Below are 227,595 nucleotides of genomic sequence, written 5' to 3'. Positions count from 1 at the left end.
GCCTGCTTTCCAGCATGGCCAGCGCGAAGGAGATCAGCCAGTACCTCAAGCGTTTCTCGCAGCTGGACGCCAAGCGCTTCGCCGTGGTCAAGGTCGGCGGCGCGGTGCTGCGCGACGATCTCGACGCGCTGACCTCTTCGCTGTCGTTCCTGCAGGAAGTCGGGCTGACCCCGATCGTGCTGCACGGCGCCGGCCCGCAGCTGGATGCCGAGCTGTCGGCGGCCGGCATCGAGAAGCAGACCGTGAACGGCCTGCGCGTGACTTCGCCGGAAGCACTGGCGATCGTGCGCCGGGTGTTCCAGCAGTCCAACCTGCGCCTGGTCGAGGCGCTGCAGCAGAACGGCGCACGTGCCACCTCGATTACCGGTGGCGTGTTCGAGGCCGAGTACCTGGACGTGGACACCTACGGCCTCGTCGGCGAGGTGAAGAAGGTCAACCTGGCACCGATCGAGGCCAGCCTGCGTGCCGGTTCGATCCCGGTCATCACCAGCCTGGGTGAAACTGCCGGTGGCCAGATCCTCAACGTCAACGCCGACTTCGCCGCCAACGAGCTGGTGCAGGAGCTGCAGCCGTACAAGATCATCTTCCTGACCGGCACCGGTGGCCTGCTGGACGAGGCGGGCAACGTGATCGATTCGATCAACCTGTCCACCGAGTACGACCACCTCATCGCGCAGCCGTGGATCCACGGCGGCATGAAGGTGAAGATCGAACAGATCAAGGACCTGCTCGACCGCCTGCCGCTGGAGTCGTCGGTGTCGATCACTCGCCCGGCCGACCTGGCCAAGGAACTGTTCACCCACAAGGGCTCGGGCACGCTGGTGCGCAAGGGTGAGAAAGTGCTGCGCGCCACCGCCTGGAGCGAGCTCGACCTGCCACGGCTGAAGGGCCTGATCGAATCCAGCTTCGGCCGCACCCTGGTGCCGGACTACTTCGAAAAGACCAGGCTGCTGCGTGCCTATGTCAGCGAGAACTACCGCACCGCGGTGATCCTCACCGACGAGGCCGAAGGCGTGTACCTGGACAAGTTCGCCGTGCTCGACGATGCGCAGGGCGAAGGCCTGGGCCGCGCGGTCTGGAACGTGATGCTGGAGGAGACCCCGCAGCTGTTCTGGCGCTCGCGCCACGGCAACCCGATCAACCACTTCTACTACGCCGAGTCCGATGGCTGCTACAAGCAGGACCATTGGAAAGTGTTCTGGTTCGGTGCCGATGGCATCGACCGCATCAAGACCTATGTCGACCACTGCGCCCAGCGCGCGCCGAGCCTGCTGGGGTGAGCGATGAGTCCTCCTGACGTGTGGAACACGGTGCCTACCCTGCGCGGCCAGCACGTGGCGCTGCAGCCGCTGCAGCTTGAGCATGTCCCCGGCCTGCGCGCTGCCCTCGAAGGCAGCGGCCTGGACCAGCTCTGGTACACCCAGGTGCCGTCACCGCAGCAGGTCGAGCACTATGTGCAGGCCGCGCTGCAGGCGCACGCCGAAGGCAAGGTTCTGCCGTTCGTGATCCGCGACGCCGCCGGTGACATCATCGGCAGCACGCGCTTCTACGACATGGATGCCAGCGTGCCCAAGCTCAGCCTCGGCTACACCTGGTACACGCCGCGCGTGCAGCGCACCGGCGCCAACACCGAGGCCAAGCTGTTGCTGCTGCAGCACGCCTTCGAGTCCATGGGCTGCATCAGCGTGGTGCTGGAAACCAGCTGGTTCAACGTCACCTCGCGCACCGCCATCGCCCGCCTCGGCGCCAAGCAGGATGGCGTGCTGCGCAACCACAAGCGGCACGCCGACGGCACGCCGCGCGACACCGTCATCTTCTCCATCATCGATGCGGAATGGCAGGGCGTGAAGCGCCACCTGCAGTACCGCCTGGACAGTCACGCATGAACGATTCGACTTTTACCCTGGGCATCGTCGGTGCCCGCGGCCATACCGGCGCCGAGCTGATCAAGCTGGTGGCCGCGCATCCGCGCCTGAAACTGGCCTTCGTCTCTTCGCGCGAGCGCGCCGGGCAGCGCCTGTCCGACCACCACCCGGAATTCCAGGGCGAGCTGCAGTACGAAAACCTGGACGCCGATGCGGTGGCGGCCAAGGGCGTGGACGCGGTGATCCTGGCCCTGCCCAACGGCCTGGCCGCGCCGTTCGTGGCCGCGCTTGAAACCGCGAAGCCGGACACCGTCATCGTCGACCTCTCGGCCGACTACCGTTTCGACAACAGCTGGTACTACGGCCTGCCGGAGCTGACCCGCGGCCGGTACAACGGCCAGAAGCACATCAGCAACCCGGGCTGCTATGCCACCGCGATGCAGCTGGCGGTGCATCCGCTGCTGGACCTGCTGGCGGGTCCGCCGCAGTGCTTCGGTGTCTCCGGCTACTCCGGTGCCGGTACTACGCCGTCGGACAAGAACAACGTCGAACTGCTGGCCGACAACCTGATGCCCTACGCGCTGACCAACCACGTGCACGAGCGCGAGGTGTCCGTACAGCTGGGCGTGGCGGTCGAGTTCATGCCGCACGTCGCGCCGCACTTCCGTGGCATCACGCTGACCGCCAACCTGTGGCTGAACCGCGTACAGACCCGCGAGCAGATCGTCGAGCGCTTCCAGCAGGCCTATGCCGTTGAACCCTTGATCGAGGTGGTGGACGAAGCGCCGTGGGTCAGCCGCATCGCCGGCCGCCACGGTGCCCAGGTCGGTGGCTTCACGCTCGCGCCGGGCGGCAAGCGCGTGGTGGTGGTGGCGACGCTGGACAACCTGCTGAAGGGCGCGGCCACCCAGGCCATGCAGAACCTCAACCTCGCGCTGGGCATCGACGAACTGACGTCGATCCCGCACTGAACACGCCTTCCGGAGCCCCCATGGCAGACCTTCTTTGGCAGAAGCCCGGCGTCGCTGTCGACGCCCAGATCCAGTCCTTCCTCGCCGGCGACGACGTGATCCTCGACCGCGAGTTCTTCCTGCATGACATCGCTGCCAGCGCCGCGCATGCGCAGGGCCTGCAGCACATCGGCATCCTCAGTGCCGATGAGCTTGCCGGACTTCTGCGCGAACTGGAGATCCTGGCGCAGGACTTCCGCGAAGGCCGCTTCGTGCTGGATACGCAGTACGAGGATGGCCACTCGGCGATCGAAGCGCGCCTGACCGAACGCCTTGGTGATGCGGGTCGCAAGATCCACACCGGCCGCAGCCGCAACGACCAGATCCTGGTCGCCACGCGCCTGTGGCTGAAGGAGAAGCTGCAGCGCGTTGCCCAGCTCAGCACCGAAGTGGCAAAGGTCGCGCTGGACCGCGCGCAGGCCGAGAAGGACCTGCCGATTCCCGGTTATACCCACATCCAGCGTGCCGTGGTGTCCTCGGCCGGCATGTGGTGGGCGGGCTGGGCCGAGGCCTTCATCGACAACGCCATCCGCGCCCGTGACACCCATGCACTGGTCGATGCCAATCCGCTCGGCACCGCCGCCGGCTACGGCGTGAACCTGCCGCTGGACCGCGAGCACACCACCGCCGCGCTGGGCTTCGCGCGCATGCAGGTCTCGCCGATCTACGCGCAGCTGTCGCGCGGCAAGTTCGAGCTGGCCGCGCTGGAAGCGCTCGGTGGCGCCACGCTGGACCTGCGCCGCATTGCGTGGGACCTGTCGCTGTTCACCAGCGCCGAGTTCGGCTTCGTCGCGCTGCCGGCGCAGTACACCACCGGCAGTTCGATCATGCCCAACAAGCGCAATCCGGATGTGATCGAGCTGATGCGCGCCACCCACGCCAGCGTCGCCGCTGCGCGCACCGAGATCGAGCAGCTGCTGTCGCTGCCGTCCGGCTACCATCGCGACCTGCAGTCGTCCAAGGGTGCCATCTTCCACGGCTTCGGCCGTGGCCTGGCCGCGCTGGAGCTGCTGCCGGCGCTGCTGGCCAACCTGGAATGGCGCGACGACAGGCTGCGTGCGGCGATCGATTCGGGCATGTATGCCACCGACGTGGCGGTGGAAGCGGCCGTGGCCGGTGTGCCGTTCCGCGAGGCCTACAAGGCGGCTGCGGCCGGTGCCGACAGCGCAGGGCAGGGACGCACGCCGGAAGGCAGCCTGGCTGCGCGTGTATCGCCGGGCTCGGCCGCTGACCTGCGCCTGGACGAACTGCGCGCGCGCTGGCAGGCGCTGTCCTGATGGCGGGCACGGTCTACCTGGTGTTGGCCATGCGCCGGTCGGACTTCAACGATGCAGCGGTGCAGCCGCATCGCGATTTCCTCGATGCGTTGCAGGCGCAGGGCAAGCTGCAGCTGACCGGTGGCTTCGCCGATGGCAGCGGTGGCGCCTACGTGCTGTGCAACGTGGACAGCCTGGCGCAGGCGCAGGCCATCGTCGCCACCGATCCGCTGGTGACGATGCAGGCCTCCGACCTGACCGTGCACGAATGGAACACCCGCTGAGAGCCTGACCGATGATCCAGCACGCTGCCCATGTCGCCTCGCCGTTCCCCGAACAAGCGCTGCCGCCGTGGCGGCGTGCGGTGCTCAAGGTTGGCAGCAGTCTGCTGGCAGCCGATGGCGGCGGCCTGTCGCCACGCCACGCGCTGGGCCTGGCGCAGTTCGTCTCAGCCAATGTCCTGGCCGGGCGCGAGGTGGTGATCGTGTCTTCCGGCGCGGTCGCTGCCGGGCGCGCAATCCTGCCTCGGGCCGATGAGCCTGGCGCGGCGATGGCGGCGAGGCAGGCCCTGGCCGCGCTCGGCCAGGCACAGCTGATCGGGCTCTGGCAGCGCTTCTTCGAGCGCCCGGTGGCGCAGGTGCTGCTGACCCACGACGACCTGCGCAACCGCCGCCGCTACCTCAATGCACGCGCCACGTTGAGTGAACTGTTGCGCCTGGGCGCATTGCCGGTGGTCAACGAGAACGACACCGTGTCGGTGGATGAGCTCAAGCTCGGCGACAACGACAACCTGGCTGCCACCGTGGCGGCGCTGGTCGACGCCGATGCGCTGTTCATCGCCACCGACATCGATGGCCTGTACAGCGCCGACCCGCGCACCGTGGCCGATGCGCGGCCGTTGCACGACGTGCCGGAGCTGGGTCACGAGGTGCTGGCGATGGCGGGCGGCGCCGGCTCGCGCGCCGGTACCGGCGGCATGCGCACCAAGCTGGAGGCGGCGGCGAAGGCCGGGCGCCTGGGCATCGAAACCTATCTGTTCAATGGCCGCAGCGGTGACGTGGTGCGCGCGCTGGCGCAGGACCGCCTGTTCGGCACCCGCATCCATGCCGCACGCAGCCGCGAGGCCGCCCGCAAGCACTGGCTGCGGCATGCACCGCTGGCCGAGGGCGTGATCGTCATCGATGCCGGTGCGGCACAGGCGATGCGCGAGAAGGGCGCCTCGCTGCTGCCCGGTGGCATCACCGGTGCAGAGGGCGTGTTCCGCCGCGGCGATATGGTACAGGTGTGCTGGAACGCGCCGCAGGGCCGTGTCTGCGTGGCCCGTGGCGTCAGCCAGTATGCTGCCGACGACGTACGCCGGATTGCCGGCCACCATTCGCGCGACATCCAGGCCGTGCTCGGCTACAACTACGGCGGCAGCGTCGTCCATCGCGACGACCTGGTGCTGCCATGACCGGATTGAAGGACACACCGATGAGCGAGATCGAAGCGCAGGCGCGTGCCTGCCGTGATGCGGCGCAGATCGTTGCCGGCCTGGACAGTGCGGCACGACGCACGCTGCTGCTGGCGATGGCGCAGGCGCTGGAAGTGAATGCAGGGTTGATCCTGGCCGGCAATGCACGTGACCTCGCCGCCGCGCGCGAGAAGGGCGTGGGCAGCGCCATGCTCGATCGTCTGGCACTGGACCCGCCGCGCCTGTTCGCGATGGCCGAAGCCGTGCGCGAAGTGGCTGGATTGCCAGATCCTGTCGGCGAGGTCACCCGCGATGACGTGCGCCCGAACGGCATCCGCGTGCAGAAGGTGCGCGTGCCGCTGGGCGTGATCGCGATGATCTACGAGGCGCGCCCGAACGTGACCGCCGAAGCCGCGGCGCTGTGCCTGAAGGCGGGTAACGGCGTGATCCTGCGCGGTGGTTCCGAGGCAATTCACTCCAACACCGCGATCGCGCAGGCACTCGCCGGTGCGTTGAAGGCCAACGGGGTACCGCCGGCCGCCGTGACCGTGCTGACTGACCTGCGCCGCGAGGCGATGCTGGAACTGCTGCAGCTGCATGAGCTGATCGACCTGGCGATTCCGCGCGGTGGCGAAGGCCTGATCCGTTTCGTTGCCGAGCATGCGCGGGTGCCGGTGATCAAGCACTATAAGGGTGTCTGTCATCTGTTCGTGGATGCCAGCGCCGACCTGGGCAAGGCCATCGACCTGCTGGTGGATGGCAAGTGCAGCCGGCCAGCCGCCTGCAATTCGCTGGAGACACTGCTGGTACACCGTGACGTAGCCGATTCCTTCCTGCCGCGCGTGGCGCAGGCGCTCGGCCAGCGTGGCGTGCAGCTGCGCGCCGATGCGCAGTCGCAGCCGCTGCTGCCGGGCAGCACGGCGGCGACCGAGGAGGACTACGCCGCCGAGTTCCTCGACCTTGTGCTGGCCGTGCGCGTGGTGGACGACCTCGATGCGGCCATCGCGCACATCCGCCGCTATACCTCCGATCACACCGAAGTGATCGCGACCGCAGACGCCGGCCATGCCGAGCGTTTCGTTACTGCGCTGCGCTCGGCGGTGGTGATGGTCAATGCCTCATCGCGCTTCTCCGATGGTGGCCAGCTGGGCCTGGGCAGCGAAATCGGCATTTCCACCACGCGCCTGCATGCCTATGGCCCGATGGGTCTGGAAGCGCTCACTGTCGAACGTTTCGTGGTGCGTGGCGAAGGGCAGACGCGCACATAAGTGGATCCACGCCATGCGTGGATGTTCTTCGCGGCAGACCCCGGTGCCGACCAAGGCCGGCATCCACCGGGCTGTCGGGCTACACCACCTCGCGGCGGATGCCGACCGGGCGTGCGTGATCATCCATGTGCAGCGTGGCGGCCTTGCAGCTCATCAGGCGTTCGGCCAGGCCGGTGCTGGCACCCAGATCGGCGGCTACTTCGTTGAGGCTGGCCAGTGGCCGCGGCAGGCGGCGCTCGCGGCCACGGAAGCGGGCACGGTTGTACTCGGCCCAACCGATCAGCAGCACGCTGGCGCACAACAGCATCAGCGGCAATGCCACCAGCACGTAGGGATCGAACTGGCTTTGCCGTTCGTACAACTGCTGCCAGGCCAGCTGGCCGCCAACCAACCACGAGAACAGTGTCACCAGGGGCGCCCACAGGTAGAAGTAGAAGCCCCAGAACGCCAGGGTGACGAATCCCCAGGCGGTGCGCTGGAAGCGCGGCTGGCGGTGTGGCTTGCGGATCATCCGTGAGTCGAAGCGGTTGGAGGGGCGTTGCGCGTTCATCGGATCCCCCGGTCAGGGCTGGTCCAGGTGGCGCGCTTGCTGCGACGGCGCAGCAGTGTCTTCGGCAGCGCCACCAGGGTGGTGGAAAGGCTGATCAGCCAGTACGCCATCGGGTACCAGATGACCCAGAAATAGTTGCGTCCAATCTGTGTTTCGTAACGCCGGTCGATGATCAGGCTGCTGGCGAACTGCAGCAGGCAGACCAGCGCCAGGATCACGCCATGCCACTGCGGCAGCAGGCTGGCGATATGCAGCTGCGGCGGCAGCTCGATGAACTTGCCCAGTGCCCACAGCAGCACGATGAACAACATGGTGTAGGCCCAGATCACGCTCAGCACGTATTCCAGCAGCACGCCCCACATGCGTCGCTCTTTCCAGTGCAGCAGCGAGCGCGCGTGACGCAGCATCACCTCCACGCCGCCCTGGGCCCAGCGCAGGCGCTGCCGCCACAGGCCCTTGAGGGTCTCCGGCATCAGGATGAAGCACAGCGCATTGGGTTCGTAGCGGATGTCCCAGTGCGCGCGCTGCAGGCGCCAGCTGATGTCGATGTCCTCGGTCACCATGTCATCCGACCACCAGCCCACCTGGTGCAGGGCGGTACGGCGGAAGCCGGCGATCACCCCGGAGATGGTGAAGATGCGCCCGTATACGCGCTGCGCGCGCTTGATCATGCCGATGATCGAGGAAAACTCGGCCACCTGCAGGCGCCCGAGCAGGGTGGAGCGGTTGCGGATGCGCGGGTTGCCGGTGACCGCACCGACCCGGTTGCCGCTGACCAGGTGCCAGACCATCCAGTGCAGCGCATGTTCCTCCAGCATTGCATCGCCGTCGATGCACACCAGGTACTCCGAGCGAGCGGCCAGTGCGCCCATGCGCAGCGCATTGGCCTTGCCCAGGTTACGGTCCAGGTGCAATACGCGCAGCCGCGGGTGCCTTGCCGCCAGCACATCCAGCCGCGCGCCGGTGTCATCGCTGCTGCCATCATCGATGGCGATCACTTCGTAGTCGGCGGGGTAACGCTGGGCCAGCGCCGCAGTGAGTGTGTCATCCAGGTTCTCTGCCTCGTTGTGGCAGGGCACCAGCAGGCTCGCGAAGGGCGGATCGACCATCAATGGAGGGTCGTTGCGCGGCCGCGAGTGGCGTTCGCGCCGGTAGTAGTAGTAGAGGCCGCCGGACATCCAGAAGAACGCCATCACCATCGGGTAGTAGAAGGCGAACTGGAACAGGACCTGCAGCAGCGGATGCATGTCCATGTCACTTCTCCGGGTACGGGAAGGTGCCGGCGGACATCGCCGCGCGGGCATCGCGGGTGGAGGGCTGGTCGGCGATGAAGTCGTCCGGGTACCAGGCGAAGTGGTGCACGCCCTGCGCCTGCAACTGGCGGATCTGTGCGCGCAGGCGCTCGGCGGGAATCGGTTGCCCGTTGCGCCAATCGACGGTCTGCAGCTCGAACAGGGTGTGCTGCAGCTGCGGGTCATGTGCGCGTACTGCGGCCAGCAGCTGGTCCAGCCAGCGCTCGGGGTGCTGGCTGCCTTCCATCCACGGCATCGCCATCAGCGCGGTCTGGTCATAGGCCTTGTTGAACAGGTCCAGGCGCTGCGCGAACCAGGCCTCGCTCTGCGGGCGGAGCACCGGCTCAGCGTACAGGTTGCGCACGGTGGCCAGTTTCGGGCGCCAGCGTTGCGCGCTGTCGCGCAGCGCCAGGGTGAAGCTGATCAGCGCCTGCGTGCGCGCGCTGCCATCGCCCCCGGCTGCCAGTGTCGGCAGCTCGGTGTCGCGCAGGTAGCCGTCGTCATGGAACAGCAGGCCTTCAAAGTAGGAATTGACCGCCAGGTCCTCGTAGATGTCGAGCATGATCTGGCGGGCCTTCGGGTTGGTGAAGTCCAACCGGTACATGCCATCGGGATCGCCGTTGCGGATCGCCAGCGCCTTGCGCTGCGCCAGGTCGGGCAGCTCGAAGCCAAGCACCGGCAGCCATGCGTAGACCTTCACGCCGGCGCGGGATTTCAGTTGCCAGGCGACGCGGCTGAACAGGTCCGCCCGCATCGGCATGTGACGGTTGGGGAAGTACAGCGCATCGGCAGTGTTGTTGCCGTCCGGATCGGCGAATGCCTGCAGGTAGACGTGCGTCGGCGCGATGCGCTTGACCCGTTCGACCAGCGCATCGAGGTTGCGTGCCTGCTGCGTCGGGTCTGCGTCGTAGACATCATCCAGGTCGATCTGCAGGGCACGGATGCCATCGAGCGCGACATCGCGGCGCAGTTCGTAGGCCAGCCCTTCCACGGTCGGGTTGTCGCTGACCAGGAAGCGCGCCAGACCATGCAGGTCGCTGGCCACCGGCGTGCTGCGGCCCTCCAGATCGAAGGACACCGGCATGCCCAGCTGTTCGGCGATGTCGTTGCTCAACTGGTTGTAGGCGGCGTATGGCCAGACGATGGCGCGCGGGCGCACGCCCAGGTGCTGCTTGATGCGCTGCACGCTGCGCGAGAGATCGGCGCGCAGGCGCTGCTCATACTGCGTTTCAGTCTCGTACCTGTGCGTGGCCGGGCTGTAGATGCGGGTGACCACGGCGGGCGTTGAATTGCCCTGTGGATTGGCGAGCACGCCGTGGTGCAGGTCGTCGGTGTGGCTGGCCACTTCGATCAGGCCGCTGTCGTGCATCTGCTTCAGCTGCGCCCAGGTGACGAAGTCATCGCGGCCGAACGGCCGGTAGCCGTAGTCGATGGTGCGGCCCGGAGCCATGTCCACGTAGTCGGTGATCACCGCCACCAGCGCCGGGTAGCGGTAGGCCTGCAGCAATGGGAAGGCCTTGTCGTAGACGCTGCGCAGGCCGTCATCGAAGGTCAGCAGCACAGGCTTGGGCGGCAGCGTGGCCCGCCCCTGCGAGGCATCGATCACCTGCGACAGCGAGACCGGGTGATAGCCATGCGCGCCCAGCCAGTCCAGGTGTGCGGCAAAGTTCTGCGTGCTCACCGCATAGGTATCGGCATCGCCCTTGGCCGCGACCTGGTCGCGGATGTCGTGGTAGCTGAGGATCAGCAGGCCATTGTCGATCGCATCGAGATGCGCGGCCTGCTGCGCCAAGGCCGGTGGCGTGATGGCCAGCAGCAGGAGCACGATCAGTCGCAGGAAGCAGGCCATGTCAGTCTCCCCAGCGCAGTGCGGCTTCGAAGCCGATATGACGCTCGCGGTGGCCGTCGTAGACCGGCCGCGACCAGCGCACGCCGTACTCGAACAAGCGGCCCGGGCCCAGCTGCCATTCGTGCATGTACGACACCGACGGCACCAGCGCACTGCCGAAGCCGTCCTGCCAGTAGTCGCCCAGCGAGACCGTCAGCCGGTGGCGGAAGTGGCGTTCGTAGTGCCGCCACAGCTGCTGGTCGATGCGCAGCCCGATCTCGACCATGCGGTCGCGCTTCGGGTTGAAGTAGGGCGCATCGTCGCGGCTGCCACGACTGGTGTAGGCACTGGCGAGGCCATCGATCAGCCAGCGCGGGCGGGTCAGCAGGCGCTGTTCAAGGCGGGTGCTGAACAGTTCGCGGTGGTTGCCATCGTCATAGCGGAAGCGGCTGGCGCCGAACGTCCAGTGGGTGAGCTCGCTGCGCCGGTAGTCCACCTGTGCGCTCATGCTGTCGGCGGTGATGCCGGCCGCGCGCGCCTGCATCGAGGCTTCTGGATCATTGCGCGCAGCCACCAGGCCGGCGTGCCAGTAATCGTTGAACTGCCAGCCGACGCCGGCCCGCAGGCCGGTATCGCCGATGTGGTCGTTGGCGCGCAGGACGGCCGCTTCCGCATCCAGCTGCCCGAAGCGGTAGCGCACGCCCGCACCCAGCCACAGGGGATCGATGCGCTGGTCCTGGAAATCGGTCGAGCGCCGGTCGGCCAGGGCGAACAACCGCCAGCGGTCATCAAGGATCGGTGTCTCCACTTCCACACCGTAGTGGCGATCGTTGTTGCCCAGTGGCGAGGTGCCACCGCCACCGGAGCTGCGGCCGATGTCGGTCCATGCCTTCAGCTGCCAGCCGCGATGCGCACGCCAGGCCTGGTCCATGCGTTCGACGGCCGGTTGGGTGGGATAGCGTGCGACCAGGTCATCGTGCAGCGGCCGCGCCAGGTCGTCGCGCTGCAGGGCGACGTAGGCCTCTTCCATGCCCAGCCGCGGTTCGATGTCACGCGGGTCCAGCGCGTGTGCCATCTGCTGTCGCTGCAGTGCCCTGCGTGGCCAGCCGCGCATCATGTAGACGCTGCCCAGCGCACTCTGCAGGCCTCCGTTGCCGGCTGCGATGTCCACCATCGACTCCAGATCGTGCTGCGCAGTGACCAGGTCGCCGCTGTAAGCGCGCACCATTGCCAGGTTGAGATCGGCCTCGTAGCGTGACCAGTTCACGTACGGTGATTTGCCATTGCTCCAGCGCCACGCCGGCTCCTTGTCGCGCCATGCCTGCAGCAGGTCGATCGCCTTTTCCTGCTGCTCGCTTTCCAGGTAGGCGTAGGCCAGTTCCGAATGCGAGGCGTCGCGCGCCGGATCGCCAGCGACGGCCGCCTGCAGTACCGGAATGGCTTCTTCCGGGTGCAGGGTGCCCATCAACGAATCGCCCACGGCAGGCAGCACGTAGTCGGGCAGGGTGTGGCCTTCGGCCTGCAGGGCTCGTGCTTCCTCACGCACCTGTACATGGCGGCCCAGCCGGTTGAGCAGGATCAGCCGGTCCATGCGGATGCGCAGTGGCGCCTGCGAGGGTGGGGTGCCTTCGCCGCCAACGTAGCGCTGCATGCGCGCCAGGGTCGACTCGGCTTCTTCCAGGCGGCTGTCCTCGCTGCTGCTGTAGGCCAGGCTCCAGACCACGAGTTTGGCCAGGTAGTCGCCTTCCAGGCGCTGCTTCTGGGCGTCGTCGAACAGCTGCGGCCGCTGCTGGTACAGCTCCCAGGCGCGCCAGGCATTGCCGATGTCGCCCAGGGTCAGCACGCGCAGCTTGAACAGCAGATCGTCGTTGGGCTGCTGCTGGCTGGCGCGCTCGATTGCGCCGAGCGCATCCAGCCAACGGGCCTGGTCGCGGTAGCGGCCGATCTCGGCCAGGGCCGCGTCGCGGTCGGTCGGAGCCGCGCCGCTGGCCCAGGCCAGAGCGGTGCATGCGAGGCCGACGCAGAGCGCCAGCCGGCGGTGGACGACCATTGGGGACCCCCTTGGCTTCCGAACCAGACAACCTGTGAAAATGTGACGCAAATCACATGCCAGTATTTGGCGTGGCCGTGGCCTGCGTCACTCCCTTCGTGCATTCCCGCCCATTGAAGACGGATACAACCCGGACAGCGACCTGCAATGTCTTGTCTGAAACGAGAGTCCCCCGCACACCGAGTGGTGGCCTGGGCGGCGCCGCCGCCCCCATGCCCGATGCCGGCACGCGGCAAGGAAGGGCATTCGTGGGCACTATCCGCCCGCAATTGTCAGTCCGGCGTCAAGATTGCCCGGTGTCTGACGAGCGGTAGGCGGGGCCGTCTGGCGGCCCCGGCCGGGCTACCAGAGATCTTCCAGCTTGCGGGGCTTGCAGGCGACCCACGAAGCGCACAGCATCAGGGTGGCGCAGCCGAACAGGAAGCTGAACGGGAGCGTCCAGCCATTGCTGACGGTATGCAGCCAGCCGACCAGGAACGGGCCCAGGCAGCTGAAGCTGTAGCCCACGCCCTGCATGAAGCCCGACAGCGCGGCCGAGCCGGCCGGGGTGCGGGTGCGCAGGTTGATCAGGGTCAGCGCCAGCGGGAAGGTGGACGGGCCGACGCCGAGCAGGCAGGCCCACAGCAGGGGCGCCTTCATCGGCGCCAGCAGCAGCCCGGTGAAGGCGATCACGAACGAGAAGAAGCCGATCAGCACCAGCGGGAACGGGTTCTGCATGCGTACCGCCATCGACGGAATGACCAGTGACGGCAGCAGGCCCAGTGCCGAGAACACGGCCACCATCACGCCGCCGAACGCGGGCGTGCCACCGGCCTCGACCACGATGCGCGGCAGCCAGGTGAACATCGAATAGGTCATCAGCGAGGTCATGCCGAACATCAGCGTCATGCTCCAGCCCAGCGACGTGCGCCAGACCTTGCCGTGCGGCTGCGCGGTGGGATCGGCGGCGTCGGCCAGCGGCTTCGGTGCGCGCCTGGCCAGCAGCAGCCACGGCAGCGCGGCGGCCAGTGCAAGCAGCGCCCACATGCCCAGCGACACGCGCCAGCCTGCAGCGTTGGCCATCGGTACTGCCAGTAGCGCCGGCAGCATCGTGCCCAGCTGCAGCACGCTGATGTAGAGCGTGCTCATGGTGCCGACCTTGTTGGCGAAGTAACGCTTCACCAGCGGCGGCACCACCACGTTGCCGATGCCCATGCCGGCCAGCGCGATTACCGAGCCCAGCAGCAGCGTGCCGACGTTGCCGGCGCTGGAGCGCAGCAGCAGGCCGGCCATCGCCATCGCCATCGCCAGCAGTGTGGTGCGTTCCAGGCCCAGGCGCCGCGCCAGTGCCGGCGTGGCCACGCCGAACAGCGCGAACGAGGCGGTCGGCAGCATGCCCAGCACGCCGGTCATGGTGGTGCCGAAGCCGAACTGCTGGCCGAGCACGTCCAGCAGCGGGGTGATCGAGGTGACCGCAGTGCGCAGGTTGACTGCTGCCAGCAGGATCGCGGCAAACGCGAGGACGCGACCGTGCAGCAGCGACGGCGAATCGGAAGTGGAGGAACTCATCGATGGTCCTTGCAGGTGTCGCACGCCGCAGCAACGGCATGCAGCGCCGGCATCGGTCTACGCCGAAGCGGCAGGTGGGGGTGGGGGCTGCAGGTGGGCCGGCAGCGCGGCCATTGTACGTGTGCGCTCCGGCAAGGTCCCGTCATGCGGGCGGCCTGGCGCGGGGTACAAAAAAACCCGGAGGACAGTGATGTCTTCCAGGCTTCTTGGTGACCACCGAAGTGGTCGGGGAGACAGGATTCGAACCTGCGACCTCTACGTCCCGAACGTAGCGCTCTACCAGACTGAGCTACACCCCGAAGGGAGCCGCCTATTCTAGCGATTCACCCCGATGGCGGCAAGGGGTGAATGCTGTTTTCTTCACACCGCCGAAGCAGTGCCACCTCAGGGAACAAAAAAGCCTGGATGACTTCACCAGGCTTCAATGCGACCACGTGAGTGGTCGGGGAGACAGGATTCGAACCTGCGACCTCTACGTCCCGAACGTAGCGCTCTACCAGACTGAGCTACACCCCGAAGGAGCCGCCTAAGATACCGTGTGAAGGCCAGGGCGGCAAGGCTTTTTTACAGCTCAGCGACGATTTCCGTTCTCGATGCGGTTCTGCTCGCGGGCTTCGAACCACATGCCGTTGAGGATGGCCACCGTCGAGGCGAGGCCGGCACCGAGAATCCAGGCGAAGTACCACATAGTCAATCTCCATTGTTCAAGGGTGTGCCGACCGTCGGCCGGCACACCGGCAATCAGTAGGCGTTCGGGTTGTTGCCCATCTCTTCGGTGGTGGTCTTGCCCTTCAGCACACGGTACACCCAGGTGGTGTAGGCGAGGATGATCGGCAGGAACACCGCCGTGGCCAGCAGCATGATCCACAGGGTCAGGTGGCTGGACGAGGCATCCCACACGGTCAGGCTGGAGGTGGGCTGGCTCGAGGACGGCAGCAGGAACGGGAAGATGGCGAAGCCGACGGTCAGGATGATGCCGGCGATGGCCGCACCGGAGGCGATGAAGGCCAGGCCACCACGACGGGCACGCAGCAGCACCGCACTGGCCAGCAGGCCCGCCAGGCCGAGCAGCGGGGCCAGGATCGTGGCCGGCATCGCGCTGTAGTTGCGCATCCAGCCACCGGCGGCGCCGAGTTCGGCGGTCTTCAGAAGCGGATTGGTGGCGCCATCGGTAACCACCTGCGAGGTGATCTGGTAACCCGGCAGGCCGAAGGCCACCCAGGCGCCACCCACTGCGAACAGCACGAAGGCGATGATTGCCGCGATGCTGCCGAAGCGGGCCGCACGCTCGGCCACCGGGCCGTCGGTCTTGATCACCAGCATGGCCGCACCGTGGGCGACCAGCATCGACACGCTGAGCAGGCCGGCCAGCAGCGCGAAGGGCATCAGCAGGCCGAAGAACGAGCCGGTGTAGAAGATGCGCATGCTGTCATCGAAATGGAACGGAACGCCCAACAACACGTTGCCCACGGCCACGCCCATGATCAGTGCGGGAATGAAGCCACCGATGAACAGCGCCCAGTCCCAGGTGTTGCGCCAGCGTTCGCTGGGCATCTTGCTGCGGAACTTGAAGCCGACCGGACGCAGGATCAGGGCGAACAGGATCACGAACATCGCTAGGTAGAAGCCAGAGAAGCTGACCGCATACAGTGGCGGCCAGGCGGCGAAGATCGCGCCACCGCCCAGGATCAGCCACACCTGGTTGCCTTCCCAGACCGGGCCGATGGTGTTGATCACCCGGCGGCGTTCGGCATCAGTGCGGGCGACGAAGGGCAGCAGGGTGCCCACGCCCAGGTCGAAACCATCCATCACGGCGAAACCGATCAGCAGGATGCCGAGCAGCAGCCACCAGATCACGCGCAGCGTGGTGTAGTCCAGAAGAATGAAATCCATCTTGGTTCTCCTGCCTCAGGCCTGGCCGGCGGCGGGCGCCGAGGCATTGTGGGAAGCATGCGGCTGGGGCGACTGCAGCGAAGGCAGCAACTCGTCCGGACCCTTGCGGATCGCCTTGAGCATCAGCTTGATCTCGACCACGATCAGCGCAGTGTAGATCGCGGTGAAGCCGGCCAGGGTCAGCACGATTTCATGCAGGGCCAGGCCCGATGCCGCATAGAAGGTCGGCAGCACGCCATCGACCGCCCACGGCTGGCGACCATACTCGGCCACGAACCAGCCGCACTCGATCGCGATCCACGGTGCCGGCAGCGTCCACAGGGCCAGCTTGAGGAACCAGCGCTTGTCCTGGAAGTTGTTGCGGCACGAGTAGTAGAAGGCCAGCGCGAAGAAGGCGATCAGGTAGAAGCCCAGGCCGGCCATCACGCGGAAGGTCCAGAACAGCGGCATCACGCGCGGCACCGTGTCCATCGCCGCCTGCGAGATCTCCTGCGGGGTGGCGTTGAGGATGTCATCGCGATAGCGCTTGAGCAGCAGGCCGTGGCCCAGGTCCTGCCAGTGGCGGTCGAACATCTCGCGTGCTTCCACGTCGTTCTTGTTCGCACGCAGGCGTTCCAGCGCGCCGTAGGCGAGCTGGCCGCCGCGCACGCGGTGTTCGGCGCGCTCGACCAGTTCCAGGATGCCTGGAATCGGCTGGTTCAACGAACGGGTGGCGATCAGGCCCATCAGGTAGGGGATCTTCACCGCATAGTCGTTCTGGTGGGTGTCCTGGTTCGGGATGCCGAAGGCGGTGAAGTCGGCCGGCGCACGCTCGGTCTCCCACATCGCTTCGATCGCGGCCAGCTTCATCTTCTGGTGTTCACTGGCGGCGTAACCGCTCTCGTCACCCAGCACCACCACCGACAGCGATGACAGCAGGCCGAACGCTGCGGCCACCGCGAACGAACGACGGGCCAGGTCCTTGTGCTTGTTGCGCAGCAGGAACAGGGCACTGATCGCCATCACGAACACCGCACCGGTCACGTAGCCGGCGCTGACGGTGTGCACGAACTTGGCCTGCGCCACCGGGTTGAACACCACCGCCATGAAGTCGACCACTTCCATGCGCATGGTTTCCGGGTTGAACACCGCACCGGTCGGGTTCTGCATCCAGCCATTGGCCACCAGGATCCAGATCGCCGACAGGTTGGTGCCCAACGCCATCAGCCAGGTCACCATCAGGTGCTTGACCTTGGTCAGGCGATTCCAGCCGAAGAAGAACAGGCCGACGAAGGTGGCTTCCAGGAAGAACGCCATCAGGCCTTCGATCGCCAGCGGCGCACCGAAGATGTCACCGACGTAGTGGCTGTAGTAGGACCAGTTCATGCCGAACTGGAATTCCATGACGATGCCGGTGGCGACGCCCATGGCGAAGTTGATGCCGAACAGGACGCCCCAGAACAGGGTCATCCTGCGCCAGATCTCCTTGCCGGTCATCACGTACACGCTCTCCATGATGGCCACCATGAAGGACAGGCCGAGGGTGAGCGGTACGAATAGGAAGTGGTACATCGCGGTCAGCGCGAATTGCAGCCGCGACAGTTCTACGACTGTCTGATCAATCATGGCCTGGCTACCTCGTTGGATAGTGCCGTTGCAGGTGGCGGGAAGGGTGGTCTACGACGTGAATGATGTGACCGACTACTTCAAACAGCCTTGATCCAGATCAATGTATGAACAGGTGCCCCGGTCGATCGTATGCCAACCTGATGAAGACTGCGACTGCTGGCCGCAGAGGCCGGCCATTGCCTGCGCCTACAATGCCGTGTCTCCCCCGTTGCCCGTGAAGACCCCTTGAGCGCTGCCGAAACCTCCTCCGTCGCCCTGTCCCAGGACGCCGAAACGACCCGCCAGCGGCGCGCCCGCAGCGCGTGGCTGGCCGATCTGGCGCGGCCTGCTCGAGGCCGCCAGCGGCTGGCGGCACTGTGCATCAGCCTGTCCGGTGCCCTGTTGATCGGCCAGGCGGCCGCCATCGCCTGGCTGGTGCAGCAGGTGCTGGTGGAGCGCGCGCCGCTGGCCTCGGGGTTGCCGGTGCTGGGCGGTCTGGCGGCGATCCTGGTGGCGCGCACGCTGCTGGGCAGCGCCACCCAGGCCGCCGCCGGTGATGTGGCCGATGCCGCGCGGTTGGCCCTGCGTGAACGCGTGTTCGGACGCCTGCTTGGCCATGGGCCGCTGTGGCTGCGCCAGCGCCGCACCGGCGAACTGGGCGAACTGATGCTGCATCACGCTGATGCGATCGAGAGCTATTACAGCGGTTTCCTGCCGGTACGCACCGAAGTGGTGGTGGTGCCGCTGCTGATCCTGGCCGCCGTAGCCTGGGTCGACTGGGTGGTGGCGCTGATCCTGCTGTTCACTGCACCGTTGGTACCGTTCTTCATGATGCTGGTGGGCTGGGGGGCCGAAGCGGCCGGCCGCGCGCAGCTGGGTGAGCTGGCGCGGATGAGCGGCCATTTCGCCGACCGCATCAAGGGCCTGGGCCTGCTGCGCCTGTATGGCCGCGGCGAGGCTGAGCTGGAGGGGATCGAGGCGGCTGCCGAAGGCGTGCGCGTGCGCACCCTGAAGGTTCTGCGCATCGCTTTCCTGTCGTCCACGGTGCTGGAGTTCTTCGCCTCGGTCAGCGTGGCGATGGTCGCCCTGTACCTCGGGCTGAGCTATCTGGGCATGATGTCGCTGCATGCAACGGTACCGACGCTGGGGGCGGGCCTGTTCTGCCTGCTGCTGGCGCCGGAATTCTATGCGCCGCTGCGACGGCTGGCCGCCCACTACCACGACCGTGCCAATGCGCTGGCTGCCGCTGCCGAGGTGGAGCGCCTGCTGCAGTCGCTGCCCGATGAGCAGGGCCTGATCGAGAACGAAGCTGCGCCGCTGGCGGTGGAGCCGGCCGAGGCCGCGCTGCCGCCGCTGCGGGCACAGGGTCTGGTGCTGCGTCCGCTGGGCGCGCCGCACGATGTGCTGCAGGATCTGGATGTGCTGCTGGAACCGGGCCAGCGCCTGGCCCTGGTCGGTCCCAGCGGGTCCGGCAAGAGTACGTTGCTGGAGGCGCTGGCCGGTTGGCTGCCGCCGCGTGCCGGCAAGCTGCAGGTGCGTCCCGGCGTGCAGGTGGCCTATGCCAGCCAGCGTCCGTACCTGTTCCACGGCAGCATCGCCGACAACCTGCGCCTGGCCGATCCCGGCGCCAGCGATGCGCGCCTGCGCGCGGTGGCCGAGGCGTCGCAGGTACTGCAGTTTGCGCAGCGCCTGCCGCAGGGGCTGGATACGGTGATCGGCGAACGTGGCTTCGGCCTGTCCGGTGGTGAGGCGCGTCGCATCGGCCTGGCCCGTCTCCTGCTGCGTGATCCGCAGGTGCTGCTGCTGGACGAACCCACCGCGTTCCTGGATGCCGATACCGAAGCGGCATTGCTGCGCAGCCTGGCCGCATATGCACGTGGCCGCAGCGTGGTGGTCGCCACCCACAGCCCGGCGGTGATCGCCTGGGCCGATCGTTGCCTGCTGCTGCCGGAAGGCCGCCTGGTAGAACCGGCACAGGCGGTGCGCGCATGAGCCGTTCACCTGATTCGCTGCGCGCGGTGTTCCTGCGTCATCGTCCACGCCTGTTGCTGACGATCCTGTTGTTGTGGACCACGATGCTGGCCGGCACTGCATTGCTGGGCCTGTCCGGTGGTTTCCTCACCGCGGCCGCGCTGGCCGGTGCCGCAGGCCTGGGGCAGGGATTCAATTTCTTCTCGCCGTCTGCGGGTATCCGTGGCTTGACCATGGCGCGCATCGTGTCGCGCTACTTCGAAAAGCTGGTGGGCCACGATGCCACCCTGCGCATCGCCCGCGATCTGCGCGTCTGGTTCTTCCGCCGCGCGCTGCCACTGGCGCCGGCACGGCTGGGGGCTACGCGTACCGGCGAGTTGCTGGCGCGACTGCTGGGCGACATCGGCGAAGTGGATGGCCTGCTGGTACGTGCGATCGGGCCGCTGGTGGCGCTGGGTGCGCTGTCGGTGGTGGCGGTTGCATCGGCGGCGCTGATCCTGCCGTCGGCGGCAGTGCTGCTGGCGGTGCTGGCGCTGCTGATCGCCTTCGGTGTGCCGTGGCTGGGCGTGCGTGGCCACGATGATGAAGAAGCCGACCGCGCCGCACATCGCGCCGCATTGCGCACCGCGGCCTTTGAGGGGTTGGAGGGGGCGGGAGATCTGGCCGCGCTGCATGCCGATGTCGCGTGGCAGCTGAAGGTGCGCGTGGCAGCCAAGCAGTTGGCCTCGCGTGACCGCCGCCGTCGCTGGCGCCTGATCGCGGCCTCGACCCTGCACGGCCTGGTGGCCGGGCTGGGCCTGGTGGCGATGCTGGCGTTGGCCCTGCACGCCGCCGAACAGCAGCGCATCGCGCCGGAGATGGCGGCGGGCCTCGTGTTCCTGACCGTGGCGTTGATCGAACTGTGGGCCGGCATGGGCCTGGCCTGGCAGTCGCTGCAGTCCGGGCGCATTGCCGCAGATCGCCTGCAGGCGATCGTCGAGCAACCGCCGACGGTGGACGATCCGCAAGTGCCACAGCCGGTGCCGCAAGCCGCGCGCGTGCATTGGGACGATGTGCATTTCCAGTGGCCGGGCGCGGCGCGGCCGGTGCTGTCCGGCCTCCAGCTGACCCTGGCGTCAGGCGAACGCATCGCCATCCGCGGCGACAGCGGCAGTGGCAAGACCACGCTGTCCAGCCTGCTGCTGCGGCTGTGGGATCCGCAGCAGGGGCGAATCACCTATGGTGGCCGCGATCTGCGCGACGTCGCCCAGGCTGAGTGGCACCAGCAACTGGCGTGGCTGCCACAGAACGCACCGGTGTTTGCCGGCAGCGTGGCAGAAAACCTGCGGCTGGGCGATCCCGATGCCAGCGACGCCGCCTTGTGGGCGGTCCTCCGTCGCGTGCGCCTGGGCGACTGGGCCGAGCGCAACGGTGGCCTGCAGGCCTGGGTGGGCGAGAACGGCGCGACGATGTCGGCCGGCCAGGCGCGACGGCTGGCGCTGGCGCGGGCGCTGCTGCGCAACGCGCCGATCCTGCTGCTGGACGAACCAACCGAAGGGTTGGACGTGGATACCGCACGTGCGCTGCTGCACGATCTCTCCGGGTTGCTGGACGGGCGCAGCCTGTTGATGATCACCCACGACGACCTGCCCGAAGGCGTGGTCGATGCGCAGTACCGGTTGCGTGATGGGGTGTTGATTCGCGAATCGTGACGATGGTCCGGTAGTGCCGGCCGCTGGCCGGCAATTGAAGCGTCTGAGGTTGCCGGCCAGCGGCCGGCACTACCGATGGCGAGGGTTATCGCGAAAATTCGCGCAGCAGTACCGCGATCGAGGCCACGTTGGCCAGCACGCACAGCCAGAACACCCATTGGAACGCGGCCTTGCGGTGCTTGTGGCGGAACATCGCCTGGCCCAGCAGCGCGCCGGGCCAACCACCGGCAAAGGCCAGCAGCTGCAGGGTGCGCTCGGGAATCCGCCACTGCTTTCGCTGCGCCGCGCGCTTGTCATGGCCATAGAGCCCGAACGACACCGCGCTGGCCAGCACGCACCAGCCGCCCAGCCACAGCGGCAGCACGCCGCTGATCATCAGCGCGATCAACGCGCCGAAGGCAGCCAGCGCGAGATTACGCCGCCACGCCACTTACAGCGCGTCGAGGAAGCCGCGCACGGCCGGGCCGAAACGCTCGAAATCGACGAGGAAGGCGTCGTGGCCCTGCGGCGATTCCAGGCCGATGAAGTGCGCATCGGCACCGCCGGCGCGCAGGCCATCGGCAATCTGTTGCTGCTGCTGCACGGGGAACAGGATGTCGGTGTTGGCGCCGATCGCCAGCGCCTTCTCCACACGGATCTTCGCAAGCCCGGCCAGCACGTTGCCGTCGGCATACTCGGCCAGGTCGAACCAGTCCATCGAGCGGCTCAGGTACAGGTAGCAGTTGGGATCGAAGAAACGCACGAAGCGCCGTGCGTGGCCTTCCAGATAGCTTTCCACCTGGAATTCCAGGCCGAACGGATCGTCGTCGGTCTGGTCCGAATCCAGCCGCACGCGGCCGAAGCGGCCATCCCACTCCAGCGCCGAGCGGTAGGTGATCACGCCCAGCTTGCGCGCCATGCGCATGCCGGACTCGGGGTACTCGGCATCGTCGTAGTGGCCGCCATTCCAGCGCGGGTCAAGGCGGATTGCCTCGCGCTGCAGCGAGCGGATCGCGATCGAGAACGGCAACGCCTGCGCGCTGCCGGAAATGTTGACGTGGCTGCGCGCGATGCCCGGATGCAGCATCAGGATGGCAAGGGCCGTCATGCCGCCCATCGAGTTGCCGACCACGCAGGCCAGCCGCTCGATACCGAGTGCACGCACGACGTCGACGGCGGCGCGGGCACCGTCTTCGATCGACAGCTCGGGGAAGTCCAGGCGGTAGGGCTCACCGTTGGCCGGGTTGAGCGAAGCGGGGCCGGTCGAGCCCTTGCAGCTGCCCAGCGAATTCACGCATACCACGAACCAGCGGTTGGTATCGATCGGCTTGCCGGGGCCAACCATCGCTTCCCACCAGCCCGGTGCCGGGTTGGCCTCGTTGGCCGCTGCATGCGCGTCTGGGGACAGGCCGGTCACGATCAGGATCGCATTGCTGGCATCGGCCGCCAGCGTTCCCCAGGTCTCGTAGGCCACGCGCGCGCCGTGCAGGGCGCCACCGCGCTTGAACGGGAACGGCGAAGGCAGGGCGTGGAAGCGGGTGCCGGGCGGGATGAATTCGGTCATGCACGCATTCTAGCGGGGCGGCATGTGGAGCTGGCGACACGCTGGATTCCAGCAGCGGGTGGACGCGGACCGGACCGTCGTATCCACGCATGGCGTGGATCTGCTGTAGCAACTGTCTTGTCAGGCGGAGGCCATCTGGGCCTCCGCGTCACGCTTGCGGGCGTTGAGGATCACCAGCATCTTGCGCATCACCGCGACCAGGGCCACCTTGCCCGGCTTGCCTTGGTTGACGAGGGATTCAAAGAATTCCTTGAGCCGGGGCTCATAGCGTTTGGCGGTCAGCGCTGCCATGTAGAGCGCTTCGCGTACAACGGCCCGGCCGCCGGTGATGCTCCGTCGTCCTTTCCAGTTGCCGCTTTCCCGGTTCATGGGGGCAACCCCTACCAAGGCCGCGATGGCTTTCCCACTTAGTCTTCCCAGCTCCGGCAGCTCGCAGGCCAGGGTTGCCATCAGCACCGGGCCAGCGCCTTTGAGCTTGGCAAAGTCATGCCATCCTTCCTGCTCAGCCAAGAGCGCTGCGATGGTGGTATCGAGCTGCTTGATGGTTTTCTGGATCTCACGCAGATGCTGATTCAGCATGGAAATCAGGCTTGGTTCGCTGAACGCACGCATGCGCTGATGCTCGCTCACCCGCATCTGCACCAGATGGCGCCGACGCTGGCAGAGCTCACCCAGACGGCGTTGCCAGGCTGCTGGCGGGACGTAACGGGTCAGCTTGAGAACGTCGGCCATGTGAGCCAGAACCATGGCATCGATGCGATCGGTCTTGGCCTGCTTCCCGGTGGCTGAGGCGAAACTGCGGCCACGGCCCGGGTTGATCCGCACCATCGGCAAGCCAGCTTCGTGCAAGGCGTCCAGCGCCTTCTGTTCATAGCCGCCGCTGGCCTCCAGCACGACCTGCTTGGCTGGCCACCGCTGCAGCCATCTGATCAGACTGGCCCAGCCCCGCTTGTTGTTCTTGAACTGACGGAAGGCCTGTTCATGGACGGCCACATCCAGATTCTCACCGCTGACATCGATCCCGATCCCAAACATGGGGCAACTCCGCTAGGCTGACAGGGTCGAGAGCTCCCCCCGCTTGCCCAGTCTTATCAGTACGAGTGCCAGCTCGATCAACTGTTCGGGCGGATCAGGGAGAAACCGGCGCGGAGATCCTTGCTACAGAGCGATCGAAAAGACCTAGAGCCGAACGGTCGTCCGCGCCGGGCTCTCGGCACCTAAGGTGCCAGAGTCGGAAGAGATAAGAGCCGAGCCGATGCTCGGCTGGCGGGCGTCGGCAACCCAATCGCAGCCGAGCGTGGGCTCGGCTCTACAAGTCAGGGAAACCGCAGTTCCACCACGCCTTCATGCGGCAGGCTTACCTTCACTGGAACGCTCTGCAGGTCGCCCTCGCTGCGATTGGCGCTACCAGTACGCGAGATGCGTGCCAGCACTTCCACTTCGCGGTGGGCCGACAGCGGTGCGGTTGGCATCGGACTGTCACCGTCGCCGAGCCCGACCGTGTCCGGGAATCCGCTCAGCGGCAGCTTGCGAGCGGCCACCGGCATCGGCGGGCCGCCGACGGCACGGGCCAGCACGAACACCTGGGTGCTGGCGGGCCACTCGGCGTTGTTCAGTGCCGGCAGCTGCACGCGCACCTGCAGCAGCGCCGGTGGCGCCGCAACGCCAGCATCGGGCGCATGGCCGGCGGCCTCGCGGGCAATCGCGATCTGCGCCTGCAGCGCCTGCGCGGCACCCGGTTCCAGTCGCGGCAGCAGGCCGCTCCACACGTCCGCAGCCTCGGCATTCCTTCCACGTTGCCGCAGGGCGATGCCCAGCAGCCAGCTGGCGCGCTCGGCGTCGGGGGCCTGTGTACGTGCCTGCTGCAACCAGGTCATCGCGGTGTCATCGAACTGCTTGCCGGCATCAGCCTGCGCGCGCGCCTGCGCGGCTTCCACCAGCACGCCCGGATCATCCGGTGCCAATTCGGCGGCCTTCGCGAAGGCGTCTGCCGCAGCTGAGGCATTGCCCAGTTCGGCCTGCGAACGCCCGAGCAATGCCCAGCCATCGGCACGCTGAGGGTCGCGCTTCAGTGCATCCTGCAGGGCCTGCACACCATCGCGCAGGGTGGCCACCGACGGCGTCGGCTGTACCTGTGCTGCACGCGGATCACCGACCAGCAGGTACAGGCAGGCACCGGCCACGCCCAGTGCGAACACGCCGACCACGAAACCGCGACGACCGTGGTGGCGCAGCGGCCACAGCACCAGTGCTGCCATCAGCGCTGCAACCAGGCCGGCCAGCACCGGCAGCCAATGGTTCACCATTCGTCTCCTTCATCGGCCTTGCCGGCCGGCGCCGCGCCGACGGTGCGTCCACGTCGGCGGACGATGCCCAGCACCACCAGTGCACCGGCGCCGAGCACCAGCAGGGGGCCACCCCACAGCAGCCAGGTGCCCGGCTGCAACGGTGGTTGATAGAGCACGAACTCACCGTAGCGGGCGACCAGGAACTGCTTGATCTGTGCGTCGTCGTGGCCCTGCTGCATCAGCTGCAGCACCTCGCGACGCAGGTCCTGCGCGATCTGTGCGTTCGAATCGGCCAGCGACTGGTTCTGGCACTGCACGCAGCGCAGTTGTGCGGCCAGGTCATGGAAGCGGCGCTCCTCGGCATCGTCGCGGAACTGCAGCGGCTGTGGATCGTGCAGCGGCTGCTGGGCCAGCACGGCCAGCGGCAGCATCAGGAGCAGCAGCGCCAGCAGCCAGCGCATCGGCTCAGGGCGCCGTATGCAGGGTGTTGCCGGCACTGCCCTGGGCCTTCTCGATCTTCTCCAGTGCCGGGATCAGCTTCTCATCGATCACGCGCTGGGTCATCGCGCCACTGTACTTCCAGCGCACGATGCCGCTGCCATCAACCAGGAAGGTTTCTGGCGCAGCGGTCACGCCCCAGTCGATCGCGGTGCGGCCCTCGACGTCGCTAAGCACCACCATGAACGGGTTGCCCAGCTGCTCCAGCCAGTGCAGCGCGTCGGTCGGATCATCCTTCCAGTTGTAGCCGATCACGCGCACGCGCTTGCTCTCGGCAAAGCGGGTCAGTACCGGGTGTTCTTCGCGGCAGGCCGCGCACCAGCTGCCCCAGACGTTCAGCAGATAGGGCGCGCCGCGCAGCTCGTCGCTGTGTACGATCATTTCCGGGTCATGCAGCACCGGCAGCGCGAACGCCGGCGCCGGCTTGTCGATCAGCGCCGACGGCAGCACGTCGCGCTGCGGGTCGCCCGATTTCATCACCCCGTAGATCATCAGCCCGAGCAGGCCGAAGAAGAACAGCACGCCGATCACGATGGCTACCGGCGGCAGCGGGCGGGAGGGGCGCGGGGCGGGGGACTCGGACATGGGAACTCCTACGGACGACGGAAACGGCGGTCGGCGGCGGTGATGAATCCGCCCAGGGCCATCAGCAGCGCGCCGAGCCAGATCCAGCGCACGAACGGCTTGATGTGCACCCGGACCGCCCATGCATTGTTGCCCAGCGGCTCGCCCAATGCCACGTAGACATCACCGTCGAAGCGTGCATCGATGCCGGCCTCGGTCATCACCTGGCCGCCACTGGCGTACTGGCGCTTCTCGGGATGCAGCAGGGCCTGCTCGCGGCCGTTGCGGAACACCCGCAGGTGGCCCCGATCAGCGATGAAATTCGGCCCTTCGCGATGGTCCACGCCTTCGAAGCGGACTTCGTAGCGACCGACCACCAGCTGCTGCCCCGGCGCCAGCGCCACTTCGCGCTGCACGTTCAGCGCTTCGACCAGCAGGGCGCCGGCCAGGAACACCGCGATGCCGGCGTGGGCGACGATCATGCCGAGCATCTCGGCGGTGAAGCGGCCATTGCCGCGCAGGCGCTGCCAGACGAAGCGCGCGGTGCCGAGTGCGACCCAGGCCGCAGCGGCGACGCCGATGCCGGCCTTCCAGCCATTCTGCGGTGCCTGCCACCAGGCCAGCGCGCCCAGTAATACCGCCAGGCCCAGCCAGGGTGCCAGCAGCGCGAAGGCGCGCGAGGGCTGGTCACGCTGCCATTTCACCAGCGGGCCGAACGGCAGCAACAGGATCATCGGTGCCATCAGCAGCAGGAACAGGCTGCCGAAGTAGGGCGGACCGACCGAGATCTTGCCCAGCGACAGCGCATCGGCCAGCAGCGGGTACAGCGTGCCGAGCAGCACCATCGCGCAGGCGGTGGCCAGCAGCAGGTTGTTGGCCAGCAGCAGGGTCTCGCGCGAGGTGGCGGTGAAGCCACGGCGCGGATCATCGGCATCCACGCTCAGCTGGCTGGCGCGCAGCGCGTACAGCAGCAGGCTGCCACCGATCAGCACTGACAGGAACACCAGGATGAACAGGCCGCGCGAAGGATCGGCAGCGAATGAATGCACGCTGGTCAGCACGCCCGAGCGCACCAGGAAGGTGCCCAGCAGCGACAGCGCGAAGGCGGCGATCGCCAGCAGCAGGGTCCAGCTGCCGAAGGTGCCGCGCTTTTCGGTGACGGCCTGTGAATGGATCAGTGCCGCACCGACCAGCCACGGCATGAAGCTGGCATTTTCCACCGGGTCCCAGAACCACCAGCCGCCCCAACCCAGCTCGTAGTAGGCCCACCAGCTGCCCAGTGCGATGCCCAGGGTCAAAAAGCCCCAGGCGACGTTGGTCCACGGCCGCGTCCAGCGCAGCCAGCGCGCATCCACGCGACCTTCCAGCAGCGCGGCCACTGCGAATGCGAAGGGCACCGCGAAGCCTACGTAGCCCAGGTACAGCATCGGTGGATGGATGATCAGCCCCGGATCCTGCAGCAGCGGATTGAGGTCGCGGCCTTCCAGCGGTGCCGGGTTCAGGCGCAGGAACGGATTGGAGGTGAAGATCAGGAAGGCGAGGAAGCCGACGCTGACAATGCCCATCACCGCCAGTACGCGCGCCTGCACCGGTGCCGGCAGGTGCCGCGAGAACAGCGCCACCGCGCCGGTCCACAATGCCAGCACCAGCGCCCACATCAGCAGCGAGCCCTCGTGCGCGCCCCACACCGCCGAATAGCGGTAGATCAGCGGCAGCAGCGAATTGGAGTTCTCGGCCACATAGCGCACCGAGAAATCCTGCTGCACGAACGCGGTGGTCAGCACCGCGAAGGCGCCGGCCAACAGCAGCAACTGCGCGAAGGCGGCAGGCCGCGCCACTGCCATCCATGCCGCGTTGTTGCGATGCGCACCGGCCAGCGGCAGGCCGGCCTGCAGCAGCGAGGCCAGCAACGCACACAACAGCAGGATCTGACCCAGTTCGGGCAGCACTCAGCGCACCTCGGGGGCCGTCACCGGCACGTCGTGCTTGCGATGGGCATCGCCCATCTTGTCGGCCACTTCCTTCGGCACGTACTTCTCATCGTGCTTGGCCAGCACTTCGTCGGCGACGAAGACTCCGTCCTGCAGGCGGCCACTGGCGACCACCGCGGTGCCTTCGGCGAACATGTCCGGCAGGATCCGCGAGGTGGTCACCGCCAGCTGTGCATCGCCGTCGGTCACGTCGAAGCGCGCCTCCAGCGAGCCGACCGGGCGGTTGAAGGAGCCCTTCACCACCATGCCGCCCAAGCGGAAACGCGACTGTGCATCGACATCGCCGCGCAGCACTTCCGAAGGGGTGTACAGGTAGGCGATGTTGCGTTCCAGCGCCATCGCCACCAGCGCGGTGGCCAGGCCGGAGGCGAGCAGGGCCAGCAGCACCCACACCAGGCGGCGACGCTGCACCGGGGTCATCGTTCCAGCTCCGTCGACAGCGGCGTCGCAGCGTCCTGCCTGCCAGCGCGGGTCTGCTGCCGCTGCTGGCGGGCCAGTGCCAGCCGGCGCGCCACGCGCAGGCGCAGCCACGAACCGAGGGCATCGGCGCTGAGCACCAGCACGAATACGGCGTAGGCGCCGATCACATAGGGCAGGTGTGTCATGGCTGGGCCTCCCGGGTGGCGCGCGCGGCATCGACACGGCCGCCGACCCAGGCCTTGCCGGCCTCGCGGTCGAGATTGTCGGCGCGGGCCTTGGCCAGCACCGAACCGGCGAACCAGAACTTGGTGCCGATCACCATCCACCACAGCGGCGCGATCATCGCGCTGCTGATCGCCGATTCACCGAACACGTTGATCGACTGGCGCTGGTGCAGGCCGCCCCACCAGTCCACCGAATAGCGGATCACCGGCAGCAGGCTGACACCTACAATGGCCAGCAGGCCAGCGGCGCGCGCGGCGCTGCGGCGGTCTTCGATGGCGTGGTACAGGCCGATCACGCCCAGGTACAGGAACAGCAGTACCAGTTCGCTGGTCATGCGCGGGTCCCAGTCCCACCAGGTGCCCCAGGTGCCCTTGCCCCAGATGCTGCCGGTCAGCAGGGTGATGAGGGTGAAGCCGGCGCCCATCGGCGCGCAGGCCATGGCCAGGATCTCGCAGACCTTGATCCGCCAGATCAGCGCGATCGCGGCATACAGCGCCATCAGCGCGAACACGAACAGGCTCATCCAGGCACTGGGGACGTGGATGTAGAGGATGCGGAAGCTGTCCAGCTGCTTGGCTTCCGGCGGCACCACCAGCAGCGCCTGCCACATGCCGACCAGCAGCACCGGCACTGCGGCGAGGTAGAACACCCGCGACCAGCGGGCAGCGAAACGGTCGAACGTGGGAGGCGAACCGAGTTGGTGGAACCAGCGGACAATCGGATTCATGCGTGGCGGCTATCCAGCAGGGGTGGATTGGCTCTCAGCTCGGTCAACTCAGAGAAATACGTATTGCAGCGGCGGTGGCCAGCGGCGCCAGCACCAGCGCGACCAGCAGGCCGGCGCCCAGCATCAGCAGCGCACCGACCGGATCCTGCCCGCGCCCGGCTGCCGCCAGGCTGCCTGCGCCGAACACCAGCACCGGCACGTACAGCGGCAACGACAGCAACGCCACGAGAATACCAGAGCGCCGGATGCCAACGGTCAGTGCAGCGACCACGCCACCGATCAGGCTCAGCAACGGCGTTCCCAGCAGCAACGATGCCAGCAACATCGGCAGCTGGTCATGCGGCAGGTGCAGCATTTCGGCCAGCAGCGGGCTGACCACGATCAGCGGCAGTGCCGTGGTGGCCCAGTGCAGCAGCACGCGCACCAGTACCAGCCAGGCCAGCGGCACCGGCGCCAGCAGCCACTGTTCCAGCGAGCCATCTTCGGCGTCGGAACGGAACAGCGAATCCAGCGACAGCTGTCCCGCCAGCAGCACGGCCAGCCACAGCACCGCGCCGGCGGTGGCGGCCAGCAGTTGTGGCTCACGACCCTGGGCCAGCGCGAACAGCACCACCACCAGCACCGCGAACAGCAGCGGTTGCAGCGCGTCGCCGCGGCGGCGCCAGAGCAGGCGCAGGTCGCGCTTGAGCAGGGCGCCCGCGGTCTGCCACAGGCCCGGTTCGGTACCCGGCGCGATCATGCGGCACCGCCGAGGTCGAGCTGGCGGGTGCGCACCGGCGGTGCGGCATAGGCGCCGTGGGTGGTGACCAGCGCAGCGCCACCGGCGCGCAGGTGCGCCGAAATCATCCGGTTGACCAGAGTGATGCCCTCCAGGTCGAGGTTGGCGTAGGGTTCGTCGAGCAGCCACAGTGGCGCCGGCGACAGCCAGATGCGCGCCAGTGCCAGCCGCCGCTTCTGCCCGGCCGACAGGTGGCGTACCAGAGTGTCCTCGTAACCGGCCAGGCCGACGATGGCCAGCGCGTTGCCGGGCATCTGCCGCGCACGGCGGCCGTGCAGGCCGCACAGGAAGTGCAGGTTCTCCAGCGTGCCGAGGTCCGGCTTCAGCGCCGGCAGGTGGCTGAGATAGGCGACATAGCGCGCACGCTCGGCGTTGCTGGCCGGCTTGCCGTCGATCCGCACCTGGCCGGCCCCGGGCCGGGCCAGGCCGGCCAGCACGCGCAGCAGGGTGGTCTTGCCGGCGCCATTGCCACCCTGCACCAGCAGGGCTTCGCCGGCGTCCACATGGAAGTCCAGCGGGCCGAACACCGGCTCGTCATTGCGGGAGAAGCTCAGGCCGCTGGCGGCCAGCAATGCAGGGGTGTCCAAGGGGCAGGGATCTTCATGCCGGAGTGCGGTGGCAATTGTAGCGGTGAATTCACAGGGTAGTGCCGGCCGCTGGCCGGCAATTTCGCCATCTGCCAGCCGAGGTTGCCGGCCAGCGGCCGGCACTACCGACGCGCGGATTGCGTAAACTCGGAGGCCTTGTTCCCCACAGTCCAGGCCGATGCAACCCACCACCAAGCTGCCCAAGGTCGGTACCACGATCTTCACCGTGATGTCCCAGCTCGCCGCCGAACACGGCGCGGTCAACCTGGGCCAGGGTTTCCCGGACTTTTCCGCGCCGCAGCGCCTGATCGATGAGACGGCCAAGGCGATGGCCGCCGGGCTCAACCAGTACCCGCCGATGACCGGCGTAGCCCCGCTGCGCCAGGCCATCGCCCAGAAGGCGCTGGACTGCTACGGCGCGCAGGTGGATGCGGACAGCGAGATCACCGTCACCAGTGGCGGTACCGAGGCCATCTTCAACGCCATCCACGCCGTGGTGCGTGCCGGCGAAGAAGTGATCGTGCTCGACCCGGCCTATGACTGCTATGAACCGGCGATCGATCTGGCCGGTGCCAAGGCCGTGCATGTGTCGCTGGATCCGCAGACCTTCGCCGTCGACTGGGACCGCGTGCGTGCGGCGATCACCCCGCGCACACGCATGCTGATCGTCAACACCCCGCACAACCCGTCCGGCGCGATGCTGTCGGCGCAGGACATGCAGGCGCTGGCCGAGCTGCTGCGCGGCACGCAGATCTACCTGATCTCCGATGAGGTGTATGAGCACATCATCTATGACGGCCGCCGCCATGAATCGGCGCTGCGCTACCCGGAACTGCGCGAGCGCGCGTTCGTGATCTCCAGCTTCGGCAAGACCTACCACTGCACCGGCTGGAAGATCGGCTATGCGATCGCCCCGCCGGCGCTGACCGCCGAGTTCCGCAAGGTGCACCAGTACAACACCTTCACCAGCTTCGGCCCGGCGCAGTACGGTTTCGCCGCGATGATCCGCGATGAGCCGGAACACCACCTGGAACTGGGCGCGTTCTACCAGGCCAAGCGCGACCGTTTCCGCGAGCAGCTGGCCAGCACCCGCCTGAAGGCGCTGCCGGTGCCGGGCGGCTACTTCCAGCTGGTCGACTACTCGGCCATCAGCGACCTGCCGGACCATGAGTTCGTGAAGTGGCTGACCATCGAGAAGGGCGTGACCGCCATCCCGCTGTCGCCGTTCTACGAGACTCCTCCGGCCGGCCAGCGCCTGGTGCGCCTGTGCTTCGCCAAGAACGAAGCGACCATGGACGCGGCGATCGAACGCCTGCGCCTGCTGTGAGCGGAGGCGTGGACATGCAGGATCTGCGCATTTCCCTCGTCCAGGGCGACACCCGCTGGCACGACCCGGCCGGCAACCGCGCCTACTACGGCGCGCTGCTGGCACCGCTGGCCGGCACCACCGACCTGGTGATCCTGCCGGAGACCTTCACCAGTGGTTTCTCCAACGAGGCCATTGCCCAGGCCGAAGGCATGGACGGCCCGACCGTGGCCTGGGTGCGCGAGCAGGCCAGGGCCTTGAACGCGGCGGTGATCGGCAGCGTGCAGCTGCGTGATGGCGAAGGCGTCTACAACCGCCTGCTGTTCGCCACGCCCGATGGCACGCTGGAGTACTACGACAAGCGCCACCTGTTCCGTTACGGCGGCGAGCACGAGCGTTATGCCGCCGGCCGCGAGCGCCTGAGCGTGGAATGGAAGGGCTGGCGGATCAATCCGCAGGTCTGCTACGACCTGCGCTTCCCGGTGTTCTGCCGCAACCGCTACAACGTCGAGCGTCCGCAGCAGCTGGACTTCGATCTGCAGATCTTCGTGGCCAACTGGCCGTCGGCGCGCGCCTATGCGTGGAAGACCCTGCTGCGCGCGCGCGCGATCGAGAACCTGTGCTTCGTGGCGGCGGTGAACCGCGTCGGCGTGGACGGCAACCAGCTGCACTACGCCGGCGACAGCGCGGTGATCGACTTCCTCGGCCAGCCGCAGGTGGAGATCCGCGAACGCGAACAGGTGGTGACCACCACCATCTCGGCCGATGCCTTGGCCGCGCATCGCGCGCGCTTCCCGGCGATGCTCGATGCCGATGCCTTCCACCTGGATGAACAGGCCTGAGCCACGGCCTGAACACCGCCGCACCAGCGCGCGCGCCTGCATCCAACGTGCACGCGCGCACTGCTAGATTCGCCGTCAGTCCGACCGAACTGGAAGTCCTGCCATGAACAAGCCTTTCGCCGTGCTGCTGGCCCTGTCTGCTGCAACGCTGGCCCCGGCTGCGCACGCTGCCGGCAATCTCGATTGCCAGCTGCGCTACAACCTGTCCGGCTGGTCGCTGATCTACAAGACCGCCTCCGGCAACGGCACCGTCACCTGCAGCAATGGCGCCAGCATGCCGGTACGTATCGAAGTGAAGGGCGGCGGCCTGACCGTGGGCAAGTCGAAGATCACCAATGGGCGTGGCAGCTTCACCGGTGCGGTCAGCGTCAACGAACTGCTGGGTACCTACGCCTCGGTGGGTGCGCATGCGGGTGCGGTGAAGTCCAGCAACGCGCAGGTGATGACCAAGGGTGACATCTCGCTGGCCCTGTCCGGTACCGGCAAGGGCTGGGACCTGGGCGTGGACGGCGCCGCCTTCACCATCAGCCGGCGCTGAGGCGCGTCGGCTCGGCAGTTCCCCAGCTGATGCGGATGTAGTGCTGTTCGGAGTCGCTCAACAGCCGTTTGACAACGAAACCATTTTTCAGCAATTGTGCGACCGCGTCTTCGACGAGCTGCTCGCTGGCCATTACCTGGCTGAAGCCGAACACGATGTAGCGACGGCCATTTTCCGAGCCGGCCTGGATGGCGTTGTCGAGGTCGCGGTAGAACAACTCGATCGGGCGCTTGGCGGCGTCAGCATTGGCGCGGGCCTGTTCGGCGGTGATGGTGATCATGGGCATCTGCCTTGGGTGGGGCAGCGCGCACGATAGCCAGCGAATCAAAGCCGTTCCCGGAAGCCGCGCACAGTGCGCTCCATTTGCAGCCATTCCTAGGTTGCAGCGGGACGCCGTCGCTGCAGCCACAAGGCCAGCAGGCCACACACGATAACGGTCGGTGCCAGCAGCTGCACTGCACCAACCAACGCCATTGCCGCACCGATCAACAGGTAGTAGAGCAGGCCGAACAGCGCGCCTGCGCTGCCGAGACAGTGTGGATAGCCGCGCAGGGCCTGGCCGAGCACATTGGGAATGGCCAAGCCGAAGCCCGTCACCACCGGCACCATCGCCGCGACCAGGGCAGGGTGATCATGCAGCAGCGCAGCCAGCAGGCCTCCCGTCAGAACCAGGCCTGCGGCGATGCGGATGCGCGTGGCCGCGGCAACGCCGGCACGCAGCAGGCGGCCATTGCCCCACGCGCCCAGTGCCGAGCCCAGTGCCAGCACCGCGCCGCTTGCACCGAACCAAGCCAGCGGCCAATGCAGTCGTTCAAACACGAACGGACCCAGCGCGTACCAGCTGTACATGGCCACGTTGAACGCCGTCACCAGCAGCGCCTGTGACCAGATCCAGCGATCGCGCAGCAGTTGCCGCAGCAGCGGCAGCATGGGTGTGTGCGCGACTTCGGCAGGGCGGCTCTCGTGCAGGCCGGATGTGCATCCGAGCATCAGCAGGATGACCATCAGCAGGAGGCCGGCCTGCACACCGGCATAGCCATGGCGGCCCACCAGCAGCGTGCCCAGTGCAAGGCCGATGGCCGGACTCAGGGCCAGGGCCATGCCGATCCAGGAGAATGCCTGCGCCAACGCCGGCCCCTGCAGATGGTCGCGCAGCACGGTCTGGGTGACCACCGAAGCGGCCGCGGCGCCGACCGCGGCCAGCGCTTGGGCCAGCAACACCGGGCCGAAGCTGCCAGCCAGCAGGCCGCCCAGTGCAGCTACGGCAAAGACGCCGAGGCCACAGAGAATGGCCGGGCGACGACCGATACGATCGGCCAGGCGCCCCCACAGCAGCACGCCTGCAGCGAAGCCGAACAGATACAGGCTCATGGCCTGGCTGGCGGTACCCGGCGGCAGGGCGAAGCGTTTGGCCAGATCGGCCAGGGCCGGGCTGTACAGGGTCTGCGCCAGCTGGGGAAACATCAGCAGCGCGATGGTGAGCAACAACAGGCGACGCGACATGCGGGCGCTCCACGAACAGGGCCGCGCATTGTGGTCGCGCCTGCAATGGCGCACTCTCTCCATCCTGTCATTGGATATATGAAATCGGACATGGCCTGGTTGCAGCCGGACGCGCCCTTCGACGCTGATGCCTGGAGCGCTCCGGTGCTGGGGATCGCGGCGTCACTGGCGGATCACGATTCGGGTTGGCACCAGCATGCACGCGCGCAGCTGCTCTACACCCGGCAGGGCTGTACGCGCCTGACCTACGGTGATCGCATCAGCCTGCTGCCGCCTGCGCGCGCGGCGTGGATTCCGGGCGGGCTGCGCCATCGCGCGCAGATGCGCCAGGCGGTCGACTACCGTTCGTTGTACTTCGACGCCACCCTGTCGGCCCAGCTGCCCCGGCAACCGGCGATCATCGGCGTAGGTCCGCTGCTGCAGGCCTTGCTGGAGCCGATCGCGCAGGCACCGTTCGACCATGACTGGCAATTGCCGCGCGCGCACCATCAACTGGCGTTGTGCGTGCTGGAAATCGCCGCTGCACCGGTGGCGCCGATGGACCTGCCTTTGCCGCGTGATCCACGCATTGCACGTTGCCTGCCGCTGGCCGAACAGCTGCCGCCCGAACTGGGCGAGCTGGCCGAGCGCGCGGGTCTGAGCGTGCGCACCATTGGCCGGCTGATGCAACGTGATACCGGCATGGGCTATCAGGCCTGGCGCCAGCAATGGCGCCTGATGCGGGCCATGGAGCTGCTGCTGCTCGGGCATCGCGTCGCGCATGTGGCGCAGGACACTGGCTTTTCCGCCGAGAGCCCGTTCATCGCCTTCTTCCGCAGCATGGCCGGCACCACGCCCGCCGCTTTCCAGCGCCACGCAAATGGGGACGGAGGGGATTAAGTCGTTTTCGCCCCTTCGACACATGGCGTGGCGAAAACGACTTAATCCCCTCCGTCCCCTTTTTAAAGAAAAACCCCGGCCTGGGCCGGGGTTTCTCATTTCAGCGTGGCCTGTGATCAGCCGCCGCGTGGGCCGCTACGGCGCGGGCCGCCCGGGCCGCGGTTGCCGCCGGGACCACGGTTGCCACCCGGACCGCCGGGGCCGCGGTTACCTCCGGGGCCACGGTTGCCACCGCCCGGGCCGCGACCGCCCGGACGGGCGCCGTGTGCCGGCTTCGGGCTGCCATACGGGTTGAAACCCGGGGTTGCATGGTCGGACGGGAAGCTCGGAGCGTTGCCCGGATGACCGTACGGGTGCTTGTTGCCCTGGCCCTGCGAGCGGTTGCCGGCACCGGCCGGACGACCCTGGCCGCCTGCGCCGCCACGGCCTTCACCACCGAAACCGCCACGGCCCTGGCCGCCGGCGGCACCCGGGCCCTTCGGCTTGCCGTACGGACGGCCCTGGCCGCCCGCGCCCGGTCCACGGGCACCCGGGCCACGTGCGCCCGGGCCGGCATTGCGGTGCCCGCTCGGGCCAGTGCTCACGCCATCGGGCACGTACCAGGTGCGGAACGCGGCCGGATTGCCTTCCGGCAGCGAACGGTCATTCTTCGGCGCGCACTGCTTGAACGGCTTCTGCGACTGCTTGGCTGCTGCTTCACCGCTGACCGTCAGGCCGCCCTTGAAGCCGCCACCCTTGCCGCCGCGACCACGGCCGCGGTCTTCGCGGACGTTGTCGAAACGGCGCAGCTCGCGACCTTCGTCAGCGGTGTTGTGGCCATTGACGTAGGCATTGCCGCGGCCACCTTCGCGCACGCGCACGGTGGTCTTTGCGGCGCGGCGCTGGCCGATCACCGGCTGCAGCGTCAATGCCGACGGAGCGCCTTCTTCCAGCTTCAGCTGCGCACGCAGCGCTTCCACCTGAGCGGTGCCCAGTTCCACCGAATGGCCACGGGCCAGTTCGCGCGGCAGGCTCACCTTGCCATAGCGGGTGCGCTTCAGGCGGCTGACCTGGCAGCCCTGCGATTCCCACAGGCGGCGCACTTCGCGGTTGCGGCCTTCCTTCACCACGACGCGGAACCAGTCGTGAGAATCGGTGCCGCCGATGCGTTCGATCTCATCAAACTTGGCCGGACCGTCTTCCAGTGCGACGCCACGGCTGAGGCGGTCGACGATGGCGTCGGAGACCTTTTCCTCGCCTTCCGGTGCACGCACGCGCACCACGTACTCGCGCTCGACCTCGAACGACGGGTGCATCATGGCGTTGGCCAGCTCACCGTCGGTGGTGGCCAGCAGCAGGCCGGTGGTGTTGATGTCCAGGCGGCCGATGGCGATCCAGCGCGCGCCCTTCAGCGGCGGCAGCGACTCGAACACGGTCGGGCGGCCTTCGGGATCTTCGCGGGTGGTCACCTGGCCTTCCGGCTTGTTGTAGACCAGCACGCGCGACGGCTCGGCCAGGGCAGTGGCGACGAAGCCACGGCCATCCAGTTCGATCCTGTCGCCGCTCTTGACCGACATGCCGGTCTGCGCGACTTCACCGTTGACCTTGACCAGGCCTTCGGCGATGCGCTGTTCCAGCGCGCGGCGCGAGCCGAGGCCGGCCTGGGCCAGCACCTTGTGCAGGCGCTCTTCCAGCTTGAACTGTTCGGAGGTGGCTTCGCGCTTCAGCGAGAGCTTGTTACGGGGGGTGTCACTCATCAGTTTTGCTCCGGCCGACGGTTTCGAGGTCGGCCTCTGGTTCGGAATCGGCTTGGTCAACAGCCACGGTCGTCATCGCGACGGCGTTGTCTTCGCGTTCGTTCACTGGCACCGCGCGCTCGCCCGGCGCGGAATCGGGGTGCCCATCATCGAGGGGCGAAGGTGCTTGCTCATCGGAGGCCGATGCAGGGGCTGCATTGGCGGAATCGGGGGTGTCACTGCCGGCCAGGCCGGCGTCATCGTTCGCGGCAACGCCATCGGCGCCGGCCGAGATGTCCGGACCCTCGGCACCGGCCACGGCCGGTGCATCACGGTCCAGGGCCAGCTGCGGTTCCAGCTCACCCAGGTCCTTCAGTTCCGACAGCGGCGGCAGTTCGTCCAGCCGCTTCAGCCCGAAGTAGTCCAGGAAGCCCTTGGTGGTGCCGAACAGCGCCGGCTTGCCGGGCACGTCGCGGTGGCCGACCACGCGGATCCATTCGCGTTCTTCCAGCGCCTGGATGATGTTGCTGCTGACCGCCACGCCGCGCACCTGCTCGATCTCGCCGCGGGTGATCGGCTGCCGGTAGGCGATCAGCGCCAGGGTTTCCAGGGTGGCGCGGGTGTAGCGGGTCTTGCGTTCGGTCCACAGCCGGCTGATCCAGCCATGTACTTCGCCGGTGACCTGGTAGCGGAAGCCGGAGGCGACCTCGACCAGTTCCACGCCACGACCTTCGCAGGCCTCGCGCAGGCGCTCCAGCGCACGTTCGATGCTGCCCGGCGGTGCCGGTTCCTCTTCCGGAAACAGGTCCTTCAGCTGGGCCAGGGTGAGTGGCTGGCTGGAGGCCAGCAGGGCACCCTCGACAATGCGGTCGATCAGCGATTGATCCATCGGCAGTCAGCGCTCACTCGTTGGCATTGGCGGCGTCGTTGTCGTCGAACTCGCTGCTGAACTGCAGCGGCGCGTTGGTGTTTCCAGCGGCCAGCGACTTCACGTAGATCGGCGCCAGCGGTTCTTCCTGGACGATGTCCAGCAACTGTTCCTTGGCCAGTTCCAGCACCGCCAGGAACGTGACCAGCACGCCCAGCTTGCCTTCTTCGGCGGTGAACAGCCCTTCAAAACGATAGAACTTGCCGTCTTCCAGGCGTCCCAGTACTTCGCCCATGCGTTGCCGCACGCTCAGTGCTTCGCGCTTGATGGCGTGGCCGCTGAACAGCTCGGCGCGCTTGAGCACGTCGTGCAGGGCCAGCAGCATTTCCTTCAGGTCCACCGGCGGCGGCAGCTTCACCGTGGCGCGCTCGGGCATGAAGGCATGCGCCACCGTGGTGTCGCGGTCCTGGCGGGGCAGGGCGTCGATGTCCTCGGCGGCCTGCTTGAAACGTTCGTACTCCTGCAGCCGGCGCACCAGCTCGGCGCGCGGGTCGGCCTCATCGCCTTCCTCGCTGACCGGGCGCGGCAGCAGCATCCGCGACTTCACCTCGGCCAGGATCGCGGCCATCACCAGGTACTCGGCCGCCAGCTCGAAGCGCAGCTCGCGCATCACGGTGATGTATTCCACGTACTGCCGGGTGATTTCGGCCACGGGAATGTCCAGCACATCCAGGTTCTGGCGGCGGATCAGGTACAGCAGCAGGTCCAGCGGGCCTTCGAAGGCGTCCAGGATGACTTCCAGCGCGTCCGGCGGGATGTACAGGTCCTGCGGGATCTGCAGGACCGGTTGCCCATGCACCACCGCCAGCGGCATTTCCTGCTGCTGGGGGGCGGGCGGCCGGGTTGGCGGGTTCGCGTCGAGCGCGAGTTCGGAAGTCATCTAATGGACATCAGGATTGCAACGGACCAGTCGCGGCACCGGGTTCGCCGGGCCAACGCCACGGAGCCCCAGGGCACCAGACACGCCGGGATCGGCGCGATTCCACACATATCAAACAGCAGGACGCGCCGCAGTAAACGGCAGCGACAGAACTACGGGGAGGTCGTCTACGTGGCCCGGCCAGGTGGTCCGGTTTGAAGCAGCGGATCTGTCGTCGGGGGCTGCGTGGCTGCAGAATCCGACGGGCTGCTGCATCCAGCCACGTGCAATGGAGTCTAGGGTAAGCCTTTGCTGCGCCAGTGTCCAGCCGGACCGGGGCAGGGGCTGCATTGGCTAGAATCGGCGGACCCGACAACGCGAGCGAGGAAATGCCGGTGTGGTATGTGATCGAAGGGTATGACGGCCAGGATGTGCTGGCGCAGCGGCTGCAGGCGCGGCCGGAGCATCTGGCGCGGCTGCATGCGCTGCGCGACGCGGGACGCCTGCTGCTGGCCGGGCCGTGCCCGGCGGTGGACAGTGAAGACCCGGGCCCGGCCGGTTTCAGCGGTTCGGTGGTGATCGCGCAGTTCGAGTCGCTGCCGCAGGCCCAGGCCTGGGCCGATGCCGACCCGTACGTGGCTGCAGGCGTCTACACCCGCGTGCAGGTCCGCCCGTTCCGCAAGGTGCTGCCGTGAACGCGGAACGGATCGAGCGGATCCGTGATGCGCTGCAGCAGGCGCTGGCGCCGAGCGTGCTGGAGATCGAGGACGACAGCCATCGTCACGCCGGCCATGCCGGTGCGCGCGACGGGCGCGGCCATTTCAACGTGCATGTGGTCAGTGAGCGCTTCGCCGGGCTGGGGCCGCTTGCCCGGCACCGCGCGGTCTATGCCGCGCTGGGGTCGATGATGGAGACCGATATCCACGCGTTGTCCATCCGCGCGCAGACCCCGTCAGAACAGGGCTGAGCCCTTGTCCCACGCTGTCCTGGCGGGTCCTTCATGGCCTCGCTACGGACAGGTTTTCATGTCCATTTCGGGACATTCGCCTAACGGACTGTTTACAAGCCTGGATGGAAACGCTTACATTCCGCGCCAATGCTGGTAGGTCCAAGCCGTGGAGGGCGGCTTCGTGAACAAGGCAGCTATCACAATCAAAGACGTCGCACGCGAAGCCCGGGTCTCCGTGGCCACGGTTTCCCGCGCGCTCAACGGGCATGAAAATGTCGCCGAACCGGTCCGCCAGCTTGTGCTGGAGGTGGCCGCACGGCTGCGTTACACCCCGCACGCCGCCGCCCGCAGCCTGAGCAGCCGCCGCACCAATACGGTGGGCGTGGTGCTGCCTGACCTGTACGGCGAATTCTTCTCCGAGCTGATGCGCGGCATTGACGGCGTGGCCCGCAACCGCCGCCAGCACCTGCTGGTGTCCAGCTACCACGGTGACCAGGAACAGCAGGGCGCCGCCCTGCGTGCCATGCGCGGCCGCGTCGACGGCCTGCTGGTGCTTTCGCCCTATGCCGAGAGCCCGGGCTTCCTGACCGACAACCTGCCGCAGTCGTTGCCGACGGTGTTGATCAACACCTATCTGCCCGGCCAGGACCACCCGGTGCTGAGCATCGACGACCACGCCGGCGCAATGGCGATGACCCGCCACCTGCTGGATGCCGGCCACCGCCGCATTGCCTTCATTTCTGGTCCGGACCTCAACTTCGACGCGCGCGAGCGCCTGCGCGGCTTCCGTGACGCGCTGGCGGCTTCTGGCGGTGGCGCCGAAGGCATCGAGTTGCCCGGTGATTTCGACGAAGCTTCCGGCCATCGTGCCGGTCAGGAGTTGCTGGCAGCCGGAGCGCTGCCCGATGCCGTATTCGCCGCCAACGACATGATGGCCCTGGGCTGCCTGTATGCGTTCACGCAGGCAGGGGTCCGTGTGCCGGCCGATGTGGCCCTGGCGGGTTTCGATGACATTCCACTGGCGCGTTTCGTCCACCCGTCGCTGACCACCATGCAGGTCAGCATCGCCGAGCTCGGCGACCGGGCCATGACGCGTCTGATGCAGTTGATGGACGGCACCTCCACGGATGGGGCAGGGGACAAGCAGACCCTGGTTCCCCGCTTGATTGTTCGCGATTCCACCACTCCGCCATCCGGCCGTTGAAGCCAGAGGCGTTTCTTCTTTTTTTTGACTGATCGCAGGGACCGCGCAAGCGGTTACCGCCACCCGGAGATTGAGTTGATGATGCATACCACCTTCCGCATGCCGGCGCGCCGGCTGCTGAGCACCGCTCTGGTCAGCTGCCTGATGCTGGCTGCCGCCCCGAACGTCATGGCGCAGTCGGCCAACGCCAGCCTGCGCGGCCAGGTTGCCGGTGCCCAGGCCGGCACCGAAGTGACCGCCACCAACGTGGCCACCGGTACCGTCCGCCGTGGCACCATCCGCGCCGACGGCAGCTACTCACTGATGGGCCTGGATCCGGGCACGTACAACGTGGTCGCCAACGGCCAGACCCAGAAGGTCACCGTCACCGTGGCTTCGACCGCGACGCTGAACTTCGCTGGCGCAGCCAGCAGCACCCCGGGCTCGACCGCGGCCACCAACCTGGACACCGTCAACGTTGTTGCGCCGACCCTGCTGCAGGAAGTGCGCACCTCCGAAGTTGGCAAGACCGTCAGCCTGCAGCAGATCCAGACCACCCCGCAGGTGTCGCGCAACTTCCTGGAGTTCGCCGACGCGGTGCCGGGCCTGATCTTCACCCGCGATGCCAAGGGCAACACCTCGCTGCGCGGCGGCGCCACCAATGCAGATGGCACCAACGTCTACATCGACGGCGTCGGCCAGAAGAGCTACGTCAAGGGCGGCGGCGTGGCCGGCCAGTCCGGCAGCGCCGGTAACCCGTTCCCGCAGCTGGCCATCGGCGAATACAAGGTCATCAGCGGCAACTACAAGGCCGAGTATGGCCAGGTGTCGAGCGCCGCAGTGACGGCTGCGACCAAGTCCGGTACCAATGAGTTCAAGGGTGAGGCGTTCTACCGCTACACCGATGAAGACATGCGTGCCAAGACCCCGGCCGAGCGGCAGGGCGGCAAGGAGAAGATGGTCTCGGCCGAGAAGGAATACGGCTTCGCCCTGGGCGGCCCGATCATCCAGGACAAGGCGCACTTCTTCGTGACCTACGAAGCCAAGCGCTTCGACCTGCCGGTCACCATCGCGCCGGATGGCGCGGTCACCGGCGCTGCCGGCCTGCTGCCGCCCGCCGGTGCCGCCGGCCTCGGCCCGGCCAGCCAGCCGTTCCAGCAGGATCTGATCTTCGGCAAGATCGACTTCGAGCCGACCGACAACGACCGCATCGAGCTGACCTTCCAGGACCGCGACGAAACCCAGTCGCAGTTCAGTGGCCAGACCTCGCCGGAAGCCGGCCGTGAAGTGGTCAACACCGACCGTCGTTATGCCCTGCGCTGGAACCACAGTGGTGAGCGCTACTACAACGAGTTGATGGTCACCCACGAAGACTCGTTCAACAACCCGACCCCGCTGACGCTGGCCAACGGCATCACCTACACCGCACCGGACGGCCCCGAAGACCGCACCATCGTGAAGATCGGTGGCGCCTCGGCACTGGATTCGCAGGTGAAGGGCCAGAAGGGCTGGTCGATCGAAGACAACCTGACCCTGGATGGCATCCAGTGGGCCGGTGACCACACCATCAAGATGGGCGTGAAGTACAAGGCGATCGATCTGTACGCATCCGATGCGGCGCAGATCAATCCGACCTTCACGTACTCGCTGGGCGATCCGGACTTCCCCGATTCCATTCCGTACAAGGCGCAGTTCGTCAAGCCGGTGACCGGCGTGACCGGCGTGTCCGGCGAAGTGCGTTCGAAGTCCAAGCAGTACGGCGTGTTCATCCAGGACGACTGGCAGGTCAACGATCACCTGCAGCTGAACATCGGCCTGCGCTGGGACTACGAAAAGACCCCGTCCTACCTGGACTTCGTGACCCCGCAGCAGGTGGTCGACGCCATCTATTCGCAGGATCCGCGCGCCCCCGCTGGCCAGACCTATGCCGATTCGCTGGCACTGGGCGGCCTGGACATCAGCGACTACATCAGCAACGGCCACAACCGCAAGGCGTTCAAGGACGCCTGGCAGCCGCGCCTGGGCTTCTCGTATGACATCAACGCCGACGAGCAGCACGTGATCCACGGTGGTGCCGGCCGTTCCTACGACCGTGACCTGTTCGACAACCTGCAGCTGGAAACCACCAAGCTGGCCCTGCCGCAGCCGACCATCTACTTCCGCAACCCGGCTACCGGCGCCTGCATCAACGGCCAGGCCGCCTGCTATGACTGGAACCCGAACCTGCTCAACGGGATCGGCAACCTGCAGGCCCTGGTCGGCGCGACCAGCAATGCCGGCCTGGAAGTGGACCTGCTGAACAACAAGCTGAAGGCGCCGTACTCGGATCAGTTCAGCCTGGGCATGAGCAACCAGATCGGCGACTGGCTGACCGACGCCACCATTGCCCGTACCCTGAGTTACGACGGCTTCGCCTTCACCCTGGGCAACCGCTACCCGACCGGCCAGTTCTTTGATGATCCGCGCCTGTGTGGTGGCACCTCCCCGGGCCTGAGCCAGGCCTGGAGCTGCAACGTGCCGGGCTTCGGCAGCCTGATCATCGGCCAGCAGGGCATCAAGACCCGTGCCACCCAGGTCCTGTTGTCGGCACAGAAGCCGTTCACCAAGGAAAGCGGCTGGGGCACCTCGATCGCCTACACCTGGACCACCGCGCGCCATAACCGCGACATCAACGAGAAGTACGCCTTTGACCGCGGCCTGATCGGTGACTACCCGACCATCCGCTCCAACGGCGCACCGCGCCACCGCCTGGTGGTGACCGGTTCGTACGCGGGCTTCTGGGGCATCACCTTCGGCGGCAAGATCACCCTGGCCACCCCGACCGCCGTCAACGACTGGTACCCGGTGATGCAGGCCAGCGGCTACACCCTGCCGACCCCGCAGGCGGCCGTGCCCAACGCAACCGGCAAGTTCCTGGTGGGTGGCAAGATCTTCGGCTACCGTTCGGTTGACCTGCAGGCGACGAAGACGTTCAAGCTGGCGGGCAACACCGAGCTGTACGCCCGTCTGGACATCATCAACGTGTTCAACTTCGACAACTTCTCCACCTACAACTACGTCAAGACCAACGGCAAGCTGCAGGCCAGCTACAACGAGACCGGCGACATCATCGGCACTCCGCGCCAGGTGAAGGCCGAGGTGGGCTTCCGCTTCTAAGCGGCGCCGCCTGCTGCTGTATCCGATGCCGCCGGTCCGCCGGCGGCATCGATTGTGTGAGAACGGCAATGGCCGGCCCCGTGCCGGTCCATTGCCCACGCCGCTGCCGGGCAGGGGGCAGCGGCGTGGGCAATGATCGCGGTGTCAAACCACGTTTTTCGTGGTTTTTTAAGAGCGCATCTTGTAAACGATTTCAGATCATTGGACGGTATGCTTTCCCATCGATCAGACCACCGGAGGAACCGCGCCATGCAGGCACGCCATCTGTTGTCCGCCGCAATGCTGTGCTTGGCGGTGGCCGCCTGCCAGCCGGCCCAGCAGGAACCTGCCAAGCCGCGCCCGCCGGTGATCCTGATCGAGGCCGATGCACCGCCGCGGCCGATGAAGCCGGAGTTGCCGCCGCTGTTCGATGACATCGAGCGCCGCACCTTCCAGTTCTTCTGGGACACCACCAACGAGATCAATGGCCTGACCCCGGACCGCTATCCGTCGCGGCCGTTCGCCAGCATCGCGTCGGTGGGTTTCGCGCTGACCGCCTATCCCATCGGTATCGAGAACGGCTGGGTCAGCCGCAACCAGGCGATCGACCGGACCCTGACCACGCTGAAGTTCTTCCGCGACGTGCCGATGGGCCCACAGCGCACCGGCAAGGCCGGCTACAAGGGCTTCTACTACCACTTCCTGGACATGCAGGAAGGCCGTCGCTACGACAGCTGGGTCGAACTTTCCTCCGTGGATACCGCACTGCTGATGATGGGCGTGCTGTTCGCGCAGTCGTACTACGACGGTGACGATCCGCGCGAGAAGGAAATCCGCCAGATTGCCGATACCTTGTACAAGAAGGTCGACTGGCCGTGGCTGCAGCAGCGTGCACCGCTGATCTCGATGGGCTGGTTCCCGGAGAGCGGCTTCATCGACCACGACTGGATGGGCTACAACGAGGCGATGATGGTCTACATCCTCGCCCTGGGCTCGCCCACGCACCCGGTCAGCCCGGACGCGTGGACAGTGTGGACGCGCACCTATGACAACGACTGGGGTGTCTACCAGGGCCAGGAATACCTGTCCTTCGGCCCGCTGTTCGGCCACCAGTACAGCCACGTCTGGATCGATTTCCGCGATATCCAGGACGCGTACATGCGCGAGCGCGGCAGCACCTATTTCCTCAACAGCCGCTCGGCCGCGCTGGCCCAGCGCGAGTACGCCATCGCCAACCCGATGCAGTGGAAGGACTATGGCGAGAACGTGTGGGGCCTGACCGCCAGCGATGGCCCGCAGAACACCACGCAGGAGTACCGCGGCGAACAGCGCCAGTTCCGCCACTACTCCTCGCGCGGCGCCGGCCTGCGCGAGAACTTCGATGACGGCACCATTGCCCCGACTGCGGCAATCGCCTCGGTGGTGTTCGCGCCCGAGCAGGTGATCCCGGCGACGCTGGAAATGCACAAGCGCTACGGCGACTACATCTATTCCAGCTACGGCTTCCTGGATTCGTTCAATCCCAGCTTCAACTACGACATCCCGATCAAGACCGGTCGCCTGGTGCCGGATCGCGGCTGGGTCGCCAGCGACTACATCGCCATCGACCAGGGGCCGATCCTGACCATGATCGCCAACTACCGCAACGACTTCGTCTGGGAAGTGATGAAGAAGAATCCGTACATCCGCAAGGGCCTGGAGCGGGCCGGATTCAGCGGCGGCTGGCTGGCGCCGGAAGGGTCGTTCCAGCCGCTGGAACTGCAGAAGGACGAAAAGGCCGCGGCAGCACGCGCGGTGGGTATCGCCGAATCACGCGCGGCTGCCGCGCAGGAACAGAAGAACAATGCCAACCGCACCACAGGCCAGGGCAAGTAACCCGATGCCGAACTGGATCGACCGCCTGCGCCGCTGGGCGCTGCCTGCCCTGGCCACCCTGGCCGTGGCCGGCTGCGCCCGCACCGAACCGGGCACCACCACCGTGCGCTTCTGGGCGATGGGCCGCGAAGCCGAGGTGGTCAGCGAGCTGATCCACGAGTTCGAGGCCGAAAATCCCGGCATCAAGGTGGATGTGCAGAACATCCCGTGGACCGCCGCGCACGAAAAGCTGCTGACCGCGTTCGCCGCCGATGGCCTGCCGGACGTGTGCCAGCTCGGCAACACCTGGGTGCCGGAGTTCGCCGAACTCGATGCATTGACCCCGCTGCAGCCGTTCGTGCAGCGCTCCGCTGTGGTCGATCCGAAAGATTACTTCCAGGGCATCTGGGATACCAACGTGATCCACGGCGAGCTGGTCGGCGTGCCGTGGTACGTCGATACGCGCCTGATCTACTACCGCAAGGACCTGCTGGCCAAGGCCGGCTACGACCACCCGCCGCGTACCTGGGCCGAGTGGGACGAGCAGATGGTGGCGATCAAGCGCATGCAGGGCCCGAACCGCTACGCAGTGCTGATGCCGATCAACGAGTTCGAGCAGCAGCTGTCGCTGGCCCTGCAGCAGCCCGACCCGCTGCTGCGCGACGACGATACCCGCGGCAATTTCGCCAGCCCGGGGTTCCGCCGCACGCTGTCCTTCTACGCCAACATGTTCGAGCAGGGCTGGGCGCCGAAGATGTCCGAGACGCAGATCTCCAACGTCTGGGATGAATTCTTCCGCGGCTTCAACGTGTTCTACATCTCCGGCCCCTGGAACATCCGCGAGTTCAAGAAACTGCAGCCGAAGGAACTGGAAGGACAGTGGGGCACCGCTGCGCTGCCGGGGCCCGACGGTCCGGGCGCGGGCATCGCCGGCGGCACCAGCCTGGTGATCTTCCGCAAGTCGCAGCAGAAGCAGGCGTCCTGGAAGCTGATCGAATTCCTGTCGCGCCCGCAGATCCAGGCGCGCTTCCATTCGATCATCGGCGACCTGCCGCCGCGCCGCAGCGCCTGGAACGCGCCGTCGCTGGCCAACGATCCGCTGGCCGCCGCGTTCCGCGATCAGCTGGAGCGGGTCAAGCCGACGCCGAAGGTGCTCGAATGGGAGCGCATCGTGCAGGAAATGCGCATTGTCACCGAGAAGGTGGTGCGCGGTGGCCTGCCGCAGGACAAGGCCGTGGCCGAACTGGACCAGCGCGTGGACAAGGTGCTGGCCAAGCGCCGCTGGATGCATGAACAACAACGCCTGCAGGAGCGCGCGCCGTCGCCGCAATCGAGCAGCGCAGTGGCCGCCGGGAGCGCGCAATGACACGTACTTCGCTGGCCGGCTGGATCTTCGCCGGCCCCTCGCTGATCGTGCTGGGCGTGTTCTTCGGCCTGCCGGTCGCCTCGGCGCTGGCACTGAGCGTGACCGACTTCGACCTCTATGCACTGGCCGACAGCAGCAACCTGCGCTTCGTCGGCCTGGGCAACTACATCGACCTGCTGCAGACGCCGATGTTCTGGAAGTCGCTGTGGAATACCACCTACTTCGTGCTGATCGGCGTACCGTTGTCGATTGGTGTGTCGCTGGGCGCGGCCATGCTGCTCAACGCACCGGCCGCACGCTTCAAGGCCCTGTTCCGTACGGCACTGTTCGCGCCGGTGGTGACCACGCTGGTGGCGGTGGCGGTGATCTGGCGCTACCTGTTCCATACCAGCTATGGCCTGGTGAACTACGGGCTGGGCCATCTGGGCATCAGTCCGATCGACTGGCTGGGTGATCCCAACTGGGCGATGCCGACCATCATGCTGTTCGCGGTGTGGAAGAACTTCGGCTACAACATGGTGATCTTCCTCGCCGGCCTGCAGGCGATCCCGCATGACCTGTACGAAGCCGCGCGCATCGACGGCGCTTCGCGCTGGAAGCAGTTCCTGCACATTACCCTGCCGATGCTCGGCCCGGTACTGCTGGTGGTCGGGGTGATCACCGTGTCCGGCTACTTCCAGCTGTTCGCCGAGCCGTATGTCATGACCCGCGGCGATCCGCTGCAGAGCACCGTCAGCGTGCTGTATTTCATGTTCGAGGAAGGCTTCAAGTGGTGGAACCTGGGGCGCGCCTCCGCGGTGGCGTTCCTGCTGTTCCTGATCATCCTGGCGGTGACCACCGTGATGCTGCGTTTCGGCCGCAAGAGGCAGTTGGTATGAGTCGTGAAATCGGCCAGTCGCGCTGGTATCCGTGGATGATCAATGGTGCGTTGCTGGTGCTGGCCCTGGTCAGCCTTGCACCGCTGCTGTGGATGCTCTCGGTCTCGTTCATGCCGCAGGGCGAGGCCAGTCATTTCCCGCCGCCACTGCTGCCTTCGAGCATCACCACGCACAACTACCACGAGCTGTTCGCGCGCACCGGCATGGGCGGCAACTTCGCCAACAGCCTGCTGGTGTCGCTGGCTATCACGCTGGGTTCGCTGCTGCTCAACACCATGGCTGGCTACGCCTTCGCCAAGCTCAACTTCGTTGGCCGCGAACGCCTGTTCCAGGTGCTGATGGCGGCGCTGGTGATCCCGGCGCAGGTGGCGATGCTGCCGCTGTTCCTGCTGATGAAGCAGCTGGGCCTGGTCAACAGCTTTGGCGGCGTGATCGTGCCAGCGCTGGCCAGCGTGTTCGGTATCTTCCTGGTGCGCCAGTACGCGCGTTCGATCCCGGACGAGCTGCTTGAAGCGGCCCGCATCGACGGCGCGGGGGAGCTGCGCATCTTCTTCCAGATCGTGCTGCCGATGCTCAAGCCGGTACTGGTGACCCTGGCGATCTTCACCTTCATGGGTGCATGGAACGATTTCATGTGGCCGCTGATCGTGTTGACCGACCAGGAGCACTACACTTTGCCGGTGGCGCTGGCCACCCTCTCGCGCGAGCACATCATGGACGTGGAAATGATGATGGCTGGCGCGGTGGTCACCGTGGTTCCGGTGCTGGCACTGTTCCTGGTGCTGCAGCGGTACTACATCCAAGGTCTGTTGCTGGGGAGCGTCAAGGGATGAAGCGAGCGATCGCCGTTGGACTGGGCCTGTTGTGGACTTCCCTGGCGATCGCCGCACCACCGGCACTGCCGGCGCCGAAGGTACTGGACGATTTCGACGACATCGGCGCCTGGAAGCTGGTGCTGTCCGACCAGGTCAGCGGTTCGCTGCGGCCGGTGAGCGGTGCCGGTGGCGGCCGCGCGCTGTGCCTGGACTACGATTTCCACAAGGTGTCGGGCTACGTCGGCATCCGCCGCGCGCTGGGTATCGAGTACCCGGCCAACTACCGCTTCGGCTTCCAGCTGCGGGGAGATTCGCCGGGCAACGACCTGCAGTTCAAGCTGATCGATGCCAGCGGCGATAATGTCTGGTGGGTCAACCGTCCGGGCTACAGCTTCCCCAAGGCGTGGACGCCGGTCGAATACCGCCGTCGCCAGATCGACAAGGCATGGGGGCCATCGCCGGATAAGGAGATGGCGCGCAGCGCTGCGGTCGAGTTCACGATCTACAGCAAGGTCGGCGGCCGCGGCACGGTGTGCTTCGACAAGCTGACCCTGCAGGGCCTGCCGCCGCAGGATGATTCGGCGCTGGTGCCATCGGTGATCGCCGACACCGCCACCGCGCTGCAGGACCGGATGATCGACGGAAAGAGCGATACGTTCTGGATCAGTGGCGGGGTCAAGCAGCAGACCATCAGCCTGGACCTGCACAAGAGCCGCGAGATCGGCGGCGCGGTGATTGACTGGCTGCCGAACCTGGAAGCCAATCGCTACACCGTGCGGACGTCCGAGGATGGCCGGGACTGGCGCACCGTGCGCGAGGTGACCGGCGGTGCGGGCGGCCGCGACTGGCTGGCGCTGCCGGATACCGACGCGCGCTACGTGCGCTTCGATCTACACGATGGCCCGAACTGGCGCTATGGCATCCGTGACATCACGCTCAAGCCGCTGGCGTTCGCGGCCACGCCGAACGCATTCCTGTCCTCGGTGGCGGCCGACCTGCCGCGCGGCTCGCTGCCGCGTGCATATGTGGGCGAACAGCCGTACTGGACCCTGCTCGGCCTCGATGGCGGCCAGGAGCAGGCACTGATCAGCGAGGACGGTGCCCTGGAACCGGCCAAGGGCAGTTTCAGCATCGAGCCGTTCATCCGCGTGGACGGCAAGTTGCTGGACTGGTCGACAGTGGCCATCACCCAGTCGCTGCAGGATCGCTACCTGCCCATCGCCAATGTCGACTGGGTGCATGAGAAGGCCGGCCTGGCGGTAACCAGCTTCGTGCAGGGCACGCCGGAGCGCGCGCAGCTGATCGGCCGCTACCGGTTGAGCAATCCGGACAAGGTGGCGCACGAGTACACCCTGGCGCTGGCGATCCGGCCGTGGCAGGTGAACCCGCCGACCCAGTTCCTCAATACCGTCGGCGGCTTCAGTCGCATCGATGCGCTGGATGTGGGCGAACAGCTGGTGCGCATCAACGGTGAGCCGCGCATCTATCCGTTGCAGGTGCCGGATGCGCGCTTTGCCAGCACGTTCGATGGCAAGCTCGACGCGATGCATCTGGCCTCCGGGAAATACCCGGCCAGCACGGCGGTGAAGGACAGCACCGGCATGGCGTCCGGTGCGCTGCTGTATACGATCAAGCTGGAGCCTGGCCAGAGCCGAGAAGTGGCGGTGGTGTTGCCACAGACCGGAGGCTGGGCGCCGCAGGCGCTGGATGTGGCTAAGGCACAGGCACAGGTCGCAGAGCAGTGGCGGCAGAAGCTGGGGGTGGTCTCGTTGCAGGTACCGGCTGCGGGCCAGGCACTGGTCGATACCCTGCGCTCCGCCGTGGCGCACATGCTGATCTCGCGGGTCGGCCCGCGCCTGCAGCCGGGCACGCGCTCGTACGCGCGCAGCTGGATCCGCGATGGCGCGATGATTTCAGAGGGCCTTCTGCGCATGGGGCGCAGTGATGCGGTGCGTGATTACATCAACTGGTATGCGCCTTATCAGTTCGAGAATGGCAAGGTGCCGTGCTGTGTCGATGCACGTGGCAGCGATCCGGTGCCCGAGAACGACAGCCATGGCGAGCTGATCTACAGCATTGCCGAGTATGGGCGCTATACCGGTGACAGCACCTTCGCCGAACTGATGTGGCCGCATGTGCAGGGCGCCTACAACTACATGGAGCAGCTTCGCGCCAGCGAGCGCACGGACGAGAATCGGGCGCGCAATCCGGCGTTCTACGGGATGATGCCGGCCTCGATCAGCCACGAAGGCTATTCGGCCAAGCCGATGCATTCGTACTGGGACAATTTCTGGGCCTTGCGCGGCTACAAGGATGCGGCATCGCTGGCGGCCCAGCTGGGCAAGGTCGAAGCCATGCAGATTGCCGAATCGCGTGACCAGTTCCGTGATGACCTGCAGGCCTCGCTGCTGTCGGCGATGCAGCAGCACAACATCGATTACCTGCCGGGCTCGGCCGAGCTGGGCGATTTCGATGCGACCTCGACCACCATCGCGCTGGCTCCGGGCGGTGAACAGGGGCGCCTTCCGCAGCAGGCGCTCGATGCCACTTTCGAGCGCTACTGGAAGGAATTCGTGGCCCGTCGGGACGGCAAGCGCGAGTGGAAGGACTACACGCCCTACGAGTGGCGCAACGTGGCCGCCTTCGTCCGCCTTGGCTGGCGCGATCGCGCCTGGCAGGCGACTGAGTTCTTCTTCAAGGACCGTGCGCCGCAGGCCTGGAACCAGTGGGCCGAAGTGGTCTCGCGCACGCCGCGCAAGCCGTTCTTCGTCGGTGACCTGCCGCATGCCTGGGTCGCTTCGGACTTCGTGCGCTCGGCCCTGGACATGTTCGCCTACAGCCGTGACATGGACGATGCGCTGGTGTTGGCCGCCGGCATTCCGACCGCCTGGCTGCAGGGCGAGGGCATCGCTGTGCAGGGCCTGCGCACGCCGCAGGGCCAGCTCAACTACCGCCTGCAGCGCAGCGACAAGCAGCTGGTGCTGGAGGTGCAGCCGGGCCTGGTGCCACCGGTCGGTGGCGTGGTCTTGCCGTGGCCGTACGCCGGTGATCCGGGCGAGGCGACCATCAACGGCGAAGCGGCCGAATGGACCGACAGGGAACTGCACGTGCACCAGCTGCCGGCGCGGGTCGAGATCGATGTACCGGGCGCGGTGCGCCGCGCCGAGCGCAAGGGGCAGTAACGATGAAGCAGCAGGGGGGAAGGGTGCGCACGGCCGTGCGTGCCCTGGGACTGGCCATTGCATTGGCATTGCCGGGTGCCGTGATGGCAGCCGTGCCAACCGCCGCGACAGCGGCTGACATCGCCAGCGCACCAGGCATGAGCATGGTGACCTTCAACCTGCATCACGACCGCGAGGACTGGCCGAGCCGCCGCCGCACCATCCTGGCCGAGCTCAAGCGCCTGCAGCCGGATGCGGTTGCCCTGCAGGAGGTGATCCAGCGCCGCAACGTGCGCAACCAGGCGCAGTGGCTGGCCAGCCAACTCGGCTACAAGTACGTGTTCGTGTCCACCGATCCGGTGGGTGCGCCGAAACGTTACGGCAATGCGCTGCTGACCCGGCGGCCGATCCTCGCCCAGGATGAGCACCTGCTACAGCCGCTGGACGACTACCGGACGGTCGCCCATCTGCGCATCAATGTGGACGGCAAGGCGGTCAACGTCTATGCCACCCACTTCAACGAGCGCAGCGACGAAAATGGCCAGCGCATCCGTCGCACCCAGGTCGAGGACCTGCTGCGCTTCATCGCCAGCACCTCAGCCGGCGCACCGGTGGTGATCGCGGGCGACTTCAACGCGCTGGTCGATGCCAGTGACCTGAGCGAGCTGCGCAGCCATTACGGTGACAGCTACGGCAGCGTGCACGTCAACACCGACCTGGCCGGGGTCAGTACGCTGAACAGGCACTACTACCCGGTGGCCTCGCGGATCGACCACATCTTCTTCCAGCAGGACGCGATGGTCGCACGTGAGGCCAAGCTCCTGTTCGACCAGCCCGATGACAGCGGTCGCTGGGCCTCGGACCATTATGGCGTGTGGACCCGCCTGCAATTCGCTCCGGCGCACTGATGTCCTGGTAGGTGCCACCTTTGGTTGGCACGGACGTGTCCGCGTTCGCTCCAACAACGGCGCCGACCAGGGTTGGCCTCTACCAGAGCGCTGCACGCGCCCGGCGCACAAACAGAAACGGCGGGGATCATCGATCCCCGCCGTTCTTTCACGCGATCAAAGCGCGATCAGTTCGCCGGCGGCGTGCGCTTGGCGCCTTCTTCGTCTTCTTCGTCGGCCTTGGCTTCGGCCGCCTGGGCTGCCGCATCGGCGTGGCCATCGGCGACCGGATCGATCGACGGTGTCACCACTGCATCGGCGACCGGGGCCGCAGCTTCCACCGGTGCAGCTTCAACTGCCACCGGAGCGACCGGCTGTTCGGCCACCGGCGCGGTCTCGACGACCGGCTTGGCTTCAACCACCGGAGCAGCCTCAACGATCTCCGGCTTGGCTTCTGCCACCGGAGCGGCTTCGGTAGCGGCCGGCTTGGCTTCAGCCACCGGTGCAGCCTCGACTGCCGCCGGCTTCGCTTCGATCGCCTGAGTGACTTCAGCCACCGGGGCTGCTTCCACCGCGACCGGCTTTGCTTCGACCGCCGGTGCGGCAACAGCCACCGGTTGCGCCGGGGTTGCTGCGTCGATGGCATCGAGCATGCTGGTCTGCACCGGCGAGGACACCGGCTCTGCCTTGGCTGCGGCTTCAACCGCCGCCGGCACTTCGGCGGTGATCGGTGCGGCAGTCTCGACCACGGCGCTGCTCACCACCGCCACCGGTGCGGCGACAGCAGCGGCGGCAGTACGGACCGGCTTCTCGGCTTCGACAGCAACCGGTTCGGCTTCGTCATCGAAATCGAATTCCGGCTGCGCACGGGTCGGCTGTGCGGCGGCGACCGGAGTGGCCGGGGCGGCACTGTCGACGTTCGGCTCGACGCCCTCGGCGTCATCACCCTCGTCACCCTCGTCCTGGTCATCGCCCAGGCCGTCACCACCGGCAGCGTTCTCGGCGCCACCGCGACGACGACGACGGCCGCCACGACGGCCGCGACGGCGGCGGGTTGCACCTTCGCCAGCCTGCTCGCCATGGGCGTCGGCTGCAGTCTCTTCACCGGCAACCGCAACCACTTCGGCCTCGCCGGCAGCGGTCTCGACCGGCACTGCGTCCACCGGAGCGGCGGCCACCGGGGCAACCGGGGCGACCGGTGTAGTGGCTTCCTGCGCGGTCACCACGTTGGCGGCGACGGCGTTGGCGGCCACAGCTGCTGCCGCGGTCACACCTTCAACCGGGGCTTCGGCGACGCTGCGCTGCGGCTTCTCGGCCGGCTTGTCACCGTCCTGCTGCTGGCGCGGCTGCTTGGGCTGCTTCAGCTTCGGCTGGTTCTGGTTCTGGCCCTGCTGCTCGTTGCGCGGCTTGTGCTGCTGCTGCGGCTGCTGCTGGCCATCCTTCTGCTGCGGTTCTTTCTGCCTGCCCTGCTGTGGCTGCTGCTGGGCATTGCCGTTGTTGCCGTTGCGGCCGTCCTTGTTGCGCTGCTCACCACGGTCCTTGCGGTTGCCGCCATCCTTCTGCTGCTGCGCGTTGCCGTTGCCACCGTTGCCACGGTTTTCGTCGCGACGGTCCTTGCGATCCTTGTTGCGATCCTTGTTGCGGTCCTTGCGACCACCGTCCTGCTGCTGGCGCGGAGCCGGGGCGGCCGGAGCCGGCGCCGGCGCCGGCTCGCCACCGAACACGCGCTTGAGCCAACCGATCACGCCGCCGCTCGAAGCCGGCGCCACGGGCGCTGCCACGACCGGAGCCGGAGCGACTGCAGCCGGAGCCGCTTCCTCGCGCACCGGGGCGGGAGAGGTGTGCTTGACCTGGGTCACTGCCGGCGGCGGGATGTTCAGCTGGCCCTTGGTCAGGGCGTGCACCGGCAGCTTGCGCGGGGTGCCGCGCTGGTAGCTGGGCTTGCTGCTCTCTTCACCGAGCTCGTTCTCACGCAGGCGGGTGACCGCATAGTGCGGGGTGTGCAGCTGCTCGTCGGCGACGATCACGATCGGCGCTTCGTGGCGTTGCTCGATCTCGCGCAGGGCGCTGCGCTTCTCGTTCAACAGGTAGTTGGCGATCTCCACCGGCGCCTGGACCAGCACCTGCCCGGTGTTCTCCTTCATCGCGTGCTCTTCGGCGACGCGGATGATCGACAGCGACAGCGACTCGACGCTGCGCATGCGGCCGTGGCCGTCGCAACGCGGGCAGACGATCTGGCTGGATTCGCCCAGGCTCGGGCGCAGGCGCTGGCGGCTCATTTCCAGCAGGCCGAAGCGCGAGATGCGGCCGACCTGCACGCGGGCACGGTCGTACTTCAGCGCGTTGGCCAGGCGATTCTCGACCTCGCGCTGGTGCTTGTTGGAGGCCATGTCGATGAAGTCGATCACCACCAGACCGCCCAGGTCGCGCAGGCGCAGCTGGCGAGCCACTTCCTCGGCCGCTTCCAGGTTGGTCTGGAACGCGGTGTCCTCGATGTCGCTGCCCTTGGTGGCGCGCGAGGAGTTCACGTCGACTGCGGTCAATGCTTCGGTCTGGTCGACCACGATCGAGCCACCCGACGGCAGGCGCACGTTGCGCTCGTAGGCACCTTCGATCTGCGACTCGATCTGGAAGCGGTTGAACAGCGGGATGTCGTCCTTGTAGTGCTTGAGCTTGCGCAGGGTCTGCGGCATCACCTGCTGCATGAACTCGCGGGCGTGCTCGTACATCTCCTCGGTGTCCACCAGGATCTCGCCGATGTCGGCGCGCAGGTAGTCACGCAGGGCGCGCACGATCAGGCGCGATTCCTGGTAGATCAGGAACGGGGCCGGCTTGCTCAGTGCGGCTTCGGCGATGGCGCGCCAGACGTTGAGCAGGTAGTCCAGGTCCCACTGCAGCTCTTCCGCATCGCGACCGACGCCGGCGGTACGTATGATCACCCCCATGTCGTCGGGAATGTTCAGCTTGTCCAGGGCCTCCTTCAGCGCGGCACGGTCTTCGCCCTCGATGCGGCGGGACACGCCGCCGGCGCTGGGCGAGTTCGGCATCAGCACCATGTAGCGGCCGGCCAGCGAGATGAACGTGGTCAGGGCGGCGCCCTTGTTGCCACGCTCTTCCTTGTCGACCTGGACAACGATCTCCTGGCCTTCCTTCAGCAGCTCGCGGATGCCGGCCTTGTTGTGGTCGACACCGGCCTGGAAGTAGTCGCGGGAGATTTCCTTCAGCGGCAGGAAGCCATGGCGGCCACCGCCGTACTCGACGAAGGCGGCTTCCAGCGAGGGCTCGATGCGGAAGATCCGGCCCTTGTAGATGTTGGACTTCTTCTGTTCCTTCGACGGCTGTTCGATGTCGATGTCATACAACGACTGGCCATCCACGATGGCAACACGCAGCTCTTCAGCCTGCGTGGCGTTGATCAGCATTCGCTTCATTGTTGCGTTCCTCGCAAGCGGCTACCGCGCGGAACGCCATGGGGTTTCGCCTCTGGACACGGCTCGCCGCCCATTCGCGCAAGCGCGGGGAGGGCGGCTTGGGTTTCCAGCGCTACGACACCACGGCAGGCCGCGGGAGCGCTTCACTCTTATGGGTTTTGGGTGTTGCAGGGCCGCAGGCAGCTGTCAGCCAGGCTGGAGCGCCACGCGGGACATGTTCAGCACGGTTGCGTGTCAGGCATCCGGCGATGGCCGGGAAGGCCGGTGAGCCGCTAACATGGCCGCCCCGCGGGCGGTGGTCGCGCACTGTGCCGGATTCGTCGGAAGCTGGGCTTCTGGCCCTGAGTAACTTCCAACGAAATCAATCCCTTATCTCGCCCCCCGAGTGTAACAGAATAAACAGCCTGATGACCGCCCAAGACCCGACCAAACCCGCTGGCGACAAGCCTTCCGTGCGCATGATCACCGTTCCCGCCGACCGCGCCGGCCAGCGCCTGGACAACTTCCTGCTCGGCCAGCTGAAGGGAGCCCCGCGCAGCCTGGTGTACAAGCTGGTGCGCAGCGGGCAGGTTCGGGTGAACGGCGGCCGCGCCAAGGCCGAGCGCAAGCTGGAGGCGGGCGATGAGGTGCGTGTGCCGCCGGTCCGTCTCAGTGAGGAAGGAGACAAGGCCGGCCCGCCAGAGGCGTTCATGCGGCGCCTGGAGCAGGCCATCGTCTTCGAGGACGCCCGGCTGCTGGCCCTGAACAAGCCCTCCGGCGTGGCCAGCCATGGCGGCAGCGGCATCAGCTTCGGTGCCATCGAGACTCTGCGCGCGTTGCGCCCGGGACAGACACTGGAGCTGGTCCATCGGCTGGATCGCGACACCTCGGGCCTGCTGATCGTGGCCAAGAAGCGTTCGGCGCTGAGCGAACTGCAGGCGCTGTTGCGTGAAGACCACGGCGCCGGCATCCGCAAGCGCTACCTGACCCTGCTGGCCGGCCGCATGCCGGACGGCGTGATGACCGTCGACGCGCCGCTGCACGTGGGCCTGCGCCAGGGTGGCGAGCGCCATGTACAGGTCAATGCGATCGGCAAGGAATCGATCAGTCACTTCCGGGTGCTGGAGCGCCGCGGCGGCCAGTCGTACTGCGAGGTGCGCATCGAAACCGGCCGCACCCATCAGATCCGCGTGCATGCCCAGCATCTGGGCCATCCGGTGGCCGGTGACGACAAATACGGCGATCCTGCGGTCAACAAGCGGCTTCGTGAGCAGATCGGGCTGAAGCGCCTGTTCCTGCACGCGGCCTCGCTGGAGTTTGCACTGGACGACGGCAAGAGCCCGTATGTGCTGAACGCGCCGCTGGCGGATGAGCTGGTCGAGGCGCTGGACCGCCTGCGCTGACGGCGGTTCGGCGGCGCCGGGTGCTCGGTCGGCGCCGTCGCTTCCCTGCGGAGAGTGGGCTTGTCACTTTCTTTGCTCGTGCAAAGAAAGTAACCAAAGAAACACGCCGCCATCCGCGAGCCGGCGCCGCGCGCCGGTGCCCTGCGCTCCTCGGTCCGCCGAGGGACGGCGCGGAACTCGCTGCGCTCAGACACCCGCGCCTCTTCGCCCTCGCCGGACCTGCGGTGCTCGGCTCGCTACAAGGCGGACCCGGACATCCGCAGCGTAGGCCCATACCCGCCCGTGACCTCTCGATACTGTGGGACGTACCAGCCGCGAAGGGGCTCAGCCCGTCGGCCGCAAACCCCTCACCATTTGAACAGCACCAGGCTGATCGCCAGCGTGCCCATGCCGGCCACCAGCCCATAAACGGTCTCGTGGCCCTTCGCATAGCGCTTGGCGGCCGGCAGCAGCTCGTCCAGTGCCAGGAACACCATCACGCCGGCAATCAGCCCGAACACCCAGCCGAAGGTGGCGTGCGACAGCGACCCGGACAGCAACCAGTAGCCGAGCGCCGCGCCCACCGGCTCGGCCAGGCCCGACAGCAGGCTGGCGCTGAATGCATAGGCCTTGTTCTGGGTGGCGAAGTACACCGGCACCGCGATCGCGATGCCCTCGGGGATGTTGTGGATGGCAATCGCAAAGGCCAGTGGCATGCCCACCGACGGGCTTTCCAGCGTGGCGAAGAAGGTCGCCAGCCCTTCCGGGAAATTGTGCGCGGTGATCGCGACGGAAGTCAGCAGCGCCACCCGCTTCAGGTACTCGCGGCTGTTCTCGCGGAACGCGGGATCCTGCTTGTCCAGGCTGTCATGCGGGTTGGGAATGAAGTGGTCGATCATCACGATCACGATCACGCCCAGCAGGAACGCGAGGGTGCCGTAGGTGAAACCGGTGCGCTCGCCATGGGCCAGTGCGAACGAAGCAATGGACTTGTTGAGGATTTCCGACAGCGACACATAGACCATCGCGCCGCCGGCGAAGGCCAGGCCGAAGGCCAGCAGGCGCGGGTTGGGGCGGCGCGAGAACAGCACCAGCAGGCTGCCGATCGCAGTGGCGAGGCCGGCCGCGAGGGTGACCGCCAGCGCAATCCAGATGTTTTCGGGGGGAATCTGCAGCATCTACCGACGCAGTCCTGGTCAACAGACAACCGCCCCGGACAGGACCGGGGCGGCGAGGGCGAGGCGGGCGCCGGCTGGCCTCGTCGGGTTGCGTGCGATCAGCCGCCGCGGCGCAGGCGCTCTTCAATGGCGAAGCACTGGTCCGGCTTCGGCTGCGGCGGGTTGAAGCTGACCGGCACCTGGATGGTGGCCGGCACCGGCTGGCCATTGCGTGTCGCGGCCTTGAACTGCCAGCCCTGCACGGCGGTTTTGGCCAGTTCGTCCAGCTGCGGGTTGCCCGCGCCAGTCAGCAGGGCGACCTCGCTCGGCTTGCCGTCGGTGCCGATGGTCACCTTGAACGTACTGGTGCCGCCCACGCCCATGCAGGCCAGTTCAAGCGGGTACTGCGGCGGCGGCGTCTTCACTGCTGCGACTTCGGTCGGCGGTGGCGGCGGTGGTGCCGGCGGTTCGGACGAGCCGCAGCCGGCCAGGCCGGTCGCAGCGATCAGGGACAGGCTCAGCAAGCGTACGTTCATGGCAGTTGCTCCGTCAGGGCCGAAGTCTTTGCCGCGCAGATGAAGTCGTTCTCGCTCAGACCGCCCACGTCATGGGTGGAAAAGCGCACGACCGCGCGGTCGTAGTGCACGCCCAGGTCCGGGTGGTGGTCCTCGCGATGGGCAATCCAGGCCAGCGCGTTCACGAAGGCCATGGTGGCGTAGTAATCCTTGAAGCGGAAGGTGCGCGTCAGGGCCTGCCCGCCCTCGCTCAGCTCCCAGCCGGGAACCTGCGGCAGCAGTTCGGCCAGGCGGGCTTCGCCGAGCTTGTGGTCGCTGCCTTTGCGTGGCACGCAACGGGCCTGGGCCAGTGGAATCAGGTCGGCCATGGGAATCTCCACCTCGTGTTGACTGAACAATGCGCCGGACGGTGTATAAACCGAATGAGCGGCTGACGCTTACTTGGCTAGAATAGCCTGATGATCCAGATCTCCGACACTGCCCAGACCCATTTCCGCAAGCTGATCGAACGCGAGGGCGTGCCTGGCATGGGCGTGCGCCTGAGCGCGGTCGACCCCGGTACCCCGCGCGCCGACGCCCGGCTGGAATTCGCCGAACCCACCGACCTGCTGGGCGACGAGTGGGCGGTGGACTGCGATGGCTTCACCCTCTATGTCGATGCCGGCAGCGTTGGCTGGCTCGACGGCGCAGAGATCGACATCGTCGCCGGCACCGCCGGTGCCCAGCAGTTGACCATCAAGGCGCCGCGCATCAAGGGTGAAGCGCCCGGTGATGCGGCCTCGCTGGTCGAGCGCGTGCACTGGGTGGTGGAGAACGAAGTCAATCCGCAGCTGGCCTCGCATGGCGGCAAGGTGGCCGTGCAGGAAGTCTCGGCCGACGGCGTGGTGCTGCTGCGCTTCGGTGGTGGCTGCCAGGGCTGCGGCATGGCCGACGTGACGCTCAAGCAGGGCATCGAAAAGACCCTGATGGGCCGCGTGCCGGGCGTGACCGCCGTGCGCGACGCGACCGACCACGACAGCGGCCACGCGCCGTACATTCCGCGCGACAACGTCGCCTGATCGCTGACGCGTGCCTCTGACCCGGGCCGAGCAACTCATCGATCTGCTGCTGGCCCGCCAGCAGCCCCGCGCCGTCCTTGAGAAGACCACGCGCCTGCCTTATGGCTGGGCGTTGTGGCTGCGCTCGCTGGGGCCGCTGCCGCGGCCGTTGCATGCCGGCGAAGTAATTGCGGTGTTGCTGCCGCGTCCGCTGCCCGGCCGGCCAGGCCAATCGCCGCAGCTGTCGCTGTGGCAAGCGTTGCGCCGTCTGTTCTGGCAGGACTGGGACGCTGCGCCGCGCGACCAGCGCTGGATGCGCTGGACCTCGGCACTGATCAGCGCACTGCTGCACCTGCTGTTCTTCATGCTGCTGCTGTGGGTGGCGGTGATCCGCACCACTGCGCCAGACGAAGAGGGTGCCGAGGGTGAGCGCGTGCAGGTGGAGTTCGTCGGCCGCGCGACCCAGGAAGGCGGGGGCGATCAGCCAGGCGCCGAAGTCGCTGCGGCCGCTGCGGCAGGTCGGGTTGCGACGGGGCAGCAGACGGGTGCCGCCACAGCTCCTGCCCCGCACCCGGCGGCTGCCGAAGCCGCCGCATCTTCCCCTGCATCCGCGCCGACCGCCAGTGTTCCTCCGCCGCCTGCCGAAGCCGAGCCGGCGCCGGTTGCCGCGCCGCCGCCTTCACCGGTCCAGGCCACCGAGGTGGCGCAGGCCAGCACGGATTTCGTGGTGCCGCCGGTCAGCGTGCCTCGAACCGAAGTCAGCGTCGTACCGCGTGACAGCACGCCCGTTGTGCGCGAGCGCAGCGTGCAGCCGGTGCAGGCGCCGCCGACGCCAAGCCAGATGCGCAGCCCGGAACTGGCCGTGCGCACGCCGCAGGTGCGTGACATCCAGGTGCGCGAACGCGAAGTCAGCATCGTCGAAGCGCCCGTCGCACCCAAACCGCTGCGCAGCCCTGAAATGCAGGTGCGCGTGCCACAGCAGGACGTGCAGGTGCGTGAACGTGAAGTGCAGGCCGTGGCCGATCCGCAGGTGCGGATGGCGGCGGTGGCCGGGCGTGAGCCCGCCGTACGCGCGCCCACCGGCCGTGATGTACAGGTGCGGGAGCGTGAAGTGGCCCCGGCAGCGGCACCGGCGGCGGCACCGGCATCCTCCAGTGGCAGTACCACCGTGGCGCCTGCGGCTGCGGCGCAAGGCAGCGCGGCGCAGACGAGCAGCAGCACGCGTCCGTCGGCCTCCAGCAGCACGGCAAACGCCGGAGCGCGCCCGGCGCCCAATCCAGGCAACTGGGCCACGCCTGCCAAGGGCGACGACTGGGGTTCATCCAGCCGTAACCGTAACGGTGCCAGCAGTGGCGCCCGCCAGGCCAGCACTGCCGGCAAGGGCAATGGCCTGTTCAATGCCGATGGCAGCGTGCGCGTGCCGGGCCAGGACGGCGATGGCCACGCCGAGCGCGGTGCGCCCGGTGGCGCCAACGACGGCTGGAGCAAGGAGCGCATCGCGCAATCGGGCACCTGGCTGAAGCGCCCGCCCTACGACTACACGCCGACCTCGTTCGACAAGTACTGGGTGCCGCAGGAATCGCTGCTGGCCGAATGGGTGCGCAAGGGCGTCAAGGCGATGGAGATTCCGCTGCCGGGCACCAACACGAGGATTTCCTGCGTCATTTCGATCCTGCAGGCCGGCGGTGGCTGTGGCCTGACCAACCCCAACATGCAGGACCAGCCGGCCGTGGCACGGCCGCCGCCGGACATCCCGTTCAAGAAGGAACTGCAGGAAGACAACGGGAGCCGCTAGGACGGCGCATCCACGCATGGCGTGGATCTACTGTGCATCCAGCTGCGCCGGGTAGATCCACGCCATGCGTGGATGATCCAATGGGGGGCACGCCCATGCCGACCAAGGTCAGCCTCTATCAGGGCGTTGCCCTTACGCGCTCTGCGACAGGAACACCCAGAACGGCACATCGCGACCGACCCAATCGCGGCTGGCTTCATCCATCACGTCCAGCAGGGTGTCGAAGTCCTTCTGTGCGGCGGCGCGCAGCGCGTCCACATCGCACAGGAACAGCGCGTAGCCGTTGGCCGGCAGCCATTGCAGATCACGCAGGTTGTCCGACAGTGCATCCCAGTTGCCGCCGAAACCGGCCGGGAAATCCAGTTGCGCGGCGAGCCGGGCGAGCAGGGTGCGCTTGTCCGTCACGCCTTCCAGATCGATGCGGATCACCTTGAGGCTGGCATCGCGCATTGCTGCGGCCAGTGCGCCGATGTCATCGCTGTCGATGGCATAGACGCCGGCATTGTTGATGTCATGCAGGCCGAGGCCGAAATCATCGTGGCTCATCACTGCGCTCCCTGGGCCGGTACGGTGAAGCTGCGGAACGATTCGTAGTGGTCGTCGGTGTAGTACCACGCCTCCGGCGGATCGCCGCCGGTGACGATGCGGCGCGTGCCACGCGTGCGTGCACCGGGAGTGTCGACGGTGTACTCGCGGTAGTAGCCACGCGGACGTTGTGGCAGCTGCTGCTCGCGGTTGCCGAAGGTAGTGCCGTCCTGGCGGTGCGGGAATGGACCGCCTCGCTGGATCAGGGCAATGGTCTGGCGTGCTTCGGTGGGCAGGAACGCGGGCAGGCCGTTGTCCCGTCCGGGCGTTGCCGTGGCAGGGGCCCGTGCGGTCGGTGTTCCCTGCAGGTCCGGTGCGAACTGTGGCGCCGGCGGCCGCTGCAGGAAATGGTTGGCGACCAGGCCGAGCAGCAGCAGGGCGATGGCGGTGATCAGCAGCCGGGGGTTGCGCATGGGCAGGGGCGGGCGAGGGTGGTACATGCACTGTAGCGCCTGCGCGCTGCATGGCGCATGAGGAGGGTGCCGCGTCACTGCTGCGTAACAATTGCCGTCGTGCTCACTGGCAGGACGCAATTTCCTTTACATCCCCCTTGGTAATCTGCGGGTCTGTCCCCATCATTCACGGCGCACCGCCCGACATCGTCGGGTGCCCTCGCAATCAGGAGATGCATCATGGCCTACACCCTGCCCAAGCTGTCCTACGCCTACGACGCGCTGGAGCCGCATATCGATGCGGCGACGATGGAAATCCATCACACCAAGCATCACCAGACCTACATCAACAACGTCAACGCGGCGCTGGAAGGCACCGAATACGCTGACCTGCCGGTCGAAGAGCTGGTGAAGAAGCTCAAGTCGTTGCCGGAGAACCTGCAGGGTCCGGTGCGCAACAACGGTGGTGGCCATGCCAACCACTCGCTGTTCTGGACCGTGATGGCCCCGAACGCAGGTGGCAACCCGGTGGGTGACGTGGCCAAGGCCATCGACAAGGACCTGGGCGGTTTCGACAAGTTCAAGGACGCCTTCACCAAGGCGGCGCTGACCCGTTTCGGCAGCGGCTGGGCGTGGCTGAGCGTGACCCCGGACAAGAAGGTGGTGGTCGAGAGCACCGGCAACCAGGACAGCCCGCTGATGGAAGGCAACACTCCCATCCTCGGCCTGGACGTGTGGGAACACGCGTACTACCTGAAGTACCAGAACCGCCGCCCGGAATACATCGGCGCGTTCTTCAACGTCATCGACTGGAATGAAGTCGAGCGCCGTTACCAGGAAGCGATCGCCTGATCGCGGTGACGGGATGAGTGGAAAGGCCGGGGGAGACCCCGGCCTTTTCTGTTGCAGGATCCATTCGGTAGTGCCGGCCGCTGGCCGGCAATCGTGTGGTACCCGGGGAGCCGGCCAGCGGCCGGCACGACCTATTCCGCCGTGGCCGTAGCGTCCTGCAGGCGCAGGGTTGCCAACACGCCCAGGCGCAGTCCGGGCAGGTCGCCGTCGGCGGGCAGCAGGATCGGCTGCTGGCGGATGCCGCCGAAGTGCTTGACCTGGAACAGCACGTCCAAGCCGTGGCCACTGGCGCCGCCGCCACTGGCCGCAGGCGGCTCGGGGCGGCCGCCGGGATTGCGCCGTGCCGGCTGGAAGCCGGGCGTGCTCCGCACCAGCTCCACCGTGCTGGCCGAAAAGTCGCCCGCGATCAGGCTCGGCATGCCTTCGGCGGTGGCGCCGATCCAGGTCATCAGGTCGCTGGTCTGGTGTTGGCGGGCAGTGGCCTCGTCCGGGTCCGGGCGCAGCCGCGCCACATAGATGTTGACCAGCGCCTCGCCCAGCTTCAGCCGCATCATGCCGGCCGCACTGAAGGTGCCGGGAGGATGCAGCAGGGTCACGCCGTCCTCGCTCACCGGCAGCCGGGTCAGCATGGCGTTGCCATGGCGCAGTGGCTGGCTGGGTGGGTCGGCGGTGACGAAGTCGCAGCTGTAGCGCAGCCGGCTGGCCAGCCAGCAGGCCGGGTTGCGGCCTTGCTGCTGCAGCACCTGCTGCACCGAGATCACGTCCGGCTGCAGGTCGGTCAGCAGTTGTGCGACCTGCTCGCGGCGCTGCTTCCATTGCGCGTCATCGCGGCTGGGCAGCTCCAGCGCGGCTACCGTCAGCTGCCGAGGTTCGCTCTCACTGGCAACGGCGGCCGGCGCCTGTGGTCGTGCCTGCGCCTGCAATGCCAGCAACAGCGCAAGGCAGCTGAGCAGGAGGCGGGCGGGGGCGAGGGGGCGCATAACGATAAGTTTACGCTTTTGCCGTGCAGGTGCCGTGACTTCCGGCAGGGCCTGCACTGCCTGCCACGGATTGGCACCGTTGTCATGCAGCCCTGCAGCGTGCTTCGCAAGCCCCGGTTCCGGTAACCTTGCGCCTTTCGCTTTGCAGGAATGCCTTACAGGATGAGCCACGACGCAGTCGCCCCCATCGCCGGCCAAGGAAAGATGCCGCGCCAGATTCCGTACATCATCGGCAATGAGGCCTGCGAACGGTTCAGTTTCTACGGGATGCGCAACATCCTGGTGCAGTTCCTGATCACCTCGCTGCTGCTGCAGGAAATCACTGCGGAAGGCCGTGCCGGTGAAGCCAAGGACATCATGCACAGCTTCATGATCGGCGTGTATTTCTTCCCGCTGCTCGGTGGCTGGCTGGCCGACAGGTTCTTCGGCAAGTACCACACGATCCTCTGGTTCAGCCTGGTCTACTGCGCCGGCCACCTGTGCCTGGCGCTGTTCGAGAACAGCCGCGAGGGCTTCTTCCTCGGCCTGGGCCTGATCGCGCTGGGTGCCGGTGGCATCAAGCCGCTGGTGGCCTCGTTCATGGGCGACCAGTTCGACCAGAGCAACAAGCACCTGGCCAAGATCGTCTTCGACGCCTTCTACTGGATCATCAACTTCGGCTCGCTGTTCGCCTCGCTGCTGATCCCGCTGGCACTGAAGAACTGGGGGCCGCAGTGGGCGTTCGGTATCCCGGGCATCCTGATGTTCATTGCTACCTTCGTGTTCTGGCTGGGCCGCAAGCGCTACGTGCTGGTGCCGCTGCCGCCGAAGGATCCGCATTCGTTCGCCAACGTGGTGCGTACCGCGCTGACCACGCGCGTGGCCGGCCAGGGCCGTCCGGGCCTGGTGATCGCCGTGCTCGGCCTGGCGCTGGCGGCGGCCTCGTTCGGCCTGGTCGGCTCGCTGGGCATCGTGATCTGCCTGTGCCTGGCGCTGGTGGCCATCCTCGCCGGCATCGGTGGCGGCACTTGGTTGCAGCTGGACCGCGCCCGTGGCCAGCATCCGGCCGAAGCCGTGGAAGGCGTGCGCTCGGTGCTGCGCGTGCTGGTGATCTTCGCGCTGACCACGCCGTTCTTCTCGCTGTTCGACCAGAAGGCCTCGACCTGGGTCCTGCAGGGCCAGCAGATGCAGATGCCGAGCTGGTTCACCGCCTCGCAGATGCAGGCGCTGAACCCGCTGCTGGTGATGATCCTGATTCCGTTCAACAACCTGGTGCTGTACCCGGCCCTGCGCCGCTTCGGCTTTGAGCCGACCGCGCTGCGCCGCATGACCGCCGGCATCGCCTTCAGCGGCCTGGCCTGGATCGTGGTCGGCGGCATCCAGGTGGTGATGGACGGCGGCAACGCCATGTCGATCTTCTGGCAGATGCTGCCGTATGCGCTGCTGACCTTCGGTGAGGTGCTGGTCTCGGCCACCGGCCTGGAGTTCGCCTACAGCCAGGCGCCACAGGCGATGAAGGGTGTGGTGATGAGCTTCTGGAACCTGACCACCACCATCGGCAACCTGTGGGTGCTGCTGTCGAACGCTGCCGTGCGCAACGATGCCGTGACCCACAGGATTGCCAGTACGGGCCTGAGCGAAGCGGCGTTCCTGATGTTCTTCTTCGCCGGTTTCGCCTTCGTCGCGGCGTTGGCCTTCGGTTGGTACGCGAAACGCTATCGTATGGTCGACAACTACCGTAGCGCCTGAGCCTGACATGACCCCCGTCAATCTGCTGTTGATCGCCATCACCGCCATCCTGTCGTGGATGGCGTTCAACAACCGCAAGCTGGCCGATCGCCTGATCCTGTGGCCGCCGGCCGTCGACCGCCATCGCCAGTACGACCGGCTGGTGACCTATGGCTTCATCCACGCCGACTGGTCGCACCTGATCTTCAACATGATCACCCTGTTCTTCTTCGGGGGATTCATCGAGAGCGTGATGGTGCAGCTGACCGGCAGCTACCTGACCTACCCGGCGTTCTACATCGGCGCGCTGCTGGTCTCGATCCTGCCCAGCTACCTGAAGAACCAGAAGAACCCGAACTACCTCAGCCTGGGGGCATCCGGTGCGGTGTCGGCGGTGCTGTTCGCCTTCATCCTGATCAAGCCGTGGTCGATCATCCTGGTGTTCTTCATCCCGGCACCGGCGATCATCTATGCCGCGTTCTACGTCGGCTACAGCATCTGGATGGACAAGCGCGGCGGCGACCGCATCAACCACAGCGCGCACCTGGCAGGTGCGGCGTTCGGCGTGATCTTCATGCTGGCCATGCAGCCGAGCATCTTCAACCACTTCCTGCGCGAACTCTCCAACCCGACCTTCCGCCTGGGCGGCTGAAGCGTGCCGGGGTCGGATCCTGTGGATCCGGCCCCGGCGTATCCGGTTTCAGGCCTGGGTCGTGTGGCCGTAGGTATCCAGCAGGCGGGCGAATACTTCCTCGCCGATGCGCTGGAAATCCTGATCCTCGGTCTGCCCTTCCACCGCCAGTTGCAGCAGGCCCTCCAGCAGGGCGCGGTCGGTATCGGAATGGGAATCGCTGGCGTGCATGGGAGCCTCCACGGTGGTGCGCATGATCAACGGTCGCAAGGGTCGTGCCAGCCTGGCCGTACCCCGCCATAGGCGATAGCGGCCGGCGACCCTCCAGCTTGAGGGCGAAAACTGACGTGAATGGACTGGACTTGCCCCTGTTCAGGCTTCACGCGATCATGGCGCCCGGCTGCGCACCATCCACGCAGTCGCCGCAGGAGACAGTTCCATGGCTTCGGTCACGCCCCCCGGTCTGGCCTACGAGGTCGAACACGACCTGGCCAACCACCGCTTCACCGCCCGTGTGCGAGGACAGCTGGCGGTGCTGGACTACCAGATCAAGCGCAAGCGCATGGTGATCACCCACACCGAGGTGCCCGAGCCGATCGCCGGCCGTGGCATCGCCGGTGAGCTGACCCGCGTGGCACTGCGTTTCGCCCGCGAGCAGAAGTACAAGGTGGTGCCGGCATGTTCCTACGCCGAGGCTTTCCTGCAGCGGCACGAGGAGTACCACGACCTGCTCGTTGGCTGAGTGCCAGCGGGCCACGCTTCAGCCATGGCAGGCGATGATGTACAAACATGAACAGGGGATCCCGATGAAGATTGGAGACAACCGGCCACTGCACGTCAGCGTGCTGGCCGGCGTGGTGGGCGTGCTGTTGCTGGCCGGTTGCCAGCGTGAAAGCGAGCCGACGCCGGTGACCGACGCGGCACCCGCCGCCGAAGCCACCGCCGCCGGCGAGACGCCAGCCACGGAAGCGCCGCTGGACCTGCGCGACGTGATCGAAAACAACGAGCGTGAGGTGGTGGGCATCAGCTACCCGGCGGGTATCGACCGCTACCCCGGCCTGGCGCGCGCGCTGCAGAGCTATGCCACCAGCGCACGCAGCGACCTGCAGCAGGCGCTGGACGGGCTGGGCAACGACAAGCCGACCATGCCCTACGAGCTGTCGCTGAGCTTCGAGAAGCTGCTGGAAACGCCGCAGCTGGTGGTGGTCAGTGCTGATGGCAGCCGCTATACCGGTGGCGCCCATGGCGAACCGCTGGTGGCGCGCTTCGTGTGGCTGCCGCAGCAGCAGCAGATGCTCAGCGCCGACAAGCTGGTGGCCGATGCCAAGGGCTGGAAAGTGATCAGTGAGTTCGTCGCCGACCAGCTGCGCGAACGCGTGGCCACGCGGCTCAGCGGCGAGGACATGGACCCGGCCCAACTGCAGGAATCGCTGCGCAACGCATCGCGCATGATCGCCGACGGTACTGGCCCGCAGGCCGACAATTTCAGCCAGTTCCAGCCACTGACCGACGACAAGGGGCAGATCACCGCGCTGCGCTTTGTTTTCCCTCCGTACCAGGTGGGTCCATACTCGGACGGCACCCAGACCGCCGATGTACCGGCGGCGGTGCTGTTGCCGCACGTGGCCAAGGACTACGTGGAGCTGTTCGCACGCGGTTGACCGCAGTCGAGGAGGTGACGTGGATACAGGGTTGCAGGAGCGGGTCGCCGGCCTGCTCCACGAAGCCGGGGTCCGCATCGGCGGTACCCAGCCTCAGGACATCCAGGTGCATGACCCGCGCTTCTTCGCGCGGGTCATGGGCCAAGGCTCGCTCGGCCTGGGCGAGAGCTACATGGAAGGGTGGTGGGATGCGAACGTCCTGGATGAATTCCTCGCCCACCTGATGCAGGCGCACCTGGATGAACGGGTGCACGGCTGGCGCGAAGTGGCCGATGCGCTGAAGGCGCGCCTGTTCAACCTGCAGGCGGGGCAGGGCAGCTACGAGGTCGGGCGCCGTCATTACGACCTGGGCAACGATCTCTACCAGGCCATGCTCGGCCAGCGCCTGGTCTACAGCTGCGGCTATTGGCGCAACGCCGATGATCTCGACGCCGCACAGGAAGCCAAGCTCGACCTGGTCTGCCGAAAGCTGGGCCTGCGCCCGGGCCAGCGCGTGCTGGACATTGGCTGCGGTTGGGGCGAAGCGCTGAAGTTCGCCGCTGAGCGCTACGGTGTGAGTGGCGTCGGCGTGACGATTTCGCAGGAGCAGGCCGAGTTCGCGCGGAACCTGTGCGCGGGCCTGCCGATCGAGATCCGATTGCAGGACTACCGCGAGCTGGACGAACCGTTCGATGCGATTTTCTCGATCGGCATGTTCGAGCACGTCGGTGACAAGAACTACGCGGGCTTTTTCGAGGTGGCCAAGCGTTGCCTGTCGCCGCGCGGCCTGCTGCTGTTGCACACCATCGGCACCAACATCTCCCGGCATCGCACCGATCCGTGGATCGCGCGCTACATCTTTCCCAACTCAATGCTGCCGTCGGCGGCGCAGATCACCCGGGCGTTCGAAGGCCGTTTCGTGCTGGAAGACTGGCACAACTTCGGCACCGACTACGACCTGACCCTGCAGGCATGGCGGCGCAACGTGGAAGCAGCGTGGCCGCGGCTGGATGCGCACTACGACGAGCACTTCCGGCGAATGTGGCGCTTCTACCTGGCCGGGTCGATGGCCACCTTCCGCTGCCGGCATGCGCAGCTGTGGCAGCTGGTGCTGTCGCCGGAAGGCGTGCCGGGCGGGTACGTGGCGCCGCGATGAAGCCAGCGCGGGGTCGGAGACCCCGGGGTCAGATCCCTTTTCACAGAAAAGGGCTCTGACCCCAACCACAACAAAAAAACCGCCCGGTCTCCCGGGCGGTTTTCGTTTCACGCTAGCGCGCAGGCGATCAGTTGCCGGCGCCGGTCAGGCCACGCTTTTCCAGCAGCGGTTCGATCTGCGGCTCGTGGCCGGCGAAATCGCGGAACAGCTGCATCGCGTCGACGCTGCCGCCCTTGGACAGCAGGGTGGCACGGAAGTGGTCGCCGTTCTTGCGGCTCAGGCCGCCATTGTCCTTGAACCACTTCTGGGTGTTGGCATCAAGCACTTCCGACCAGATGTAGGCGTAGTAGCCGGCCGAATAGCCGCCCATGATGTGACTGAAGTACGGGGTCCTGTAACGCGGCGGAACCGGAGCGTAGTAGATGCCGTCCTTCTCCAGTGCGGCGCGCTCGAAGGCCATCACGTCCTTGGCTGCCGGCACCTGGTCCGGGCCGATCTGGTGCCAGCGCTGATCCAGCATGGCCGCACCCAGGTACTCGGTGGTGGCGAAGCCCTGATTGAACTTGGCCGCCGCCAGCACCTTGTCCAGCAGCGCCTGCGGCATCGCCGAACCGTTCTGGTAGTGCTTGGCGTAGTTCTTCAGGATGACCGGGTTGTCAGCCCACATCTCGTTGACCTGAGAGGGGAACTCGACGAAGTCACGCGGCACCGAGGTGCCCGAGAAGTACGGGTACTTCACGTTGGAGAACATGCCGTGCAGGGCGTGGCCGAACTCGTGGAAGGTGGTGTTCACCTCATCCCAGGTCAGCAGGGTCGGCTGGCCGGCCGGCGGCTTCGGGATGTTCAGGTGGTTGGCGACCACCGGCTTGAAGCCGGTCAGCTTGGACTGCGAGACGTAGGAGTTCATCCACGCACCACCGCGCTTGGAGGCGCGTGCATACGGGTCGAAGATGAAGATCGCCAGCTGGCTGCCGTCGGCATCGAACACGTCGTAGACGGTGACGTCTTCGTGATAGACCGGCAGGTCGGTGCGCTGCTTGAAGGTCAGGCCGAATTCCAGGTTGGCGGCATGGAACACGCCGTTCTCCAGCACGTTCTTCATTTCGAAGTACGGCTTCAGCTGCGACTCGTCGAAGTTGTACTTGGCCTGGCGCACCTTCTCGCTGTAGAAGGCCCAGTCCCACGGTTCCAGCTTGAACGTCGGCTTGCCGGCCGCCTTCTGTTCCTGGTCGATCATCGCCTGCAGGTCGGCAGCTTCGCGCTTGGCGTTGGCCACGGCGGCCGGAGCCAGCTTGCCCAGCATCGCGTTGACCGCTTCGGGGGTCTTCGCGGTCTGGTTGGTCAGGTTGTAGGCCGCGAAGTTCGGGAAGCCCATCAGCTTGGCCTTGTCGGCACGCAGCTGCATGATGCGCGAGACCAGCGCGGTGTTGTCGAACTCACCGCCACGGCTGCCACGGCTGACCGACGCTTCGTAGATCTTCTGGCGCAGGGCGCGGTTGGCCAGGTTGGTCAGCGGCGGCTGGCCGGTGGTGTTGAGCAGGGTGATCACGTACTTGCCGTCCTGGCCGCGGGCCTTGGCAGCTTCGGCGGCGGCGGCGATCTGCTCCTTGGACAGGCCGTCCAGCTCCTTGACGTCGTCGACGGTGATCGCCGAAGCGTTCACTTCCGACTGCACGTTCTGGCTGAACTTGGTACCCAGGTTGGCCAGCTCGGCGTTCATCTCCTTCAGCTTGGCCTTGTCGGCTTCGGACAGCTTGGCACCGGCGCGCACGTAGTTGTCGTAGTACTTCTCGACCAGGCGTACGCCTTCGGCGTCCAGGCCCAGCTGGCCGCGGGTGTCGTACAGCGCCTGGATGCGGGCGAACAGCTTGCCGTTCAGCGCGATCGCATCGCTGTGCGCGGCGAACTTCGCCGAGTAGTCGGCCTGCAGCTTCTTGCGGGTGTCATTGGTATCGGCACCGACCAGGCTGAAGAACACGGTGGTCGCACGGTCGAGGATGTCACCGCTCTTTTCCAGGGCGATGATGGTGTTGTCGAAGGTCGGCTTGGCCTTGTTGTTGGCGATGGCCTCCACTTCCTTCAGCTGCTGCGCCATGCCGGCGTCGAAGGCCGGGGCGAAGTCGCTGTCCTTGATCCTGTCGAACTGCGGATAATGCAGGGGCAGCGGGCTTTCGGCAAAGAACGGATTGGCCTGCTGGGCATGGGTGCTGGCAGCCGGGGTGACGGCGCCGGCCGAGAAGGCGGGCAGGGCAAGGCCGAGGGACATGGCCACGGCAAGGGCAAGGCGGGTGGTCAAGGCAGGAACTCCGGTAAGGCAAACAAGGGCCCGAGGGTAACCCGGCCGGCGGCGCCCGCACTTGTGTCAAAAGGCATGTTGCCGGCTCCGGGCGCGGGTACCATGCATTCACCGCCCACGGCCCGCCCTCATGACCAGCGCCTACGATTTCAGCTTCCGTGACCTCGACGGCCAGCCGCAGGCGCTGGCCCGTTATCAGGGCCACCCGTTGCTGCTGGTGAACGTTGCCAGCCGCTGTGGGTTCACCCCGCAGTACACCGGGCTGGAACAGCTGTGGCAGGACTACCGCGAACGCGGCCTGGTGGTGATCGGCTTCCCGTGCAACCAGTTCGGTGCGCAGGAGCCGGGGGACGCGGCGCAGATCCGGCAGTTCTGTTCGCTGGACTATCCGGTCAGCTTTCCGCTGTCGGAGAAGATCGAGGTCAACGGCGAGGGCGCTGATCCGTTGTGGGCCTGGATGACGCACGAAAAGCGTGGCCTGCTCGGCAGTGCCCGCATCAAGTGGAATTTCAGCAAGTTCCTGGTCGATCGCCAGGGGCAGGTGGTGTCGCGGCATGCGCCCACCACCCGGCCGGAGCAGTTGCGCAGCGCGATCGAAGCGCTGCTGTAGAGCCAAGCCCACGCTCGGCTGCTTTTCCGGCTGACTCCGAGAGCGCGCGCCGCGCGCAAGCCGAGCGCGGGCTCGGCTCTACAGATGCGATGGGTTATTTCTCGACGAACGCGCGTTCGAACACGTAGTGGCCCGGTTGGCCGATGCGCGGCGAAACCTGGAAACCCCGGGCATCGAGCACGGTGCGAAGGTCGGCCAGCATCTGCGGGCTGCCGCAGATCATCGCGCGGTCGTTTTCCGGGCTCAGTTCCGGCAGGCCGAGGGTGCGCTGCATCTCGCCGCTCTCCATCAGCTGGGTCAGGCGGCCCTGGTTGGCGAACGGCTCGCGGGTGACGGCCGGGTAGTACAGCAGCTTGTCGCCGATCATTTCGCCGAGGAACTCGTGCTCACGCAGTTCCTTCTCGAAGTAATCGCGATAGGCCAGGTCCTTCTCGTAGCGCACGCCGTGGCAGAGGATCACCTTCTCGAAGCGCTCGTAGGTTTCCGGGTCCTTGATGACCGACAGCCACGGCGCCAGGCCGGTGCCGGTGCCCAGCAGGTACAGGTTCCTGCCGGGATGCAGGTCGCTGATCAGCAGGGTGCCGGTGGGCTTCTTGCCGACCAGTACCTTGTCGCCCGGCTTGATGTGCTGCAGGCGCGAGGTCAGCGGGCCGTCCTGCACCTTGATGCTGAAGAACTCCAGTTGTTCTTCCCAGTTGGCACTGGCAATGGAATAGGCGCGCAGCAGCGGTCGCGCCTCGGTTTCCAGGCCGATCATCACGAACTGGCCGTTCTCGAAGCGGAAACCGCTGTCGCGGGTGGTGGTGAAGCTGAAGTAGGCATCGGTCCAGTGACGGACCTCAAGCACCGTTTCGGCGCCGAAAGCGGAGGACATGGGCGTATCTATCGAAAGTCGTCGGGGGTGATTCTATCTCAAATGAGACAAGTTCTCATTGGGCGGAACGAGAGGCGTTCTCAGCGGTAACCCGCCGCCTGCAGCTCGAACAGCTCGGCATAGCGGCCGCCCTGCGCCATCAGCTGCGCATGGGTGCCGCTGGCCTCGATCCGGCCATCGGCCAGCACCAGGATGCGGTCGGCCATGCGTACCGAGGAAAAACGGTGGGAAATCAGTACTGCGGTGCGATTATCCGCCAGTTCCCTGAACCGCTGGAACACCTCGAACTCACTGCGGGCATCCAGCGCTGCCGTTGGCTCATCCAGGATCATCACCTGCGCATTGCGCATCCATGCGCGGGCAATGGCGATCTTCTGCCATTGGCCACCGGATAGGTCCACGCCCTGCTTGAAGCGGCGGCCGATCTGCTGGTCGTAGCCGCCGGGCAGGTCGTCGATGACTTCCTCGGCCATGCCGCGTCGCGCCGCGTCAGCGATGCGTGCCTGGTCGTCCATCGCCTCGACCTGGCCGACGCCGATGTTCTCGCCGGCGCTGAGGTTGTAGCGCACGAAGTCCTGGAAGATCACCCCGAGGTTGGCGCGCAGGTCATCCAGGTCGTAATCGCGCAGGTCGCGGCCGTCGAGCAGGATGCGGCCTTCGTCCGGTTCGTACAGCCGCGCCAGCAGCTTCACCAGGGTGGTCTTGCCGGCGCCGTTCTCGCCGACCAGGGCCAGCACTTCGCCGGCGTGCAGCTGGAAATCCAGATGGCGCACCGCCCACTGTTCGGCATCGGGGTAGCGGAAGCCGACGTTCTCGAATACGAAGCCCTGGCGGATCGGTTGCGGCACGCGCACGGCCCCATCGCGCGAGTGGATTTCCGGCTGGATCTGGAAGAAAGAGAACAGGTCATCCAGGTACAGCGCCTGGCTGGCCACCTGCGAGAAGCCGATCAGCAGGCCTTCCAGCAGCTGGCGCAGGCGCAGGAAGCTGCCGGCGAGGAAGGTCAGGTCGCCGATCGAGAAGTCCCCGCGCACCGTGCGCCATGCGATGTAGGCGTAGGCGGTGTAATACCCCAGCGTGCCCAGCGCAGCCAGCAGCGTGCCCCAGAACGCGCGGCGCCGTGCCAGGGCGCGGTTGGCCTGGAACAATGCCACCGACAGGCGCCGGTAGCGCTCCACCAGGAAGCGGTGCAGGTTGTAGATCTTCACTTCCTTGGCCGTTTCCACGCTGGCGCCCAGCTGGCGCAGGTAGTCGAGCTGGCGGCGCTCGGGCGTCCACTGGAAGTTGAGGCTGTAGCCGGCCGCGTTGAAGTGCGATTCGCCGATGAAGGCCGGCACCAGTGCCAGCGCCAGCAGCAGGATCAGCCACGGCGCGTAGACCAGCAGGCCGACGGCGAGGCTGGCCACGGTGATCGCGTCCTGCGCCTGGCCGAACAGCTGGCTCATCAGGTTCATCCGGCCCATGGTCTGGCGCCGCGCACGGTCCAGCTTGTCCTGCAGGTCCGGGTCTTCGAAATCCTCCAGGTCCAGCGTCGCGGCGTGTTCCATCAGGCGGATGCTGGTGGCGTTGGCGAACAGTTCGGAAAGCAGAGCGTCGGCGTAGCTGACCAGCCGGCCGAGCAGGTCCGAGGCGATGGCCAGGCCGAATTCCAGTGCCAGCAGGCCCAGCAGTGGATTGAGCAGGCCGCTGGACAGCGCCTCGCCCAGCGGCGGGTAGCCGGCATCGTGCTGGCTCAGGTGCAGGGCGCTGTCGATGATCAACTTGCCGACGTACAGCATCGCCACCGGCAGCAGGGCACGGATCAGGCGCAGCCCCAGGCTGGCCAGGGTCAGCGCCGGACTGGTCTTCCAGACCATGCGCAGGAAAGGGGGCAGATTGCGCATCGCCCTGAAGCGCTGGCGCAGGCTGGGTTTCTTCGCGGCGGCAGCGCCAGCGGTGGGGGAAGCAGGCATGCGCGTATTGTGCGCGCCTGATACGTGCAGATGGGGTCAGTGCAGCCGTGTGGCCGGCACCGGGGGCAGATCCCTTTGCCACACAAAGGGATCTGACCCTCCCGTATCCATGCACGGCGTGGATCGACCGTGTCGACCACGGTCGACACCTACCAGCAGCTCCAGTGAACTATCGAAGGCGGGGTGGGTCAGGTCGCAGGGGCGTGAGCCGCATGGATGCGGCGACCGAGCTTACATGGACGTACTTGCAGCGTCCCCTGCGACCTGATCCACCCCGCCAACCCACAGTAGCGCCGGCTTTTGATATTGCTCTGGTTGTTGCCTCTGCGGGTGCCGGGCGGCAGCCCGGCCAGCCCCCCGTTACGGCAGCGGCGGCAGCAGCCCCGCACCCAGCCGGTTCCAGGCATTGATCACCGCAATGCCCATGCTCAGGTCACTGATGCCCTTCTCATCGAAGTGCGGCGCCAATGCATCGAACGTCGCCTGCGACGGCGCACCGTCGGTCAGCCGGGTCAGCGCCTCGGCCCAGCCCAGCGCCGCACGTTCGCGCGCATCGAAGAAGCGGCTTTCGTGCCAGGCGGGCAGGGTGTCCAGCTTGCGCGGCTCGATGCCGCCCTTGCGCAGCGCCGTGCCGTGCATGTCCATGCAGTAGCCGCAGCCGTTGAGCTGCGACGCGCGCAGGAACACCAGTTCCATCAGGGTCGGATCAATCGAGCTGTCATGCACCGCCTGGCTGGTGGCCAGCAGGCCCTTGAAGGCCTCGGCGGCCAGGCGGGTGTAGGGGACGCGGGGGGAGGTGTGATCGGACATCGTGGGCTCCACGGCGGCCACGATGGCCGCCTTCATCACAAGGACGCCGCAGCGTTGCGGCGCGTGACAACCTTCGGCAATTTTTCTGGATTCAACACGCTGTACACGTTGGCGATGCGGCCATCGACCACTTCGATGGTGGTGACCGAGTGCAGGCGGTCGCCCTGGAAGCGCAGGATCGCCGGTTCGCCGTTGACGTAGCCCAGCTGCGCCGGATGCACCGCGCCGCGGCGGGCGATGGCCCAGAACAGGCGGCCGATGCGCTCGGCGCCCAGCAGCGGGCGGATCGCGGCGGTAACCACGCCGCCACCGTCGGAGACCAGTTGCGCGTTGGCGTGCAGCAGGGCCTGGATCGCCTCGCTGTCGCCGCGCTGCGAGGCATCCATGAAGCGCGCCAGCAGCTGCCGGTGCTGGCTGGCGTCGGCGTTGAAGCGCGGCCGCCCGGCCTGCAACCGCTGCCGGGCGCGATGCACCAGTTGCCGGCAGTTGGCTTCGCTGTGCCCGATCAGGTCGGCGATTTCGCGGTAGTCGTGGTCAAAGGCCTCCTTCAGCAGGAACGCGGCGCGTTCCTCGGGGCCGAGCTGTTCGAGCAGGGTCAGGAAGGCGACCGAGACGTCGTTGGCCAGCGCATGCAGTTGGGCCGGTCCGGGTGCCGGGTCGGGCTCCAGGGTGACCGCCAGCGGTTCAGCCAGCCACGGGCCAACATAGTGCACGCGCTCGCGCCTGGCCGCTCGCAGCCGGTCCAGGCCGAGCCGGGTGGTGGTGGTGACCAGCCAGGCCTCTGCATCGCGGACGCCGGCAGGATCGGCGCCGGACCAGCGCAGCCAGGCGTCCTGGACCACGTCTTCGGCGTCGGCGCGGCTGCCGAGCAGGCGATAGGCCAGCGCCATCAGGCGCGGGCGGTGGGTCTGGAAAACGGTTTCGGCGTTCATGTGGGCAAGGACGCCGCAGTGGCGCGTGGCGTGACAGAGCGTCGGGGGAATCTTGCCGGCCAGCGGCCAGCACGACCACCCCGGGGCCGGGGGAGGGGGTAAAATGGGCGGATTACCCCCGCCAGCCTCGAGCAAGCGAGCAAGCCGTGACATCGATCAAGCAGGAAGACCTCATCCAGTCCATCGCCGACGCGCTGCAGTACATCTCGTACTACCACCCGGTCGACTACATCAAGAACCTCGCCGCCGCGTACGAGCGCGAGGAGTCGCCGGCCGCGAAGGAAGCGATGGCCCAGATCCTGATCAATTCGCGGATGTGCGCCGAAGGCCACCGCCCGATCTGCCAGGACACCGGCATCGTCACCGTGTTCCTGGAAATCGGCATGGACGTGCGTTGGGATGACGCCACCATGGGCGTGGAAGACATGGCCAATGAGGGCGTTCGCCGCGCCTACATGCATCCGGACAACAAGCTGCGCGCCTCGGTGCTGGCTGATCCGGCCGGCAAGCGGATCAATACCAAGGACAACACCCCGGGCGTGGTCAACGTCAAGGTGGTGCCGGGCAACAAGGTCGACGTCATCGTTGCCGCCAAGGGCGGTGGTTCGGAAGCGAAGACCAAGTTCGCCATGCTCAACCCGTCCGACTCCATCGTCGACTGGGTGCTGAAGACCGTGCCGACCATGGGCGCCGGCTGGTGCCCGCCGGGCATGCTCGGCATCGGCATCGGTGGCACCGCCGAGAAGGCGATGCTGCTGGCCAAGGAGGCGCTGATGGAACCGATCGACATCACCGAGCTGCAGGCCCGTGGTGCCTCCAACCGCATCGAGGAGCTGCGCCTGGAGTTGTATGAGAAGGTCAATGCGCTGGGCATCGGCGCGCAGGGCCTGGGCGGCCTGACCACTGTGCTGGACATCAAGATCAACGACTATCCGACCCATGCGGCCAACCTGCCGGTGGCGATGATCCCGAACTGCGCCGCAACCCGCCATGCGCACTTCACCCTGGATGGCAGTGGCCCGGTGATGCTGGACCCGCCGTCGCTGGAAGACTGGCCGAAGCTGACCTATGACGCGTCCAAGGGCACCCGGGTGGACCTGGACACGATCACCCCGGAAGACGTGGCCAGCTGGAAGCCGGGCCAGACCCTGCTGCTCAACGGCAAGCTGCTGACCGGCCGCGATGCCGCGCACAAGCGCATGGTCGACATGCTCAACAAGGGCGAGGAACTGCCGGTCGACCTGAAGGGCCGCTTCATCTATTACGTCGGCCCGGTCGATCCGGTGCGCGACGAAGTGGTGGGCCCGGCCGGCCCGACCACGGCGACCCGCATGGACAAGTTCACCGAGCAGGTGCTGGCGCAGACCGGCCTGCTGGGCATGGTCGGCAAGGCCGAGCGCGGCCCGGCCGCCATCGAGGCGATCAGGAAGCACAAGTCGGCCTACCTGATGGCCGTTGGTGGTTCGGCCTACCTGGTGTCCAAGGCGATCAAGGCGGCCAAGGTCGTTGGTTTCGCCGACCTGGGCATGGAAGCGATCTACGAGTTCACCGTGCAGGACATGCCCGTGACCGTGGCGGTGGATTCCACCGGCGAATCGGTGCACAAGACCGGCCCGCGCGAATGGCAGGCCCGCATCGGCAAGATTCCGGTGGTTGTGGAGTAAGCCCTCCATCCCGGACCAGACAACGGCGCCCCTGTGGCGCCGTTGTTGTGTGGGCAAAAATATTGATGTTCCGGTAGCGGTTGTTCTGCTACGGTCGGAACACCCTCGCACAGGACGTGTCCATGGCCCTGCATCGGTTCATCGTGGTAGGCGTGCTGCTGGCCCTGGCCGGTTGCAGCACCCCGGCGTCGTACGAAGGCGCGGATTTCCCCGCATCGGCGCAATGCCGCGTGCAGTGCCAGGCCGGCTATCGCAGCTGCATGGCGCAGAATGACTCCCTCGGCAGCCGCCAGAGCAACTGCGAGCAGCAGGTGGTGCCGGCGCCGGACAAGCGCTGCAAGGACGTGGACAATCCGGACCTGCGCCGTGCCTGCGAACTGAAGACGCACGACTGCGCGATGCGCGCGCCGATGATGTCCTGTGGCGAGCGCCGGGATTCCTGCATGAGCAGCTGCGGCTGAGCAATGATCGCGCGCGTGGGCGCATAATCGGCTGATCCACCCGCACAGGATCTTCCGCATGAGCACCACGCTGTATGGTTCGACCAGTACCGCCGCGCTGGTCGTGCACTGGCTGCTGATCGAGCTCGGCATCGAGCATGAACTGGTGCTGCTGGATTTCGACGCGCGCGAGCACAAGTCGGCGCAGTACCTGGCGCTCAATCCGGCCGGTGTGGTGCCGACACTGTTGATCGATGGCCTGGTACTGACCGAAGCGGCGGCCATCGCCCTGTACCTGGCCGATCGCCACCCGGAGGCCGGCCTGCTCCCGGTGCCGGGCACGCCGCAGCGTGGCGATGCCTACCGCTGGATGTTCTGGTGTGCCAATACGCTGCAGCCGGCCTATCGGGCCTGGTTCTATCCGCATGAAATGGCCGGCCAAGCGAACGTCGAGGCCAGCCGCGAGAGGGCGCGTCAGCGGCTCGAAGCGGCCTGGCAGCACGTTGCCGCTCACCTGCAGGCGCACGGCCCGTACCTGCTGGGCGCCACGCCCTGCGTGGTCGACTACATGCTGGTGATGCTGATGCGCTGGTCGCGCAACATGCCCAGGCCCAGTGACACCTGGCCGGTGCTCAAGGCGCATGCCACCTCGATGAAGGCGCGCCCGGCGTTCGCCGAGGTCTACCGCCGCGAAGGCATCACCGACTGGCGGTAACCAAAAAAGGGGACGGAGGGAATTAAGTCGTTTGTGCACAAACGACTTAATTCCCTCCGTCCCCTTTTTCGGGTTACAGGATCTCCAGCACTGTTTCCGGTGGGCGGCACAGCCGCGTGCCCTTGGCCGTGCGCACCACGGGGCGATTGATCAAACGGGGGTGTTCGCTCATCGCCGCCAGCAGCGTGGCGTCGTCGGCGCCGTCCAGGCCCAGTTCGGCGAACAGCGCCTCCTTGCTGCGTACCAGTTCCTGTGCGTGCAGCCGGGATTCGGCCAGTACCTGGCGCAGCGTGGCTGCGTCCGGCGGGTTGCCCAGGTAGTCGATCACCACCGGCTCGAAGCCCGCATCGCGGATCAGCTTCAGTGCGCCGCGCGAGTTGCTGCAGGCCGGGTTGTGCCAGATCGTCACGTCCATCAGAACCACTCCAGCAGAGACACGCCCACACCCACATAGGTGGCCTTGTGGTTGTAGTCGATCAGGCTTTCGCCGTAGCCGTCGAAGACCTGCACATGGCCACGCAGCAGGTTGCTGATCGGGAAGCCGTAGTCCAGCTGCAGCGCACCGTGCGAACGGCTTCCGGTGCGCAGTGAATGGCGCGCCATCAGCGAGACCTCATGCCCATTGCGGTTCCAGGTCAGGGTGGCGTCGCCGCGACCCATGTAATCCTCGATGTCCGGATTGTTGTCTTCGCTGCGGCTTTCGGGAATGCGGTACCAGGGACGCAGCACCAGCGCCCAGTTCTCGCGGTCCAGGCCGATGTTGAGCATGACCCGGTTCCAGCTGCGTGACAGCGGGTCGGCGCGGCCATTGGACTGGTGGTTCAGCGCGATGCCGGTCATGCGCCCGCGCCAGCCACCGATCGAGTAGCCGTTGCGGAACACCATCATCACTTCCGGCTCGTAATTGGTTTCGCGGAACGGGCGCGAATCCTCGCCGTTGTAAGCCTGCCAGCGCGAACTCTGGGTGTAGCCGGCCCAGATGTCGCCGTTGTCGCCGAACAGGTTCTCGACGATCTTGGTCTTGAAGCTGATCTGGAACTTCAGCTCGGCACTGTCGAGTACCTGCGGAGTGGTCACGCTGTTGGCCGGGTTCGGCGAGTGCGGCATGGTGTTGCGATCGCTGGTCCAGAAGGCGGGCAGCAGGTACACCGGCTTGTAGGCGCGCAGTTGGAACGGCCCCAGCTTGGAGTCCTCGGCCAGTTCCCAGCGGCTGTCCAGCAGCGAACCGCGGCCGGCGTTGGCCAGCGCGCTGTCCGGCGTCGCCGGGCGGAACAGGTCGCTCACCCGCTCGCGCAGCTTTTCCTCGCCCTGGCTCACGCGCGCGGTCTGCCGTTCTTCGCGGCGGGCCTGCGCAGCCGCTTCGGCGGCAGCATCAGCGGCGGCGGTAGCCTCCGGGGTATGCCCGAACAGGCGGTCATAGCAGGCCAGCCGGGCCGCGTCGGTGGTAATTGCCGCGCAGGCGGCCGGTGAGGCATCGGCGGTAGGCGCGAACTCCTGCGCAGCCAGCGGTGCACTGGCCAGGGCAAGCGCCAGCGGCGCCAGACGGGGAAACAGCGTGGGGAGGGTCATTGCAGCAGGCCCTTCGATGAATTCGGGAATCACACAGTGTGGCGGCTGTGCCGGATCGCGGCCAGCCCCACGGTTTATGCACGGTCACAGCGTGCGCGTGGCGTGAAGGCCAGGTGGCTCAGAAGAACCAGGCGAACGCGAACAGGCCCAGCATCGCGATCACAACCGCCAGTTTCAGTGCCAGGCCAAGCAGGATGCCGAGCCAGGTGGCCAGGCCGACCTTGGTTGAGCGGCCGAGTTCGCGGGTGTGCCAGTACTCGCCGAGCAGGGCACCGACCAGCGGTCCCGCGAACAGGCCGATGGGCATGAAGAACAGGCCGACGATGCTGCCGACGAAGGTTCCCCACAGCGCCTTGCGGCTGGCGCCGACACGCTGCGCGCCGACAACCGTGGCCAGCACGTCCACCAGCAGCGAAAGCAGGGTCAGTACCCCGAGCGCGACCAGGGTGGGCCAGCCGACGTGGGCGAAGCCGTCGGCCCAGGCGGCCAGCAGCAGTCCGATGAACACCAGCGGGATGCCCGGGAGGGCCGGCAGGATGATGCCGGCGATGCCTATCAGGACAAAAATGACCGCTAGCAGATACAAGATGAATGAGAGTCCCATGCTGTCCCGTATGGAGTCCGTTTTGGGGTTGACAGTGAAAGATTTTGCCAGTTGCTTTTTCGTTTTGGCCGGGTTAAGTTGCAGTCGCTGAGCTTGGCAAGGTCACCGTGGATCGTGGCCTGATGAAGCAAGATCTTCCCGATCCGCTGCATCGATGCACCTCGCTTCCCCCTTGCTTGTCAGCCGCCCACCAGGCGTTTCCAACAACAAGAGAGAGTCAAAGGGAGTTAGTGAGATGGCTGATCGCGAGACCGGTACCGTAAAGTGGTTCAATGATGCGAAGGGCTTCGGCTTCATCAGCCGGCAGAATGGCGAGGACGTGTTCGTGCACTTCCGCGCCATCGAGACCCAGGGCTTCAAGAGCCTCAAGGAAGGCCAGAGTGTGAGCTTTGAAGTCGTGCAGGGCCAGAAGGGCCTGCAGGCCGACAAGGTCCAGCCGATGTAACACCTGCCGTCCGTCGGCATGAAAAAAGGCCCGCGCAAGCGGGCCTTTTTCTTTGCCTTTGGCCCGCTGCAGGTCAGCGCAGGATGACCTTGCCGTTGACCACGCGCACATAGGTGTTCTCACGGATGCCACCCAGGTCACGCTGGTTGACCACGATGGTGCGACCATCATCCATGCGCACGCTGATGTCGTAGGTATCGCTGGTCACATTCTTCTGGATCTGGTTGCCGGCCAGGGCGCCACCGACTGCGCCTGCAGCGGCGGCAATGTTCTTGTTGCCACGGCTGCCACCGGTGTGGTCGGAGATTTCATGGCCGGCCACGGCGCCAACGATGCCGCCGAGGATCGCGCCGGTCGCGCTGGGCGCGGTGCGGCCCGAGGGCACGGTGTTGATGCGGGTGACGATGCCACAGTCCGCGCAGCGGCCCTGGTTGTAGCCGCCGTTGTTGCCGTAGCCGCCGTTGTTGTAGCCGTTGTTGTAACCACCGCCACTGTAACCGGGCGAGGTGGCACAACCGGCCAGCGCGAGGGTAGCGATGGCGCTGGCGGCGATGAGCTGGATCTTCATGGGGCGTCTCCTGGCCGTGAAGGCGGGTATGTTGGGTGGTACTGCGTCATGCAGCAGGGTGGACGAATCCTCTCCCTTTGAACGTGAACAACGCGCCAACCACGCACCCGATGCCCGGCTGCAGGATGAACGCGCCTCAGCGGAAATCCTGGTGGCAGGCCCGGCAATCGGCCTGCAGCGTTTCCACGAGCTGGGCCAAGGCCCTGCAGTCGCCTGGCGGTGCAGCCAGCGCAGTGTTGAGGTTGCCGCGAAGTCGACTGGCGTGCTGCTGGAACTGCGTGCTGTCCTTCAGCCCGGGGAACGCCAGGTCCAGGTCATTGGACAACAGGCGTAGTGCCTGCAGCCGCGGCACGCTGTCGGCCAGGCTGCAGCGGTTCTGCTGCTGAGCCTGCTGCAGCAGCTGCGACTGCCGCTGCATCACCTGCATCAGGCTGTCCGGGAACGGGTCGCGACGCGCCTGCAGGGCGCGGCCCACCATTACCGTGGCGACCAGGCCGATCAGCAGGCCCAGGCACAGTACGAACAGGTAGCGATGGGCAGGGGACAGGCGGCGGGGCGGGCTGGCGTTCATGCGGCCTCTCCGGGCGTGCAACGGTGGGTTCAACGCCGGCGTGCTTTGGGCGCTGGCAGCTGCACGTTAAAATAGCCCGATGAACGAACAGGTCAAACAACGCTTCGCCGGCATCGAACGGCTGTATGGCGCGGGTGCGCTCGAGCGCCTGCAGGGCAGTCGCGTGGCGGTGGTCGGCATGGGCGGCGTCGGCTCGTGGGTGGTGGAGGCGCTGGCCCGTTCGGCGGTCGGTCATCTGACCCTGATCGATGCCGACGACATCTGCGTGTCCAACACCAACCGGCAGCTGCCGGCGATGGAAGGCAATTACGGGCGCAACAAGGCCGAGGCGATGGCCGAGCGCTGCCGTGCGATCAACCCGGGGATCGACGTCGACGCCGTGCAGGCATTCCTGACGATGTCCAACATGGCTCAGCTGCTGGACCGCGGGTTCGATCTGGTGATCGACGCCTGCGACAGCTTCCGGGTCAAGGTCGAGACGATCGCCTGGTGTCGTCGCCGCAAGCTGCCGCTGCTGACCGTCGGCGCTGCCGGTGGCCGCACCGACCCGACCCTGGTACGTATCCGCGATGTCTCGCGCACCGAGCACGACGCCATGCTGGCGCTGATCCGCAAGAAGCTGCGCAGCGAGTTCAACTTCCCGAAGAACGCCAAGCGCTATTTCGGCGTGCCGGCGGTGTATTCGTTGGAGAATGTGAAGTACCCGCAGGCCGATGGCAGCGTCTGCGGCATTCGTCCGAACCTGGGTGCCGATGCGGCGTTGAAGCTGGACTGCGGCGCCGGTCTGGGCGCGGCGACCCACATCACCGGCGCGTTCGCCTTTGCGGCGGTGGGCAAGGCGCTGGAGATGCTGCTGGAGCCGAAGAAGGCGAAAACCGAGGTGACAGAGGCCTACGCGGACGCGTGACGGTAGTGCCGGCCGCTGGCCGGCATCGGGTTCGTCGCGGTCGTTACAGCGTGCCGGCCAAGGTTGGCCCCCGCCTTTACGTTGCCGGCAGCGCGAACAGCCGCCGCGCATTCTCTGTCGTGGCCTGTGCCAGGGCCTCCAGCTCCATTCCGCGCAGCGCGGCCACGTGCCTGGCAATGGTTGCCAACCGTGCCGGTTCGTTGCGCTGGCCGCGGACCCCTGCGTCGGGCTGGTCGGGCGCGTCGGTTTCCAGCAGCAGCTGCTCCAGCGGCATCCCGCGTACCAGCCGTTGCAGGCGCTGCGCCCGCTCGTAGGTCAGCGGACCGCCAAGACCCAGCAGGAAGCCGTGCCTGTGCAGTTGCGCGGCCTGTTGGGGGCTGCCGGAAAAACTGTGCACCACGCCGCGCAGGCCGCCGATGCGGCGGATCGCGGCGATCACCGCATCCACCGCGCGTCGCGCGTGCACGATCACCGGCAGCTCGAACTCACGGGCCAGTTCCAATTGGCCGATGAAATATGCCTGTTGAGCCTCGGCATCCAGTCCTTCGACGAAGAAGTCCAGCCCGCATTCGCCGATCGCGCAAGGGCGTTCGCGCTCGATCCACTGGCGCAGCAGTGGCAGGTGCCCAGGCTGGTGATCGGCCAGGAACATCGGGTGCAGGCCGAAGGCCGGGTACAGCCCGGGCGCCTGCTGGCAGACCTCGCGCAGTTTCGGCCAGCTGGCAGCGGTGACCGCTGGCACCACCTGTTGGCGTACACCCACGGCCTGCGCCCGCTCGATCACCGCGGCACGGTCAGGGTCGAACGCGCTCGCGTCGAGATGACAGTGGCTGTCGATCAGCACGCTCAACGCTGTTCCAGCGGCGGTGGCGTGGTGGCATTGCGGCTCTTCCAGTTGGCCAGCAGCAGCGTGCCGAAGCCCAGCACCAGCTCATCGATGAACGGGATCGGGTCCGGGATGAACAGCGTCAGCACGAACAGACCGGCGGTGAGCTTGAACAGGGTGGGGTAGCGCAGCCGGCGCGCCCACTGCAGTACTGGCAGCAGCATCGGGTTGGCCATGGCGGGGATCCTCGTGGGGAATATGCAAACGCTATCACGGGCCCTGCATTTCCCGATGCTGAATGGGTTACAGGAATTAGCACGAAATGTGGAGATTCCGTTCAGGCAGCGCATGCTGCAATCTGTCCCGAGAACGTTGCGGATGGTCCGCAAGGAGCAGGTCATGAAAAGCACAACTACAACTGTCCTGGTCGCAGCGGGCGCGCTGCTGGTTGGTGGCATCGCCACCGCCGCCTTCATGAAGAGTGGCGAAAAATCGCCCGACTCCATCAGCGCCGCAACCCCCAATGGCGAGTCGCGCCTGGTCGATGGCAACGCCACCGACGATGGCGTACGTGGTGACAAGCTCGACCCGTCGGCGCCGCGCGGGCTGGAATATGCCGATGTGCTGAAGGTCGACCCGATCACCGAGAAGCAGAAGGCCTATGCCACCGTGATCGGCACCGATCCGGTGCGCGAGACCTCCACGACCCAGACCCCGCACGAGGTCTGCCAGGACGTGACGGTGCAGGAGCGCCTGCCGGAGCGTGATGGCAACGTCGGCGGTACCGTGGTCGGCGCGGTAGTGGGTGGCCTGCTCGGCAACCAGGTCGGTGGCGGCAACGGCAAGAAGGCCGCGACCGCAGCCGGTGCGGTGGCCGGTGGCTTCATCGGCAACCAGATCGACAAGCGCCATGTGGGCGGCCGCGTGGTCAATCGTACCGAGCGCCAGTGCCACACCGAAACCGCAACGTCCGAGTCGAGCCGCGTCACCGGTTACAACGTGACCTATCGCAACGAAGACGGCACCACCGGCACCATGCGCATGGCCAGCAAGCCGGGCAGCCGCATCGCCATGGGTACCAATGATGTGGTGAAGGGCTACAACGTGACCTATCGCTATGATGGCGCCGAGAAGACCGTGCGCATGGACAACAAGCCGGCCAGCGATCGCCTGCCGGTGGTCGATGGCCAGCTGGTCACGCAGACCGCTGCTGCCGGCGCCACTGCGGCCACGCGCCAGTAATCCAGAACACCCTGCTGCACCCGACGGGCCGGCTCATGCCGGCCCGTTTCGTTGTGCGCACGGGCATTCATCCGTGGGGAAAGGGAATCGACCATGATGGATGCCCCCCTTCGACAAGGAGTCGGCATGAGCATCTTCGACCTGCGCCTGGAAACCGAGCGGCTGATCCTGCGCCCGCTGCTGCGCGAGGACTACGAACCGTACCTGGCATTCTGTGCCGACGAGGAAACGATGCGCACCCTGGGGGGTGTTCAACCGCCCTCGGTGGCATGGCGCGGCTTCTGCAGCCTGGCCGGCGCCTGGCAGCTGTTCGGCTTCTCGATGTTCAGTGTGATCGAGAAATCCAGCGGTGACTGGATCGGCCGGATGGGACCGTGGCAGCCGCAGGACTGGCCTGGAACCGAGGTCGGTTGGGGTATTCGGCATGCCAGCTGGGGCCGGGGCTATGCACCGGAAGCGGCGGTTGCTGCCATCGACTGGGCATTCGACACGCTGGGCTGGGACGAGGTGATCCACACCATCGCCGAGAACAACGACAACTCGAGGGCGGTCGCGCGCAAGCTCGGCAGCACGCTGCTGCGCATGGGTGAATTGCCACCGCCGTACAACGACAAGCCGATGCAGATCTGGGGCCAGTCGCGCGAACATTGGCGCCAGCGCCGTTCGCCGTTGTAGAGCCGAGCCCATGCTCGGCTGCATTTGGCGCACAGCAGCCGAGCATGGGCTCGGCTCTACAGATTGTCCGCATGCTGCATCCGCGCTTGGCATTCACCGGCGGGCTTGCCAGACTGCGTGCAGCTGGCCGCCGGCCGGATCCGAGGAATCAGGCAATGGTGGAAGAGCGCGTCCCGTTGACGGTGCATGGCATGTCGGTGTCCGGCAATTGCCACAAGGTCCGCCTGCTGCTGGAGCAGCTCGGCAGCCGCTACCGCTGGGTGGAAGTGGACAGTGCCCATGGCCAGACCCACACCGCCGAGTTCCTCGCGCTCAATCCCAACGCCAAGGTGCCGTTGATCGTCCGCGACGATGGCCGCGTGTTGACTGAATCCAATGCGATCCTGTTCTGGTTGGCCGAAGGGACGCCCTACCTGCCTACCGACGGTTGGGAACGCGCGCAGGCATTGAGCTGGATGTTCTTCGAGCAGTACACGCACGAGCCATGCGTGGCGGTAGCGCGCTTCATCCGCGGCTGGACACCGCCCGATTCACCGCGCCGTGCTGAACTGCCACGCCTGCACGAGCGTGCCGCCACCGCGCTGGCAGTGATGGAGCAGCACCTGCGCGAAGCGCAGTGGTTCACCGGCAGCGCATACGGTATCGCCGACATTGCGCTGTTCGCCTATACCGACGTGGCAGGCGAGGGCGGCATCAGCCTGGCGCCCTTCCCGGAAGTGCGCGCCTGGCTGCAGCGCGTGCGCGCGCAGCCGCGCTTCGTGGCGATGCCAGCGGTGACCGCCGAGGTGCGCGCGCGCTTCGAGGCTGCCTGATCCCACAGGGTAGCGCCCGGCGTTGCCGGGTGGAATGCAACAACGACACGGAGGGTGTTCGATGTTTGCTGTGGTTCCAGATCCGATTCCTGCGCGCATGCGCGTGCTCAACCGCGCCGAAGTGTGCGACGCCAATTTCCTCGACGCGGTGCGTGGCTGGCGAGGCGCACCGCGCGCACGTCCTGCGCCGGACGCGCCGATCCTGCCGGGCAGCACGCTCAGCGCTGCGGCCTTCGGTGAGCTGTTCGATTCCCAGCTGGCCAGCCGCCAGCTGGACCTGATGGCGCGCGTATTGCGCGTGCAGAACAAGGTCTTCTATACCATCGGGTCGTCCGGCCATGAAGGCAACGCGCTGCTGGCGCGGGCCTGCCGACATACCGACCCCGCATTCCTGCACTATCGCTCCGGCGCCTTCATGGTCGAGCGCTCGCGCCAGGTGCCGGGCATCGACCCGTTGCGCGATGCGGCGCTTTCATTCGCGGCCAGCGCCGATGACCCGGCCAGTGGCGGCCGGCACAAGGTGTGGGGCAGCAAGCCATTGTGGGTATTGCCGCAGACCTCGACGATCGCTTCGCACCTGCCGAAAGCGCTGGGCACCGCGCTGGCCATCGAGAGTGGCAAGCGGCTGGGCCATGCGCTTCCCATTCCGGCCGACAGCATCGTGCTGTGCTCGTTCGGCGACGCCTCGGCCAACCATGCCACTGCGCAGACCGCATTCAACACCGCGATGTGGGCGGCCTACCAGAAACTGCCGGCGCCAATCCTGTTCGTCTGCGAGGACAACGGGCTGGGCATCTCGGTGAAGACGCCGGACGGCTGGATTGCCGAGCGCTTCAGCCACCAGCCAGGGCTGGACTACTTCTTTGCCGATGGCCTCGACCTGGCCACCGGGCACGCCCAGGTGCAGGCCGCAGCGGACCACTGCCGGCGGACGCGGCGACCGACCTTCCTGCATCTGCACACCACGCGCCTGATGGGCCACGCCGGCACCGACTTCGAGGTGGAATGGCGTGCATTGCCGGAATTGTGCGCGGCCGAGGCGCAGGATCCGCTGTTGCGCTCGGCGCAGATCGCGCTGGAATCGGGCTGGATGGATGCAGCCGCCATCGAAGTGGCCTACGAGACGATGCGCGCGCGCTGCATGGCCGCCGCTGCCGATGCCGAAGGCCGTGCGAAGCTGCAGTCGCTGCAGGAGGTCATGGCGCCATTGGCACCCTATACGCCCGCGGCGGTGCAGGCCGAAGCCCGGCGCGAGGTCGCCGACGGAGCGCGCGAGGCACTCTATGGCGGTGCCGAGGCCTTGCCGGAACGACAGGCGCCACGGCATCTTGCGATCCAGATCAACCACGGCCTGCAGGAACTGCTTGCGAAGTATCCGCAGAGCCTGCTGTTCGGCGAGGACGTGGCTCAGAAGGGCGGTGTGTACACCGTCACCAAGGATCTGCTGCGCCGCTTCGGCCCACGCCGGGTGTTCAACACGCTGCTGGATGAAACCATGATCCTGGGCATGGCGCAGGGCCTGGCCAACCTGGGCATGCTGCCGGTTCCGGAGATCCAGTACCTGGCCTACCTGCACAACGCCATCGACCAGCTGCGTGGTGAAGCCTGTTCGCTGCAGTTCTTCTCCAACGACCAGTACCGCAACCCGATGCTGGTACGGGTGGCCGGGCTGGGCTACCAGAAGGGTTTCGGCGGGCACTTCCACAACGACAACTCGATCACCGCGTTGCGCGACATCCCCGGGCTGGTGGTCGGCTGCCCCTCGCGCGGCGACGATGCGGTGATGATGCTGCGCACGCTGGCTGCACTGGCGCGGGTGGATGGGCGCGTGGCGGTGTTCCTGGAGCCGATCGCGCTGTACATGAGCAAGGACCTGCACGAAGCGGGGGATGGCCAGTGGCTGTTCGACTACCCGGCACAGGGCCAAGCGCTGGTGCCGGGCGAGGGCCGGGTCTATGCACCGGAGGCCGGAGACCTGGTGATCTACACCTATGGCAATGGCGTGCCGATGGCGTTGCGCGCGGCGCGGGCGATCGAGCAGCAGCTGGGCTGGCAGGTGCGGGTGGTCGACCTGCGCTGGCTGGTACCGTTGGACGCCGGCTTCATCGCGGCCCAGGCCGCGAGCGCGCGGCGGGTGCTGGTGCTGGACGAAGGCCGCCACAGCGGCGGAGTGGGTGAGGGCGTGGTCACGGCGCTGGTCGAGGCCGGCTTTGGTCACCTGCCGCTGCGCCGCGTCTGTGGCGCCGACACCTACACGCCACTGGCAGGGGCAGCAATGTTCGGGCTTCCAAGCGACAATGCGGTGATTGGCGCCGCCCTCGACCTGGCGCAGGAACCCTGATGCATGTGTGGATTGGCGGGAATGTTGTTGCCGGCGCCGCTGGCGTCGGCCGAGGCGCTGCAGGCGCAGGCGCTGGCCATGGGCCAGGCGCTGCACCATCGCGGGCCGGATGATGGCGGCAGCTGGGTCGATGCCGAGGCGGGCATCGCGCTGGCGCATCGGCGCCTGAGCATCCTTGACCTGTCCCCGCTGGGCCACCAGCCGATGGCCTCGGCGGACGGCCGCTACGTGATGGCCTACAACGGCGAGGTCTACAATTTCGCGGCCCTGCGTGAACAGCTGGAGCCGCTGGGGCACACCTTCCGCGGCCATTCCGACACCGAAGTACTGCTGGCGGCGATCCTGCAGTGGGGCGTGGAAGATACCCTGCAGCGCTGCAATGGCATGTTCGCCATCGCGCTGTGGGACCGCCAGGATCGCTGCCTGTGGCTGGCCCGCGACCGCGTCGGCAAGAAGCCGCTGTACTACGGCTGGGCCGGCGACACGCTGGTGTTCGGTTCGGAACTGAAGGCGCTCTGGCAACACCCGGCGTTCGACAACGACATCGACCGCGATGCGCTCACCTTGCTGCTGCGGCTGGATTACATCCCGGCGCCGCACAGCATCCACCAGCGCTGCTACAAGCTGATGCCGGGCCGGGTGCTGCGGCTGGATGCAGCGGCTGTGGCCGCAGGCGCCGCGGCACACCGCCCGGAGCAGGCGCAGCGCCCGTACTGGGATGCGCGCGCACGCATGCAGGCGGCGTTGGCCGCCCCGTTCCAGGGCCGCATCGAGGAGGCCGAGGAACAGCTGGATACGCTGCTGCGCGATGCGGTGGCGCTGCGCATGGTGGCCGACGTGCCGGTCGGCGTGTTCCTGTCCGGCGGCACGGACTCATCGCTGGTGGCAGCGCTGATGCAGGCGCAGAGCGGGCAGCCGGTGCATAGTTTCAGCATCGGCTTCACCGACTCGGGACATGACGAAGCTCCGCTGGCCAGGGAGCTGGCGGCTCATCTCGGCTGTGATCACACCGAGTTGTACGTCAGTGGCGCCGACGCGCTGGCGGTGGTGCCGCAGTTGCCGGCGATGTTCGATGAACCTTTTGCCGATGCGTCGCAGGTGCCGACCGCGCTGGTGGCACGGCTGGCACGGCAGGGCGTGACCGTCGCGCTGTCCGGCGACGGTGGCGATGAGCTGTTCTTCGGCTACACCCGCTATGTACGCGCGCTGCGCAACTGGCAGATGCTCGGACGCGTGCCGGGGCCGCTGCGGCGCTGGATGGGCGCACGCTCGCAGCAGCAGGGCGAGGCCTCGCGGACCGGTGGCCTGGCGGCGCTGCTGGCCGAGACAGGCGCACGTGGCATCGGCGACGTCTACCGCAACCGCATCTCGCGCTGGCGCGACCCGGCCGCGGCGGTACCCGGTGCGCAGGCGGCCGGCAGCTTCTACGACCTGGCCGATCCGCTGCACGGCGCGGGGACACCGGCCGACGCGATGATGCTGGCCGATTTCGTGACCTACCTGCCCGATGACCTGTTGTGCAAGGTCGACCGGACCTCGATGGCGGTCAGCCTGGAGGCGCGCGCCCCATTGCTGGACTGGCGCGTGGCCGAGTTCGCCTGGTCGCTGCCGCTGGGCTTCAAGCGCAGTGAGACGACCAGCAAGGTGCTGCTCAAGCGCGTGCTGGGCCGTTACGTGCCGCATTCAATGGTGCACCGTCCCAAGCGCGGTTTTGGCGCACCGGTCAGTGACTGGTTGAAGGGCGACCTGCGGCCCTGGGCCGAGGACCTGCTGCAGCCGGCGCGGCTGGAGCGTGAGGGCGTGCTGTCGGCGGCGGCGGTGCAGCCGCTGTGGCAGCAGTTCCTGGGGGGGCAGCGCAAGTGGCATACCCACCTGTGGAACGTGCTGATGTTCCAGGCTTGGCAGGCGCATTGGCGGCAGGCGCGGACCGGCGTGACCGGCGGCTGATCTTCACTGGATGGCACGGGCCTGGCGACTAGGCTGGGCCTCTCGCACCGTGAGGAGTATGTCCCGATGTCCGTCCCCACCATCGCCGTGTTCGTTGGCAGCCTGCGCAAGGATTCCTGCAACCGCAAGCTGGCCCATGCGCTGGAGAAGCTCGCCGGTGATCGCGCGCGCTTCCAGTACGTGCAGATCGGCGATCTGCCGTTGTACGACCAGGATTTCGACGCCGATTATCCGCCGCAGGGCACCCGGCTGAAGGACCAGGTGCGCGCCGCCGACGCGGTGCTGTTCGTGACACCCGAGTACAACCGGTCGGTGCCTGGCGTGCTCAAGAACGCCATCGATATCGGATCGCGCCCGTACGGTGACAGTGCGTTTGCCGGCAAGCCGGCGGCGGTGATCGGCGCCTCCATCGGCCAGATCGGTACCGCCGTGGCCCAGCAGCACCTGCGCAACAGCCTGGCCTTCCTGGACATGCATGTGCTGGGCCAGCCCGAGGCATTCATCCACTTCAAGGACGGCCTGATCGATGCCGACGGCACGATCCACAACGAAGGCACGCAGAAGTTCCTGCAGGGCTACGTGGACCGGTTCCTGGCGTTGATCGCAGTGCACGTCAAGGGCGATTGACGCCTGCGGGGTCAGAGTCCCCTGCGTCGAAGGGGATCCGACCCCGGGGCGTTGATCTGCGATAATGTCCCGCTCGGGCGCCGCAACGGCGTCCGTCGCAGGCAGTGCGACGCTCTCACGCCAGTCTGGCCAGGTACCGGCGGATATCCCCCGTTTTCCCACGGCTTATCCACAGGTTTGTCCATGGCTGCCGGGGTCGGCACATGCCTACACTCGTCTGGCCCACTTTTGCAGGAAACACCGCAGCATGTCCGCTCGTCCCGGCTTCCGTTCCAACCGCAGAGAGCGCGGTGATGGCTTCGATCGCGATCGCGACGAGTCGCGCATCGACCAGTTGCGGGTACCGCCCCATTCGGTGGAAGCCGAGCAGGCGGTGCTGGGTGGCCTGATGCTGGCGCCCGAGGCGTATGACCGTGTCAACGACCAGCTGACCGAAAGCGACTTCTATCGTCGCGATCACCAGATGATCTATCGTGCGATCCGCGAGCTGTCCGAGCGCGAACGGCCGTTTGATGCGGTAACGCTGGGCGAGTGGTTTGAATCGCAGGGCAAGATGGAACTGGTGGGGGACGGCGCCTACCTGATCGAACTGGCCAGTACCACGCCGTCAGCTGCCAACATCGTGGCCTACGCCGAGATCGTGCGCGACAAGGCAGTGCTGCGGCAGCTGATCCAGGTCGGCACCGACATCGTCAACGACGGTTTCCAGCCGGAGGGGCGTGACAGCAGCGAGCTGCTGGCCTCGGCGGAAAAGAGCGTGTTTGCAATCGCCGAACAGGGTGCGCGTGGCCGTACCGATTTCGTGGCCATGCCCGGTGCACTGAAGGATGCCTTCGAGGAGCTGCGCAACCGCTTCGAGAACGGCGGCAACATCACCGGCCTGCCGACCGGTTACAACGAGTTCGATGCGATGACCGCCGGCCTGCAGCCGACCGACCTGATCATCCTCGCGGCGCGCCCGGCAATGGGCAAGACGACCTTCGCGCTGAACATCGCTGAGTACGCGGCGATCAAGTCGAAGAAGGGCGTGGCGGTGTTCTCGATGGAAATGTCGGCATCGCAGCTGGCGATGCGCCTGATTTCCTCCAATGGACGCATCAACGCGCAGCGCCTGCGTACCGGCCAGCTGGAAGACGAGGACTGGAGCCGCGTCACCAGCGCGATCAAGATGCTGAAGGAGACCAAGATCTTCATCGACGACACGCCGGGCGTGTCGCCTGAAGTGCTGCGTTCCAAGTGCCGCCGCCTCAAGCGCGAGCATGACCTGGGCCTGGTGGTGATCGACTACCTGCAGCTGATGAGCGTGCCGGGCAACAGCGAGAACCGCGCGACCGAAATCTCGGAAATCTCGCGTTCGCTGAAGGGACTGGCCAAGGAACTGAACGTGCCGGTGATCGCGCTGTCGCAGCTCAACCGCTCGCTGGAAACGCGTACCGACAAGCGCCCGGTGATGGCCGACCTTCGTGAATCGGGCGCAATCGAGCAGGACGCGGACATGATCGTGTTCATCTACCGCGACGACTACTACAACAAGGAAAACTCGCCGGACAAGGGGCTGGCCGAAATCATCATCGGCAAGCACCGTGGTGGCCCGACTGGCTCGTGCAAGCTGAAGTTCTTCGGTGAGTACACCCGCTTCGACAACCTGGCCCACGATTCGGTCGGTTCGTTCGAGTAACGGTCATGCCGGTCGCTGGCCGGCAACCACCACCGGGCGCTGCAGAGCCAAGGCACCGGCAGGAGCCGCTGTCAGCGCGGGTTCCATGCGGTCGCCACGAAGCGCAGCCGGGCGTGGGCGTGGGCGTGGCGTTGCACTGCGCTGGATCGGTTTCATCGCCGCCAGCCCGGTTTCGTCGCAAACCGTTTGCCGGCGCCAGGGCAGGGCGCCAAGGTGTCCGCAGGCGGCAGGGTGCCGCCCCAAGGAGACCGTGATGAAGACCCTGTTCGCGCTCGGTGTGTGGTGCCTGCTGTTCGTACTGTGCTGGCCGCTGGCGATCCTCGCCCTGATCGCCTGGCCGTTCGTGTGGCTGCTGAGCCTGCCGTTCCGACTGGTCGGCATCACCTTCTCGGCGCTGTTCGCCTTCCTGCGCGCGCTGTTCATGCTGCCGGCGCGCATGCTCGGTGGCCGGGCGGTGCCCGCATGAGGGCAGTGGCGCTGGTCGGTCTGGCCCTGGCGGCCGGCCCGGTACTGGCCGCTCCTCCAGCACCGCCTTCGGCGTGGCTGGAGCGCCAGCAGGCAGCCGGTGCCGACGAAGCGAATGCTGCGGGGGCGAAGGCTTCGACGAGGCCCGAGGCCAGGGAGCGCTGCCGGGTCACCAAGGAATGGAAGGTCGGCGAGACGGTGGTGCAGCATCGGGTCTGTGAGGATCCACCGAAGAAGCCGGCTGGAAAGGTGTAACGCTGAACCCAATGCTCGGCGGCCTCTGCAGGGCAGCCGAGCGTGGGCTCGGCGCTACAGGGAAACGGGCAACAAAAAACCCCGCCGAGGCGGGGTTTTTCATATCCGGGTGATGCTGGCCAGCGGCCGGCACTACCGGACGATCAGTTCGCTTTGTGGATGGCGCGCTTGCTGACCGCCATCGCGGCGTCGTGGATCACTTCCGACAGCGACGGGTGGGCGTGGCAGATGCGGGCCAGGTCATCGGCCGAGCCGCTGAACTCCATGGTCAGCACGCCTTCGTGCACCAGTTCGGAGACGTTGGCGCCAACCAGGTGCATGCCGAGGATGCGATCGGTTTCGGCATGGGCCAGGATCTTCACGAAGCCGGCCGGCTCGATCATCGCCACGGCACGGCCGTTGGCGGCGAACGGGAAGCTGCCGGCCTTGTACGGAATGCCTTCGGCCTTCAGCTGGGCTTCGGTCTTGCCGACCCACGCCAGTTCCGGCTCGGTGTAGATGACCCACGGGATGGTGTCGAAGTTGACGTGGCCCGGCAGGCCGGCGATCAGCTCAGCCACCGCGATGCCTTCCTCGAAGCCCTTGTGCGCCAGCATCGGGCCGCGCACGCAGTCGCCGACCGCCCACACGCCGTTGACGCCGGTGTGGCAGTGCGCGTCGACTTCGATCTGGCCGCGCTCGTTGACCTTGACGCCGGTGCCTTCGGCCAGCAGGCCCTTGGTGGCGGCGCGACGGCCGACGGCCACCAGCAGCTTGTCCACGGTCAGGGTCTTTTCGCCTTCCGCGTCGGTGTAGGTGACGATGACTTCCTTCTTCTTGCCCTTGCCGGTGATCTCGGTCTTGGAAACCTTGGCATTGAGCTTGATGTCCAGGCCCTGCTTCTTGAATTCCTTGGCAGCGGCCTTGGCCACTTCGGCGTCGGCAGCCGCCAGGAACTCCGGCATGGCCTCAAGGATGGTGACTTCAGCGCCCAGGCGCTTCCACACGCTGCCCAGTTCCAGGCCGATCACGCCGGCACCGATCACCGCCAGGCGGTTCGGCACTTCGGTGAAGTCCAGGCCGCCGACGTTGTCGACGATGGTCTCGCCGTCGAACTTGGCGAACGGCAGTTCGATCGAATCCGAACCGGCCGCGATGATGACGTTGGTGCCCTTCAGCTCGACTTCCGAACCGTCGTGCTGCTTCACCTTGACCACGTTGCCCGGCTGCAGCTGGCCGAAGCCGTAGTAGGCGGCGACCTTGTTGGCCTTGAACAGCATGCCGATGCCGCCGGTGAACTGCTTGACGATCTTGTCCTTGCGGCCAATCATCGCCTCGACGTCGATCTTGGCATCCTTGAAGCTGATGCCGTGGTCGCCAAAGATGTGGCCCATGTTCCAGAACTGGCGCGAGGAATCCAGCAGCGCCTTGGACGGGATGCAGCCCACGCGCAGGCAGGTGCCGCCGAGGGCCGGCTTGCCGTCCTTGCCCAGGGCTGCGTCGATGCAGGCGGTCTTCAGGCCCAGCTGGGCCGCGCGGATGGCAGCGTGGTAACCGGCCGGGCCGGCACCGATGACGACGACGTCGAATTGTTCAGCCATTGAATTATTCCTTGATGCATTACCAGAACCCCTCCGCGCAGGCGCGGAGGGGCGGGAGGTTTCTTACAGGCCGAACAGCATGCGGCCCGGGTTTTCCAGCTGGTTCTTGATGTCCACCAGGAACTGCACCGAGTCCTTGCCGTCGATGATGCGGTGGTCGTAGGACAGCGCCAGGTACATCATCGGCGCGATCACGACCTGGCCGTTCTGGGCGATCGGACGCTCCTTGATGGCGTGCATGCCCAGGATGGCGCTCTGCGGCGGGTTGATGATCGGGGTCGACAGCAGCGAACCGAAGGTGCCGCCGTTGGTCACGGTGAAGGTGCCGCCCTGCAGTTCTTCCAGGCCCAGCTTGCCGTCACGTGCCTTCTTGGCGTAGTCGGCGATGGTCTTCTCGATGTCGGCGAACGACATGCGCTCGACGTTGCGCAGGACCGGCGTGACCAGGCCCTTCTCGGTCGACACGGCGATCGAGATGTCCGAGTAGCCGTGGTAGATGATGTCGTCGCCGTCGATCGAGGCGTTGACCAGCGGGAAGCGCTGCAGCGCGTTGGCAGCGGCCTTCACGAAGAAGCTCATGAAGCCCAGCTTGATGCCGTGGGCCTTGACGAACTCGTCCTGCAGCTCCTTGCGCGCCGCCGACACCTTGGACAGGTCGACTTCGTTGAAGGTGGTCAGCATGGCGGTGGAGTTCTTCGACTCCATCAGGCGCTCGGCGATGCGCTTGCGGATGCGGGTCATCGGCACGCGCTCTTCCGGACGTGCACCACCGGCCTTGCCGGCGCCGCCGTTGCGGGCGAAGTTGACGATGTCTTCCTTGGTCACTGCACCACGACGGCCGGTGCCGTCGACGTCGGCCGGGTTCACGCCTTCGGTGATGGCGGTGAAGCGGGCGCCCGGCGGCAGGGTGTCGGCGGCCGACTTGGCAGCCGGAGCCGGAGCGGCGGCAGCGGCCGGAGCAGCGGCGGCCGGTGCGGCTTCAGCCTTCTTCTCTTCAGCGGCCGGGGCCGGAGCCGCAGCCACGGCGCCTTCTTCGATGATCGCCACGACCTGGCTGGAGGTCACGGTATCGCCTTCCTTGAACTTGATTTCCTTCAGCACGCCGTCAACCGGCGACGGCACTTCCAGCACGACCTTGTCGGTCTCCAGGTCAAGCAGGTTTTCGTCGCGCTTGACGGCGTCGCCCACCTTCTTGTGCCAGGTGGCGATGGTGCCGTCGGCGACGGATTCGGGCAGTACCGGGGCTTTGACTTCGGTGGCCATTGCGGGAGCTTCCTGGTTTGTCTTCTAAATAGGGGGAGGATTATTCAGCGAACGTGTCGTTGAACGGGTTGACCAGTGCGTCGGCAATCAGCTGCTGCTGCTCGCGGACGTGGTCAGCCATGTGACCGGCAGCCGGCGACGCCGAACGTGCGCGACCGGCGTAGTGCAGGTTCTGGCCATCGGCCAGGCAGAACTGCAGGTGGTGGCGGATCTGGTACCACGCGCCCTGGTTCTGCGGTTCTTCCTGCGTCCACACCACGTCGGTGGCCTTGCCGTACTTCTTCAGCTCGGCAGCCAGCAGCGCACGCGGGAACGGATACAGCTGCTCCACGCGGATGATTGCCACGTCGTCCTGGCCACGCTTGGTCTGGTCTTCCAGCAGGTCGTAGTAGACCTTGCCCGAGCACAGCACCACGCGCTTGACCTTCTTGGCATCGGCATTGGCGTCGCCGATCAGGTGCTGGAACTCGCCATTGGCCAGTTCGTCCAGGGTCGACACGGCCAGCTTGTGGCGCAGCAGCGACTTCGGCGACATCACCACCAGCGGCTTGCGGGTGGTCATGTGCAGCTGGCGACGCAGCATGTGGAAGGCCTGCGCCGGGGTCGACGGCACGACAACCAGCATGTTCTCCAGGGCGCACAGCTGCAGGAAGCGCTCCAGGCGCGCCGAGCTGTGTTCCGGGCCTTGTCCTTCATAGCCATGCGGCAGCAGCAGGGTCAGGCCGGAAATGCGGCCCCACTTGGCTTCACCGGCGGCGATGAACTGGTCGATCACCACCTGGGCACCGTTGGCGAAGTCGCCGAACTGGCCTTCCCAGATGCACAGCGTGTTCGGATCGGTGGTGGAGAAACCGTACTCGTAGGCCATCACCGCTTCTTCGCTCAGCAGCGAGTCGATGACGGTGGCCTTCTCCGGCGAATCCACCAGCTGCCGCAGCGGCATGTAGTAGTTGTCGGTCTTCTGGTCGTGCAGGATCGCGTGGCGGTGCGTGAACGTACCGCGGCCGACGTCCTGGCCGACCAGGCGCAGTGCGTGACCTTCGTCGAGCAGGGTGGCGTAGGCCAGGTTCTCGGCAAAGCCCCAGTCGCCCGGAATCTCGCCGGCGGCCATCTTGCGGCGGTCGTCGTAGACCTTGGCCACGCGCGAGTGCAGCTGCACTTCGTCCGGGATGGTGTTGATCAGCTTGGCCAGCTCGACCAGCTTGTTCTTCTCGACCTTGGTCGAGACCGGGTCGGACAGCTTGCCTTCCAGCAGCTTCGGCCAATCGACGAACAGCGGGCTGCTCGGCGGGGTCTTCTCGACCTTGGCCAGCTCGGTGGTCACTTCACCCGCGTCCAGCTTCTCGCGGTAGGCATCGACCATGGCCTTGCCGGCACCGGCGGCGATCACGCCCGCCTTTTCCAGCTGCTCGGCATACATCTCGCGGGTGGTCGGGTGCTTGCGGATCACCTGGTACATCAGCGGCTGGGTGATCGCCGGCTCGTCGGCCTCGTTGTGGCCCCAACGGCGGTAGCACATCAGGTCGATGACCACGTCCTTGGCGAACTTCTGGCGGAACTCGAAGGCCAGCTGCGCGGCGAACACGACGGCTTCCGGATCATCGCCGTTCACGTGCAGCACCGGGGCGGCGATCATCTTCGCCACGTCGGTGGCATAGCGCGTGGAGCGCGTATCCAGCGGGTTGGAAGTGGTGAAGCCGACCTGGTTGTTGACCACGATGTGCACGGTGCCGCCGACGGCGAAGCCGCGGGCCTGCGACATCTGGAACAGCTCCATGACCACGCCCTGGCCGGAGAAGGCCGCGTCGCCGTGGATCAGGATCGGCATGACCTGCTTGCGTGCGGTGTCCTTGCGGCGCTCCTGGCGCGAACGCACGGAACCGGCCACGACCGGGTCGGCGATTTCCAGGTGCGACGGGTTGAACGCCAGTGCCAGGTGCACCGGGCCACCGTCGGTGGCCACGTCGGCGGAGAAGCCCATGTGGTACTTCACGTCGCCGGCCGAAGCGTGCTCGTCGTGTTCGAACTTGCCTTCGAATTCGTCGAACAGCTTGCGGGGGTTCTTGCCCAGGGTGTTGACCAGCACGTTCAGGCGGCCGCGGTGGGCCATGCCGATCACCACGTCCTTGACGCCATCCTTGCCGGCGCTGCGGATGATGGTGTCCATCATCGGGATCAGCGAGTCGCCGCCTTCCAGCGAGAAGCGCTTCTGGCCGACGTACTTGGTGTGCAGGTAGCGCTCCAGGCCTTCGGCCGCGGTCAGGCGCTCCAGGGTGCGGCGCTGGGTGTCAGCGTCCAGCTGGTAGTTGCCACCGGCCGCTTCCAGCTTCTTGTAGATCCACTGGCGCTGCTCGACCTCGGAGATGTGCATGAACTCCGCGCCGATCGAGCCGGTGTAGGTCGCCTTCAGGCGTGCGAGCAGGTCGCGCAGCTTCATGCGCGGCTGGCCGCCGACGCCGCCGGTGCTGAACTCACTGTTGAGATCGGCATCGGACAGGCTGTGGAACGGCAGGCCCAGGTCCGGGGTGTTGACCGGCGCGGCCAAGCCCAGCGGATCGAGGCGGGCGTCCAGGTGGCCGCGCGAGCGGTAGGCGGTGATCAGACGACCGACATTGCGCTCGCGCTCGTCGCCCGCACCGGTGCCGGTGCCAGCTTTCAGCGCATCCTTGGCCGCGTCCGCGATGTGGGAGATGACGGCCGAGTGCGGAATGTCACCTGCTTCCCGGCCCTTGAAGCCGTCGAAGTAGGTTTTCCATTTGGGATCGACACTATCCGGGGAGACCAGGTACTGCTCGTACAGGTCCTCGACATAGGAGGCGTTGCCGCCGGCGAGTTGCGAAGATTGCGCAAACTGCTTCAGTTGATTGTCCACGATGGAGGGTGTTGATTCGCTTTGTGGGGTATGGCTTCAGAAGGACCCGGCAGGAAGATGAATAGCCCTGCGCGGGCGCGTTCAAACAGCCAAATTGTACCCCCAACGGGACACGAAGGGGCACCACCACAGGTATCCCGCGTCCGCTGGTGCCGGTTCCAGACAGGTTGGGTCAGCGGTGCCGGCTCAGATGCCGAGCGCGCGCAGTTCGCTGCAATCGCGCGAACGGTCCCAGACCCGCTGCAATTGCTGCCCGAACGGCTGCGAACGTGCCGGCAGCGCGACGCCGGCCTCGCCGTCGAGGCGATGGCCGATCAGACGAAAGTAGAAGTCGCCCGCATCGTTGAGCAGGCAGGCCGAGACCAGCGCGCGGTCGACCGGATCGCTGACCTCGCGGAACTGGATCACGCTTGGCAGACGCTGGGCCAGCGCCAGCAGCGGTGCCCCGGCAGAGGCGATCGCAGCGGCATCGTGCACGATCACCCGCAGCTGCTTGTCGTGGCGGGCGGTGACGAAGCGGCGCAGGGCGGCCTGCACCGGCGCCGCGTCGAGCAGTCCCGGGTCCAGCTGGCGGCTGTGCAGCCACAGCTGGCGGCGGGCGCGGTGGACGATGGCCGTGGTGATGGCCACCGCCTCGGCGCGGCGGACGATCGCGCTGGTCGCGCCCAGCCGGCGGCGCATCTGCTGGTGGCCGATGCCGGCCTCCTCGAACACCTCGCCTTCAGGCAGGAAGCCCTGGCGGGCATAGAATTCGCGGGCGGGCAGTTGGGCGTGCAGGTGCAGCTCGGCCAGGCCGAGCCTGCGCCCGGCCTCGACCAGTGCCCCCAGCAGGGCCTCACCGACCCCGTGGCTGCGATGGCTGGCCAGCACGGCCATGCGGCCGATGCGGCCGATGCGGCCGTCCGGGGCCAGCCGACCGGTGCCGACCGGCTGGTTGTCACTGTCCAGTGCCAGCACATGGACGCTGACCGGGTCCAGCGCATCGCGTTCCAGTTCCGCGGCGATGCCCTGTTCCTGCACGAACACGCGTTGGCGCACGTCGTGGATGGCAACGTGGGCGTCGGCGTGGCTGACCTGCTGGACCCGGACCATGGTGAGGGCTCAGGCCCGGCCCGTGCTGTCGTCTTCGTCGTCGTCCTCGAAGTTGACGATGACCTCGATACCGTCGTCGTGCACGGTCACGGAGTGGACATCGTCGGACACCGCGTCGGCGTCGATCGCGTCGACGCGGTCACGGCCTTCGACCACTTCGCCGAGGACCACGGCGTCTTCGCCGTCGTCCTCGTCTTCAGCGTCATACATTTCGCTGGGATCGATCAGCTGGAACACGCCGCCGACCAGCAGCTGCTGGAGCACGGCCCGGCCCTTGTCGGACAGGCCGCGATAGGCGGCGGCGTCGAGCTGCTCGGCGCCGGCCAGGCGCTGGGCGTCCTTCACCGGCAGCGCGAAGTCCTGGCCGCTGACGTACAGGCTGGCGCCGCGCTTGGCCCGGCGCCAGGCCAGGCGTGCCCACGGGTGGCGCTGCAGCAGCAGGCCGGAGGCCAGTGCCTGGACCACTTCCTCCGGAGCCGGCGCGGCCTGGTGGGCCATCACTTCGCCGGCGGCGCGGTAGGTGGTGATGAAGCGACCGAACCAGTCACCCAGCTTGTCCGGGTCGTTCATGCGGATGGCGTTGAGCGCGGTGATCACCCGCGCCATCGCTACCGTGTCGATTTCGTTCGGGTCGGCTGGCACCTTGAGGTCGGCATCCTGGTAACGGATGTTCTCGTCGGCATCGGCGATCAGGGTGTCGAGGTAGTCGCTGATCAGTTCGGCCGAGGACGGCGCGCGCATGCCGAAGGAGAACGTCAGGCAGGGATCCTCGGCGACGCCGTGGTGCGGCACGTTCGGCGGCAGGTACAGCATGTCGCCCGGCGCCAGCACCCAGTCGTGGGTCGGCTTGAATACCTTCAGCAGCTTCAGTTCCACGTCCGGGCGGAAGCCCAGCGGTGGCTGCTTGCCCTTGATCGATTCGCTGGCGTCGATCTGCCAGCGGCGGTGGCCGTGGGCCTGCAGCAGGAACACGTCGTACTGGTCGACATGGGCGCCGACCGAGCCGCCGGTGGCGGCGAAGCTGATCATCACGTCATCCATGCGCCAACGCGGCAGGAAGCTGAAGTGCTCGATCAGGGCGCGCACGTCCGGATCCCACTTGTCCACGTCCTGCACCAGCAGGGTCCAGTCGTGGTCGGGCAGGGCGGGGAACACGTCTTCCTGGAACGGGCCGGTGCGCACGCGCCAGCCGTCCCGGGTCTTGTCGTGCTCGATCAGGCGCGCCAGCACGCCTTCCTCGCAGGCCAGCCCGGCCAGGTCTTCCGGCTGCACCGGGGTCTGGAAGTTGGGGAAGGCGTTGCGGATCAGCAGCGGGCGTTTCTGCCAGAAGTCGCGCAGGAAGGTGGCCGGCGCCATGCCCAGCGGCTGGCCGGGGCGGGCGGTGACTTCGATGAGGGGGGCGGAGGACTTGCGGGCGGCCATGGGGGGGAATCCTTGCAGCGGAAAGCGGGAGGGGCGGCGTGGCGGGCCGCCATGGGTTGCATTGTCCGACGTTCGTGGGGATTGCGCACGTGCGGTGGTTTGTCGCGGGGTGTCCGGCCAACGGCGGAGCCCCTCGTGGCGACATCTTGGTAGGGTCGACTGTTAGTCGACCGGCTTCATGGGCTTGGCCGGGCGGGTGGGCCATGCAGGGGACGCTGCAAGTACGTCCCTGTAAGCTCGATGGCGCCATCCATGGCGCCAACGCCCCTGCACGGTCCACCCGCCCGGCCCCTGACAGTTTCCTGCGGGGCCCGCCACGGAATGGAAGAAGAAAATCAAAGGCAAGAGCGGGTCGCGCGCTGCGCTTGCTCATGCCCTTGTAGAGCCGAGCCCACGCTCGGCTTGCTTTTGCCCACGCGAAAATCAGCCGAGCATGGGCTCGGCTCTACAAAACCCCCACAAACAAGGAGGGACGCGGCGAAGCCGCGTCCCTCTCTCAAATTCCGTCCCGATAACCCAATGCTCTTCGATCCGTCACCGGGAATCTGTCAGAGGTGGGGCGGGTTGGGTTCGAGGGGGGTATCCGCGCCATGGATGGCGCGGCTAAGCCTCCACGGACGGATCCACGGCGTCCCCCGCGAACCCAACCTGCCCCGCCCAGCCAGCAGCAATCCAGAGCCGCTCTTGACGTTGATGTTGCCTGCCGCAGGCAGCGCACGCGGCCGCCGCCGCAAGCAAACCCCTTAGATCTTCTTCGCCAGCGCCTCGGCCAGACCGGTGTAGCTGCCCGGGGTCATGTCCAGCAGACGCTGCTTCGCATCCGCCGGCAGCTCCAGCCCCTGCACGAACGCACGCATCGACTCGGCCGTGATGCCCTGGCCGCGGGTCAGCGCCTTCAGCTGCTCGTACGGGTTCGGCAGGCCATGGCGGCGCATCACCGTCTGCACGGCCTCGGCCAGCACTTCCCAGGCCGCGTCCAGATCGGCATCCAAGCGCTGCGGGTTCACTTCCAGCTTGCCCAGGCCCTTGGCCAGCGAATCCAGCGCCACCTGGCTGTGGCCGAACGCGGTGCCCAGTGCACGCAGCACGGTGGAATCGGTCAGGTCACGCTGCCAGCGGCTGATCGGCAGCTTCGCGCTGAAGTGCTCGAACAGCGCGTTGGCGATACCGAAGTTGCCTTCCGCGTTCTCGAAATCGATCGGATTGACCTTGTGCGGCATCGTCGACGAGCCGACTTCGCCTTCCTTCAGGCGCTGCTTGAAGTAGCCCAGCGAGATGTAGCCCCAGATGTCGCGGGCCAGGTCGATCAGGATGATATTGGCGCGACGCGCCGCATCGCCGATCTCGGCGATGTTGTCGTGCGGCTCGATCTGCGTGGTGTACGGGTTGAATACCAGGCCCAGGCCGGTCACGAAGCGCTCGGCGAAGGCCGGCCAGTCCACGTCCGGGTAGCTGGCGATGTGGGCGTTGTAGTTGCCGACCGCACCGTTGATCTTGCCGGTCAGTTCGACCGCGGCGATCTGCCGGCGCTGGCGCTCCAGGCGTGCGACCACGTTGGCCAGCTCCTTGCCCAGCGTGGTCGGCGAGGCGGTCTGGCCGTGGGTGCGCGACAGCATCGGCTGGCCGGCCTGGGCGTGGGCCAAGGTGCGCAGGGTGCTGGCGATGCCGTCCAGGGTCGGCAGCAGCACCTCGCGGCGGGCCTGTTCCAGCATCAGTCCGTAGCTGAGGTTGTTGATGTCTTCGCTGGTGCAGGCGAAATGCACGAATTCCAGCGCCGGAGCCAGCTCGGCGTCGTCCTTCAGCTGTTCCTTGATGAAGTACTCCACCGCCTTGACGTCATGGTTGGTGGTGCGCTCGATCTCCTTCACGCGCGCGGCCTGGGCCGGGCTGAAGCGGGCGGCCAGGTCGCGCAGGCGGGCGACGGCGGCGTCGGAGAACGGCGCCAGTTCGACGATGCCCGGTTCGGCGGCCAGCGCCAGCAGCCATTCCACCTCGACCGTGATGCGGGCCTTGATCAGGCCGTATTCGGAGAAGATCGGGCGCAGCGCGTCGACCTTGCCGGCATAGCGGCCATCGAGCGGGGACAGGGCGAGCAGGGCGGAATCGGACATGTCGGCAGGGCTGGGACGAGCGGCGGGGCCGATATTCTACGACGTGCCGGCGGGGCGTGCCCTGTAGAGCCGAGCCCACGCTCGGCTGCTTCGGAGAATCCGGCGCCCTGCGGGAAGCCGAGCATGGGCTCGGCTCTACAACACGGCCCTGCGGACGGAACGTTCTGGCCCGTCCTCATCATCCCACGCTGCGGGCAAGGGAGTATCGTTGGCGCAGCCGCCAGCCCGGGAAGCGACACCCTGCCAGCCGCCGCTTCCCTTTCCCCAACTGAAGTAGTGCGGAGTTGAAGCAATGAGCAAAGCTGCAAGCAAGGGTTTCAGAATCGAACACGACAGCATGGGCGAGCTGCAGGTGCCTGCCGACGCCCTGTGGGGCGCCCAGACCCAGCGTGCCGTGCAGAATTTCCCGGTGTCGGGCCAGCGCATGCCGCGCGGTTTCATCCGTGCCCTGGGCCTGGTCAAGGGCGCTGCCGCCGGCGTCAACGCCGAGCTGGGCCACCTGCCGAAGAACGTGGCCAAGGCCATCCAGACCGCTGCTGCCGAAGTGGCCGCCGGCAACTGGGACGCGCACTTCCCGATCGACGTCTACCAGACCGGTTCGGGCACGTCGTCGAACATGAATGCCAATGAGGTCATCGCCACCTTGGCCAACCGTGCCGGCAAGGCGGGCAAGACCACCGTGCATCCCAATGACCACGTCAACCAGGGGCAGAGCTCCAACGACGTGATCCCGACCGCGCTGCGCGTGTCGGCGGTGCTGGCGACGCACGAACAGCTGCTGCCGGCGCTGGTGCACCTGCGCAAGACCCTCGACAAGAAGGGCCGCAGCCTGCGCAAGGTGGTCAAGACCGGCCGTACCCACCTGATGGACGCGATGCCACTGACCTTCGAGCAGGAGTTCGGCGCATGGTCGGCGCAGCTGGCCTCGGCGCAGGAGCGCATCGAAGACAGCCTCAAGCGCGTGCGCCGCCTGCCGCTGGGTGGCACCGCCATCGGCACCGGCATCAACGCCGACCCGCGTTTTGGCGCGCAGGTAGCCAAGGCACTGAAGCAACAGACCGGTTTCAAGTTCGACAGCGCCGAGAACAAGTTCGAAGGCCTGGCCGCGCAGGACGATGCAGTGGAGTTGTCCGGCCAGCTCAATGCACTGGCGGTGGCGTTGATCAAGATCGCCAATGATCTTCGCTGGATGAATGCCGGTCCGCTGGCCGGGCTGGGCGAGATCGAACTGCCGGCACTGCAGCCGGGCAGCTCGATCATGCCGGGCAAGGTCAACCCGGTGATTCCGGAAGCGACCGTGATGGCCTGCGCGCAGGTGATCGGCCACCACACGGCAATCACCGTGGCCGGACAGACCGGCAACTTCCAGCTCAACGTCACCCTGCCACTGATCGCGGTGAACCTGCTCGATGGCATCGGCCTGCTCGCGAATGTGTCGCGGCTGCTGGCCGACAGCGCGATCGCCGGGCTGAAGGTGCGCGAGGACCGCGTGGCCGAAGCGCTGGCGCGCAATCCGATCCTGGTTACTGCACTGAACCCGATCATCGGCTACGAGAAGGCCGCGGCCATTGCCAAGCGTGCCTACAAGGAACAGCGCCCGGTGTTGGACGTCGCGCTGGAGGACAGCGGCCTGGACGAAGCCGAGCTGCGCCGCCTGCTGGACCCGGTCGCGCTGACTGCCGGTGGCATCCAGGCGGGGGGCGGTGGCGGGGGCGGTTGATCGAACGGCGTGCGGACCAAGGTCCGCACCCACCACACGCAGGAACGCCGCCCTGGGGCGGCGTTTCTGCTTCAGCGACGGTCGGCGACGATGTTGCCGAACGTGTCGGTGTAATCCTTGAACTCGGGGATGCGCTGGATCAGGTCCGCCGGAATCACTTCCATGCTCTCCGGCGGCTGGATCTTCACCGGTTGCATGTTGGGATCGGCCGGGGCGGCGACCAGGGTGTTCTGGCGCAGCACCTGCAGCCTGCCGAACATCGTCTGCAGCATCTGCTTCTGCCCTTGGTCCAGCGGGATCTGGATCTCGTCCACCTTCATCGTGCCATCGCCGAGGATGATGATGTTCGGTGCCGGCGGGCGACGCACGGTCACCATGCCTTCGCTGACGGAAATCTTGGGCTTGCCGCGCTCGGCGCGGTGGTTGCGGTAATCCTTGTCACAGCCGACCAGGCCCAGGCAGAGCAGGGCGGCCAGCAGCAGGAACAACTTCTTCATGGCATTCGGTTCGGGGGCGTCCGGGGCCGCCATTGTAAGCCGGTCGGCACGCTACGGCCGGCAGCGGGGCGCCGCGGCCGGCCGGGTGCGCTGATCTGTCACAGGCCTAGCGCCGGACCACGGTGTCCTTGCCGCAGTCGTCGACGTCACTCTGGTCCATCGTTGCGTAGGGCTTGAACGCCGGCAGCTCGCGCGCCAGTGCCTGCTGGCTGGCCAGCATCGCCGGCATGCGGTTGCAGATGCGCTTGGCCTGGGCCTCGATCTTCTCGGCCTCGGCGTTGATCCGCTTCTCGATGCCTTCGCTGTCGCCGCTGAAAATGCCCTTCAGCGCTTCGCCGGCAGCGCTGGCACCGAGCTTGGCGCCAGCCAGGCCGACATCCATGCCGTCCATTGCAATGGCGACGACGTGGCCGCGATATTCCAGCAGCCGTTGGCGCTGGGTTTCGTTGGCCGGCACGTCCTTGCCGTCGATCAGCAGGTGGCCATCCGGGGTGATCTCGGCACGCGGCTGCTTGTCGGCCGAGATCTTGATGTTGCCCTGAGTGATGTCCTTGCGGGCATCGTCCATGGCCTCCTTGACAGTCTGGCCGACCCCGCTGGTCGCGTCGGCCACGCTTTTGCCGACGGTGGTATCAGGCGTGGAGGACGTGCCGCCGCAGGCGATCAGCGGCAGGCACAGCAGGGTGGCAGGCAGCACGCGCAGCAGATTCATGGCAGTTTCCTCGATCGGTCCGTAGCGGTTACTTTTTACGGGGCAGGGTGACGGTGCCGCTGACGTTGCGGTGGCCGACATCGCCGCTGCCGCTGTGGTCGACGGTCAGGCTGCCGCGCACGCCATCGACCTGGATGTCCCCCGAGCCGTGACTGCGCACATGCACATTGCCGCCGATGTCGGACAGATCAACATCGCCCGAGCCGACCACACCGACCTCGACGTTGCCTTGCACGCGCTTGAACCCGATGTCGCCGGAACCGACCGTGTCCAGTCGTGCGTTGCCGCGGACATCGCTGATCTTCAGGTCACCCGAACCGACAGTGCCGGTGACCGCATCGCCACCGATGTTGCGCACCTTGACGTCGCCGGAACCCAGCGAGAGCAGGTTCAGCGAACTGCCGCCGTCAATGTCCAGGTCGCCCGAACCCACCGCTGCATGGATGCTGCCGCGGGTGCCACGCACGATGGCATCACCGGAGCCGACATCCACGCTCAGCGACTGCGCGTTGTCCACGCTGGCATCGCCGGAGCCGACCTTGAACTGCAGCGGAAGGTTGTCCGGCACGCTGCCACGGATGTCCAGCCAGGCATAACTGCTGCCCAAGCTGATGCCGCTGTCACGGCCCTCGCGGCGCAGACTCACCACCAGCTTGTCGCCCACCTTGCGCTGGTCCAGTACCAGCTGCTCCAGCCATTCCTGGCTGGACGCACAGGCACGGCCATCCAACTGGCCACCGCCGGGGCTGGCGACCACCTTCAGGTCATGCTGGTTGACCTCGAACACCACCGCTTTGGCACCGGCCACGTCCAGCTTCAGCGCGCGGGCAGCGGTGAACTTGCAGTTCGGAGCATCGGCGGCCAGCGCCGACAGCGGCAACAGCAACAATGCAGAACAGGCGAGCAGGGAACGCATGGGTGGTGCCTCCGGGTGGATGGAATCAGATCTCGCCGGCGCGCTTGCGCAGACGGATGGCAAGGACAATGAACACGGCGCCGACGGCAGCACCGATCCACAGTTCCGGCATCGCCAGTGATTTCAGCTGCGAGGCCGGCGACATCAGGCTGACCACCGATTCGAGGTCGCGGCGCGTGCCTTCCTCGGCGCTGAGGCGATACACCAGGTCCGTGCCCGGTACGCCGCCCAGCAGCAGCCGGCCAACGATGTTCTGCCAGAACCAGCCCGTGGTCAGGCCGATCAGCGGCATCACCTTGGTGGTGCTGACGATGACGCCGGCGAACAGCGGCAGCATCACCGCCCACAGGAACGGCTTGCTGCGGGCCCAGGCCGAGCACAGCAGCAACCAGCCGGCGGTGGGCAGGGCCCACAGGGCGTAGACCGGGATCCAGGCCAAGTGGCCGGCGGCCAGGGTCAGCGGGCTGGCCGGGCCCCAGATCAGGGTCATCGGGCTGCCGCCGTGCATCAGCGCGACGATGCTGATCACCAGCATGAAGCCGAACATGGTGATGATGCCGGCGATCACCGCGATCAGTGGGGCCACGATCAGTGCGCTGATCACCTTGGACAACACGGTCTGGGTATCCGACAGCGGCAGTGACTTCCAGAACAGGATGCTGCGGTCGCGGCGGTCGTCGTACAGGGCACCCAGGCAGTAGAAAAACACCACGAAGGCCAGTACCAGGAACGGCCAGGCCGAGCTGAGCACCAGGGTCAGGTCGAGGCCGTTGCCAAGGTCAGCCAGGTCCTTGGCACTGATGTCGCGGGTCAGCAGGGCCAGGTCCAGGCCGTTGATGTTCACGTCTTCGCCGTCGATGTGCAGGCCACCATCACGTGCGGCCCGGTACAGGGCGAACAGGCCGAAGGCGATGCCGATGGTGCTCATCACCAGCGAGATCAGGCCGGCGATCAGCGGTGCATACAGGAAACCGCCACGGTTCTCCCAGTACTCGCGCTTGAGCAGCCAGCGCAGGGTGCCCATCGGGCTGACGGGGTGGTTGACGGCATTCATGCGTAGGTCCCCTTCATGATGGCGACGAACAGATCGGCCAGGCCCGGGCTGCGGGTCTCGCCAAGGGTGGAGAGCTGGGTGCGCGGCACGCCATCGAACAGCATCACGGTCTTGCCGAACGCCAGGCTGCGCTCGTCGATCGGCTTCAGCGCACGCGCGGTCTCCAGCTGGTCGGCGTTGACCAGCAGCTCGGTGTAGCGCTGGCCGACATCGTCCATGTCCGCGTCGAGCACGATGCGGCCATCACGGATGAACATGACGTCGCTGAGGATGTGCTCGATCTCTTCCACCTGATGGGTGGTGACGATGATGGTCTTCTGTTCGTCGAAATAGTCCTCCAGCAGGCGCTGGTAGAACTCCTTGCGATAGAGGATGTCCAGGCCGAGAGTGGGCTCGTCCAGGACCAGGATGCGGGCGTCGATGGCCATCACCAGCGCCAGGTGCAGCTGCACGATCATGCCCTTGGACAGTTCGCGCACGCGCTGCTTCGGTTGCAGCTTGGTATTGGCCAGGAAGCGCTCGCAGCGGGCGCGGTCGAAGCGCGGGTGGACGCCGGCGACGAAGTCGATCGCCTCGCGCACCTTCAGCCAGCGCGGCAGCACGGCGACGTCGGCGATGAAGCAGATGTCATTCATCAGCTCGTCGCGATGCAGTCGCGGATCGCGGCCGAGCACGCTCAGGTCGCCTTCCACCGAGGTGAGGCCGAGGATGGCCTTCAGTGCGGTGGTCTTGCCGGCGCCGTTGGGACCGATCAGGCCGACGATGCGCCCGCTCGGAATGCTGAAGCTGGCGTTGTCGAGGGCTACCGTGGTCCTGTAGGCCTTGCGCAGGCCTCGCGCGGTGATGACGGGTTCGCTTGCAGTGCTGTTCATCAGACGTTCCCCTGGGGCAGCAATTCGTCGAGGCTCAGGCCCAGGCGCTGGATGCGCTCCAGCACCGCGGGCCATTCTTCGTTGAGGAAGCGCTCGCGCTCGCTGCTGCGCAGCTGCGTGGCCGCCTGCTCGGTCATGAACATGCCCAGGCCGCGGCGCTTCTCGACCAGGCCTTCATCGGCCAGTTCCTGGTAGGCGCGCGAAACGGTGATGGGGTTGAGTTGATAGTCGGCGGCCACCTGGCGCACCGAAGGCAGGGCATCGCCCGGCTTCAGGATTCCGTCGAGCATCATGGCGATCACGCGCTCCTTCAATTGACGGTAGATGGGAGCGCCGTCGCTCCACTGGATGTCGCTCATATTCAGCTCCGTGGGGTCAGCGGCTGGGCGAACGAGAAATACGGCATGGACAGGGAGCTGTGCAGCCGACGCGGGGGAGAGGGGGAGGAAGCGGCGTTCCCGGCCGGTGCAGCGTTTGCATCCTGCGCACTGTCGGGAGAGGCGGGGGTGGTGGGCGTGGCCAGCCAGGCCAGCACGATCAGGGTCGAAACAGCAGCGGCCGCGGGGGCGGTGAGGTTGCGACGGATGCGGGCGTTCATGGCTTCCCCCTGTCTCAGGTGACTGGTGTTGTATGCAACTATAACACCGGCACGCCTGGGTGCAAGCCCCTGCCGTCCCCAACTGATGGCAGGGGTGGTCAAATTGCTGAAATATTCACTTATCCATTTGATTGGAAAGGGAAATAAATTTGATGTAGGGGCTGATCCAGTTCCGCCTTCCATTCAGTGTTGTCCATGCTATGTCATCACTGCGCCGTCGCTGGTAAGGCCAGCGGAAAGACGCCACGCTGCGCAAAGCCGCAGGCGCTTGCCGCAACAAGGGGGGGGGCGGGGCGGTGCTATAGTTCGGCCGATTCCCGGCCGCTACCGGCCGGCCCTGTGAATGGCTACCGCGGACCGCTCTCGATGCACCTGCCGACCGTTATCCCGCGCCGCCTGCGCGGCCTGTCCCTGCTGACCCTGCTGGTGGCCGGCCTGGCCGGTTCCGCCCATGTGCTGGCGGCCGATCTGCTGGACCTGGAGTACCGCCCACTCGCGAGCAAGCAGCAGGTCAACCTGCAGCAGCGCTACCACGGGCAGGTACTGCTGGTGGTCAATACCGCAAGCAAGTGCGGCTATACCCCTCAGTACGAAGGCCTGGAGGCGCTGCAGAAGCGATATGCCGGCCGCGGCTTTGCCGTGCTCGGTTTCCCGTCCAACGATTTCAAGGGCCAGGAGCCCGGTGACGAAAAGCAGATCCAGGATTTCTGCACGCTCACCTATGGCGTCAGGTTCCCGATGTTCGAGAAGGTGCATGTCGTCGGTGCACAGGCGACGCCGCTGTACCAGAGGCTGACCGCGGCCACCGGCGTGGCGCCGGGCTGGAACTTCCACAAGTACCTGGTCGGCCGCGATGGCAAGGTCATTGCCCAGTTCGCCAGCAAGGTAACGCCGGACGATCCGCAGCTGACCGCCGCCATCGACAAGGCGCTGGCCGCAGCCGCCACGCATTGATATCCGGCACGGATGCCTCGACATCGACGGCATGCGTGCGACAATGTTTCTTTTCGCGCCGACGTCGGCGCCCAGACACTTCCAGGAATGCAGCGAATGAAGATGGGAATGCGCGGCGCCGCGGCGTCGGTTCTGATTCTGGCGATGGGCACTTCGGGTGTCGCTCTGTCGCAACAACCGGCTGCCCCCGCAGCCGCCAAGGAGACCGCAACCTTGAATTCCCCCAAGCAGAAGCTCGGCTACGCCATCGGCCTTGATGTCGCCAAGTCGTTCACCCCGATCGCCGATGAGATCGATGTGGCCGCGCTGCGCACTGCCGTGGAGCGTTCGTTCGAAGGCCTGCAGCCGCAGATCACCCAGGAACAGGCCAAGGCCACCGATGCCGCGTTGCGCCAGGTGGTGATGGCCCGCAGTGGCCAGCAGGTGCCGGGCATGGCGCCGGGTTCGCAGCCGCCGAAGGTCGATCGCGTCAAAGTGTCGCAGATGATCGGTTCGTACTCGGTCGGCCCGTCGCTGGCACAGCTGAAGGACGACATTGATGTCGCCTCGCTGTTTGACGCGATCAGCACAGGCCTGAGCAAGGGCCAGCCGAAGATGACGGAAGCTGACGCGACCGCCACCATCCAGGCCTTCATGGGCAGCAAGCAGGCCGAGATGCAGGCCAAGGCCGCCGCAGCCGCACAGACCAACCGCGAGGAAGGCAACGCGTTCCTGGCCAAGAACAAGACCCAGCCGGGCGTCGTCACCACCCCGTCGGGCCTGCAGTACCAGATCATCCGCCCGGGTAGCGGCGAGCGCCCGCTGCCGAGCAGCAAGGTGCGCGTGAACTACGAAGGCAAGCTGCTCAACGGCACCGTGTTTGACAGCTCCTATGGTCGCCAGCCGGCCGAGTTCGGCCTGGACCAGGTGATCAAGGGCTGGACCGAAGGCGTCGCGCTGATGCCGGTCGGGTCGAAGTACCGCTTCTGGATCCCGGGTGAGCTGGCTTACGGTGAGAACGGCACCCCGGGTGGCCCGATCGGCCCGAATGCGACTCTGACCTTCGACGTCGAGCTGCTGGGCGTCCTGCCGTAAGCGACCACGGAGCCTGCACGGACATGCGCGTTGCGATTTTCGGTACCGGTTATGTAGGGCTGGTGACCGGTACCTGCCTGGCCGACGTCGGCCACCAGGTGGTCTGCGTCGATATCGACCAGGCCAAGGTCGATGGCCTCAACCAGGGCATCATCCCGATCTATGAGCCGGGCCTGGAGCCGATGGTGAAGGCCAACCACGCCGCGTCGCGGCTGGCGTTCACCACCGATGCCGCGGCCGCGATCGGCCACGGCCAGGTCGTGTTCATCGCCGTTGGCACGCCGCCGGACGAGGATGGCAGTGCCGATCTGCAGTACGTGCTGGCTGTGGCCCGCACCATCGGCCGGCACATGAGCGTGCCGACCGTGGTGGTCAACAAGTCGACGGTGCCGGTGGGCACCGCCGACAAGGTGCGTGCCGCCATTGCCGCAGAGTTGGCGGCACGTGGCGCGGACATCGCCTTCGATGTGGTGTCCAACCCGGAATTCCTGAAGGAAGGCGATGCTGTCGCCGACTGCATGCGCCCGGATCGCATCATCATCGGCGCGACCAGCGCCGAGTCGGTGGCGGTAATGCGGCGCCTGTACGCGCCGTTCAACCGCAACCACGACCGCGTGGTGGAAATGGACGTACGTTCGGCGGAGCTGACCAAGTACGCCGCCAACGCGATGCTGGCGACCAAGATCTCGTTCATGAACGAAATCGCCAACATCGCCGAACGTGTCGGCGCCGATGTCGAGCAGGTCCGCCAGGGCATCGGCTCGGATCCGCGCATCGGCTGGCATTTCATCTACCCGGGCGCCGGTTACGGCGGCTCGTGCTTCCCCAAGGATGTGCAGGCGCTGGCCCGCACCGCGCAGCAGGCCGGCCTGGAGCCGAAGCTGCTGAACGCCGTGGAAGCGGTCAACGATGCGCAGAAGGGCCATCTGTTCGCCCTCATCCAGCGTCATTACGACAAGGGTGAAGACGAAGGTGTGCGTGGCAAGACCTTTGCCGTGTGGGGCCTGGCGTTCAAGCCGAACACCGATGACATGCGCGAAGCTTCCAGCCGTCGCCTGCTGGCGCAGCTGTGGGAAGGCGGCGCGACGGTACGTGCCTACGATCCGGAAGCGATGCACGAGTCGCAGCGCATCTTCGGCGAGCGCGATGATCTGGTGTTCTGCAGCAGTGCCGACGAGGCGCTGCAGGGGGCCGATGCACTGGTCGTGGTGACCGAGTGGAAGCAGTTCCGCAGCCCTGATTTCCAGACGCTGCGCGAGCAGTTGAAGGACGCGGTGGTGTTCGACGGCCGCAACCTGTACGAGCCGGCGGATATGGAAGCGGCGGGCCTGGCGTACTACGGCATTGGCCGGGGGCGCTCGCTGCATGTCTGATCTGCTGCCAACCGAACGCGAGCAGGCGCTGGAAGCGCGCCTGGTCGAACTGGAAATGCGCGTGTCCTTCCAGGAACAGGCGCTGGCCGAACTGAGCGATGCGCTGGCCGATGCCCGCATACAGGGCATGCGCAACGCCGACGTGCTGCGCGTGCTGCTGGAAGACCTGGGCAAGGTCCGCAACGCGCTGAATTCTTCCGATCCGGCGAGCGAACCGCCGCCGCCGCACTACTGATCCGAATCCTATGAGCGATACCCTCCGCGACCAGCTGATGGGCCTGGGCTTCAAGCCCGCGCCCAAGCCCGAGCGCAAGAATGATGGCCCCCGCCGTGACGGTCGCCCGCAGGGCAAGGGTGGCAACGGCAATGGAAAGCCGCAGGGCGCTGGCAAGGGCGAGCACAAGCCCGGCGAGCGTCGTGGGCATGGCCACGGTCGCCCGGGCCAGCAGGGCCCGCGCACGCCGCGCAGCGCCGAAGAGATGGATCTGGCCAAGGCCTATGCCATCCGCGCGCAGAAGGAAAAGGAAGAGCGCATCGAGGCCGAGCGTCTGAAACAGGAAGAGGCGCGCGTACGCCGCGAGGCCAAGGCCAAGCTGGAAGAACTGCTGAAGGACAAGAGCCTGAACTCGGAAGCGGCCGACATCGCCCGCCACTTCCCGTATGGCGGCAAGATCAAGCGCATCTATGTGACCGCCGAACAGCTGACCGCGCTCAATGCCGGCGAGCTTGGAGTGGTCCAGCTCAACGGGCGCTACCTGCTGGTGACCGCTGAAGTGCTGTCACAGTCCGAGGCGGTGTTCGCCCCGTCGGTGGCGCTGAAGGTCGATCCGAATGCGCCGGCCGAGGAAGATCCGTACGCGGATCCGCAGTACCAGGTGCCGGACGACCTGGTCTGGTAAGCGCGCGACCGCCGCGAGCGCGCTGCCGTCGCGGCCGTGGGGGAAGGGATGACCGCTGATCCAAGCCGCGGCTACGTGCCGCACATTGACGGCCTGCGCGCGATCGCGGTGCTGGCCGTCATCGTGTTCCACCTGGACCCGGCCTGGTTGCCAGGCGGGTTCACCGGCGTGGATGTGTTCTTCGTCATCTCCGGTTTCGTGGTCAGCGCATCAGTACACCGGCTGCCGCCGCTGTCGCTGGGGCAGTCGATGCTGCGCTTCTATGCGCGTCGCATCCGTCGCATCGCACCAGCGCTGCTGGCGTGCGTGTTGCTGACCGCTGTGGCGAGCGTGCTGTTCATTCCCGAGTCGTGGCTCAGCGAAGCCAGCGACAAGACGGGGCTGATGGCGTTGTTCGGCTTCAGCAACTGGGTGCTGGCGGCGATTGGCAACGATTACTTCGCGCCCAAGGCCGAATTCAATCCCTACACTCATACCTGGTCGCTGGGTGTGGAAGAGCAGTTCTATCTGCTGTTCCCGTTGCTGTTCCTGGCCTGGGCACGTGGCGCGCGCGGGCGTTGGATCAGCCTGGGCCTGTTCGCACTGGTCAGCATGGCATCGCTGCTGCACGCTGCGGTGCTGGGTCTGCGCGAGGCGCCGCCATCGTGGGCGTTCTACGCCACCAGCACCCGTCTCTGGCAACTGGGGGTGGGCGTGCTGCTGTTCCAGTTGCTGCACGTGCGGCAATCGCTGGACCCGGCAACCAGTCAGGCACTGAAGCGCGCTGCGCCGGTGTTTTCCCTGCTGGCCATGATGGCGCTGGCCCTGCTGGGGTGGGCGCTATGGTCCTCGCGTGCCGGGCGCTCGCCATGGCCTGACGGCCTGCTGCCGGCCTTCGCCACTGCGGGCCTGCTTTGGGCGCTGCATCACCATCCGCAGGCGTGGGTGGCGCGTGTGTTGGCCAGCGCTCCGATGCGCCGCATCGGCCTGCTTTCGTACTCGCTGTATCTGTGGCACTGGCCGGTGTTCGTGCTGATGCGCTGGACCGTGGGCCTGCAGACACCCTTGCAGATGACCGCTGCGATGGTGCTGGTACTGGTGCTGTCATGGGCATCGTGGCGCTGGGTGGAACAGCCGTTCCGCGGCACGTTGGCACAGCGCCTGCGTCCCGGGCGTTGGGTGCTGGCCGGCGCGGTCGTACTGCTGTGCGCCGCCGGTATCCAGGCACTGCTCTATCAGCAGGCGCCACGACTGTCACTGAGCACTGTCAGCCGGCATCCGGCCGATTGGTACCCCAATGGCGAGAGCGTGGCTGGCGATTATCCCGATTGCGCTCTGCTGGCTGCCAAGCATCGTTTCGAAGGCGGCAGTGCGCGGACCTTTGCCCGTGAAAACTGCGACCGCCCGACGCCGGCAGGCGCGCCGAAGCGGGTGTTTGTTGCCGGTGATTCGCATGCGATGGCTTACATCGAGCTGCTGCAGCGGCTGGCGCTGGAAACCGGCTCGGAGGTCTCCCTCTATGGCCGCGGCGGATGCCCGCAAGTGAGCCTGCAGAAGTGGCGTGGCGCGGGTGCCGGTTGCGCTGATTTCGATGCCGCGGTGTTCGCCGATATCGCGCGGCGTGCGCAGCCGGGCGATGCCGTGGTGCTGGTGTCGCTGCGGATGCCGCGCCTGTCCGATCAGTTCGTGCTGTTCGATGCGCGGGCGCAGCTGGCGGGCGAACTGACAGCGGTGGCCGCGGCAGGGCGTGAGGCCGAAGCAGCCGAGGCGATCAAGCAGTGGAAGCCACTGACCGAGCGCGGTGTGCGCATCGTGCTGGAGGCGCCCAAGCCGGTGCTGCCGGCGCCGCCCTATCGCTGCTCGGACCGCTTCAATGCGCGCAACGAGGTCTGCCGCAATGGCTTGGACAGCACGCGCGAGGCGATGGAAGCGCTGCGTGCGCCGATGCTGGGCAGCCTGCGGCAGGTGGTTGATGGATTGCCGGGTGGCGTGCTGTGGGACCCGATGCCGGCGCTGTGTGACGACGCGCTATGTCCCGCGCAGCGCGATGGCCGCCCGCTGTTCTTCGATGGCGATCATCTCAGCGCGCATGGCAACCGCGTGCTGCTGCCATCGCTGCAGCAGGTGTTGCTGCAGCGCTGAATCGGAGCGTTGTCAGTGTGCGCCGTGGGTCCGGCGCGCGCGCATCAGCGGCAGGCTCAGCGCGAAAAAGCAGAGCAGGGCGCCAATCAGGGCGAAGCCGCTGCCGGCCAGGAACGCGGTGCGGCCGTCGTCGATCTTCCACAGTTGGCCGGCAATGAGCGCGCCCAGCACACCGCCGACACCGGACGAAAAGCCGTACAGCAGTCCTTGGCCGTGGCCGTTTAGACGACCGGGGAAGTAGGTCGCCAGCATCTGCATCGCTGCAGCGAAGAACGCGGCAAAGCCCAGCGCGTGCGCGGTCTGCGCCAGCAGCATCACCGGCAGGTTCTCCGGGAACAGTGCGGTCACGGCCCAGCGCAGGCAGGAACTGACCAGCGCGATCAGCAGCATCCAGCTGGCGTCGTAGCGGCGGAAGAAGCGGCCGATGGTGAAGAACACGCCCACTTCGAAGACCACGCCGATGGTCCACAGCAGGCCGAGGGTGGTGGTGCGGTAACCGTGGTGGTCCATGTAGACCGAAAAGAACGTGTAGTACGGGCCGAACGACAGCTGTTCCATGAAGGCGGCCAGGAAGAACGCCAGCACTGGCGGTCGGCGCACGATCTGCCAGAAGCCGCTGGTGTCACCCGCCGTCCTGCCGATGTCGCGCGCGTAGTGATTGCTGAAGGCCGAGGCAACCAGCAGCACGAACAGGGGCAGCATCATCCACGGCAACAATCCGGCGTGGTTGCCGGCGCCATCGCCCTCGATCAGCCAGCCGAACAGGGTGACCACGGCGATGAAACCGAGCGAGCCCCAGACCCGGATCAACCCGTAGCGATGGCTGTCGTTGCCCAGGTGGGTGAGGGTGATCGACTCGAACTGCGGCATCACCGCGTTGTAGAAGAAGCAGAACACGATCATCGCCGGGTACATCCACGGCTGCGGCAGTGGCAGCAGAAAGGCAGCGAAGCTGAGCAGGGTCAGCACGCAGCCGACGCGCAGCAGGCGGATCGGTCGCGGTGATGCGGCCGCCAGCGAGGTCCAGGTACTGGGTGCGATCACGCGGGTGGCGTACCACAGGCCCATCATCACGCTGATCGCGGTCACGCTCATCCCGCGCGCGGTCAGGAACAGGCTCCAGTACGGCGTGAACGCGCCGAGCGCCGCGTAGTAGAACAGGTAGAAACTTGAGAGGCGGGCAACGGGAACGGTCATCGCCGAATGATGAAGCAAAAAAAGGGGACGGAGGGGATCAAGTCGCTAATGCACAAACGACTTAATCCCCTCCGTCCCCTTTTTGTGTCATTCGGGGTCGTAGTCGAGGTTGGAGGCCAGCCAGCGTTCGGCCTGGGCGCGGTCCACGCCCTTGCGCCGGGCATAGTCGGTGACCTGTTCGCGGCTGAGCCGCCCGACCACGAAGTACTGGCTCTGCGGATGGCTGAAGTAGTAGCCCGAGACAGCGGCCGTGGGCAGCATCGCGAAGCTCTCGGTCAATTCCATGCCCGCGTTCTGCTCAGCCTGCAGCAGGTCGAACAGGCGGCGCTTCTCGCTGTGCTCGGGGCAGGCCGGGTAGCCCGGGGCCGGACGGATGCCGCGGTACTGCTCGTCGATCAGGGCCTCGTTGTCCAGCGTCTCGGCGCGGTCGTAGCCCCAGAATTCGGTACGCACGCGCTGGTGCAGGCGCTCGGCCAGCGCCTCGGCGAAGCGGTCGGCCAGTGCTTTCAGCAGGATCGCGTTGTAATCGTCGTGCTCGGCCTCGAAGCGCGCGACGTGGGCGTCGATGCCGATGCCGGCGGTGACCGCGAACGCGCCGATCCAGTCCTGCTTTCCGCTGTCGGCCGGGGCAATGAAATCAGCCAGGCAGAAATCCGGACGTTCGGCTGGCTTGTCCACCTGCTGGCGCAGGAAGTGCAGGGTAGTTTCGCCCTGTGCGTGCTGCACGCGGACATCGTCGCCGATGCTGTTGGCCGGCCACAGGCCGAACACGGCCTTGGCCGTCAGCCACTTCTCGCCGACGATGCGCTCGAGCATCGCACGGGCATCCTTGTACAGCTCGCTGGCCTGGGTACCGACGATCTCATCGGTGAGGATCGCCGGGAACTTGCCGGCCAGCTCCCAGGCCTGGAAGAACGGCGTCCAATCGATGTAGTCGACCAGTTCGGCCAGCGGATAGTCGTCGAACACGTGCAGGCCGGGCTGATTCGGTGCCGGTGGCGTGTAACTGTCCCAGCCGCCCTGGAATTTCTGCGCGCGCGCATGTTCCAGTGTGACCAGGCGCTTGGCGTCGCCCCGGTTGCGGTGGCGCGCGCGGATTTCGGCATAGTCGGCTTCGTTGGCGGCAACGAAGGCCTCGCGCAGATCACGCGAGATCAGCGACTGCGCCACGCCAACTGCGCGCGATGCATCCTTCACCCACACCGTCGGCGCCTTGTAGTGCGGGTCGATCTTCAGCGCGGTATGCGCACGCGAAGTGGTCGCGCCCCCGATCAGCAGCGGCAGGTCGAAGCCCTGGCGCTCCATCTCGCGGGCGACGTGGCTCATCTCCTCCAGGGACGGGGTGATCAGCCCGGACAGGCCGATCAGGTCGGCGTTGTGCTCGCGGGCGGCATCGAGGATCATCTGCGCCGGCACCATCACGCCGAGGTCGACCACGTCGAAGTTGTTGCAGGCCAGTACGACGCCGACGATGTTCTTGCCGATGTCATGCACATCGCCCTTCACCGTGGCCATGATGATCTTGCCGTTGCTCTTGGCGGTGTCACCGCTGCGCGCTTTTTCCGCTTCGATGTAAGGCAGCAGGTAGGCCACGGCCTTCTTCATCACGCGCGCGGATTTCACCACCTGTGGCAGGAACATCTTGCCGGCGCCGAACAGGTCGCCGACGATGTTCATGCCGTCCATAAGCGGTCCTTCGATCACGTCCAGCGGGCGGCTGGAGGCCTGCCGGGCCAGTTCGGTGTCTTCCTCGACGAAGGCATCCAGGCCGTGTACCAGGGCATGCGCCAATCGCTGTGCCACCGGCTTTTCGCGCCAGGCCAGGTCTTCGGTCTTCGCCGCGCCCTTCCTGCCCTTGTAGCGCTCGGCGATCTCCAGCAGGCGCTCGGTGGCATCGCTTCGGCGGTTGAGGATCACGTCCTCGACACGCTCGCGCAGGTCCGGCTCCAGTTCGTCGTAGATCGGCATCGCGCCGGCGTTGACGATGCCCATGTCCATGCCGGCGGCGATCGCGTGGTACAGGAACACCGAATGGATGGCCTGGCGCACGGTTTCGTTGCCGCGGAACGAAAACGAGACGTTGGAGACGCCGCCGGAGACATGGCAGTGCGGCAGGGTCTGCTTGATGATCCGGGTGGCTTCGATGAAGTCCACCGCGTAGTTGTCGTGCTCTTCGATGCCCGTAGCGACGGCGAAGATGTTCGGGTCGAAGATGATGTCCTGCGGCGGGAAGCCGATCTCGTCGACCAGGATGCGGTAGGCGCGTGTGCAGATCTCGACCTTGCGCGCACAGGTGTCTGCCTGCCCGGCCTCGTCGAACGCCATCACTACTGCCGCGGCGCCATAGCGCAGCACCTTGCGCGCGTGCTCGCGGAACAGCGCTTCGCCTTCCTTCAGCGAGATCGAGTTGACCACGCTCTTGCCCTGCAGGCATTTCAGGCCGGCCTCGATCACGCTCCACTTGGAGGAGTCGACCATCACCGGGATGCGCGCGATGTCCGGCTCGGACATGATCAGGTTGAGGTAGCGCGTCATCGCCGCTTCCGAATCGATCAGGCCCTCGTCCATGTTGACGTCGAGGATCTGGGCGCCGCTGGCCACCTGCTGGCGGGCCACGTCCACCGCCTCCTCGTAGCGGCCTTCCTTGATCAGCTTGCGGAACTGCGCGCTGCCGGTGACGTTGGTGCGTTCGCCGACATTGATGAACAGCAGGTCCGGGGTGATGACCAGAGGTTCCAGGCCGGACAGGCGGGTAGGGCGGACAGGCGTCATGGCAGGCGTCGGCTCAACAGCAGTAGGGCGGGAAGTGCGGGACGGTGGCGGCAACGTTCATGCGGCCTGCTCCCGGGTGCCGGGCAGTGCGCGCGGCGGCAGTCCGGCTACGGCATTGGCAATCGCACGAATATGCTCGGGGGTGGAGCCACAGCAGCCGCCGACCAGGTTCAACAGGCCATCCTCGGCGAAGCCGCGCAGCGTGGTGGCCATCTCTTCAGGAGTTTCGTCGTAGTCGCCGAACGCGTTGGGCAGGCCGGCGTTGGGGTGGGCGCTGACATAGCAGTCGGCGACCTGCGAGAGGGTTTCCACATGCGGGCGCATCGCATCGGCGCCCAGCGCGCAGTTCAAGCCGATCGACAACGGCCGGGCGTGGGCGAGCGATGCGTGGAAGGCCTCGGCGGTCTGCCCGGACAGGGTGCGACCGGAAGCGTCAGTGATGGTGCCGGAGATCATCACCGGCAGCCGCGCGCCGCGCGCATCGAACGCTTCCTCCAGCGCATACAGCGCGGCCTTGGCGTTGAGCGTGTCGAAGATGGTCTCGACCATCAGGGTATCGGCGCCGCCGTCGATCAGGCCCTCGATGGCTTCGCGGTAGGTGTCGCGCAGCTCGTCGAAGCTGGTATTGCGGAAGCCGGGATCGTTGACGTCGGGGCTGATCGACGCGGTGCGGCTGGTCGGGCCGATCACCCCGATCACGAAGCGCGGCTTGCCCGGTGTGGTTGCGGCCACTGCATCACAGCACGTGCGCGCGACCGCAGCGCCGGCCTTGTTCAACTCGTACACCAGGTGCTCGAGGTGGTAGTCGGCCTGGCTGACCGAGGTTGCATTGAAGGTGTTGGTTTCGATCAGGTCCGCACCGGCCTCGAGGTAGGCGGTGTGGATGTCGGCGACGATCTGCGGCCGGGTCAGCAGCAGCAGATCGTTGTTGCCCTTCAGGTCATGGCCTTCCGGTGTGGCGTGATCGCAGCCGGAGCCATGCAGATGGTCATAGCCACCGGCGAAGCGTTCGCCACGGTAATCGTCTTCCTGCAGGCCGTGGCGCTGGATCATCGTGCCCATCGCACCATCGATGATCAGGATCCGCTCGCGCAGGGCGTCGAGCAGGGCGTTGGCACGATCAGGATGCAACCAGGGCAGGGCGGGCATGGCGGTCTCGGGCTCAGGGCTTGTTGGCGATCAGCGAAATCACTTCGAAGTGCGGCGGCCGTTTCTCGCGGGTGACCGTCTCCAGGCTGGACACCTGCAGGCCGGCCTTGTCGACGAACCTGCGCAGCTCCTTGTCGCTGAAGCCGAGGTTGACGTGGCCATAGGCCTCCACCGCTGCCTTGTGCTCGTGGCGGGCCAGGCTGCACAGCAGCAGGCGGCCGCCCGGGCGCAGTACGCGTGCAGCTTCGGTCACCGCCTGCGCCGGTTTGCTGGCGTAGGTGAGCGCATGCATCAGCACGACCAGGTCGAAGCTGGCATCCTCGAACGGCAGGGCATGCATGTCGCCCTCGCGCACTTCCACATTGGGCAGCCGCCGCAGGCGCTCGCTGGCGGCGGCGACCACGCGCGCGCTGGTATCGATGCAGATGTAGCGCTTGGAATGCGGGGCAACCAGTTCGGCCAGCACGCCATCACCAGAGGCGATATCCAGCACGTCGCCGGTCTCAAGCAGCGGCAGCGCGGTGCGTGCCAGCGCCTCCCAGGTACGGCCCGGCGAGTAGTGGCGTTCCATGTCGCCGGCCACGCTGTCGGCCCAGTTCTGGTCGGCGGCGCGGTGGGCCAGCACGGCGGCCACGCGTTCAGCGTCCTGGCGCAGCAGCGGATCATCGCTTCCGTTGCTCAAGGCATGCCACAATGCACGCTGCGCCGGGTCCAGCTGGGCCTCGTCGAAGCGGTAATAGGCCGACACGCCGGCACGGCGGTCGCGGACCAGCCCGGCTTCCTTCAGGCGTGCCAGGTGGGTGGACACGCGCGGCTGCGCCAGCCGGGTGATCGCCGACAGTTCGGCCACGGTCAGTTCCTCCTGCTCCAGCAGCGCCAGCAGGCGCACGCGAGTGGCATCGGCGAACACCTTCAGGCGGGTCGACCAGTCTTCCAGATCCATAAACATCTACCTATCGCGATATAGAGATATATTCGCTGAAGGGGCCTGGCGCGGTCAAGTCGCCAGCGTACGGAAACTGCCGGGCCCCGGTACAATCGCAGCACCTGGGCGCGCCGTATGCGGCCCATAACTTCATGTACCCGGGAGGGTGTTGTGGATTTCAGCTTTACCGAAGAGCAGTTGATGCTGCAGGACGTTGCGCGGCGCATCGCGCAGGAAAAGATCGCCCCCAGTGCGGAGCACCATGACCGCACCGGCGAGTTCCCGCTGGACAACATCCGCCTGCTGGGCGAGAACGGCCTGATGGGCATTGAAGTGCCGACCGAATACGGCGGTGCGGGCATGGACCCGGTTGCGTACGTGCTGGCGATGGTGGAGGTCGCCGCCGCCGACGCAGCCCATTCGACCATCATGTCGGTCAACAATTCGCTGTTCTGCAACGGCATCCTGACCCACGGTACCGAGCAGCAGAAGCAGACCTACGTACGTGCCATCGCCGAAGGCACGGCCATCGGCGCGTTCGCGCTGACCGAGCCGCAGTCCGGTTCCGATGCCACCGCCATGCGCTGCCGCGCGGTGAAGCAGGCCGACGGCACCTTCGTCATCAATGGCAAGAAGAGCTGGATCACCTCCGGTCCGGTGGCCAAGTACATCGTGCTGTTCGCGATGAGCGAGCCGGACAAGGGCGCGCGCGGCATCACCGCCTTCATCATCGATACCGACAAGGCCGGTTTCGGTCGTGGCAAGACCGAGCCCAAGCTGGGCATCCGCGCCTCGGCCACCTGCGAGATCGAGTTCAACGATTACGTGGCGCAGGCCGAAGACGTGCTGGGCCAGGAAGGTGAGGGCTTCAAGATTGCCATGAGCGTGCTCGATGCCGGTCGCATCGGCATCGCTTCGCAGGCCGTCGGCATCGCCCGAGCCGCCTATGAAGCGACGATTGAATACGTCAAGGAGCGCAAGGCATTCGGCGCGGCCATCGGTACCTTCCAGATGACCCAGGCCAAGATTGCCGACATGAAGTGCAAGCTGGACGCAGCGCTGCTGCTGACCCTGCGCGCGGCGTGGGTGAAGGGCCAGGGCAAGCGCTTCAGCAATGAGGCTGCCATCGCCAAGCTGACCGCCTCTGAGGCGGCGATGTGGATTACCCACCAGGCCGTGCAGATCCACGGCGGCATGGGGTATTCCAAGGAAATGCCGCTGGAGCGCTACTTCCGTGATGCCAAGATCACCGAGATCTACGAAGGTACTTCGGAGATCCAGCGCCTGGTGATCGCCCGCAACGAAACCGGGCTGCGCTGAGTCGCATGGCCGCGCCGCCGCAATGGCGGCGCGGCGGTAGGCCCACGCCACGCGTGGATGATGGTCATCCAGATGACGTCTTTGCCGTTGGCCTGCGGAGATGCATGCTGCTCTAATGCAGTCCGTTTCTTCGAGGATGACGACGTGATCTATCGCGGTTGGGGAATCATGACGCTGGTGACGCCGATTGCAGCGATCCTGCTGCTGGCGTACTTCTTTCCGCATGACGGCCCCAGGGGCAGTATCCCGCTGTCACAGGTTCTGTTGGGCGCAGGCCTCGGCGCGGCGGTGAACGTGGTGCTGGGCCTGTGGCTCAACCGTGCGCCGCGGCAGAAGGGGGAGGCCGCGCCCCACCATTTCTTCTTCGTACCCATGCAGTGGGCCTCGCTGATTCTGGTGGCGGTGTGCGCGGTGGTTGCGCTGCTGCGCTGAGGCGTTGCCCGAACAGCGCCAACCCAGGTTGGCGGCTACCGGCAATGCCGTTGTTCCGGTAGATGCCAACCTGGATTGGCATGAATTCAATTGTGGCAATAAAAAGGCCCCGGATCGCTCCGGGGCCTTTTCGTTTTCAGCGCAGCACCGGATCAACGATCCGGACGATGTGCGGCATCCGCATCGCGCTGGCGTTCCATGAACTCCTTGGACGGTTCGTCCAGCTTGTCGCCCAGCATGCGGCGCACGACCACGAAGAACACCGGGATCATCAGCAGGCCGAGCAGGGTGGCGAACAGCATGCCGCCGATCACGCCGGTACCGATGGCGTGGCGGGAGTTGGCGCCGGCACCGGTGGAGATCGCCATCGGGATCACGCCCATGATGAACGCGAACGACGTCATCAGGATCGGGCGGAACCGCAGGCGCGCCGCTTCGATGGTGGCATCACGCAGGTTCTTGCCTGCTGCGCGCTGCTCCACCGCGAACTCCACGATCAGGATCGCGTTCTTCGCCGCCAGGCCGATCACGGTGATCAGGCCGATCTTGAAGAACAGATCGTTGGGCAGGCCGCGCAGCATCGACAGGCCGAGGGCACCCAGCACGCCCAGCGGCACCACCAGCAGCACCGCCACCGGGATCGACCAGCTTTCATACAGCGCGGCAAGGCACAGGAACACCACCACGATGGACAGCACCAGCAGCAGGGTCGCAGCGTTGCCGGCCAGGATTTCCTGGTAGGACATGCCCGACCAGTCGTAGCCGAAGCCGGCCGGCAGGTCGTCGTTGACGATGCCTTCCATGGTCTGCATCGCCTCACCCGAGCTGGTGCCCGGTGCCTGCGAACCGACGATGTTGATCGCCGAGTAGCCGTTGTAGCGGCTCAGCGACGGCGGCGCCGACACCCATTCGGACTTGACCACCGTGTTCAACGGGATCATCGCGTTGGTGCCATCGGCGTTCTGGGTCAGGCTGGACGGGCTGTAGAAGCTCTTCAGCGATTCCTGGCCAGTGCGGTACGGACCATCGGCCTGCATGGTCACGCGCTTGATGCGGCCTTCGTAGAAGAAGTCGTTGACGTACACCGGGGCCAGCATCAGCTGGATGGTGCTGTACACGTCCGACACCGACATGCCCATCGACTGCGCCTGCACGCGGTCCACGTGCAGCTGCAGCTGCGGCGCGTTTTCCAGGCCGTTGGGGCGCACGCCGACCAGGTGGTCCGGCTTCTGCGCGGCCTGGCCGAGCAGGATGTTGCGGGCCTGGGTCAACTGTTCGTAGCCGGCACCGCTACGGTCCTGCAGCCACATGTCAAAGCCACCGAATTGGCCGAGGCCCTGCACGGTGGGCAGGTTGACCACGAAGATCTGCGCTTCCTTGATGCCGTAGAACGCGCCGTTCATGTTCTGGATGAACTCGGGCGCGGTGAACTTGCGTTCCTCCCACGGCTTCAGGCGGATGAAGCCCATGCCCACGTTCTCGCCGGAACCGACGAAGCTGAAGCCGGCCACCTGCAGCATGCCTTCATAGCCATCCTGCTTTTCCAGGATGCCACGCATCTGCGCGAACACTTCGTTGGTCTGGCCCTTGGTCGAGCCCGGCGGCAGCTGCACGATCGCCAGCGCATAGCCCTGGTCTTCTTCCGGCAGGAAGCTGCCCGGCATGCGGGTGAACAGGAAGCCGCACAGCGCGGTCAGCACCACGAACAGGATCATCCAGCGCGGCGCATGGCGCACCGCCGAGGTGATGTGCCCCACGTAGGTGTGGCTGATCTTGTCGTAGTACTTGTTGAAGGTGCGGTAGACGATGTTCGGGTTGTCGTTGTGCGTCGGCTTGAGGAACGTCGCGCACAGCGCCGGGGTGAAGCCCAGGGCCAGGAACGCCGAGAATGCCATCGAGATGGCGATGGTCAGCGCGAACTGCTTGTAGATCTCACCGGCGGCACCGCCCTGCAGGGCGGAGGGGATGAACACCGCGGCCAGCACGACGGTGATCGCCACCACCGCACCGGTGATCTGGGTCATCGCCTTCTGCGTGGCCGGCTTCGGCGCCAGGCCCTCCTCGGTCATGATGCGTTCGACGTTCTCGATCACCACGATCGCGTCGTCGACCACGATGCCGATCGCCAGCACCATCGCGAACAGCGTCAGCTGGTTGATCGTGAAGCCGATCATCCACATGCCCAGGAAGGTACCGAGCAGGGCGACCGGGATCACCAGGGTCGGGATCAGGGTGGCACGGAAGTTCTGCAGGAAGATCAGCATCACCAGGAACACCAGCAAGACCGCTTCAAACAGGGTCTTGACCACTTCCTGGATCGAGATCTTGACGAAGGTGGTGCTGTCGTACGGCGAGAACCAGGTGACCCCGGCCGGGAAGCTGGGCTGCAGCTCGTCCATCTTGGCGCGCACCGCTTCGGCCACGTTCAGGGCGTTGGCGCCCGGCAGCAGCTGGATGGCGAAGGCACCGGTCGGCTTGCCGTTGTACTGGGTGTCGAAACCGTAGTTGTTGGCACCGAAGGCGACGCGGGCGATGTCCTTCAACAGCACGCGCGAGCCATCAGCGTTGGCGCGCAGGATGATGTTCTCGAATTCCTGCGGCGAGCTGAAGCGGCCTTCGGCCGAGACCGTGGCGGTGAAGTGCTGGCCTTCCGGCGACGGGTCCGAACCCAGCGCACCGGCGGCGAACTGCACGTTCTGCGCGCGCACCGCGGCCAGTACCTGGCTGGCCGACAGGCCATAGCCCTGCATCTTCTCCGGGTTCAGCCAGATGTTCATGGCGTACTCGGAACCGAACTGCTGGGTGCTGCCGACGCCGGGGATGCGCGAGACCTGGTCGAGCACGCGCGAACCGACGATGTCGTTCAGGGCGTCACGGTTGATGGTCGGGGTATCGGACTGCAGCGCCACCACCATCAGGAAGCCGGCATTGGCCTTGGCCACCACCACGCCCTGCTGGGTCACTTCCGAAGGCAGGCGTGGCGTGGCCAGCGAGACCTTGTTCTGCACCTGCACCTGGGCGATGTCCGGATCGGTACCGGTCTCGAAGGTCAGGGTGATCTGCGCACGGCCGTTGGAGGCGGACGAGGAGCTGAAGTACAGCAGGTGATCGATGCCGGTCAGCTGCTGCTCGATCACCTGGGTGACGGACTTTTCCGTGGTATCGGCGCTGGCGCCCGGGTAGGTCGCCGAGACGGTGACCTGCGGCGGGGCGATGTTGGGATAGGACTCCACGCCCAGGTTGAGGATCGCGATCACTCCGCTGAGCGAGATCAGGATCGCAACCACCCAGGCGAAGACTGGATGTTCGATGAAAAATTTAGGCATGACGGAAGGTTCCCGTTACTGCTTGTTCGAATCGGTGGCGGCCGGCTTGGCCGCATCGGCCTGCTCGGGCTTGGCCGCGTCGGCCGGTGCCTTGCCTGCAGCCGGTGCAGCGCCCGCCGCTGCGGCGCCGCCTGCGGCCGGCTTGCCGTTGGCGTCCTGGCCCGGGGTCCACGGCTTGGCCACCGCCGGTGCACCTTCCTTGACCTTCTGCACGCCGGCCACGATCACCTTGTCACCGGCGGCCAGGCCGTCGCTGACCAGCCAGTTGCCGCCCTGCGCGCCATCGGTCTTCACGTTCTTGCGCACGACCTTGCCGTCGGCGCCGACCACCATCACGTAGCCGCCGGTGGTATCGCGCAGCAGGGCCTGCTGCGGCACCAGGAAGGCGTTGTTGCGCTCGCCCAGGTTGGCCTGGAAGCTGACGAACGCGCCCGGCAGCAGGATCTGCTGCGGGTTCGGCAGCAGCGCGCGCAACGACACGGCGCCGGTGGCCGGGTCGACCGTGGTCGAGGAGAAGTCCAGCGTGCCCGGCTCACCATAGGTGGTGCCGTCGGCCAGCTTGACGTTGACCGTGGCCTTGCCGTCGCCGGACAGCGCCAGCGCACCCTTGGCCTGCTGCGCGCGCAGCTGGGTCAGCTCGTCCACGCTCAACGAGAAGTTGACGTACAGCGGGTCGAGCTGGTCGACGGTGGTCAGCAGGGTCACATCGCCCTGGCCCACCAGCGCACCCTCGGTGACCTGCTGCTTGTTGGCCACGCCACTGATCGGCGCGGTCACTTCGGCATAGCCCAGGTTGATCCGCGAGGAGGTCACTGCCGCTTCGGCCTGCTTGACCGCGGCCAGCGCGGTGCGCTCGGCCGATTCGGCGTTGTCCAGGTCGGACTTGGAGACGAACTGCTGCGGGGCCAGCGAGCGTGCGCGATCGGCGGCGACCTTGGCGTTGGCGTAGGTCGCGCGGGCCGAGGCCAGCTGGGCCTCGGAGGCGTTGAGCGAGGCACGCAGCGGCGCCGGGTCGATCAGGAACAGGGTCTGGCCCTGCTTGACCTGCGAGCCTTCCTGGTAGACCCGCTTGAGCAGCACGCCGGGCACGCGTGCGCGGACGTCGGCGCTGCGGAACGGCGACAGGCGGCCGACCAGCTCGCGCTGCAGCGGCAGGGTCTGCGGCTTGGCGTCGATCACGCCCACCTCCGGCGGCGGGGGCGTCTGCTGTTCCGGCTTCTTGCAGGCAGCCAGCGCGACAGCAACGGCGCACGTCAAGGCAAGGGTGCGGAGTGGGGCGGTCATCAGGAGGAACTCCGGGGTTGGTTTGTAGACGGGGCCGGCGACGGCTGAGGCGCGAAGGCGCGCAGGAAGCTGTCGACGGAGAACTCTGCCCAGCGCCGACGCAAGAGCGCGTCATCACGGTGGGGGGTATGGAAGCGCTGTTTGTCGAAATCCTGACCGGCGATCATGCTCAGCAGCAGTTCGGCCATGAAGTGCGGGTCGTCATGCCGGAGCTGGCCCTGCATGCAAACGGTTTCAATCCATTCAGCAAGATGAAGCGCCAGTGCGCCGGCGCCATGCCGGTACAGGGTACGCGCCTCTTCGGGAAACTGGGCCGCGTCGGCGGCGATCAGCCGGCAGGCCTGGCCCACGTGCGGTTGGTTGAAGTGCTCCAGGAAGTCGGTGGCGAACTGGAGCAGGCTGGCACGCAGGTCGTCAGTACGGAGTGCACGAACCATGGCGCCGGTAGCGTGGCCGACGTGGCGCTGCATTACCCGGCGCAGCAGTTGCTGCTTGCTGCCGTAGCGCGAGTAGAGGGTCTGCTTGGAACAGCCGGCATGCTGGGCCACCGCGTCCATGCTCATCTGCATGCCCTGCTGGGCCAGCAGTTCGCGCACGGCATCGAACACGCGCTCATCGCGTGCGTCGAGGGCAACGGGAAGGTAGGCCGGGTTCACGCGGTGGACTATACCGTCCAGTTCAGGATTGTGGAATCGAATCGGTGTCGCCGCGTGTGTCTTCCGGTAACACGCTTTGCCGATCCTGTCGGCAGTGCTCAAGCAGGCGCCCGCTCCATACCGGAGCGAACTGAATAGGCGTCTAAACCGCAGCAAACCCGGATCTGCTTATTCCGTCCTGCAGCAAGGCCTTTTCGTGCGGTAGGGCTACAATTTCATTTTCCCAACTGAGCAAGCGCATCGCTCTGCCATGAAACCGCAAAAAACCGCAGCCAAGACCGTGAAAAACAAGACGAAACCAGCAGAGTCGGAGGTCGCAGTGACCGCTGGTTTCTCCCTGGAGCCGGTGTACACGGCCTTGCGCAAGCGCTACCCCGCGGCCGCACAGGCCGAAGCAGTGGCCTTCGCCACTGACTTCTACAAGCGCATGGAGTCGGACGAGTTCCCGCACCACAGCGCTGAAGAGTGGGCCGCTCTCGCGGCTGAGACGCTGGAATTCGCCCGGGTCCGCAAGGCTGGCAAGGCCAACGTCCGCGTGTTCAATCCGACCGCGAAGGCCAACGGTTGGGAATCGCCGCATACCGTGCTGCAGATCGTCAACGACGACATGCCGTTCCTGGTCGATACCGTCACCATGTCGCTGGCCGAGCAGGGCGTGGGCGTCCACGTGCTGGGCCACCCGGTACTGCGTTTCACCCGCGACAAGGCCGGCAAGCTGGTCAAGGTCGGCGAAGGTGATGCCGAGTCGGTGATGCTGCTGGAAATCGACCGCCAGCCGGCCGATGCGATGGCTGCCATCGAGCAGGCCATCAACAAGGCGCTGGATGAAGTGCGTGCGATCGTGCGCGACTGGCAGCCGATGAAGGACAAGGCGCTGGCGCTGGCCGACGACCTGGGCAGCCGCCAGCTGCCGGTCGACGACGCGTCGCGCAAGGAAGCACAGGAGTTCCTGCGCTGGGCCGCTGACAACCACTTCACCTTCTTCGGCTACCGCGAGTACCGCGTCGAGAAGCAGGGCAAGGAAGAGGTGCTGGCGCCGCTGAACGACACCGGCCTGGGCCTGATGCGTGGCAAGGACAAGTCCGCCGCCCGTCCGGTCAAGACGCTGGCCGCGCAGGGCCTGAACACCACGTCCGGTTTGAAGGATGCGCTGATCCTGACCAAGACCAATGCCCGTTCGCGCGTGCACCGCGCCGGCTACATGGACTACATCGGCGTGCTGGAGTTCGACGCCAAGGGCAAGATCATCGGCGAGCAGCGTTTCCTCGGGCTGTTCACCTCCAGCGCCTACAACCGTCGCCCGTGGGAAATCCCGCTGGTGCGCCAGCGCCACGAGCACGTGATGAAGCAGTCCGGGCTGGCCCCCGCCAGCCACAGTGGCAAGGCCCTGCGCCATATCCTGGAAACCCTGCCGCGCGAAGAACTGTTCCAGTCCAGCGAGGACGAACTGTTCCGCACCGCGATGGGCGTGCTGGGCCTGCAGGAACGCGTGCGCAGCCGCCTGTTCCTGCGCCGCGACAAGTACAGCCGTTTCATCTCCGCGCTGGTCTACCTGCCGCGCGAGCGCTTCAACACCGACGTGCGCCTGCGCATCGAAGCAATGCTCAAGGACGCGCTGCACGGCGAGTTCGTCGACAGCTCGGTGGTGCTGGGCGAATCGCCGCTGGCGCAGGTGCACCTGATCGTGCGCCCGAAGCCGGGTGAAATGCTCGACGTTGATACCGCCGAACTGGAGCAGAAGCTGGCCCAGGTGCTGCGTAACTGGCAGGACGACCTGCGCGAAGCGCTGGTGAGCCGCCACGGCGAGACCGAAGGCCTGCGCATCGCCGCCCGCATCGGCAAGGCGCTGCCGGCCGGCTACATCGAAGACAACAGCACCGCCGTTGCCGCCAACGATGTCAGCCAGCTCGACGCGCTGACCGGCCCGGACGACCTGCGCCTGAGCCTGCAGGCCGTGCCGCGCGAAAGCGGCGATGGCCTGCGCCTGAAGCTGTATCGCCAGCTGGATGACATCCCGCTGTCGGACGCGCTGCCGATGATGGAAAACATGGGCCTGCGCGTGATCGCCGAACGTCCGTACCGCCTGTCGGTCGACAACGCGCCGGTGTACGTGCAGGACTTCGAGGTCGAGTCGACCGCTGGCGCGATCGATGCCGCCAGTGTCGATGAAGCCTTCGGCGAGACCTTCGCCCGCGTCTGGCACGGCGACGCCGAGAACGACGGCTTCAACCGCCTGGTGCTGGCAGCTGGCCTGCACTGGCGCCAGGTCGCCATGCTGCGTGGCTACTGCAAGTACCTGCTGCAGACCGGCGTGCCGTTCTCGCAGGCCTACGTGGAAGGCACCTTCGCGCGTTACCCGCTGCTGGCCCGCCTGCTGGTCGAACTGTTCGAGGCCCGCTTCGATCCGGCCACCGGCCATGAGAGCAAGGACGACATCGCGGCCGGCCAGGCCCAGCTGAAGGCCCACTTCGATGTGCTGGCCGCTGGCGACGACGCCACCCTGAAGGTGCTCAAGAGCGTGGTCGATGCCCGCAAGGGTGACCGCGACGCGCAGATGCAGGCCGCGCGCGATGCGCTGCTGAAGCTGATGGATCGCGTGTCCAGCCTGGACGAGGACCGCATCCTGCGCTCGTTCATGGGCGTGATCGACGCGACCCTGCGTACCAGCTACTACCAGACCGATGCCAACGGCCAGCACGGCCATGTCATCAGCTTCAAGTTCGATTCGGCGCTGGTGCCGGACCTGCCGAAGCCGCGCCCGTACCGCGAGATCTTCGTGTACGGCCCGCGCGTGGAAGGTACCCACCTGCGCTTCGGCGCGGTTGCGCGTGGCGGCCTGCGCTGGTCGGACCGTCGCGAAGACTTCCGTACCGAAGTGCTGGGCCTGGTCAAGGCACAGATGGTCAAGAACACCGTCATCGTGCCGGTCGGCGCGAAGGGTGGCTTCTTCGCCAAGACCCCGCCGGTGAACGGCGATCGCGACGCGATCTTCGCCAATGGCGTGGCCTGCTACAAGCTGTTCATCCAGGGCCTGCTGGACATCACCGACAACATCGTCAACAACAAGATCGTGCCGCCGGTGGATGTCGTGCGCCACGACATGGACGATCCGTACCTGGTGGTGGCCGCCGACAAGGGCACCGCGACCTTCTCCGACATCGCCAACGGCCTGGCCATCGCGCACGGCTTCTGGATGGGCGATGCGTTCGCCTCCGGTGGTTCGGTCGGCTACGACCACAAGGGCATGGGCATCACCGCGCGCGGTGCGTGGGAGTCGGTCAAGCGCCACTTCCGTGCGCTGGGCCGTGACAGCCAGAGCCAGGACTTCACTGCGGTCGGCGTCGGCGACATGTCCGGCGACGTGTTCGGCAATGGCATGCTGCTGTCGCGCCATATCCGCCTGGTCGCTGCGTTCGACCACCGCCACATCTTCCTGGACCCGAATCCGGATGCGGCCACGTCGTTCATCGAGCGTGAGCGCCTGTTCACCCTGCCGCGTTCGAGCTGGGCGGACTACGACACCAAGCTGATCAGCAAGGGCGGCGGCGTGTATCCGCGCAGCCTGAAGTCGATCGAGATCACCCCGCAGGTGCGTGAGGCGCTGGGCCTGGACGAGAACGTCAAGGCGCTGTCGCCGAACGATCTGATGAGCGCGATCCTGAAGGCACCGGTCGACCTGCTGTGGAACGGCGGCATCGGTACCTACGTCAAGGCTGCCAGCGAGCAGCACAGTGATGTCGGCGACCGCGCCAACAACGCACTGCGCGTGAACGGTGGCGAGCTGCGCTGCAAGGTGGTGGGCGAGGGCGGCAACCTGGGCATGACCCAGCTGGGCCGCATCGAAGCTGCCCAGGCCGGCGTGCTGCTCAACACCGACTTCATCGACAACTCGGCCGGTGTCGACACCTCCGACCATGAAGTCAACATCAAGATCCTGCTCAACGATGTGGTGCGGGCCAAGAAGCTGACCGTCGAGCAGCGCAACAAGCTGCTGGCCTCGATGACCGATGAAGTCGCCGAGCTGGTGCTCAACGACAACTATCGCCAGAACCAGGCACTGAGCCTGATGGAGCGGATGGCAGTCAAGCGCCTGGGGTCCAAGCAGCACTTCATCCGCACCCTGGAACAGCAGGGCCTGCTCGACCGCCAGATCGAGTTCCTGCCGTCCGATGCCGAGCTCTCGCAGCGCAAGGCACGCGGCCAGGGCCTGACCCGTCCGGAGCTGTCGGTGCTGCTGTCCTATTCCAAGCTGGTGGCGTTCAACCAGCTGCTGGATTCGGACATCCCGGAAGATCCGTACCTGTCCAAGGAACTGCAGCGCTACTTCCCGACCCCGCTGCAGAAGAAGTACGCCGACGCGATGGAGCGTCACCGCCTGAAGCGCGAAATCATCGCCACGGCCGTGACCAACCAGACCATCAACCGCATGGGCGCCACCTTCCTGATGCGCATGCAGGAAGACACCGGCCGTTCCATCGCCGAGGTCGCCAAGGCCTACACCATCAGTCGCGAAACGCTGGATGCGCGCGCGTTGTGGGCACAGATCGATGCCCTCGACGGCAAGGTGCCGGAGTCGGTGCAGATCGACGCCCTGGAAGTGATCTGGAAGCTGCAGCGCTCGTTCGTGCGTTGGCTGCTGTCGCGCCCGGGCGCGATGCCGGGCATCACCGAAGCGGTCAACCGCTACCAGGGACCGTTCAACGACATCCGCGTCGCTTCGGGCGTGCTGCCGGATTCGCAGCGTCCGACCTACGAAGCCCTGGTGGCCGAGTGGAAGGAAAAGGGCCTGCCGTCTGCACTGGCACAACAGCTGGCCGAACTGCACTTCCTGGAACCGGCGTTCGACATCATCGAACTGGCCCGCACCCGCAAGCTGAAGCCGGTGGACGTGTCCAAGGTCCACTTCCGCCTGGGCGATGCCCTGCAGCTGCCGTGGCTGTTCGAGCAGGTCGACGCGCTGGAAGTCAACGGTCGTTGGCACGCGGTGGCGCGTGGCGTGCTGCGTGATGAGCTTGCAGCCAACCACCGCAACCTGGCCGGGCAGGTGCTGGGCACCAAGGGCAGCAGTGCCGAGGCCAAGGTCGCTGCCTGGATGGGCCGCGACGACAACAGCCTGCGCTTCACCCTGGCGATGCTGGCCGAACTGGCCGAGCAGAAGACCCTGGACTACCCGACCGTCTCGGTCGCGGTGCAGCGCCTGGGCCAGCTGGCCGCGCATGGTGCGTAAGCGCATTCGCGCTGACGCCCCACGGATTGCTCTGCAAACCGTGGGCCCCATGCCAACCATGCTCCCAGACCCCCGCGCCGTTGGCGCGCCCCCCTGACTCAGGGGGGCTCCTGATCTGCAGCAGTTGGAGGAACGGCCCCGCGAAAGCGGGGCCGTTCTGCATTGTCTGGTAGTGCCGGCCGCTGGCCGGCAACCTCATGAATCGCAACCGGGTGCAGCAGCCGGCCAGCGGCCGGCACGACCGGGTATGCTCTTGCTGGCACACCCACCCGGATCCACCGATGAGCGACACCCCCCGCATCGCTTTCCTGGCCAGCAGCACCGAACCTGCACAGATGGCCCGCGCGGCGATGATCTCGCGTTATGGCGATCACGCGCCCGAGCAGGCCGACGTGCTGTGCCCGCTGGGTGGCGACGGTTTCATGCTGCAGACCCTGCACCGGCACGGGCACCTGGGCAAGCCGGTGTTCGGCATGAAGCTGGGCACAGTTGGCTTCCTGATGAACCAGTACCGCGGTGACGATGACGTGCAGGCCCGCATTGCGCGTGCCGAACCGGCCAACCTGCGCCCGCTGGAAATGGTGGCGCTGACCGAGTCCGGCACCAGCACCGGGTCGCTGGCCTACAACGATGTCTCGCTGCTTCGGCAGACCCGGCAGGCGGCCCATATCGGCATCGACCTCAACGGCCAGGAGCGGGTGGCCGAGCTGATCGGTGACGGCGTGCTGGTGGCCACCCCGGCCGGCAGTACCGCCTACAATTATTCCGCGCACGGCCCGGTGTTGCCGCTGGGGTCGCATACCATCGCGCTGACGCCGCTGGCTCCGTATCGGCCGCGACGCTGGCGCGGGGCGATCCTCAAGGCCGACACCGAAGTGCGCTTCCGCGTGCTCGATCCCTACAAGCGTCCGGTCAGCGTCACCGCTGATTCGCACGAGACCCGCGATGTGGTCGAGGTGACCATCCGTGAGTCGAGGGACCGTCGTGTGACCCTGCTGTTCGACCCGGAGCACAACCTGGAAGACCGGATCCTGAGCGAACAGTTCGTTTTTTGATGACAATGGGCGGCCGGCCCCGCCGACCGCTTGAAGGACCCCCACCGATGGGCGACAACTCCCCCCGTTTGCTGACCGTCGCGGTCACCTCGCGCGCGCTGTTCGACCTCGAGGAAAGCCATGCGCTGTTCGAGAGCGATGGCGTGGCGGCCTATGCCGAGTTCCAGCGCCAGCATGAGGACGACATCCTCGGCCCCGGCGTGGCCTTTCCCGTGGTGCGCAAGCTGCTGGCACTGAACCAGGGCGCCAGCCCGGAGAACCCGCGGGTCGAGGTGATCCTGCTGTCGCGCAACTCGGCCGATACCGGCCTGCGCATCTTCAACTCGATCCAGCATTACGGCCTGGGCATCATCCGTGCGACGTTCACCGCTGGCGAGCCGACCTGGCCGTATGTGAAGCCGTTCGGCACCGACCTGTTCCTGTCGGCCAACCCGGAATCGGTGCGCAGTGCGCTGCGCCATGGCATCGCGGCGGCGACCATCCTGCCCAAACCACCGGGCGAGACCGCTGCGGCAGCGGCCGACCAGATCGATACCGGTCGCCCGGCCGGCCAGCTGCGCATTGCCTTCGACGGTGACGCAGTGATCTTCGGTGACGAGAGTGAGCGCATTTCGCGCGAGCAGGGCGTGGAAGCCTTTGGCCGCCACGAACGCGAACGCGCCCGCGAGCCACTCAGTGGCGGCCCCTTCCGCGGCTTCCTGTCGGCCCTGCACACGCTGCAGGAAGTGTTCCCGGCTGGCGACAGCGCGCCGATCCGTACCGCACTGGTGACCGCGCGGTCGGCCCCGGCGCACGAGCGGGTGATCCGCACCCTGCGGGAGTGGGGCGTGCGCCTGGACGAAGCGCTGTTCCTCGGCGGCCGGCACAAGGGGCCGTTCCTGCAGGCCTTCGGTGCCGACATCTTCTTCGATGATTCGCAGCACAACATCGACAGCGCCCGCGAGCATGTGGCTGCCGGCCACGTACCGCACGGCGTCGCCAACGAGGGATAGGGCGGATTCGCCCGGTAGGTGCCAACCTTGGTTGGCGCTGCCGTCAGGCCACGGGTCCGATCAAGGGCTGCCCGACATCCCCAACTGCAGGTCCACCACTTTCCAGCGCAGGCCCTGCGGCTCCAGCACCACCTTCGTCGGTGGCTGGCCGGGGCCGCGATCCACATTGATCACGAAGCGATCGAACGCCTCGAAATGGTGCTCGGCGTGTTTCAACGGCCGCGCAGGTTCGGTCGCGCCGAAGGCGTCGCCACCCTGCAGTTCATTGCGGCCACGCTTCCACAGCACGTGGCCCTGCAGCATCGCGCCGATCCCGGTCGGGGTCACCATGGTTTCCACCGCGGCCCCCCCGAGCTGGTCGCCCAGGCCGTAGAGCAGGGCTCCGAACGGGCTGGCCGCCACGTCCGGGCCCGCCTGGCGCACCAGGTAATCATTGAGCTGCGCACGCAGGCTGCTGCGCACGCGCGGGAAATCGACGTAACGCTCCAGGCGCGCGGTGTCGCGCTGTTCGATGGCCTTGGACAAGCCATTGACAGTCAGGTACGGGCCGCCGAACCACCAGGCCGCCAAGGCCAGGACCAGCAGCACAAGCAGTGCGGTGAGCTTCTTCATGCCGGACAGACTGCCGCAACGGCGGCAGTGCCGGGTGAAGACTCACTGACTGGGCGAACCACGGCCATCACCGAAGGCATCGACCAGCTGTTGCCGTTCCGCCGGGCTCAGCGCCTCCACGCGCGTTGCCAAGACCTCGTCCAGGCTGCGGATGCGGGTGGTGCCGAGGATGCCGCTGGCCACACCGGGATGCCCCAATGCGTAGGCGAAGGCGGTCTGGGCCGGACGCTGGCTGTGGATCGTGGCCACCGCGCGCCGCATCTGGCGGGCACTGCGCATCAGATGGCGGCTGCTGGGTTTCAGCCAGGCGCGCGCCAGGTACCAGCCATCGGCCAGCCGTGGCAGGCGCGGGCGTGCGGGCAGCAGATGGCCCTGCGCCAGCACGGTGCCGGCCAGCACGCCGATGCCCACTGCCTGCAGCTGATCGATAAGCGGTTCGCGGTCCTGCTGTAGGGCGTTGTAGTCCAGCAGCACCACATCGAAGGCATCTGGATGGGCGATCATCCAGCGCAGGGTCGAGGCCGAGTGGGTGTTGATGCCGGTGAATCGGATCAACCCACGTTCGCGCAGGCGCTGCAGTGCCGCCAGCAGGTCGTCACTGATGTCGTGTTCGCTGGCGTCATGCAGCTGGTAGACATCAAGATGGCCCAGGCCGAGGTTGCGCAGCGACGCCTCGCAGCTGGCGGTGATGGCCGCGGGCGAGAAATTGCGTTGCTCGGCGCCGCTGATGCCGGCCTGGCCGGTCAGCGTGCCGCCCTTGCTTGAGATCACCAGTGAATCGCGCGGGTACTGCTTCAGCAACGGGCGCAGGATGCGGCCCAGGCGCGGCTCGGCATGGAAGCCGGAATAGTTGTGACCGGTATCGAGCAGGTTCACCCCGTGGGCAAGCACATGCTCGACCACGGCAGCTGCCTCATGCTCGGGGAAGCGGCGATGACCCCAGAAGCCGGAACAGCCCAATCCGATCGGTGAAACGGCCAGGCCGGTGCGGCCGAGCACGCGCCGCTGGCGGGCCAGCGGATGATTCTGCGACATCAGAATTCCAGGTCCAGCGCAGCGCACAGGTAGTCGACGAACGGGCCGAGCGCGGCCAGGTCCTTGCCCAGCGTGGACAGCAGGCGTGGGCCGGTCATGGTGGCGTCGTCCAGCGAGCGCCACATCACCCAGTTGCGGTGCTTGAGGTCGTCGATGAACTCGAAGTCGGCCGGGAAGCCACGCGGGGGCCGCACCAGCTTCTCGCTCTCCTCGAAATCGAAGCGCTTGCGCAGGGCCGGCGCGTGCGCGGCGGCCTTCCAGCTGCCCGGGTTGTCGAGGATGAAGTGGCGCACGCGGCGCTGGGTTTCCGGTTCTGGATGCCACAGGCCGGCGCCGACGAAGCTCTCGCCGGGTTGCAGGTGCACATAGAAGGACGGCGCGGCCACCTCGCGGCGCCGCTCGTGGAACAGGCGCGCACCCTGCCAGGTCTTGTACGGTGACTTGTCGTTGGAAAAGCGCGCGTCACGGTGGATGCGGAACAGGGAGCCGCCGACGCCGCGGGTATCGGCGCGGAAGTGCTCGCTGACCTCGGCCAATGCCGGCTGCAGGTCGCCCAGCAGGCGCAGGAACGGCTGCCGAACGTGGTCTTCATACTGCTGGCGGTGGTCGTTGAACCAGGTCTTGTCGTTGTGCCGCGCCAGGCTGCGCAGGAACTTGAAGCTGGCGTCCGAGAAATAGGTACTCACAAGGTCTCCTGCAGGTGCTGGCCCCAGTCGCGCAGCGATTGCAGCAGGGCCTGGCGCCGCGCGTCGTCGGGCGACTCGGCGGCCAGCGCATCGAGCTGTTGCTGGTACTGGGGCAGGTTGAGTTCGCCCAGGCCGCCGTCGCCGAGCAGGCGCTGGCGCCGGTAATCCTGCCAGCGCTGGCGTTCAGCCGGCGCGAGGCTGTCGGGATGATTGCGCGCACGGTAGCGGAACAGCAGCTCCGGCAGGCGCGGGTCGCGGAAGCGGCCTTCCAGCGCGGCCAGCTGCTCCGGCGCGGTGGTGCGTGCCAGCGCCAGCAGCGGCTTGTCGCCATTGCCGAGGAAGCCGTCATACAGCGAGGCATCGACATCGGCCACGGTCGCGACGCGGGGCTGGTTGTAGACCTGGCGTGCCTTCTCGGCCAGCTGTGGAGCGAACGCGCGCAGCCGTTCCACCTTGGCTTCGATCGCGGCCACGTCCAGGCCGAGGCGCGCATGGTCATCGGCGCGCAGGTGGTTCCATGCGATCAGTGCCGGCACCTTGTTCAGGTGCACTTCCTTCAGCGGCACGCGTGCCACGCCTTCGGGCAGCTCGCTGGCCCGCATGTACAGGCGCTGTGCGATCACCTCGGCCGGCAGGTCGAGCAGGTCGTCGATCTCGCCCTCCAGGTCGAACACGATCACCCGGTTGTTGATGGTCGGGTGCACGGCCAAGGGCAGAACCGGTGCGGCGCACAGGCGGCTGGCAGGGTAGCGCATGGAAATGTGCAGAACCGGCTTCATCGCCGCCACGTCCAGCAAGCCGCCGACGAAGCGCTTGTCGCGCAGCTTCAGCGCGTACTCCCACAGCCGCGGCTGCGACTGCTTGAACAGCCGTGCCATGCCGATGGTGGCGCGCACGTCTGACAGCGCTTCGTGCGCATCGCCTTCGCGCACGTTGTTGGCCTCGGCCAGGTGCTCGAGCTTGAACGAGGTGGCGCCGTCCTCGCGCAGCGGCCACCGGATGCCGTCCGGGCGCATCGCGCGCATCAGCCGCAGCATGTCCAGCAGGTCCCAGCGCGAATTGCCGTTGCGCCACTCGCGTTCGTAGGGATCGTGGAAGTTGCGGAACAACCCGTAGCGGACGAACTCATCGTCGAAGCGCAGCGTGTTGTAGCCCAGTGCGCAGGTGCCGGATCGCGACATCAGTTCGTTGATGCGGTCGAAGGCTTCTGCCTCGCTGATGCCCTCGGCCAGGGCCTGCTGCGGGGTGATGCCGGTGACCAGGGTGGCCATCGGCGAGGGCAGCAGGTCATCGGCCGGGCGCACGAAGAAGCTGACCGGCGTGTCGATCTCGTTGAGGTCGGCATCGGTGCGGACCGCGGCGAACTGCGAGATGCGCGTGCGCCGCGGGTCCTGGCCGAAGGTTTCCAGGTCGTAGAACAGGAAGCTGTAGGCCATCAGTGCGCGCCCTCCAGGACCGGCAACTGCGCGTGGACCTGCGCTTCCAGTGCGGCCCAGTCGATGTTGTCCAGTGAATCGTGACCGGCGGTGGCTGCAGCCAGCAGGTCGCGCTGCAGTTCGGTGCGGCGCAGCGCCTCGGCGTAGGGCGTGTGCAGGAAGGTGACCATCGTGTAATGCGGCACGAAGCGGGTCGGCCAGCGCCGCTGCAGTTCCTGCTCCAGCTCGCGTTGCAGCAGGAATGCAGGGTCGGCAACGCGGTCGCGCATCTCCAGGTAGTTCTCAAGCGCCATCTGCTGGATGGCACGTGCATTCGGTTTGCGCTCGGCCTCGAACGCGGCGAACGCACCTTCCAGATCATCCGCTTCCATCAGATGGCGGGCCAGAGCCACGCAATCCTCGAACGCGCAGTTCATGCCCTGGCCGTGGAACGGCACCATCGCATGCGCAGCGTCACCGATCAGCACGGCGCGGCCCTGCTGATGCCAGCGGTCGAGGGTGAGCGTGCCGAGCAGGCCCGGCGGGTGCTGTTCCCAGTCCACGCGCAGGTTCGGGATCAACGGCAGCGCGTCGGCGAACTCGCGTGCAAACAGGGCCTCGGCCTGCGCACCGGTATTGACCGTGGCGAAGCTGGGATCGCCCTGGTTGGGCAGGAACAGGGTGACCGTGAAAGTGCCTTCGTGATTGGGCAACGCGATGCACATGTAGTGGCCGCGCGGCCAGATGTGCAGCGCATTGCGCTCGATGCGGAAGCCGCCATCGGCAGCCGGCGGGATCTCCAGTTCCTTGTACGAATGGTCAAGGAAGGCGATGTCCTCGCCCAGCGGCGCACGACGGTTCATCGCCGCGCGCAGTGCCGAGCCCGCGCCGTCGGCGCCGATCAGGGTGTCAAAGCGGATGTCGTGCGGGCTGTCGTCACGGTCATCGATGAAACGCGCGTAGCCCGCATCGAAATCCACGGTATGCAGGCGACGATGGAAATGCACGGTGGCACCGGCCTGTTCGGCCAGTTCCAGCAGCGTGGTGTTCAGATCGCTGCGATGGATCGACCAGATCACCTCGCTGTCGTCGCGGCCATAGCGCTGCAGCTGCGGTTCGCCGTCGCGTGGATGCACCATGCGCCCGCGCATCATCACCGCGCGCGCCATCACCTCGTCTTCCACACCGGCCTGGCGCAGTGCATTGCGCCCGCGCTCGGCCAACGCCAGGTTGATCGAACGACCGCTCTCGTAGTCGGCAATGCGGGGATCGCCACGGCGTTCGTACAGGGTGATGCGCCAGCCTTGCCGTGACAGCAGGATGGCCAGCAGGGACCCGGCAAGGCCGGCACCGATAATGCTCAACGAGCGGGAGGCGTGTGCGATCAACGAACTGTCCAGCAGCAGGGGGAGGGGCCGGCTTACAGGCCGGCCCAGGCTTCCACTTCCTCGACGAAATGGTGCACGTCCAGGTAGCGGTTGTAGAGCGGGGTGGGCGAGATGCGGATCACGTCAGGCTCGCGCCAGTCGCCGAGCACGCCGATGCCGCGCAGGTGCTCGAACAGTGCACGGCCACGCTCGCGGCCACCGATCACGCGCAGCGACAACTGGCAGCCGCGGCGCTGCGGATCGGCCGGGGTAATGATGTCCAGCACCTGCGGCAGGCGTGCGCGGACCAGTGCTTCGAGCAGGCCGGTCAGCGCCAGCGATTTGCTGCGCAGCGCCTCCATGCCGGCACGCTCGAACAGGTCCAGCGAGGCACGCAGTGGTGCCAGGCCAAGGATCGGTGGGTTGCTGAGCTGCCAGCCTTCGGCACCGATGGCGGGGGTGAACTGGGGCGCCATCTGGAAGCGGGTCGATTCCTCATGGCCCCACCAGCCGGCAAAGCGCGGCAGGGTGGTGTCGCGGTGGTGGCGCTCGTGCACGAACGCACCGGCCACCGCGCCTGGGCCGCTGTTGAGGTATTTGTAGTGGCACCACACGGCGAAATCGGGCGCCACGTCATGCAGGCGCAGCGGCAGGTTGCCAACCGAGTGCGCCAGGTCGAAGCCGATGCGTGCGCCCTGCAGGCGTGCGGCGCGGGTGATCGCATCGAGGTCGAAGGCCTGGCCGGTGCGGTACTGCACGCCGGGCCACAGCACCAGCGCCAGGCGCGGGCCGTGCTCGGCGATGGCGCGTTCGATCGCGGTCAGCGAAATCGTGCCGTTGGCTTCGTCCGGCTGCACTTCCACCAGGCACTCGGCCGGGTCGAAACCATGGAAGCGGATCTGAGCTTCCACCGCGTGGCGGTCGGTCGGGAATGCGCCGGCTTCCATCAGGATCACCGGGCGCTGCGTGGTCGGCCGGTAGAAGCTGACCATCATCAGGTGCAGGTTCACGCTCAGCGTGTTCATCGCTACCACCTCGCTGGGCAGTGCGCCGACCACTCGGGCCAGCTGCGCGCTCACCAGGCGGTGGTAGGACAGCCACTGCGTCGGGCCGGTGAAGTGGCCTTCCACCGCCAGTTCGCCCCATTGTTTCATCACTTCCTGCACCGCTGCCTGCGCACCGCGCGGCTGCAGGCCCAGCGAGTTGCCGACGAAGTAGGTCTGCTCGCCGCCACCATGGCGCGGAATCAGGAATTCGCCACGCAGCGGGCGCAGCGGATCGGCGGCGTCCAGGGCGATGGCGTGGGTGCGGCTGAGCAGGTCGGACATGGTCGGGCAACAGGCTGCAACGGGACCGCCAGTGTAGCGCCTGGCGGCGTGCCTGCCGCCGAACCTGTAGCGCCGAGCCCATGCTCGGCTGCCGGGCCACGAAGCCGCGCATGGGCTCGGCCCTACAGGGGCAGGTGCTCAGCCCGCCGCCGGCACCGGCAGCGGATCCACGTGCCCGCACTGGCTGCAGGTACGCAGTTCCAGGCTGGCGTGGTAGTGCGCAAACACCTTGGGCAGGTCGGTTTCGATGTTCTGCAGCGGGAAATACTCTTCGTGCAGCTTGTGGTTGCAGCGCTCGCAGTGCCAGATCACGCCGTCCAACTCATGCGGCAGCCGCTTGCGCTCGACCACCAGGCCGATGCCCCCGGGCGGGCGCCGCGGCGAGTGCGGCACCTTCGCCGGCAACAGGAAGATCTCGCCGGCGCGGATCGGAATGTCGCGTACCGCGCCGTCCTCCTGCACCTTCAGCACCATCTCGCCTTCGAGCTGGTAGAACCACTCGGGGCCTTCGTCGTAGTGGTAGTCGGTACGCGAGTTCGGCCCGCCGACCACCATCACGATGAAATCGCCGTTGTCGATCATCTTGTTGCCCACCGGCGGCTTCAGCAGGTGGCGGTTCTCTTCGATCCAGGCGTGCAGGTTGATCGGCGGAGCGAGCATGGTGGTCATCCGTGTGGGGATCAGTCGCGACGGCCCTTGCGCGGCACGAAGGACAGCGCTTTTTCATACGCCGGCTGCAGCTCTTCCAGCGAACCGACGTCGATGCCCATTTCACGCACGCGGCCGTCCTTCAGGCTGTAGACCCAGCCGTGCACCATCAGCTTCTGGCCGCGGGCCCAGGCATCCAGCACGATGGTCGAGCGGCAGAGGTTGGCGACCTGCTCGATCACGTTCAGCTCGCACAGCCGGGCGTGCTTGAGTTCGTCGTCTTCGATGGCGTCGAGGATGCCCTGGTGCTTCTGCACCACGTCACCGACATGGCGCAGCCAGTTGTCGGCCAGGCCGACGCGGGTGTTGTGCAGACAGGCATGCACGCCGCCGCAGCCGTAGTGGCCGACGATCAGGATGTGCTTGACCTTCAGCTGGTCCACCGCGTACTGCACCACGCTCAGGCAGTTGAGGTCGGTGTGGGCGACCACGTTGGCGACGTTGCGATGCACGAACACTTCGCCCGGCGCCATGCCGATGATCTGGTTGGCCGGCACGCGCGAATCGGAGCAGCCGATCCACAGGTACTCCGGGTGCTGCTGCTTGGCCAGCTGGTGGAAGAAGTCGGGGTCCTCCTTCTCGATGCGGTCGGCCCAGTCGCGGTTGTTCTGCAGCAGCTTGTGGATGTCTTTCATGTTCGGTCCCTGGCGTCGGGTGGGGGCGCACCGCAGCCATCCGGCTGCGACGTCGCGGGAATCTGGGGTGTTCAGCCGCTGCGGGCGGCCTGTTCGCGGTGCCAGCGCATCCACTGCGCCAACTCGGTGGAGGAAGGGGCGCCCAGCTGTTCCAGTTCGGCGATCACGGCGCGCTGGTTGGCGTCGGGATGGTTCTGGCTCAGCTTCAGCTTCAGCTGCACGTGTTCGACCTGGAAACGGAAGCCGACGATGGCACGCAGTTCCGGGCCATGTTCGGCGCGCGTGGCATCGAACTGCCAGCCCTGGCCGACACTGGCTTCGAAGTGATCGCTGATCGCGCCGACCAGTTCGGCCAGCGCATCGGTGTCGTCGAAGGTGTGCAACTGGCCATGCAGCTCGGCGGCAGCGTAGTTCCAGGTCGGCACCCGTGCGGCAGGCTCCTTGTCCGGGTACCAGCTGGCCGAGACGTAGCCGTGTGGTCCGTCGACCAGCACCTTGGCCGCACCGCTGTGGCGCGACTGCGGGTTGGCGCGGGCCCAGTGCCCGCGCAGCTCGATGCGCTCGCCCTCGCGCCGGTACAGCACCGGCATCCGGGTCAGCTCCGGCAGGCCATCGCTGCCGGGGGTGAGCACGGTGACGAACGGATCGCGCGCCAGCAGGCGGTCCAGCCAGAGCAGGTCGGTCTCGGCGAAGGCGCGTGGAGTGAACATGCCTGGATCAGGCGCGCGCGCCCAGCGACTGGATCATGCGGCCGTGCAGGCCCTCGTCGTTGTCGGCCTGCGGCGGCTGCACTTCGTGCAGGCTGAAGCCGCGCACCAGCGCGTCTTCCTCGTCCAGGCCGTCATACTCGACGAATTCGGCGTCGAACAACTGCGAACGGGCGGTGTCTTCGCTGTCGTAGCTCAGCGTGTTGCCATCGCTGTCGAGTACTTCGGCGGTGCCGGCCGGGCGAACGCGCAGGCGCGCCCAGATCAGGGTGTTGCCGAGGCTGGCCAGCCACCAACTGTCGCGCGAGGCAGAAATGTCATTCATGGGGGTTACCAGAGCGAGGCCAGCCAGAGCAGGGCGGCCATGCCCAGTCCGGCCAGCAGGGTCAGCAGCGATACCCAGGCCGGCGTCGCCAGCCCGGACAGCGAGCGGTCCGGCTGCTGGCGATAGTCGCGGCGCAGCAGCCAGGCCAGGGCATCGGGCTTGAGGAAGGCGCCGCTGCCGAAGCGCTCGGCGAGCGCCGGATGGCGGTCGCGCACGTGCACCAGGGTCAGCGGCCAGAAGATCACGAAGGCACTGAACCCGGCCACTGCAACGCCGACGAAACACAGGGCGAAGAACAGGGTCATGGGAGCCGTACCTCCGTGGTCGTGTGGGGCTTAGAAGTCCGCGCTGCCCGGGGCGCGCGGGTAGGGGATCGCGTCGCGGATGTTGGACAGCCCGCAGACGTACACCACCAGGCGTTCGAAGCCCAGGCCGAAGCCGGCGTGCGGCACCGAGCCATAGCGGCGGAAGTCGCGGTACCAGCTGTAGTGCTCGCGATCCAGGCCGAACTGGGCCATGCGCGCGTCCAGCACGTCCAGGCGCTCCTCACGCTGGCTGCCACCGATGATCTCACCGATGCCTGGGGCCAGCACGTCCATCGCGGCAACGGTCTTGCCGTCGTCGTTCAGGCGCATGTAGAAGGCCTTGATGTGCTCCGGATAGTTGGTCACCACCACCGGACGGCCGACATGCTCCTCGGTCAGCCAGCGCTCGTGCTCGGTCTGCAGGTCCAGGCCCCATTCCACCGGGAAGTCGAACTTCCTGCCGGACTTCTGCAGCAGGCTGACCGCATCGGTGTAGTCGATGCGCTCGAACGGTGCGTTGATGAAATCTTCCAGCTTGGTGATCGCGTTCTTGTCCACGCGCTCGGCGATGAAGGCCAGGTCGTCGCTGCGCTCGTTCAGCACGGCGCGGAACAGGTACTTCAGGAACTCTTCGGCCAGGCGTGCGTCTTCGGCCAGGTCGGCGAAGGCGATTTCCGGCTCGATCATCCAGAACTCCGCCAGATGGCGGGTGGTGTGGCTGTTCTCGGCGCGGAAGGTCGGGCCGAAGGTGTAGACCTTGCTCAGCGCCAGGCAGTAGGCCTCGACGTTCAGCTGGCCGGACACGGTCAGGAACGTTTCCTTGCCGAAGAAGTCGCGGCTGAAGTCGATCGCGCCCTTCTCGTCACGCGGCAGGTTCACCATGTCCAGGGTGGACACGCGGAACATCTGGCCGGCGCCTTCGGCGTCGGAGGTGGTGATGATCGGGGTGCTGATCCAGTTGAAGCCGTTCTCGTGGAAGAAGCGGTGCACGGCCTGGGCCAGGCAGTTGCGGATGCGGGTGACTGCGCCGAACAGGTTGGTGCGTGGGCGCAGGTGCGCCACTTCGCGCAGGAACTCCGGCGACATCGGCTTGGGCTGGATCGGGTAGGTGAGCGGATCTTCGACCCAGCCGACCACTTCCAGGGCGCTGGCCTGGATCTCGAACGACTGGCCCTTGCCCTGCGACTTCACCAGGGTGCCGGTGCCGATGACCGAGCAGCCGCTGGTCAGGCGCTTGATCTCGTCGAAGTTGGCCAGGGTGTCGTTGGCCACGACCTGGATCGGGGCGAAGCAGGAGCCGTCGCTCACATTCACGAAGGCCAGATTCGCTGAACCGCGCACCGTGCGCACCCATCCGCGTACCGTGACTTCGCCGCCTTCCGGGATCTTCCCGGCAAGCGCATGTTCAACGCTGACCACCGTCATGACTTGAATCCTCTGCTGATCGACTCGATCTGTGAACACGGGAGTTTACCGGTTGCAGCGTTCTGCTTGCGAGGCATTTTTCGCGGCAACGGCTCCTTATAATGTTCCCGTACCTCTGGAGTAGCCCCATGGCCGTCAGCCTGACCCCCATTGCCTTCGAGCGCGTGCAGCGCTTTGTCGCCCAGACCCCCGGCGCGCTGGGCCTGCGTTTCGGCGTGACCAGGACCGGCTGCTCCGGTTGGGGCCACGTGACCGACCTGGCCCGCGACGAGCGCGAGGGCGATACCGTGTTCGAGCAGGACGGCGTGAAGATCTACGTCGACGCCAAGAGCCTGGCGCTGGTGGACGGCACCGTGATCGACTTTGGCAAGCAAGGCCTGAGCGAGACGTTCACGTTCAGCAACCCGAACGCCACCGCCGAGTGTGGCTGCGGCGAGAGCTTCACCACCGACGCCGACAAGGCCTGAGGCCGGTTCTGGCGCCCGCCGGGCATGGCCGGGCGCTGGGGGCAGGTTCAGCCGCCGCGGGCCGGTTGCCCGGCACCCTCATCTGCGCCATAATGCGCGGCTTCCTGCCTTCCTGGCGGGAATCCTTGCCCCACCGCGGTCTCAACGGCGGGGGGCTGTCCGGCCGCGAGGCCACATCCGAAAGGTAGAAAAAACATGAGTCGTCATTACGAAATCGTGTTCATGGTCCACCCGGACCAGAGCGAGCAGGTCCCGGCCATGATCGAGCGCTACAAGTCGCTGGTCGAGAACGGCAACGGCACCATCCACCGTCTGGAAGACTGGGGCCGCCGCCAGCTGGCGTACCCGATCCAGAACCTGGTGAAGGCCCACTACGTGCTGATGAACATCGAAGCCGACCAGGCCGTTCTGAACGAACTGACCGAGAGCTTCCGCTTCAACGACGCCGTGCTGCGCAACCTGGTCATCAAGCGTGACGAGGCTGACACCGAGCAGTCGCTGATCATGAAGAGCAAGGACGAGAAGGGTGACAAGCCGGAGCGCGGTGAGCGCCGTCGTCGTGACGACGAAGAAGGCGAGTCCAACAACACCGCTGACAACGAAGCCGGCGACGACGCCGCTTCCGCCGCCTAAGGAGCCTTCCCATGTCCAAGTTCTTCCGTCGCCGCAAGTTCTGCAAGTTCACTGCTGAAGGTGTGAAGGAGATCGACTACAAGGATCTCAACACCCTGCGCCAGTACCTGACCGAGAACGGCAAGATCGTGCCGAGCCGCGTGACCGGTACCAAGTCGAAGTACCAGCGCCAGCTGGCGACCGCCGTCAAGCGCGCTCGCTTCCTGGCCCTGATCCCGTACACCGACAACCACGACGTCTGATGCCGGCGGGGCGGCCCGGTGCCGCCCCCGCTGTGCCAGCTATTCGGACAGCCTTTGTTGCGGGGCATCGCCTCGCTAACGAATAACTCATCTGGAGCAATACCATGCAGCTGATCCTCCTGCAGAAAGTCACCAACCTCGGCAACCTGGGCGACCTGGTCGACGTGAAGCCGGGTTACGGCCGTAACTTCCTCGTGCCGCAGGGCAAGGCCGTGCCGGCCACCGAGAGCAACAAGGCCGAGTTCGAAGCCAAGCGCGCCGAGTACGAAGCCAAGGCCCAGGCCATCCACGCAGAAGCTGAAGGCCGCAAGGCCAAGCTGGAAGGCGCGAGCGTGACCATCGCCGCCAACGCTTCGACCGAAGGCAAGCTGTACGGCTCGGTCGGCCCGCGCGACATCGCCGAAGCCTTCACTGCCGCCGGCCTGCCGCTGGAAAAGAGCGAAGTCATCCTGGGTGAAGGCGCCTTCCGCAACATCGGCGAATACGACGTGCTGATCCACCTGCACGCCGACGTCGAGACCACCGTCAAGGTCGTCGTCGTCGCCGAAGCCTGATCCCCCGCCGCAAGGCCTGGCATCACCGCAGAACGGGCGCCCGCAAGGGTGCCCGTTTTGTTTTATGGTTCCGTTTCGCCAGCTCGGGCCACGTGCGGCCGGCGGGGCAGGGCCGGGCAATGTTCCACGCCCATTCGTAGAACACGGCCACATCGGTATACTCAGGGCGTCACACCCGTTCCACGGGCATCGATCCCAACAGGATCAATGACTTGGAGGGTAAACGCAGGCCGCTTGCCGGCCCCAGTCCGGAACCCCTATGCGTCTTTCCACGATCAAGCTGTCCGGCTTCAAGTCGTTCGTCGATCCGACCACCCTGCACCTGCCGACCAACATGACCGGCGTGGTGGGCCCCAATGGCTGCGGCAAGTCGAACATCATCGACGCCGTGCGCTGGGTCATGGGCGAGAGCTCGGCCAGCCGCCTGCGCGGCGACTCGCTCACCGACGTGATCTTCTCCGGTTCCAACGCCCGCAAGCCGGTGTCGCAGGCCACGGTCGAGCTGATCTTCGACAACTCCGACCACACGATCTCCGGCGAGTACGCCGCGTTCAACGAAATCTCGGTCAAGCGCACGGTCAGCCGCGACGGTACCAGCAACTACTACCTCAACGGCACCAAGTGCCGCCGCCGCGACATCACCGACCTGTTCCTCGGCACCGGCCTGGGCCCGCGCAGCTACTCGATCATCGAGCAGGGCATGATCAGCCAGATCATCGAGGCGCGCCCGGAAGACCTGCGCGTGTACCTGGAAGAGGCGGCCGGCATCTCCAAGTACAAGGAGCGCCGCAAGGAGACCGAGACCCGCATCCGCCACACCCGCGAGAACCTGGACCGGCTGGGCGACCTGCGCGACGAGATCAGCAAGCAGCTGGAGCACCTCAAGCGCCAGGCCAAGCAGGCCGAGCAGTACCAGGCCCTGCAGGAAGAGCGCCGGGTCAAGGACGCCGAGTGGAAGGCGCTGGAATTCCGCGGCCTCGACGGGCGCCTGTCGAAGCTGCGCGAAGGCCTGTCGCAGGAAGAGACAAAGCTGCAGCAGCTGATTGCCGACCAGCGTGATGCCGAAGCCCGCATCGAAACCTCGCGTGCGCGGCGCGAAGAGGCTGCCGACGCGCTCAACACCGCGCAGGCGGCGGTCTACCAGGTCGGCAGTACGCTGGCGCGCCTGGAGCAGCAGATCCAGCACCAGCGCGAGCTGTCGCAGCGCCTGCACAAGGCGCGCGATGAAACGCAGCAGGCGCTGGCCGAACTGGGCCAGCACATCAGCGGCGACGAGGCCAGGCTGAGCGTGCTGCGCGAGGCGGTGGAGGCCGCCGCCCCGCAGCTGGAAGCACTGCAGGAAGAGAACGAGATCAAGCAGGAAAGCCTGCGCGAGGCTGAAGAACGGCTGGCCAGCTGGCAGCAGCGCTGGGAACAGCACACCTCGCAGAGTTCGGAGGCCTCGCGCGCCGGCGATGTCGAGCGCACGCGCGTGGACTACCTGGACAAGCAGATCCTCGATGCCGACCGGCGTCGTGAAGCCCTGGCCGCCGAGCGTGCCGGGCTGGACGTGGACGCGCTGGAAGAAGCCTTCGAGCAGCTGCACCTGCAGCACGACACGCAGAAGGCCGCGCTGGATGAACTGAGCGAAGACGTCGAGCTGCGCAAGCAGGGCGTGGCGGCGGTGCAGGAACAGCAGCGCAATGGCCAGAACGAACTGGCCGAACTGCGCAAGCAGGCCAACGGCCTGCGCGGTCGCCTGGCCTCGCTGGAAACCCTGCAGCAGGCCGCGCTGGGCCAGGAGCAGGGCGCGGCAGTCGCCTGGCTGAAGGCGCGCGGGCTGGATTCGGCGGCGCGTGTCGGCGAACGCCTGGATGTCGATGCCGGTTGGGAAAACGCGGTGGAAAGCGCGCTTGGCCAGTTGATCGAAGGCGTGCTGGTCGATGACCCGGCCAGCCTGGTCGACGCGCTGGGCGAACTGGGCGAGGGCCACATTGCACTGGTCGCCAACGATGGCGCGGACCTGAAGGTCGCGCCGACCTCGCTGGCTGCACGCGTGCGTGGCCCGGCAGCGATCCGGCGCCTGCTGGCGCACCTGCACGGTGCCAGGGATCTGGCCGAAGCCAAGGCGCTGCAGGCCAGCCTGCCCGAAGGCGATTCGATCATCACCCAGAGCGGCGAGCGCCTGGGCCGGGGCTGGCTGCGCGTGTCGCGCTCCGGTGCCGCCGAGCAGGGCGCGCTGCTGCGCGAACGTGAGATCCAGGAACTGCGCGAGCAGATCGAACAGCTGCAGGACCGCGAGGCCGAACTGGAAGACCAGCTGGCCGGTTTCCGCGAGCAGCTGCAGGCGGCCGAACAGCAGCGCGAGGACGCGCAGCGCGCGCTGTACCAGGCCCATCGCGCGGTGTCCGAACTGGCCGGCCAGTTGCAGGGCCAGCAGGGCAAGGTGGAGGCTGCACGCACGCGCATCGACCGCATCGAAGGCGAGCTGAAGCAGCTGCAGGAAACGATTGAAGCCAACAACGAGCAGGCGCGCGAAGCGCGCTCGCGGTTGGAGAACGCGGTCAGCAGCATGGGTGACCTGGAGTCGACCCGGCAGCGGCTGGAGGGCGAGCGCCGCCAGCTGACCGAGGCCCGCGACCTGGCCCGCGATGCCGCCCGTGCGGTGCGCGAGCGCTCGCATGCGCTGGCACTCACCCTGGAATCACAGCGCGCGCAGCTGGCCTCGTTGAGCCAGGCGCTGGAGCGCATGGGCACCCAGCGTGGGCAGTTGGATGCGCGACTGGGCGAGCTGCACTCGCAGCTGGACGAAGGGGATTCGCCGGTCGAAGCGCTGCAGGCCGAACACCAGAACGCGCTGGAAGAGCGCGTGCGCGCCGACCGCGTGCTGACCGAGGCGCGGACGCTGCTGGACGGCATCGACGCCGAGCTGCGCAACTACGAGCAGACCCGCCACCAGCGCGACGAACAGGCGTTGGCCCAGCGCGAGCGCATTTCGCAGCGCAAGCTCGACCAGCAGGCCTTGGCGCTCAGCGCCGACACCCTGCAGGCGGCGGTGGAAAAGGCCGGCTTCGTGCTGCAGGACGTGCTCAATGCACTACCCGAGGACGCCCGCCTGGGCGACTGGGAGCAGGCCGTGCACCAGATCGACGCACGCATGCGCCGGCTGGAGCCGGTCAACCTGGCCGCCATCCACGAGTACGGCGAGGCTTCGCAGCGTTCGGACTACCTGGATTCGCAGCACGCCGACCTGACCACGGCGCTGGAAACACTTGAGGATGCCATCCGCAAGATTGATCGCGAGACCCGCGGGCGCTTCAAGGACACCTTCGACCGCGTCAATGCCGGCGTCCAGGCGCTGTATCCGCGCCTGTTCGGTGGTGGCCACGCCTACCTGGAACTGACCGGAGAAGACCTGCTCGACACGGGTGTGACCATCATGGCGCGCCCGCCGGGCAAGCGCGTGTCCAGCATCTCGCTGCTGTCCGGCGGCGAGAAGGCGATGACCGCAGTGGCGCTGGTGTTCGCCATCTTCCAGTTGAATCCCGCCCCGTTCTGCCTGCTGGACGAGGTGGACGCGCCGCTGGACGAAGCCAACGTCGGCCGCCTGGCCAACATGGTCAAGGAAATGAGCGAGAAGGTGCAGTTCCTGTTCGTCAGCCATAACAAGGCGACGATGGAGGCCGCGCACCAGCTGTCGGGCGTGACCATGCGTGAGCCGGGCGTCAGCCGCCTGGTCAGCGTGGACCTGGAAGAAGCGGCGCGATTGGCGGGCGCGGCCTGACGTGCCATCCTAGTTACCTGAATGAATTAGCCGGAGAACCTATCGAATGTCCGACACGGCACTGTTGCGCATCGGCATCCTGGCCGCCGGCCTGCTATTGATCGCCGCGATCTTCCTGTTTGGCCGTCCGAAGAAGAAGCCCCAGGGCCGTCGCGTGGAGAACACGGAACCGGCCAGTGGCGAGCGCCGCGAACCGGTCCTGGGCGAGGACGGCGTCGTGGTGGCTGAGGGCCGCGTCGAACCGGGCATGCGCGGGGAAGGCGAGCAGGCCGAACTTGGCCTGGCCGACACTGACCCGGGCGCGGCCAACGACCTCGGCAAGCGCACTACCCAGGATTTCGACAAGATCGTCTCGCTGTTCGTGGCCGCCCGTGCCGGCGAGCAGCTGCGCGGCGAAGACATCGTGGTGGCGGCCGAGAAGACCGGCCTGGTATTCGGCCACATGAACGTGTTCCACCGCCTGGTGGAAGGCCACCCCGAGCGCGGCCCGATCTTCTCGATGGCCAGCATCATGAAGCCGGGCAGCTTCGACATGGCCAACATCCGTGCCATGGAAACCCCGGCCATCGCCTTCTTCCTGACCCTGCCGGCGCCGCTGACCGCGCTTGATGCCTGGGAGAAGATGCTGCCGACCGTGCAGCGCATGGCCGAGCTGCTCGATGGCGTGGTGCTGGATGACAGCCGCAATGCCTTGGGCCGCCAGCGCATCGCGCACATTCGCGACGAGCTGCGTGCCTACGACCGCCAGCACCAGGCACCGCCGCTGACCAAGACCCCGCGCTGGTAAAGCCTGTTGTGCCGGCCAACGGTCGGCACCCACGCCGGTAGATCCACGCCATGCGTGGATGGAGCGAACCAAGGTTCGCCCCCGCCAACAGGGTCAGGCCGGTACGCCGGCCACCTTGGCGAACGCACGGCGGAATGCGGCCATCTCGTCTTCGGTGCCGACGGTCACGCGCACGCGCTGTGGCCAGATCGGCCAGCTGCGGCCAATGATCACGCCGTTGTCTGCCATCGCCTTGGCAAAGGCGGCACCGTCGCGCTGCACATCCACCACGAAGCAGTTCGCTTCCGACGGCACGCAGCTGAAACCACGCTTGCCCAGCCACGTGATGGTGGCCTGCCGCACCTGGGCATTCTGCAGGCGCCGCTGCGCGATCAACTGGGGATCCTGCAGGCTGGCCAGTGCCGCGGCCAGTGCTGGCACGGGCAGCGGGTTGTCGCCCAGGCTGGCCAGTTCGCGCAGGCGGTCGGGGTTTGCGGCCGCCACGCCCAGGCGCAGGCCGGCCATGCCGTACAGCTTGGAGAACGTGCGCAGCACGATCAGGTCATCGCGCTGCGTCACCCGGGTGATCAGGCTCGGCTGCTCGCTGTACTGCAGGTAGGCCTCGTCGACCAGCACGCGGGTCGATGCGGGCTTGTGGGCCAGCAGCCAGGCGAGCTCATCCGGTGGGCTGATCGAACCGGTCGGGTTGTTCGGATTGCACACGTACAGCAGCCCGGTCGGGCGTGCGTGCGCGGCGGCGACCATTGCACGCAGGTCATGCGCGCCGTCGTCGCGCAGCGGCACTTTCTGCACGTGCGCACCGTGTGCGGCGGCGACCTCGCCCAGCGTCTCGAAGGTCGGATCGGCGACTACCAGTCCTGCCTGCGGGCCGGTCCACACCATGGCGGCGCGGTTCAACGGCTCGCTTGAGCCGGGATAGAGGCGCACGTGGTCGGCCGGAATGCGTGCCTGCTTGATGAAGGCATCGCGCACCTGTGCAGCCAGGGCGAAGCGGTAGCGGCCGCAGCTGGCGATACTGTCGCGCGCGGCCTGCTGGGCCGCCGGCGAGGGGCCGTAGGGGCACTCGTTGAAGTTCAGCAGTACCACGCCTTCGGTGGGGGCAGGAGCGGCGGCCGTCGCGGGTTGGGTATGGCCAAGCTGCGGCAGCCCGCTGCCAGCGACGGCGAGGCCGGCACCGGCCAGTTGCAGGAAGCGTCGACGGGAAGCAGGCAGGGTCACGGGCACGATTCCGAAGGGCAGACCGTCGCACGCTAGCGCTGGTTGCGGTGGGCGGCAAGCCCGCTTTTTGTAGTACCGAGCCATGCTCGGCTGCAGGTGTGCCAACCAAGGTTGGCACCTGCCGGGGTGGGGAGAAGGTCGGCATCCACCAGGGCAGGGGAGCGCCCGTCGAGCATGGCTCGGCGCTGCGAAGGGGGGCATTACAGGGCCTGACGGCCGGGCGCGGTAGAATCCCCGGCCATCCCAGAACCACCGGATTCCGATGAGCTCCAGCCCCGCCGAACGCGCCGAAGATCTCCGCCGGCAGATCGCCCAGGCCAACCGCGCCTACCATGAGCTGGACGCCCCGGAGATCCCCGACATCGACTACGACCGGATGGTGCGCGAGCTGGAAGCACTGGAGCGCGAACATCCGGAACTGGCCCGGGCCGACAGCCCGACCCAGCAGGTCGGCGCGCGTCCCTCCGGCCGTTTCCCCGAAGTCCGCCATGCGGTGCCGATGTTGTCGCTGTCCAACGCCTTCAGCGATGAGGAAGTGGCGGATTTCGTGCGCCGCATTGACGAACGCCTGGGCCGCCGCAGCCTGCAGTTCTCGGCCGAGCCGAAGATGGACGGCCTGGCGATCAGCCTGCGCTACGAGGATGGTCATTTCGTGCTCGGCGCGACCCGCGGCGATGGCAGCACCGGCGAGGACGTGACCGCCAACCTGCGCGAGATCGGCGATGTTCCCAAGCGGCTGCACGGCAAGGACTGGCCGGACGTGCTCGAGGTGCGCGGCGAGGTCTACATGGCGCGTGCCGATTTCGAGGCCTACAACGAACGTGCGCGCCTGCACGGCGGCAAGGTGCTGGCCAACCCACGCAATGCGGCGGCTGGATCGCTGCGCCAGCTCGACCCGAAGATCAGTGCGCAGCGCAGGTTGAGCTTCTTCGCCTACGGTACCGGTGAAGTGCAGGGCGGCGAGCTGCCCGATACCCATTCGGGCACGCTGGCGCAGCTCGGCGCCTGGGGTTTCCCGGTCAGCGCGCTGTGCAAGGTGGTGGAAGGCACCGACGGCCTGCTCGGCTACTACCGCGATATCGGCGAGCGCCGCGACAGCCTGCCGTTCGATATCGATGGCGTGGTCTACAAGCTCGATGACCGTGCCGGCCAGCAGGCGATGGGCTTCGTCTCGCGCGCGCCACGCTGGGCCATCGCGCACAAGTTCCCGGCGCAGGAACAGAGCACTACCGTGGAGGCGATCGAGATCCAGATCGGCCGTACCGGTGCGGCCACGCCGGTCGCGCGCCTGGCGCCGGTGGCCGTGGCCGGCGTGATCGTGTCCAACGCCACCCTGCACAACGCCGACCAGATCGCACGCCTCGACGTGCGCGTCGGCGACAGCGTGATCGTGCGCCGCGCCGGCGACGTGATCCCGGAAGTGGTCAGCGTCATCCTCGATCGCCGCCCGCAGGGCACCACGCCCTGGCAGATGCCGACGCGCTGCCCGGTGTGCGGCTCGGAGATCGTGCGCGAGGAAGGGGCGGCCGCATGGCGCTGCTCGGGCGAGCTGTCCTGCCCGGCGCAGCGCAAGGAAGCCATCGCCCATTTCGCCTCTCGCCGCGCGATGGACATCGACGGCCTGGGCGACAAATACATCGAAACCCTGGTCGACGCTGGCATCGTCAAGAGCGTGGCCGACCTGTACCGGCTCAGTCGTGACCAGCTGCTGCACCTGAAGCTGGTGCTGGACGCTGAAGATCCCTCGGCGCTGGCCGCCACACTGAAGCTGCACCTGCCGGCCGAAGGCAGTGGCGCGGTGCTCAATGCGGTGCTCAGGCTGGACGGCAACGATCCGGGCTGGCGCGCGCAGGCGCTGGCGCAGCCGGCCCGCTTCGAATGGAACACGAAGAAGATCGCGACCAAGTGGGCCGACAACCTGATCGCGGCCATCGACGCCAGTCGTGCCGCCACGCTGGAACGGCTGCTGTTCGCGCTGGGCATCGAGCACGTGGGCGAGAGCACGGCCAAGGCGCTGGCGCAGTGGTTCGGTGACCTGGAACTGATCCGCCACCTGCCGTGGCCATTGTTCAAGCGCGTGCCGGACATCGGTGGCGAAGTGGCGCGCTCGCTCGGCCACTTCTTCGAACAGCAGGGCAACCAGCAGGCCATCGATGACCTGCTGCAGGTCGGCCAGGTCCGCATCAGTGATGTGCACGCGCCCAGCGCCAGGCTGCGCGAGGGGCTGGACCTGGCGCAGCTGTTGGTCGAATCAGAGATTCCCGGCATCACCCGCCTGCGCGCGGAGAAACTGGTGGCCGCGTTGCCCGGTGCCCAGGCGGTGCTCGACGCCGAGCATGGGCAGTTCGTCAACGCCGGGTTGCCCGACGACACCGCGCGTGGCCTGGCCCAGTGGCTGGACAGCGAGGGCCACGGCGCGATGCTGCTGGCAGCCGAGAAGGCGATGCAGCAGATCCTGGCCAAGGCACCGGCGCTGGCCGAGATCGTGGCCGGCCCGCTGGATGGGCAGACCGTGGTGCTGACCGGCACCCTGGCCCAGCTCACCCGCGATGCCGCCAAGGAGCGCCTGGAGGCCCTCGGTGCAAAGGTCTCCGGCAGCGTCTCGAAGAAGACCAGCTTAGTGGTCGCCGGTACCGAGGCCGGCTCCAAGTTGGATAAGGCGCAATCGCTGGGCGTGCCGGTATGGGACGAAGACCGCCTGCTGGCTTATCTGGCCGAACACGAATGATGACCCCGCCGGGTGCATGGCGCCCGGCATGAAACACAAAGGAACACCGATGCAGACCGCCCCGCTGGATTTCCGCCTGGCCACCCGTGCCGACGAGGAGCTGTTGATCGCGCTGATGCGCGAGTTCTACGCCGAAGACAGGATCGACTTCGATGACGCGCGCGTGCGTCGCGGCGTGGACGCGCTGCTGGCCGATCCGCGCAATGGCGAAGTGCTGTTGTGGATGGACGAGGCGGGCGAGGTGGTCGGCTACGCGGTGATCGCGATGGGCTTCAGCCTGGAGCAGGGCGGCCACTTCATGCTGCTGGACGAACTGTACCTGAGCCATCGCGCGCGCGGTCGTGGCCGCGGCAAGCAGGCGCTGGCCATCTGCGAACAGCGCGCTCGTGGTCGTGGCGTCAGCCGCCTTCGCCTGGAAGTGAACCACCACAACGAACTGGCCCGACGCCTGTACCTGGCCAGCGGCTACATCGACGATACGCGCGATCTGCTGACCCTGCCGCTCGACCATCCGCGCCCGGAGGGCATCCTGTGAGCGAGGCCCTGCTGCGCGCGCTGCAGCAGCGCGCTGCGCTCAACGCGCTGGTGCGCCGCTTCTTTGCAGAGCGCGATGTGCTCGAGGTGGAGACGCCGATCCTGTCGGTCGCGGGCAACACCGAGCCGAACATCGACAGCTTCCATACCGACTTCACCGGCCATGTCGATGCCGGCGGACGCCGCCGCTGGCTGCGCACCTCGCCGGAGTATCCGCTCAAGCGCCTGCTCGCGGCCGGCGTGGGCGACTGCTACGAACTGGGTCGGGTATTCCGCAACGGTGAGGCAGGCGGCCGCCACAACCCGGAATTCACCATGCTGGAGTGGTATCGGGTCGGCTGGGACCACCATCGGTTGGTGCAGGAAACCGCCGAGCTGGTCGGCCAGGCGCTGGCCCTGGTGGGACGCCGTGCGACCCTGCGCGTGCTGAGTTACCGCGAGCTGTTCCAGCAGCACCTTGGCGTGGATCCGTTCGAGGCGGATGAGTCCACGCTGCGTGCCGCGTTGGGCGAGGTGCACATTGACCCGGTCGGATTGACCCGTGATGACTGGCTCGACCTGTTGATGACCCATCGTATCCAGCCGCATTTCGATGACGCGGTCATGATCGTGGTGCATGACTGGCCAGCCAGCCAGGCCGCGCTGGCACGCATCCGCGCCGGCACACCGCCGCTGGCCGAGCGTTTCGAGCTGTACCTGGGTGCAGTGGAGCTGGCCAACGGCTATCACGAACTGAACGACGCCGACGAGCAGCGCGCCCGCTTCCAGCGCGACCAGCAGCGCCGCCACGAACGTGGGCAGGTGCAGCCGCCACTGGATGAGGCGCTGCTGGCGGCGTTGCCAGCGTTGCCGGCCTGTGCCGGCGTTGCGCTGGGGATCGACCGCCTGCTGATGGCGATGAACCGCACACCCCGCATTGCAGATGTGTTGGCCTACGACTTCGCCCACGCGTGACCATCACGCGTTGCTGAACATCCCAGGCTGAACGAAACGCGGGTTCTGCGCGCTTGCGTCGGCAAGCGGGATGATGCTTTTATCACGGCCAATGCCGGACACTGGCATGCAGTTCATCCATTCCTGCTGGGGAAGGCTTTGGTCAAGTGGTTTGCGGTTGTCGCTGCACCGGTGTACTCCATCGCGCTCTGGGGTGCCTGGCTGCCGTCGCCGGCGTCGGCCCAGCAGGTGGGCTACGACGATGAAGTGGTGACCTGCGAGTCCCACGACATGGGCTGGGTGCACTGCGACATCGATGTGGCCAACGGCGTCGATCTGGTGCGCCAGCTGTCGAGCAACAGCTGCATCCGCGGTAGCGAGTGGGGCACCGACCGCAGCGGCGTGTGGGTCACCCTTGGCTGCCGCGCCGAGTTCCGTGCGCGCCGTGCGCAGGGTGCGGCACCTGCGGCAACGGAAGGCAAGCGCCTGGTGCGCCGCGTGGTGCGCTGCGAATCCAATGGCCGTCCGCAGAGCTGCCCGGTGCGCCTGGATGGCGCCCCCGTGCGCCTGCTGCGCCAGCTGTCGGTGCTGCCATGCCGCGAGGGGCAGGGCTGGGGCTACAAGCGCAATGAGATCTGGACCAGCCGTGGTTGCCAGGGCGATTTCGAGGTGGCCGACGAGGATGGCCGCTTCGTCGATGTGCCGCGTCGCCTGACCTGCGAATCGAAGTCGAAGAAGCGGCGTTTCTGCGGCGCCAGCATCTCCGTTGGCGCGGTCGTTTCCGAGCAGCTGTCGAGCACGCCCTGCGAGGAAGGCAGTACCTGGGGCTGGAGCCGCAACGGCATCTGGGTGGACGGCGGCTGCCGCGCCGAATTCTCGGTGAATTGAGCCCGGGCGGGCTCCAACGCTGCCGGGCGTGGCCCTACAATGGGCCCATGAACACTGCCTCCGACATCGACTACGCCCGTTATGACCACATCCGCCCGATCCTGTGGACCGGCGATGCCCTGCAACTGCTGGACCAGCGCAAGCTGCCGTTCGTGGTCGAGCATGTGGTCTGCCACGACAGCGACGAGGTTGCCAGCGCCATCCATGCGTTGACCGTGCGTGGCGCGCCGGCGATCGGCATTGCCGCCGCCTGGGGCGTGGTGCTGGCCGCGCGCGAGGTGCAGGCCGCCGACGGTGCGCACGCGCTGCAGCAGCTGGAACCGGCACTGCAGCGCCTGAACGCATCGCGCCCCACTGCGGTCAATCTGGCCTGGGCGCTGGCGCGCATGCGCCGTTGCCTGCACGCCGCCGGCGCCGACTGGAAGGCACTGCTGGAGGCCGAAGCGCAGGCCATCGCCGAGGAAGACCTGGCCGCCAATCGCCACATGGGCGCGCTGGGCGCTGGCTTGATCGAGGCCGGCAGCGGTGTGCTGACCCACTGCAATACCGGCTCGCTGGCCACCGCCGGCTTCGGTACCGCGCTGGGCGTCATTCGCGCCGGCATGGCCCAGCACCGCATCGCGCGCGTGTTCGCCGGCGAGACCCGACCGTGGCTGCAGGGCGCGCGCCTGACGGTGTGGGAGCTGCAGCAGGATGGAATCGGCGCCACCCTGATCGCCGACTCGGCGGCCTCGCACCTGATGAAGACCGGTGCCGTGCAGTGGGTGATCGTGGGCGCAGACCGCATCTGCGCCAATGGTGATACCGCCAACAAGATCGGCACCTACCAACTGGCCATTGCCGCGCGCCACCATGGCGTGAAGTTCATGGTGGTGGCGCCGTCCTCGACCGTGGACATGGAGACCGTGGACGGCAGCCAGATCGAGATCGAGCAGCGCGACCCGGGTGAGCTGTATGGCGTGGGCGGCACCCGCACCGTGGCCGAAGGCATTGCCGCCTGGAACCCGGTGTTCGACGTCACCCCGGGCGAGCTGATCGACGCCATCGTGACCGAGCGCGGGGTGATCCTGAACCCGACCGCCGAGAACATGCGCGCCGCCTTCGGCGGCTGAGGCGCAGGGGAGGGGCGGCGCGACCGCCGCCCCCGGTAGTGCCGGCCGCTGGCCGGCAACCCTAAGTTCCTGATTTGTGCCGGTAAAATCCCCGTAAAGGCAGGCGGAAACCAGCCCGTTGTGGTAGTATCCACAGGTTGAATCGAGGTTCCGGCGCGACCCCCTCCCGCAGAGGGCTGCGCCGGACTGGACCGCTACCAGACAACGGAACCCGAATGGCAGAAACCGCCAAGGAAATCATCCAGGTCAACCTGGAAGACGAGATGCGCAAGAGCTACCTCGATTACGCCATGAGCGTGATCGTGGGCCGCGCGCTGCCGGATGCGCGCGACGGCCTCAAGCCGGTGCATCGTCGCGTGCTGTACGCGATGAATGAACTCAACGCGCACAGCAACAAGCCCTACTTCAAGTCGGCGCGTATCGTCGGTGACGTCATCGGTAAGTACCACCCGCATGGCGATCAGTCGGTGTACGACACGCTGGTGCGCCTGGCACAGCCGTTCTCGCTGCGCTACATGCTGGTCGACGGCCAGGGTAACTTTGGTTCGATCGACGGCGACTCCGCCGCGGCGATGCGATACACCGAGGCGCGCATGTCGCGCCTGGCGCATGAGCTGATGGCCGATATCGACAAGGAAACCGTCGATTTCCAGCCCAACTACGACGAAAAGGAACTGGAGCCGACGGTCATGCCGACCCGGTTCCCGAACCTGCTGGTCAACGGCTCGGCCGGTATCGCGGTGGGCATGGCGACCAACATCCCGCCGCACAACCTGAGCGAATCGATCAACGCCTGCATTGCGCTGATCGACAACCCGGAGATCGACGTCGACGGCCTGATGGAGTACATCCCGGGCCCGGATTTCCCGACTGCCGGCATCATCAACGGCACCGCCGGCATCGTCGCCGGCTACCGCACCGGCCGTGGCCGCGTGCGCATCCGTGCCAAGGCCGATATCGAAGTGGCCGACAATGGCCGCGAATCGATCATCGTCACTGAAATTCCTTACCAGGTGAACAAGGCGCGTCTGATCGAAAAGATCGCCGAGCTGGTCAAGGAAAAGAAGATCGAAGGCATCAGCGAGCTGCGCGATGAGTCCGACAAGGACGGCATGCGCATCTACATCGAGATCAAGCGCGGCGAATCTGCCGAGGTTGTGCTGAACAACCTGTACCAGCAGACGCAGATGGAATCGGTGTTCGGCATCAACATGGTGGCGCTGGTCGACGGCCGCCCGCAGTTGATGAATCTGAAGCAGATGCTGGAGGCGTTCGTCCGCCACCGTCGCGAAGTGGTCACCCGCCGCACCGTGTTCGAGCTGCGCAAGGCGCGCGCCCGTGCCCACGTGCTGGAAGGCCTGACCGTCGCGCTGGCCAACATCGACGAGATGATCGAACTGATCAAGACCTCGCCGAACCCGAACGAAGCACGCGAGCGCATGCTGGCGCGCGTGTGGGAGCCGGGCCTGGTCGGTGCGATGCTGGGTGCCGCCGGTGCCGAAGCCTCGCGCCCGGAAGACCTGCCCAAGGGCGTGGGCCTGATCGAGGGCGGCTACCAGCTGACCGAGATCCAGGCCACCCAGATCCTGGAAATGCGCCTGCACCGCCTGACCGGGCTGGAGCAGGACCGCCTGACCGACGAGTACAAGCAGCTGCTGGAAGTGATCGCCGGGCTGATCCACATCCTGGAAGATCCCGACCGCCTGCTGCAGGTGATCCGCGAGGAGCTGGTCAACGTCAAGGCCGAGTTCGGCGACGAACGTCGCACCGAAATCCGCCACAGCGAAGAAGACCTGGACATCCTCGACCTGATCGCACCGGAAGACGTGGTGGTCACCGTGTCGCATGCCGGCTACGTGAAGCGCCAGCCGGTCAGCGTGTACCGCGCACAGCGTCGCGGTGGCCGTGGCCGCAGTGCAGCGGCGACCAAGGAAGAGGATTTCATCGAACAGCTGTGGCTGGTCAACACGCACGATACGCTGCTGACGTTCACCAGTTCGGGCAAGGTGTTCTGGCTGCCGGTCTACCAGCTGCCGGAAGCGGGTTCCAACGCCCGCGGCCGTCCGATCATCAACTGGATTCCGCTGGAACCCGGCGAACGCGTGCAGGCCGTGCTGCCGGTGCGCGAGTACGCCGATGGCCAGTTCGTGTTCTTCGCCACGAAGAACGGTACGGTCAAGAAGACCCCCCTGGGCGAGTTCGCCTTCCGCCTGGCCCGCGGCAAGATCGCGATCAACCTCGATGAGGGCGATGCCCTGGTCGGCGTCGGCCTGACCGATGGCCAGCGCGACATCCTGCTGTTCGCCTCCAACGGCAAGACCGTGCGCTTCGGCGAGGACAAAGTCCGCTCGATGGGCCGTACCGCCACCGGCGTGCGTGGCATCAGGATGCCGGCCGGCGAGGAAGTGGTCAGCCTGATCGTGGCCGAAAGTGCCGGTGGCATCGAGGACGAGAACGAGGACGACAACGGTGTCGAGGAAGCCACCGCCAATGGCGATGCGGTGATCGATATTGCCGACGATGCCAGCGTGCAGTACATCCTCACCGCCACCGAGAACGGCTACGGCAAGCGCACCCCGCTGCCCGACTACCCGCGCAAGGGCCGTGGCACGCAGGGCGTGATCGGCATCCAGACCACCGAGCGCAACGGCAAGCTGGTCGCCGCAGTGCTGATGGGCTCCCGCGACGAAGTCCTGCTGATCTCCGACGGCGGTACGCTGGTGCGTACGCGTGGCTCGGAAATCAGCCGCGTCGGCCGCAACACCCAGGGCGTGACCCTGATCCGCCTGTCCAAGGACGAGAAGCTGCAGGCGGTGGAGCGCATGGATGCCTCGATCGACGAGGACGAGGACGAGGTGGCTGCCGCCGCCCCGGCCACGACCGACGGCGCACCGGCTGCGGCCAGCAGCGAGGACGCCGCGCAGGAGTGATCCTGCCGCGAGCCTGGGTACCCGACGACGCCGGCCCTGTGCCGGCGTCGTCGTATCCGGATGCCACGCATACGCGCGCGCTTCACACAGGCGGTGGGATAACGGCGCATGCTGCCCCCGGAGATCGACGATGTCCGCCACGCCGCAGTCCGTTCCTGCTCCCGTCCGCGCCTCACGGCACCCTCTCGTTACCGTGCTGTCGCTACTGCTGGTCGTACTCGGCCTGGTCATCGGCGGGCTCGGCGCGTGGCTGCTCAGCCTGGGCGGGTCGGCGTACTACGCCATCGCCGGGGCCGGCCTTCTGGCCAGTGGCCTGTTGTTGTTCGGCAATCGCCGCAGCGGCGCGCTGCTGTACGCGCTGGTGTTCGTCGGCACGCTGCTGTGGACCTGGTGGGAATCGGGAAGCGACTACTGGCGCTGGGTGCCGCGGCTGGGCCTGGTGACCACGCTCGGCATCGTGCTGGCGCTGCTCGCGCCGACCCTTCGCGAACCGGTTTCAAAGCGCCTGTCGCGCAGCGTGGCGGGCGTCCTGATGCTGGTGTTCGTCGCTGCCTTCGGGTTGGCGTTCGCACCGCATGGTGAAGTGGACGGGCACCAGCCGTTCCCGGAAGGCGCGGCCAGCGCCGGACTGGAACCCACGCGGGATACCACCGGCCTGCAACCGGCCGACCAGCCTGCCGAGGGAGACTGGCCGGCGTGGGGGCGCAGCAATGCAGGCACCCGCTATTCGCCACTGCAGCAGATCACCCCGGCCAACGTGGCCACGCTGCAGCCCGCCTGGCAGTTCCGCACCGGCGATATGCCGAAGAAGCGCTGGGGTGCGGAAACCACGCCGCTGAAGATCGGCGACCGCCTGTACCTGTGCACTGCCCGTAACCGCCTGATCGCGCTCGACGCCGCCAGTGGCAAGGAAGTGTGGCGCTTCGATCCGAAGGTGAAGGACGCCTCGATCCCGTACACCGCCGCCTGCCGTGGTGTGAGCTACTACGAGCAACCGGCAACGCCGATCCTGGCCGATGCCACCCTGGCCGATGCCGCGGCCGATCTGGCGTTGCCCGAACCGCCGCCCAGCGTGAGCCGCAGCGCTGCACCGGGCAGTCGTCCGGCGTGCTGGGCGCGCATCATCGAAGGCACGCTGGACGGGCGCATCATTGCAGTGGATGCAGATAGCGGCCGTCCCTGCGCGAATTTCGGCAACAACGGCCAGGTCGACATCACCCTCGGGATGGGTGAGGTGCCACCCGGCTACGTGTCGATCACCTCGCCCCCGGCCATCGTGCGCGGCGTGATCGTCACCGGCCACCAGGTGCTGGATGGTCAGCGCCGCGACGCGCCATCGGGCGTGATCCAGGCGTACGACGCGATCACCGGCAAGCTGCGCTGGGCGTGGGACATGGACCAGCCCGAGCGCAGCGGCCTGCCGCCGCATGGGCAGACCTACACGCGCGGCACGCCGAACATGTGGACCACCGCGACCGGTGATGAGGCGCTGGGGCTGGTCTATCTGCCGCTGGGCAATTCTGCGGGCGACTACTGGAGTGGCTCGCGTACGGAAAACCAGAACCGCTATGCGACGTCGCTGGTGGCGATCGATGTGGCCACTGGCAAGCCGGCCTGGCATTTCCAGGCCGTGCGCAAGGATGTGTGGGACTACGACCTCGGTTCGCAGGCCAGCCTGATCGACTACCCGACGGCGGCAGGCAAGGTGCCGGCGATCCTGCTGCCGACCAAGCAGGGTGACATCTACATTCTCGACCGCCGCAACGGCCAGCTGCTGACCGCTGCCGAAGAGCGCAAGGTGCCGGTCGGCGGTGTCGAACCGGAACAGCGTTCACCCACCCAGCTGTTCTCGCTGTACCACACGCTGCGCCGCGAGCATGATCTGACCGAGCGCGACATGTGGGGCATCACCCCGATCGACCAGCTGATCTGCCGCATCCAGTTCCGCAAGGCCTATTACGAAGGCTTCTACACGCCGCCGAGCAGTGATCGCCATTCCATCGAATACCCCGGCTACAACGGCGGTTCGGATTGGGGCAGTGTGTCCATCGACACGCGCCGCGGCGTGATCGTGGCCAACTACAACGACATGCCCAACTACAACCGGCTGGTGCCACGTGCCGAAGCCGACCGCCTGGGCTGGCTGCCGCGCGAAAAGATCCGTGCCGACAGGGGCGGTGGCGAGGGCGCCGGCGATCCGCAGGTGGGAACGCCGTATGGCATCCAGGTCAACGCTGGCTGGCGGCTGCCGTTCACGGGTCTGCTGTGCAAGCAGCCTCCCTACGGCGGCATCCGCGCCATCGACCTGCGCACCGGCAAGCTGTTGTGGGATCGTCCGTTTGGCAGTGCGCGCGGCAATGGGCCGTTCGGCATCCGTTCCGGCCTGCCGATCGAGATCGGCACGCCGAACAACGGCGGTTCGGTGGTGACCGCCAGCGGGCTGATCTTCATCGCCGCCGCCACCGATGACCTGCTGCGCGCCATCGACCTGAAGACCGGCAAGGAGCTTTGGCATGCCAAGCTGCCCGCGGGCGGGCAGGCTACGCCGATGGTGTATGAACAGGACGGACGCCAGTTCGTGGTGATCATGGCCGGCGGCCACCATTTCATGGAAACCCCGAACGGCGATTACGTGATGGCGTTCGCGCTGCCGAAATAGCGGTTGCCGGCCTGAACATGGGCGACGGGGGCCGTGACCGATGTCGCTGCCCAGTGGTGCCGAACTGATTGCCGGCGATGCACGCTTTCTGAGCCCTGCGTATGCGCTCTGCATGGGGGCCGCGGGCACCGCACTGGAGGCCCGTCGTCGTTGTGTCGACGCTGAATTCAAGGTGCGCGACGATGCGCTCAACGCCGCCTACAGTGCGGCGCGCTCCACGCTGACCGTCAGTGATCAGCAGGTGCTGCGCGATCTGCAGCGGCAATGGCTGCGCCAGCGCGACAGTCGTTGCCCGGAAGGCGGCACGGCCGTTGCCCAGCTGGATTCACAGCAGTGCCGCACGCACATGTGCCGCGCCTGACAAACAGGGCAGGATCGTCCTGCGGCCCGGCGAGGGCAGGATCACGCCTGCATTGCAGGTGGTCTTCCAGGTGGCCGACTGCGGCGGCGCCGACAACGTGACGACCTGCCGGGTGAGGAGCATGGGCGTGACCCGTGGCGGGCGCAACGTGGCGGTCACGGACGTGCAGCCGCGCCTGACCCGCGCTGGCGCCGATGCCCAGGGTGCGGTGGCCGTGCTGCTGACCGTTTCGGATTTCAATGGCGATGGCGTGCCGGACCTGCAGGTGTGGCAGGACAACAACGGTGTCTACAACGTTCCGGTGCATGCGTTCTACCTGTTCGACGCCAAGGTCAACCGCTATGTGCGTGCCAAGGCATTGGAAGCGGCCATCGGCGGGCGCGACATCGACCGTATCGACAATGGGCGGTTCGTGCTGCGCGCGAAGGTCAGCCCGTGCGCGCACGAGGACAAGGTCATCCAGCTGCGCGGAACCGGGCCGCGCACGCTGCTGCAGCGCCGCTATGACACCTGCAGGGGCGAGGCCCCTACCGAATCGGACCTGCTGAAGTAGGTCTTTCCCCGACGAACGGATGCGTTCCGGAACTGGAGAGCTGAAGGATGAGCGAAGGCTATGGAAAAGGTGGGGTGGGCTTCGGCCTGACCCGGGACCAGTCGGTCGAGATGATCGTGCGTACCTGCATCGACAACGGCATTACCGTCCATCGGCAGATTGCCTATGTGCTGGCCACAGCGCAGCACGAATCGCGTGATTTCTCCGCGCCCGAGGAAGCGGTGCGGTACCAGATCGGCATGGGCGTGGAATCGCTGCCGCAGGAGCGGAGCGAATGGCATCGCATCGAGGCGTTCGCCGTCACGGTCGAGGTGTTGCGGCAGCGTCCCTAGCGTGGATGCAGCTGGGGGGACGACCGTCATGGACCTGGCCAATCTGCGGCAGGTGAAGCGGTTCCAGATCGTGGGCGCTGAAACGCCGGACAAGATGAAGCTCGCCCAGGCCTGCAAAGCGGAGCGCTGGTCTCACCTGCATTGCTGCAGCGGGCCACCACGGCGCAGAACCACAAGGGCTGGTATGGCTTGGTTTCGTGGTGCAGGGCGAGGGTAGGGAGCACCGGTACGGCCACGAAGACGGTGCGCCTGCTTCCCGCGAACGGCAGTCGACCAGCGGTCGACTCTACCCAATCAATGTTGCTCGGTTGGTGCCGGTACCCGCACCATCTTCGTCATCAAGTGTTCCACCACACCCGCCGGGTCCGCAGTGCGGCCGACATGCGTGCTCGACATCTGCACAACCGAGCTGCGCTTGGCGGTGAGGAAATGAAAGCGGGCGCGCGCGGGCAGCTGTGCGATCGGTCCGGCGCTGGCGTCGCCACGGCAGATGGCCACGATCGCATCCAACCACGGTTGCAACGCATCCTGATCAAGCGCTGGAGCGAACGCGTGCAGGCGTGCCGGATCGATCTCGATGGCCGCTTCCAGATGGCGCGCGCCGGGGCAGGAGACGATCACTCCGACGTTGATGAACTCCTCGCGTTCCACCCGCGGTACCACGCGGATGACCGCATAGTCATACGTGTGCAGCGTGGGCACGGACGGCCTCCTGCACGAACACCGCACGCACTTTCAGGCGGTGCTTGAGATAGTCGATGTAGCCTTGGCGATAGGCCTGCGGACTGTCGAATGCCGGCTCGTTGACCAGCCAGCTGTCCGGCACCAGGCCGACGATGCGCTCGATCTCGGCATCGCTCAGGCGCGCGGCCAGTTCGGTATCCACCTCGGCGATGCGGCTGGCGAACGACAGCAGCACATGGTCGCGGATCAGCACGAACGGCTTTTCGCAGGCATCGCCGGCATTGGCCCAGTCGTGGTGGAAGTACATCGCCGCGCCGTGGTCGATCAGGTACAGCTTGCGGTGCCACACCATCAGGTTGGGGTTGCGGGTGGTGCGATCGACATTGCTGGTGAACGCATCGAACCAGACGATGCGCGAGGCAAGGTCGGCGTCCACCGGCATCGCCGCCGGATCGTAATTGATCGCACCCGGCAGGTAGTCCAGGCCCAGGTTCAGGCCCTCGCTGGCGCGGATCAGCTCCTGGATCTCCGGGTCGGGCTCGGTTCGGGCGAACTCGCGATCCAGCTCGACGAACAGGATTTCCGGAATCGGCAGGCCCAGCGTGCGTGCCATCTCACCGGCAATCAGCTCGGCGATCAACGCCTTCGGGCCTTGGCCGGCGCCGCGGAACTTCAGCACGGCCATGCCGTCGTCGTCGGTCTCGACCACGGCGGGCAGGGAGCCGCCTTCCCGTAACGGGGTGATGTAGCGGAGGGCATGTACGGTGCGCATGGGCGCATTCTAGCGTGGGTGCAGGTACAACCCTCTGATCGGCGAGGACCGATTTCGGCCTTCACCTGTCCCTTCCGCCTGCGATGGCAGCATCGTGCTCCAGGAACCCTTGGGTTCATGGGCGCACTGGCACTCTCGATGCCGAGGCTTCGGGCTGGGCACCTGCTCGGCTGCCAGCGACGCGCACTGCGAAGCGGAAACCTCATCCACGATGTCCAGCAGGCTACGGAGGTGCACCGATGAGCGATGAATTCACTCCCATGCTGCCGCCCTTGGACGATGCCAAGGTCGAGGAAATGATCGGCAAGGTGGTGCTGGTGGGCGTCACCCGCTATGGCGGTGACGGCCAGGTGCAGGGGCTGGAACAATACGCCGGTACGGTGCTGCGCATCAGCGCCGACGAAGGCGTGGTGCTGGCGGACGAGAATGACGGCCATGAGCGCTATCTGCCGCCGATGCTCGACCAGTACCTGCCCGCCGAGCCCGGCGAGTACCGCATGCGGAACAGTGGCATGATCGTGGTCGACCCCGATTACCTGACTGCCTGGGACCTGCACGCCCAGCAGTGACGACAGACCACGCCTGGCAGATGCCGGTCCATTGCCGGCCTCTCCGGGCGTGTTCCACTTTGCCCCATCCGGCCACTAGCCCTTCCGGCCCATTCACGACAACCCCTGCGGTGCTAGATTCGGGACCTTGCCCGATTCCGGGTACCCATTCACACCCAGGGGATAAGGATGCTCATCCGTCGAACCTCTCTGGCGGCGGCCGTTGCCGTTGCCACCCTCGGCCTGCTGGCCGCTGGCCCGGCGCTTGCAGACTACGCGAAGCCGCCGGAGCACCTGCTCAAGGTGTTGAAGGCACCGCCGCCGCCGGCGCCGAACGTGGCCCCGGGTGGCCAGCGCCTGCTGCTGACCACTGCGCAGACCTACCCGTCGATCAGCCGTGTCGCCCAGCCGTACCTGAAGCTGGCTGGCGTGCGCCTGGAACCGAAGAACCGCAGCCGCCATGACACCCCCGGTGGCTATGGCATCCCGGCCTGCGTGGCCGACTTCACCCTGGTCGACATCGGCAGTGGCCAGCAGACCAAGGTCAACCTGCCGCAGGGCTGTGCCACCGGCGCGCTGTGGTCGGCCGATGGCAGCCACTTTGCGTTCCAGAACGCGGTCGATACCAGCGTGCAGCTGTGGGTGGGCGATGCCGCTACCGGCCAGGTGAAGCAGGTGCCGAACGTTCAGCTGAACCCGATTTTCGGCTACACCGTGCAGTGGCTGGGCGGCAGCCAGAACCTGCTGGTGAAGCTGGTGCCGGCCAACCAGGGCCCAGCACCGTCCAACGGTGGCGTACCGACCGGCCCGGATGCACAGGAGTCGCTGGGCAGCAGTGGCGAGAGCAGCACCTACGAAGCCCGCGATACGCTGACCAGCGTGCATGACGAGAAGCTGTTCGCTTATTACGGCGCCTCGCAGCTGGCCGTGGTTGATACTGCCGCCAACAGCGTGCGTCCGGTCGGGCAGCCGGCGCTGTTCAACGAAGTCAGCGCCGCGCCCGATGGCGTGCACGTGCTGACCGAATCGATCAAGGCGCCGTACTCGCATGCGGTGACCTACCAGCGCTTCGCCAACGACGTGGCCGTGCTGGATATCGCCAGCGGCAAGTCCACGCCGATCGCCAGCCTGCCGCTGGCCGACCGCGTGCCGGTGCACGGCGTACCGGAAGGCCCGCGTGGTTTCGACTGGCGTGCCACCGATCCGGCCACCCTGGTCTATGCCGAAGCGCTGGACAAGGGCGACTGGAAGGTCAACGTGCCGCATCGCGACCGGGTGCTGATGCTGAAGGCGCCGTTCAACGGCAAGCCGGTCGAGATCGCCCGCACCGCACAGCGCTTCGAAGGCTTCGCGTGGACTGCCGATCCGGCCGTGGCGTTCCAGTACGAGAACGACGAGAACCGCCACTGGATGCAGACCCGCATCGTCGATGTGGATCAGCCGAAGAAGGAAGGCCGCCTGCTGTGGGACATGTCCAGCGATGAGCTGTACGGCAACCCCGGCAACCTGGTCTTCACCCGCCTGCCGAATGGTGCGCAGGTCGTGCGCCGTGAGGGCAACCATGTTTTCCTCAGCGGCCGTGGTGCCTCGCCGCAGGGCGACCGTCCGTTCCTCGATCGCCTCGACCTGCGCACGCTGAAGAGCGAACGCCTGTTCCGCAGCAGCGCTGATGCCTACGAGCAGTTCCTTGGTTTCAGCAATACGCCTGGGCGCTACCTGACCTGGCACCAGTCGGTGATCGATCCGCCGAACGCCTTCATCCGTCAGCAGGGTGAGGCGGTGGCCGAGGCGAAGACCGGCGAGGCGCAGTTCGCGTCCACCGCGACCGCGCTGACCAAGCTGGTCGACCCGACTCCGGAAGTGCGCCAGATCAAGAAGCAGCTGGTGACCTACAAGCGTGCCGATGGCGTGGACCTGTCGTTCACCCTGTACACGCCGCCGGGCTACAAGGAAGGCCAGCGCGTGCCGGCGATCCTGTACGCCTACCCGGCCGACTTCGCCAACGCCGCGCAGGCGGGGCAGGTGTCCGGTTCGCAGCAGACCTTCACCCGCCTGCAGCCGTACCGCCTGATGCTGCTGGCCGGCTACGCGATCATCGACAACGCCTCGTTCCCGATCGTGGGTGACCCGAAGAACGCCTACGACACCTACCTGGAACAGCTGGAAGCCGACGCCAAGGCAGCGGTGGACAAGGCGGTGGACATGGGCGTGGTCGATCGCAACCGCATCGGCGTGACCGGCCACAGCCATGGCGGCCTGATGACCGCCAACCTGATCGCCCATACCAACCTGTTCAAGGCTGGCGTGGCGACCAGTGGTTCGTACAACAAGACCTTTACCCCGTTCGGCTTCCAGAACGAGCGTCGCTCGGTGTGGCAGGCGCAGGACGTGTACCTGAAGGCCTCTCCGTTCTTCTATGCCGACAAGATCAAGCTGCCGCTGCTGCTGGTCCACGGCGAGGACGACGCCAACCCGGGCACCGAGCCGTTCCAGTCGCGCAAGCTCTACCAGGCGATCCGTGGCAACGGTGGTACCACCCGCTTGGTGATGCTGCCGAATGAACCGCACTGGTATACCGCGCTGGAGTCGAACGAGCAGCTGGTGTCGGAAATGCTGAACTGGTTCGATACCTACGTGAAGAACGCCAAGTAATGGAACGGGAAGGCCGCCTCAAGGCGGCCTTGCTGTATCGGGATGTGAGTGGGTAGACGGCCTGGATCCGGATGCGCAATCGGGAATCGGGAAGCCACCTGCCATGCGGCATCCGGGTCCACCCGGGCTGCTAAGCTGGGAGTGGAAACAAACCAGGAGACAGCGATGCATCGCAATGGGATGCGCGCCATCACTTTTGTCATCGCGACGCTGTTGGCCGGGATGACACACGGAGTGAAAGCGCAGGCTTTGCGGGCAGATGACCGCAGCTACTTTGGCAGCGCCTCCCAGGAACGTGAGGCGTGGCAGAACCTCGAGCGGAGGACCCATGCCCTCAAGGCACTTCATGCGCCGCCAGACGTGAGGTTCCAGCGGGCCGAACAGCTGTATGGCGAGTGCCTCCGGCACCATGGCTACCTGCATCTTCAGGCAGCGCGCAATGCCGACGATGCCCGGCTGGCCAACACCCAGGGCGAAGTCGCCAGCACATGTGGACGCATCGCGGCGATTGCCAAGCAGGCATTGCGTGATGCGCCCGCGCACGCTGCCTGGATCGCGCCGCATGCCGACCTGCGTGAACGGGCGTTGCGGGAGGATGTGCAGCCGGCCAATGCAGCGCTGGTGGATGCGGTCGACACGTTGGCTGATCCGGCGCTGGACAGCTTCGGCCGTCTGCACCGGCAGCTGCTGCAGTCGGCCCCCTTTGCGCGTTTCGAACATGAAGGCCGCACGCTCGACAGCCGCACCGACGCGCGAGCCCTTTCCCGCCTGCCGGACCGTTCACTGCGCGAAGCGGCATGGCGTGCCTACTGGCAGGGAACGGCGTCGCGGCGCAGCGAAATGGCAACGGTGCTGCTGGGCCTGGTCCGCCTCAACGAGCATGCGTCGGAACTGCAGGGCGATGGAACTGCGCCTGACCGCAGCTACCGGCACATGGGCCTGGATCAGGCCGCCGTCGACGCGACACTGGCGGCGGTAGCGCGCCACGCGCTGCTGCGGCGGTACTACCAGCAGATGCAGTTGACCCATCTTGAGCGCATGGGCCAGGCGTCTCCACAGATCTGGGACATGGACCTGCCTGATGCGGGCTATATTCCTCCGCCGCTTGACCTGGCGCAGTTGTGTGATGCGGCGGCGGCATCAATGCAGGTGCTGGGGCCGGATTACGTGACAGGGCTGCGCGGGCTGCTCGATCCTGCGGGCGGACAAATGGATCTGGGCGGATCGGCAGGGCGGCGCGCGATGGATGCGTTTTCGATCAGCGCCCCCGGTGTGCCTTCGTTGCTGTTCGTTGGCCATCGCCAGGGCGATCTGGAGGGGGATGTCCAGATCGCTCACGAAGCCGGCCATGCCATGCATGGCCAGTGGATGCAGCGCGGCGGCGCATCATCATTCCAGCGCAACGGCAACAAGTGGTTGACCGAGGCCTTCGCCATCTACAACGAACTGAAGTTCCGCGATCAGCTCTACCGGCAGGCCAGTGATCCACGTGCCAAGGCGTATTACCTGAAGTCGTTGCTCGATGACATCATCCTGCAGCTGTTCGTATCGTCTGAAGAGGCCGATCTGGAACAGTCCATCTATCAGGAGGTGGCCGCCGATGAGGTTGGCAACGCAGACGCGCTTGATACGCTGACGATGAAGGTGCTGGGCAGGTACGGGGGCGCATCGGAGCAGTATCCCGAGCTGCGCAGCACCTGGATATCCAAGCGGCTGATGTATGAGGATCCGCTTTACCTGGCCAATTACCTGTATGCAGGACTGATTGCGGTGCAGCTCTTCGCACAGGACCGGCAGGATCCGGAGGGATTCAGGGAACGCTACCTGGCCGTCCTGGGCGAGGGGTTTGATCGCCCGCCGCAGCGGCAGGTCGAGCAGTTGCTGAATGTGAAGCCCGACTGGTCACGCCTGGTCGAGGAGGATCTGGACGTTTTCCAGCAGTACCTGGCGCAGCTGCAGGGACTGCACGCGGAAATCGAGCGCCAGCGCAGTCGCTGAACAGGCGACAGCCTGCTGCAGCCGGCACCCGGGTGATGTACGCGGTGCGCAGCGAGCCGGACGCGCTTTCCGCGGTCCTCGACTCGGCCTGCAATGCGCTGGCCGCGCGCGAAGCGAACCGGATGCTGCCCCGGGTCCAGCGCTTCAGCAAACTGCGTGCGGAATACTTCCGGCGTGACCAGACTATGGCGATCATCTTCCTGTGCGCCGGCATCTCGCTGTTGATCGTGACCGGCACGGGCGTGTAGGGGCTGGCCAGCTTCTGGGTCCGCAAGCGCTATCCGCAGATCGGCATACGACGTGCACTGGGTGCCCGCAGGCGCGATGTGACCAGCTACTTCATGATCGAGAATCTGATGCTGACCTTCGTCGGCGCGCTCGCTGGCAGTGTGCTGGCATTGGCGTTGAATGTCTGGGTTTCGCGCTACTACGAGGTACCTCGCATCGATCCCGGGTACCTGGTGCTGGGCGTCGGGCTGGTGTTCACCCTGGGGCAGCTGGCTGCCTGGGTACCGGCGCGGCGGGCGGCGCGCGAGGCGCCCGTGGCGGTTCTCAACAGTACCGGATGGATCCGGAGGGTGACCTCGTGTCATTGGCCGTTGCGATTGCGTAACCATATGTGATGCGGGTGCCATGGCGTGCGGAAGCTGCGATACGCTGCAGGCCTGTTGCTGTCTGCCACGGGTTTCACCTATGAAGTCCAAACGTGTTGTCGCAGTGTTGGCGCTGGTGATGACGCCGAGCCTGCATGGCCAATCACTCCCCTCCGAACTGGCGCAGCTGGGCATTGTCGCCGGCATGCCTTATGCCAAGGCCAAGCGCCTCATGGATGCGGCAGGGTGGCAGGCGAGTCCGGTCCAGCGCGCGCCTGAGTCACTCGAGGGCTTTCCGGAAGTTGGATGCCAGAAGGGCGCCAAGCAATGCGCCACGACCTTCGAAAAGGAAGGTCAGCAGATCGCGGTGCGGCTGGGCGTTACCCTGGCAGGGCAGCCGTTCGTGCAGGGCGTGGACTGAGCGCTCACTGCGTTCAGGCCAGCGGTAACCGGTCCTGAGCGTGCGACAGCCGATCGTGCAGCTCGCGCACATGCTCGGCCTTGGCATGCACCCGGGAGGTGTCGCCGAAGCTGCGCAGGTAGGTGCACGCGGCAAAGCCGGCACTCTTCTTTTCGTACTCGGCAATCCAGGCCAGTCGATCCGGATTGTTGGCCTGTTCGGCTGACCACGCGGCCACAGGCGGCCGGATGCGGTACTTCAGGCCGACGCGCCATGGCTTCGGTGTCAGTCGCGCACGGAAACAATGCTGCAGCCGGCACATGCGCGCGTACAGGGTGTCGGTGCCCAGTGCCTTGAAGAATGCCTGGAGCTGCTCGTCCTCCGGTGAGAACGTGGCATGCATCGCCAGCACGCGCAGCCCGGCGGGTGTGCGGTAGGCACGCAGGTGCCAATCGGGATGCTGTTCGCTGAAGGCGTCCACGCGTTTCAGCGCAAGCCCTTCAGCACCGCCGGCGGCGGCCAGGCGCTGCTTCCGCCGCATCAGCAGTGCCGCGTTGACCAGCAGCACTGCCGCCACGCCCAGTACCAGGCCCACCAGCCAGTGCCAGAGCAGGGTGCCGATGATGGCGCCGGCAAGCAGCACGATCGCAGCGACGATGGCCGGTATCACGCATCCGGCCGGTGGCTGCGCATGATCGATGTCGGCAAACAGCATGTCGGGGCTGTTGAGACACAATGCGCCATAGCTGTTGCGGGTGATGATGACATCGCCGTCGCGCTGCACGATCTGCTCGCGGATTGGCACACCCTCCACGCCATAGTTGCTGCGCACTTCGCGACGCGGCAGCACCTGCCCGGCGAGGATGGCATTGAGGGCTTCGTTGGCGCGGCGGTCGGCGTGGGCCTGGGCCTCGGCAGGTCCCTCATCGGACCAGCCGAAGCGGCGCACGACCACCGGCCGGCCACGGAAACGGGCCTGCAGGCGGGCTTCGGCCCAGTACGCGGGAACGATCATCATCGTGCGGTGCTCCATCATCCATGGCAGGTGCCTGAGTGAGTCTGGCACAGCCCCGAAGGGCCTGCATGTGCCCGCTGCGGTGGCCGGGGCGGAGTGATAGATTGCGCGCTTCGCATGCACTCCACCAAGGACGGAGCGATGTCCAGTTTCCTGCGTTGCCTGCTTGCCCTTGCCTGTGCCGGGGTGGTCGGCGTGGCATCGGCGGGTACCCCGCCGGGGCCGCAGATCCTCACCACCGATGCCAGCCGCTTCTACGCGCTCTACGACAGCACCGGCGGCAAGCCCAGTGTCGCCCAGCTGGCCGGTTACCTGGCCGAAGGCAGTCCGGGCCTGGGTGAACTGGCGAAGGCGCGCCGGGTCACGCCCGAACGCATGGCCGAAGCCATTGCCAGCCAGCCCGGGGCGTATGCGCAGGGCCGCAGCTGCCTGGCGGAGCTGCCGGCGGTGAAGCAGCGCCTGGTGCAGGTGTTCGGCAACCTGCAGGCGATCTATCCGCAGGCCGCGTTTCCTCCGGTGACCCTCGCGGTCGGCCGTGGTCGGCCGGTCGGGTTGACCTCGAAGAGTGGGGTGATCATCGGCCTGGAAGCGCTGTGTGCAGCCGATTTCATGAATCCCAACGTGCAGGACCGTTTCGTGCACGTGATCGCGCACGAGTACGTGCACATCCAGCAGACCGGCCTGACCGATTTCGAGCCCGGCGACCCGCATGCGACGGTGCTGCGTGTTTCGCTGGGCGAAGGCATCGCCGAATTCATCGCCGAATTGATTTCCGGCAACGTCGGCAACAGTCGCCATGCGGCGTGGACGCGCGGCCGCGAGGTCCACATTGAAAGCGCCTTTGCGCTGGATGTGGACAGTACCGATCTGTCGCCGTGGCTGTACAACTACAAGCCCGGTTCGCAGGAGCCCTATGACCTCGGGTACTGGGTGGGCTACCGCATCGCCAAGGCCTATTACCTGCAGGCCAAGGACAAGCGCGATGCGGTGCGTGCGCTGATCCAGCAAGACAACCCGAAGGCAATCCTGGCTGCCAGCGGCTGGACGCCCGGCATGTGGATGCCGGCCAAGGTGACCGGCGTGGCCGCGCGGTCGGCGGCGCGGTAAGCGCGGGGCCGCGCGCTAGACTGGCCCGGACATTCAAGGGAGAGACCCCATGCGTTCCTTGTCCGGCGGCCTGGCCGCAGTTGCCATCGGTATCGCGCTGAGCGCCCACGGGGTGGCGGCCGAGATGCCCGCGATCAACCCTTTGCTGCTGGAGCCTGTCGAAAGCCTGCGCGCGGACGAAGTGCGCTTCATGCAGCAGCGCCTGGCCGATTGGCCGCAACTGCAGCGTTATCGCGACGCCAACGCGCGACTGCCTGCCGCTGTACCGGGGCAACCACGCGTGGTGTTCTACGGTGATTCCATCACCGAAGGCTGGGGCAGGGAAGGCAGCGCATCGTTCTTTCCCGGCAAGGGCTGGCTCAACCGCGGCATCAGTGGCCAGACCACGGCGCAGATGCTGGTGCGGTTCCCGCAGGACGTGCTGGCCCTGAAGCCACAGGTGGTGGTGATCCTGGCCGGCACCAACGACATTGCCGGCAACACCGGCCCGTCCACGCAGGCGATGATTGAAGACAACCTGCACGCGATGGTGGACCTGGCACGCGCACATGGCATCGCCGTGGTACTGGCATCGGTGCTGCCGGTCAGCGATTACCCGTGGTTGCCGGGCACGGCACCTGCTCCCAAGGTGCGCGCATTGAACGCGGCATTGAAGCGCTATGCCGATGCGAAGCAGCTGGTCTATCTGGACTACTACACGCCGATGACCAATGCCGCCGGAGGGCTGGATCCGCAGCTGGCCGAGGATGGCGTGCATCCCACGGCGAAGGGCTATGCGGTGATGGCGCCGCTGGCGGAGGCTGCAATCAGGCGCGCAATGGCGCCGGACTAGGCACAGCACCCGCAATGCACAGCGTCCAGCCCGTCGAGGTAAAATGGCCCTGGAGCTGGCCACGCAGCGTGGCCGCCAGGGACGATGGGGTGGGTGATGCGGAAGGGAATCCAGGGATGGCTGCGCCGCAGCGGCGCAACGATGGCACTGCTGCTGGCGGCCGTACCGGCGTTCAGTGCAGACACGGCGGCGCCTTCGCCGCTGACGAGTGAGCCGGTGGCCGGAGTTTCACTGGCCGAATGGACCGCCCGCTGGTGGCGCTGGGCCGACGCCCAGGGCGGCGCGCCCTATCTCGACCCGGATGGCCGTGTATGCGATGTGGGCCAGGAAGGCCCGGTCTGGAACCTGGCCGGCACCAATGGCCGTTTCCGGCCACATCGCGAATGCGTGGTGCCGGCGGGCAAGTACCTGTTGCTGCCGATCATCAACATGGCGCACTACCAGGTGGATGAGTCTGTGTCCTGCAAGGAGCTGCAGGCGGGGGCGGCGGTCAACAACGATTATCTGATCAGTGCAGTAGTGCTGCTGGATGGCCAACCCCTGGGCGACATGCGCATGCATCGGGTGCGCAGTGAAGGCTGCTTCCGCATGGATGACGATGACGCAGACTCACGGCTGGCCGCCGCCGACGGCTACTGGGTGATGCTCAAGCCGTTGCCGCCAGGCCGGCATACCCTCAGCGTGGGCGCCAACTACGGCGTGCCGGAGGGTGGCGCGTACAGCCGCATGCGGCAGTCCTTCGAGTACGTGCTGCATGTGGGAGGGCGCACCCAGGTCGTATCGCGCAAACTGCACGCGGTGCCGCTGGCCGCCCCCTGAAGCTCAGGCATCGTCCTGCTTCAACGCTGCATCGGCCGCCAGCAACGCTTCGGCGGCCGCACCGAGCGGCGGCGAGGGCGGGGCAACCACACCGATCGCTTCCATCATCTTCGGCATGCCCAGGAACTGGCGCGCGCGGCGGTCGTAGATGCCGGTGACCAGCAACGCGCGCGTGGCGATCTTCTGCTCGGCACCGATCAGCACGCGCTGCTCCATGATGCCGCGCGAGCCGACCCAACCCACCAGTCGTGTTTCCAGGGTGAAGCGCTGGAACGGCTTCAATTCGCGGCGGAACTGGATGGTGCCGGCGCCGACGATCGGCGCCCATTTCTCGCGCAGCGCCACCCGGCCCAGACCCATGCGCAGGATCAGGTCCAGCCGGCCCAGGTCGAAGATGTTCCAGTAGCGGCCGTTGGTCATGTGCAGGTTGCTGTCCAGGTCGTTGGGCAGCACCCGGAACTGCAGCCGCGAGACCCCGAACGGGGCCTCCAGCTTCGGCCGGAACAGGCTGCACAGCAGCAGGTGGAGCAGGCGGAACCAGAGATTCATGGCTATGACGACTGTTATAGAATCGCCGGTACGCTAATCTATGACGACTGTCTTAGCAAGGAGACCGCCGTGAGCCCGCGACCGTCCGATGCCCCACAGCGCGTGATCGATGCCGCGGCGCAGATGCTGGCGCGGGTGGGCCTCAATGCCACCAGCATCCGCGAAGTGACCAAGCTGGCCGAGGCGCCATTGGGCTCCACCTACCATCACTTTCCCGGCGGCAAGCAGGAGCTGCTGGCGCGCGCTACCCACATGGCCGGCGACAAGGTGGAGGTGCTGCTGATGGAGCTGCTGAAGGATGGGGCGGTGCAGGGCCTGCAGCAGTTCCTGGCGATGTGGCGCGAGCGTCTGCTGCGCTCCGATTTCCGCGCCGGCTGCCCGGTGCTGGCCGCTGCCGTGGAGGAGCCGGTGGAGGCCACGCCCAGCCAACCCCGCGCGGCGGCGGCCGAGGTGTTCGCACGCTGGCACGGCCACCTCGCCTCGGCATTCGTCGCCGAAGGACACGCCCCGCCAGCAGCGGCTGAGCTGGCCAGCCTGGTGATCGCCAGCGTGGAGGGGGCGGTGGCGATGTGCCGTGCGCTGCAGGACATCGCCCCGTTCGACCAGGTGGCCGCGCAGCTGCTGAAGGCGGCCACGCGGCCTTGATCGGCCGGTGCCGACAGGCCAGACTCGCCAGCAGCCCACGACTGGATGCCGCCATGGACGAATTGCACCATCGTCAGTTGATCGAGCACTACCTGCAGGCCTACAACCGCTTCGATATCGACGCCATGCTGGCGGTGCTGGCGCACAACGTACGCTTCGAGAACCACAGCGGCGGCCAGCTGACGATGGTCACCGAAGGCGTCGATGCCTTTGGCGAACTGGCACGCCAGTCTGCGCGCCTGTTCCTGGAGCGCGAACAGCGCTTGCTGGCGCTGGTGTTCGATGGTGATCGGGCGACGGCGACGATTGGCTGGCGCGGCGTGTTCGCACAGGATGTTCCCGATGGACCGCGTGCGGGCACTGAGCTGGAACTGCAGGGCCAGAGCGAGTTCGTGTTCGCGGGTGACCGCATCGAACGGATCGTTGATCGCAGCTGAGGAACGGCCGCTTGGAACCGCCGTCTGGACAGCGGAGCTGCCCGCGGTAGAATCCGCCCAACACCGCCTACGCGTGCCCGGCAAGGATGTCCGCATGCAGCATCAGGTTCCCGAGGTCCCTCGCCGCGATGCCTCCCGCCCCCTGGCGGCGGCATGAAGCGCTCGCGCCACTTTTCACGCAGCCCACTGACATTGCCGATGAACCGCGGCAGCGAAGTCGTGCGTGCGCGCAGGCACTTGCAGCAGCGCGGTTGGCCACGCCTGCAGATGGCACTGATCGTCGCCCTGACCGGTGCGGCCGGTTTCCTTGCCTCGCACCTGCTGCGCCTGGCCGGTATCGACGCGATGTGGTTTCGCTACCCGATGGCCGTAGTGCTGGCCTACGGCGTGTTCCTGCTGCTGATGTGGATCTGGATCCGCTGGCGTTGGGACAACGTGCTGGATGGCCTGTCGCCGGATGTGGGCGGTGGCTGCCCATCCCCTCGCGGCAGTGCCGTGGAATCACCGTGGAGCGGCGCCGGCGGCCGTTCCGGCGGTGGCGGTGCGTCGGCCTCGTGGAACGGGCCGGCATCGGTGAGCAGTGGCGATGCCGGAGAGCTGCCGTTGACCGGGCTGGCTGAAGACGAAGCGGGCCTGCCGCTGCTGGCCATCCTCGGCATCGTCGCGCTGGTGGCGACCGTCCTGCTGGCCAGCGTATGGGTGGTGTGGTCGGCGCCGGTGCTGATGGCCGAACTGCTGGTGGACGCGGCCATCGCCGGCGGCCTGTACCGACGCATGCAGGGCATGCACGAGCAGGGATGGTGGCGGGTATGCGTGTCGCACACGGTCTGGCCGCTGATCGGCCTGTTGCTGTTCTTCGCGGTGCTGGGGTGGCTTGCTCAGGAACTCGTGCCAGGTGCAAGCCATCTGCTGCAGGTCATCCAGGGGCTGTAATGCGGTTGCTCCCTTCATATGGCCCGGTCCCGACCGGTTTTCAGCCGCAATGAACAGTGGGCTATGATCGCGGTCGCCGAGGATTCGTGTCCTGGCGGTTTCACCTATCGGGAGCTTGTCATACTGCTTCGGAAACCGGGGCGCTGGATGGCCGAACGCCCACTGAGACACACAACCACTGACGAGGAAGAGCGCATGGATGTCGCTGCACGCAGGAACAGGACGTTGTTTCGTTGGATCATGGTGACGCTGCTGGCGGTGTTGTTGCCGTTTGCAGCACTGGCGCAGCCGGCAGCCGGGCAGGGCGATGGCGCTGAAGCCGCCACTGCCGCGGAAGAGACGCAATGCCGTGCCTGCGCCTATGAGCGCATTGGACCGAAGGTCGATATCGGCCTGGTGGCACTGGTGTCGCTGCTGGTGGTGGGTCTGCTGGTAGCGGTGTCCCGCGAGTGGGGAACCACCTCGCAGCGCTGGACCTGCCGCACCCTGGCCCTGCTGTTGGTGGGCATCGGCCTGGCGTTGTTGTGGTGGGCTGGCAGCGTCGTCTACCTGGGCTACAACCCGTGGCAGGAGCCGCTCGCACCCGGCGGCGGCTCGCTCGGTTCGACGCTGCTGAGTACGTCGCCGAAGTGGCTGGCGGCACTGGTGCTGGTCGGCTTCGCGCCTTCCATCTGGAAGCGCAGCGAGCGCCTGCCGCCCTGGCGTATCGGCTGACCCTGGAACGACGGCGCCGGATCACACCCGGCGCCGCCTGCAGCAATCACTCAAAGCGCCAGCGCACGCCCGCGTAGACGCCGCGGCCTTCGCCCGGCGTCGAACGCGCGACATCCTTGCCGGCGTCGTCATAGCCCGGCGTGACGGTGGCGGCGTAGCGGCGATTGCCTAGGTTGCGCATCTCCGCCCAGGCCTGCCAGCGGCCACCGGGTGCGTCGTAGCCGATGCGGCTGCCGAAGATCACATGGCTGTCGGCCCAGTAGCTGTTGGCGTAGTCCACGGCGATGCGCGAGGCGTATTCGGTATTGAGCGCCGCGTACAGGCCGGATGCATGATCGAAACGCAGCTCGGCCTGGTAGGCGTGGCGCGGCAGGCCGGGCAGGCGGTTGCTGCCGAAACGTGCATCGTGGCGGTAGCGGAAATCGCTGAAGGTATACGCCTGGCGCAGCGACAGGCGGCCCGGTGCAGCCTGCCACAGCGTGCTGTCCAATCCGGCTTCGATACCGCGGTGCACGGTGGGGCTGGCATTGTTCTCGGCGATGAACAGGTTCGGCACCGGTTGCAGTTCGACGCTCAGCAGTTCGTGGTTCACGTGGGCGTAGTAGCCGGTCAGTTCCCAGCGACCCAGCGCCGCGTCACCGCGCGCGCCCAGTTCCAGCGTGGTGGCGGTCTGGTTCTGCATCGGCACCGGCGCGCGCTGGCGGCCAGTGGATGGGCCATTGCCCGGCCCGAAGTACTGGTTCGAGCCCCAGATCATCGACCATGGGTGCGGTGCCTCCACCGAACGGCTGAGGTTGCCGAACCACTGGGTCTGCGCGCTGTGCTGCCAGGTAAAGCCCAGTCGCGGTGCGTAGTCCCAGTCGTGCTCGCGCAGGCGGCCGCCGCTGCTCGGCCAGGTCACCTGCACATCGCGACGGGTGTTGATCAGTGCCAGCCCAGCCTGCATGCGCAGGCGGTCATTGAAGGTGAGGGTGTTGCTGACGTGCAGCGTGCTGTCGGTGCCGTGGTGGCGGAAGTCGCGCGTGCGCGTGCCGGCGGCATAGCCGTTGCTGGCAAAGCGCAGCGACTCGCGCACATCGGCATCCAGGTCATGGGTGACGCGCAGGCCGAACGTGGTCTCGCTGTCCAGGCCGAACAGCCGGTGGCGGCGGCGGTAGTCCAGCGTGGCGTTGAGGTTGGCGTAGTCCAGCTGCTGGCGGTACAGGCTCTCGTTCAAGTCCATCGGGTAGGAGTGGTAGACCAGCCCGGCCTGCAGCGACGAGTCCTCATCGATCTGCAGCGTGGTGACATTGCCCAACCAGGTGCTGCCCGGCTGCGGGCGGCGCGCATCGATGGCCAGGTTGGCCGCATTCGCGGCATGTGGATCGTTGCGGATCTGGTCGCGGGTCAAGCGACCGGGCGTTTCGTGATTGGTTTCGCGGTAGCGCACGAAGAAGCGCGTCTGCAGGTCGGGCGTGATCTGCCAGCCGATGTTGGCCATCGCGCCCTTGCCGTCGCCGTGCGCATGGCGCTGGTAGCCGTCGAACTCGGTATCGGTGTAGGCCAGGAAGTAGTCGACATCTCCGTTGACGCCGCCCCAGCTGAGGCCGCGCTTCTGGTAGCCACGGCTGCCGGCTTCGTAGTGCAGCTGCACGCCCGCCGAATCACGGCCGCTGCGGCTGACGTAGTCGATGGCACCGCCCAGCGCGAGCGCGCCGCGCTCGAAGCCGTTGGCGCCGCGCAGGACTTCCACGCGCGACAGCCACAGGGGTTCCAGCAGTTCGTAAGGCGTGCCACCCGGGCCGGTCAGTGGCAGGCCGTCGATCGATACCGCAATGCCTGAGGCATGCGCGCCCGGCCCGCGGTTGATGCCCGAGCCACGGATCGAGATCCTGGTGCCCTCGTTGCCCGGCGATTGCGCGCTGATGCCCGGCTGATAGGCCAGCACATCCGCACTGGAGGACAGTCGGCTGTCGGCATTGGCCACGTCGATGACGTTGCTGGCGCCGGGCACCCGCTTCAGCGTCTCGCGCGCCTGCGCGCTGGCATCGCCAGCAGCGGTGACCTGCACCGCATCCAGCGTGGTGGCCTGCGGGGCTGCAGCGGCGGTGGAGGCGAGGCCGAGGGAAACGGCCAGGAACAACAGCGACGGGGTGGGGCGGTACGACGAAAGCGACATGCGGAAATGCTGTAAACCGGTAAGGTGGCGCGAAAGTTAACAGGTTGGTGGCGCCACGTCACCCACCGGCGGCGTATGGCCGCCCGCGGTGTTCCTGTAGAGCCGAGCCCACGCTCGGCTAATCGCGTGCAGCGCGGGTTGTCTGCCATCGCGACGAAGAGCAGCCGAGCATGGGCTCGGCTCTACAGCAGGGTTTATGGCGAGGGTTTCGCCAGCGTCTTCAACTTTGCGTAGAGCTGATCAGCTGCTTCCTTCTCGCCCAATGCCGCATGACACTCGGCCAGGCTGTCCCACACATTGGCCGAATCCGGATACAGCTCGGTGTTGAGGGCGAATACCTTCAACGCCCTGCGTGCACCCAGGCTCTGGCGGATGGCATAGCCGCTGGCGTTGATCGCACGTTCCAGCTCGCTGCCCGTCACCCGGTTGTTATCGCGCAACCAGCTGCGTATCGCCTGGGCGGCGCCTGCATCATCATCCAGCGCATACGCAACCAGCCGCTCGGACAGCACCGCGTGCGGAAACTCCTGCGGCGCGGCCATCGCCATCGTGCTCTCCACCAAGGTACTGGACCAGACATTGCGGGCGCTGCCGCTGGTCAGGTACACGAACACCCAGTAGCCGTCGGCCAGCGTGCCCTTGTAGGCCAGCCGCGCACGTACACGGGTGCCGCCATCATGGCCGACCTGGGTATAGCCGTCGCTACGGGTGGTGTCCCAGCCAGTGGAGAAGAAATTGCTGCCGCCACCGCTCAGTTTCTGCGGCTGCCAGAACTTTTCCAGGGTCGCCGTGCGCACCAGCGTGCCGGTCGCCAGCGCCTGCAGGAAGCGGTTCATGTCGCCCACGGTGGTCTGCAGATCGGCATGGCCCCAGCCGTAGTCCGGCCAGGGATCTTCATTGGCAGGCTGCAGTTGGCCATCCTTGCCGATGTACGGCACCGCCGCGCGCCGGGCCGGCACGCTGGCAACGCCCCACGAGGTGCTGGCCATCTTCAATGGCTGCAGGATGCGTTCGCGCGCGATGGCCGGGTAGGGCTTGCGGTAGTGCGCTTCCAGCAACGCCGTCAGCACCAGGTAGTTGGCCTGGGTGTACTGCACGCGGCTGCCGGTGGCGAACTGCATCGGTGCAGCGCCGGCCACCTTCAGCGCAGTGCCAAGGTCAGGCGCTACACCGGGGTAGCCCGTGCTCACCCAGCGGTTATCCACCCGGTCGTAGTACTCGCCGATGCCGGAGCTGTGGTTGAGGAAATCACGCACGTGGATTGCCTGCCATGCTGCAGGCAGGTCCGGCACATAGCGGCTGGCCGGTGTATCCAGATCCACCTTGCTCTGATCGACCAGTTGCATCACCAGTGTGCTGGTCAGCAGCTTGGCCATCGACTGTGCGGCGAAGATGGAATCGACGGTGGCAGGTGTGTGCGTAGCGCGATCACATTCGCCGCTGGCGCCCTGGTACAGCACCTGGCCGTTGTGGGCGACCAGTACCGCCTGGCCGGCAATGCCGTAGCGCTCGCGGTTGACCTGCAGTTGGGCGTCGAGCTGGGTAGAGAGGCCGGCGGAGAGATCATTCGCTGATGCGGGCGGAGCAGCGAACAGGACGCAGAGCAATGCAGCAGCAAAGGTGCGGTACATCGCGGTGATCCATCAGCGGTGATGGCGCATGGTGGTCACGACGGAAGAGCGGGTCAAGGGCACCGATTCCCGCATCAGGGAGAGCCGGCCGCGGGCCGGCACCCCTGCGATCAGCCCAGGATCGCCGGCAGATCCAGTCCCTTTTCCTTCGCACAGTCGATCGCGATGTCATACCCCGCATCGGCGTGGCGCATGACGCCGGTCGCCGGGTCGTTCCACAGCACGCGGGCAATCCGCTTCGCCGCTGCCTCGGTACCGTCGCACACGATCACCATGCCGGCGTGCTGCGAGAAGCCCATGCCGACGCCGCCGCCGTGGTGCAGCGAGACCCAGGTCGCGCCGCTGGCGGTGTTGAGCAGGGCGTTCAGCAGCGGCCAGTCGGACACCGCGTCGGAGCCATCGGCCATTGCTTCGGTTTCGCGGTTCGGCGAGGCCACGCTGCCGCTGTCCAGGTGGTCACGTCCGATCACCACCGGCGCCTTCAGTTCGCCGTTGGCGACCATCTCGTTGAACGCCAGGCCGAGTCGATCACGATCACCCAGGCCGACCCAGCAGATGCGCGCCGGCAGGCCCTGGAACTTGATCTTCTCGGCAGCCATGTCCAGCCAGCGGTGCAGGTGCGGGTTGTCCGGAATCAGTTCCTTCACCTTGGCATCGGTCTTGGCGATGTCTTCCGGATCGCCGCTCAGTGCGGCCCAACGGAACGGGCCGATACCGCGGCAGAACAGCGGGCGGATGTAGGCCGGCACGAACCCGGGGAAGTCGAACGCGTTCTCCACGCCTTCTTCCAGCGCCATCTGCCGCAGGTTGTTGCCGTAGTCCACGGTCGGTACGCCAAGTGCGTGGAAGCCGAGCATGGCGCGAATATGGTTGGCCATCGACGCGCGCGCAGCCTTTTCCACTTCCTTGGGGGCGGAAACACGCTTTTCGTCCCACTGCTCGACGGTCCAGCCCTGCGGCAGGTAGCCGTTTACCGGGTCGTGCGCGGAGGTCTGGTCGGTCAGCAGGTCCGGCTTCACGCCGCGCTTGAGCAGTTCGGCCAGCACGTCGGCGACGTTGCCGAGCAGGCCCACGGACTTCGGCGTACCGGCCTTGCACGATTCGTCGATCAGGCGCAGCGCTTCATCCAGATTGTCGGTCCAGGTGTCCAGGTAGCCGGTGCGCAGGCGCATGTCGATGCTGCTCTTGCGGCACTCCACGGCCAGGCAGGAGGCGCCCGCCATCACCGCGGCCAGCGGCTGTGCGCCGCCCATGCCGCCGAGGCCACCGGTGAACAGCCACTTGCCGGTCAGGTCACCACCGAAATGCTGGCGGCCCATTTCCACGAAGGTTTCGTAGGTGCCCTGCACGATGCCCTGCGCGCCGATGTAGATCCAGCTGCCTGCGGTCATCTGGCCGTACATGGCCAGGCCCTTCCTATCCAGCTCGTTGAAGTGGTCCCAGTTGGCCCAACGAGGTACCAGGTTGGAATTGGCGATCAGCACGCGCGGCGCATCAGCGTGGGTGCGGAACACGCCCACCGGCTTGCCCGACTGCACCAGCAGGGTCTGGTCGTCGTCCAGGCGCTTGAGCGTTTCGACGATGGCATCGAAGCTCTCCCAGTCGCGTGCGGCGCGGCCGATGCCGCCGTACACCACCAGTTCCTGCGGGCGCTCGGCCACATCGGGGTGCAGGTTGTTCATCAGCATGCGCAGCGGCGCTTCGGTCAGCCAGCTCTTGGCGTTCAGCGTGGTGCCGGTCGGCGCGGCGAGGGTGCGGGACGGGTCGTTGCGGGTCATGCGGCGCTCCGGTTCGTAGCGAATTCGAGGCAGGCGTTGAGCACCTGCGCCAGGGTGTGGCGCAGCGGTGCGGCGTGGTCGGGGTCGAGCGGGGTGGGCCAGCTGTGCTCGTCCACCTGATCTGGCAGGGGTTCGTGCATGTAGCCGCGGCAGGCCAGCTCCATCTGCAGGCTGTGCACACCGCCGGCGATGTTGCTGTAGTGGCGGGTGATCCAGCCACCTTTGAAGCGGCCGTTGCGCACCTGGCTCATGCCACTGATCTTCAGCAGGTTCTCCACCACGTCGCTCAACGCGTTGTCGCAGGACGTGTCCGGCGCGCCGGACGGGCCAGCGGTACCCAGGTTGAACTGCGGCAGTTCGCCGTCGAACAGGTGCGGAATATGTGAGCGGATCGAATGTGCGTCGTACACCACCACCGTGCCGAACTTCGCGCGCAGGCGAGTGATCTGCGCAGCCAGCGCATCGTGGTAAGGCAGGAAATAGGTGTCGCGGCGACGGGCGATTTCTGCATCATCCGGTTCGCGTCCGGCGTGGTACAGCGGCTGGTTGTCGAAGGTGGTCAGCGGGCACAGGCCGGTGGTGTTCTGGCCCGGGTACAGCGAGACCCCGCTGGGGTCTCGGTTGAGGTCGATCACCGAGCGCGAGATCGCCGAGCGCACCGTAGTCGCGCCCATGCCACGCACAAAGTCGTACAGCTCGTGCACCCACCAGTCGGCATCGCGACGGGCCAGCCACGGCGAGTGGTAGTCGCCGATCAGGTCGTGCGGCAGCTCGCTGCCGGTATGCGGGAAGCTGACGATGAGGGGGGCGTCGCCCTCGTGCACGGTCAGCCATTCGGGATGGGTATTCATGCCTGCGGCTCCACGGTTGGCAGCAGGTCGGTCAGGCCCTGCGCCAGCGCGCCACTGCGCACCAGATTCGTGGCGGTCACCATGTCCGGATGGAAGTAGCGGTCTTCTTCCAGCGTCGGCACCTGCGCACGCAGGGTGGCGCGCACGGTTTCCAGCGCGGCGCTGGAGCGCAGCGGGGCGTGGAAGTCGCAGCCCTGCGCAGCGGCCAGCAGCTCGATGCCGATCACGTTGGCGGCGTTCTCGGCCATCTGCATCAGCCGGCGCGCGCCATGCGCGGCCATCGACACATGGTCTTCCTGGTTGGCCGAGGTCGGGATCGAATCAACGCTGGCGGGGTAGGCGCGCTGCTTGTTCTCCGAGACCAGCGCGGCGGCGGTCACCTGCGGAATCATGAAGCCGGAATTCAGGCCGGGGCGCGGGGTCAGGAATGCAGGCAGGCCGGACAGCGCAGGGTCGACCAGCATCGCCAGGCGGCGCTCGCTGATCGAGCCGATCTCGCACACCGCCATCGCCAGCATGTCGGCCGCGAAGGCCACCGGCTCGGCGTGGAAGTTGCCACCGGACAACGCTTCGCCGGTATCGGTGAACACCAGCGGATTGTCGGACACTCCATTGGCTTCGATTTCCAGCGTGGTCGCAGCCTGGCGCAGGATGTCCAGCGCCGCGCCCATCACCTGCGGCTGGCAGCGCAGGCAGTACGGGTCCTGCACGCGCACGTCGTTGTCACGGTGCGATTCGCGGATCTCCGAGCCGTGCATCAGCGCGCGCAGCGTCGCGGCGGTGGCGATCTGTCCGCGCTGGCCGCGGATGGCGTGGATGCGCGGGTCGAACGGCGTGTCCGAGCCCTTGGCCGCTTCCACCGACAGCGCGCCGGCGACCAGTGCCGCCTGGAACACGGTCTCGATCTCGAACAGGCCGGCCAGCGCGTAGGCGGTGGAGAACTGGGTGCCGTTGAGCAGCGCCAGGCCTTCCTTCGCTCCCAGTTCGATCGGCTGCAGGCCGGCACGTGCCAGTGCATCGACCGCCGGCAGGCGCTCGTCACCGATGAAGGCTTCACCGACGCCCAGCATCACGCTGGCCAGGTGCGAGAGCGGCGCCAGGTCACCCGAGGCACCCACCGAGCCTTGTGCCGGCACCACGGGCAATACGCCCTTGACCAGCATCCCTTCGAGCAGCAGCAGGGTTTCCTCGCGGATGCCCGATGCACCCTGCGCCAGGCTGACCAGCTTCAGCGCCATCATCAACCGCACCACGCTGGCCGGCATCGGCTCGCCCACGCCGGCGGCATGCGAGAGCACGATGTTCCGCTGCAGGGTGGCCAGGTCTTCGCGCTCGATGCGCACGCTGGCCAGCTTGCCGAAGCCGGTGTTGATGCCATACACCGGTGCGCCCTTGGCGACGATGGCGGCCACCGCCGCAGCGCTGGCGCGTACCACCGGCAGGGCGGCCGGGTCCAGTGCGAGCGGCGCACCGCGATAGACCTGCCGCCACTGGGCGAGAGTGACATGGCCGGGGCGAAGAACCAGGGTGTTGCTCATGTGTTGCTCCAGGAGGCAGGCAGGTCGGGCTGCCCGCGCACCACGCGCGCGTGCAGCGGGTTGAATCCAATGCGATAGACCAGGTCAGCGGGCGCATCGATGTCCCAGATCGCCAGGTCGCAGTCCATGCCCGCGGCCAGGCGACCGATGCGCTCGCCGTGGCCCAGTGCGCGCGCCGCTTCACGGGTGAAGCCGGCGATGCACTCATCCACGGTCAGGCGGAACAGGGTGGCGCCCATGTTCATCGCCAGCAGTGGGCTGGTCAGCGGCGAGGTGCCCGGGTTGCTGTCGGTGGCCAGCGCCAGTGGCACGCCGGCCGCACGCAGCGCGGCGATCGGCGGCAGGGTGGTATCGCGGGTGAAATAGAAAGCACCAGGCAGCAGCACGGCGACGGTACCGGCGGCGGCCATCGCGGCGATGCCGGCATCGTCCAGATGTTCGATATGGTCGGCCGACAGTGCACCGAAGCTGGCCGCCAGTTCGGCACCGTGCTGGTTGCTCAGCTGCTCGGCGTGGATCTTCACCGCCAGCCCGTTCGCGCGGGCGGCCTCGAACACCTGCCGCGCCTGCGCGGGCGAGAACGCGATGTTCTCGCAGAACACGTCCACCGCTTCGGCCAGGCCTTCGGCAGCAATGGCCGGAATCATTACCTCGCACACCTCGTCGACGTATTCCTGTGCCTCGCGGCCCGGCGGAGTCGCGTGTGCGCCGAGGAAGGTGGTCACCACGTTGACCCGGCATTCCTCGCCCAGTGCACTCGCCACCTGCAGCTGCTTGCGCTCGTCGGGCAGGGTGAGGCCGTAGCCGGACTTGATTTCGATCGTGGTCACGCCTTCGGCGCGCATCGCCAGCAGGCGCGGCCGGCTTTCGGCGGCCAGCTGTTCCGGGGTGGCAGCGCGGGTGGCGCGCACGGTGGAGACGATGCCGCCGCCGGCACGGGCGATCTCGGCATAGCTGACGCCCTGCAGGCGCTGCTCGAATTCGTTGGCGCGGTTGCCGGCGTAGACCAGGTGGGTGTGGCAGTCGATCAGGCCCGGCGAGATCCAGCGGCCTTCACCGTCGATGCGGGTGGTCGGCTGCAGGTGCGCATCGCTGCCGGCAGCGCCGACGTGGACGATGCGGCCCTCGGCGCAGGCCAGTACGCCATCGCGGATGACACCCAGGCCCTCGCCATCGAGGGTGATCAGGTGGACGTTGGACCAGAGGGTATCGACGTGCATGGCATCCACAACGCGGCTGTGCTTATATGTCTATACAATATAGGCGTCCATTTCGGGTTGTCCAGCCATGTCCGATTCGCGTTCCCTGCTCAGTTTCCATGCTACCCACGCCCTGCTGGCCGAGGGCTGGGCCCGCGATGTCCGCCTGCAGGTGCGGGACGGCCGCATCACGGCAATCAGCAAGGGGCAGGCCGCGCAGGGCGGTGACACCCGCGTCGGCATCCTGGTGCCGGGCCTGCCCAACCTGCACAGCCACGCCTTCCAGCGCGGCATGGCCGGCCTGACCGAGATCGGCGGCGGTGACGGCGACAGCTTCTGGAGCTGGCGCGAGCTGATGTACCGCTTCCTGGCCCATCTGCGCCCGGATGCGGTGCAGGCCATCGCCGCCCAGGCCTACATGGAAATGCTGGAAAGCGGCTTCACCCGCGTCGGCGAATTCCATTACCTGCACCACGACGCCGATGGCCATGCCTATGCCAACCGCGCCGAGATGAGCGCGCGGATTGCCGCTGCGGCCGATCAGACCGGCATCGGCCTGACCCTGCTGCCGGTGTTCTACGCGCATGCCGATTTCGGTGGCGCGCCGCCGAATCCGGCGCAGCGCCGCCTGATCCACGACGTGGACGGTTTCGCGCAGCTGCTGGACGCCGCCAAGCCGGCGTTGGCCGCGCTGCCCGATGCGGTGCTCGGCATTGCACCGCACAGCCTGCGTGCGGTCACCGGCGAGGAACTGGGCGCGTTGCTGCCGTTGACCGACGGCCCGGTGCACATCCATATCGCCGAGCAGGTGCGTGAAGTCGAGGCCTGCCTGGCCTGGAGCGGCCAGCGCCCGGTGCAGTGGCTGTACGACCATGCACCGGTCGATGCGCGCTGGTGCCTGGTGCATGCCACCCACATCACCGATGACGAGCGCGCGGCCATCGTCGCCAGCCAGGCTGTGGCCGGCCTGTGCCCGATCACCGAAGCCAATCTGGGCGACGGCCTGTTCCCGATGCAGGCGTTCGCCCGCGAGGGCGGGCGCTTCGGTGTCGGTTCCGATTCCAATGTGCTGATCGATGCAGCTGAAGAACTGCGCCTGCTTGAATACGGCCAGCGGCTGACCCTGCGCGGACGCAACGTGCTGGCGCCGGATGCCACCCGCAGCACCGGTGGTTTCCTGTTCGAAGGCGCACTGCGCGGTGGAGCGCAGGCGCTGGGCGTGGCCGCTGGCCTGCAGGTCGGTGCCAGTGCCGACCTGGTCGAACTGGACGCCGCGCACCCGGCGCTGCAGGCGCGACAGGATGACGCATGGCTTGACAGCTGGGTGTTCGCCGCACGTAATGGCGCGCTGCGATCGGTCTGGCGCCATGGCCGCCAGTGCGTGGCCGAGGGCCGCCACCTGCAGCGCGAGGCGATCACCACCGCCTTCGCCGCCGCCCTGCGCGGCGTGCTGGGCTGATCGCCTCCGCCACCGGGACCTCATTACGTGAAGGCAAGCAAGTCCGCCACGCTCAACCAGCGTATCCGCAGCGATCTGGAAAGCCGCATCCTCAGCGGAGAGTGGGCGCCGGGCTTCCGTATTCCGTACGAGCACGAGCTGATGGAGCAATACGGCTGCTCGCGGATGACGGTGAACAAGGTGCTGACCGCACTGGCCGAGAGCGGCATGATCGAGCGCCGCCGTCGCGCCGGTTCATTCGTGGCGCGTCAGCCGCCGCACCTGGAACAGGTGGCGCTGGAGATTCCCGATATCGCGATGGAGGTCGGTTCGCGCGGCCATCAGTACGCGTACCGCCTGCTGCAGCGCGAGCTGCGCCTGGCCGACACCGGCAATGCCGGTGAAGTGGAGCTGGCCGGCAGCGAGAAGCTGCTGGCGATGCGCTGCCTGCACCTGGCCGATGGCCGTCCGCTGGCGCTGGAGCATCGCCTGATCAGTCCGGTGGGCGTGCCCGAGGTACTGGAAGTCGATTTCAGTACCACCGCGCCGGGCAGCTGGCTGCTGCAGAACGTGTCCTGGACGCGCGCGCAGCATCGCATCAGTGCCTGGGGTGCGGATACCGCTACCGCCAGGCTGCTGGAGGTGAAGCCGGGCACCGCATGCCTGGTGATCGAGCGCCTGACCTGGCGCGGTGAACAGCCGATCACCCGCGTGCGGCAGGTGTTCCTGGGGGATGCCTGGGACCTGGTTGCGCGCTTCGCGCCGGGCGCTCGCTAGGGATGCCATCCACGCATGGCGTGGATCTACTGGTCCGGTACGGCTGTCGTCTTGAACTCTGTTGGTGCGTGTGTACGATGTGTATCGTCCCTGCATGAAGAGCAGGGACCTCATCCGGGATCTGGAGGCGGCAGGTTGGACCTGTTGCAGGATTCGCGGATCCCATCATGTATTCGTGCACCCGCAGTGGCCTCACATCATCACCGTGCCTCACCCCAGAAAGGATCTGGGCAAGGGGCTGGTTCAGGCGTTGCGGAAGCTCGCAGGATTGACGTAGGAGGTCCCATGCGCTATCCAGTCTTGATTGAGGCCGGCGATGAACGCACCGCGTGGGGGGTCATCGTTCCCGATCTGCCGGGGTGCTTCTCGGCAGCCGACACGCTTGACGATGCACTCAGCGCGGCCGAGGAGTCTGCGCTTGCCTGGATCGATGCGGCCCTGGATGAGGGGCGCTCGATTCCCAGTCCTTCTGCGCCACAGAAGATCGTCGCCGAGGCTCCCAGTGGTACGGCCTGGATTCTTGCCTACATCTGCATTGATCCATCTCTGCTGGACGACACCATCGAGCGGGTCAACATCAGCCTGCCGCGTCGCATCCTGGCCAGGCTGGATGCGCAGGCCAGGGCGGCCGGCGAATCCCGCTCCAGTTACATCGCCCATCTCGCAGCATTGGGCTGAGCGGGCGCCTTTGTAGAGCCCAGCCCATGGTCGGCTGCTGTTCGCGCGTTGCGCGATGAGTCGAGCGTGGCTCGACTCTGCAAAGGCATCCACGCATGGCGCGGGATTCAGTAGATCCACGCCATGCGTGGATGTTGCCCCATCAATACGTAGCGCACTGCCGCCAGCGTACGGGTTCATCCACGCCGGGGCGGGCGTTGAGCTGGATGCGCACGTTGCGCAGGGCAGGGTAGTGCAGCACTTCCTCACAGACCTGCGGCCAGACCTTTTCCAGTTCACCGGTGCGGTTGATCGCCAGCGTCTGCCGGGTCAGCCAGACACCGCTGGCGATGCCGGGCTTGCCGGCCAGGGCGCGGGCCAGATCGGCCTGGAAGCGCTCCAGCGTGGCCGCATCCGGATTGGGATTGCTGCGCGCGTCGGCCGCCGGGGCGACGGCAGCCGCGGGTGAAGGGGCGGCCGGGAGCACTGCCGCGGTGCCAGCAGGTTCCGCCGCAGGCGCGGTTGAAGGCGTCGCCACCACCGGTGCCGCAGCAACCGGCGCGGCCTCTTCCACACGCAGGCCCTGCAGGCCCAGGCCAACCAGCAGCCCCAGCGTTGCCGAACCCAGTGCGGCGATGGCGATGCGGCGCAGCGCTTCGTGCCGGGCGCTGGCGCGCACGCGTGCTTCGATGTCGCCGGGCAGGTAAGACTGCAGCAATGGCCACAGGCGCGGGCCGTCCAGCACTTCAACCGCCTGCTTCTCGGCTGCGCTGCGGCCGCCGCGCTCGATGCGGCCTTCGGTCAGCAGCACACCGCCCTTGGCACCGGCCAGGCGCGCGGCCGCACCCAGCTCGTTCACTGCGGCGGTGCCGATGCGGTAGGCCAGGCCATGCTTGCACGACACCAGCCAGTGGTTGGGGCCATCGCTGAGCATGAAATCGCTGCTTGGCTCGCGGGCTTCTTCCGCCGGATCGATCAGTTCACGCAGGCCGCGCTGTTCGCGCAGCATGCGCTTGACCAGAACCGAGAATTCGCGCCAATGCATGCCCGCCAGGGCCTGCAGGCCGAGTTGCATCTCCTTTTGCCGCCGCTTGACCCACCACAGATAGACAACGGCCAGGAAACAGCTAAGCAGGGCCGACAGCAGGGCCAGGATCCAGGGGAGCATGCAGGAGTAGGGCGGAAGGGGCGAAAGCGGAGAACGACAGTGTAAAGGTCGCGGTGCCTGGCCGGGTCAGGATGTTCCTGACAGAAAGCGTGATGGAGCGCGCAGATCGGCGTACAGCGGGCACGAAAAACCCGCCAATCCTGAAGCCGTGAGGGGAGGGAACAAACGGCAGCCGAAGCGATTGGCGGGTTGCTCGCGATTGTCAATCAATTTTTATTGCGTTGCAACAATTGCGCTCAGGGCACGCTGTCCGGCGACTGATGGCTGCCCGGAGCAGGGGCGTCGGTGCCGGACGCGGCGCGGTTTTCCAGCTTGGCCAGGCGCGCGTGCAGGGCATCAATGCGGGCCTCCAGTGCGGTCACTTCGTCGGCGGTGGGTACATGTAGGCGCTTGAGTACGCCCTGCACCTGGTCATCGAAGGCCTTCTCCACCTTGTTCCAGGTGCCGGAGGCCTTCTCGCGGGCCTCGTCCAGCGAGGTCTCGACATTGTCACGCCAGCCCGGGCCCTGGTCGCCGTTACGTTCACGGCGGCGGGCTTCCCAGGCTTCGCCTTCCTTCACCAGGCCATCGAAGAAGCGGCTGCCCTCGGCCTGGGCGCGACCCAGCGCACCCAACCCGGCCAGCCAGACCTGCTGGGCCGAATCGCTCAGCTTGCGCGAGAAGCGCTCGGCCTGGTCACTGAAAGAGGCATCGTCGTTGCGGCGGTCGTCGTTCTCGTAGTGGTTCATCGCACTTCCCGTGGGAGTTGGGCCTGACCCCGAGAGTAGCGCGCACCGGCGTTGCACGGCCGTGACGGCCGCCGCCGGGGTTCAGCCCAGCTTTTCCTTCAGCACACGCTGGATCTCGCCTTCGACCATGCCCTTCATCGCCGACAGCAGGAAGCCCAGCTTGGCGGTTACGCGCACGGCACCCGGCTGCAGTTCGATCGCACCGTCCACGCCGCTGCCGGAGAAGTTCAGTACGTCGGCGGTCCAGGACGACTTCAGGCCAAAGCGCTCGGACAGCTTGGCAGCGACCTGTTCGATCGCGGCGCGCGCCTGTGCATCGGGCAGGGCGTGGGCGTGGCGGACATCGATGGTGGACATGCAGGCTCCTGGCGCAGGGCGGGGTAGGTTGAAGAGGGCAAGCATTGTGCGCATCAAGGGCCGCCGCGCCAAGCACTCATCGTGGGTTCTTCTTCGTTGGCGACCAACCTGCTAGTCTGCGCCGCGTGCAGAACCTGCTTGTTCACTTCAGTCAACAACAACAGCCCGACCAGCCCTTGCGGCCCGGGGTGCAGCGCATCGTGCGCCAGGCCAACGGCAGCGTGCGGCTCGGAGATCCCGGCCACGGCGCACTGCTGCTGGCCCAGTTCTGCATGGATGATCGCGGCCTCTGGCTGCAGGTCGGCAACGGCATCCGCGGCGTCCACGTCAACGGTCGCCCGGTACGCAGGATGGCCCTGCTGCGTGCAGGCGATGCGGTGTATGTGGATGGCGTGGAGATGGTCCTGCAGGGCGAGGTCGAAAGCCTGCTGCAGGCGCCTGCGCCGAAAACCGAAGATGGCAGCGACCAGCAGCAGCGGCTGCTGCGCGGTGTCGGCGGCCTCCATCATGGCCGCAGCTTCACCCTGTCGCGGGCCCGCCTGATCGGGCGTGGCAACGAGGCTGACATCGCCATCGATGACCCGGCTTTTGCCGAGCAGCATGCCCGCGTGGAAGTGCACGGCGAACGCGTGCTGCTGCGCGACCTCGGCAGTGCCGACGGCACCCGCGTCAATGGCGTGGCCGTGCGCCATTGCTGGCTGCAGGCCGGCGACCAGGTGGTGTTCGATGGCCAGCACCGTTTCGTGCTGGAAGTGCCGCATGATCCGCGCCGACGGTCGTTGCCGGTCGAGGACGAGTCGGGCGAGGACGTGGAACAGGCGCCGGTGCTGCCGGCTGCGCCGCGCAGGGTGCGGCGCTGGCCGTGGCTGCTGGTCAGTGCGCTGCTGCTGGCCGCGCTGCTCAGCCTGCTGCTCTGGTTCGGCGCGCGCTGACGGTGGTGGGCGGGGCGGGGGGCCCCCCACCCCCCCCCCCGCGGGCCGCGCCTCTACAGTGGCAATCAGAACCGGTAGCGCGCACCCAGCGAGACGAACTGCCCGCGCAGGTTGTACTGGCTGATGTCGAAACCGTTGGAACCGCCAGCCGGGTCGAACGGCGGGTCCTTGTCGGTCAGGTTCAGCGCCGACAGCGACAGCGTGGTGTTGGGAATCCCTTCGTACGCCACATATAGGTCCAGCTGGTGATAGGGCTTGACGCGGTCACGCAGCCCCGGGTTGCTGGTCGCCGTCGCCACGCGCTGGTCGTAGCCGCTTACGTACTGCAGGCTCAGCGTGCTGCTCCAGTCGCCCACCGCCCAGTTCAATGAGGTGGTGCCGCGGGTGCGAGGCAGCGCGCCGTGGCGGTTGTTGCCGGCGCCGTCATACGGTGCTTGGCCGGCCACCAGCGGTTGCTTGAAGCTGAGCAGGTGGGTCCAGCTGCCGGCCACGGTGAAGGTGCCCCAGCCGTCGGTACGGAAGGTACGGCTGGCGTCCAGGTCCAGCCCCGAGGTGGTCAACTCGCCCTGGTTGGCGTACTGGTTGGTGATGAACTGGATGCGTCCCTGCGCATCACGTTGCACGCGGCCCGGGAACAGGGTCGGGTTGTCGACGATGAACTGCGCGCTGTCCGGCTTGACCAGGTTGTCCTGCTCGATGCGGTACCAGTCCAGGCCGATGCTGGTATCGCCATCCGGCGACCACACCGCACCCAGGTTGAAGTTGCGCGAACGTTCGGCCTTCAGGTCCGGGTTGCCGGTGCGGATGTTGGTGATGCCACGGCTGCCGCCGGGCTGCAGCGGATCCAGCGGATCGATCACCGAACCATAGCTGACGGTCTGGCCGGGTGCGATTTCCGGCAGCGACGGTGCACGGAAGCCGCGGGAGAACGAGCCGCGCAGCAGCAGGCTGTCCAGCGGTTGCCAGCGCAGCGCCACCTTCGGTGAGAACGCCTTGCCGAAGTCGTCGTAGTGGTCGCCGCGGCCCGCAACCTGCAGTTCCAGCGTGCGATGCAGCGGCACGCTCAGTTCGGCGTAGGCGGCGCTGACCTGGCGCTCGCCGTTCACCACGTTGATGGCCGGGCGCAGTTCGGTGCCCGACAGCACCTGTGCACTGGTGCGCGCGTCCAGTGATTCCTTGCGGAACTCTGCACCCCAGGCGAAGCCGATCGCACCGGCCGGTAGCTCCCACAGCGAGGTCGAGGCCTTCAGGTTCAACGAATGCAGCTTGTACCAGCCCGGACGCTTGGTCTGCAGGCGCAGTGCATCCAGTGCCCCCGGCGTGCTGGACGGGTTGAGGAAGTTGTAGCTGCCATCGCGCAGGATCTGTTCGAACGCGTAGCGGTTGACGAAATTGTCGACGTACTCGCGCTGCGCACTCTGCGAGGTCAGCGCCGCGACTTCCCAGTCCCAGCGTTCACCGCTGCCGCGCACGCCGGCCAGTGCACGGTAGAACACCTGGGTGTTGTCCTTCAGGCGCGGGCCGAGGTCGAAGAAGGTGTACTCGAATGGCAGGGGCGTGCTGCCCGGATTGTTCGGGTGGCCGACCGGCAGCACCGCCGGCACGTCGATCAGGGTGCCGGTGGCCGGGTTATACGCGCGCAGGCCCGGGCCGACGGTCAGCGGCGCGCTGAAGATCTGGTCGGCCTTGTTGTGGCTGTACAGCACGTCGGCGAACGCTTCGACGCTGTCATTGAAGCGGTAGGTTGCACTCAACGAGGCCTGCAGGCGCTCGGCGCCGGGCTGCAGGGTCTTGAACGGCTGCGCATTGAAGGCGCAGGCCTGGCCGGGCAGGGTACTGCCGAAGTCGCTGTACGGGCGCAGCTGGCTGCCATCCGGGCAGTTCGCGAACGGCTGCGGTGCACGCGGGTTGCTCAGCCAGTTGCCACCGGCGGTGGGCCAGCCGGCCAGGCGTCCGCCGGGCTTGTCGCGGAAATCGCCGCTGCGGGTATAGGCGCGCTGGTCGGCGTCGAGGCGATCACGCTTGAGCAGGTCCAAGCCGAACAGCACGTTCCAGCCCTGCTGCTCCAGGTCGCCGAAGCCGGCCAACAGGTTGGCCTTGCGTTCGTTCAAGCCGCCCTCGGTGGCGGTACCGAAGCCGCCACCCACTTCCACGCCCTGGAAGTTCTTGCGCAGGATGATGTTGATGACGCCGGCGATGGCATCGGAACCGTACACCGCCGAGGCGCCGTCCTTGAGCACTTCGATGCGCTCGACGGCGCTGATCGGCAACGCGTTGAGGTCGACGAACGTGTCCTGGGTATTGAGCGCGAAGCCGAAGTTGGACACGCGGTAGCCGTTGACCAGCACCAGCGTGTTCTTCGGTGACAGGCCACGCAGGCCGATCGAGGCAGAGCCGGCGGCGAAGCTGCCGGTGTACTGCTCATCGAAACTGTTGCCGGCATTGGCCGACAGGTTGCGCAGCACGTCGGTAAGGGTGGAGCGGCCGGTCTGCTCGATCTGTTCGCGGCTGACGATCTGCACCGGGTTCGGCCCGGCGGTATCACTGCGCTTGATGTTGGAGCCGGTCACCAGCACGGTGCCGAGAGTGGTGCTGTCCTTGCCGGTATCGGCCGATTCAGCGGCGCCGGCAGCGCCGGCGGTGAGGCTCAGCGCAATGGCGCCGGCTAGCAGGTTCAGGGTGGTGCGGTACATGGAAGCGACAACGCCAAACGGGGGAGGAGCCGTCAGTACCGCACGCAGGTACATGCGCCTTCCAATGACGAAAGCGCATTCAGTTATACAGCACAGGTTCTTAATGAACGGAGCGAGGAGTGCGGAGCATTTGGTCCGCACGCTCCTGTAGAGCCGAGCCTACGTTCGGCTGCGCACACTGACCGGAAAGCAGCCGAGCATGGCTCGGCTCTACAGAAGGCAATGCCAGCCCATCACGGCCGCAGCAGCACCTTGCCGTTGCGGCCCGAGCCTCCTGCGACCTTCGCTGCCTGGGCGATGTCGTCCAGCGCGAAGATCTGCTCCACCGGCAGCGTCAGCTCGCCGCCAGCAGCACGCTTCAGCAGCTCGCCCACCAGCCGGCGCTTGTCTTCCACCGCCATCGCCTGGCTGACCTTGCTGCCCCAGAAGCCCTTCACCGTGGCTTCCTTGTAGATCAGGCCGCCGGCCGGGACGCGCATCGGTTCGCCGCTCATCACCCCGAACGACACCAGCGTGCCGTTGTGGCCGAGCAGGTCGACCAGGTCACCGCTGGCGTCGCCGCCGATGGAATCCACGGCGGCCGCCGCCTGTGCTTCGCCGGTCGCTTCACGAACGCGATCCTTCCACCCGTCCAACGAGGTGTCGAACACATGATCGATGCCCAGCGCCTGCAACTGCGCCACGGCAGCGGCGTTGCGCACCAGGTTGGCCACATGCACGCCACGCGCCTTTGCCAGCATCGCCAGCGACTTGCCGACCGCGCCGTTGGCGGTGTTCTGCACGATCCACTGGCCTGCTTCGACGTGCAGGAACTCCAGCAGCATCAGCGCGCTCAGCGGCATGGCGATCAGCTGTGCGGCCATCTCGTCCGGGATCGCCTCCGGCATCGGAATCACCATGCGTGCCGGTGCAATGAACGCTTCGGCCCAGGTACCGTGCACCGAGGCGGCGGCAACCCGCTGGCCGATCTGCAGGCCGTCCACGCCATCGCCGAGTGCATCGACCACGCCCAGTGCTTCACTGCCACCGATCGCAGGCAGTGTCGGCTTGTACCCGTAGAGGCCACGCACGGTCAGCAGGTCGTGGTTGTGGATCGAGGCCAGCACGGTGCGGATGCGCACCTCGCCGGGACCGGGTTCGGGCAGGGCGGCATCGGCAATGGCGAGGACGTCGGCCGGGTTGCCGAAGGAGGAGTACTGGGCAGCGCGCATGGGCGGTGTTCCGGGGAAAGTGGATGTTGTACCGAACTGGGGACGCAGGGCATGTCGACAAGGCGTCGCTGCTGCAACACGGCATCCTGCGACTGATCGTCGCGGCATGTCGTGATTACCGCATCTTGTGTTGACGGTTCGAGTCATCCCCACTATGTTGTGGCCGTCACCCCCGGTCAGCCGCCGCCGCCGGACATGCAGCAAACGTCCCACGGCCCGCCCCTGAAGGCTTGCCGTGTCGACGCGGCCGCCACCGTGCGGACGCAGGTCGCCCCCACGGCCCGGATACCGGCCGCAGGCGCAGGCAGATGCCGACGACCTCCGTTCCCGCACCCTGGCAATCCACCCGTTTGCCCCGTGCGCCGGTATCGCGTCCAGGGCCGCCATGGCATCGACCGCCAAAGCGCGTGCGAGCCTGGAGTTTCACCACCATGACCGACAGTACCTTCCGCGCGGCCGATCTGGCCGGCGCCGGCGACGCTTTGCGCGCTGGTGGCGAGCGCGTGCCGACCTGGATCACCAAGGAGGCCGGCAACCGCCGCCTGCCGTTCGACGCTGAGCGGCTGCAGGGCAGCATCGATGCCGTGCATGCCGAGTTCCCGCAGCTGGATGTGAGCGACTACCGCCGCGTGGTGCAGGCAATGGTCGAGCGCAAGCCCAGCATCAGCGCCGATGACCTGGTCGATCTGCTGATCCGCGAGGCGGAATCGCGGGTGGACCTGGTCGCGCCCGAGTGGGAACAGTTCGCCGCGCGCATCTACCTGCGTCGCCTGTACAAGCGTGCCAGCCGCAACCGCTTCTACGATGTCAGCCTGAAGTACGGCTCCTACGTGGGCCTGCAGGAAAGCCTCGCCGATCGTGGCATCTACAGCAACGACATCCTGCGCTGCTATTCCAAGGAAGAGCTGCAGCAGGCCGGTGAGATGATCGATCCGGAACGCGACCGCCTGTTCGCCTACAACGGCCTGTACCTGCTGGCCACGCGCTATCTGGCCAGCGACCGCAGCCGCGAGGTCTATGAGCTGCCGCAGGAGCGCTGGCTGACCATTGCGCTGTACCTGATGCAGGAGGAAAAGCCGCGCGAACGCCGCATGCAGCTGGTCGGCGAGGCGTACTGGGCGCTGTCCAACCTGTACATGACGGTGGCTACGCCGACCCTGGCCAACGCCGGCAAGGTGGGCGGCCAGCTGTCCAGCTGCTTCATCGACACGGTGGACGACAGCCTGCAGGGCATCTATGACTCCAACACCGATATCGCGCGCGTGTCCAAGCACGGCGGCGGTGTTGGCGCCTACCTGGGCTACGTGCGCAGCAGCGGCGCGCCGATCCGCGGTGTGGCCAATTCCTCCGGTGGCGTGGTGCCGTGGATCAAGCAGCTCAACAACACGGCGGTGTCGGTTGATCAGCTTGGCCAGCGCAAGGGCGCGGTGGCGGTATACCTGGACATCTGGCACCGCGACATCGAAGCCTTCATGGACCTGCGCCTCAACAACGGTGACCAGCGCCTGCGCGCGCACGATGTGTTCACCTCGGTGTGCGTACCCGACCTGTTCATGGAAGCGGTCGAACGCCGCGCCGACTGGTACCTGTTCGACCCGCACGAGGTGAAGCAGGCCAAGGGCTGGTACCTGCAGGACTTCTACGATGAGAAGCGCGGTTCGGGCAGCTTCCGCGACCGCTATGCCGAGCTGGTGGCCGATGAGCGCATCAGCCGCCGCACGGTGAAGGCCATCGATCTGTTCAAGCGGATCATGCTCAGCCAGCTGGAAACCGGCAACCCGTTCCTGTTCTACCGCGACGAGGTCAATCGCAGGAACCCGAACAAGCACGCGGGCATGATCTATTCCAGCAACCTGTGCACCGAGATCCTGCAGAACATGAGCCCGACGCGGATGATCCAGGAGATCGTCAGCGGCGACCAGATCGTCACCACGCGCCGTGCCGGTGACTTCGTGGTCTGCAACCTGTCCTCGATCAACCTCGGCCGGGCGATCAGTGCACCTGATGACCTGCTGGCCACCGATGTGCTGGAGCGCCTGATCCCGATCCAGGTGCGCATGCTCGACAACGTGATCGACCTCAACGCGTTGCCGGTGCCGCAGGCCACGATCACCAACCACAAGTACCGTGCCATCGGCCTGGGCACGTTCGGTTGGCACCACCTGCTGGCGCAGCAGGCGATCCAGTGGGAATCTCCGGATGCCGAAGCATTGGCCGACCGTCTCTACGAACGCATCAACTTCCTGACCATCCAGGCCAGCGCGCAACTGGCGCGGGAGAAGGGCAGCTACCCCATGTTCGCCGGCAGCGATTGGCACAACGGACGCTACTTCCGTGACCGCGGCTACAGCGGCGCGGCCTGGGACAGCCTGGCCCGCGAAGTCGCCAGGCATGGCCTGCGCAACGGTTGGCTGCTTGCAGTTGCGCCGAACATGAGCACCGCGCAGATTGCAGGCTCCACGGCCTCCATCGACCCGATCTACAGCGCGTTCTACTACGAGGAAAAGAAGGACTTCCGGCGGCCGGTGGCGGCGCCGGGTCTGTCGCTGGAGACCTGGCCGTACTACGAGAAGGGTGCCTACAAGGTCGACCAGTTCGCCAGCGTGCGCCAGAACGCGCGCCGCCAGCGCCATGTCGACCAGTCGATCAGCTTCAACCTGTACGTGCCCAGCACCATCCGCGCCAGCACGCTGCTGGAGTTGCACCTGAGCGCCTGGCGCGAAGGCCTGAAGACCACCTACTACGTGCGCTCCAACGACATCGACATCAGCGAATGCGAGTGGTGTTCAAGCTGACCACCGGCGGCCCACGGTAGTGCCGGCCGCTGGCCGGCAACACGAAGGAAAGAGAACGAAGGCATAAACCATGGCAACCCCCCTCGATCGCATCAAGATACTCGAACCACGCCATCCCAACCGCAGCACCGGCATCATCAACGGCCAGACCAGCGGCATCCTCAACTGGAACGATATCCCGTACCCGTCGTTCTATCGGGCCTACAAGGAGCTGTCGACCAACTTCTGGATTCCCGACGAAGTGGACATGAAGCTGGATGCGCGCCAGTACGGAGAGCTGTCAGGGCGCGAAAAGAACGCCTACGACTCGATCATCGGCCTGCTGGCCACGCTCGATTCGCCGCAGACGCGCTTCATCTACAACGTGGCCGAGTACATCACCGATCCGGCCGCGCACGCCAACGCGGCGATCATCGGCCAGCAGGAAGTGATCCACAACGAGAGCTACAGCTACGTGCTGGCCTCGATCACCGACCTGCCGAACCAGAACCGGATCTTCGAGATCGCCCGCACCCACCCGACCATCATCAAGCGCAATGCCCCGATCATGGGCGCGTATGACGATTTCATGCGCGAGAAGACCGCCGAGACCCTGCTCAAGTCGTTGATCCAGTCCTCGATCCTGGAGGGCATCAACTTCTATTCCGGGTTTGCGTACTTCTACAACATGGTGCGGCAGAACCGCATGAACGGCACCGGCAAGATCATCAGCTTCATCAATCGCGACGAGCTGGCGCATACCAAGTTCATCAGCGAGCTGATCCGCGCCATCATCGGCGAAAACCCCGAGCTGCAGACCAATGAGTTGACCGCCTATGTGCACCAGTCATTCGAACATGCCATCGAGCTTGAGACGCAGTGGTCGTCGGAGGTGCTGGATGGCATCGATGGCATCGACGTGGACGAGATGGTGCGCTACGTGAAGTACCGCGCCAACAAGATGGCCGGCATGCTCGGGATCGAGCGCCTGTACAGCGACACCACTGACAACGTGATGCCGTGGATCAAGGCCTACGCCGACAACTTCACCGAAACCAAGACCGACTTCTTCGAGATGCGCAATGCAAGTTACAAGAAGACCAATGTCGACAACGGCTTCGACGATCTCTGAGCCCGGCGCCGCGCTGAGCATCCTGATGGTGGTCGCCTCCTTGAGCGGCAACACCCGCGAACTCGGCCGGCAGATCGCCGAGCGCTGCCGCGCGGCAGGTCATGCGGTGCACTGGCAGGAGGCCGACGACCTGCGCCAGGCACCGCCGCTGGCGGCCGATGAGGCCGACTTGGTGCTGCTGGGCTGCTGGACCGACAACGCCGGGCGCACGCCAGCGGAGATGAAGGCGTGGGTGGCCGGCATTGCCGAGCGCGGTCAGCAGCCACGCCAGCTGGCGGTGTTCGGTACCGGCGAAACGCAGTGGGGGCAGGCGTACTACTGCGGCGCCGTGCACCGGCTGATCCGCTATTTCCGCAGCGACTATCCGCCGCTCGAGATCGAGCAGATGCCGCATGGCGAGCGTCACGCCGCAGCCATCGACGCCTGGACCGATGCGATCCTGGCCCACTACTGGAGCAACCACGATGCAGATCATCGACGCCACCACGCCTGAGCAGTTCCAGCAGCTGCTGGCCGAGCACCCGCGGGTGCTGGTGGATTTCCACAAGGACCACTGCCCGGGATGCCGGATGCTGGAGATGTCGCTGCACCGGGTGGCCAACAGCGTCGCGGGGCAGGGCACCACGTTGCTGCGCGTGCAGCTGGAGGTGCTGGGTGAGGCGTTCTTCAGGGAGCTGGGGCTGCGGCAGACGCCGACCCTCTCGCTGTTCCGTGACGGTGATGAGCGCACGCGCCTGGCCGGGTTCCAGTCGCCGCAGCAGATCGAAGCCGCGATCGCGTTGCATTTGTAGAGCCGAGCCCATGCTCGGCTGCCGTTCGCGCCGTGAGCGATGAGTCGAGCATGGCTCGACTCTACAAGGGCATCCACGCATGGCGTGGATCTACCGGGGCAGGGTCCGTGGTTTGGCGTCAGGCTCCGCTGAAGGTATCCACCAGCAGCTTCACATTCAGCACCACAATCACCAGCGCGATCACCCAGGCGATCGCGCCCAGCCAGCGCGGGGCCACCAGCGCGCCCATCGTCACCTTGTCGGTCACGATCCGCACCAGCGGGATGATCGCGAACGGCAGCTGCATCGACAGCACCACCTGGCTCAGCACCAGCAGCTTCACCGCGCCCTGGTCGCCGAACAGCAGGATCACCACCACCACCGGAATGATCGCCAGCGCACGTGTGATCAGCCGTCGCAGCCATGGCGGCATTCGCAGGTGCAGGAAGCCTTCCATCACGATCTGGCCGGCCAGCGTCGCGGTGACTGTCGAATTCAGGCCTGACGCCAGCAGCGCCACCGCGAACAAGGTCGCCGCCGCACCCACGCCCAGCATCGGCGCCAGCAGCTGGTGGGCCTGCTCGATGTCTTCCACGTCGAATCGGCCATTGGCATGGAACACCGCCGCCGCCAGGATCAGGATGCTGGCGTTGATGAACAATGCGAGTGTCAACGCGAGGGTGCTGTCGGTGACCGCCCAGCGCAGCGCGCTGCGGCGGCCTTCATCCGTGCGCGGGTAGGCGCGGGTCTGCACGATGGACGAATGCAGGTACAGGTTATGCGGCATCACCGTGGCACCGATGATGCCGATCGCAATGTACAGCGCGTTCGGATCGGTCACTACCTGTGCGCGCGGAATGAATCCGCCCAGCACCGCCATCACTGGCGGGGCAGCCATCGCGATCTGCACCACGAAGCAGGCGAAGATCACCATCAGCAGCGCGATCACGAAGGCTTCGAGCGCACGGAAGCCGCGGTTCATCAGCAGCAGAACCAGCAGCGTATCCAGCGCAGTGATCACCGCACCCCAGAGCAGTGGCAGGTCGAACAGCAGTTTCAGTGCGATCGCGGTGCCGATCACCTCGGCCAGGTCGCAGGCGATGATCGCCGCCTCGCAAAGCGCCCAAAGTGCCAGGTTCACCGGCTTCGGGTAGCGGGCGCGGCAGGCCTGCGCGAGGTCCATGCCGGTGGCGATGCCGAGCCGTGCCGACAGCGCCTGCAGGATCACCGCCATCAGGTTGGAAATGAGGATGACCGACAGCAGCAGGTAGCCGAAGCGCGAACCACCGGCGAGGTCGGTGGCCCAGTTGCCCGGGTCCATGTAGCCGACCGAGATCATGTAGCCCGGGCCGAGGAAGGCCAGCAGGCGGAACCACCAGTGACCCTTGTCGGGTACCGCCACCGAGGCGTTGAGCGCGCCCAGGCTGGCCGGAGTGGAGGCCGAAGGGTCGCGGGGCGCCAGGGTGTTCATGGCCCGAATATAGCTCCTGCTATAGTCATTAGCAATGTGAAACAATCGTCTTTATCGCTTTACTGGTCCAGAATTCAGGTTCAACACCGGATCACCCCGGAAGGACAGGCGCAGGCGTGGGCAAGACCGACGATTCGACATCGCTGAAGAGCACCCCCTTGATCGAGGCCGAGCGCCAGGTCGAGAGCTTCCGGCAAGTGCGCGAGGCGCACCGGATGGAGCTGGTGGAGGACTATGTCGAGCTGATCTCGGACCTGCTGGCCGACGGCGGCGAGGCCCGCCAGGTCGACATCGCGACGCGTCTGGGCGTGGCCCAGCCTACGGTGGCGAAGATGCTGCGGCGCCTGGCCCGTGATGGTTGGGTGGTGCAGCGGCCGTACCGTGGCGTGTTCCTGACCCCGGAAGGTGAGGCGCTGGCCCATGCCAGCCGCCAACGCCACCAGACCGTGGAGCGTTTCCTGCTGGCGCTGGGGGTGGACGCAGATACCGCGCGGCGCGATGCGGAGGGCATCGAGCACCATGTCAGCGAACAGACACTGGCTCTGTTCGAGGCATTCGTGCGCAGGGCCGAGGGCGGCTGAGCCACGTTTCCTGTAGAGCCGAGCCATGCTCGGCTGCTGTTCGCGCGATGACAGGGAGCATCTACGCATGGCGTGGATCTACAATCCAGGCGGGCAGCGCGCCTGCTGCTGCGCGCACGCGCGTCTCGTCCCTTCCTTCAACACCGGCTGCAGGCCTTCATAGCGCCGGCCCTGCCATCCGTTGGCCAGCACCTTCCCATCCGCATCGATCAGCACCAGGTTCGGTGGTGCCAATCCGGCCAATGCCTGCAGTGCCGGCATGCGCGCGGCGCGGCGCGGGTCCAGCACCGGCCACGGCATGTCCTGCGCGTGCATGTAGCGGCGAAGCGCGCTCTCGCTCTCATCCTGGCTGACGTACACCACTTCGGTATCGGCGCCGGCTTGGCGCAGGGCATCACGCACGCTGCGCAGCGTGGGTACGAAGGCATGGCACGGTGCACACCAGTCGGCGCCGAAGTACAGCGCCACCAGTTTCGGCGGCGACGACCACTGCATCGGCCGTAGCGATCGCTGCTCCGGCCGCATCAGCGAGGCCGAAACCTGCGCGTGCAGGTCCGCAGCCATCGCCGGTGCGGCCAGCAGCACGGCACAGGCCAGCACCAACGCTCGCAGAGCTTCAGAACGCATAGCGCAGGTTGACGTACCACGAACGTGCAAAGCGCGGCCCGTAGACATAGTCGCTGTCACGCAGCGCGCCCACTTCCAGATCTTTCTGGCGCTGATCGAACACGTTCTTGACGCCCGCGGCCACCGACACTTCCTGCTGCGCCTGCGTGCCCAGATGGCGGTGCCAGCGCGCTCCGAGGTCGGTGACCAGGAATGACCGCGTGCGGTGCAGCTCGCCCAGCCGGTTGTTCAGCACCGACATCGGCCCGGTATGGCGCAGCGCGACGAAGGTTTCCCACGGTTCGGCAGGCATCCAGCTGAGCTGCGCCAGGCCGGTCCAGCGTGGTGTCTTCAGGTAGTCGCGGCTTTCGATGATGGTATCGCCACCGTCGCCAGTGTCGTCGAAGATGCGCTGCGGTTCGCGGAAGCGCGAGCGGTACCACGAGGCACCGGCGGTCAGGCGCCATTGCGGCGACGGCTGCCAGCCGAGGTTGGTTTCCGCACCCAGCACGTTCGAGCCGGAGGCGTTGTAGCGCAGCTGGCTCAGCTGGCCGTCATCGCCGCGCTGGATCTCGCCCAGCGCGAAGGTGTCGCGGATGCGTGCATGGGAGGCGGTGGCATCCCAGCTCCACACCGGATTGGCCGGGTCCGAACGCCAGTCGAAGCCGAACAGGGTGGTCAACGCGCGTTCCTCTTTCAGGCCATCGGTGTTGCGCACGCGCACCTGCTCGCCACCGAGGGTATCGACATGTACGTCCTCGACGAAAATCTCCGGTGCACGGAAACCGGTGGCGACGCCCGCCCGCCATTTCAGGTTCGGAGTGGCCTGCCAGGCCAGCGCGATGCGCGGCGAGAACACCGCGCTGTCCAGCTCCGAGCTCTTGTCCACGCGTGCGCCCAGTACCAGGTCGACGTTGTCGCGCAGGCTCCACTCGTCCTGGATGAAGGCGCCCAGGTTGTGGAAGGTCGCATCCTCCAGCACCGCGAGACGCTGCCCGTCACCGGTGCGGTTGTCGTCGCGCAGCGCCTCGTGCTTGTACTGCACACCGAAGGCCAGCGCATGCGCGCCGCGGCGCCAGTTCAACTGGCTGTCGATGTAGTGCAGCGGGTTGTGGGTGCGGCCGTACTGGCGCCACGAACGCGAGGCCGCGCTGCCGGCCACGTTGCGGTCCAGCTGCAACGGGTCATAGCCGGGCGCCGAGGGATCGGTGACCACGTCGCCCAGGCCACCATAAAAGCTGTCGCGGTCGATGTCGGCGAAGGCATAGGCCAGGCGGAAATCGACGTCGGCAGTGATCTCCTGGTCCCACGACACGCTGCCGCGGCGGTATTTCGTATCCAGCGATTCGGCGATGTTGGCCAGGTACTCTGGCTGGTCCAGGCGGTTGCCGCCGCGGCGGGTTTCATCGGTCACCTGCAGGTCCAGGCGCAGCCGCGTGCCCGGCGTGGGCGCGTACCAGGCCTGCAGCCCGCCGACCTTGAGGTTCTTGCGGGTGATCTCGGTGTAGCCGTCACCGTTGTAGTCGATGCCGCTGTTCCAGTTGCGCTGGGCAATCACCGACAGGCCGGCGTCTGCGTCCTTGGCGACCAGGTCCAGTCGAACGTCGGCGTTCTTCTGCGGCGTACCCTTCAGCACATCCACGCCGGCCTGCACGTGGCCACCGCTGCGCGCCGGCAGCGGCGGAATCAGGTTGATCACACCGGCAACTGCGCCCGGTCCGTACAGCGCCGAGCCGCCGCCCTTGACCACTTCGATGCGGTCGACGAACCCGGCCGGGATCTGCTCCAGACCGTACACGCTGCCCAGCGTGGACAGCAGCGGAATGCCATCGAACAGGAGCTGGTTGTAGGCGCCGGGCAGGCCCAGCAGCTGTACTTCGCTGGTGTTGCAGTTCTGGCAGTTGCTCTCCACGCGCAGGCCGTTGATCAACTCGGCGGCGCGCGAGAAGTCGGTGGCCGCGCGCAGCGCAATGTCTTCCTTGCGCAGCACTTCGGTGCGGATCGGCACGTCCGACAACAGGCGTTCGCTGCGCGTGGCGGTGCTGACCTTGACCTGCACACGGTCCAGTTCGGTCGGTTTCGGAGTGTCGGCCAGTGCAGGCAGCGGCAGGGTCAGTGCAATGGCGGCGGCCAGCGGCAACCGTCGGAAGCGGTGGGGGATAGAGCGCATGAGGGCGTCGTCCTTGTGGGAAGAAAGGCGGCGAGGGCGACCTGGCTGACGCATATGAAAGCAATGACTTATGAATATAGCAAGTGCTATATAACGAAGCCGCAGCAATTTCGGGTGGAGCGCCGGTCGAATCAGATCATGCAGGTGTTATAACATTACAACTGACAGCGACCACCCTGCCGCTGGTCATAGGCGGAGGATGGAATAGTCGTGGGGGCAGTGGGGACGGGGTCAGAGCCCTTTCCTTTGGAAAGGGATCTGCCCCGGGAGCGGATCGTCAGCCGCGGCGGAATGCGGCGGGCGTGCGGGCGCCGACGATGATCATGCGGATCATCGTGGAGATCTGTTCGACCAGCTCCGGATCCTTCTCCGGAGGCAGGTCCATGGCGGTGGCACCCATCGCGAACACCAGCCGGGTGATGGCCTTGGCCACCAGTTCGGGGGCATGCAGTACGGCGCCATCCAGTGCGGCCAGGCGCACCAGGTCGTGCTGCAGCTCTTCCTCGAAATAATGCAGCTCGCGTTCGACTGCGTGCTTGAAGTCGTCCGAGCCGACCGCGCCTTCGCGCAACAGCACGTGCAGCAGCTTGTCGTCGGCGCGCAGCTGTTCCATGAAGGTCTCCACCGAAACCCGCACCACGCTGGTGGCGGTGGAGGTGGCGCGCTGGCGGGCCTCGCCGATGATGGTGCGCAGCGAGCGGCCGGCTGCGTCGATCAGCGCTACGGCCAGTTCGTCCATGTCGCGGAACTGCCGGTAGAAGCTGTTCGGCGCGATGCCGGCCTCGCGTGCCACTTCGCGCAGGCTGAGCGTGGACAGGCTGCGGTGCGGCCCGATCAGTTTCAGGGCGGCGGCCAGCAGATCCTCGCGGCTCACCGTACGGCGGGCCGGGCTGTTGGCATCTTCAGGCGTCGACAAGACGGTGGCGGCGGCCATGGCGGTTCCGGTGGGGCGAGGCTGAATCATACCCAATCCGGTTCAATATACACATGTATACACAGATGTATGTGCGCCCGTATAGTGCGCGTATGAGCGCTGTCGTCCGTCCATCCCTGTTCTCTCCGTACCGCTGGGTCTCGCCGTCGCTGTTCGATTTCTGGGCGGGCCAGCTCAATCCCCTGTGGACCCTGCGTGAGCCGGTGGCCCGCCTGGTCCGGCGCGAGCCGGCCGGCGAGGGCGCGGCGACCCTGGTCCTGCGCACCAACCGGCACTGGGCCGGCATGCGCGCGGGCCAGCACGTCACCCTGGGCGTGGAGATTGAAGGACGCCTGTGGCAGCGCAGCTACAGCCCCACTGCGCTGGGACCGCGCGAACTGGCGATCACCGTCAAGGCGGTCGAGGGCGGCCGGGTCAGCCAGCATCTGGTCAACCATGCGCAGCCGGGCGAGCTGTTCCGCCTGGAGGCTGCGTTCGGAGAATTCCAGCTGCCGGCCGCGGCTCCGGTATTGCTGCTGGCGGCCGGTAGTGGCATCACGCCGATGCGCAGCCTGCTGCGCGAAGCCTGCCAGCGCCCGCTGGCCGCGCCGGTGGACCTGTTCTACTGGGAGCGCAGTGCCGCCCAGCTGCAGTTCCGCGATGAGCTGCAGGCACTGGCCGCGCGCCAGCCGAACCTGCGTGTGAACCTGCTGACCACCCGCGAAGGTGATGTGCCTGCCGCACGCATCGATACCCACGATCTGCAGGTGGCCGGCGATGATACCCCGTTGGCGCAGCGCCACGTACTGGCCTGTGGCCCGGATGGATTCGTTGCCGCTGCGCGCGAACGCCTGGCGCACCAGGTTGCGGGTTTCCAGGCGGAAGCATTCACTCCGCCGGCGCCGTTGCGTGACGCCAGCAGCGAAGGCGAAGTGTCGCTGACCCTTGCCCGCAGTGGCCGCCAGCTGAGCGTGCCGCGCGGCCGCTCGTTGCTGGAAAGCCTCGAAGCCCATGGCATCAAGCCCAAGCATGGCTGCCGCATGGGCATCTGCAACACCTGCAGCTGTGACCGCGTCAGTGGTGCCACCCGCCACCTGCGCACCGGCGACCTGCAGTCCGAATCGGCACAACCGGTACGGATCTGCGTGAGCGCACCGACCACCGACCTGACCCTGGATCTCTGAGGACGCCTGCCATGACCCGCGCCACCGACCGTGCCCTGAGTACTGCCGAGATGCATGCCTTCGGTGAGGAACTCGACGCGATCCGCGACCGTGTGATCGGCAGCCTCGGCGCGTCCGATACCCGCTACATCCGCCGCGTGGCCGCCGCCGTGCGCTGGTTCGGCGTGGGTGGCCGTGGCCTGCTGTTCCTGGCGGCATTTTCGCCGCTGTTCTGGATGCCGCTGCTGTGGCCGGCCGCGATCACCGGCACGCTGCTGCTGGCGCTGTCGAAGATCCTGGAGAACATGGAGCTGGGCCACAACGTGATGCACGGCCAGTTCGACTGGACCGGTGATCCCAAGCTCAATGGCAACACCTACGAGTGGGACATCGTTGCCACCGCCGACAACTGGCGCAAGACCCACAATTTCCGCCACCACACCTACACCAACGTGCGAGGCATGGACGATGACATCGGCTATGGCCTGCTGCGGATCTTCCCGGAACAGCGCTGGAAGCCGTTCTACCTGCTGCAGCCGATCATCGCGCCGATCTTCGCACTGCTGTTCCAGTGGGGCGTGGCCGCGCAGGACCTGCGCCTGGGCCGGTGGCTGAAGGGCCGCATCAGCGGCCGTGCGATGTGGATGCAGACCCGCCCGGTGGCGCGGAAAATGGCCCGCCAGGTGCTGAAGGACTACGTGTTCTTCCCGCTGCTGGCGGGTCCGTTCTTCCTCACCGTGATGCTGGGCAACCTGGTTGCCAACGGCCTGCGCAACATCTGGACCTACGTGATCATCTTCTGCGGGCACTTCACCGCCGAATCGGAAACCTTCCCCAAGGAGTGCCTGCGCAATGAGTCGCGCGGCCACTGGTACCTGCGCCAGCTGCGCGGTTCGTCCAACATCAGCGGCGGCTTCCTGATCAACGTGCTGTCGGGCAACCTCAGCCACCAGATCGAGCACCATTTCTACCCGGATCTGCCGGCCAACCGCTATGCGGCCATCGCCAAGGAAGTGAAGGACATCTGCCGCCGCTACGGCCAGCACTACAACAACGGCTCGCTGCCGCGCCAGTTCGGCCAGGTGGTCTGGCGCATCCTGCGCCACGCATTCCCGAGCAAGCCGCGCCGCCTGCCGATGCCGGACATCATGTCCGCACCGGCATCGGCCAACGCGGGCTGATCGACTCAGCCCGCCTTCGCCAGGGCGGCCTGCTCGCGGTCCAGGCGTCGCAGGAACACCTGCATTTCCTTGCGCGCCTGCTGGTCGCCCTTGCTGCCGGCCACGCTCAAGCCGCGCTGCCATGCCTCACGGGCCGCCTGTGGCTGGCCACTGGCCAGCCAGGCTTTGCCCAGCAGCTTCCAGGCTGCCGAGTAATGCGGATCAAGCACCACGCAGCGGCCCAGGTGGGTTGCCGCGCGTACCGGGTTGCCGGCATCCAGCCAGCCCTTGCCCAGGCCGAAGCGCAGCAGCGCGCCGTCCTTGCCTGCGGCAAGCATGCATTCCAGAGCTTCGATGTTCATCCGCGCACCTCCACCAGCAGTTCGGCCGGGCCGGGCTGGAAGCGGCCGCGATGGAACAGCAGCGGCGCGCCGCCATTCTCCTGCACTTCGATGATGCGGCCGGCCAGCAGCAGGTGATCGCCTACCGGCCACTGCGCGTGGCGGGTACAGGTGAGATGGGCGACCGCACCGGCGATGCGCGGTGGGGCGTCCTCGTCGTCATCCAGCAATGCCAGGCCGTCGAAGCGGTTGCGCACCTGCGGATCGGCAAAGCGCCGGGCCAGTGCCTCCTGGTCGGCCGCCAGCACGCTGAGCGCAAAGCGTGTGGCACGCTGGAAGGTGGACAGGCTCTGAGCGTGCAACGCCAGGTCCCACAGCACCAAAGGGGGCTGCAGTGAGACCGGTACGAACGAGTTGATGGTCAGGCCGACCGGCTTGCCCTGTGCATCGCGCGCGCAGACGATGACCACGCCGGTCGGGAAATGGCCGAGCAGCCGCCGCAGGGCACGCGGCGGCATCTCGACCGATGGCACCGGGGCCGGGGCGGGGAACACCCCCGCCCACGGCCCGGCGTAGGGCAGTGTCTCGCCGCTCATGAGGCCCGGGCCTGGCGGTAGCGCCGGCCGACCTCGGCCCAGTTGATGATGTTGAAGAACGCGCCAATGTAGTCCGGGCGACGGTTCTGGTAGTGCAGGTAGTAGGCGTGTTCCCAGACATCCAGTGCCAGGATCGGGGTGTTGCCGGACAGGCCGACGGCTGCACCCATCAGCGGGCTGTCCTGGTTGGCGCTGCTTTCCACCTGCAGGCGGCCATCGCGATCGCTGGTCAGCCAGGCCCAGCCACTGCCGAAGCGGGTCTGCGCGGCCTTGCTGAAGGCATCCTTGAACGCATCGAAGCCGCCAAGGTCACGGTCGATGGCGGCGGCCAGTTCATGATCGGGTGCACCACCGCTGGGGCTGAGCACGGTCCAGAACAGGCTGTGGTTGGCGTGGCCACCGCCGTTGTTGCGCACCGCGCCACGCTGCGCCTCGGGCACGGCATCGAGGTTGGCGATCAGCGCCTCGACCGGTTGCTCGGCGATGCCGGCCTGCTCGATGGCGGCATTGAGGTTGTTGACGTAGGTGTGGTGGTGCTTGCTGTGGTGGATCTGCATCGTGCGCGCATCGAAGTGCGGCTCGAGGGCGTCATAGGCGTAGGGGAGCGGGGGAAGCGAGTACGACATCGAAGCAATCTCCGTGGGGAAGGCCAGAGGGGCTGGCCGTGGGGAGATCGTTATCGCACCTCAACATTGGTTGAGGTCAAGGGCAGAAGCGATGGACATCGAGGCATGGTAGTGGGCCGCTGGCCGGCAACCCGACCCGCCCTGATTGCCGGCCAGCGGCCGGCACTACCTTTCACTACCTCAACTCAACCAGTCCTTGCACGCGCCATCCACCTGTTCACCGCACGCCTGCTGCATCCTCTGCTGCAACCGCGCCAGCGTCTCGGCACCCTGGTGCTTCCCGCTCCACGCCTTCAGCTGCCCGGCCAGGCGCTCGAAACGCTGGCGGGTGCGCTGGTGGTAACCCGACGGCTGCGCCTCCAGTTCGGCGATCAGCGAGGCGGTGGCCTGCTCGATGCGCGGCGCGTCGTTCGGCGCCAGCGTCAGCAACCCTTCCACGTACAGCACGCCCCATTGCACGCGGGTGGCCGGGCCCTGCGCACCGTCGTAGGCACGCTTCAACCACTCCAGCGCACCGGCAGTGTCGCCGCGCTGCTCGGCCAGTTCGGCCAGCTCGGGCATGTAGTAGTAGGGCTGCTCGCTGCGCTTCAGTTCCGCCAGCAACAACGCCTCGGCACCGGCGTCGTCACCGACCTCGCGCAATGCGTGCGCCGCGCTGCTGATCGTTGCCTGGCGCGCATGCGCATCGGTGGCGGCTGCATCGGCAGCGGCCACGCGCTGCTTGACCCGGTCGACCAGGGCCGCGGGCAGTGCGCCCTTCAGTTGCTGCTGGCGGGCAAGCGATACTTCGATCAGCGCCCGCGACAATGCGTCGTCGGCGCGGTCGCCGCGCTCGGCATCTGCGCGTTCCAGCGCGACCAGCAGCTGCTGGCCCAGCGTGTTGCGGGTGGCCGGCCCAGTACTGGCTTGCGTGACCAACTGTGCGCCTGCATAGCCCAGCAACTCACGGTTGCGGCGGACTTCGGCCGGCTGCGCCAGCACGGCCTGCAGCAGCTCGCGTACTTCGGTAGGCGAGCTGGCGGGCGTGTCGGCGGTGGCCAGGGCCAGCAGGGCGAAGCGGCGTTGCAGCGCCGCGTCGGGTGCGGCCTTGGACAGCTGGCGCAGTACATCCTGGCCCCTGCGCCCGCCAGCCAGACGGTTGGCGTCGACTTCCCAGCCGTAGTCGCCCAGTACCTGCCAGTCTTCGGCAGCCAACTTCTCCGGCGTGGCCAGGGCGGTAGCCAGGGTGGCAGCGATTGCACTGCGGCGCCCGGCCGCGACGGTCAATGCCCGGGTCAGTTCGGCGGCGTCGTTGCCACCGGCCACGCGGGTAAGTTCATTGCGCTGTGGGTCCAGCACGATCAGGGTCGGGTAGCCGCGCACCCCGAAGCGTTCGCCCCAGGCCTGCGCACCTTCCTCGTCGCCATCCAGGTAGACCGGCACGAACTTGCCGGTCAAGGCGATGAAGGCCGGGTCCTTGAACAGGCCGGCCTTGAGCTGGTTGCACGGCGGGCACCAGACCGCGCCCCAGTACAGCAGCACCGGCTTGCCGCTGTCGGCGGCTTCGGCGAAGGCATCATCGACGTCACCCTGGCGCCACGCGATTCCCTTGGCCGGCGCAGGTGCCTCGGCGGAGTTGGCGGTGGAAACCGGGGCCGGGGTGCAGGCGCTCAGCGCCGAAGCCAGCAGCAACATGGAAAGCGCGACGCGCATCGGCAGCATCTCGAAGGGCAAGGTGACAGGGCATTGTAGGAACGCGCAGGGAACCCGCTGATTCAGTTTGCTTATGACGGGCATGCGGCGAGGCATGACGCCCCCCGGGCATTGCCGGGGGCCGTGCCTTCAGGCGGCTGCCCGCATCATCTGCTGGTAGACCAGTCCGTTGAACTCGCCGGCCTCACCGTCAACCACGAAGCCATAGCGCAGATAGGTCGGCACAGCATTGAGCGATGCGCGTACGGTCAGGACCGGCTCGCGTACCTGCGGCAGCACCGCCTCGAACAGTGCATGGCCGATGCCCTTTCCCTGGCAGGCGGGATCAACGAACAGCATCGCCAGGTGGCGACCTTCCTTCAACTCGACCATGCCGACGATACGGCCGTCCTGCTCGGCCACCAGGATATGGTTGTCGCCGTCCAGGCGTTCACCGAACGCATCGGCGGCGGCGACATTGCCGAACGTGGCGATGCCGGCTGCGCTGAGCGAGGGCGCCACCGCCGCAGTGAACGCGGCCAGGCACACCGCGCTGATCGCAGGCAGGTCATCGACGCGGGCAGGGCGGATCGTCGGCATGCAGTGTTCTTCCCGTGGCGGGCTGCGCGCCCTCGCTGCCCCGTGCCTGCACGCTAAGCTGCAGGCATGAGTGATTTCAATCCCGCGCACGCTGCGTTGTTTCCACGGCAGGGCTTGAGCCTGGGCCTGATGACGCCGGTGGCGTCGCAGGGGCTGGCCGATCCGCATGAGGCGCGGCGCATCGCGCGGTTGGCCGACGATCTTGGTTTCGCCGCGCTATGGGCGCGCGATGTGCCGCTGATGGTGCCGCAGGGGCCGGACGCGACAGCAAGTGCGCTGGACGATCCGTTCCTGTGGCTGGGCATGCTGGCCGCTGCGACCGAGCGCATCGTGGTCGGCAGCGCGGCCATCGTGCTGCCATTGCGCCAGCCGCTGCAGGTGGCGAAGTCGGCGTTGAGCCTGGACCGGATCAGCGGCGGGCGGTTCGTGCTGGGGCTGGGTTCGGGTGATCGCCCGGAAGAATTCGCTGCGTTCGGCGAGGATCTGGAGGGCAGGGCGGCGACCTTCCGTGAGCGCTGGACGTTGCTGCGCGCGGCGCTGTCACCGGAGACCGATGAGCGGACCGCCGTACTGCAGGCGACCGGTGGCTTCGACGTACTTCCGGCGCCGGCAACCCGCGTTCCGATGCTGGTGGTGGGTACCGCACGGCAGAGCCTGCAGTGGATCGCGCGCGAGGCCGAAGGCTGGGTCACCTATCATCGTGAGGAGGCCGCGCAGGAGGGGCGCATCGGCCTGTGGCAGCAGGCGCTGGCGCAGCGCGGCGGACCAGGCAAGCCATTCGTGCAGTCGATGCTGCTGGATCTGCAGGCGGATCCGCAGGCGCCCCCCGAGCCGCTGCCGCTGGGCCTGAAGGTCGGCCGCGATGGCCTGCGTGACTATCTGCTGCGCGTGCATGGGCAGGGCGTGGCGCACGTGATGTTCAATCTGGTCGACAACGGGCGGCCGATGGACGCGGTGCTGCGCGAGATCGGGGAGCAGGTGCTGCCGCATATGCTCCGGTAGGTGTCCACCTTGGTGGAGACGCTCCATCGTTGCCAACGCTGCGCTTGCCGGTGTGCTGGACGTCCGCATCTGCGTATCATTCGCATTTGATACCCCGCTGCCGAAGCCCCGTGTGACCCAACGTTCCCCCATGCACCCGACCGGACGCCTGTTCGCCGCGGTCGCCTTCATCGAGGCCGTGACCTGGGCCGGCCTGCTCATCGGCATGTGGATGAAATACGGCCCAATGGCCAACGTGGCGCTGGTGAAGCTGTTCGGGCCGCTGCACGGCGTGGCCTTCCTGGTCTATGTGGCGGTGACGCTGTTTGCGGCGGTGCGCCTGCGCTGGCCGTGGTGGGCCAGTGCCCTGGCCCTGCTGGCAGCGATCCCGCCGCTGGTGACGCTGCCGTTGGAGTGGTGGTTCAAGCGCCGTGGCCTGCTCGGCTTGCGTGCAATGCGCTGAACCCACTGTTGCGGGCCCATTCAAGAGAATGGGTATCAAATGCAAATACGAGCCGTTATCATTTAAGGGTGGCATCTGGCCCTTAGCAGGGTCGTGCCGGGTGGGGCGCGCAGGCGCGTCCGGCCAATCCTTCCCTGTTACGGCTGGTGTTTCATGCACGCACGTCCCGTCGTTCCCGGCTTGCCGGCGCTGGTGTTGGCTGCCCTGATCGGCACCATGGCGATGATGTCCTTCGTCGCCGTGATCGGCCCGGTGGTCCGCATGCTCGGTTTGTCCGAGTGGCATGCCGGGCTGTCAGTCACCGCCGCAGGCGTGTTGTGGATGCTGGCCGCGCGCCCCTGGGGCAAGCTCAGCGACCGCATCGGCCGCAAGCGTGTGCTGATGCTGGCGATGAGTGCCTACACCGTGGTCTACATCGCGCTGGCGGTGTTCATCGACGTGGCCCTGCAGGCAGTGCCGCCGGTGCTGGTGTCAGTGCTGGTGCTGGTTGCTGCGCGCGGCCTGATCGGCCTTTTCTACGCAGCGGTGCCTCCTACCGCAGCTGCGCTGATCGCCGACAAGGCGCCGACTGGGCAACGTGCGAAGTTCCTCGCCCGCCTGGGCAGCGCCAACGCACTGGGCATGGTGCTGGGCCCGGCTGCCGCGGGTTGGCTGGCCTATACGAACCTGTCGCTGGCGCTGTATGTAGCCGCACTGTTGCCACTGCTGGCGTTGGCGCTGCTGGCCTGGCGACTGCCGGCCACACCGCCTGTGATGGGCGTTTCCGCCCAGCGCCGCGCGCCGATGAGGTGCCTCGACCCGCGCCTGCGCCTGCCGCAGCTGGCGGCGTTCACCGCCATGGTCTCGGTGACCATCGCGCAGGTGACGGTGGGCTTTTTCGCGATTGATCGGCTGGGACTGGATGCGGCGGCCGGTGCGCGCATGGCCGGCATCGCGCTGACGGCGGTCGGCGTTGGCCTGATCCTGGCGCAGGCGCTGGTGATGAAGCTGGAGGTTCATCCGCGGCGCTGGATCGTCCTCGGCGCCGTGATCTCAGGCATCGGCTTTGCTTCGGTGGCGGGCGTGCAGCAGGCCTGGCAACTGCCTGCGGCCTACGCACTGGCTGCATTCGGCATGGGCTTCGTATTCCCTTCGTTCCAGGCGTTGGCCGCCGACGCGGTGGAGGCGCACGAGCAGGGCGCCGCCGCCGGTACTGTCGCTGCCGCGCAGGGACTGGGCATGGTGGCCGGGCCGATGCTCGGCACGCTGGTGTATCGCGGCGGGCCCAGCCTGCCATACCTCCTGGTCGGCGCGTTGCTGCTGTTGCTGTGCGCGCTGGCTGCAGCGCATCGGATGAAGGAGACCCCATGAACGATTCCCTGATGCAGGGCGCGTGGCCGGAGGCCGCGCCCGCGCCGCAGGAGAGCAGCGACGACGCGTCGCTGTTCCTCCTGCGGCACGCTGGCCAGCACGTGCACGCACGCGGTTGCCGCGCCACGCTGCCGGCCGGTGCGCTGGCGACGTTGGCAGAGCGCGTTGCGTCCTTCTTCGAGCAGCAGCGCGGTGGGCCGGGCCTGCTGGTCGGCGCAGTCCCTTTCGAACCCCGTGCGGACGACGCGTTGTACCAGCCCGAGCGCCTGCTGCCGGCCCTGCCGTTGCAGCCACAGGCCGCGCCAGCGCTGGAGGGTGCCCTGCAGGCCGAGCCTTCGGCGCAGGCGTACGCGGCGTCGGTGGCTGCGGCGGTGCAGGCATTGCGCGCGCCCGAACTGGACCTCCAGAAGGTGGTGCTGGCGCGCAGCCTGCTGGCACGCACGCGGCAGTCACTTTCCCCGGAGGTTCTGCTGGCCCGCCTGGGCGCGGATCCTTCGGTGGCGACCTACGCGGTGCCGTTACCGGTGGCGCCGGGTCAGGCGCCAGCCTGGCTGGTGGGGGCAACCCCGGAATTGCTGCTGCGCAAGCGCGGCGCCGAGCTGTTGTCGCACCCGCTGGCGGGCTCCGCGCGGCGCAGCACCAATGCTGCCGAGGACGAGCAGGCCGCGCAGGCGCTGCTGGCCTCGACCAAGGACCACGACGAGCACCGCCATGTGGTCGAGGCCATCGTCGACGGCCTGGCGCCGTACTGCAGCCACATCGATGCACAGCCGCGGCCGGCGCTGCATGCCACCGCCAGCATGTGGCATCTGGGTACCCGCATCCATGCCACCCTGAAGGATCCGCAGACATCGGCGGCCGAGCTGCTGGCGCAGCTGCATCCCACGCCGGCCGTCTGCGGTACGCCGCGGTTGGCGGCGCTGCAGCGCATACGCGAACTGGAACCGGTACCGCGCGGCTTCTATGCCGGCGCCGTGGGCTGGTTGGACGCGCAGGGTGACGGCGACTGGTATGTGGCAATCCGCTGCGCACGCCTGCAGGGAATGCAGCTGCGCCTGTTCGCCGGCGCCGGCATCGTTGCCGACTCGCAGCCCGAGGCCGAGGTGGCCGAGACCGCTGCGAAGTTCGCTGCCCTGCTGAATGCGTTGGGTGTCCATGAATCCGCGCCTGCGATCGAGCCTGCCGCATGACTACCTCCACTGACGCTTCCCGCCTGGCACTGCAGCAGGTGTGGCCGGATGACCTGATCGCGCGCTATCGCGAGGCCGGTCATTGGCGTGGCGAGACCTTTCCGGCGTTCCTGCGCGAACGTGCAGAACGCTATGCCGATGACATCGCGGTGGTCGCCGGCGACGTGCGCCTGAGCTATGCGCAGCTGTGGCACGAGGCCGGGCGGATCGGTGCAGGCCTGCTGGCGCTGGGCCTGCAGCCTGGCGAACGGGTGCTGGTGCAGCTGGGCAACACCGCAGGCTTCATCACCACGGTCTGCGGCCTGTTCCGGGCCGGCCTGGTGCCGGTGTACGCGCTGCCGGCGCACCGCATCACCGAGCTGGCGCACTTCGCCAACAAGGCCGAAGCCAGTGCCTACATCACCACGGCACTGCACGATGGCTTCGATCATCGCGGGCTGGCGCGGGCACTACAGGCCGAGGCCCCGGCAGTGCGCCATGTGGTGATCGACGGCGATGCGGCGGAGTTCATCGCGCTGGAGGCGCTGCAGGGTGACCGCAGCCAGCTGCCGCCCGATCCGGACCCGCAGTCGGTGGCGTTCCTGCAGATTTCCGGTGGGAGCACCGGGCTGTCCAAGCTGATTCCACGCACGCATGACGACTACATCTATTCGTTCCGTGCCAGCAATGAAATCTGCGGCATCGACCGCGACAGCGTCTACCTGGTCGCGCTGCCGGCCGCGCACAATTTCCCGATGAGCTCGCCCGGCTTCTTCGGCGCGTTGTATGCCGGTGCCCGCGTGGTGCTCAGCCCCGGCCCCGGGCCGGACGCCGCATTCCCGCTGATCGCACGGGAGCGGGTGACCTGCTGCGGCCTGGTGCCGCCGCTGGCGCTGCTGTGGGCGCAGGCCGCCGCCACCAGCAAGTATGACCTGTCGAGCCTGCAGGTGCTGCAGGTGGGCGGTGCCAAACTGGTGCCGGAAGCCGCACGGCGAGTGATCGACGGCCTTGGCTGCACGCTGCAGCAGGTGTTTGGCATGGCCGAAGGCCTGGTCAACTACACGCGGCTGGATGATCCGGAGGACCTGATCGTGGCTTGCCAGGGTCGGCCGATCAGTCCGGACGACGAAGTGCGCGTGGTCGATGACCATGACCAGCCGGTGGCCGAAGGCGAGGTGGGGCATCTGCTCACCCGTGGCCCGTACACCATCCGTGGCTACCACAACGATGCGGTGGCCAATGCGCGCTCGTTCACCGATGACGGCTTCTACCGTACCGGTGACCGCGTGCAGCAGCTGCCCGGGGGCTACCTGGTGGTACAGGGGCGTGCGGGTGACCACATCAACCGGGCGGGCGAGAAAATCTCTGCTGAAGAGATAGAGGACCACCTGCTGGCACATCCGGGCGTGTTCGATGCGGCCGTGGTCTCGATTCCCGACGAGTACCTGGGCGAGCGCAGCTGCGCCTTTGTGATCCCGCAGGGCGAACCGTTCAAGGCGCCGGCACTGAAGGCCTGGATGCGCGGGCGCGGCCTGGCGGCGTTCAAGGTGCCCGACCAGATCGTGTTCGTCGACAGTTTCAATACCACGGCGGTCGGCAAGATCAGCCGCCGCGAATTGCGCGCGCAGCTGCGTGCGCGTCATCTGCAACAGACAGGAGGAACGCGCTGATGGCGCTGCCCCGTATCACCGACTATCCCTTGCCGACCGCCGCCGAACTACCGCAGGCGCGTGGCCCGTGGCGCCCGCAGCGCGATCGTGTGGCTTTGCTGGTGCACGACATGCAACGCTAC

General features: G+C 66.8%; 208 protein-coding genes and 2 tRNA genes (2 of these 210 only partly in view). 106 read left to right on the top strand and 104 right to left on the bottom strand.

Annotated elements, in window-relative coordinates; genetic code table 11:
• The 7 genes in view from ROV93_RS08035 to ROV93_RS08005 are tightly spaced (at most 20 nt apart) and all read left to right on the top strand, a layout consistent with a single transcriptional unit that may run on beyond the window.
• A protein-coding gene (locus ROV93_RS08035; protein ID WP_061478039.1) for an acetylglutamate kinase crosses the window boundary here: on the top strand, positions 1-1,280 show its 3' portion. The gene continues 49 nt to the left of window position 1, outside the view; the window shows 1,280 of its 1,329 coding nt (coding positions 50-1,329); its start codon lies off the left edge, out of view; the stop codon is at positions 1,278-1,280.
• Between the two features lie 3 nt (positions 1,281-1,283).
• On the top strand, positions 1,284-1,886 hold the full coding sequence (locus ROV93_RS08030; protein ID WP_012480827.1) for a GNAT family protein: 603 nt from the start codon (positions 1,284-1,286) through the stop codon (positions 1,884-1,886).
• Positions 1,883-2,836, top strand: coding sequence for an N-acetyl-gamma-glutamyl-phosphate reductase (gene argC, locus ROV93_RS08025; protein WP_072168393.1), 954 nt, complete (start codon positions 1,883-1,885; stop codon positions 2,834-2,836). The genes ROV93_RS08030 and argC overlap by 4 nt, the downstream gene beginning before the upstream one ends.
• A 20-nt stretch (positions 2,837-2,856) precedes the next feature.
• Positions 2,857-4,152: an argininosuccinate lyase gene (gene argH, locus ROV93_RS08020; protein WP_072168392.1), complete on the top strand. Its 1,296-nt coding sequence runs from the start codon at positions 2,857-2,859 to the stop codon at positions 4,150-4,152.
• Entirely contained in the window at positions 4,152-4,415 is a 264-nt protein-coding gene (locus tag ROV93_RS08015) for a YciI family protein (RefSeq protein WP_072168391.1), read from the top strand. Before argH ends, ROV93_RS08015 begins: the two co-directional genes overlap by 1 nt.
• Before the next feature lie 11 nt (positions 4,416-4,426).
• Complete coding sequence (proB, locus tag ROV93_RS08010) at positions 4,427-5,584, top strand: glutamate 5-kinase (protein WP_072168390.1); 1,158 nt, start codon at positions 4,427-4,429, stop codon at positions 5,582-5,584.
• Positions 5,581-6,852, top strand: coding sequence for a glutamate-5-semialdehyde dehydrogenase (locus tag ROV93_RS08005; RefSeq protein ID WP_072168389.1), 1,272 nt, complete (start codon positions 5,581-5,583; stop codon positions 6,850-6,852). Before proB ends, ROV93_RS08005 begins: the two co-directional genes overlap by 4 nt.
• 79 nt (positions 6,853-6,931) lie before the next feature.
• Here ROV93_RS08005 and pgaD read toward each other — a convergent pair whose 3' ends face one another.
• From pgaD to ROV93_RS07955, 10 genes are all read right to left on the bottom strand, one after another.
• Positions 6,932-7,402, bottom strand: a complete 471-nt coding sequence (gene pgaD / locus ROV93_RS08000; RefSeq protein WP_072168388.1) for a poly-beta-1,6-N-acetyl-D-glucosamine biosynthesis protein PgaD — start codon at positions 7,400-7,402, stop codon at positions 6,932-6,934.
• Positions 7,399-8,655 carry a poly-beta-1,6-N-acetyl-D-glucosamine synthase gene (gene pgaC / locus ROV93_RS07995; RefSeq protein ID WP_061478032.1) on the bottom strand — a complete coding sequence of 419 codons (1,257 nt, stop codon included), beginning with the start codon at positions 8,653-8,655 and terminating at the stop codon, positions 7,399-7,401. The genes pgaD and pgaC overlap by 4 nt, the downstream gene beginning before the upstream one ends.
• Position 8,656: 1 nt before the next feature.
• Entirely contained in the window at positions 8,657-10,543 is a 1,887-nt protein-coding gene (gene pgaB, locus ROV93_RS07990; RefSeq protein WP_072168387.1) for a poly-beta-1,6-N-acetyl-D-glucosamine N-deacetylase PgaB, read from the bottom strand.
• Position 10,544: 1 nt separating this feature from the next.
• Positions 10,545-12,572 carry a poly-beta-1,6 N-acetyl-D-glucosamine export porin PgaA gene (gene pgaA, locus ROV93_RS07985; RefSeq protein ID WP_180890820.1) on the bottom strand — a complete coding sequence of 676 codons (2,028 nt, stop codon included), beginning with the start codon at positions 12,570-12,572 and terminating at the stop codon, positions 10,545-10,547.
• A gap of 342 nt (positions 12,573-12,914) precedes the next feature.
• A complete protein-coding gene (locus tag ROV93_RS07980; protein WP_072168385.1) occupies positions 12,915-14,120 on the bottom strand; it encodes an MFS transporter in 1,206 nt (401 codons plus the stop codon).
• A gap of 222 nt (positions 14,121-14,342) precedes the next feature.
• Positions 14,343-14,419 (bottom strand) — tRNA-Pro (locus ROV93_RS07975).
• A gap of 140 nt (positions 14,420-14,559) precedes the next feature.
• Positions 14,560-14,636: transfer RNA gene (locus tag ROV93_RS07970), tRNA-Pro, on the bottom strand.
• A 55-nt stretch (positions 14,637-14,691) separates the two neighbouring features.
• Positions 14,692-14,808: a cytochrome bd-I oxidase subunit CydX gene (cydX, locus tag ROV93_RS07965; RefSeq protein WP_072168384.1), complete on the bottom strand. Its 117-nt coding sequence runs from the start codon at positions 14,806-14,808 to the stop codon at positions 14,692-14,694.
• Positions 14,809-14,861: 53 nt separating this feature from the next.
• On the bottom strand, positions 14,862-16,013 hold the full coding sequence (gene cydB / locus ROV93_RS07960) for a cytochrome d ubiquinol oxidase subunit II (RefSeq protein ID WP_053501030.1): 1,152 nt from the start codon (positions 16,011-16,013) through the stop codon (positions 14,862-14,864).
• 15 nt (positions 16,014-16,028) lie between these two features.
• Positions 16,029-17,618, bottom strand: a complete 1,590-nt coding sequence (locus tag ROV93_RS07955) for a cytochrome ubiquinol oxidase subunit I (RefSeq protein ID WP_053501033.1) — start codon at positions 17,616-17,618, stop codon at positions 16,029-16,031.
• 228 nt (positions 17,619-17,846) lie between these two features.
• Here ROV93_RS07955 and cydD point away from each other — a divergent pair, with 228 nt between their 5' ends.
• Positions 17,847-19,592: a thiol reductant ABC exporter subunit CydD gene (cydD, locus tag ROV93_RS07950; RefSeq protein ID WP_072168383.1), complete on the top strand. Its 1,746-nt coding sequence runs from the start codon at positions 17,847-17,849 to the stop codon at positions 19,590-19,592.
• The gene (gene cydC, locus ROV93_RS07945; protein ID WP_072168382.1) at positions 19,589-21,262 is read left to right on the top strand and encodes a thiol reductant ABC exporter subunit CydC; all 1,674 of its coding nucleotides are present in this window, start codon (positions 19,589-19,591) and stop codon (positions 21,260-21,262) included. The genes cydD and cydC overlap by 4 nt, the downstream gene beginning before the upstream one ends.
• A gap of 85 nt (positions 21,263-21,347) precedes the next feature.
• Here cydC and ROV93_RS07940 read toward each other — a convergent pair whose 3' ends face one another.
• The 12 genes from ROV93_RS07940 to ccmA form a co-directional block, all read right to left on the bottom strand.
• Positions 21,348-21,692, bottom strand: coding sequence for a DUF1294 domain-containing protein (locus ROV93_RS07940; protein ID WP_061478025.1), 345 nt, complete (start codon positions 21,690-21,692; stop codon positions 21,348-21,350).
• Positions 21,693-22,805: a homoserine O-acetyltransferase gene (locus ROV93_RS07935; protein ID WP_072168381.1), complete on the bottom strand. Its 1,113-nt coding sequence runs from the start codon at positions 22,803-22,805 to the stop codon at positions 21,693-21,695.
• A 120-nt stretch (positions 22,806-22,925) separates the two neighbouring features.
• A complete protein-coding gene (locus tag ROV93_RS07930; protein ID WP_269777539.1) occupies positions 22,926-23,840 on the bottom strand; it encodes an IS110 family transposase in 915 nt (304 codons plus the stop codon).
• Between the two features lie 281 nt (positions 23,841-24,121).
• Positions 24,122-25,111 carry a tetratricopeptide repeat protein gene (locus ROV93_RS07925; protein WP_180890825.1) on the bottom strand — a complete coding sequence of 330 codons (990 nt, stop codon included), beginning with the start codon at positions 25,109-25,111 and terminating at the stop codon, positions 24,122-24,124.
• Positions 25,105-25,554: a cytochrome c-type biogenesis protein gene (locus ROV93_RS07920; RefSeq protein WP_072168379.1), complete on the bottom strand. Its 450-nt coding sequence runs from the start codon at positions 25,552-25,554 to the stop codon at positions 25,105-25,107. Before ROV93_RS07920 ends, ROV93_RS07925 begins: the two co-directional genes overlap by 7 nt.
• Before the next feature lie 4 nt (positions 25,555-25,558).
• The gene (locus ROV93_RS07915) at positions 25,559-26,176 is read right to left on the bottom strand and encodes a DsbE family thiol:disulfide interchange protein (protein ID WP_072168378.1); all 618 of its coding nucleotides are present in this window, start codon (positions 26,174-26,176) and stop codon (positions 25,559-25,561) included.
• 8 nt (positions 26,177-26,184) lie between these two features.
• Entirely contained in the window at positions 26,185-28,104 is a 1,920-nt protein-coding gene (locus tag ROV93_RS07910; RefSeq protein ID WP_072168377.1) for a heme lyase CcmF/NrfE family subunit, read from the bottom strand.
• Entirely contained in the window at positions 28,105-28,566 is a 462-nt protein-coding gene (ccmE, locus tag ROV93_RS07905; protein WP_061478019.1) for a cytochrome c maturation protein CcmE, read from the bottom strand.
• Positions 28,563-28,751, bottom strand: a complete 189-nt coding sequence (locus ROV93_RS07900) for a heme exporter protein CcmD (RefSeq protein WP_061478018.1) — start codon at positions 28,749-28,751, stop codon at positions 28,563-28,565. The genes ccmE and ROV93_RS07900 overlap by 4 nt, the downstream gene beginning before the upstream one ends.
• Complete coding sequence (gene ccmC, locus ROV93_RS07895; RefSeq protein WP_061478017.1) at positions 28,748-29,518, bottom strand: heme ABC transporter permease CcmC; 771 nt, start codon at positions 29,516-29,518, stop codon at positions 28,748-28,750. The genes ROV93_RS07900 and ccmC overlap by 4 nt, the downstream gene beginning before the upstream one ends.
• 43 nt (positions 29,519-29,561) lie before the next feature.
• The gene (gene ccmB, locus ROV93_RS07890; protein WP_006456616.1) at positions 29,562-30,257 is read right to left on the bottom strand and encodes a heme exporter protein CcmB; all 696 of its coding nucleotides are present in this window, start codon (positions 30,255-30,257) and stop codon (positions 29,562-29,564) included.
• A complete protein-coding gene (gene ccmA, locus ROV93_RS07885; RefSeq protein ID WP_032954317.1) occupies positions 30,254-30,883 on the bottom strand; it encodes a heme ABC exporter ATP-binding protein CcmA in 630 nt (209 codons plus the stop codon). The genes ccmB and ccmA overlap by 4 nt, the downstream gene beginning before the upstream one ends.
• A 178-nt stretch (positions 30,884-31,061) precedes the next feature.
• Here ccmA and ROV93_RS07880 point away from each other — a divergent pair, with 178 nt between their 5' ends.
• From ROV93_RS07880 to ROV93_RS07870, 3 genes are all read left to right on the top strand, one after another.
• The gene (locus ROV93_RS07880) at positions 31,062-32,210 is read left to right on the top strand and encodes a pyridoxal phosphate-dependent aminotransferase (RefSeq protein ID WP_072168376.1); all 1,149 of its coding nucleotides are present in this window, start codon (positions 31,062-31,064) and stop codon (positions 32,208-32,210) included.
• A 14-nt stretch (positions 32,211-32,224) separates the two neighbouring features.
• Positions 32,225-33,031, top strand: coding sequence for an amidohydrolase (locus tag ROV93_RS07875; protein WP_061478015.1), 807 nt, complete (start codon positions 32,225-32,227; stop codon positions 33,029-33,031).
• Between the two features lie 103 nt (positions 33,032-33,134).
• Complete coding sequence (locus ROV93_RS07870) at positions 33,135-33,569, top strand: hypothetical protein (RefSeq protein WP_061478014.1); 435 nt, start codon at positions 33,135-33,137, stop codon at positions 33,567-33,569.
• Here the strand turns inward: ROV93_RS07870 and ROV93_RS07865 are convergent.
• Entirely contained in the window at positions 33,556-33,849 is a 294-nt protein-coding gene (locus tag ROV93_RS07865) for a hypothetical protein (RefSeq protein ID WP_072168375.1), read from the bottom strand. The genes ROV93_RS07870 and ROV93_RS07865 overlap by 14 nt on opposite strands.
• Positions 33,850-33,944: 95 nt before the next feature.
• Entirely contained in the window at positions 33,945-35,072 is a 1,128-nt protein-coding gene (locus ROV93_RS07860; RefSeq protein ID WP_072168374.1) for an MFS transporter, read from the bottom strand.
• Positions 35,073-35,162: 90 nt separating this feature from the next.
• On the opposite strand from ROV93_RS07860, the gene ROV93_RS07855 reads away from it, so the two are divergent.
• Positions 35,163-35,951 carry a helix-turn-helix transcriptional regulator gene (locus tag ROV93_RS07855; protein WP_072168373.1) on the top strand — a complete coding sequence of 263 codons (789 nt, stop codon included), beginning with the start codon at positions 35,163-35,165 and terminating at the stop codon, positions 35,949-35,951.
• 116 nt (positions 35,952-36,067) lie between these two features.
• On the opposite strand, the gene ROV93_RS07850 is transcribed toward ROV93_RS07855, so the two are convergent.
• Genes ROV93_RS07850 through ROV93_RS07840 form a run of 3 tightly spaced genes read right to left on the bottom strand, consistent with a single transcriptional unit; the run spans position 36,068 to position 39,474 of the window.
• A complete protein-coding gene (locus tag ROV93_RS07850; protein ID WP_312539160.1) occupies positions 36,068-37,687 on the bottom strand; it encodes a pseudouridine synthase in 1,620 nt (539 codons plus the stop codon).
• Positions 37,680-38,555 carry an SMC-Scp complex subunit ScpB gene (gene scpB / locus ROV93_RS07845; protein ID WP_072168371.1) on the bottom strand — a complete coding sequence of 292 codons (876 nt, stop codon included), beginning with the start codon at positions 38,553-38,555 and terminating at the stop codon, positions 37,680-37,682. The genes ROV93_RS07850 and scpB overlap by 8 nt, the downstream gene beginning before the upstream one ends.
• Positions 38,556-38,568: 13 nt before the next feature.
• On the bottom strand, positions 38,569-39,474 hold the full coding sequence (locus ROV93_RS07840) for a ScpA family protein (protein WP_005417635.1): 906 nt from the start codon (positions 39,472-39,474) through the stop codon (positions 38,569-38,571).
• Between the two features lie 374 nt (positions 39,475-39,848).
• On the opposite strand from ROV93_RS07840, the gene ROV93_RS07835 reads away from it, so the two are divergent.
• The 10 genes from ROV93_RS07835 (at position 39,849) to ROV93_RS07790 (ending at position 53,702) form a co-directional block, all read left to right on the top strand.
• Entirely contained in the window at positions 39,849-40,148 is a 300-nt protein-coding gene (locus tag ROV93_RS07835; RefSeq protein WP_005417634.1) for a YciI family protein, read from the top strand.
• A complete protein-coding gene (locus ROV93_RS07830) occupies positions 40,145-40,420 on the top strand; it encodes a BolA family protein (RefSeq protein WP_005417632.1) in 276 nt (91 codons plus the stop codon). The genes ROV93_RS07835 and ROV93_RS07830 overlap by 4 nt, the downstream gene beginning before the upstream one ends.
• 148 nt (positions 40,421-40,568) lie before the next feature.
• Entirely contained in the window at positions 40,569-41,606 is a 1,038-nt protein-coding gene (locus ROV93_RS07825; RefSeq protein WP_005417630.1) for a LacI family DNA-binding transcriptional regulator, read from the top strand.
• 78 nt (positions 41,607-41,684) lie between these two features.
• Entirely contained in the window at positions 41,685-44,741 is a 3,057-nt protein-coding gene (locus ROV93_RS07820; protein ID WP_061478011.1) for a TonB-dependent receptor, read from the top strand.
• Between the two features lie 249 nt (positions 44,742-44,990).
• Positions 44,991-46,595 carry a glucoamylase family protein gene (locus ROV93_RS07815; RefSeq protein ID WP_061478010.1) on the top strand — a complete coding sequence of 535 codons (1,605 nt, stop codon included), beginning with the start codon at positions 44,991-44,993 and terminating at the stop codon, positions 46,593-46,595.
• Positions 46,596-46,599: 4 nt separating this feature from the next.
• Positions 46,600-47,940, top strand: a complete 1,341-nt coding sequence (locus tag ROV93_RS07810) for a sugar ABC transporter substrate-binding protein (RefSeq protein ID WP_072168370.1) — start codon at positions 46,600-46,602, stop codon at positions 47,938-47,940.
• A complete protein-coding gene (locus ROV93_RS07805) occupies positions 47,937-48,818 on the top strand; it encodes a sugar ABC transporter permease (RefSeq protein WP_072168369.1) in 882 nt (293 codons plus the stop codon). Before ROV93_RS07810 ends, ROV93_RS07805 begins: the two co-directional genes overlap by 4 nt.
• On the top strand, positions 48,815-49,651 hold the full coding sequence (locus ROV93_RS07800; RefSeq protein WP_005417620.1) for a carbohydrate ABC transporter permease: 837 nt from the start codon (positions 48,815-48,817) through the stop codon (positions 49,649-49,651). The genes ROV93_RS07805 and ROV93_RS07800 overlap by 4 nt, the downstream gene beginning before the upstream one ends.
• The gene (locus tag ROV93_RS07795; protein ID WP_072168368.1) at positions 49,648-52,815 is read left to right on the top strand and encodes a discoidin domain-containing protein; all 3,168 of its coding nucleotides are present in this window, start codon (positions 49,648-49,650) and stop codon (positions 52,813-52,815) included. The genes ROV93_RS07800 and ROV93_RS07795 overlap by 4 nt, the downstream gene beginning before the upstream one ends.
• A gap of 2 nt (positions 52,816-52,817) precedes the next feature.
• Positions 52,818-53,702, top strand: coding sequence for an endonuclease/exonuclease/phosphatase family protein (locus tag ROV93_RS07790; RefSeq protein ID WP_072168367.1), 885 nt, complete (start codon positions 52,818-52,820; stop codon positions 53,700-53,702).
• Positions 53,703-53,869: 167 nt separating this feature from the next.
• Here ROV93_RS07790 and ROV93_RS07785 read toward each other — a convergent pair whose 3' ends face one another.
• The gene (locus ROV93_RS07785; protein ID WP_072168366.1) at positions 53,870-57,112 is read right to left on the bottom strand and encodes an Rne/Rng family ribonuclease; all 3,243 of its coding nucleotides are present in this window, start codon (positions 57,110-57,112) and stop codon (positions 53,870-53,872) included.
• A 407-nt stretch (positions 57,113-57,519) separates the two neighbouring features.
• On the opposite strand from ROV93_RS07785, the gene ROV93_RS07780 reads away from it, so the two are divergent.
• Positions 57,520-58,494, top strand: a complete 975-nt coding sequence (locus tag ROV93_RS07780; RefSeq protein WP_049397926.1) for an RluA family pseudouridine synthase — start codon at positions 57,520-57,522, stop codon at positions 58,492-58,494.
• Between the two features lie 347 nt (positions 58,495-58,841).
• Here ROV93_RS07780 and zupT read toward each other — a convergent pair whose 3' ends face one another.
• The 3 genes from zupT to ROV93_RS07765 form a co-directional block, all read right to left on the bottom strand.
• The gene (gene zupT, locus ROV93_RS07775) at positions 58,842-59,651 is read right to left on the bottom strand and encodes a zinc transporter ZupT (RefSeq protein WP_072168365.1); all 810 of its coding nucleotides are present in this window, start codon (positions 59,649-59,651) and stop codon (positions 58,842-58,844) included.
• A gap of 98 nt (positions 59,652-59,749) precedes the next feature.
• A complete protein-coding gene (locus ROV93_RS07770) occupies positions 59,750-60,166 on the bottom strand; it encodes an energy transducer TonB (protein WP_005417613.1) in 417 nt (138 codons plus the stop codon).
• Entirely contained in the window at positions 60,163-60,513 is a 351-nt protein-coding gene (locus ROV93_RS07765) for a 4a-hydroxytetrahydrobiopterin dehydratase (RefSeq protein WP_021203009.1), read from the bottom strand. Before ROV93_RS07765 ends, ROV93_RS07770 begins: the two co-directional genes overlap by 4 nt.
• A 90-nt stretch (positions 60,514-60,603) precedes the next feature.
• Here ROV93_RS07765 and ROV93_RS07760 point away from each other — a divergent pair, with 90 nt between their 5' ends.
• Both ROV93_RS07760 and ROV93_RS07755 read left to right on the top strand, forming a co-directional pair.
• Positions 60,604-61,203 carry an NfuA family Fe-S biogenesis protein gene (locus tag ROV93_RS07760; RefSeq protein WP_049417239.1) on the top strand — a complete coding sequence of 200 codons (600 nt, stop codon included), beginning with the start codon at positions 60,604-60,606 and terminating at the stop codon, positions 61,201-61,203.
• Positions 61,204-61,213: 10 nt separating this feature from the next.
• Positions 61,214-62,977, top strand: coding sequence for a hypothetical protein (locus ROV93_RS07755; RefSeq protein ID WP_072168364.1), 1,764 nt, complete (start codon positions 61,214-61,216; stop codon positions 62,975-62,977).
• 132 nt (positions 62,978-63,109) lie between these two features.
• Here the strand turns inward: ROV93_RS07755 and ROV93_RS07750 are convergent, their stop codons facing one another.
• Both ROV93_RS07750 and ROV93_RS07745 read right to left on the bottom strand, forming a co-directional pair.
• Positions 63,110-63,523: a barstar family protein gene (locus ROV93_RS07750; protein WP_072168363.1), complete on the bottom strand. Its 414-nt coding sequence runs from the start codon at positions 63,521-63,523 to the stop codon at positions 63,110-63,112.
• On the bottom strand, positions 63,523-63,975 hold the full coding sequence (locus tag ROV93_RS07745) for a ribonuclease domain-containing protein (protein WP_061478000.1): 453 nt from the start codon (positions 63,973-63,975) through the stop codon (positions 63,523-63,525). The genes ROV93_RS07750 and ROV93_RS07745 overlap by 1 nt, the downstream gene beginning before the upstream one ends.
• Before the next feature lie 219 nt (positions 63,976-64,194).
• On the opposite strand from ROV93_RS07745, the gene ROV93_RS07740 reads away from it, so the two are divergent.
• The gene (locus ROV93_RS07740) at positions 64,195-64,806 is read left to right on the top strand and encodes a superoxide dismutase (protein ID WP_005410310.1); all 612 of its coding nucleotides are present in this window, start codon (positions 64,195-64,197) and stop codon (positions 64,804-64,806) included.
• Between the two features lie 131 nt (positions 64,807-64,937).
• On the opposite strand, the gene ROV93_RS07735 is transcribed toward ROV93_RS07740, so the two are convergent.
• Entirely contained in the window at positions 64,938-65,786 is an 849-nt protein-coding gene (locus ROV93_RS07735; RefSeq protein ID WP_072168362.1) for an endonuclease/exonuclease/phosphatase family protein, read from the bottom strand.
• Between the two features lie 162 nt (positions 65,787-65,948).
• On the opposite strand from ROV93_RS07735, the gene ROV93_RS07730 reads away from it, so the two are divergent.
• Both ROV93_RS07730 and ROV93_RS07725 read left to right on the top strand, forming a co-directional pair.
• Positions 65,949-67,514 carry an oligopeptide:H+ symporter gene (locus tag ROV93_RS07730; RefSeq protein WP_061477998.1) on the top strand — a complete coding sequence of 522 codons (1,566 nt, stop codon included), beginning with the start codon at positions 65,949-65,951 and terminating at the stop codon, positions 67,512-67,514.
• Positions 67,515-67,521: 7 nt separating this feature from the next.
• Positions 67,522-68,145: a rhomboid family intramembrane serine protease gene (locus ROV93_RS07725; protein WP_005417591.1), complete on the top strand. Its 624-nt coding sequence runs from the start codon at positions 67,522-67,524 to the stop codon at positions 68,143-68,145.
• 48 nt (positions 68,146-68,193) lie between these two features.
• Here the strand turns inward: ROV93_RS07725 and ROV93_RS07720 are convergent, their stop codons facing one another.
• Complete coding sequence (locus tag ROV93_RS07720; RefSeq protein WP_162911592.1) at positions 68,194-68,355, bottom strand: hypothetical protein; 162 nt, start codon at positions 68,353-68,355, stop codon at positions 68,194-68,196.
• A gap of 208 nt (positions 68,356-68,563) precedes the next feature.
• Here ROV93_RS07720 and ROV93_RS07715 point away from each other — a divergent pair, with 208 nt between their 5' ends.
• The 3 genes from ROV93_RS07715 to cfa are packed head-to-tail and all read left to right on the top strand — an operon-like array spanning position 68,564 to position 70,920.
• A complete protein-coding gene (locus ROV93_RS07715; RefSeq protein ID WP_005417588.1) occupies positions 68,564-68,866 on the top strand; it encodes a GNAT family N-acetyltransferase in 303 nt (100 codons plus the stop codon).
• Positions 68,867-68,903: 37 nt separating this feature from the next.
• Complete coding sequence (locus ROV93_RS07710) at positions 68,904-69,785, top strand: DUF3298 and DUF4163 domain-containing protein (protein WP_072168360.1); 882 nt, start codon at positions 68,904-68,906, stop codon at positions 69,783-69,785.
• 19 nt (positions 69,786-69,804) lie between these two features.
• The gene (gene cfa, locus ROV93_RS07705) at positions 69,805-70,920 is read left to right on the top strand and encodes a cyclopropane fatty acyl phospholipid synthase (RefSeq protein ID WP_072168359.1); all 1,116 of its coding nucleotides are present in this window, start codon (positions 69,805-69,807) and stop codon (positions 70,918-70,920) included.
• Between the two features lie 127 nt (positions 70,921-71,047).
• On the opposite strand, the gene ROV93_RS07700 is transcribed toward cfa, so the two are convergent.
• Positions 71,048-73,216, bottom strand: coding sequence for a M3 family metallopeptidase (locus ROV93_RS07700; RefSeq protein WP_072168358.1), 2,169 nt, complete (start codon positions 73,214-73,216; stop codon positions 71,048-71,050).
• Positions 73,217-73,346: 130 nt separating this feature from the next.
• On the opposite strand from ROV93_RS07700, the gene ROV93_RS07695 reads away from it, so the two are divergent.
• The gene (locus ROV93_RS07695; RefSeq protein ID WP_053497833.1) at positions 73,347-73,826 is read left to right on the top strand and encodes a glutathione peroxidase; all 480 of its coding nucleotides are present in this window, start codon (positions 73,347-73,349) and stop codon (positions 73,824-73,826) included.
• 94 nt (positions 73,827-73,920) lie between these two features.
• Here ROV93_RS07695 and ROV93_RS07690 read toward each other — a convergent pair whose 3' ends face one another.
• The 4 genes from ROV93_RS07690 to ROV93_RS07675 form a co-directional block, all read right to left on the bottom strand.
• Positions 73,921-74,700, bottom strand: coding sequence for a ferredoxin--NADP reductase (locus ROV93_RS07690; RefSeq protein WP_049439380.1), 780 nt, complete (start codon positions 74,698-74,700; stop codon positions 73,921-73,923).
• Positions 74,701-74,780: 80 nt separating this feature from the next.
• Positions 74,781-76,652 carry an ABC transporter ATP-binding protein gene (locus ROV93_RS07685; RefSeq protein WP_072168357.1) on the bottom strand — a complete coding sequence of 624 codons (1,872 nt, stop codon included), beginning with the start codon at positions 76,650-76,652 and terminating at the stop codon, positions 74,781-74,783.
• Between the two features lie 360 nt (positions 76,653-77,012).
• The gene (locus tag ROV93_RS07680; protein WP_072168415.1) at positions 77,013-77,462 is read right to left on the bottom strand and encodes a carboxymuconolactone decarboxylase family protein; all 450 of its coding nucleotides are present in this window, start codon (positions 77,460-77,462) and stop codon (positions 77,013-77,015) included.
• A 35-nt stretch (positions 77,463-77,497) separates the two neighbouring features.
• Positions 77,498-78,394, bottom strand: a complete 897-nt coding sequence (locus ROV93_RS07675) for an RNA polymerase sigma-70 factor (protein WP_072168356.1) — start codon at positions 78,392-78,394, stop codon at positions 77,498-77,500.
• A gap of 146 nt (positions 78,395-78,540) precedes the next feature.
• On the opposite strand from ROV93_RS07675, the gene ROV93_RS07670 reads away from it, so the two are divergent.
• The 3 genes from ROV93_RS07670 (at position 78,541) to ROV93_RS07660 (ending at position 81,213) form a co-directional block, all read left to right on the top strand.
• Entirely contained in the window at positions 78,541-80,058 is a 1,518-nt protein-coding gene (locus ROV93_RS07670; RefSeq protein ID WP_005417564.1) for a fumarate hydratase, read from the top strand.
• Between the two features lie 122 nt (positions 80,059-80,180).
• Positions 80,181-80,519, top strand: a complete 339-nt coding sequence (locus tag ROV93_RS07665) for a hypothetical protein (protein WP_005417563.1) — start codon at positions 80,181-80,183, stop codon at positions 80,517-80,519.
• Between the two features lie 58 nt (positions 80,520-80,577).
• A complete protein-coding gene (locus ROV93_RS07660) occupies positions 80,578-81,213 on the top strand; it encodes a glutathione S-transferase family protein (RefSeq protein WP_005417555.1) in 636 nt (211 codons plus the stop codon).
• Positions 81,214-81,286: 73 nt separating this feature from the next.
• Here ROV93_RS07660 and arsC read toward each other — a convergent pair whose 3' ends face one another.
• From arsC to ROV93_RS07645, 3 genes are all read right to left on the bottom strand, one after another.
• Positions 81,287-81,628, bottom strand: coding sequence for an arsenate reductase (glutaredoxin) (arsC, locus tag ROV93_RS07655; protein WP_061477988.1), 342 nt, complete (start codon positions 81,626-81,628; stop codon positions 81,287-81,289).
• Positions 81,628-82,782, bottom strand: coding sequence for a phospholipase A (locus ROV93_RS07650; RefSeq protein ID WP_088496680.1), 1,155 nt, complete (start codon positions 82,780-82,782; stop codon positions 81,628-81,630). Before ROV93_RS07650 ends, arsC begins: the two co-directional genes overlap by 1 nt.
• Positions 82,783-82,900: 118 nt before the next feature.
• Positions 82,901-83,386: a DUF456 domain-containing protein gene (locus tag ROV93_RS07645; RefSeq protein ID WP_032958895.1), complete on the bottom strand. Its 486-nt coding sequence runs from the start codon at positions 83,384-83,386 to the stop codon at positions 82,901-82,903.
• 235 nt (positions 83,387-83,621) lie between these two features.
• Between ROV93_RS07645 and ROV93_RS07640 the strand changes: the two genes are divergently transcribed.
• Complete coding sequence (locus tag ROV93_RS07640) at positions 83,622-83,831, top strand: cold-shock protein (protein WP_005417546.1); 210 nt, start codon at positions 83,622-83,624, stop codon at positions 83,829-83,831.
• A 73-nt stretch (positions 83,832-83,904) separates the two neighbouring features.
• Here ROV93_RS07640 and ROV93_RS07635 read toward each other — a convergent pair whose 3' ends face one another.
• Together ROV93_RS07635 and ROV93_RS07630 are read right to left on the bottom strand one after the other, a co-directional pair.
• Positions 83,905-84,399: a glycine zipper 2TM domain-containing protein gene (locus ROV93_RS07635; protein WP_005417545.1), complete on the bottom strand. Its 495-nt coding sequence runs from the start codon at positions 84,397-84,399 to the stop codon at positions 83,905-83,907.
• A 136-nt stretch (positions 84,400-84,535) separates the two neighbouring features.
• Positions 84,536-84,970, bottom strand: coding sequence for a cytochrome c (locus tag ROV93_RS07630; protein ID WP_061477985.1), 435 nt, complete (start codon positions 84,968-84,970; stop codon positions 84,536-84,538).
• Between the two features lie 79 nt (positions 84,971-85,049).
• Here ROV93_RS07630 and ROV93_RS07625 point away from each other — a divergent pair, with 79 nt between their 5' ends.
• The gene (locus ROV93_RS07625; protein WP_072168354.1) at positions 85,050-85,877 is read left to right on the top strand and encodes a tRNA threonylcarbamoyladenosine dehydratase; all 828 of its coding nucleotides are present in this window, start codon (positions 85,050-85,052) and stop codon (positions 85,875-85,877) included.
• A 76-nt stretch (positions 85,878-85,953) separates the two neighbouring features.
• Here ROV93_RS07625 and ROV93_RS07620 read toward each other — a convergent pair whose 3' ends face one another.
• Together ROV93_RS07620 and ROV93_RS07615 are read right to left on the bottom strand one after the other, a co-directional pair.
• Positions 85,954-86,727: a TatD family hydrolase gene (locus tag ROV93_RS07620; protein ID WP_072168353.1), complete on the bottom strand. Its 774-nt coding sequence runs from the start codon at positions 86,725-86,727 to the stop codon at positions 85,954-85,956.
• Positions 86,724-86,939 carry a DUF6116 family protein gene (locus ROV93_RS07615; RefSeq protein ID WP_005417541.1) on the bottom strand — a complete coding sequence of 72 codons (216 nt, stop codon included), beginning with the start codon at positions 86,937-86,939 and terminating at the stop codon, positions 86,724-86,726. Before ROV93_RS07615 ends, ROV93_RS07620 begins: the two co-directional genes overlap by 4 nt.
• Before the next feature lie 163 nt (positions 86,940-87,102).
• Between ROV93_RS07615 and ROV93_RS07610 the strand changes: the two genes are divergently transcribed.
• From ROV93_RS07610 to ROV93_RS07570, 9 genes are all read left to right on the top strand, one after another.
• The gene (locus ROV93_RS07610; RefSeq protein WP_072168414.1) at positions 87,103-87,945 is read left to right on the top strand and encodes a glycine zipper 2TM domain-containing protein; all 843 of its coding nucleotides are present in this window, start codon (positions 87,103-87,105) and stop codon (positions 87,943-87,945) included.
• Between the two features lie 126 nt (positions 87,946-88,071).
• Complete coding sequence (locus tag ROV93_RS07605) at positions 88,072-88,620, top strand: GNAT family N-acetyltransferase (RefSeq protein ID WP_072168352.1); 549 nt, start codon at positions 88,072-88,074, stop codon at positions 88,618-88,620.
• A 155-nt stretch (positions 88,621-88,775) separates the two neighbouring features.
• Positions 88,776-89,432 carry a glutathione S-transferase family protein gene (locus ROV93_RS07600; RefSeq protein WP_032954328.1) on the top strand — a complete coding sequence of 219 codons (657 nt, stop codon included), beginning with the start codon at positions 88,776-88,778 and terminating at the stop codon, positions 89,430-89,432.
• A 61-nt stretch (positions 89,433-89,493) separates the two neighbouring features.
• A complete protein-coding gene (locus ROV93_RS07595) occupies positions 89,494-91,773 on the top strand; it encodes a transketolase C-terminal domain-containing protein (protein ID WP_072168351.1) in 2,280 nt (759 codons plus the stop codon).
• A gap of 3 nt (positions 91,774-91,776) precedes the next feature.
• Complete coding sequence (gene asnB, locus ROV93_RS07590) at positions 91,777-93,720, top strand: asparagine synthase (glutamine-hydrolyzing) (protein ID WP_061477980.1); 1,944 nt, start codon at positions 91,777-91,779, stop codon at positions 93,718-93,720.
• Positions 93,721-93,786: 66 nt separating this feature from the next.
• Positions 93,787-94,347: an NAD(P)H-dependent oxidoreductase gene (locus ROV93_RS07585; RefSeq protein ID WP_049410520.1), complete on the top strand. Its 561-nt coding sequence runs from the start codon at positions 93,787-93,789 to the stop codon at positions 94,345-94,347.
• Between the two features lie 247 nt (positions 94,348-94,594).
• On the top strand, positions 94,595-96,025 hold the full coding sequence (locus tag ROV93_RS07580) for a replicative DNA helicase (RefSeq protein ID WP_049410515.1): 1,431 nt from the start codon (positions 94,595-94,597) through the stop codon (positions 96,023-96,025).
• Between the two features lie 253 nt (positions 96,026-96,278).
• Positions 96,279-96,491: a hypothetical protein gene (locus ROV93_RS07575; protein ID WP_005417525.1), complete on the top strand. Its 213-nt coding sequence runs from the start codon at positions 96,279-96,281 to the stop codon at positions 96,489-96,491.
• Positions 96,488-96,745: a hypothetical protein gene (locus tag ROV93_RS07570; protein WP_072168350.1), complete on the top strand. Its 258-nt coding sequence runs from the start codon at positions 96,488-96,490 to the stop codon at positions 96,743-96,745. The genes ROV93_RS07575 and ROV93_RS07570 overlap by 4 nt, the downstream gene beginning before the upstream one ends.
• Positions 96,746-96,888: 143 nt before the next feature.
• Here ROV93_RS07570 and lpdA read toward each other — a convergent pair whose 3' ends face one another.
• From lpdA to purB, 6 genes are all read right to left on the bottom strand, one after another.
• On the bottom strand, positions 96,889-98,325 hold the full coding sequence (gene lpdA, locus ROV93_RS07565) for a dihydrolipoyl dehydrogenase (RefSeq protein WP_005417523.1): 1,437 nt from the start codon (positions 98,323-98,325) through the stop codon (positions 96,889-96,891).
• Between the two features lie 63 nt (positions 98,326-98,388).
• The gene (gene sucB / locus ROV93_RS07560; protein ID WP_053499860.1) at positions 98,389-99,588 is read right to left on the bottom strand and encodes a dihydrolipoyllysine-residue succinyltransferase; all 1,200 of its coding nucleotides are present in this window, start codon (positions 99,586-99,588) and stop codon (positions 98,389-98,391) included.
• Between the two features lie 40 nt (positions 99,589-99,628).
• The gene (locus tag ROV93_RS07555) at positions 99,629-102,460 is read right to left on the bottom strand and encodes a 2-oxoglutarate dehydrogenase E1 component (RefSeq protein ID WP_005417518.1); all 2,832 of its coding nucleotides are present in this window, start codon (positions 102,458-102,460) and stop codon (positions 99,629-99,631) included.
• A gap of 186 nt (positions 102,461-102,646) precedes the next feature.
• Positions 102,647-103,552 (bottom strand): GNAT family N-acetyltransferase, encoded by a 906-nt coding sequence (locus ROV93_RS07550; protein WP_072168349.1) that lies wholly within the window; start codon positions 103,550-103,552, stop codon positions 102,647-102,649.
• Positions 103,553-103,561: 9 nt separating this feature from the next.
• Entirely contained in the window at positions 103,562-104,974 is a 1,413-nt protein-coding gene (locus ROV93_RS07545; protein ID WP_072168348.1) for a cupin domain-containing protein, read from the bottom strand.
• 743 nt (positions 104,975-105,717) lie between these two features.
• Entirely contained in the window at positions 105,718-107,085 is a 1,368-nt protein-coding gene (purB, locus tag ROV93_RS07540) for an adenylosuccinate lyase (RefSeq protein ID WP_072168174.1), read from the bottom strand.
• A gap of 292 nt (positions 107,086-107,377) precedes the next feature.
• Between purB and ROV93_RS07535 the strand changes: the two genes are divergently transcribed.
• Positions 107,378-108,805, top strand: a complete 1,428-nt coding sequence (locus ROV93_RS07535; protein ID WP_072168173.1) for a class II fumarate hydratase — start codon at positions 107,378-107,380, stop codon at positions 108,803-108,805.
• 71 nt (positions 108,806-108,876) lie between these two features.
• On the opposite strand, the gene ROV93_RS07530 is transcribed toward ROV93_RS07535, so the two are convergent.
• The 7 genes from ROV93_RS07530 to ROV93_RS07500 all read right to left on the bottom strand — a co-directional run bounded on the left by ROV93_RS07530 (position 108,877) and on the right by ROV93_RS07500 (position 113,454).
• On the bottom strand, positions 108,877-109,302 hold the full coding sequence (locus ROV93_RS07530) for a hypothetical protein (RefSeq protein WP_072168172.1): 426 nt from the start codon (positions 109,300-109,302) through the stop codon (positions 108,877-108,879).
• Between the two features lie 106 nt (positions 109,303-109,408).
• The gene (locus ROV93_RS07525) at positions 109,409-110,014 is read right to left on the bottom strand and encodes a hypothetical protein (RefSeq protein ID WP_072168171.1); all 606 of its coding nucleotides are present in this window, start codon (positions 110,012-110,014) and stop codon (positions 109,409-109,411) included.
• A gap of 28 nt (positions 110,015-110,042) precedes the next feature.
• Positions 110,043-110,930, bottom strand: coding sequence for a DUF2807 domain-containing protein (locus ROV93_RS07520; RefSeq protein ID WP_072168170.1), 888 nt, complete (start codon positions 110,928-110,930; stop codon positions 110,043-110,045).
• A gap of 25 nt (positions 110,931-110,955) precedes the next feature.
• Positions 110,956-111,984, bottom strand: coding sequence for an ABC-2 transporter permease (locus ROV93_RS07515; protein ID WP_312539099.1), 1,029 nt, complete (start codon positions 111,982-111,984; stop codon positions 110,956-110,958).
• Entirely contained in the window at positions 111,981-112,856 is an 876-nt protein-coding gene (locus ROV93_RS07510; protein WP_005417484.1) for an ABC transporter ATP-binding protein, read from the bottom strand. Before ROV93_RS07510 ends, ROV93_RS07515 begins: the two co-directional genes overlap by 4 nt.
• Positions 112,856-113,215 carry a GntR family transcriptional regulator gene (locus ROV93_RS07505; RefSeq protein WP_005417481.1) on the bottom strand — a complete coding sequence of 120 codons (360 nt, stop codon included), beginning with the start codon at positions 113,213-113,215 and terminating at the stop codon, positions 112,856-112,858. The genes ROV93_RS07510 and ROV93_RS07505 overlap by 1 nt, the downstream gene beginning before the upstream one ends.
• Before the next feature lie 2 nt (positions 113,216-113,217).
• Positions 113,218-113,454 carry a hypothetical protein gene (locus ROV93_RS07500; RefSeq protein ID WP_072168169.1) on the bottom strand — a complete coding sequence of 79 codons (237 nt, stop codon included), beginning with the start codon at positions 113,452-113,454 and terminating at the stop codon, positions 113,218-113,220.
• Positions 113,455-113,820: 366 nt separating this feature from the next.
• Here ROV93_RS07500 and ROV93_RS07495 point away from each other — a divergent pair, with 366 nt between their 5' ends.
• The 6 genes from ROV93_RS07495 (at position 113,821) to ROV93_RS07470 (ending at position 119,875) form a co-directional block, all read left to right on the top strand.
• On the top strand, positions 113,821-114,408 hold the full coding sequence (locus ROV93_RS07495) for a glutathione peroxidase (protein ID WP_072168168.1): 588 nt from the start codon (positions 113,821-113,823) through the stop codon (positions 114,406-114,408).
• A 96-nt stretch (positions 114,409-114,504) separates the two neighbouring features.
• Complete coding sequence (locus tag ROV93_RS07490) at positions 114,505-115,482, top strand: FKBP-type peptidyl-prolyl cis-trans isomerase (RefSeq protein ID WP_014037761.1); 978 nt, start codon at positions 114,505-114,507, stop codon at positions 115,480-115,482.
• A gap of 23 nt (positions 115,483-115,505) precedes the next feature.
• Positions 115,506-116,855, top strand: a complete 1,350-nt coding sequence (locus ROV93_RS07485) for a UDP-glucose/GDP-mannose dehydrogenase family protein (RefSeq protein WP_072168167.1) — start codon at positions 115,506-115,508, stop codon at positions 116,853-116,855.
• Positions 116,848-117,090, top strand: coding sequence for a SlyX family protein (locus ROV93_RS07480; protein WP_180890651.1), 243 nt, complete (start codon positions 116,848-116,850; stop codon positions 117,088-117,090). Before ROV93_RS07485 ends, ROV93_RS07480 begins: the two co-directional genes overlap by 8 nt.
• A gap of 10 nt (positions 117,091-117,100) precedes the next feature.
• Entirely contained in the window at positions 117,101-117,754 is a 654-nt protein-coding gene (locus ROV93_RS07475) for a DUF2058 family protein (protein WP_072168166.1), read from the top strand.
• 48 nt (positions 117,755-117,802) lie between these two features.
• On the top strand, positions 117,803-119,875 hold the full coding sequence (locus ROV93_RS07470) for an acyltransferase family protein (protein ID WP_072168165.1): 2,073 nt from the start codon (positions 117,803-117,805) through the stop codon (positions 119,873-119,875).
• Between the two features lie 12 nt (positions 119,876-119,887).
• On the opposite strand, the gene ROV93_RS07465 is transcribed toward ROV93_RS07470, so the two are convergent.
• The 4 genes from ROV93_RS07465 to ROV93_RS07450 form a co-directional block, all read right to left on the bottom strand.
• Entirely contained in the window at positions 119,888-121,072 is a 1,185-nt protein-coding gene (locus ROV93_RS07465; RefSeq protein ID WP_072168164.1) for an MFS transporter, read from the bottom strand.
• Positions 121,073-121,159: 87 nt separating this feature from the next.
• On the bottom strand, positions 121,160-123,844 hold the full coding sequence (gene metH / locus ROV93_RS07460; RefSeq protein WP_072168163.1) for a methionine synthase: 2,685 nt from the start codon (positions 123,842-123,844) through the stop codon (positions 121,160-121,162).
• Between the two features lie 57 nt (positions 123,845-123,901).
• Positions 123,902-124,993, bottom strand: a complete 1,092-nt coding sequence (locus tag ROV93_RS07455) for a homocysteine S-methyltransferase family protein (RefSeq protein WP_072168162.1) — start codon at positions 124,991-124,993, stop codon at positions 123,902-123,904.
• Between the two features lie 13 nt (positions 124,994-125,006).
• Positions 125,007-125,936 (bottom strand): metalloregulator ArsR/SmtB family transcription factor, encoded by a 930-nt coding sequence (locus tag ROV93_RS07450; protein WP_072168161.1) that lies wholly within the window; start codon positions 125,934-125,936, stop codon positions 125,007-125,009.
• 153 nt (positions 125,937-126,089) lie between these two features.
• On the opposite strand from ROV93_RS07450, the gene ROV93_RS07445 reads away from it, so the two are divergent.
• Positions 126,090-127,238, top strand: coding sequence for an acyl-CoA dehydrogenase family protein (locus ROV93_RS07445; RefSeq protein WP_072168160.1), 1,149 nt, complete (start codon positions 126,090-126,092; stop codon positions 127,236-127,238).
• A gap of 168 nt (positions 127,239-127,406) precedes the next feature.
• On the top strand, positions 127,407-127,670 hold the full coding sequence (locus ROV93_RS07440; RefSeq protein ID WP_072168159.1) for a hypothetical protein: 264 nt from the start codon (positions 127,407-127,409) through the stop codon (positions 127,668-127,670).
• Between the two features lie 152 nt (positions 127,671-127,822).
• On the opposite strand, the gene ROV93_RS07435 is transcribed toward ROV93_RS07440, so the two are convergent.
• Genes ROV93_RS07435 through ROV93_RS07425 form a run of 3 tightly spaced genes read right to left on the bottom strand, consistent with a single transcriptional unit; the run spans position 127,823 to position 132,936 of the window.
• Positions 127,823-130,996 (bottom strand): multidrug efflux RND transporter permease subunit, encoded by a 3,174-nt coding sequence (locus tag ROV93_RS07435; RefSeq protein ID WP_005417430.1) that lies wholly within the window; start codon positions 130,994-130,996, stop codon positions 127,823-127,825.
• A 15-nt stretch (positions 130,997-131,011) separates the two neighbouring features.
• Positions 131,012-132,280 (bottom strand): efflux RND transporter periplasmic adaptor subunit, encoded by a 1,269-nt coding sequence (locus ROV93_RS07430; RefSeq protein ID WP_072168158.1) that lies wholly within the window; start codon positions 132,278-132,280, stop codon positions 131,012-131,014.
• Positions 132,280-132,936, bottom strand: coding sequence for a TetR/AcrR family transcriptional regulator (locus ROV93_RS07425; protein ID WP_072168157.1), 657 nt, complete (start codon positions 132,934-132,936; stop codon positions 132,280-132,282). Before ROV93_RS07425 ends, ROV93_RS07430 begins: the two co-directional genes overlap by 1 nt.
• A gap of 250 nt (positions 132,937-133,186) precedes the next feature.
• On the opposite strand from ROV93_RS07425, the gene ROV93_RS07420 reads away from it, so the two are divergent.
• From ROV93_RS07420 to ROV93_RS07410, 3 genes are all read left to right on the top strand, one after another.
• A complete protein-coding gene (locus ROV93_RS07420) occupies positions 133,187-138,163 on the top strand; it encodes an NAD-glutamate dehydrogenase domain-containing protein (RefSeq protein ID WP_072168156.1) in 4,977 nt (1,658 codons plus the stop codon).
• Between the two features lie 281 nt (positions 138,164-138,444).
• A complete protein-coding gene (locus ROV93_RS07415; RefSeq protein ID WP_069139728.1) occupies positions 138,445-139,218 on the top strand; it encodes an NAD kinase in 774 nt (257 codons plus the stop codon).
• 47 nt (positions 139,219-139,265) lie between these two features.
• Positions 139,266-140,210 (top strand): 5'-nucleotidase, encoded by a 945-nt coding sequence (locus ROV93_RS07410; protein ID WP_005417414.1) that lies wholly within the window; start codon positions 139,266-139,268, stop codon positions 140,208-140,210.
• A gap of 60 nt (positions 140,211-140,270) precedes the next feature.
• Here ROV93_RS07410 and ROV93_RS07405 read toward each other — a convergent pair whose 3' ends face one another.
• The 12 genes from ROV93_RS07405 to asnS all read right to left on the bottom strand — a co-directional run bounded on the left by ROV93_RS07405 (position 140,271) and on the right by asnS (position 150,758).
• Positions 140,271-140,822 carry a DUF2939 domain-containing protein gene (locus tag ROV93_RS07405; RefSeq protein WP_072168155.1) on the bottom strand — a complete coding sequence of 184 codons (552 nt, stop codon included), beginning with the start codon at positions 140,820-140,822 and terminating at the stop codon, positions 140,271-140,273.
• 42 nt (positions 140,823-140,864) lie between these two features.
• The gene (locus ROV93_RS07400; RefSeq protein ID WP_072168154.1) at positions 140,865-141,857 is read right to left on the bottom strand and encodes an aldo/keto reductase; all 993 of its coding nucleotides are present in this window, start codon (positions 141,855-141,857) and stop codon (positions 140,865-140,867) included.
• Positions 141,857-142,543: a DUF2461 domain-containing protein gene (locus tag ROV93_RS07395; RefSeq protein WP_053500718.1), complete on the bottom strand. Its 687-nt coding sequence runs from the start codon at positions 142,541-142,543 to the stop codon at positions 141,857-141,859. Before ROV93_RS07395 ends, ROV93_RS07400 begins: the two co-directional genes overlap by 1 nt.
• Complete coding sequence (sbcB, locus tag ROV93_RS07390; RefSeq protein ID WP_072168153.1) at positions 142,540-143,979, bottom strand: exodeoxyribonuclease I; 1,440 nt, start codon at positions 143,977-143,979, stop codon at positions 142,540-142,542. Before sbcB ends, ROV93_RS07395 begins: the two co-directional genes overlap by 4 nt.
• A complete protein-coding gene (locus ROV93_RS07385; protein ID WP_072168152.1) occupies positions 143,979-145,346 on the bottom strand; it encodes an NAD(P)/FAD-dependent oxidoreductase in 1,368 nt (455 codons plus the stop codon). Before ROV93_RS07385 ends, sbcB begins: the two co-directional genes overlap by 1 nt.
• Before the next feature lie 32 nt (positions 145,347-145,378).
• On the bottom strand, positions 145,379-146,653 hold the full coding sequence (gene kynU, locus ROV93_RS07380; RefSeq protein WP_088497051.1) for a kynureninase: 1,275 nt from the start codon (positions 146,651-146,653) through the stop codon (positions 145,379-145,381).
• Between the two features lie 138 nt (positions 146,654-146,791).
• Positions 146,792-147,313, bottom strand: a complete 522-nt coding sequence (locus ROV93_RS07375) for a 3-hydroxyanthranilate 3,4-dioxygenase (RefSeq protein ID WP_072168182.1) — start codon at positions 147,311-147,313, stop codon at positions 146,792-146,794.
• A 20-nt stretch (positions 147,314-147,333) separates the two neighbouring features.
• The gene (can, locus tag ROV93_RS07370; protein WP_005417406.1) at positions 147,334-147,996 is read right to left on the bottom strand and encodes a carbonate dehydratase; all 663 of its coding nucleotides are present in this window, start codon (positions 147,994-147,996) and stop codon (positions 147,334-147,336) included.
• A gap of 71 nt (positions 147,997-148,067) precedes the next feature.
• Entirely contained in the window at positions 148,068-148,706 is a 639-nt protein-coding gene (locus ROV93_RS07365) for an FMN-binding negative transcriptional regulator (RefSeq protein ID WP_072168150.1), read from the bottom strand.
• Positions 148,707-148,713: 7 nt separating this feature from the next.
• Positions 148,714-149,028, bottom strand: coding sequence for a hypothetical protein (locus ROV93_RS07360; RefSeq protein WP_072168149.1), 315 nt, complete (start codon positions 149,026-149,028; stop codon positions 148,714-148,716).
• A 5-nt stretch (positions 149,029-149,033) separates the two neighbouring features.
• Entirely contained in the window at positions 149,034-149,333 is a 300-nt protein-coding gene (locus tag ROV93_RS07355; protein WP_005417403.1) for a hypothetical protein, read from the bottom strand.
• 30 nt (positions 149,334-149,363) lie between these two features.
• Positions 149,364-150,758: an asparagine--tRNA ligase gene (gene asnS, locus ROV93_RS07350; RefSeq protein WP_049415614.1), complete on the bottom strand. Its 1,395-nt coding sequence runs from the start codon at positions 150,756-150,758 to the stop codon at positions 149,364-149,366.
• Positions 150,759-150,886: 128 nt separating this feature from the next.
• Between asnS and ROV93_RS07345 the strand changes: the two genes are divergently transcribed.
• The 6 genes from ROV93_RS07345 (at position 150,887) to zipA (ending at position 157,204) form a co-directional block, all read left to right on the top strand.
• The gene (locus ROV93_RS07345; RefSeq protein ID WP_072168148.1) at positions 150,887-151,225 is read left to right on the top strand and encodes an iron-sulfur cluster assembly accessory protein; all 339 of its coding nucleotides are present in this window, start codon (positions 150,887-150,889) and stop codon (positions 151,223-151,225) included.
• A 195-nt stretch (positions 151,226-151,420) separates the two neighbouring features.
• A complete protein-coding gene (gene rpsF / locus ROV93_RS07340; RefSeq protein WP_005410228.1) occupies positions 151,421-151,858 on the top strand; it encodes a 30S ribosomal protein S6 in 438 nt (145 codons plus the stop codon).
• Positions 151,859-151,869: 11 nt separating this feature from the next.
• Complete coding sequence (gene rpsR, locus ROV93_RS07335; RefSeq protein WP_002804494.1) at positions 151,870-152,100, top strand: 30S ribosomal protein S18; 231 nt, start codon at positions 151,870-151,872, stop codon at positions 152,098-152,100.
• 104 nt (positions 152,101-152,204) lie between these two features.
• Positions 152,205-152,654, top strand: coding sequence for a 50S ribosomal protein L9 (gene rplI, locus ROV93_RS07330; RefSeq protein WP_065178618.1), 450 nt, complete (start codon positions 152,205-152,207; stop codon positions 152,652-152,654).
• Positions 152,655-152,913: 259 nt separating this feature from the next.
• Positions 152,914-156,417, top strand: coding sequence for a chromosome segregation protein SMC (smc, locus tag ROV93_RS07325; protein WP_072168147.1), 3,504 nt, complete (start codon positions 152,914-152,916; stop codon positions 156,415-156,417).
• Between the two features lie 46 nt (positions 156,418-156,463).
• Positions 156,464-157,204, top strand: coding sequence for a cell division protein ZipA (gene zipA / locus ROV93_RS07320; protein WP_061480035.1), 741 nt, complete (start codon positions 156,464-156,466; stop codon positions 157,202-157,204).
• Between the two features lie 93 nt (positions 157,205-157,297).
• Here zipA and ROV93_RS07315 read toward each other — a convergent pair whose 3' ends face one another.
• On the bottom strand, positions 157,298-158,422 hold the full coding sequence (locus tag ROV93_RS07315) for a pyridoxal phosphate-dependent aminotransferase (protein ID WP_072168146.1): 1,125 nt from the start codon (positions 158,420-158,422) through the stop codon (positions 157,298-157,300).
• A gap of 262 nt (positions 158,423-158,684) precedes the next feature.
• On the opposite strand from ROV93_RS07315, the gene ligA reads away from it, so the two are divergent.
• The 10 genes from ligA to ROV93_RS07265 all read left to right on the top strand — a co-directional run bounded on the left by ligA (position 158,685) and on the right by ROV93_RS07265 (position 171,452).
• Positions 158,685-161,150: an NAD-dependent DNA ligase LigA gene (ligA, locus tag ROV93_RS07310; protein WP_072168145.1), complete on the top strand. Its 2,466-nt coding sequence runs from the start codon at positions 158,685-158,687 to the stop codon at positions 161,148-161,150.
• Between the two features lie 49 nt (positions 161,151-161,199).
• The gene (locus ROV93_RS07305; protein WP_053497333.1) at positions 161,200-161,685 is read left to right on the top strand and encodes a GNAT family N-acetyltransferase; all 486 of its coding nucleotides are present in this window, start codon (positions 161,200-161,202) and stop codon (positions 161,683-161,685) included.
• The gene (gene epmA / locus ROV93_RS07300; RefSeq protein ID WP_072168144.1) at positions 161,682-162,638 is read left to right on the top strand and encodes an EF-P lysine aminoacylase EpmA; all 957 of its coding nucleotides are present in this window, start codon (positions 161,682-161,684) and stop codon (positions 162,636-162,638) included. The genes ROV93_RS07305 and epmA overlap by 4 nt, the downstream gene beginning before the upstream one ends.
• Positions 162,639-162,776: 138 nt before the next feature.
• Positions 162,777-163,505 carry a DUF3011 domain-containing protein gene (locus ROV93_RS07295; protein ID WP_072168143.1) on the top strand — a complete coding sequence of 243 codons (729 nt, stop codon included), beginning with the start codon at positions 162,777-162,779 and terminating at the stop codon, positions 163,503-163,505.
• A gap of 47 nt (positions 163,506-163,552) precedes the next feature.
• Entirely contained in the window at positions 163,553-164,617 is a 1,065-nt protein-coding gene (gene mtnA, locus ROV93_RS07290; RefSeq protein ID WP_072168142.1) for an S-methyl-5-thioribose-1-phosphate isomerase, read from the top strand.
• Between the two features lie 215 nt (positions 164,618-164,832).
• Positions 164,833-167,547 carry a DNA gyrase subunit A gene (gyrA, locus tag ROV93_RS07285; protein WP_180890648.1) on the top strand — a complete coding sequence of 905 codons (2,715 nt, stop codon included), beginning with the start codon at positions 164,833-164,835 and terminating at the stop codon, positions 167,545-167,547.
• 130 nt (positions 167,548-167,677) lie between these two features.
• The gene (locus tag ROV93_RS07280; RefSeq protein WP_072168140.1) at positions 167,678-170,206 is read left to right on the top strand and encodes a membrane-bound PQQ-dependent dehydrogenase, glucose/quinate/shikimate family; all 2,529 of its coding nucleotides are present in this window, start codon (positions 167,678-167,680) and stop codon (positions 170,204-170,206) included.
• Between the two features lie 40 nt (positions 170,207-170,246).
• Complete coding sequence (locus ROV93_RS07275) at positions 170,247-170,567, top strand: lysozyme inhibitor LprI family protein (RefSeq protein WP_072168139.1); 321 nt, start codon at positions 170,247-170,249, stop codon at positions 170,565-170,567.
• A 52-nt stretch (positions 170,568-170,619) separates the two neighbouring features.
• Positions 170,620-171,120, top strand: a complete 501-nt coding sequence (locus tag ROV93_RS07270; RefSeq protein WP_072168138.1) for a hypothetical protein — start codon at positions 170,620-170,622, stop codon at positions 171,118-171,120.
• 47 nt (positions 171,121-171,167) lie between these two features.
• Positions 171,168-171,452 carry a hypothetical protein gene (locus tag ROV93_RS07265; RefSeq protein WP_072168137.1) on the top strand — a complete coding sequence of 95 codons (285 nt, stop codon included), beginning with the start codon at positions 171,168-171,170 and terminating at the stop codon, positions 171,450-171,452.
• 294 nt (positions 171,453-171,746) lie between these two features.
• On the opposite strand, the gene ROV93_RS07260 is transcribed toward ROV93_RS07265, so the two are convergent.
• Together ROV93_RS07260 and ROV93_RS07255 are read right to left on the bottom strand one after the other, a co-directional pair.
• On the bottom strand, positions 171,747-172,154 hold the full coding sequence (locus ROV93_RS07260; RefSeq protein ID WP_061480045.1) for a DUF3037 domain-containing protein: 408 nt from the start codon (positions 172,152-172,154) through the stop codon (positions 171,747-171,749).
• On the bottom strand, positions 172,132-172,908 hold the full coding sequence (locus ROV93_RS07255) for a HipA family kinase (protein WP_072168136.1): 777 nt from the start codon (positions 172,906-172,908) through the stop codon (positions 172,132-172,134). Before ROV93_RS07255 ends, ROV93_RS07260 begins: the two co-directional genes overlap by 23 nt.
• A 239-nt stretch (positions 172,909-173,147) precedes the next feature.
• Here ROV93_RS07255 and ROV93_RS07250 point away from each other — a divergent pair, with 239 nt between their 5' ends.
• The 6 genes from ROV93_RS07250 to ROV93_RS07225 all read left to right on the top strand — a co-directional run bounded on the left by ROV93_RS07250 (position 173,148) and on the right by ROV93_RS07225 (position 179,120).
• Complete coding sequence (locus tag ROV93_RS07250; RefSeq protein ID WP_061480047.1) at positions 173,148-173,477, top strand: hypothetical protein; 330 nt, start codon at positions 173,148-173,150, stop codon at positions 173,475-173,477.
• A 168-nt stretch (positions 173,478-173,645) separates the two neighbouring features.
• Complete coding sequence (locus tag ROV93_RS07245) at positions 173,646-176,108, top strand: prolyl oligopeptidase family serine peptidase (RefSeq protein WP_072168135.1); 2,463 nt, start codon at positions 173,646-173,648, stop codon at positions 176,106-176,108.
• 180 nt (positions 176,109-176,288) lie between these two features.
• Entirely contained in the window at positions 176,289-178,106 is a 1,818-nt protein-coding gene (locus ROV93_RS07240) for a M3 family metallopeptidase (protein ID WP_258012581.1), read from the top strand.
• Between the two features lie 35 nt (positions 178,107-178,141).
• Entirely contained in the window at positions 178,142-178,354 is a 213-nt protein-coding gene (locus tag ROV93_RS07235; protein WP_072168133.1) for a hypothetical protein, read from the top strand.
• A 3-nt stretch (positions 178,355-178,357) separates the two neighbouring features.
• A complete protein-coding gene (locus tag ROV93_RS07230; protein WP_080376942.1) occupies positions 178,358-178,729 on the top strand; it encodes an FtsX-like permease family protein in 372 nt (123 codons plus the stop codon).
• Positions 178,730-178,799: 70 nt separating this feature from the next.
• Positions 178,800-179,120: a hypothetical protein gene (locus ROV93_RS07225; RefSeq protein WP_072168131.1), complete on the top strand. Its 321-nt coding sequence runs from the start codon at positions 178,800-178,802 to the stop codon at positions 179,118-179,120.
• Between the two features lie 13 nt (positions 179,121-179,133).
• Here ROV93_RS07225 and ROV93_RS07220 read toward each other — a convergent pair whose 3' ends face one another.
• Positions 179,134-180,117, bottom strand: coding sequence for a hypothetical protein (locus ROV93_RS07220; RefSeq protein ID WP_072168181.1), 984 nt, complete (start codon positions 180,115-180,117; stop codon positions 179,134-179,136).
• A 138-nt stretch (positions 180,118-180,255) separates the two neighbouring features.
• Between ROV93_RS07220 and ROV93_RS07215 the strand changes: the two genes are divergently transcribed.
• From ROV93_RS07215 to ROV93_RS07205, 3 genes are all read left to right on the top strand, one after another.
• A complete protein-coding gene (locus tag ROV93_RS07215) occupies positions 180,256-181,221 on the top strand; it encodes a DUF2268 domain-containing putative Zn-dependent protease (RefSeq protein ID WP_072168130.1) in 966 nt (321 codons plus the stop codon).
• Positions 181,222-181,270: 49 nt separating this feature from the next.
• Positions 181,271-182,053, top strand: coding sequence for an SGNH/GDSL hydrolase family protein (locus ROV93_RS07210; RefSeq protein WP_180890647.1), 783 nt, complete (start codon positions 181,271-181,273; stop codon positions 182,051-182,053).
• A gap of 96 nt (positions 182,054-182,149) precedes the next feature.
• Complete coding sequence (locus tag ROV93_RS07205; protein ID WP_312539043.1) at positions 182,150-182,872, top strand: hypothetical protein; 723 nt, start codon at positions 182,150-182,152, stop codon at positions 182,870-182,872.
• A 3-nt stretch (positions 182,873-182,875) separates the two neighbouring features.
• Here the strand turns inward: ROV93_RS07205 and ROV93_RS07200 are convergent, their stop codons facing one another.
• On the bottom strand, positions 182,876-183,421 hold the full coding sequence (locus ROV93_RS07200) for a thioesterase family protein (protein ID WP_053497299.1): 546 nt from the start codon (positions 183,419-183,421) through the stop codon (positions 182,876-182,878).
• A 69-nt stretch (positions 183,422-183,490) separates the two neighbouring features.
• Between ROV93_RS07200 and ROV93_RS07195 the strand changes: the two genes are divergently transcribed.
• The 4 genes from ROV93_RS07195 to ROV93_RS07180 all read left to right on the top strand — a co-directional run bounded on the left by ROV93_RS07195 (position 183,491) and on the right by ROV93_RS07180 (position 186,150).
• Complete coding sequence (locus ROV93_RS07195; protein WP_072168128.1) at positions 183,491-184,066, top strand: TetR/AcrR family transcriptional regulator; 576 nt, start codon at positions 183,491-183,493, stop codon at positions 184,064-184,066.
• 53 nt (positions 184,067-184,119) lie between these two features.
• Positions 184,120-184,503 carry a nuclear transport factor 2 family protein gene (locus ROV93_RS07190; protein ID WP_072168127.1) on the top strand — a complete coding sequence of 128 codons (384 nt, stop codon included), beginning with the start codon at positions 184,120-184,122 and terminating at the stop codon, positions 184,501-184,503.
• A 153-nt stretch (positions 184,504-184,656) separates the two neighbouring features.
• Positions 184,657-185,436, top strand: a complete 780-nt coding sequence (locus ROV93_RS07185) for a hypothetical protein (RefSeq protein ID WP_072168126.1) — start codon at positions 184,657-184,659, stop codon at positions 185,434-185,436.
• Positions 185,437-185,631: 195 nt separating this feature from the next.
• Positions 185,632-186,150 carry a hypothetical protein gene (locus ROV93_RS07180; protein ID WP_053497341.1) on the top strand — a complete coding sequence of 173 codons (519 nt, stop codon included), beginning with the start codon at positions 185,632-185,634 and terminating at the stop codon, positions 186,148-186,150.
• Between the two features lie 46 nt (positions 186,151-186,196).
• On the opposite strand, the gene ROV93_RS07175 is transcribed toward ROV93_RS07180, so the two are convergent.
• The 6 genes from ROV93_RS07175 to hutI all read right to left on the bottom strand — a co-directional run bounded on the left by ROV93_RS07175 (position 186,197) and on the right by hutI (position 195,326).
• The gene (locus tag ROV93_RS07175; RefSeq protein WP_072168125.1) at positions 186,197-188,308 is read right to left on the bottom strand and encodes a TonB-dependent receptor; all 2,112 of its coding nucleotides are present in this window, start codon (positions 188,306-188,308) and stop codon (positions 186,197-186,199) included.
• A 194-nt stretch (positions 188,309-188,502) separates the two neighbouring features.
• Entirely contained in the window at positions 188,503-189,939 is a 1,437-nt protein-coding gene (locus tag ROV93_RS07170) for a serine hydrolase domain-containing protein (RefSeq protein ID WP_072168124.1), read from the bottom strand.
• A gap of 110 nt (positions 189,940-190,049) precedes the next feature.
• Positions 190,050-191,717 carry a urocanate hydratase gene (hutU, locus tag ROV93_RS07165; RefSeq protein ID WP_072168123.1) on the bottom strand — a complete coding sequence of 556 codons (1,668 nt, stop codon included), beginning with the start codon at positions 191,715-191,717 and terminating at the stop codon, positions 190,050-190,052.
• Positions 191,714-192,568, bottom strand: a complete 855-nt coding sequence (hutG, locus tag ROV93_RS07160) for an N-formylglutamate deformylase (protein ID WP_072168122.1) — start codon at positions 192,566-192,568, stop codon at positions 191,714-191,716. Before hutG ends, hutU begins: the two co-directional genes overlap by 4 nt.
• Positions 192,565-194,106 (bottom strand): histidine ammonia-lyase, encoded by a 1,542-nt coding sequence (gene hutH, locus ROV93_RS07155; protein ID WP_072168121.1) that lies wholly within the window; start codon positions 194,104-194,106, stop codon positions 192,565-192,567. Before hutH ends, hutG begins: the two co-directional genes overlap by 4 nt.
• Complete coding sequence (gene hutI, locus ROV93_RS07150; protein WP_072168180.1) at positions 194,103-195,326, bottom strand: imidazolonepropionase; 1,224 nt, start codon at positions 195,324-195,326, stop codon at positions 194,103-194,105. Before hutI ends, hutH begins: the two co-directional genes overlap by 4 nt.
• Before the next feature lie 67 nt (positions 195,327-195,393).
• Here hutI and ROV93_RS07145 point away from each other — a divergent pair, with 67 nt between their 5' ends.
• The 4 genes from ROV93_RS07145 (at position 195,394) to ROV93_RS07130 (ending at position 198,198) form a co-directional block, all read left to right on the top strand.
• Entirely contained in the window at positions 195,394-196,764 is a 1,371-nt protein-coding gene (locus ROV93_RS07145; protein WP_180890643.1) for a formimidoylglutamate deiminase, read from the top strand.
• Between the two features lie 27 nt (positions 196,765-196,791).
• Positions 196,792-197,520, top strand: coding sequence for a histidine utilization repressor (hutC, locus tag ROV93_RS07140; protein ID WP_072168119.1), 729 nt, complete (start codon positions 196,792-196,794; stop codon positions 197,518-197,520).
• Between the two features lie 94 nt (positions 197,521-197,614).
• Positions 197,615-197,797 carry a type II toxin-antitoxin system HicA family toxin gene (locus tag ROV93_RS07135; RefSeq protein WP_072168179.1) on the top strand — a complete coding sequence of 61 codons (183 nt, stop codon included), beginning with the start codon at positions 197,615-197,617 and terminating at the stop codon, positions 197,795-197,797.
• 8 nt (positions 197,798-197,805) lie between these two features.
• Positions 197,806-198,198, top strand: coding sequence for a type II toxin-antitoxin system HicB family antitoxin (locus ROV93_RS07130; protein ID WP_005417308.1), 393 nt, complete (start codon positions 197,806-197,808; stop codon positions 198,196-198,198).
• A 142-nt stretch (positions 198,199-198,340) separates the two neighbouring features.
• On the opposite strand, the gene ROV93_RS07125 is transcribed toward ROV93_RS07130, so the two are convergent.
• The 3 genes from ROV93_RS07125 to ROV93_RS07115 all read right to left on the bottom strand — a co-directional run bounded on the left by ROV93_RS07125 (position 198,341) and on the right by ROV93_RS07115 (position 200,430).
• Positions 198,341-199,345: a restriction endonuclease gene (locus ROV93_RS07125; protein WP_072168118.1), complete on the bottom strand. Its 1,005-nt coding sequence runs from the start codon at positions 199,343-199,345 to the stop codon at positions 198,341-198,343.
• Positions 199,346-199,581: 236 nt separating this feature from the next.
• On the bottom strand, positions 199,582-200,073 hold the full coding sequence (locus ROV93_RS07120) for a phasin family protein (RefSeq protein ID WP_005417304.1): 492 nt from the start codon (positions 200,071-200,073) through the stop codon (positions 199,582-199,584).
• Positions 200,074-200,154: 81 nt separating this feature from the next.
• Complete coding sequence (locus ROV93_RS07115) at positions 200,155-200,430, bottom strand: polyhydroxyalkanoic acid system family protein (RefSeq protein ID WP_005417302.1); 276 nt, start codon at positions 200,428-200,430, stop codon at positions 200,155-200,157.
• 125 nt (positions 200,431-200,555) lie between these two features.
• Between ROV93_RS07115 and ROV93_RS07110 the strand changes: the two genes are divergently transcribed.
• A complete protein-coding gene (locus tag ROV93_RS07110) occupies positions 200,556-201,362 on the top strand; it encodes an FHA domain-containing protein (RefSeq protein WP_072168117.1) in 807 nt (268 codons plus the stop codon).
• Between the two features lie 65 nt (positions 201,363-201,427).
• Here ROV93_RS07110 and ROV93_RS07105 read toward each other — a convergent pair whose 3' ends face one another.
• Positions 201,428-204,055, bottom strand: a complete 2,628-nt coding sequence (locus ROV93_RS07105; protein WP_072167518.1) for a TonB-dependent receptor — start codon at positions 204,053-204,055, stop codon at positions 201,428-201,430.
• 233 nt (positions 204,056-204,288) lie between these two features.
• Positions 204,289-205,266 (bottom strand): zinc-binding dehydrogenase, encoded by a 978-nt coding sequence (locus tag ROV93_RS07100; protein ID WP_072167519.1) that lies wholly within the window; start codon positions 205,264-205,266, stop codon positions 204,289-204,291.
• A gap of 431 nt (positions 205,267-205,697) precedes the next feature.
• Here ROV93_RS07100 and ROV93_RS07095 point away from each other — a divergent pair, with 431 nt between their 5' ends.
• The 4 genes from ROV93_RS07095 to ROV93_RS07080 all read left to right on the top strand — a co-directional run bounded on the left by ROV93_RS07095 (position 205,698) and on the right by ROV93_RS07080 (position 209,963).
• Positions 205,698-208,061 carry a ribonucleoside-diphosphate reductase subunit alpha gene (locus tag ROV93_RS07095; protein ID WP_072167520.1) on the top strand — a complete coding sequence of 788 codons (2,364 nt, stop codon included), beginning with the start codon at positions 205,698-205,700 and terminating at the stop codon, positions 208,059-208,061.
• Positions 208,062-208,131: 70 nt separating this feature from the next.
• Complete coding sequence (locus ROV93_RS07090) at positions 208,132-209,172, top strand: ribonucleotide-diphosphate reductase subunit beta (RefSeq protein ID WP_061479853.1); 1,041 nt, start codon at positions 208,132-208,134, stop codon at positions 209,170-209,172.
• Between the two features lie 25 nt (positions 209,173-209,197).
• Positions 209,198-209,665, top strand: a complete 468-nt coding sequence (locus ROV93_RS07085) for a flavodoxin (RefSeq protein WP_080376919.1) — start codon at positions 209,198-209,200, stop codon at positions 209,663-209,665.
• Positions 209,637-209,963: a thioredoxin family protein gene (locus ROV93_RS07080; RefSeq protein ID WP_058982346.1), complete on the top strand. Its 327-nt coding sequence runs from the start codon at positions 209,637-209,639 to the stop codon at positions 209,961-209,963. The genes ROV93_RS07085 and ROV93_RS07080 overlap by 29 nt, the downstream gene beginning before the upstream one ends.
• A 118-nt stretch (positions 209,964-210,081) precedes the next feature.
• Here the strand turns inward: ROV93_RS07080 and ROV93_RS07075 are convergent, their stop codons facing one another.
• A complete protein-coding gene (locus ROV93_RS07075; RefSeq protein WP_061479854.1) occupies positions 210,082-211,413 on the bottom strand; it encodes an Nramp family divalent metal transporter in 1,332 nt (443 codons plus the stop codon).
• A 116-nt stretch (positions 211,414-211,529) separates the two neighbouring features.
• On the opposite strand from ROV93_RS07075, the gene mntR reads away from it, so the two are divergent.
• Entirely contained in the window at positions 211,530-211,994 is a 465-nt protein-coding gene (gene mntR, locus ROV93_RS07070) for a manganese-binding transcriptional regulator MntR (RefSeq protein WP_005416934.1), read from the top strand.
• 78 nt (positions 211,995-212,072) lie between these two features.
• Here mntR and ROV93_RS07065 read toward each other — a convergent pair whose 3' ends face one another.
• The 3 genes from ROV93_RS07065 to fabR all read right to left on the bottom strand — a co-directional run bounded on the left by ROV93_RS07065 (position 212,073) and on the right by fabR (position 215,704).
• Positions 212,073-212,621, bottom strand: a complete 549-nt coding sequence (locus tag ROV93_RS07065) for a thioredoxin-like domain-containing protein (RefSeq protein WP_312539016.1) — start codon at positions 212,619-212,621, stop codon at positions 212,073-212,075.
• On the bottom strand, positions 212,611-214,770 hold the full coding sequence (locus ROV93_RS07060; protein WP_072167523.1) for a TonB-dependent receptor: 2,160 nt from the start codon (positions 214,768-214,770) through the stop codon (positions 212,611-212,613). Before ROV93_RS07060 ends, ROV93_RS07065 begins: the two co-directional genes overlap by 11 nt.
• 277 nt (positions 214,771-215,047) lie before the next feature.
• Positions 215,048-215,704 (bottom strand): HTH-type transcriptional repressor FabR, encoded by a 657-nt coding sequence (gene fabR / locus ROV93_RS07055; RefSeq protein ID WP_005416927.1) that lies wholly within the window; start codon positions 215,702-215,704, stop codon positions 215,048-215,050.
• Between the two features lie 92 nt (positions 215,705-215,796).
• On the opposite strand from fabR, the gene ROV93_RS07050 reads away from it, so the two are divergent.
• Together ROV93_RS07050 and ROV93_RS07045 are read left to right on the top strand one after the other, a co-directional pair.
• Positions 215,797-216,867 carry a ferredoxin reductase gene (locus ROV93_RS07050; RefSeq protein ID WP_072167524.1) on the top strand — a complete coding sequence of 357 codons (1,071 nt, stop codon included), beginning with the start codon at positions 215,797-215,799 and terminating at the stop codon, positions 216,865-216,867.
• A gap of 11 nt (positions 216,868-216,878) precedes the next feature.
• Positions 216,879-218,027, top strand: coding sequence for an acyl-CoA desaturase (locus tag ROV93_RS07045; protein ID WP_072167525.1), 1,149 nt, complete (start codon positions 216,879-216,881; stop codon positions 218,025-218,027).
• Positions 218,028-218,032: 5 nt separating this feature from the next.
• Here ROV93_RS07045 and ROV93_RS07040 read toward each other — a convergent pair whose 3' ends face one another.
• The 5 genes from ROV93_RS07040 to ROV93_RS07020 form a co-directional block, all read right to left on the bottom strand.
• Positions 218,033-218,368 (bottom strand): tetratricopeptide repeat protein, encoded by a 336-nt coding sequence (locus ROV93_RS07040; protein WP_072167526.1) that lies wholly within the window; start codon positions 218,366-218,368, stop codon positions 218,033-218,035.
• Complete coding sequence (locus tag ROV93_RS07035; protein WP_072167527.1) at positions 218,365-218,943, bottom strand: flavin reductase family protein; 579 nt, start codon at positions 218,941-218,943, stop codon at positions 218,365-218,367. Before ROV93_RS07035 ends, ROV93_RS07040 begins: the two co-directional genes overlap by 4 nt.
• Positions 218,940-219,569 (bottom strand): superoxide dismutase, encoded by a 630-nt coding sequence (locus tag ROV93_RS07030; RefSeq protein WP_072167528.1) that lies wholly within the window; start codon positions 219,567-219,569, stop codon positions 218,940-218,942. The genes ROV93_RS07035 and ROV93_RS07030 overlap by 4 nt, the downstream gene beginning before the upstream one ends.
• A 180-nt stretch (positions 219,570-219,749) precedes the next feature.
• The gene (locus ROV93_RS07025; protein ID WP_312539439.1) at positions 219,750-221,270 is read right to left on the bottom strand and encodes a thioredoxin family protein; all 1,521 of its coding nucleotides are present in this window, start codon (positions 221,268-221,270) and stop codon (positions 219,750-219,752) included.
• Between the two features lie 120 nt (positions 221,271-221,390).
• Positions 221,391-221,840, bottom strand: coding sequence for a GNAT family N-acetyltransferase (locus ROV93_RS07020; RefSeq protein ID WP_072167530.1), 450 nt, complete (start codon positions 221,838-221,840; stop codon positions 221,391-221,393).
• A 66-nt stretch (positions 221,841-221,906) separates the two neighbouring features.
• On the opposite strand from ROV93_RS07020, the gene ROV93_RS07015 reads away from it, so the two are divergent.
• The 6 genes from ROV93_RS07015 to ROV93_RS06990 form a co-directional block, all read left to right on the top strand.
• Positions 221,907-222,842: a TIGR03571 family LLM class oxidoreductase gene (locus ROV93_RS07015; protein ID WP_069138339.1), complete on the top strand. Its 936-nt coding sequence runs from the start codon at positions 221,907-221,909 to the stop codon at positions 222,840-222,842.
• A 130-nt stretch (positions 222,843-222,972) separates the two neighbouring features.
• A complete protein-coding gene (locus ROV93_RS07010; RefSeq protein WP_032129991.1) occupies positions 222,973-223,284 on the top strand; it encodes a DUF3817 domain-containing protein in 312 nt (103 codons plus the stop codon).
• A 153-nt stretch (positions 223,285-223,437) separates the two neighbouring features.
• Positions 223,438-224,634 (top strand): MFS transporter, encoded by a 1,197-nt coding sequence (locus ROV93_RS07005; RefSeq protein WP_072167531.1) that lies wholly within the window; start codon positions 223,438-223,440, stop codon positions 224,632-224,634.
• Entirely contained in the window at positions 224,631-225,824 is a 1,194-nt protein-coding gene (locus ROV93_RS07000) for an isochorismate synthase (protein WP_072167532.1), read from the top strand. Before ROV93_RS07005 ends, ROV93_RS07000 begins: the two co-directional genes overlap by 4 nt.
• On the top strand, positions 225,821-227,473 hold the full coding sequence (locus ROV93_RS06995) for an AMP-binding protein (protein ID WP_072167533.1): 1,653 nt from the start codon (positions 225,821-225,823) through the stop codon (positions 227,471-227,473). The genes ROV93_RS07000 and ROV93_RS06995 overlap by 4 nt, the downstream gene beginning before the upstream one ends.
• On the top strand, positions 227,473-227,595 hold the 5' portion of the coding sequence (locus ROV93_RS06990) for an isochorismatase family protein (RefSeq protein WP_049465418.1). It continues 510 nt past the right edge of the window; 123 of the gene's 633 nt are visible here — the first part of the coding sequence; the start codon lies at positions 227,473-227,475; its stop codon lies off the right edge, out of view. Before ROV93_RS06995 ends, ROV93_RS06990 begins: the two co-directional genes overlap by 1 nt.

The sequence above is a fragment of the Stenotrophomonas maltophilia group sp. msm4 genome (assembly GCF_032025605.1).
In the GTDB taxonomy this organism is placed as follows: domain Bacteria; phylum Pseudomonadota; class Gammaproteobacteria; order Xanthomonadales; family Xanthomonadaceae; genus Stenotrophomonas; species Stenotrophomonas sepilia.
This window is presented reverse-complemented; position numbering and strand designations above follow the sequence as displayed.

Coding starts and splice junctions, on each gene's coding strand:
- ROV93_RS08030 (WP_012480827.1), top strand. CDS start 1,284: ATGAGTCCTCCTGACGTGTGGAACACGGTGCCTACCCTGCGCGGCCAG.
- argC (WP_072168393.1), top strand. CDS start 1,883: ATGAACGATTCGACTTTTACCCTGGGCATCGTCGGTGCCCGCGGCCAT.
- argH (WP_072168392.1), top strand. CDS start 2,857: ATGGCAGACCTTCTTTGGCAGAAGCCCGGCGTCGCTGTCGACGCCCAG.
- ROV93_RS08015 (WP_072168391.1), top strand. CDS start 4,152: ATGGCGGGCACGGTCTACCTGGTGTTGGCCATGCGCCGGTCGGACTTC.
- proB (WP_072168390.1), top strand. CDS start 4,427: ATGATCCAGCACGCTGCCCATGTCGCCTCGCCGTTCCCCGAACAAGCG.
- ROV93_RS08005 (WP_072168389.1), top strand. CDS start 5,581: ATGACCGGATTGAAGGACACACCGATGAGCGAGATCGAAGCGCAGGCG.
- pgaD (WP_072168388.1), bottom strand. CDS start 7,402: ATGAACGCGCAACGCCCCTCCAACCGCTTCGACTCACGGATGATCCGC.
- pgaC (WP_061478032.1), bottom strand. CDS start 8,655: ATGGACATGCATCCGCTGCTGCAGGTCCTGTTCCAGTTCGCCTTCTAC.
- pgaB (WP_072168387.1), bottom strand. CDS start 10,543: ATGGCCTGCTTCCTGCGACTGATCGTGCTCCTGCTGCTGGCCATCACG.
- pgaA (WP_180890820.1), bottom strand. CDS start 12,572: ATGGTCGTCCACCGCCGGCTGGCGCTCTGCGTCGGCCTCGCATGCACC.
- ROV93_RS07980 (WP_072168385.1), bottom strand. CDS start 14,120: ATGAGTTCCTCCACTTCCGATTCGCCGTCGCTGCTGCACGGTCGCGTC.
- cydX (WP_072168384.1), bottom strand. CDS start 14,808: ATGTGGTACTTCGCCTGGATTCTCGGTGCCGGCCTCGCCTCGACGGTG.
- cydB (WP_053501030.1), bottom strand. CDS start 16,013: ATGGATTTCATTCTTCTGGACTACACCACGCTGCGCGTGATCTGGTGG.
- ROV93_RS07955 (WP_053501033.1), bottom strand. CDS start 17,618: ATGATTGATCAGACAGTCGTAGAACTGTCGCGGCTGCAATTCGCGCTG.
- cydC (WP_072168382.1), top strand. CDS start 19,589: ATGAGCCGTTCACCTGATTCGCTGCGCGCGGTGTTCCTGCGTCATCGT.
- ROV93_RS07935 (WP_072168381.1), bottom strand. CDS start 22,805: ATGACCGAATTCATCCCGCCCGGCACCCGCTTCCACGCCCTGCCTTCG.
- ROV93_RS07930 (WP_269777539.1), bottom strand. CDS start 23,840: ATGTTTGGGATCGGGATCGATGTCAGCGGTGAGAATCTGGATGTGGCC.
- ROV93_RS07925 (WP_180890825.1), bottom strand. CDS start 25,111: ATGGTGAACCATTGGCTGCCGGTGCTGGCCGGCCTGGTTGCAGCGCTG.
- ROV93_RS07920 (WP_072168379.1), bottom strand. CDS start 25,554: ATGCGCTGGCTGCTGGCGCTGCTGCTCCTGATGCTGCCGCTGGCCGTG.
- ROV93_RS07915 (WP_072168378.1), bottom strand. CDS start 26,176: ATGTCCGAGTCCCCCGCCCCGCGCCCCTCCCGCCCGCTGCCGCCGGTA.
- ccmE (WP_061478019.1), bottom strand. CDS start 28,566: ATGACCCCGGTGCAGCGTCGCCGCCTGGTGTGGGTGCTGCTGGCCCTG.
- ROV93_RS07900 (WP_061478018.1), bottom strand. CDS start 28,751: ATGACACACCTGCCCTATGTGATCGGCGCCTACGCCGTATTCGTGCTG.
- ccmC (WP_061478017.1), bottom strand. CDS start 29,518: ATGAATCCGATTGTCCGCTGGTTCCACCAACTCGGTTCGCCTCCCACG.
- ccmB (WP_006456616.1), bottom strand. CDS start 30,257: ATGATCGCGCCGGGTACCGAACCGGGCCTGTGGCAGACCGCGGGCGCC.
- ROV93_RS07880 (WP_072168376.1), top strand. CDS start 31,062: ATGCAACCCACCACCAAGCTGCCCAAGGTCGGTACCACGATCTTCACC.
- ROV93_RS07875 (WP_061478015.1), top strand. CDS start 32,225: ATGCAGGATCTGCGCATTTCCCTCGTCCAGGGCGACACCCGCTGGCAC.
- ROV93_RS07870 (WP_061478014.1), top strand. CDS start 33,135: ATGAACAAGCCTTTCGCCGTGCTGCTGGCCCTGTCTGCTGCAACGCTG.
- ROV93_RS07865 (WP_072168375.1), bottom strand. CDS start 33,849: ATGATCACCATCACCGCCGAACAGGCCCGCGCCAATGCTGACGCCGCC.
- ROV93_RS07860 (WP_072168374.1), bottom strand. CDS start 35,072: ATGTCGCGTCGCCTGTTGTTGCTCACCATCGCGCTGCTGATGTTTCCC.
- ROV93_RS07855 (WP_072168373.1), top strand. CDS start 35,163: ATGGCCTGGTTGCAGCCGGACGCGCCCTTCGACGCTGATGCCTGGAGC.
- ROV93_RS07850 (WP_312539160.1), bottom strand. CDS start 37,687: ATGAGTGACACCCCCCGTAACAAGCTCTCGCTGAAGCGCGAAGCCACC.
- scpB (WP_072168371.1), bottom strand. CDS start 38,555: ATGGATCAATCGCTGATCGACCGCATTGTCGAGGGTGCCCTGCTGGCC.
- ROV93_RS07840 (WP_005417635.1), bottom strand. CDS start 39,474: ATGACTTCCGAACTCGCGCTCGACGCGAACCCGCCAACCCGGCCGCCC.
- ROV93_RS07820 (WP_061478011.1), top strand. CDS start 41,685: ATGATGCATACCACCTTCCGCATGCCGGCGCGCCGGCTGCTGAGCACC.
- ROV93_RS07815 (WP_061478010.1), top strand. CDS start 44,991: ATGCAGGCACGCCATCTGTTGTCCGCCGCAATGCTGTGCTTGGCGGTG.
- ROV93_RS07810 (WP_072168370.1), top strand. CDS start 46,600: ATGCCGAACTGGATCGACCGCCTGCGCCGCTGGGCGCTGCCTGCCCTG.
- ROV93_RS07805 (WP_072168369.1), top strand. CDS start 47,937: ATGACACGTACTTCGCTGGCCGGCTGGATCTTCGCCGGCCCCTCGCTG.
- ROV93_RS07800 (WP_005417620.1), top strand. CDS start 48,815: ATGAGTCGTGAAATCGGCCAGTCGCGCTGGTATCCGTGGATGATCAAT.
- ROV93_RS07795 (WP_072168368.1), top strand. CDS start 49,648: ATGAAGCGAGCGATCGCCGTTGGACTGGGCCTGTTGTGGACTTCCCTG.
- ROV93_RS07790 (WP_072168367.1), top strand. CDS start 52,818: ATGAAGCAGCAGGGGGGAAGGGTGCGCACGGCCGTGCGTGCCCTGGGA.
- ROV93_RS07785 (WP_072168366.1), bottom strand. CDS start 57,112: ATGAAGCGAATGCTGATCAACGCCACGCAGGCTGAAGAGCTGCGTGTT.
- ROV93_RS07780 (WP_049397926.1), top strand. CDS start 57,520: ATGACCGCCCAAGACCCGACCAAACCCGCTGGCGACAAGCCTTCCGTG.
- zupT (WP_072168365.1), bottom strand. CDS start 59,651: ATGCTGCAGATTCCCCCCGAAAACATCTGGATTGCGCTGGCGGTCACC.
- ROV93_RS07770 (WP_005417613.1), bottom strand. CDS start 60,166: ATGAACGTACGCTTGCTGAGCCTGTCCCTGATCGCTGCGACCGGCCTG.
- ROV93_RS07765 (WP_021203009.1), bottom strand. CDS start 60,513: ATGGCCGACCTGATTCCACTGGCCCAGGCCCGTTGCGTGCCACGCAAA.
- ROV93_RS07760 (WP_049417239.1), top strand. CDS start 60,604: ATGATCCAGATCTCCGACACTGCCCAGACCCATTTCCGCAAGCTGATC.
- ROV93_RS07750 (WP_072168363.1), bottom strand. CDS start 63,523: ATGAGCCACGATGATTTCGGCCTCGGCCTGCATGACATCAACAATGCC.
- ROV93_RS07745 (WP_061478000.1), bottom strand. CDS start 63,975: ATGCGCAACCCCCGGCTGCTGATCACCGCCATCGCCCTGCTGCTGCTC.
- ROV93_RS07740 (WP_005410310.1), top strand. CDS start 64,195: ATGGCCTACACCCTGCCCAAGCTGTCCTACGCCTACGACGCGCTGGAG.
- ROV93_RS07735 (WP_072168362.1), bottom strand. CDS start 65,786: ATGCGCCCCCTCGCCCCCGCCCGCCTCCTGCTCAGCTGCCTTGCGCTG.
- ROV93_RS07730 (WP_061477998.1), top strand. CDS start 65,949: ATGAGCCACGACGCAGTCGCCCCCATCGCCGGCCAAGGAAAGATGCCG.
- ROV93_RS07725 (WP_005417591.1), top strand. CDS start 67,522: ATGACCCCCGTCAATCTGCTGTTGATCGCCATCACCGCCATCCTGTCG.
- ROV93_RS07720 (WP_162911592.1), bottom strand. CDS start 68,355: ATGCACGCCAGCGATTCCCATTCCGATACCGACCGCGCCCTGCTGGAG.
- ROV93_RS07715 (WP_005417588.1), top strand. CDS start 68,564: ATGGCTTCGGTCACGCCCCCCGGTCTGGCCTACGAGGTCGAACACGAC.
- ROV93_RS07710 (WP_072168360.1), top strand. CDS start 68,904: ATGTACAAACATGAACAGGGGATCCCGATGAAGATTGGAGACAACCGG.
- ROV93_RS07695 (WP_053497833.1), top strand. CDS start 73,347: ATGACCAGCGCCTACGATTTCAGCTTCCGTGACCTCGACGGCCAGCCG.
- ROV93_RS07690 (WP_049439380.1), bottom strand. CDS start 74,700: ATGTCCTCCGCTTTCGGCGCCGAAACGGTGCTTGAGGTCCGTCACTGG.
- ROV93_RS07685 (WP_072168357.1), bottom strand. CDS start 76,652: ATGCCTGCTTCCCCCACCGCTGGCGCTGCCGCCGCGAAGAAACCCAGC.
- ROV93_RS07680 (WP_072168415.1), bottom strand. CDS start 77,462: ATGTCCGATCACACCTCCCCCCGCGTCCCCTACACCCGCCTGGCCGCC.
- ROV93_RS07675 (WP_072168356.1), bottom strand. CDS start 78,394: ATGAACGCCGAAACCGTTTTCCAGACCCACCGCCCGCGCCTGATGGCG.
- ROV93_RS07665 (WP_005417563.1), top strand. CDS start 80,181: ATGGCCCTGCATCGGTTCATCGTGGTAGGCGTGCTGCTGGCCCTGGCC.
- ROV93_RS07660 (WP_005417555.1), top strand. CDS start 80,578: ATGAGCACCACGCTGTATGGTTCGACCAGTACCGCCGCGCTGGTCGTG.
- arsC (WP_061477988.1), bottom strand. CDS start 81,628: ATGGACGTGACGATCTGGCACAACCCGGCCTGCAGCAACTCGCGCGGC.
- ROV93_RS07650 (WP_088496680.1), bottom strand. CDS start 82,782: ATGACCCTCCCCACGCTGTTTCCCCGTCTGGCGCCGCTGGCGCTTGCC.
- ROV93_RS07645 (WP_032958895.1), bottom strand. CDS start 83,386: ATGGGACTCTCATTCATCTTGTATCTGCTAGCGGTCATTTTTGTCCTG.
- ROV93_RS07640 (WP_005417546.1), top strand. CDS start 83,622: ATGGCTGATCGCGAGACCGGTACCGTAAAGTGGTTCAATGATGCGAAG.
- ROV93_RS07635 (WP_005417545.1), bottom strand. CDS start 84,399: ATGAAGATCCAGCTCATCGCCGCCAGCGCCATCGCTACCCTCGCGCTG.
- ROV93_RS07630 (WP_061477985.1), bottom strand. CDS start 84,970: ATGAACGCCAGCCCGCCCCGCCGCCTGTCCCCTGCCCATCGCTACCTG.
- ROV93_RS07625 (WP_072168354.1), top strand. CDS start 85,050: ATGAACGAACAGGTCAAACAACGCTTCGCCGGCATCGAACGGCTGTAT.
- ROV93_RS07615 (WP_005417541.1), bottom strand. CDS start 86,939: ATGGCCAACCCGATGCTGCTGCCAGTACTGCAGTGGGCGCGCCGGCTG.
- ROV93_RS07610 (WP_072168414.1), top strand. CDS start 87,103: ATGAAAAGCACAACTACAACTGTCCTGGTCGCAGCGGGCGCGCTGCTG.
- ROV93_RS07605 (WP_072168352.1), top strand. CDS start 88,072: ATGAGCATCTTCGACCTGCGCCTGGAAACCGAGCGGCTGATCCTGCGC.
- ROV93_RS07600 (WP_032954328.1), top strand. CDS start 88,776: ATGGTGGAAGAGCGCGTCCCGTTGACGGTGCATGGCATGTCGGTGTCC.
- ROV93_RS07595 (WP_072168351.1), top strand. CDS start 89,494: ATGTTTGCTGTGGTTCCAGATCCGATTCCTGCGCGCATGCGCGTGCTC.
- asnB (WP_061477980.1), top strand. CDS start 91,777: ATGTGTGGATTGGCGGGAATGTTGTTGCCGGCGCCGCTGGCGTCGGCC.
- ROV93_RS07585 (WP_049410520.1), top strand. CDS start 93,787: ATGTCCGTCCCCACCATCGCCGTGTTCGTTGGCAGCCTGCGCAAGGAT.
- ROV93_RS07580 (WP_049410515.1), top strand. CDS start 94,595: ATGTCCGCTCGTCCCGGCTTCCGTTCCAACCGCAGAGAGCGCGGTGAT.
- ROV93_RS07575 (WP_005417525.1), top strand. CDS start 96,279: ATGAAGACCCTGTTCGCGCTCGGTGTGTGGTGCCTGCTGTTCGTACTG.
- ROV93_RS07570 (WP_072168350.1), top strand. CDS start 96,488: ATGAGGGCAGTGGCGCTGGTCGGTCTGGCCCTGGCGGCCGGCCCGGTA.
- lpdA (WP_005417523.1), bottom strand. CDS start 98,325: ATGGCTGAACAATTCGACGTCGTCGTCATCGGTGCCGGCCCGGCCGGT.
- sucB (WP_053499860.1), bottom strand. CDS start 99,588: ATGGCCACCGAAGTCAAAGCCCCGGTACTGCCCGAATCCGTCGCCGAC.
- ROV93_RS07550 (WP_072168349.1), bottom strand. CDS start 103,552: ATGGTCCGGGTCCAGCAGGTCAGCCACGCCGACGCCCACGTTGCCATC.
- ROV93_RS07545 (WP_072168348.1), bottom strand. CDS start 104,974: ATGGCCGCCCGCAAGTCCTCCGCCCCCCTCATCGAAGTCACCGCCCGC.
- purB (WP_072168174.1), bottom strand. CDS start 107,085: ATGTCCGATTCCGCCCTGCTCGCCCTGTCCCCGCTCGATGGCCGCTAT.
- ROV93_RS07535 (WP_072168173.1), top strand. CDS start 107,378: ATGAGCAAAGCTGCAAGCAAGGGTTTCAGAATCGAACACGACAGCATG.
- ROV93_RS07530 (WP_072168172.1), bottom strand. CDS start 109,302: ATGAAGAAGTTGTTCCTGCTGCTGGCCGCCCTGCTCTGCCTGGGCCTG.
- ROV93_RS07525 (WP_072168171.1), bottom strand. CDS start 110,014: ATGAATCTGCTGCGCGTGCTGCCTGCCACCCTGCTGTGCCTGCCGCTG.
- ROV93_RS07520 (WP_072168170.1), bottom strand. CDS start 110,930: ATGCGTTCCCTGCTCGCCTGTTCTGCATTGTTGCTGTTGCCGCTGTCG.
- ROV93_RS07515 (WP_312539099.1), bottom strand. CDS start 111,984: ATGAATGCCGTCAACCACCCCGTCAGCCCGATGGGCACCCTGCGCTGG.
- ROV93_RS07510 (WP_005417484.1), bottom strand. CDS start 112,856: ATGAACAGCACTGCAAGCGAACCCGTCATCACCGCGCGAGGCCTGCGC.
- ROV93_RS07505 (WP_005417481.1), bottom strand. CDS start 113,215: ATGAGCGACATCCAGTGGAGCGACGGCGCTCCCATCTACCGTCAATTG.
- ROV93_RS07500 (WP_072168169.1), bottom strand. CDS start 113,454: ATGAACGCCCGCATCCGTCGCAACCTCACCGCCCCCGCGGCCGCTGCT.
- ROV93_RS07495 (WP_072168168.1), top strand. CDS start 113,821: ATGCACCTGCCGACCGTTATCCCGCGCCGCCTGCGCGGCCTGTCCCTG.
- ROV93_RS07490 (WP_014037761.1), top strand. CDS start 114,505: ATGAAGATGGGAATGCGCGGCGCCGCGGCGTCGGTTCTGATTCTGGCG.
- ROV93_RS07485 (WP_072168167.1), top strand. CDS start 115,506: ATGCGCGTTGCGATTTTCGGTACCGGTTATGTAGGGCTGGTGACCGGT.
- ROV93_RS07480 (WP_180890651.1), top strand. CDS start 116,848: ATGTCTGATCTGCTGCCAACCGAACGCGAGCAGGCGCTGGAAGCGCGC.
- ROV93_RS07475 (WP_072168166.1), top strand. CDS start 117,101: ATGAGCGATACCCTCCGCGACCAGCTGATGGGCCTGGGCTTCAAGCCC.
- ROV93_RS07470 (WP_072168165.1), top strand. CDS start 117,803: ATGACCGCTGATCCAAGCCGCGGCTACGTGCCGCACATTGACGGCCTG.
- ROV93_RS07465 (WP_072168164.1), bottom strand. CDS start 121,072: ATGACCGTTCCCGTTGCCCGCCTCTCAAGTTTCTACCTGTTCTACTAC.
- metH (WP_072168163.1), bottom strand. CDS start 123,844: ATGACGCCTGTCCGCCCTACCCGCCTGTCCGGCCTGGAACCTCTGGTC.
- ROV93_RS07455 (WP_072168162.1), bottom strand. CDS start 124,993: ATGCCCGCCCTGCCCTGGTTGCATCCTGATCGTGCCAACGCCCTGCTC.
- ROV93_RS07450 (WP_072168161.1), bottom strand. CDS start 125,936: ATGGATCTGGAAGACTGGTCGACCCGCCTGAAGGTGTTCGCCGATGCC.
- ROV93_RS07440 (WP_072168159.1), top strand. CDS start 127,407: ATGACGCTGGTGACGCCGATTGCAGCGATCCTGCTGCTGGCGTACTTC.
- ROV93_RS07435 (WP_005417430.1), bottom strand. CDS start 130,996: ATGCCTAAATTTTTCATCGAACATCCAGTCTTCGCCTGGGTGGTTGCG.
- ROV93_RS07430 (WP_072168158.1), bottom strand. CDS start 132,280: ATGACCGCCCCACTCCGCACCCTTGCCTTGACGTGCGCCGTTGCTGTC.
- ROV93_RS07420 (WP_072168156.1), top strand. CDS start 133,187: ATGAAACCGCAAAAAACCGCAGCCAAGACCGTGAAAAACAAGACGAAA.
- ROV93_RS07415 (WP_069139728.1), top strand. CDS start 138,445: ATGAGCGACACCCCCCGCATCGCTTTCCTGGCCAGCAGCACCGAACCT.
- ROV93_RS07410 (WP_005417414.1), top strand. CDS start 139,266: ATGGGCGACAACTCCCCCCGTTTGCTGACCGTCGCGGTCACCTCGCGC.
- ROV93_RS07405 (WP_072168155.1), bottom strand. CDS start 140,822: ATGAAGAAGCTCACCGCACTGCTTGTGCTGCTGGTCCTGGCCTTGGCG.
- ROV93_RS07400 (WP_072168154.1), bottom strand. CDS start 141,857: ATGTCGCAGAATCATCCGCTGGCCCGCCAGCGGCGCGTGCTCGGCCGC.
- sbcB (WP_072168153.1), bottom strand. CDS start 143,979: ATGGCCTACAGCTTCCTGTTCTACGACCTGGAAACCTTCGGCCAGGAC.
- kynU (WP_088497051.1), bottom strand. CDS start 146,653: ATGTCCGACCTGCTCAGCCGCACCCACGCCATCGCCCTGGACGCCGCC.
- ROV93_RS07375 (WP_072168182.1), bottom strand. CDS start 147,313: ATGCTCGCTCCGCCGATCAACCTGCACGCCTGGATCGAAGAGAACCGC.
- can (WP_005417406.1), bottom strand. CDS start 147,996: ATGAAAGACATCCACAAGCTGCTGCAGAACAACCGCGACTGGGCCGAC.
- ROV93_RS07365 (WP_072168150.1), bottom strand. CDS start 148,706: ATGTTCACTCCACGCGCCTTCGCCGAGACCGACCTGCTCTGGCTGGAC.
- ROV93_RS07360 (WP_072168149.1), bottom strand. CDS start 149,028: ATGAATGACATTTCTGCCTCGCGCGACAGTTGGTGGCTGGCCAGCCTC.
- ROV93_RS07355 (WP_005417403.1), bottom strand. CDS start 149,333: ATGACCCTGTTCTTCGCCCTGTGTTTCGTCGGCGTTGCAGTGGCCGGG.
- asnS (WP_049415614.1), bottom strand. CDS start 150,758: ATGACGGTGGTCAGCGTTGAACATGCGCTTGCCGGGAAGATCCCGGAA.
- ROV93_RS07345 (WP_072168148.1), top strand. CDS start 150,887: ATGGCCGTCAGCCTGACCCCCATTGCCTTCGAGCGCGTGCAGCGCTTT.
- rpsF (WP_005410228.1), top strand. CDS start 151,421: ATGAGTCGTCATTACGAAATCGTGTTCATGGTCCACCCGGACCAGAGC.
- rpsR (WP_002804494.1), top strand. CDS start 151,870: ATGTCCAAGTTCTTCCGTCGCCGCAAGTTCTGCAAGTTCACTGCTGAA.
- rplI (WP_065178618.1), top strand. CDS start 152,205: ATGCAGCTGATCCTCCTGCAGAAAGTCACCAACCTCGGCAACCTGGGC.
- smc (WP_072168147.1), top strand. CDS start 152,914: ATGCGTCTTTCCACGATCAAGCTGTCCGGCTTCAAGTCGTTCGTCGAT.
- zipA (WP_061480035.1), top strand. CDS start 156,464: ATGTCCGACACGGCACTGTTGCGCATCGGCATCCTGGCCGCCGGCCTG.
- ligA (WP_072168145.1), top strand. CDS start 158,685: ATGAGCTCCAGCCCCGCCGAACGCGCCGAAGATCTCCGCCGGCAGATC.
- ROV93_RS07305 (WP_053497333.1), top strand. CDS start 161,200: ATGCAGACCGCCCCGCTGGATTTCCGCCTGGCCACCCGTGCCGACGAG.
- mtnA (WP_072168142.1), top strand. CDS start 163,553: ATGAACACTGCCTCCGACATCGACTACGCCCGTTATGACCACATCCGC.
- gyrA (WP_180890648.1), top strand. CDS start 164,833: ATGGCAGAAACCGCCAAGGAAATCATCCAGGTCAACCTGGAAGACGAG.
- ROV93_RS07280 (WP_072168140.1), top strand. CDS start 167,678: ATGTCCGCCACGCCGCAGTCCGTTCCTGCTCCCGTCCGCGCCTCACGG.
- ROV93_RS07275 (WP_072168139.1), top strand. CDS start 170,247: ATGTCGCTGCCCAGTGGTGCCGAACTGATTGCCGGCGATGCACGCTTT.
- ROV93_RS07265 (WP_072168137.1), top strand. CDS start 171,168: ATGAGCGAAGGCTATGGAAAAGGTGGGGTGGGCTTCGGCCTGACCCGG.
- ROV93_RS07255 (WP_072168136.1), bottom strand. CDS start 172,908: ATGCGCACCGTACATGCCCTCCGCTACATCACCCCGTTACGGGAAGGC.
- ROV93_RS07250 (WP_061480047.1), top strand. CDS start 173,148: ATGAGCGATGAATTCACTCCCATGCTGCCGCCCTTGGACGATGCCAAG.
- ROV93_RS07245 (WP_072168135.1), top strand. CDS start 173,646: ATGCTCATCCGTCGAACCTCTCTGGCGGCGGCCGTTGCCGTTGCCACC.
- ROV93_RS07240 (WP_258012581.1), top strand. CDS start 176,289: ATGCGCGCCATCACTTTTGTCATCGCGACGCTGTTGGCCGGGATGACA.
- ROV93_RS07235 (WP_072168133.1), top strand. CDS start 178,142: ATGTACGCGGTGCGCAGCGAGCCGGACGCGCTTTCCGCGGTCCTCGAC.
- ROV93_RS07225 (WP_072168131.1), top strand. CDS start 178,800: ATGAAGTCCAAACGTGTTGTCGCAGTGTTGGCGCTGGTGATGACGCCG.
- ROV93_RS07220 (WP_072168181.1), bottom strand. CDS start 180,117: ATGATGATCGTTCCCGCGTACTGGGCCGAAGCCCGCCTGCAGGCCCGT.
- ROV93_RS07215 (WP_072168130.1), top strand. CDS start 180,256: ATGTCCAGTTTCCTGCGTTGCCTGCTTGCCCTTGCCTGTGCCGGGGTG.
- ROV93_RS07210 (WP_180890647.1), top strand. CDS start 181,271: ATGCGTTCCTTGTCCGGCGGCCTGGCCGCAGTTGCCATCGGTATCGCG.
- ROV93_RS07205 (WP_312539043.1), top strand. CDS start 182,150: ATGCGGAAGGGAATCCAGGGATGGCTGCGCCGCAGCGGCGCAACGATG.
- ROV93_RS07200 (WP_053497299.1), bottom strand. CDS start 183,421: ATGAATCTCTGGTTCCGCCTGCTCCACCTGCTGCTGTGCAGCCTGTTC.
- ROV93_RS07190 (WP_072168127.1), top strand. CDS start 184,120: ATGGACGAATTGCACCATCGTCAGTTGATCGAGCACTACCTGCAGGCC.
- ROV93_RS07185 (WP_072168126.1), top strand. CDS start 184,657: ATGAAGCGCTCGCGCCACTTTTCACGCAGCCCACTGACATTGCCGATG.
- ROV93_RS07180 (WP_053497341.1), top strand. CDS start 185,632: ATGGATGTCGCTGCACGCAGGAACAGGACGTTGTTTCGTTGGATCATG.
- ROV93_RS07175 (WP_072168125.1), bottom strand. CDS start 188,308: ATGTCGCTTTCGTCGTACCGCCCCACCCCGTCGCTGTTGTTCCTGGCC.
- ROV93_RS07170 (WP_072168124.1), bottom strand. CDS start 189,939: ATGTACCGCACCTTTGCTGCTGCATTGCTCTGCGTCCTGTTCGCTGCT.
- hutU (WP_072168123.1), bottom strand. CDS start 191,717: ATGACCCGCAACGACCCGTCCCGCACCCTCGCCGCGCCGACCGGCACC.
- hutG (WP_072168122.1), bottom strand. CDS start 192,568: ATGAATACCCATCCCGAATGGCTGACCGTGCACGAGGGCGACGCCCCC.
- hutH (WP_072168121.1), bottom strand. CDS start 194,106: ATGAGCAACACCCTGGTTCTTCGCCCCGGCCATGTCACTCTCGCCCAG.
- hutI (WP_072168180.1), bottom strand. CDS start 195,326: ATGCACGTCGATACCCTCTGGTCCAACGTCCACCTGATCACCCTCGAT.
- ROV93_RS07145 (WP_180890643.1), top strand. CDS start 195,394: ATGTCCGATTCGCGTTCCCTGCTCAGTTTCCATGCTACCCACGCCCTG.
- ROV93_RS07135 (WP_072168179.1), top strand. CDS start 197,615: ATGAAGAGCAGGGACCTCATCCGGGATCTGGAGGCGGCAGGTTGGACC.
- ROV93_RS07130 (WP_005417308.1), top strand. CDS start 197,806: ATGCGCTATCCAGTCTTGATTGAGGCCGGCGATGAACGCACCGCGTGG.
- ROV93_RS07125 (WP_072168118.1), bottom strand. CDS start 199,345: ATGCTCCCCTGGATCCTGGCCCTGCTGTCGGCCCTGCTTAGCTGTTTC.
- ROV93_RS07120 (WP_005417304.1), bottom strand. CDS start 200,073: ATGAACCACTACGAGAACGACGACCGCCGCAACGACGATGCCTCTTTC.
- ROV93_RS07115 (WP_005417302.1), bottom strand. CDS start 200,430: ATGTCCACCATCGATGTCCGCCACGCCCACGCCCTGCCCGATGCACAG.
- ROV93_RS07105 (WP_072167518.1), bottom strand. CDS start 204,055: ATGTACCGCACCACCCTGAACCTGCTAGCCGGCGCCATTGCGCTGAGC.
- ROV93_RS07100 (WP_072167519.1), bottom strand. CDS start 205,266: ATGCGCGCTGCCCAGTACTCCTCCTTCGGCAACCCGGCCGACGTCCTC.
- ROV93_RS07095 (WP_072167520.1), top strand. CDS start 205,698: ATGACCGACAGTACCTTCCGCGCGGCCGATCTGGCCGGCGCCGGCGAC.
- ROV93_RS07090 (WP_061479853.1), top strand. CDS start 208,132: ATGGCAACCCCCCTCGATCGCATCAAGATACTCGAACCACGCCATCCC.
- ROV93_RS07085 (WP_080376919.1), top strand. CDS start 209,198: ATGGTGGTCGCCTCCTTGAGCGGCAACACCCGCGAACTCGGCCGGCAG.
- ROV93_RS07080 (WP_058982346.1), top strand. CDS start 209,637: ATGCAGATCATCGACGCCACCACGCCTGAGCAGTTCCAGCAGCTGCTG.
- ROV93_RS07075 (WP_061479854.1), bottom strand. CDS start 211,413: ATGAACACCCTGGCGCCCCGCGACCCTTCGGCCTCCACTCCGGCCAGC.
- ROV93_RS07065 (WP_312539016.1), bottom strand. CDS start 212,621: ATGCGTTCTGAAGCTCTGCGAGCGTTGGTGCTGGCCTGTGCCGTGCTG.
- ROV93_RS07060 (WP_072167523.1), bottom strand. CDS start 214,770: ATGCGCTCTATCCCCCACCGCTTCCGACGGTTGCCGCTGGCCGCCGCC.
- fabR (WP_005416927.1), bottom strand. CDS start 215,704: ATGGCCGCCGCCACCGTCTTGTCGACGCCTGAAGATGCCAACAGCCCG.
- ROV93_RS07050 (WP_072167524.1), top strand. CDS start 215,797: ATGAGCGCTGTCGTCCGTCCATCCCTGTTCTCTCCGTACCGCTGGGTC.
- ROV93_RS07045 (WP_072167525.1), top strand. CDS start 216,879: ATGACCCGCGCCACCGACCGTGCCCTGAGTACTGCCGAGATGCATGCC.
- ROV93_RS07040 (WP_072167526.1), bottom strand. CDS start 218,368: ATGAACATCGAAGCTCTGGAATGCATGCTTGCCGCAGGCAAGGACGGC.
- ROV93_RS07035 (WP_072167527.1), bottom strand. CDS start 218,943: ATGAGCGGCGAGACACTGCCCTACGCCGGGCCGTGGGCGGGGGTGTTC.
- ROV93_RS07030 (WP_072167528.1), bottom strand. CDS start 219,569: ATGTCGTACTCGCTTCCCCCGCTCCCCTACGCCTATGACGCCCTCGAG.
- ROV93_RS07025 (WP_312539439.1), bottom strand. CDS start 221,270: ATGCTGCCGATGCGCGTCGCGCTTTCCATGTTGCTGCTGGCTTCGGCG.
- ROV93_RS07020 (WP_072167530.1), bottom strand. CDS start 221,840: ATGCCGACGATCCGCCCTGCCCGCGTCGATGACCTGCCTGCGATCAGC.
- ROV93_RS07015 (WP_069138339.1), top strand. CDS start 221,907: ATGAGTGATTTCAATCCCGCGCACGCTGCGTTGTTTCCACGGCAGGGC.
- ROV93_RS07010 (WP_032129991.1), top strand. CDS start 222,973: ATGCACCCGACCGGACGCCTGTTCGCCGCGGTCGCCTTCATCGAGGCC.
- ROV93_RS07005 (WP_072167531.1), top strand. CDS start 223,438: ATGCACGCACGTCCCGTCGTTCCCGGCTTGCCGGCGCTGGTGTTGGCT.
- ROV93_RS07000 (WP_072167532.1), top strand. CDS start 224,631: ATGAACGATTCCCTGATGCAGGGCGCGTGGCCGGAGGCCGCGCCCGCG.
- ROV93_RS06995 (WP_072167533.1), top strand. CDS start 225,821: ATGACTACCTCCACTGACGCTTCCCGCCTGGCACTGCAGCAGGTGTGG.